This is a genomic window from Stenotrophomonas sp. 3(2025), from assembly GCF_052665395.1.
This window is the reverse complement of the sequence record NZ_JBQOIF010000001.1, coordinates 1-226,235: the sequence shown is the minus strand read 5'-3', so window position 1 is coordinate 226,235 and position 226,235 is coordinate 1. Positions and strand designations below refer to the sequence as shown.

Below are 226,235 nucleotides of genomic sequence, written 5' to 3'. Positions count from 1 at the left end.
GGCAGCGGCGCGATGCCGGTCACGCCTTACCTCGACCGCCTGCCGGATGACCCGTGGGGGCACCCTTACCAGTACCAGAATCCCGGCACGCACGGCGATATCGATGTGTTCTCGCTGGGGGCCGACAGCAAGCCCGGCGGTGAGGCTGGCAACGCGGACATCGGTTCCTGGCAGTTGTGAGGCCGGACAATGGCACGCCGGAACATTCCAGGTACGATTGCCCGCCAGCAGGGCATGGCGGTGATCGTGGCGATGCTGGTGGTGGCACTGGTGGCGGTGATCGCCACTGCGCTGCTGACCCGGCAGGCCGTACAGCTGCGTGCGGTACGCAGCGACCAGCTGCGCATGCAGGTACGCATGGCGGTGGACGCCACGCTGGAGCGCGCGGCGCAGCAGCTGCGTGACGACGCGCGCGAGCAGTTGACTACCGTTGGCAGTGGACGCTGGGCGCGGCCGGTGCAGCTGCAGGCGCCACTGCCGGTGCACCTGCAGCTGGTGGACGCGCAGTCGAGGTTCAACCTGCGCACGCTGCTGGCTGACGGCCAGCCTGCCGCAGAGGCACTGCGTGCGTTCACCTCGCTGTGTGTGGGGCAGGGGCTGCCCCGCGCGGCCTGTGCCAGCGCCGCAACGCAGGTCCAGTCGCGCCTGCGCGATGGCGATCGGCAGGCGCGTGCACCGTTGCCACGTGAGTCGCTGATCGAGCAGGTGCTGGCAGGCGCCGATCCGGTGGCGATACAGGCACTGGCGCGGCGTACGGTGGTGCTGCCAGCGCAGACCCTGGTCAACGCCAATACAGGTGATATCGCCGTACTGCAGGCGGTTGCACCGGGGGTGGATGCCGGGCGCCTGCAGGCGCTGCTGGGCGAGCGCGATCGTGGCCACTGGCTGCTCAACCGCGGTGACATCGCCAACCGGCTGCAGCTGAGCAACGAACAGATGGCGCTGATGCCGCTGGGTATCCACAGCGAGTGGTTCCTGGCGGTAGGGCAGGTACAGGCAGACGGCGCATCGGTGGATTTCCGCGCATTGATCTGGCGCGAGTACCGTGACGACAGCGTGCGTGTGCAACGGGTATGGACAAGGATCGGTGCATGAGCCTGCAGCTGAGAGTGCGCCTGCCGGCGCTGGAACGATTGGATGGGGACAGCGCGGTTGAGTGGGCGCAGCTGCACAAGGACCGCGTGCTGGCCACGGGCAGCGACCCTCTGTCGACGCTGGGCCAGCGCTTTCCGCAGGCGAGGGTGCATGCGAGCCTTGACCCGCAGGACCTGATCCTGCTTGAGCTGCAGCTGCCGCCGCTGCCCGGGCGACGCCTGCAGGCGGCCCTGCAGGGTGAAGTGGAAGCGATGCTGCTGGATGATCTGCAGGAGGTGGCGCTGGGCCATGGCACCCAGGCGGCCGATGGCACGGTGGCGGTGGCGTGGCTTGGCCTGCAGGCGATTGCGCGCGTACAGCAGCAGCTGCAGGAGTGCGGGCTGCAGTTGCAGGCGCTGCACCCAACGCCCTTGCTGCTGCCGTGGGCGGTCGGGCAGGCCACCCTGCAGCTGTGTGGTGAGCAGGTACTGGTCCGCTGTGGCCGTGATCGTGGCTTCGTGCAGTGGTGCGGTGGGCGTGACCTGGCCTCTGTGATGCAGGTGCTGGCCGTGCGCTTGCAGCAGGCCGGGGTGCAGGCAGTGCAGTGGATCGATGCCGTGCCGCCCGCTTGGGCCGAGCGTCTGCCGGCCAGCGTGCTGACGCAGGCGGTGCAGTGCAGCGGTCCGCTGCCTGGCTGGTCACTGCCGTTGCCGGCCTCGGGTGCAGGTGCGCCACGCCTGGCCATCGGTCTTGCGCTGGCGGCGGCAGTGCTGGCTGCGCTGGGCCTGCAACTGCAGGTGTCGCGCTGGCACAGCGAGGGTGAAGCCCTGCAGCATGACATGGCGCGGCAGTTCAGCACGCACTTCCCCGAGATCGACGATGTGGTCGATCCGGTGGTGCAGGCGCGGCGGGCACTGGCGGTGCCGGCAGTGCCACGGGCACTTCCCGCCGTGCAGCAGCAGGTTGCCAGCGTGCTGCAGGCCATCCCCGAGTTGGCTGGCCAGGTTCGCAGCCTGCGCTATCAACCGGGCCAGATGGAATTGGAACTGGACGCTGACGCGCAGGTGTTGGCCGAGGACGCGCAACGGCTGGAGCGCTGGCAGCAGGCGATGCAGGCACAAGGGTTGCAGCTTGCGCACGAAGCCGGTGGCCGCTTGCGGATCAGCAGCGGGACTGCGCCGTGACCACACCGGAACTACGGCCGGCGGGCGTCATGCGCGGGCTGACGCAGCGTTGGCAGCGGCTGGCGGCGCGCGAGCGCGCGATGCTGCTGTTGATGGCTGCGGCGATAGCGGCGGCCGCACTGTGGCTGGGCTGGCTGCAGCCGCTGCTTAAGCAGCGCAGCCATTGGCAGGCTGAGCTTCCACGGCTGCAGGCGCAGGCGGCAGCACTTGCACCGCTGCTGCGCGCCCGTGAACAACAGCGGCAGGCGCAAGGCGGGCGGCCGACACTTGCCGGGCTGCGCCAACAGATCACCGCTGCCGGCCTGGCCGGCAGCCTGCATATCGAAACGCGCGACGGGCGCTGGCACCTGCAGGTACGCAGTGTGCCCGCCGATGCGCTCTGGAACTGGCTGCTGCCTCTGCTGGCCGATCCGGCCATCGAACTGCAGCAACTGCAACTGCAACGCACAGGGGACGCGAACATGCCGGCGGCACGGATTTCCGGAAACATCGTGATGGCCGCCCAGGGCGGTGGCCATCCATGAAGGCGATGCGCAGCCTGGGCTGCAGCGCGGCATTGGCACTGGTGGTGGGCCTGGCCCATCTTCCGGCGCCGGTGCAGGCGCAGGACGCCAATGGCGAACCGGTGCAGCTGAACCTGGTGGACACCGACATCGGTGGGGTGCTGCGCATGGCGGCACGCTTCACCGGCCGTCAGTTCCTGGTCGACCCCCGGGTGAGCGGCAAGATGACCGTGGTCTCCGATGGGCCGGTCAGCCGCGTGCAGGCTTACCAGCTGCTGCTGGGTGCATTGCGCATGCGCGGTTTTGCCGTGGTCGAAAGCGGGGGCGTCAGCCGGGTGGTGCCGCAGGCCGATGCCAAGCTGCTGGGCGGCCGCGTTGGCGCCGGTGGCGCGGGCGGCGAGATAGCCACGCGCACGTTTGCCCTGCGCTACGAGAGTGCCGCGGCACTGGTGGCGGTGCTGCGGCCGATGATCACCGCGGACAATCCGATCACCGCCAACCCCGGCAACAACACGCTGGTCATCACCGACTACGCCGACAATCTCGAGCGCATCGCGCGGGTCATCGCCAGCGTGGATACACCGGCCGGCATGGACACCGACGTGGTGAAGCTGCAGCAGGGCATTGCCGTGGACGTGGCGGCGATGGTCGCACCGCTGCTGGACGCGCAGGGCGCGGAGCCGGCGCAGAAGGTGGTGGTGATGGCCGACCCGCGCAGCAACAGCGTGCTGCTGCGTTCCAGCAGCCCGGGCCGCACACGCCTGGCGCGGCAGCTGGTGGAGAAGCTGGACAAGGCCCAGGACGAGTCCGGCAACCTGCACGTGGTGTACCTGCGCAACGCCCAGGCCACCCAGCTGGCCGGCGTGCTGCGGGGCGTGGTGGCAGGGCAGAGCGATGCGCCGGCAATGGGCAGCAGCGACGGCATCACTGCATTGCCGGGCGAAACCAGCCGCAATGCCAGCACACCGGCGCAGCCTGCGCAGGGCAAGAGCAAAGGCAATGCGCTGGAATCGCCGCGGCTTGATCCCGGCCGTCGCGAACCGATCGATGCCGGCAGCACCGGCTTCAGCCAGAACGGCATTTCGGTGCAGGCCGACATCGCCACCAACACCTTGCTGATCTCTGCCCCGGAGCCGGTGTACCGCAACCTGCGGCGGGTGATCGACCAGCTGGACCAGCGTCGGGCGCAGGTGCTGGTGGAGAGCCTGATCGTGGAGGTCAACCAGACCGATGCCGCCGAACTGGGCGTGCAATGGATGCTGGGCAACGGTCGCACCTTCGGTGGCACCCACTTCGGCGGCACCACCGGCGGCAGTGGGCTGAACACCACCGCGCGCACCACGCTCGACGTGCTGCCGAAAGACGGGCTGAACATCGGCGTGATCGACGGCACGATCAACCTGCCCGGCGTCGGCCAGATCCTCAACATGAAGGCGCTGGCCAACGCACTGCAGAGCAAAGGCGGCGCCAACATCCTCTCCACGCCAAACCTGATGACGCTGGACAACGAGGCGGCCAGCATCATGGTCGGGCAGACCGTGCCCTTCGTCAGTGGCCGCTATGTGACCGATGGCGGCGGTGGCAGCAACAACCCGTTCCAGACCATCGAACGCGAGGACGTGGGCCTGAAGCTGCGGGTGCGCCCGCAGATTTCCGAGGGCGGCACGGTGAAGCTGGACATCTACCAGGAAGTCAGCAGCATCGATGCGCAGAGCTCGGGCAGCGCCGGCATCATCACCAACAAGCGGGCGCTGGATACCAGCGTGCTGCTTGATGACGGCCAGATCATGGTGCTGGGCGGTCTGCTGGAAGACAGCGTCAGCCATGGCCGCGATGCTGTTCCGGGGCTGGGAAAGATCCCGGTGCTGGGCGCGCTGTTCCGCAGCGATACGCGCAAGCGGGCCAAGACCAACCTGATGGTGTTCCTGCGCCCGCACGTGGTGCGCGACCCGGCCGCCGGGCAGCGCCTGACGCGCGACCGCTACGACTACATGCGCAATGCACAGGCCGCCGCGCAGCCGGTACAGAGCTGGGCGTTGCCGGCGGTGTCGGCACCGCAGCTTCCGCCGCAGGACCTGTCGGTGCTGGGCCAGGGCAATGCACGCGATGGCCAGGGCCAGCCGCCGCAGAACGGCAGCCTTGCGGCGTTGTATCCAGCCAGCGAGAGCACTGTGCAGGTGGTGCAGTTCGCGCAGGGGCTGGATGCAGCACGTGCCACGCAGGCCGTGGCACAGGTGCGCGCGCTTGGCCTGCAGGCCTATGCCGAAACCACGCCGGGCGAAACCGGACAGCGACTGCGGGTGCGGGTGGCACGCGACCCGGCCACGCTCGACCCGGCGCTGCAGCAGCTGCGCGGGCTGGGCTACACCCCGGAACTGGTCATCGGCCCATGAGCATGGCCACGCCGCCGCCAGCGCTGCCGTATGCCTGGGTGCGCAGCCACGGGGTGATGCTGGCCGAAGCAGGCGGCGCGCCGGTCCTGCTGGGAACTGCCGAGACCGCCGCCTGGGCGGTGGCCGAACTGCGGCGCCGGCACGGGCCGCTGCCGTTCCAGGTGCTGGATGCGGCGGCCTGGCAGCAGCGGTTGGGCGAGCAGTATCGTGACGGTGGCGATGCCGCTGCGGTGGTGGGCGCGGCCGAAAGTGAAGTCGATCTCGACCGGCTGATGCAGGACATGCCCGAGGTGACCGATCTGCTTGATGCACAGGACGACGCGCCGGTGATCCGCATGATCAACGCCCTGCTTGCACAGGCCGCGCGTGACGGTGCAAGCGATCTGCACATCGAACCTTTCGAAACCCATTCGGTGGTGCGCTACCGCGTCGATGGCACCCTGCGTGACATGGTGCAGCCACGACGTGCGTTGCACGCGGCGCTGGTCTCGCGCATCAAGATCATGGCCCACCTGGATATCGCCGAGAAGCGCCTGCCGCAGGATGGGCGCATTGCGATCCGAGTGGGGGGCCGGCCGCTGGATATCCGCGTCTCCACCGTGCCCACCGGGCACGGCGAACGAGCGGTGCTGCGCCTGCTGGAAAAGGATGCCGGGCGGCTGCAGCTGCAACGCCTCGGCATGGCCGACGATACGCTGGCCACCTTCACCGGGTTGATCCGGCAGCCGCATGGCATCGTGCTGGTGACTGGGCCCACCGGCAGTGGCAAGACCACATCGCTGTATGCGGCACTGGGGCAGCTCGACAGCAGCACCAGCAACATCCTCACGGTGGAAGACCCGGTGGAGTACGACTTTGCCGGTATCGGCCAGATCCAGGTCAACGCGCGCATCGGCATGAGTTTCGGCACCGCATTGCGCGCGATCCTGCGCCAGGATCCGGACACCATCATGATCGGCGAGATCCGTGACCTGGAAACGGCGCAGATCGCGGTGCAGTCGTCGCTGACCGGTCACGGCGTGCTGGCATCGCTGCATACCAACGATGCGATTTCGGCGGTGACCCGACTGGCGGACATGGGCGTGGAACCTTTCCTGCTGGCCTCATCGTTGCGTGGCGTGCTGGCGCAGCGGCTGGTGCGCAGGCTGTGCCTGCAGTGCCGGCGTGCCGAAGTGGATGCCGAGGGCCGCACCGTGTGGCGGGCCGTAGGCTGCCCCGCCTGTGCGAACAGCGGCTACCGCGGGCGCACCGGTATCCACGAACTGTTCGTGGTGGATGAGCGCGTGCGGGCACTGATCCATGAAGGGCAGGGCGAACCTGCGCTGCGCGAGGCCGCGCGGCGCGCCGGCATGCGCACCCTGCGCCAGGACGGGCAGCGCTGGGTCGACAGCGGGGTGACTACGCTGGAGGAGATCCTGCGCGTGACCGGCGACGACTGAGGCGCGCATGGCACTGTTCGACTACCAGGCCGCCAACGCGCAGGGGCGCATCGAGAAGGGACAGCTGGACGCCGACAACGCGCGCGGCGTGCGCCAGCAACTGCGCGGGCGTGGGCTGACACCGGTACAGGTATCAGCCGCACGCAGTGCTGGCAGTGGCTGGGGCACGCGCAGGCTGTCGGCCAGCGAACTGGCCTGGGCCACGCGGCAACTTGCCAGCCTGCTGGCCGCCAGCCTGCCGCTGGAAAGCGCATTGAGCGCCGTGATCGAGCAGGCCGAACGCCCGCACGTTGCGCAGGCACTCACTGCGGTGCGTGCCGATGTACGCGCCGGCCAACGGTTGACCGTGGCGCTGGCGGCGCGGCCGCGCGACTTTCCCGCGATCTATCGTGCCCTGGTGGGTGCGGGCGAAGATTCCGGCGATCTGGCGCGGGTGATGGAGCGCCTGGCCGACTACATCGAAGAACGCAATGCACTGCAGGCCAAGGTGCTGACGGCCTTCATCTACCCGGCGGCGATCAGCCTGGTGTCGGTGGCGATCGTGATCTTCCTGCTCAGCTACGTGGTACCCCAGGTGGTGACAGCGTTCGTGCAGGCGCGGCAGACGTTGCCGATGCTGACCCAGGTGATGCTGGCGGCCAGTGCTTTCGTGCGCGCGTGGGGCGTATGGACGGGGATCGGTATCGGCGCGCTGGTGGTCGGCTGGCGGCTGGCCCTGCGGCGGCCGGAGCTGCGCCTGCGCTGGGACAGCCTGCTGCTGCGCGTACCGATGGTGGGCCGTTTCGTGCTGGGCGTGAACAGTGCACGCTTCGCATCGACGTTGGCGATCCTGCTTGATGCCGGCGTGCCCTTGCTGCGCGCCCTGGACGCCGCACGACAGACACTGGGCAATGCGCTGCTGGCGCGCTGTGCCGATGATGTGGCCGCACGCGTGCGCGAAGGTACTTCGCTTGGCGCTGCACTGAAGGTGCAGAAAGTGTATCCGCCGATCCTGGTGCATCTGGTGGCCAGCGGCGAGAAGACCGGTTCATTGGCGCCGTTGCTCGACCGCGCTGCACAGACCATCTCGCGCGAAATCGAACGCCGCGCGATGGCACTCACTGCATTGCTGGAGCCCACGATGATCCTGGTGATGGGGGGCGTGGTGCTGACCATCGTGCTGGCCGTGCTGATGCCGATCATGGAAATGAACCAGCTGGTGCAGTGATGCGCGAAGCGCATCACGGGTAGCGACGGTCCATGCCCGGCGAGCGCGCAGCGCGGCAGGCTTTCGATTCTCCACACAATCCTCCACACCTTTTCTCGATCTTCCACAGGTTTCTTAAGCGGCCTGTCATCGGCGACGGCCAGCATGTCCCTGTCGCCGCAGAGTGGGCTGGGAGGCCCTCGGCGGCAGCAGGCGTGTAGTGACCGTTCCTCCCTTGGTGTTTCACCTTCGCAGTAAACCCTTCAGGAGAAGATCATGACCAAGTACAAGACCCTGGCCGCGCTGGTTGCTGCCGCGCTGCTCGCCACTGCCGGTGCCGCTTCGGCGCAGACCGTTACCGGTGGTGGCGCTTCGCTGCCGGCCGACCTCTACAAGGGCCAGGCCGACAGCATCCTGCCGAGCAACTTCAGCTACGCCGTGACCGGTTCGGGCACCGGCAAGAAGGCCTTCCTGGAAAACAACTCGGCGCTGTTCGCGACCACCGGCACCGTGCACTTTGCCGGCAGTGACTCGGTGTTGAGCTCGACCGAACTGAGCACCTACACCACCAACTACAACCAGACCAGCAATGCCAACCGCTATGGCAACCTGATCCAGGTGCCGTCGGTGGCTACCTCGGTGACCATTCCGTTCAACAAGGCCGGCGCGGCGGTTGACCTGAGCGTGGCACAGATCTGCGGTGTGTTCTCCGGTGCGATCACTGACTGGTCGACCATCGATGCCAACCGTAGTGGCCCGATCCAGGTGGTCTACCGTCCGGAAAGCAGCGGCACCAGCGAGATGTTCACCCGCTTCCTGACCGCCGCCTGTGCACCGGAAGTGGCGGCCACCTCGAACCTGGTCGATGGCAAGTTCGCCATCAAGTCGACCTTTGCCGATCTGTACAAGCGTGATGCCAACAACAACCTGCCGGCTTTCCTTGTGGCCGCCCCGGCCACCGGTGGCAGCTCGCTGTACAACGCCGTGTACGCGCAGGCCGGCCGCATCGGCTATGTGGGTCCGGACGTGATCCCGAGCCTGACCGATGCCACCAAGGTTGCAAAGGTCAAGGGCTTCTCGCCGGACCAGGTGAGCGTGCAGGCCACCCTGGAAACCGTCGCGCCGCCGACCGGCACCGCGGCCGAGAACCCGGCCAACTGGGTGCCGGTGTTCGGCAATCCCTCGGCTGGCTATCCGATCGCCGGCTACACCAACCTGGTCATCGGCCAGTGCTACAAGGATTCGACCGTCGCCAACAGCCTGCGTGGCTTCCTGATGCGCCACTACGCCACTGACTACACCGCCACCCCGGCGCTGGTGGCCCATGCCACGGCGATCACTGACCACGGCTTCATCCCGCTGACCAAGGCTTGGCGCGATGCGATCCGCAACCGCTTCGTGCTCGCCGGCAACGCCGCCGGCCTGAACAACCCGAGCACCTGCGCTGGCATCGGCCGTCCGCTGTAATCGCGCCCGTTGCTTGCAATCTGTGTTGACCGACGCCGGCCCCTTGGGCCGGCGTCACTTTTTCGGCGAAGGTGCGGGTCGGTGCAGCGCATTGCTGTCGGCTTCATGTCACGGGAACCGTCTATCAGTGGCAGGGCACGCGTTGCGCGTGCCTCCCGCTCGCTGCCGCAGCTGCGGCCCACCAGGTTGAAGAGGTTCCGATGTCGCTCCCGCACACGTCCGCTGTTCATTCGGCTGCGCCGATGCGCCGCAAGCACCCGATGGCCTGGGCCATCGCGGTGGCATTGGGAACCCTGGCTGCCCCCGCCAGCCACGCGCAGCAGGCATTCAGCCCGGGCTGGTTCGCCGACCGCGGCGCGGCGCAGGGTGCGGCCGCACAGAGCGGGCGCATGCCCAATGGCGTGCCCATCCAGTTCCAGTTGCCCGCGCAGCAGCAGGACGCGGCGCGGCAGAAGCTGCAGCAGTCGATCGACAACCTGGGTACTGCGGCGCAGGCGATCGCCCTGCAGCAACGCATGCAGGAACAGGCCCGGCAGTCGCGTCGCGAGGCCGGCTTCGTGGTGGCCGATGGATTGGGCAAGGATGGACTAAAGGTCGACGAGAACCCCCTGACGCGCGGCTGGGTGAATGCGCGCGAGGCGATCCAGTTGCAGGGCAGCGATGGCCGCGTACAGGTCAGCATCGAGCAGACGGCTGACCAGGCGATCCTGAACTGGGAAACCTTCAACATCGGTGGCAACACCACCCTGAACTTCCTGCAGAACCCCGACTGGGCGGTGTTGAACCGGGTCAACGATCCCAGCGCGCGGCCCAGCCAGATCCTGGGCCAGCTGAAGGCCAACGGCACGGTGTTCGTTGCCAACCGCAACGGCGTGGTGTTCGGCAACAACAGCCAGGTCAACGTCCGCAACCTGGTTGCTGCTGCCGCACGCATCAGCGACGCGCAGTTCCGTGACAACGGCCTGTACAGCGCCGACACGAACACCTCGGCCCTCACCGATGCAGTGGGCAAGGTCATGGTTGAGCGCGGCGCGCGCATCACCACGCATGAACCAACCAGCGCAACGCGTGGCGGCGGCTATGTGTTGCTGGCCGGCCACAGTGTGGAGAATGCTGGCCAGATCGAGACGCGCAAGGGCCAGGTCCAGCTGGCGGCCGGCGACAGCTTCGTGATCCGCCGTGGCGTGGGTACTGCGGCCAATACCGCTTCGACCACACGCGGCAACGAAATCGCGCCGCGCCTGGTCAACGACAGCAGTGCCGGCAGCGTCCGCAATACTGGCCTGCTGCTGGCCCGCGAGGGCGACATCACCCTGGCCGGACGCAGCGTCGAGCAGGCCGGTGTGGCCGTGGCCAGCACCACGCTGGGCCAACGCGGTACCGTGCACCTGCTGGCCTCGGCCAGTGACACCCGGGCCAAGGTCACCTTGGCCGAAGGCTCGACCACAGCGGTGCTGATCGAAGACGATGGCAAGGCCCGCGCACTGGATACCCAGCGCGATGCACTGCTGAAGGAGTCGGCCGAACAGGATGCGCTTCGTGCAGCGTCGCGGACGACGACCTTCGACAATCTGTCCCTGCACGGCGATCGGCGCGACCAGTCGCGGGTGGAGATCGTTTCCGGGGGCGACATCCATTTCCAGGGCAGCTCGCTGACGGTAGCTACCGGCGGCCAGGTGATCGCCGATGCCGGTCGCCGCAGCCAGCTGGACAACGGCGCGCGTGTGGATGTCTCCGGCGCGGTAGGTGTGCATGTGGCGATGGAAAGCAACAACGTACAGGTGAAGGTGCAGGGCAATGAACTGCGCGATTCGCCCGACAACCGCGACAGCGGCAAGCTGACCAGCAGCGAAGTATGGATCGACCGTCGGCAGCTGATCCACGTGCCGGCGGGCACCGGCGGCCACGAAGGCGATCGCTGGTATGCCGCCGGGGGCCTGCTGGAGGTGGGCGGCTATCTGGACAACCAGGGCCACTCCATCAGCGAATGGGCTGCGCAGGGCGGCACCGTGTTGCTGGGCGGCAGCGAGGTGGTCGCGGCCGCAGGCTCGCGGGTCAATCTGGCAGGCGGTAGCCTGGATGTGCAGAGTGGGGCGATACAGCAGAGCTGGTTGCGCGGCATCGATGGGCAGGTATATCGGCTGGACGACGCGCCGGCGGAGATGCTGTTCGATGGTCTGTACAAGGGCTACGAGGTGAAGCAGGAGCGCTGGGGTGTCACCGAGGCGTTCCGCAATCCCATCGTTTTCGCCGCGCAGCGGACTGACAACGGTTATACCGTCGGCCGCGACGCCGGGCGCCTTGTAGTGTCCGCACCGACCGCGGTGCTGGACGGCCAGGTGGAGACCACCACCTTCCAGGGCGCGCAGCAGGGGCGACGGCCGGATGCTGCGTTGGAAGGCTATGCGCAGGCGCAGACGGCAGTGGCGCGCAACGCCGGGCTGTATCTGGGGCGCTATGACGCCCAGGGTCGCAACGGCGTGTTCGACTCGGACGTGCGTGTTCGCGGCGCAACGACAGCGACAGCGGGTTTGTCGCTGCAGTCGCCGATCGCCAGTGAGCGGCGCAACACGGTCTGGCTGGATGCCGGACTGGTCAACGCGCAGCAGTGGGGCTCCATGGACCTCGCCAGCGCAGGCAGCGTCGCGGTCGACGCACCGCTGGCGCTGCAGGCGGGCGGCGCGCTCAACCTGATCGGCAGCACGGTGAACGTGGCCGGTGACATCCGCATCGTCGGTGGCCAGCTGCAGGCGGGCAACCTGCTGGACGTGCTCGGGCGGCCGACAGCGCTGCTGCGCGATGGCCGCGCCAGCGTCGCCATCGCCGACGATACCCGCATCGATCTTGCCGGTGGCTGGAGCAATGCGGCGTTCGGTGCCGGGCAGGACAGTGGCCGTGCGTGGACCGACGGTGGCAGCCTGCGCCTGCAGAGCAGCCATGACGTCACTGTGGGCAGCCGGGTGGCCATCGATGTCGACGCCGGTGCTGCGCTGGACATGCAGGGCAAGGGCCGCATCGGCAAGGGCGGAGGCGTGAGCCTGCAGGCCAACACTGCCGAGGTGGCTACCGACGGCAGTGGTCGCGTGCAATTGGGTGAAGGCAGCCATATCAGCGGACGTGGCGAGGGCGGCGGCACGTTCGCGCTGGGTACCGGAGGCAAGGCGGTCGTCGGCGCAGCGGAGCAGGACGTGACGGTGCTGCAGCTTGACACCGCCTTGTTCGGCAGTGGTTTCGCGCAGTACGACATCAACGCGCACCAGGGCCTGGAGGTCGCCGACGGTACCCAGCTGGTCGCGCGCATGCCGGGCCTGCGCCTGGCTGAAGACGCACGCACGGCGCGGGATCGTGCCTCCGCGCTGCAGCCGTGGTTGGCACCGTTGTATGCCGCCGATCCGCAGAGTGGGCGCATCCGGCAGCGCAGCGGGGCCAGTATCACCCTGCGCTCGGACCGCAACAGCGTGGGCGGCGACCTTCGGGTGGGCCGCGATGCACGGGTCGCCGTCGATCCGGGCCAGGCGATCACCCTGCTCGGTGCGGGCAACATCGACGTGGAGGGGACGCTGCAGGCCCGAGGCGGCCGCATCAGCATCGACGATGTGCGCCCGGATACGGCGCTGTACGCCGGCCAGCGCAGCGAGCGCACCTGGCGGATCGATGACGGTGCGGTACTGGACGCCAGCGCCGATTCGGTGTCGATGGTCGACGGCGCTGGCCGCCTGCGCGGCCAGGTGCGGACGGGTGGGCGCATCGAGATCGGTGGCGCCCTCGACTGGGAGACGTCGGCTTTCGTCGACAACCGGCCGCCGGAAGCCTTCATCGTGGTCGAGCGGGGCGCGCGCCTGGACGCACGCGGCGCTTCGGCCGAGCTGGACATCGACGGCCAGGGCCGTACCCGGGTCGACAGCGACGGGGGGCAGATAGTGCTGCGTTCGGCCAATGCGCTGTACCTGCAAGGGGCGATGGATGCGGCGGCCGGTGGCAGTGGGGCGCGTGGTGGAACGCTGGGCCTCGCCTTCGGCGGCAGCGTGCATGCACGCGGAGCAACCGAGGAGGTGCTGCGCGAACGGGCGATCACGCTCAGCCAGCAGACTGCGGCCGAGACGTCGCTGCCAGCGCGGCTGGACTATGGGCACGCCGCACTGTCGGTGCAGCAGATCCAGGCCGGCGAATTCGACAATCTGTCGGTCTTCGGCGACATCCGCACGCTTGGCAATGTCGACCTGCGCATGGCCGGGTCCCTGCGCATCCATGGGCAGGGGCAGTCCAGCCTGGGCGTGGCCGCAGGCGCGAGCACCTCCAGCGCGATATCGCTGTCGGCCCCGTATGTGCGCCTTGCGCAGGCGCGCTGGCAGCAGCTGTCGGGCGAGAGCCTGCAGTTCCCCCAGGGTGCGGTGTCAGATACCGCGGGCGATCATGCGCTGGCGGTCAACGGCGATCTCATCGATCTTCGCGATGTCACCTGGCTGCCCAGTTTCGACCATCTCTCGTTGAACAGCCGCAGCGATGTGCGCCTTCTTTCCAGCATCGCCAGCAACGCGGCGGTCAGTTCGCTGCTGGCACCGGGCTCGATCGACCTGACCGCCGCGCGCCTGTATCCGACGTTCGGGGCGGTGGGCCGGGTGGTGGCGGGTGCATCGGCGCAGACCGTGGACACCGTCGACTACTGGGCGAACCCGGATGCGGTGCTGCGCATCCAGGGCAACGGCACAGCATCGGGTGTCCCTGCATCGGCGTTCGGTTCGCTGCGGCTGGTGGCCGCTACCGTGCAGCAGGGCGGTGCGGTGTGGGCGCCGATGGGAACACTGCAGCTGGGTGGTCTGGCCGTGGGCGGTACTGCCGGCGGGCGGGTGGAACTGCTGCCCGGCAGCATCACCTCCACCAGCGGTGCCGGCCTGGCGCTGCCCTATGGCGGTACCGCCGATGGCGTCAACTGGCGCATCGGCAGCCGCAGCGTGGATTCCTTGACCGCTGGTGGCATCAGCTCGATGGGCGTCACCCTGAAAGCCAACCAGGTGAACGTGAGCCCGGACGCGCTGCTGGACATGTCCGGTGGCGGCGACCTGACCGGTGCAGCCTTCATCTCCGGGCGGGGCGGTTCGGTGGACGTACTGCGCACCGCGTTGGCCGATGCCAATCCCCGCTATGCGTTCAGTGCCTCGGGCAACCCGGTGTATGCCATCGTGCCCGGCTATACGGGCGCGTTTGCGCCCACCAGCACCGACGGCTTCGCCGCGCCCGGCATCGGTCAGCAGATCACCGTGCCCGCGGGTGTTCCCGGGTTGCCGGCGGGCACCTACACCCTGCTGCCGGCCAACTTCGCTCTGCAGCCCGGTGCGTTCCGTGTCGAGCTTGGCGCGACCGGTGCGTCCGGCGTCTCCCGGCCGCTTCAGACCGGCACCGGCACCTGGCGCGTGTCCGGCCACCAGCGTGGCGATCTGGGCGGTGTGGAATCGCCGCTTCTGACCGACCTGCTGTTGACACCGGCGGCGGCGGTGCGGCGGCATTCGGGTTACAACGAAACCAGCTACAACGCCTTCGTGCAGGCAACGGCCGACCGCCGCGGCGAATCGCGCGGCTGGCAGACCATCGATGCGCTGGGCCTGACCCTGGCGCTGGGCGAGGGCGCCGGACGCCAGGGCGCGGCGGCAATCGACTTCGCCGGTACCGCGCGCTTTGCCGCCGCCAACGACAAGGGACGTGGCGGCACCCTGGTTGCTTCGATGGCCAACCCGGCCATCGGCACGCTGGAGATCATCGGTGCGGAGGGCGTGGCGCAGGCGCGCGATCGTGGCGTGACCTTCACCGACCAGGCACTCAATGCGTTCCAGCCCGCGCGCATGGTGATCGGTGGTCAGATCAACCAGGCGGCGTCGCAGGTGGCGGTGACCGGCCAGGCCCGCAGCGTGGCGATCCGTTCCGGGGCCACGCTGCAGGCGCCGGAAGTCCTGGTGGCAGCAGCCTCCGGTGGCAGTGGCATTCTGGTCGAAGCCGGGGCGACCGTGGACACATTGCCCTACGCACGCGCCGGCGGCGACGCCGTCGACACGCTGCCCTACCAGGTCACGGGCGGCCTGCTGGCGGTGTCCAACCAGCGCCTGAACCTGATCACCGGTTCCACAGGCGTTGCCGCCGGCCCGGTGGCGATCGATATCGGCGGCTGCCAGGACGCGTGCGAGGGACAAGCGCGCCTGGTGTCCGACGGCAGCATCGCCGTCGCCACCGACGGCACCCTGCAACTGCGCGATTCGGCCAGCTACGGCACGCGCCAGCTGGGCGTCAGCATGGCTGCATTGAACCTGGGCAGCGCCGAAGCCATCGCACAGGCGGCAGCAGCGGGTGCACTGCCTGCCGGCATGACCATGAACCAGAGGGTGCTGCAGCAACTGCTGCGTGGCAACGTGGCTACCGGCGCACCTGCGCTGGACACGCTGAGCCTGGTGGCGCGCGATTCGGTGAATGTATTCGGCAGCGTCGACCTGGATGCGCGCGACAGCGCCACCGGCGTTGGCAGCCTGCGCACGCTGGTGCTGGGTGCGCAGGCGATCCACGGCTATGGGAACGCCAGCGACCGTGCGCGCATCCTGGTGGATACGCTGGTGTGGGATGGTGCGCTGGCGGCCACGCAGGCCCCGGGCAGCAACGCGGCCGTGCCGCCGGCAGAGCCGATGGTGGATCGCTTGGGCGAGGGCCAGCTGGATATCCTCACGCGCACCCTGACGCTGGGGCGTGCGCCGTACAGCAGGCCCAGCTCCGAGGTCGCGGCCAACCGTCGGGTACTTGGCTTCAGCGCGTTGAACCTCGGGGCTTCGGAACAGATGGTGTTCTCGGCGAAGGGAACACTGGATGTGTACCAGCAGCGCGGCGAGTACCTGGCAGACAAGGGCTGGCAGTACAGCGGCGGCAGCGTGGCCATCAGCACGCCCCTGCTGACCGCCGACGCCGGCGCACAGCTGGCCCTGCGCACCGGCGGCAGCTTCGCCCTGCATGGAGGCAACGGCAAGGCCGGTGGTGATGCGCTGGGCAGCGAACTCAGCATCGACGCCGATCGCATCCTGCTGGATAGCACGGTTGCGCTGGCCTCTGGCCGCCTGTCGGCCAGTGCACGCCAGGGCATCGGCGTGGGTGCGCATGCGGCGCTGGATCTGGCGGGTCGCAAGGTCAGCCTGTTCGACGTGGACAAATACAGCTGGGGCGGCGACGTGCTCCTGTCCAGTGACAGTGGCGAGGTGACCACCGATGCCGCCTCGCGCATCGATGTGTCGGCGCGCAACAACCGCGGTGGACGATTGACGGTCAATGCCCTGGCCGGTCGCGCGGATCTGGCCGGACATGTGGACGGCGCGGCCAGCGGCCGCTACGACGCCGGTGGCACCGTGGTGCCCTACGACGCGGGCGAACTGGTGGTGCGTGCACGCCAGCTGCTGGATTTCGCAGGTTTGAACCAGCGGCTGAACAGCGGCGGCGTGACCGGCGCGCGCACCTTCCAGATCGGCGAGGGTGACCTGCAGATCGGCGACGAGGTGAAGGCGCGACGGGTCGACATCAGCGTGGACAAGGGTCGCCTGACCGTGGCCGGGCGCATCGACGCCAGCGGCGAGCAGGTCGGCAGCATCCGCCTGTACGCCCGTGATGCGCTGCAGGTGAACGGCACGCTCGACGCGCATGGCAGCGGCCTGCGTGTGGACAGCTACGGCAAGATCATCGACAGCGCCAACCGAGCGACGGTCGAACTGGGCAGCGCGGCGGGCCAGGTCAGCATCGGCGCTGGCGCCGCGATCGACCTGCGTGCCGGCAGCGGCGTCGCCGTGGGCAGCCAGCGCGGGCAGAACGATGGCGTTGCGCGCGGCACGCTGAAAATCGATGTGCCGCGGATCGGCGCCGATGACGCGGCCATTGCCGTTGCCAACGGTGTGCGCATCACCGGTGCGGCCGACATCCAGGTCAACGGCGTGCGCCGCTATGACGATGCACCGCTGGCCTCCAGCGTGGATGTGCACGGCAACCGGGCGCAGGTCGTGACCCAGCAGTGGCTGGACCAGATCGTCGATCCGGACAACCGTACGTGGATGGACGGGGCGCTGGCCAATGCCGATCTGCAGCAGCGCACCACAGCGCTTGGCAGCCACCGGCTACGTCCGGGCGTGCAGGTGGTGGCGCGCCGTAGTGCGGACAACCCCGGTGGCGACCTGACCGTTTCCGGTGACATCGACCTGTCCGGCTACCGCTACGGTCCCGATGCCGACCGTCTCGACCCTGCACGACGCGGGTTTGGCGAATCGGCCTCGCTGGTGCTTCGGGCCGAAGGCAACCTCAACATCCATGGCAGCATCAACGATGGCTTCGCGCCACCGCCCGCCAACCCGGATGAAGCCGGCTGGGAACTGATCGAGGGTCGTAGCAGTGGTGCCGCCAACACGTCGTTCGGTGGTGGCCTGGTGGTACCGGTGGACGGCGTACAGCTGCAGCCGGGTACCGAATTCCCGGCGGGCGCCACGCTGAACTATGCGGTACCGGTGGAATCGGCTGTGCTGCCGGCCGGTACCGTGCTGCCCGCAGCGATGACACTCGCCGACAGCTTGCGACTGCCTGCCGGCACCGTGCTCGGTGCGGCGGTGACCACCGGTGATGGGCAGACCTTCGCCGCCGGCACCCTGCTTGACCAGCCGTTGCAGCTGGAGGCGGGCGCGCGCCTGGGTGGCGGCTTCCGTCTGCGCAGCAGCGTGCAGATGGCTGCACAGGATTGGCCCGCCGGTGCTGTGCTGCCGATCGCGTTGCGTCTGGCGCGGGCGGTGGACCTGAAAGTGGGCGCATACATTCCCTCCATGACCAAGGTGGAGCTGGCCACCGATGCGCCGGTGAAGCTGCGACCTGCCGATGCCAATGGCAACCAGGGCCGCAACTGGGCGCTGGCGCCGATGCTGGCGGAAGGCACGACGTCGTGGGACCTGACCGCTGTGGCCGGCGCCGACAGCGACGCTGCCGATCCGCGCACGCGTCGCTGGGGCAGTGACGGCAGCGTGGTGCTGGCCGATACCCATCAGGGATCGGTGGGCACGGTGAAGACCGAGATCATTTTCGTGGGCGACCGCGTGCTGACCGAGCAGGCCTCGCTGGACTGGATGGGGGATACCTCCTATGCCGGCCGCCCGATCGCCGAACTGGCCGACATCTTCGGTTACACCGAAGACGAGTTCTGTGCACTGGCAGACGGTTACTGCGGCCCCGCGCCGCGGCAGGTGGCCGCACAGGGCTCGCTGGATTTCTGGGGCGATGAATCCTACGTCGGCACGTCGGCCAAGGATTTCGCGGCGATCTTCGGCATGACCGAAGACGAGTTCTGCGGATCGGCACCCACCTATTGCTTCGGCGGAGGCACGCAGACCGAGGTGACCACCTACGGCAAGCGCCCCGGCACACCCGCGTGGAGCGTGCTGCGCACCGGCAGGGGAGATCTGGAACTGCTGGCGGCCGGCGACGTGGTGATGAAATCAGGATTCGGCGTCTACACCGCAGGGACACCCACCTCGCTCGGCAACGGTCGTGATGCGGACTTCAATTCGCCGCGTGCGCCGGCGCCCTGGAACAGCGCTCTGCTCGGCAAGGGCGTGGTGCCAGGCAGCTACGATGCTGCACTGGCGGGCTACCAGGCGTGGTATCCGGACCATGGTGGCAACCTGCGCGTGGAGGCCGGGCGAGACATCGTCGGCGATGTGTGGACCGCGCGCGCCGAGTCGGGCAGCCCCGACCGGGACATGGCCCTGCATGGCAGTGCCGCAGTGGGCAGCTGGCTCTGGCGGCAAGGCACGGGCAGCACCACCGGGGTGGCGCCGGTACCGACCAGCTGGTGGGTGAACTTCGGCACCTACACCAACGTCTCGGCCACCGTAGACAGCACGCCGCGGATGGTGGGGTTCACCGGCTTCGGTACGCTCGGTGGCGGCAATCTGACGCTTGACGCCGGCCGCAATGCCGGTGTGCGCGAGGCGATGGGCGATGCGCTGGGGTTCATGACCGCACCGCACTCGGGCGCGATCGTTGCCGCGGTCGGTTCCACCGGACGGGTCAGTGATGGCCAGCTGTACCTGACCGGCGGTGGCGATCTGCGCTTGCGCACCGGGGGTGTGCTGAATCCCGAGCTGACGGCCACGTTCTCCAGCCTCAACACCGCCAGGGCAGCGCAGGACCTCGATCTCAACGGCACTTTCACCAACCTGCGGGGCAGCCTGCTGCTGGAGGCCGGTCGCATCGGTGGCATGGGTGTGACGCTGGAGAACTACGGCACACTCGGCCGCCAGCGTGCGGCCGACCTGTTCGCCGCCGACAGCGCACGTGCGATGGGCGGTCCGGTGCTGGTGCTGGGCGATGCCACGGCATCGCTGCAGGCGCGCGGTGACGTAGTGCTGGGTGGTGTTGGCGATGCTGGCCGGGTAGCGGTGGCGAACTACAGCGGTGTGACCCAGGACAACGGCAGCCGCGCCGCCGGCACCACGTGGTTCTCGCTGTGGACCGCATCCACCGCCGTGGACCTTTTCAGCGCCGGAGGCGATCTTTCGCCAGGCGTGGCCGGTCCCCTGAATCTGAGCGGCAGCAACCTCGGCGCCGAGCAGGCGCAGCTGCAAGCCGGCGGGCGCGATCTGCTGCAGTACTGGCTCTATCCTTCGCGGTTCAGCGCGGTTGCCGCACAGGGCAACATCACCTTCGACCGCCTGAGCATGCAGGACAACACCCAGGACGTACTGCTGCTGGCACCCTCGGCCAGTGGCCGCCTGGATGTACTGGCCGGCGGCGGCATCTTCGCCCAGCCGGGTGCCACCCAGATCGCGCGTTCGGCCGCGGATACACGTATGCCGGGACCGTTCGATCCGGCCTTCATGGCCCAGGTGGGCGATGGCAACGGCAACCTCACGCGGCCGCACCACAATCTGTCGGTGGATGGCCATTCGGCGACGCCGGAGGCGGCATTGCCGCTGTTCGCGTTCGGTCCCAATACACCGTTGTCGAATCTGCCGGGTGCACTATCGCCCAGCCGCTTCTATGCCGTGGGCGGCGACATCATCGGCCTGCAATCGGGTGCGCAGCGTACCTTGGATCGCTCCGGCAGCCAGCGCACGCAGTTTGCTCTGTTCGAGGCGGCTGGTGCGGTGCAGATGCGCGCCGGGCGCGACATCCTGGGTGTTTCGCTGACCGCCCTGAACAGTACAGCCACCGATGTTTCGGTGGTGGACGCAGGGCGCGACATCGTACACCTGGATGCCGTGGTGGCCGGTCCCGGCAATCTGGAGGTCAGTGCGGGTCGTCAGCTGCGGCAGGAGGACGTGGGCGGCATCGTCAGCCTGGGCGGCATCGTGCAGGGTGATGCCCGCCCAGGTGCAAGCATTGCGATGACGGCGGGCAGCCAGCACATCGATTTTGATGCATTGCGCACGCGCTACCTCGACCCGGCCAACCTCGCCGATCCAGCGCAGTCGCTGGCGGCGCAGCCGGGCAAGGCGATCAAGATCCATGACAAGGAACTGAAGCAGTGGTTGCAGCAGCGCTTCGGTATCTCCAGCGAAGGCTCGGATGCACTGGCCGTGTTCGACGCATTGCCGAAGGAGCAGCAGCGCATCTTCCTGCGCCAGGTCTACTACGCTGAACTGCGCGAAGGTGGTCGTGAGTACACCAATGCAGAAGGGCCGCGTTTCGGTTCCTATCTGCGCGGGCGCGAAGCGATCGCCACGCTGATGCCGGACAAGGATGCCAATGGCGCAACGATCAACCGTACTGGCGATATCGTGATGTATGGCGGCTCCGGTGTGCGCACCGAAGCGGGTGGCAACATCGAGCTGATGGCGCCAGGCGGGCAGATCGTGGTGGGCGTGCAGGGCGTGGTGCCTCCGGCCAGCGCGGGCCTGGTCACCCAGGGCCAGGGCGACATCCGTCTGTTCAGTCAGGACAGCGTGCTGCTGGGCCTGTCGCGGGTGATGACCACCTTTGGTGGTGACATCCTGGCGTGGTCCGAGCAGGGCGACATCAACGCCGGCCGTGGCTCGCAGACCACGCTGCTGTACACCCCGCCGCGTCGGGTCTACGACACGTGGGGCAACGTCATCCTGTCGCCGCAGGCACCGGCCAGCGGCGCCGGCATCGCAACGTTGAACCCGATCGCCGAAGTGGCGCCAGGCGATGTCGACCTGATCGCGCCGCTGGGCACCATTGATGCAGGCGAGGCAGGTATCCGCGTGTCGGGCAACATCAACCTGGCGGCACTGCAGGTGCTCAACGCCGCCAACATCCAGGTGCAGGGCGACAGCAAGGGCCTGCCGGTGCTGGCCTCGGTGAACGTCAACGCGCTTGCTTCGGCAAGCGCTGCGGCCAACAGCGCCAGCCAGGCCGCACAGGACGTGATGCGCAAGAGCCAGGACGATGCGCGGCGCAACCAGCCGTCGGTGATCAGCGTGCAGATTCTCGGCTTCGGCAGTGCCAGCAGCAGCATCGACCCGCCAGCACGCGGAAACACAGCCGCCGCCAGCGGCTACGACGTCAACAGCGCCTTCCAGTTCCCGCAGGCGCGCGTAGACGCGGGCAAGCAGCCGACCCAGTAGACCCACGCCACGCGTGGATGGAGGAGCGGTGCGGACCAAGGTCCGCACCCACCACGCGCAGAACACAGGATCGGGCCAGCTGCCAGGGAGCGGTGGCGGCACCCGCCAGGACGGCACCGAGGGCAGGGAACAGCCATCAGCGGTGAGGAACACCGACACGGCGCCGCCGGGCGCGGGACAGCGCCCGGCGGCAGGAGGGCGGTAAAGCCACGCCATGCGTGGATGCCTCTCAGTAGATCCACGCCACGCGTGGATGGCTGGGTCAGCTTTCAGTGCCGACCAACGGTCGGCACCCACCAGAGCAGCCTTGGCAGCAGAAGCAGGCCCGGCAGCAGATCCACGCCATGCGTGGATGCAGTCCAGTAGATCCACGCCATGCGTGGATGGCAGGGTCAGCTTCAGTGCCGACCAACGGTCGGCACCCACCAGAACAGGCTTGGCAGCAAAGCAGGCCTGGCAGTAGATCCACGCCATGCGTGGATGCGCGTCAGAGCGCCAACACCCGCCGATAACTCAACGGCCCGCGTACATCACGCAACCCCAACCGCAACTCCAGACCGGTAGCCGGCAGTACCTCGCCCTGGCTGGGCAGCATCGCCCAACCCACCCCGGGCTGCCACGCCCGCACCTCGAAGCGCTGCACATCACGTGCCACCAGCAACCCGCGCGTCGGCTCGGGCGCAGGCAGTGGATAGTGATCGGACGGCGCACCGCTGGCACGCCACAACATGCTGCCCTGCCGCCACCAGCGAACGCGCTGCCACTGCAGCCCATCACTGCCGACGCTGCGGGTGATCTCCAGCGTGAAGCCACCATCGGGGTGGCGCTCACTGGTCAACGACGGCGGCAGCAGCCGCGCGGGTTGATCGGCCGGACGCACCGCGCCGTTCATCAGCGCATCGTCAGCGCGCATCTCGATATCGCGCTGGAACTGCTGCAACACCCGCATCGCCGTGCTGGTCTCGGCATCGGCCTGGCGCAGGCGCTGGTCCGTATTGGCCACGCTGTCCAGGGCGCGCCAGCAGATCACCGCCAGCACGCCCATGATGGTGATGGCGATCATCACCTCGATCAGGGTGAAACCGCCCGCCGCGCGTTTCATGGCGCCGCCGTCCACGGCAACTGCAGGCGCGTCAGCGATTGCTTCGGCGCATCTTCGGCCACCACGCTCAACTCCAGCTGCGGTTGCCCGTCGGTGCCACTGCCCAGGTGCTGCTGCACCAGGAAGCGGGTGCGCCCCTGCAGGCACAGCAGGCGCGCATCGCCGGGTGGCTGTGCGGACAGACGCAGCTCCTGCCAGCGGTCCTGCGCGCACAACAGGGCCAGCCGACGGTCACGCAGACGCGACTGGTCATCGGTCGCCACCGCCACCGAGCGCATCACCGCCGCCAATGCGATGGCCACGATGGCCAACGCGATCAGCACCTCGATCAACGTGAATCCGTGTTGCGTCCGCTTCACTGCATGACCTGCAATTGTCCGCTGCCATCATCACGAAGACGCAGTCGACGCCCGTCCAGCGACAACGCCAGCTCCCACGGCTCACCAATCCATTCTGGGCTCAGCTCGATGGCAGCCGTTGGTTGCACGGTGATGCCACGGGTCTGCCACTGCTGGGGGCGCAGCAGGTCATCGCGCCGCAGCTCGACCCAGCCTTCGCCGTCGCGGCGGCTGAAGCGGTAGCCCTCTGCAGTGGCCTGCCAGCGGATCGGCCGACCATCAATGCGCGCTTCATCGCGCGCGACCTGCAGGCGCTGCGCCAGCCGCTCCGATTCCTGGCGCAGCTGCCGCGCAGGGTCGAGCAGGCTGCCCAGGCCGAGGCCGATACCCGCCGTGCAGATGCCGACGATGACCAGCACCACCATCAGTTCGATCAGCGTGAAACCGCGTGGCCTGCGTTGCATTGCACATCGCTTCCCGTCCTTGCCGATACCTGCCAGCGTAGGCGCGGATGATGAAACAAAAGCGTCAGCGTCAGCTGCTAGCGTGGCCGCACGGGAACCTGGCGAAGGTGCGGAACATGGACGGCAGGCGTTGGGATCGCAATCGCACGTTGACCCTGCTGGCGGCCATGCTGCTGCTGACCGTGGCGGGATACTGGGGCATGGCCCTGTTCATGGCGCCGGCTCGCGTCGCCGCCGCCTCGGTGCCGGTCGCCGTACCCGCTGCCCCGGCCTTCGACGACGCTGCAAGCACACCGCTGGTGCGGCTGCTCTCGCCCGGCGCGGTGCAGACCGACGTGACCGTGCTGGGGGTAATGGCCGGGCAGCAGGCGCCGCTGGTGCTGCTGTCGGTGGATGGGGCGCCTGCACAGGCCTATGCACCGGGCCAGCGTCTCGGCCCATCCACGGTACTGGCAGCAATCAGCGCGAACGCGGTTGAACTGCAACAGGCAGGCCAGCCGCGCTCGCTGCCCGTGCCCGAACTGCCGCCGCTGCCCACCGATGGCATCGTTCCCGCCGTCGTGGGGCGGCACTGAACACGGCTCAGCGCGCTGGACGCTGCGGCACCACCGAACGCCCGAACGCATCGCCCATGCGCTGCCGCGTGCCCTCCAGGTTGTACTGCAGCAACTGGTTGCCGGGCTTGCGCATCAGGCGTTCGGCTTCGGGAAGGTCGGGGCGGGCGGCCGTGCCTGCTGCCGGCGCCAGCTTGCGTTGCAGGCAGTCCCAGGCGGGGATGCGCTCGCCATTGACCTGTACTTCGATGCATGGCGCTGCATCTGCCTGTTTGGCAGCCTGGTCGGCCCGCGCCCAAGGCGAAGCCAGAGCCAGAACCAGAACCAACGTCAGGCAGAGGGCAGGGCGGTTTGGCGTAAGCAGAGTGGCGTGCATCCTGAATCTCCCGACGCAGCAAGCGCTTTGCAATGAAGACGTGTGCCAGGCGAAGTGTCCGCCTGCGCCTGTTTCAGCATCGTCAACAGATGACAGTGCTGTCACAAAACTGTTGGCGGTTTTGACGCGGCCTGCACGTCCTGTTGGTAGACCCACGCGCCGCTCCCTGGCCATTCCCTTCGATACGACGCGATGCCTTCGATGACTCCCGTTCCGTGCCGTGCCGTTCGCCTTCCGCTGCGCCTGCATCCCTTGCTGCTGGCCTTGGCCTCGCTGCCGTCTCCAGCGTTCGCGCAGGACGCCGCGTCAGCGTCCACGGTGAACATCAACGAGTACATCGTGCGCGGCAACACCGTGCTCGATGCGCGCCAGATCGAATGCGCGGTCGAACCGTTCCTCGGCCCCGGCAAAACGCTCGCCGATGTCGAGAAGGCGCGCGATGCAGTCAACGCGCTGTACCAGCAGGCCGGCTACCAATCGGTCTATGTGGAGCTGCCAGAGCAGCAGGTCAACGCGGGCGTGGTGCTGTTGAAGGTGCAGCAGACGCCCATTGGCCAGCTGCGCGTGGTCGGTGCCCGCCATGACTCACCCGAGCGCATCCGCGAGCGGGTGCCGTCGTTGGCTGAAGGGCGCGTGCCCGATTTCGACCAGGCACAGAGGGAACTGACGGCGCTGAACGAAGGGGGCCGCCGTCAGGTGATGCCATTGGTGCGCGAAGGCCAGGTGCCGGGCACCATGGATGTGGACCTGCAGGTGGAAGAGAAGTCACCCTGGCGTGCCAGTGCCGCGCTCAACAACGACCATAGCGCCGATACCGAGAAGCTGCGCCTGAGTGCATCGCTGGCCCACGACAACCTGTGGCGGCGCGGCCACAGTGCGAGCATCGGCGTGTTCATCGCGCCGGAAGACACCCACCAGGCAAAGGTGTTCTCCGCCTCCTACACCGTTCCCTTCGAGGGCACGCCGTGGAGTCTTGAGGCATCGGGCTACACGTCCGACAGCCGCGTACTCAATGCCGGCGGGCAAGGCGGCGCAGGCACGGGCACCGGCACCAACGTGATCGGCAACGGTCATTCCATTGGTCTCAAGCTCAACTACCGCCTGCCGGGCAGCAGTGCCTGGTGGCGCCAGCTCAGCCTCGGTGTGGACTTCAAGGACACCGAAGAAGACACGCAGATGGGCATGGACAGCCTGAAGACGCCCTTGAAGTACGCACCGGTCACGCTGGCCTTCGTCGGCGTGCGCCAGGGCGAGCACGATCAGCTGAGCATCAACACGCAGCTGGTGGCGGGAACCCGGCGTCTGTTCGGTTACGGCAGCAACGCCACCGATTTCGGTCAGAAGCGCTACTGGGCCGATCCGAGTTTCGTGGCGTTCAAGGCCGATGTCTCCAACACGCACACCTTCGGCAACGACTGGCAGTGGTCTGCGCGTGGCTCGCTGCAGGCGACCGATGCGCCGCTGGTCTCGGCCGAACAGTTCGCCGCCGGCGGCATGTACACCGTACGCGGCTACCTGTCGGCCGAAGCGATCGGCGACTACGGTGGCCTGGCCAACCTGGAATGGCGCACCCCGGCGTGGTCGCTGTGGAGCGGTACCGACCTGCGGCTGTACAGCTTCGCCGACGCGGCCTACCTGCGCCTGCGTCAGCCGCTGCCGGAGCAGCGCGACAAGTACAACCTGGCGTCGGTCGGGCTGGGCGCGCAGCTGCGCCTGGGCGAACACCTGCAGCTGCGCCTGGACTACGCCTGGCCCTACGCCGATGGCCCGGTCACGCGCAAGGACGACCCGCGCCTGCATTTCAACATCAGCACCAGCTACTGACCCTTCCCTTGAGATGCGTTCTCCGGAGACCTTTTGCATGGACCGTCTGCTTTCCCGAATGTTGCTGCTGCTGGCTGCGCTGATTGCGCTGCCCGCGGCCGCGGCCGATGCCAACTGGTGGCAGGCCGAATGGAAGTACCGCAAGCCGATCACCGTCGACGCCGGCCCACAGGGCGCGGGGGTGGCCGGCAACCCCGGGCGTACGCCGCTGCTGCTGCGCCTGCATACCGGCAACTTCGGTTTTGATGGCACCCAGGAGGGTGGCAACGACCTGCGTTTCGTTTCTGCCGACGGGCGTACGGTGCTGGCCCATCAGATCGAGCAGTTCGACCCGAACCTGGGCCTGGCCCTGGTCTGGGTGGACGTTCCGGCACTGACCGCCAGCGCGCCGCAGACGATCTGGATGTACTACGGCAACGCGAAGGCACCGGCCAGCGGCAATGGCCAGCAGGTGTTCGATCCGGACTACACGCTGGTCTACCACTTTGCCGAAGCCAATGCGCCGGCGCGTGATACCACGGCCTACGGCAACACGGCCGGTGCGGTAGTGCCTGCGGCGGAAAGCACGGTGATCGGGCGTGGCGTGCAGCTGGGCGCTGGTTCACTGCCGCTGCCGGCCAGTGCTTCGCTGGCACAGGAAGCGGGTGCGCCACTTACCGTTTCTGCCTGGATCAAACCGGGCGCGCTGACCACCGCGCAGGCGATCTACGCCCGGCGCGATGGCACCGCAGAGTTGGTGGTGGGCATCGACAACCGGGTGCCGTTCGTGCAGCTCAACGGTCAACGCAGCACGCCGGCGCAGCCGATTCCGGAAGGGCAGTGGGCGCATCTCGCGCTTACCGCCGAGAAGGGGTCGCTGCAGCTGTATCTGAACGGTCGCGTGGTGGCCCAGCTCAGTGGTGAGCTGCCGGCACTGACCACCGCAGCGGTGGTGGGTGCCGATGCGCCGGGCGCGGCGCAACCGCTGGCCAACTTCGATGGCGCGCTGGATGAACTGCGCATCTCACGCGTAGCACGCCCGGCGGCGCTGCTGCTGGTCGATGCCACCGCGCAGGGCGCCGATTCGCGCCTGGTCAGCTACGGTGCCGACGAGCAGTCGGCCGGGCAGAGCCACTTCGCCTTCATCCTCAAGGCGATGCCGTTCGACGCCTGGGTGGTGGTCGCCATCCTCGGCCTGATGATGCTGTTGTCCTGGGCGATCATGATCGCCAAGAGCCGTCATTTCGGCCGCACCAGCAAGGCCAATGCGGTGTTCACCGAGAGCTTCAGCAAGCTCTCCGGCGTGCCGCTGCGCACGTTGTCCGAGATGGACCGGCAGGGCAAGGTACCGACGGCGATGCACGACGGCTCGCTGTGGCGCATCTACCAGGTGGCCATCGATGAGATGCAGCAGCGTCATCAGCGCGATGGCAACTCCGGCTACCTGAGTGCGGCCACCATCGCCGCCATCCGCGCGTCGATGGATGCGGTGATGGTGCGCGAACAGGAAGCGATGGCGAGGCGCATGAACTGGCTGTCGACCACCATCGAGGGCGCACCGTATGTCGGTCTGTTCGGCACCGTGATCGGCATCATGCTGGTGTTCGTGGTGGCGGCGATGGCCGGTGCGGTGGACATCAACTCGGTGGCCCCGGGCATGGCGGCAGCGCTGCTGTGTACCGCCGCCGGCCTGGGCGTCGCGATTCCTGCGCTGTTCGGCTACAACTGGCTGGGGGCACGCGCCGAAGCGATCGGCGCCGACATGGCGGTGTTCATCGACGAGTTCGCCGCCCGCCTGGCCGAAGAGCAGGACGGGCGCGGCCCGGCCGTGGTCCAGGGCTGAGGGGCCGGCCATGGGCTACAAGGCGAAGTTCGGCATCAAGAAGCGCGAGAAGGGCATCAACGTGACGCCCTTCGTCGACGTGCTGCTGGTGGTGCTGGTGATCTTCATCCTGACCAGCAACGCCTCCATTCCCGGCATCGAGGTCAACCTGCCGAAGGCCAGCAACAGCACCGCACTGGAGAAGCCCAAGACCAAGGCGATCACCATCGACCCCAGTGGCCAGGTGTTCCTGGATGCCTACCCGGTGACGATGACCGAGCTGGAGGACCGCCTGCGTACCGAACGGGCAACCTCGCCGGATTTCCCGGTGATCGTGCGCGGTGATGCGCAGGTGCAGTACGCGCGCGTGGTCGAGGTGCTGGATCTGCTGCGCCGGCTGGAGCTGGCCCAGGTCGGGCTGGTCACCGGCAAGGCGCAGGGCTGAGGCATGGCCGGTCATCGACCACCCCTGCAGGAGCCCGGTACGCGCGGACGCCAGTTGCTGGTGACGATCGCGCTGGTGCTGGCGGCGCTGCTGGTACTGGGTGTTGCCGTGTGGTGGCTGCTGTTCAAGGACACCGCCAGCACCCGCCGGCCGGTGGTGCAACCGCCCATGCTGGCGTTGCCACCGCCGCCACCACCACCACCACCACCGCCGGAAAAACCGCCCGAGCCGGAGACGCCACCGGAAGAGACCGTGACCGAGCCGGAACCGCTGGAGCAGCCAACGCCGGCCGAAGAACCGACGCCGACGCCGGACAACACCGACCCGGTGACCATGGACGCCGATGCACAGGCCGGTGGTGACAACTTCGGCATCCAGTCGGGCAGCGGCGGTGGCTCGTCCGGCGTTGGCCGCGGCGGTGCCGGCAACGCCAGCTATGGCCGCTACCTGGGCTATCTGATGCAGCAGGCGATTTCGCGCGATGCGCGGGTCAAGCGCCTGGCGTTCCAGCTGCAGGTGAATGTCTGGCTGGCGCCCGATGGCCGGCTGGAGAAGGTCGAGCTGGTGCGCGGCAGCGGCAACGAAGAGGCCGACGTGGCCGTGCTTGAAGCACTGCGACAGATCGGCAAGGTCGACCAGATGCCACCGGCGTCGCTGGATTTTCCCGCGCGCGTGCTGATCCAGGGGCGCCGTCCCGGCGCGTGACCGATGACTTCCGTGATTTCCCTTCTTCCGATGAGAACCGTGATGAACGACCACGACCGCGCTCGAACCGCATCCCGCCGCCCACGGCCGGCCCGACGGGCGTTGCTGTGCTGCGCTGTACTGCTCGGCCTGGCCGCGCCGGCCGGTGCGATGGCTGCCGAAACCACCATGGTCAAGTTGATCAAGGGGCTGATCGCCAGCGGCGCGCTCAAGCCCGAAGACGGCCAGGCCCTGTTGGTGCAGGCCGAAGCAGAAGCGGCGGCCGTGCAAGGCGGTACCGCCGGCAGCACAGCCAGTAGTGGCGGCGTGGCGCTGGAAGCCGCTGATGTGCGCGTGCCGTACGTGCCGCACAGCGTGCGCGATGGCATCCGCGACGAGGTACGCCAGGACGTGATGGAGCAGGCCAAAGCCGAGGGCTGGGCCGCGCCGAACGAGGTGGCCGAGTGGACCAAGCGCATCAAGGTCAGCGGTGACATGCGTGTGCGCAGCGAATCGCGCTTCTACTCCGAGCGCAACAGCGACATCGAGACCAACTGGGCCTCGGTGAACGCAGGCAACGGCTTCGATACCAACAACAACACCAACCTGCAGCTGCCGCCGCTGCTCAACACCCGCCAGGACCGCCGCAACCTGTGGCGGATCCGCGCACGGCTGGGCATCGAAGCGACGATCGGCCAGCACACCACCGCAGGCGTGCGCCTGGCCAGCGGCAGCAGCAACGGGCCGGTGTCCACCACCGAACAGCTTGGCGGTGGCCTGGGCAAGAAGGACGTGTGGCTGGACCAGGCATGGCTGGCCTACAGCCCGGCCGACTGGGTGACGGTGCGCGGCGGACGCTTCGGCAATCCGTTCTGGACCAGCGACACGCTGTTCTCCAACGATCTGAACTTCGACGGCCTGGCGGCCAATCTCAGCTACGACCTCGCCGAGGACGTCGGCCTGTTCGGCAACCTGGCGGTGGTGCCGTTGGAGTACACCTCCGACAGCGCGCCCAGCCAGAGCCGGGTAAAGACGCCCAACGAGAACAAGTGGCTGTCCGGTGCGCAGGTGGGGGTGAACTGGCGCTTCAACGATGACAACAGCCTGCGCGCGGCACTGGGCTACTACGATTTCAAGAACATCAGCGGTCGTCTGTCGTCCCCGTGCGCGCTGTACGCCGGCGCGGTCGGTTGCGATACCGACTGGTCGCGGCCGGCGTTCATGCAGAAGGGCAACACCCTGATGCTGATCCGCGACATCGCCCGCAACCCGTTGGATCCGGCCAACACGCCCACGCCGCAGTATGTGGGCCTTGCTTCCGCCTTCCGCCTGGCGACCTTCAACCTGCGCTGGGATACACAGCTTGCGCAGGACATCGGCATGCGTCTGGATGCGGACTACATCCGCAACCTGGCCTATGACAAGCAGGCCATGTTCGCGCGGGCCAACAACGGCATCGTCAACAACTACGGTGCCGGTGGCAGTGCCAGCATCGACACCTTCCGCAGCGGCGACACCGCCTGGATGCTGCAGGCCACCTTCGGCGCCACCGAGCTGAAGGAGAAGGGCCAGTGGCAGGCCCTGCTGGGCTACAAGCGGATCGAGGCCGATGCACTGCCCGATGCCTACAACGATCCGAACTTCCACCTGGGCGGCACCAATGCGCGCGGCTACTACGTGGGCGGCGCCTATGCGATGGACGCGCGCAGCTGGATCAGCGGCAAGTGGATGGCGGCCAAGGAAGTGTCGGGCCCGCCGTTGTCGATCGACGTGTTCCAGCTGGAGTTCAATACCGGTTTCTGATCGGACAGCGTGACCACAGTCACGACACGTGTGGCGGGGGCGCGGCAATGCGCCCGTCTAGGAAAGGAGACCACGCGTTGCACAAAGGAGGAGTGGATGAGCCGTCGCAAACTGTTCGAGAGTTCCGAGCCCGCCGCGCAGGCACTGGGCATCGGGCCGGCCTATGTCTCGGTGGAGGGGTTGCGCCAGCACCTGGCCGAATTCCTGCTGTATGCGGGGCGGCCGGTCGTCATCATGCGCGGGCGCAGCGAGGTCGGCTATTTCCTGCCGGCACGCTGCTGGCGCCAGCGCGAGGATGATCCGCTGGCTGCCGCCGCAGCCGATCAGCTGCTCGGTGCCGCCGGCTTCCAGGTCGAAGACATCCAGCAGGTCGAACAGGAGTTCAACGCCATGCGCCAGCGCACCGTGCTGCATTCGCGGCGTTGAAACCAGGGCCGCCGGGCATGGCCCGGCGTTACCTGATGGCGCCAGGCTCCTCCGGTAGCGCCGGGCCATACGCGGCGATCAGGCAGCAGCCCCGCGCTCGCTGGTGATCCGTGCACCTTCGCGCATCACCAGTGTCACCGGGGTCTTTTCCACCACGTCCAGCAACCGCTGCCACTGCGCATCACTCAGCTCGGCGGTGGCATGCAGCACGCGGTGTACATGGAAGCGTCCATCCGCATCACGTTCGGAACGCAGCTCGGCGTGGAACTCGCCCAGCTCCCAGCCCTTGCGCTGGGCGTACATGCGCAGGGTGATGGCGGTACACGCGGCCAGCGAGGCCAGGTACAGGTCGAACGGGGCGAAACCCTTGCCCTGGCCACCGAGCGAAGCGGGTTCATCGGCCGCGACATCGAAATGGCCGTTGCTGATGTGGTGCAGGTAGTTGTCGGCGGTCGAAACAATGCGTGCGTAGGCCATGGAAATCCCCGGTGGTAGGGCCGAGCCATGCTCGGTTGCAGGAAAAGGCGGCGCCAGCCGGAGCCGGAGCCGCCAAGGAATCACTCGGTACGATCGTACGAGAACTGGATGCCGGCCGTGCCACCGGTTTCGATGAAGAGATTCATGAAGGCCGGCACGGTCTCCGCCCGTACCCAGTCGCGCTGCAGTTCGCAGAACAGCTGCGTCACGCTGATCAACTGGCCGCCGGCCTGTTCGATGCGGCGCAGCGCGGCATCATGCGCGGCCAGCGACGTGCCGCCTACTGCATCGACCACCACGTAGACCTCATAGCCTTCCTTCAGTGCATCCAGCGCGGGGAAGGTCAGGCAGGCTTCGGTCCACAGCGCGGTCATGATCAGTTTCCTGCGGCCGGTGGCCTCCACCGCCTTGCGGAACTCGACATCTTCCCAGGAGTTGATGGTGGTGCGGTCGTAGGTCGGGCAGTCGCCCAGCACCTTGCGCAGCTGCGCGATCGGCGGCTTGTTCAGGCCGGTCTGCACGTTCACGGTCGAATGCACGATCGGCAGGCCATAGGCGACCGCCGCCTTGGCAGTGCCGACGATGTTGTTGACCAGCAGCTGGCGGTCCATCGAGGCGATGGAGTTCACCTGTACCGGCTGGTAGTCGATGATGATGAAGGCGGAATTCTGCGGGGTCAGCAGGTGGTCGCTGACGGGGTCACGGATCGGTTCACTGGCCATGGGGGGTGTCCTAGTCGGGGTTGGCTTGCGGTGGTGCCGGCGGCGTGCCGGCAGTCGGAAATCGCCGTGGATGCAGTGGCTCAGCTACGCTGCGAATCCAGCGGCTCGTGGTTCTTCTGCACGTCCTGCGCTTTCTGGTAGCTCTCGATCAGCAGCTGGTAGTTGGGGAAGATCTGCGTGTAGATCGCGGCCCAGTGCTGGGCGTCCTCGCGGTTCCAGGTGCGCTGGATTTCCGAGGCGACCGCAGCGGTATCCATCGGCACCACACCGGCCTGCACCACGCGCGCCAGGGTGATTTCCTCGGCCATCTTCGAATAGGTGCCGGAGGCATCGACCACCGCGAACACCTGGTAGCCGTCGGCGACGGCGGCAATGGAAGGGAAGGCCATGCAGACGCTGGTGATGGTGCCGGCAATGATCAGCTGGCTGCGGCCGGTGGCCTTCACCGCGGCGACGAATTCGGGGTTGTCCCAGGCGTTGATCTCGCCCCGTCGCGCTACGTATTGCGCATGCGGTGCGGCGTCATGGATCTCCGGAATCAGCGGGCCGTTCGGCCCCTGCGGTACCGACGCGGTGGTGATCACCGGCATCTTCGCCAGCGTGGCCGTCTTCGCCAGGGCGGTGGCGTGCGCGCGTACCGAAGTGAACGGCATGTCACCGATGGTCTGGAACAGACCACTCTGGTGGTCGATCAGCAGCATCGCGGCGTTGTCCGGGTCGATCACCGGGCGGGCGCCGTTGAAGTTGGCGGGGGTACTCATGGTCAGTCTCCTGGGCAGGGGGCGAAGGCCCGGAATGCGGCGGGCGGTTGCCCGCCGCAATGCAGTGGATCAGTGCGCGATCTGGCCGAAGCGGCCGCCGTTGAAATCGTTGACGGCCTGGCTGATCTCGGCCTGGGTGTTCATCACGAACGGGCCATAACCCACCACCGGCTCGTCGATGGGTTCGCCGCTGAGCAGCAGCACGGTGGCGTCGCTGTCGGCGTCGATGAACACGTCTTCGCCGCTGCGGTCGAAGGTCACCAGCTGTGCTTCGCCGACTGCCTGGCCACCGTTGATCCGCACCGTGCCCTTCAACACGACCAGCGCCAGGGTTCGGCCGTCGGCCACCGGCAGCTCGGCGTGCTGGCCCTGCAGCAGGCGGATGTCCCACACGTCCATCGGGGTATGCGTGCGGGCCGGGCCGGCATGGCCATCGAATGTCCCGGCGATGACGCGTACGCGGCCGGCACCGTCGGGCAAGGCCACTGAAGGAATCTGCGCATCGAGCAGGGTCTGGTAGCCCGGTGCGCCCATCTTGTCCTTGGCGGGCAGGTTCACCCACAGCTGCACCATGTCCAGGGTGCCGCCGCGCTTGCTGAATTCCGGCGTGTGGAATTCCTCGTGGAGGATGCCGGAGGCAGCGGTCATCCACTGCACGTCACCCGGGCCGATGGTGCCACCGGCACCCGTCGAGTCGCGATGGGCCACCTCGCCTTCGTACACGATGGTGACCGTCTCGAAGCCGCGATGCGGATGCTGGCCGACCCCGCGCGGGGTCTCGCTGGGCGGGAAACTGTACGGCCCGGCGTAGTCCAGCAGCAGGAACGGGCTCAGGTGTTGGCCGTGGGTGTTGTAGGAGAACATCGAGCGGGCGGGGAAGCCGTCGCCCACCCAGTGCGGGCGGGGGGCGCTGTAGGTACCGGTGACACGCTTCATGGCGATCTCCTGACCGGGGCAACCGGTCGCTGTTGTTCGTTGCGGAGACGATATCGGCGTGACAATGGCCTCGGTAGTCGGCAGAATTTGCCGTCATAGTCCTGTTTTGTGAACGATGCAGGCCCAGCAAGGGCCGCAGGAGATCGTCCCGTGTTCATCGCCGACATCCGCCGCTGCGATCTGAACGACCTGTTCTACTTCGCCATGGTGGTCGAGCATGGCGGCTTCTCGCAGGCCGGGCGCGCACTGGCCATGCCCAAGTCCAAGCTCAGCCGCCGCATCGCCCTGCTGGAGGAACGGCTGGGTGTCCGCCTGATCCAACGTTCGACCCGCCGCTTCTCGGTCACCGAGATCGGCCAGGACTACTACCGGCACTGCAAGGCGATGCTGGTGGAGGCCGAAGCGGCCGAGGAGGCCATCGCGCTGTCGCGTGCCGAGCCACGGGGCACCCTGCGGCTGGCCTGTCCGATCGCACTGCTGCACGCGCGCATTGGCGCCATGCTGGCTGACTTCCTGGCCCTGCATCCGCAGGTGACCCTGCAGCTGGATGCCACCAACCGGCGCGTGGACGTGGTGGGCGAGGGCGTGGATGTGGCCATCCGCGTGCGCCCGCCACCGCTGGAGGACAGCGATCTGGTGGTGCGCGTGCTGGCCCGCCGCATCTGGTGTACCGCTGCCAGCCCGGCCTTGCTCAAGCGCTTGGGTACGCCGAAAGTGCCGGCTGATCTGGCGATGATGCCGACCGTGGACCTGGCATCGCCTGCCCAGGTGCATGCCTGGGAATACGCCGGGCCTGAGCAGGTGCAGGCCAGCGTGCACCACCGCCCGCGGCTGGTCAGCGATGACATGATCGCCCTGCGCAGTGCGGCGGTGGCGGGTGTCGGCGTGCTGATGCTGCCGCGGATGATGATCACCGACGAACTGGCCAGCGGCACGCTGGTGCCGATCCTGCCGCAGTGGCAGCCCAGGCATGGCATCGTGCATGCGGTGTTCCCGTCGCGGCGCGGCCTGCTGCCGGCGGTACGCGCGTTGATCGATTACCTGGCCGAGCGCTTCGAGGCGCTGGAGGAGCCGTAGATCCAGGCCGGCGGAGGGCAGGCGCCCCCAGGGTGGTCCATTAATCCCCAATTTGGCCAAATTGGGTATAGTGGCCGCATATGCTTCCGCTGGAGCCGTGCCATGACCCTCCCGCTCGACCTGCCCGGCCTCGACAAGGCCCCGGCCTCCTCTGTCAAGACCCGTGGCTGGCCCAGCTTGATGCGTACCGTGCGCGAGAAGCAGGCGCTGGTCATCACCAACCACAATCACCCCGAGGCGGTGATCGTGGACATCAAGACCTACCAGGAGCTGTTGGCCAGGGCCAGCGGCAGCGACACCGAAGAGCGCAGCGACGTACTCTCGCGCCTGCGCAGCGAGTTCGACCAGGCGCTGGCTGGGCTGCAGCAGGGTGAGGGGCTGGGCAAGGTGATGGGCAAGCCGATCCGCCGCGGCCACAAGGTCGTGCTCGGCCGTCCGCTCTGAATCATGGGGCGGATCCTGGCGTTGGCCGGCGTCAATGGCGCCGGCAAGAGTTCGCTGCTCGGCACCTGGCTGGAGGCCGACGGCCTGGGCTGGTACAACCCGGACAGCTTCACCCGGCGCCTGGTGGAGGCGGGCTGGCCGTTGGCCGACGCCAACGCTGAAGCGTGGCAGGAGGGTGCACGACGGCTGCGCCAGGCGATCGCCGACGGCAGTGACTTCGCCTTTGAAACCACCCTGGGCGGCAACACCATTCCGCGCCTGTTGCGCGAGGCCTGCAGCCAGCATGACGTGGCGATCTGGTTCTGCGGGTTGGCCACCGTCGAACTGCATGTTGCCCGCGTGGCGGCCCGCGTTGCTGGCGGTGGCCACGACATCCCGCAGGACAAGATCCGCGCACGCTTCGATTCCGCGCGCGAGAACCTGTTGGCATTGATGCCGCACCTGGCCGAACTGCATGTGTATGACAACAGCGCGCCGGCCGATCGCTACGGACGTGTTGCCCCCTTGCCGGTGCTGGCGCTGGATCGCCAGGGCCTGCAGTATCCGGTGTCGGTGGTGGAGCTGCTGCACACCCCGGACTGGGCCAAGCCCATCGTCATGCGCGCGATGGAACTGCATGCCGACAGTACGCCGCTTGCCGGCCCGCCTGTGCGATGATCCGAGCCCGCAGATTCATTGATCGAGGAACACGGATGTACGAGCGGAAGCACTGGCAGGCCACTGGCCTGCGCGCGCTGGTGGCGGCCATGGCATTGACGGTGGCGGCACCGCTGCTGGCCCAGGATGCAACGCCGGCCGATGCCAAGGTCGAGGCGCCGAACGAGCCGATGAGCTACGACAAGGCACGCCGCACCGCCGAGGCATCGCTGCGCCTGCACCCGGGCACCGACAGCCAGTACGACTACCGCCCGCTGTGGGCCGGCAATGCCGACCTCGATGGCGACGGCCGCCCGGAGATCATCTATCTCTACACCGCGACCCAGACCGGCAGCGCGATGCAGCTCAACGAGCTGGTGGTGATGACCCCGCTGGCCGAAGGTGATGCACGGGGCCAGGCCACGTCACCGGGCAAATCCGCCTATGACGACGAAACCTACGCGTTGATCCGCGCCTCGGGCTACGCCGATGACGCCAGCGTGCATATCCCCGGCGAAATGGAAACGATCACCATGGACGGTGACCGCATCCGCGTGACCTTCAACAGCACCCGCAGTTCGAAGCTGTGCGTGCGAGGCAAGGTGGCCTGCCCGCCGGAAGGTCAGCATGCCTGGGTGTATCGCTGGAGCCCGGGCAAGTTGACCCGCGCCGACTAGTCCGCATCAACGGCAGCGCCAGGCCATGCCATGCCAGGTGTATGCACGCAACGAATCGCTAAGGAGAACACCATGCACGGACCTGCATTTTTTCATCCCGCCCTGCTGCCTTCCGCATTGGCGCTTTGCGCGATGGTGGGCGGTGGCCCGGCATCTGCGGCATCTGCGGCATCGCAGACATCGCCGCCGAGCCTGGTACAGGCGTTCCACGCAGCCGAAGCTTCGCTGCGGCGTATCCCAGGCGATGACATCGAGAGTGATTTCCGTCCCGTGTGGACCGCCGTTGCCGATCTGGACGGTGATGGCCGCGCAGAGGTCATCTATCTCTACACATCGACCTATACCGGTGGCTCGTTCGCGCAGAGCAATGTGGTGGCGGTGATGACCGCGTTGAGCAGGAACGACCCGCGTGGCCAGGAGAACCCGAAGAGTCTGTCGCCGGTGGAGGCAGAGGATTTCGCCGCCATCCGCGCTTCAGGCTACGGCGATGACGCGGGTGAGCAGATTCCTGGTGCGGTGCACTCCATCAGGATCGAAGGTGACCGCATCATCGTCGCGTTCAAGGTCGCTGCCGGTGCACGCACGTGCGATGTCGTGGATTACAAGCATGTCTGCCCGCCGGATGGCGACTATGTCTGGACCCTGCGCTGGACCCCGGGCAAGTTGACCCGCGCCGAGTAGTCCTGCGCTGACGGGAGCGCCAGGCAATGCCTGGCGCCACCGCAGCCACTCAGGCCGGGGTCACCTGTTCCGGTTCGGCCACGTCCGGCAGCGGCGGCAGGGCGCGGTCCACCGTGACCGGTGCATCGCTCTTCAACAGCGCGGCCGCCTCCTTGTCGCAGCCCACGGCCGGCGGCGAACCGCGCAGCGGCAGGCCGGCGGTCTCCTTCACGAAGATCATCGTGATCAGGCCGATCACCGCCGCGCCCATCAGGTAGTAGGCCGGTACCAGCGGATCCCCCGTGCGTTCCACCAGCCAGGCGGTCACCAGCGGCGTGGTGCCACCGAACAGCGATACCGAGACGTTGAAGGCGATCGACAGCGCGCTGTAGCGCACTGGCGTATAGAACAGCGCCGGCAGCGTGGATGGCATCGAACTGGTGAAGCACACCAGTGCCAGGCCCAGCAGCATCAGGCCAAGGAAGATCAGCCCGTCGTTGCCGCTGCCCACCAGCAGCAGGCTCGGTACCGCCAGCACCAGCAGCGCGATGCAGGCGCCGATGATCATCGGCCGCCGGCCCAGCTTGTCGCTGAAAAGGCCACCGACGATGTTCAACGGCATCATCACCAGCATCACGATGATGATCAGCAGCAGGCCCTTGCTCTCCGCATATCCCATGGTCACGCTCAGGTAGCTGGGCATGTAGGTCAGCAGCATGTAGTCGGTCACGTTGAACACCAGCACCAGGCCCATGCAGACGATCAGCTGGCGGCCGTGCACGCGGAACAGGTCGACCAGGCCGGGGCGCTCATGGTCGCGCTTCTCGGCCTCTTCGGCGAACGCGCGGAACGCTGGCGTTTCCTCCAGCCGCATGCGCATGTACAGGCCCAGCAGGCCGAGTGGGCCGGCCACCAGGAACGGAATGCGCCAGCCCCAGTCCAGCATCTGCCCGCTGCTCAACAGCATGTGCAGTGCAGTCACCGTACCGGCACCGGCGATATAGCCGCCCAGCGTGCCGAACTCCAGCCAGCTGCCCATCAGGCCGCGGTTGCGGTCGGTGGAGTACTCGGCGATGAAGGTCGCCGCGCCGCCGTACTCGCCGCCGGTGGAAAAGCCCTGCACCACGCGGGCGAGCAGCAACAGCACCGGCGCCCAGATGCCGATGCGTTCATAGGAGGGAATCAGGCCGATGGCGAACGTACCCAATGCCATCATGATCATGGTGAAGGCCAGTACCTTCTGGCGCCCGTAGCGGTCGCCCAGGGGCCCGAAGACCATGCCGCCCAGCGGGCGTACCAGGAAGGCCACCGTGAACGTGGCGAACGCGGCGATCACCTGCGCGGTGGGGTTGCTGGACGGGAAGAACACCTGGCCGATGGTGACGGCAAGATAGCCATAGACACCGAAGTCGAACCATTCCATCGCATTGCCCAGTGCAGCGGCGCCGACGGCGCGCTTGAGCATGGGTTTGTCGACAACGGTGATCTCGTCGACCTTCAGATGGCGGCGGCGTTTGAACCAGCCGAAATGGGCATGGGCATCGGAGTTGTCCTGCATGGGGACTCCCTTGGAAGAATGGAAATGGCGTTGGAATGGGCGGTACGGATGTCCCGGAATTCGGAAACGGCGATGCTGGCGCAGCAGGCGCAGGGGCATCGGATGGAAGACCCGGAAGGGGGCGAAAGGTGTGTGCGATGAAACGCCGCGCACGCAACACGCATTGCCCGCTGCCAGAACGCAGAGCGACATGCGGGACGAACGGATGGGTCCGATTACGTGTCAGTGCACGCGCGGGTGGGGCAGGCGCAGGGAACAGGCGGGGCAGGGCCCGCAGGCGTCATCCGCCGGGATCCAGCGCGAGGCGATGGAAAGGCGAGGGAGAGGCAATGATGGAAAGCGAAGCGCCGGTCGGCAGTGCTTCCCGCAGGCCAGCAACAGGTGCTGACGTGCAGTGGGTCGTGTCGATCATGCGTTCATGATAACGGTTACAGTGTGAGCATGCCGAGAATCGCGTCAGTACGAACGCAGCGTTCCATGATGCCTGTTCATGCACATGACCCACGCACATCGAATGAACATGTTGTGCTCGCCTCGCTCACGCCCCGGCTTCTACGGTGGTCACGAACCAACGCAAGGAGTAACGCATGACCCGTCGCATTCCCGAAGGCACCCTGGTTATCGTCGCTGATGGTGGCTCGGCCCGCGTGTTCACCAACGTCGGCAACGAGCACAAGCTCACCCTGAAACAGGAAGGCGAGCTGCGCCTGCAGGACATCAGCGAACAGGGTGTGTCCGGTCAGGGCCCATCAGGTGCGGTGCCCAAGGACATGTCGATCTCGCAGCTCAACGAGGCGACCTTCGCCAAGCAGGTGGCCGAGCAGCTCAATGAAGACGCGCTCAACAACCGTTATGCGCATCTGGTGCTGATTGCCGATCCCACCACGCTGGGCCGCATCCGTCCGTTGCTGCACAAGGAGACGCAGTCTCGCTTGCTGGCCGACATCGCCAAGGATCTCACCAACGCGCCGCTGGAAGACATCCAGCGCACGCTGCAGGCGTAACCGGCATGCCCTTCATGCGTGACCATGTGGCAGCCGAGCCGGCCCGCGCGGAGGTGGATGCGCAGGCCGGTTGGCTGTTGCTGGAATTCGGTGCACCGTGGTGTGGTCACTGCCAGGCTGCACAATCGGCACTGCAGGCTTTCGTGGAGGCACATGATCTGCCGCACTGGAAGATCGAAGACGGCAAAGGCAAGCCGCTGGGCCGCTCGTTCCAGGTGAAGCTGTGGCCGACCGTGATCCTGTTGCGTGATGGCACGGAAGTGGCGCGCGTGGTGCGGCCGGTGGATGCGGCGGATCTCGCCACACTGCAGAGCGCGCTGCCCGATTGAGTGGCCTCCACGGAGCCGAGTCACGCTCGGCTCATTTTTCTGGCGGTGTCCGCTTCAATGCAGCGTCACCCGCACATGCTGCTCGCGCAGTTCATGCAGCAATCGCCGGCCATGCTGGCTCAACGCCATCATCGCCACAGTGATCTTCTGCAGGCTGTAGCCCGGGCGCAGATGCGCCTGCGGGTCGGCTGGTTCGTTCTCGCCGATCATCATCGCCATGCCCTCGGCGGTGTTCAGGGCGTGCTCGATGCGGAAGAACAGGGATTCCATTTCCGGGGTCAGGATGGGCGGTTCATGCGACATGCGATGGCTCCTTGAGGGGACGTGGCCACCGCAAGGGTGGCGGGCGGTGCGGGGTTGGAACTTCGGCTGAGCTACGAGAAAAGCCGGAGGGCCATGCGGCCGCCGCGCACCGCCCGCCGCAGTCACGGCAAGCAGCTCTCGTAGCTCATTCCGGGGTTCCACACCCGGCAGCGGTGTACGCGCTGCGCGGATATCCTGCACACGCATTGGCGGTCTGTTCCACCAAGCATTGCATCTGAAAGTCTCCAATTACGGGCTGATTTTTCTCGGTAGTGCCCATTCCGACAACCGCTTGCGCGTTCGCATCGAAATGGGCCTGCCAGCCTTGACAGCATCCCTTCAATTCCTGTGTCGAACCATCCAATCGGTTGCAGATGCATGCGTTGAAGGCGGCATCCGCACTGCAGCATGCGACACCGTCACCCCGGTGCTAGGATCTGACCACCACCTGAATCGATCCAAATGCCGATGCCCACGCTGGACCGTCGTCTCCTGATCGCTGTCGCCGCCACTGCAATGTTCGCCTCCGGCCTGGCTGCGGCCGCCCCGGCCAAGACCGCCGCCGACAAGGCCTATGCCTCGGTCGATCCCTTCATTGGCACCGGCGGTGAGGGGCATACGTACCCCGGCGCGACGGTGCCGTTCGGCATGGTCCAGCTCAGCCCGGACACGCGCATCCAGCCGCGCGAGAAGGCCTACGGCTGGGCGGCGGGCTACCGTTACGACGACAGCAGTATCGTCGGTTTCTCGCACACGCACTTTTCCGGCACCGGTCATTCCGACCTGGGCGATATCCTGCTGATGCCGTTCACCGGCAACCCTGGCCTGGAGCGCGGCGACCCCGAAAAGCCACGCAGCGGTTACGCCTCCCGTTTCCGCCACGATGATGAGAAGGCCGAACCGGGCTATTACGCGGTCACCCTGGACGACTACAAGGTGCGTGCCGAGCTGACCACCAGCGCCCGCGTGGGCGTGCATCGCTATGCGTTCCCGAAGGGCAGCGAAGCCAAGGTGCTGCTGGACATGCGTACCAGCATGTACGACTACCCGGGCAAGATCCTGTGGTCGCGGGTACGCGTGCGTGGCGATGGCACCATCACCGGCTTCCGCCAGACGCGTGGCTGGGCCGCCGGCCGCCAACTGTATTTCGCGATGCGCTTCTCGCGGCCGCTGGCCAGCCACGCGCTGCACAACACCGAACAGGACATCGTCTACAAGGGCTTTGCGCCCCCGGGCGAGAAGGACCCGGCGCAGCGCGCGCAGATCGAGGGGCGGCAGCTGGTGGGCACCTTCGACTTCGGCAAGCTGGATGCACCGCTGGTGGTGAAGGTGGCCATTTCGCCGGTCAGCGAGGCGGGCGCCATCGCCAACCTCGATGCCGAAGTGGCCGACTTCGATTTCGACCGTGTGCGCGCGCAGGCGAAGCAGGAGTGGACGCAGGCGTTGTCGGTGCTGGATATCGATGCACCCGAACACGCGCGTCGCAGCGCGTACACCGCGCTGTACCACACGCTGCTGGGGCCGACGCTGTTCATGGATGCCGACGGCCAATACCGCGGCGCGGACAACGCCGTGCACCAGGCCAAGGGCTACACGAACTATTCGACGTTCTCGCTGTGGGATACCTACCGGGCGCTGCACCCGCTGCTGACCCTGGTGCAGCCGGAGAAGCGCAACAGCGATTTCGTCAATTCCATGCTGGCCCATCACGAGCACAGTCCCTACGGCATGCTGCCGGTGTGGTCGTTCCATGGCCTGGAAGACTGGTGCATGATCGGCTACCACGCGGTGCCGGTGATCGCCGATGCCTACGTGAAGGGCATTCGCGGCTTCGATGCGGACAAGGCCCTGAAGGCGATGGTGCAGACTGCCAACTACGGCCCTTACGATGGCATCGCCCAGTACCGTGAGCTGGGCTACGTGCCGATCGACGAGGAAGGCGAAGCAGCCAGCAAGACGCTGGAATACGCGTTCGATGACTGGACCATCGCGCGCATGGCGCAGGCGATGGGCAAGACCGATGTCGCCGCGACCTTCGACAAGCGTGCGGGCAACTGGCGCAATGCCTTCGACAAGGACACCGGCTTCATGCGTGCGCGCAAGCGCGATGGCGGCTTCCGTACGCCGTTCGACCCCAGCGCCAGTGGCTACGGCACCGACTACACCGAAGGCAACGCCTGGCAGTACTCATGGTACGTGCCGCAGGACGTGGCCGGCCTTGCCGCAGCGCATGGTGGCAGTGACAGACTGCTGGCGCGCCTGGATGAAGTGTTCAACGCGAAGGTCGATCCGGCCATCTTCGAGCACATGGAAGACATTACCGGCCTGATCGGCTGGTATGCGCATGGCAATGAGCCCAGCCACCACGTGGCCTACCTGTACTCGCATGCCGGCCAGCCGTGGCGCACGCAGGCACGCTTGAAGCAGATCATGGACACGCAGTATGCCGATCGGCCCGATGGCCTGGCCGGCAACGATGACGTGGGCCAGATGTCGGCGTGGTACGTGTTCACCGCGCTGGGTTTCTACCCGGTAGCGCCGGGCTCGGGCGAGTACATCCTCGGCCGCCCGTTCCTGCCGAAGACCGCAATGCGGCTGCCCAACGGCAAGACCTTCACCATCGTGGCCGAAGGGCTGGACGACAAGCACACCTATGTCGGCAGCGTGACCCTCAACGGCAAGCCGTTGCAGCGCACGTTCCTGCGCCATGATGAGATCCTGGCCGGCGGCGAGCTGCACTTCACCATGCAGGCCGAACCGAACAAGGACTGGCCGGGGCAGGGAGCGCAGGCACCGTATTCGATGACTCGGTAACACCCACGGTAGCGCCGGGCCATGCCCGGCGGTTGAGGGGCGGCGCCAACCAAGGTTGGCGTCTACCGGAACCGCGCACACCGCATTGAGGCGCCCTTGGTAGATGCCAACCTTGGTTGGCACGCCGCTACACCATCCCACCATTGGCCCGCAGCACCTGGCCATTGATCCAGCCGCCATCGGCACCGGCCAGGAACGCCACCGCGCCGGCGATGTCTTCCGGCGTACCCAGCCGCTCCAACGGATTCATCTTCGCCAGCCGATCGATCAGTTCCGGCGACTTCCCGTCCAGGAACAGATCGGTGGCGGTCGGCCCGGGCGCCACCGCGTTCACGGTGATGCCGCGCCCACGCAGTTCCTTGCTGAGAATCGCGCCCATGGTCTCCACCGCGGCCTTGCTGGCGGCATACACGCCGTAGTTTTCCAGCTTGATGCCAACCACGCTGGTGGACAGGGTGACGATGCGACCACCGTCGCGCACGCGCCGCGCGGCCTCGCGCAGCACATTGAATGCACCCTTGAGGTTGATGCCGATCACACGGTCGAACAGGGCATCATCGCTGTCGGCCAGTGCGGCCAACTGCAGCACGCCGGCACTGTTGACCACCACATCGATGCCACCGAAGCGTGCCTCGATGGCGTCCAACAGCGCGTGCACGGCCTGCGGGTCGGCGACATCGGCCTGCAGGGCGATGGCGTGCCCTCCGCTGGCGGTCAATTCGGCAGCCAGTGTTTCGGCCTCATCACGGCGCCCGGCATAGTTGATCACCACGGCATGGCCGTCGGCGGCCAGACGGCGCGAGATGGCCGCGCCGATGCCACGGGAGCCCCCGGTGACGAGGGCGACAGCGCGGGAAGCAGAGGAGGTCATGGCAGATTCCAGAAGGGCGCGCCGGCATGGCGCACGGCCATCTTCGTCTCTCCGCCGTCGCGGATAATCATGGATAATCCGGAAACATCATCCGGCCATCCGAACAATGGACAGATTCACCGCCCTGCGTGCGTTCGTGCGGATCGTCGAGCGCCGCAGCTTCAGCCGTGCCGCCGAAGACCTGGGGCTGCCGCGGGCCACGGTGACCGACGCGATCAAAGCACTCGAGCAGCGTCTGGGCGTGCGCCTGCTGCACCGGACCACGCGCGTGGTGGTGCCGACGCTGGAAGGCGAGGCCTTCTATGGCCGCTGTCTGCGCCTGATCGCGGACATGGACGATGCCGAAGCCGCGTTCCGTGACGTGCCGCCACGCGGGCCGCTGCGCATCGAGGTGCACGGTACGCTGGGGCGCCACCTGTTGTTTCCGCATCTGCCGGATTTCCTGCAGCGGTACCCGGACATTGAACTGGAGGTCAGCGAGGGCGACCGCTATGTCGACCTGCTGCGCGAGGGGGTGGACGGGGCCATCCGCGTGGGCACCCTGGCCGACAGCGATCTGGCCGCGCGGCGCCTGGCGTTGCTGCGCGAGGTCACGGTGGCGTCGCCCGCCTACGTGCAGTCACACGGGCGGCCGGAAAGCATCGCGTCGCTGGCGGCGGGACACCAGATGGTCGGCTATCGTTCCAGCGCCACCGGCCAGCTCATTCCGCTGGAGTTCCAGCAGGGCGGGCAGGTTCGCCACGTGCCGCTGCCGGCACGCGTGCGGGTGTCCGGTGCCGACGCCTTCCTCGGTGCCGCGCTGGCCGGGTTGGGCATCATCCAGGCACCGCGCTACCGGATGGACCCTTACATCGCGCGCGGGCAGTTGCTGGAGCTGTTGCCCGACATGCCACCCACACCGAGCCCGGTCAGCCTGGTCTATCCGCGCAACCGCACGCCATCACCGCGGCTGCGGGTGTTCATCGACTGGGTGGCGGCTGTGTTCGAGCAGAGCGGCTAGTCCCCAGCGCCCGCCGGTTGCGCAGATGAGCGGTGGCCAGCATCACCCCACCACAGGCGGTGGCAGCGCCGTGCCAGAGCAGCGATTCCTTCAACGGCAGGTACAGCGAGGCGGACAGCAACAGGATCGCGCCTGCCAGGGCCACGCACAGCGGCAGGGCGCGTCGATGGCGGCGCTGGCCGGCGGCGGTGCTGAGCAGGGCGATCGACGAGGCCAGCAGCGCGAACAGCCATTCCCAGCGCGACATCACCAGCAGTGCGGTCATCGCGCCATGGCCAGGGTGCTGGAACGAGCGCAGCGCCATCATCGCCGCCGGCGTGAAGGCCAGCAGCAGGGGCAGGGCCACGCAATGCGCGGCACAGACCAGCGACAGCCACGCGCCTGCCAGATCGAAACGGGGATGCCAGCGTGCCGAAGCTGGCGGTTGGGTGCGCGCCCTTGCGGGCGAGATCGGGATGTGGTCCATAATGTTACATAGTAACAATACGGAGCCGCCCGATGAAACGTTCTGCCGCCCTTCTGCTGCTGCTTGCTGCCCATTCTGCGAACGCCCACGACGTGCGCCATCACGGTGCTCATGTCCATGGCCAGGCCGATGTCGATCTGGCCGTGGACCAGGGAACGCTGGAACTGGCACTGCGTGCGCCCGGCATCGGCATCCTCGATTTCGAGCGACCCCCGGCCGACAGCCGCGAACAGGCCGCATTGGCGCGGGCGCGATCGATCCTGCAGCGCGGCAGCTGGGTCACGTTGCCGACCGCTGCGCAGTGCCGGTTGGACCATGCCGAGACGACGGCGGAGGGCTTTGCGCCAGTGGCTGTGGCAGCACAGCCAGGCCAGCACACGCACGCTGGATTCACCGCCGCACTGCGCTACCACTGCGCCAACCCGGCAGCACTGCGCGGGCTGGCATTGCCGATGCCTACGCTGTTTCCGGGGCTGCACGAGGTGATCGTCAACACCGCAACGTCGACCGGGCAAGGCCGCAGCGTGGTTACTGCTGACAGCCTGCGGGTGCCGCTGGCGCCATGAACGACGATGCCATCATCGACCTGCAGGGCGTGCAGTTCGGCTACGCAGGCCGTGCAGTGCTGGACATCGCACAGCTGCAGGTGCGCGCAGGCAACAGCGTGCTGCTGCGCGGGACCAGCGGCTCGGGCAAGAGCACGCTGCTGGGCCTGCTGGCGGGCATTCTGCTTCCGGCCAGCGGCAGCATCCGGGTTGCCGGCCATGGGGTGAACACGCTCGGTGCCGCCGCGCGTGATCGTTTCCGAGCCGACCAGATGGGCGTGATCTTCCAGCAGTTCAACCTGCTGCCGTTCCTGAGCGTGCGCAACAACATCGCCCTGGGCGTGCGCTTTTCGCCATTGCGCAACGCGCGCATCGAAGGTGGGCTGGACGCGGAAATCGCGCGCCTGCTGGGTGCGCTGCAGCTGGATCCGGCACTGATGCCGCGCGCGGCGGGCACGCTCAGCGTCGGCCAGCAGCAGCGCGTTGCCGCTGCCCGTGCCCTGATCGGTCGCCCGGCGGTACTGCTGGCCGACGAACCGACCTCGGCGCTGGATCCCGAAGCGGCCACGGCGTTCGTACAGCTGATGTCCGCGCAGTGCCGTGCCGCTGGCACCACCGCGCTGGTGGTCAGCCACGATGACCGCCTGCAGCCGTTGTTCGACCAGGTGGTGTCGCTGGGTGATCTGAACCGGGCAGGGGGTGCACATGTTTGAGTTGGCCTGGGCCAGCCTGCGCAGCCGCGCCTTGAGCGTGAGCCTGGCCGTGCTGGTCATCACCCTGAGCGTGGTCCTGCTGCTGGGCGTGGAGCGCATCCGTACGCAGGCCCACGAGGGCTTTGCCAGCACCGTCTCGGGCACGGACCTGATCGTCGGTGCGCGCTCGGGGCCGGTGAACCTGCTGCTGTACTCGGTGTTCCATATCGGCGACCCGACCAACAACGTGTCCTGGCAGTCCTACCAGGAACTGTCCGCGCTGCCGCAGGTGAAATGGGCAGTGCCGCTGTCATTGGGTGACTCCTGGCGTGGCTATCGGGTGATCGGCACCACCGCCGGCTACTTCGAACATTACCGGCATGGCGCAGAGCATCCGCTGGCGTTCGCACAGGGCCAGCCGTTCGACGACCTGTATGACGCGGTGGTTGGTGCTGAAGTGGCACAGGCGGCGCACATCGGCGTGGGCGCTGACATCGTTCTGGCCCATGGCACCGGTGCGGTAACGCTGGCCACGCATGCCGACAAGCCGTTCCGCGTGGTCGGCATCCTGCAGCGTACCGGCACGCCGGTGGATTCGTCCGTGCTGGTGTCATTGCCGGCGATCGAAGCGATCCATGTCGATTGGCGCTCCGGCGTGCAGTTGCGCAGCCAGCATGTCAGCGCCGAACAGGCACGGCAGCTTGACCTGACCCCGACCAGCATCACCGCCTTCATGCTCGGGCTGAACTCGCGCATCGCCACCTTCGGCGTGCAGCGCAGCATCAACGAGTATCCAGACGAAGCGCTGCAGGCGATCCTGCCCGGCGTGACGTTGCAGCAGCTGTGGCAGTCGCTGGGCACTGCCGAGCGCGCGCTGCAGCTGATCAGTGCGATGGTGGTGCTGCTGGGCATGGTGTCACTGATGGCGCTGCTGGTATCGACGCTGCAGGAACGCCGCCGTGAGATGGCGGTGCTGCGCGCCACCGGTGCGCGTCCGGCCTATGTGGCCTGCCTGCTGGTCGTTGAGGCCGTGGCCACTGCAGCAATGGCCTGCGCGTTGGCGCTGGCGGTGCTGACCTGTGCCAGCGCGGCCGGGCGCAGCTGGGCGCTGGCCAATTTCGGTCTGTCGATCACCCACGTCTGGCCGGACGCGCGCGAACTGGCCTGGGTGGGCGGCGTGCTGCTGATCAGCGCGGCTGCCGGCCTGCTGCCTGCGCTGCTGGCCTACCGGCGCACCTTGGCCGATGGCCTGGCGCCTGCGTCGTGAGCGCGGTCGTGCGCTGGTTGCTGCTGGCTGCCGCAATGCTGCTGGCCGCCTGCACGCGGCCGACCGATACCGGTGTGCAGGCACTGCTGCCGGCGCCGGTGCAGGGCAATGCTGGCACGCAAAGCGAGCAGGAACTGGACTGGTTGCAGATGCTGCCCAGCGATGAACTGGCAGCACTCGAGCGCGGTGAGGGGCCTGAGGTGCAGCACAACGGCAACCGGCGCATGGCCCAGTTCGGTACGTTCCGTACGGTGGACGCGGTACTGGATCGCGCAGTGCGGTTGCCGGGCTACGTGGTGCCTTTGGCCAACGCGGCAGATGGCCGGCTGGTCGAATTCCTGTTCGTGCCGTACTACGGCGCGTGCATCCACGTGCCACCGCCGCCACCGAACCAGATCGTGCATGTGGTGCTGCGGCGGCCGATCGCCATGCCCGACATGTACTCGCCGTTCTTCCTGGCCGGTGTGCTGCGCGCCGAGCGGGTGGACGATGATCTTGCCGGCTCGGCCTACAGCATGGCCGACGCCGAACTGAGGCCTTATGAACCGTAACGCGAAGCTGCTTGCCGGTGCGCTTGCCGCTGTACTGCTGGCCAGTTGTGGCCGGCCCGCCGTGGACGCCCCACCGCCACAGGCCAACAATGCTGCTGCGTCGCCGGCGGCAGCGTCTGCAGTGATCGACCGCTGGGACGCGCTGATGCCCGAAGAGGACAGCTTCCAGCGTCCACCGCCGCAGATCGGGCTGTCGCGTGGCAATGGCATGGACGGGGTGGGGGGCTTGATCGACGATACGGGTTCGGGCTCGCTGCCTGGGCAGGCCATCGATCACTCCAGCCCGCTACGTGCGCAGCAGTTCGGCTCGTCGGCGGTGGTCGATGGCGTGGATGGACGGGCGCTGGACCTGGATGGCTATGTGGTGCCGCTGGCGATGAACGACGCCGGGCAGGTGGACGAACTGCTGTTCGTGCCGTTCTATGGCGCGTGCATCCACGTACCGCCGCCACCACCGAACCAGATCATCCATGTCACCCTGGCCAGCCCCATCACGTTGGGCGCGCTGTGGGATCCCTACCGGCTGTCCGGGCGACTGCAGGTGAAGCACTTCGAGGCGGATATCGCCAGCGCGTCCTATGACGCTGCCGCAGCGACGCTTTCCGCGATCAACCGATGACGAGCACCCGATGACGAGGCTCCGCGCACGCACCGTCGCGCTGCTGATGGCGGTGTTGCTGCTGGCAGGCACCGCGGTGGCGCTGCTGTGGAACGCAACGCACGCGCCCTCGCCACCGGCCGTTGCATTTCCCGCACCAGTGGCGGAAGCGCAGGCACGCATCGAACATCACCTGGCGGCCGACACGGCCTTTCGTGATGACCTGCTGTTCCTGCTGGTGGCGACGCTGCGCGACCGCTGCGAACCCGCGCAGGCGGGAGCGCTGGCGCGCATGGCCAACCGTGCGTCGCTGCCGGTGCTGGCGGCGGTCAGCGCCGTGACCGCGCAGGATGCGAGCCTGGACCGACCGATCTACCAGTACATCCAACACCGCGCCGACGCCACCGGCTGCGGTCAGCCACTGCGCGTGCCGGCAGGCGAAGGCGGCACTGTCGAGGTGGACATCGAACAGTACGCGCGCACCTTCCCGGACAGCTACTTCGATCCGCAGCGCAGCAGCGTGCCGCGTGACTTCGGTGGGCGTTCGCTGGCAGAACGCGCCGGCAACGCCTGCAACAGCGTGGTCTATTCGGTGCTGCCGCTGGGAGGGGTCGATTGGCGCTGCAGCACGCTGCGCAGCAACGCCCGCGCGCGGGTGCGTGCGCTGTGCGAAGACCAGATGCAAAGGCAGCACGGCCATCTGCGGGGAGAGCTGGATGCCGCAGTGGGACGCGCCATGCAGGCCCCGATCGTGCAGGCGGTCGCTGCCTTGCCTGCGGAGTGCAGGTAGGCCCCGGGTCATGAGACAGGAAGCATTGCACCTCGCGGCAGCTGAATGGATCTCACTGGGAGCTCCATAACTATACAGGATGTCCGGTATAGTTATGGCCATACTCCTTCCCCATCCAGGTTCCCATGGCTCTCTCCCAGCCCTTGGACGGTGCTCCGTCCCTGTCGCGCGCCCGACGCTGGTCGCTGCTGTTAACCGTTGCCGCCGGCCTGCTGCTGGTCACGCTGGACAACTCGGTGCTGTATACCGCGCTGCCGACCCTGACCGAGGAGCTGTCGGCCAGTGCCGGGCAGGCGCTGTGGATCATCAACGCCTACCCGCTGGTGATGGCCGGCCTGCTGCTGGGGGCGGGCACCCTGGGCGACCGCATCGGCCACCGCCGGATGTTCCTGGTCGGGCTGGTGGTGTTCGGCATCGCCTCGTTGGCAGCGGCGTTCTCTGCAACCGCAGGGCAGCTGATCGCCGCGCGTGCCTTCCTCGCCGTGGGTGCGGCGGCGATGATGCCGGCCACGCTGGCCTTGATCGGGCTCAGCTTCCATGAAGAACGCGAGCGCAACATCGCCATCGCGATCTGGGGTTCGGTGGCCATCGTCGGTGCGGCGCTGGGGCCGATCATCGGTGGCTTGCTGCTGCAGCACTTCTGGTGGGGCTCGGTGTTCCTCATCAATGTGCCGGTGGTGGTGGTCGCCTTCATCGCGACCCTGCTGCTGGCGCCGGAAGGGCAGCGCGACAGCACCCGCCCATGGGACCTGCTGTCCTCGCTGCTGGCACTGGCAGCGCTGTCGGGCCTGGTACTGGCGATCAAATCGCTGATCGCCACGCCGCCCTCGTACAGCGTGGGAGCGGTCTCGCTGCTGCTGGCGGTCATCTCCGGCATCGCCTTCAGCCGCCGCCAGCAGCAGTTGCCGTATCCGCTGCTGGATTTCGCCATCTTCCGCAATCCGGCCTTCCTTGCCGGCACCCTGTCGGCGGTGTTCACCCTGTTTGCGATGGCCGGGCTGCAGCTGCTCACCACCCAGCGTTTCCAGCTGGTGGCCGGCCTCAGCCCGTTGCAGGCGGGCCTGCTGGTATCGGTGGCGGCGCTGGGCAGCCTGCCCAGCGCGTTGCTGGGCGGCAGCGTGCTGCATCGCGTCGGCCTGCGGCCGCTGATCTGCGGCGGCCTTGCGGCCGGTGCGGCAGGTGTGGGCGTGGTGGCGCTGGGCTTCCCGCATGGGCTGGGCTGGGTGGTGGCCGGCATGGCGATCACCGGCTTCGGCATGGGTGCTGCCATCTCGGTGGCGTCCACCGCCATCCTCAACAACGTGCCGCCGCATCGTGCGGGCATGGCCTCGTCGGTGGAGGAAGTGTCCTACGAGTTCGGCGGCCTGCTGGCCGTCGCGCTGCTGGGCAGTCTGAGCGCTGCGATGTACGGCGCGTTCCTGCCGGAGTCTGCGGGTATTCCCGCCGCCGCACGCGAGGGCTTCACCCAGGCATTGCACGTGACGCGTGAGGCGGGGCAGGGCGAGTGGTTCGCGCTGGCCACCGCGGCCTACGATCGCGGTTACCAGATCGTGCTGCTGGTGATCAGTGCGGTGCTGGCGGCCGGCGCGGTGATCATCGCGCGCCTGCTGCGTGGACGCGCCGGTGGCCGCGACGGCGCCGCCGATCGCGTAAAATAACGGCATGAGAACCAGCAAGCGCGAGCGCATCCTCGACGCCGCCGTCAGCGTGATCAACCGCGACGGCGTGCGTGCGGTCACCTTTGAATCGGTGGCGGCCGAGGCGCAGTTGACCCGTGGCGGCCTGCTGTACCACTTTCCTTCGCGCGAAGCGTTGCTGCGCGGCATCGACGAGCACCTGGTGCAGAGCTGGGAAGCATCGATGGAGGCGCTGCTGGGCAAGTCGGCCGGCGAGGCCACTGCGTTGGAGCGCTACCAGACCTTCGTGCGCGTTTCGGCGCAGAGTGCCACCCGTGCCGAGCTGATGTTCATGCTGGACTCGGTGGACCCCGAATTCCCCGGCGAGCGGCCGTGGGCACCGGTGGTGCGGCGCTGGGCGCCTTCGCCACCGGCCGCCGGCAGCGAAGATCCGGCGGCGCTGGATAATTTCGTTGCGCGGTTGGCCGCCGATGGCCTGTGGATCTACGAGGCCATGTACGAAGGCCAGCTGGACGAGAACGTGCGCGCACAGGTGACCGAACGGATCGGTGGGCTGCTTGCTCCCGAGCGGTCCCGCAAGGCGTAGCTGCCAGTCCATCCGCTGTAGGCACCCGTCAGGCAGGCGGATGCCCGTGCAGGCCATCCCCCTGCAGCCGCTCCGGGTGGGTATACACGTTGAAGCCCTCTTCGCGGGCGAAGCCCACCAGGCACAGGCCGGCACTGCGGGCCAGGTCGATGGCCAGCGCAGTGGGGGCCGAGACGGCGGCCAGTACGCTGGCACCGGCGCGCGCTGCCTTGCTGACCATTTCGTAGCTGGCACGGCTGGACACCACCAGCAGGCCGCCATCGATGCTGTGTTCGTTGTGATGCAGTGCACCGATCAGCTTGTCCAGCGCATTGTGGCGGCCGACGTCTTCGCGCACCCAGCCGATGCGGCCACTGGCATCGGCCCAGGCCGCTGCGTGGGTCGAACCACTGGCTGCATTCATCGGCTGGCGTAGGGCCAGCCCAGCCAATGCCCGCTGCAGTGCAGCCGTCTGATACGTGCGGCGGTCCTTTACCGGAGGCAGTGGACGCAGCACGTCCTCCAGCTGGCGTGCACCGCACAACCCACAGCCTCCGCGACCCGGCAGCAGGCGCCCGTTGTCCGGATCCAGTGCGGCACCGGGGGCATCGGCAGACACGCTCATGTTCAGTTCGATGCCCTCCAGTTGTGGCTGCACCTGGAGGGACAGCAACTGGTCAGGACGCTCGATCAACCCTTCGCTGAGCGAGAAGCCCAGCGCGAAATCCTCCAGGTCGCACGGCGTGGCCATCATCACCGAGAAGGCCCCGCCGTTGTAGCGCATCGCCACCGGTACTTCTTGGGCGATCGTATCGAGCCGTTGCTCCTGCCCCGTGCTGCGCCAGCGCTGCAGCGTGCGCAGGGCCGTGCCGGCGGGCGGGGGCGAAGGCATCGTCGATCCGGGCATGTGGCACATCCTGGGCAAAGCAGAAGGGCAGGCTACGCGCGGAGGATAGCGCAGCGCCATCCAGTGAAGACGCGGTGGTAACCGTTGCCATGGCAGCCTGCTGTACCCGGGCTGGGCCATGGCGTTGGGGTTGCCGGTGTGCTTGACTGGCCACGGCAGCCGGGCGCGGGCCCGGCACTGCTGGCAGGCACTCCACCAACGCAGGTTCCCGACCATGTCCGAACAGAAGCCGCCGCGTTACAAGCCCTACAACCAACCGGCAGGTGGCTGGGGGGCCGCCGGTGCGACCGCCAAGGTGCTGCTGCAGCAGAGCGTGATCGGTAAAGGATCCAAGGCGCTGCTGGCGATGAACCAGCCGGGCGGATTCAAGTGCCCCAGCTGCGCGTTCCCCGATGCCGACCACCGAAAGAAGCTGGAATTCTGCGAGAACGGTGCCAAGGCCTTGGCCTGGGAAGCGACCCAGCACCGGGTGACCCGTGAGCTGTTCGCCCAGCACACCGTCACCGAGCTGATGGCGCAGACCGATTACTGGTTGGAGCAGCAGGGCCGGCTGACCGAGCCGATGCGCTACGACGCCGCCACCGATCAGTACGTGCCCTGCGAATGGGACGAGGCGTTCGCACTCATCGGTCGTCATCTGCAGGCGCTGGACAACCCCGACCAGGCCGAGTTCTACACCTCCGGCCGCACGCCCAACGAGGCGGCGTTCCTGTATTCGATCTTCGTGCGCGAGTTCGGTACCAACAACTTCCCGGACTGCTCGAACATGTGCCACGAGCCGACCAGCCGTGGCCTGCCACCAGCGATAGGCGTGGGCAAGGGCACCATCGTGCTGGACGATTTCGAGCACGCCGAGGCGATCTTCGTGATGGGCCAGAACACCGGCACCAACTCGCCGCGGATGATGAGCAACCTGGTGGAAGCGCGCAAGCGCGGCGTGCCGATCGTGGCGGTCAACCCGATGCCGGAGCGTGCCCTGATCCGCTTCACCGAACCGCAAGACGTGGTGCAGATGGCCACGTTCGGTTCCACCGAGATCACCAGCGAGTTCGTGCACGTCCGCATCGGCGGCGACCTGGCGCTGATCAAGGGCATGATGAAGGTGATGTTCGAGCGCGAGGCCCAGGGTGAGCAGGTGCTGGATCATGCCTTCCTGGCCGAACACACCGTTGGCCTGGAGGCGCTGCGCGAGGACGTGCTGGCGCAGGACTGGGATGAGATCGTGCGGGTGTCGGGCATCGCGCAGGAACAGATCCGGCGCTGCGCGGAGATCTACATCCGTTCGCAGGCGACGGTCATCTGCTATGGCATGGGCCTGACCCAGCACCAGCAGGGGTCGCGGCTGCTGCAGCAGGTGGCCAACCTGTTGTTGCTGCGCGGTAATTTCGGCAAGCCGGGCGCGGGTATCGGTCCGATCCGTGGCCATTCCAACGTGCAGGGCGACCGCACCGTCGGCATCGACGAGAAGCCCACGGCGCGCTACCTGGATCGCGTGCAGCAGGTGTTTGGTTTCGATCCGCCGCGCGAGCACGGCCACCATGTGGTCGAGTCGATCGCGGCGATGCTCGATGGCAGCGCCAAGGTGTTCATCGGCATGGGCGGCAACTTCATCCATGCCGTGCCCGATACCGAGCGCGCCTACCAGGCCATGCGCAGACTGGAACTGACCGTGGGCATCGCCACCAAGCTCAACCGGGGGCATCTTGTGCACGGTCGCGACGCGCTGATCCTGCCGGTGGTGGCGCGCTCGGAGTGGATCCGCACGCCGAAGGGCGAGCAGTTCGTCACCATCGAAGATGCGATGTCCAACGTGACGGCGTCGCGCGGCGTGCTGGAGCCGGCCAGCGACCACGTGCTGCCGGAGGTGGAGATCGTCTGCCGGATGGCGATGGCAACGTTGCCGGACAGCAAGGTGGACTGGGCCGCGTACATGCACGATTACGGCCCGATCCGCGACCTGATCGCCGCCGTCTACCCGGACATCTATGCCGGCTTCAACGAGCGCATCCAGGCACTGCACGGTTTCCACCTGGATATTCCGCCGCGCAGGCGCGTGTGGCCGACCCCGAACGGCAAGGCCAACATCCTCGTCATGCCAGGCCTGGAAGTGAACACGGTAGTCGATGACCCGGAGATGCTGCGGCTGGCCACGGTGCGTTCGCACGACCAGTACAACACCACCATCTACAGCTACAACGACCGCTACCGGGGCGTGTACAACGACCGCATGGTGGTGTTCATGAACATCGAGGACCGTCTGGCGCGCGGGCTCGGCAAGGAAGCGCTGGTAAGCCTGGAAACGATCAGCGACGACGGCGTGACGCGGCGAATCGGAGGCCTGACCGTGCTTGACTACCCGATGCCGCGCGGGGCGCTGGCGGGCTACTACCCGGAGCTCAACCCCCTGCTGCCGCTGGACTACTACGATCGGATCAGCGGTACGCCAGCAGCGAAATCCATTCCGGTACGGATGCGCGCGCAGGTCGACGTGCCCGCGTAGGCGCCGATCCTACAATTGCTCGTTGTCGCTCAGCACGATGCTGCCATCCAGCAGCACCGGCACCATCTGGGTCCAGACCTTGGCGTTGTAGTCGAGGCTGACCAGGTACACCCAGCCGCGCGCTGCGTCTTCGCTCTGCGGCGCAGCGCCGGCGGTGAACCGCTGCAGGCTTACCTCGGAGACCACGAAGTCATCGCCGGGATAACGTAGGCGCGCGTGGGCCAGTGCTGCCGCCGCAGCTTGATGCACCGACAGCGGCGGCTCGGCGCGTGCCGGGTCGAACGCGGGAAGCGTTCGCAATCGCGTCCCGCTTACCTGCCAGCGCTCATGGGTGTGGTCACCATCGCCGCTGGACAGCACGGTCCATTGGCGTTCGCCTGCCATGACCGGAAGGCTCAGCAACGCGGACAGCAGGAGGGCAGCAGAGGTGAAGCGGGTAGGCATGGAAAGGCTCCAATGAACGTCATGCATGATGACAGCAGGCAGCGGCGACGGGCGTATCGTGCGTCGGCTATCATCAGCCCGTGGATATATCCGGCCTGCTGCTGCGACTGATGCTGCTCCTGACCCTGGTGCTCAATGCACCGGCGCTGGCACTTGCCTCGGGCGGCATCAACGGTCAGTCCGGCGGTGGTCATTGCGATGGCCCCCACGAGATCGCCGACGCTGCGATCTCTGTCACGCCCGCCTGCTGCGATGAACGGGACGAAGCCGCGTGCAGCAGCGAGGGTTGCGAGTGCGTGCCGGCGAGTGTGGCCATGCTGCCGTCGGCGGCAAGCCTTGCTGCATGGCCGCTGCGTGCAGTGCCCGGCGACGCGCTGCCGCCGGCTCATCCCGCGCCTGCGCTGCCTCACCTGATTCGTCCGCCGATCGCCTGATGCGCGCAGGTTGCGTACCTGCCGTCCTGCAGTACCCCTCATCTACTTGACCCACGCGCATCCGTCGCGTGGATGGCAGGCGCTCGCGCCTGCGATTGCAAAGGAAAACCTGATCCATGAACCGCATTCTTTCCCTGAGCCTGTTGCTCACCCCCGTTCTGCTGGCCACCGCCTGCGCGCGTGCCTCCGAAGAGGCCGTGTCCTCGCCCGCAACCGCAACCGCCTCGGCGGTCGAGGCGACGGCCGGAGCGACGATCGACCGGGAGCTTCCGTTGGCCATCGTGCACAAGACGGCCAGTTGCGGTTGCTGTGGCGTGTGGGCCGACCACCTGAAGGCTGCCGGCTTCGCGGTTGAGATACGCGATACCGATGACATGCATCCGGTCAAGCAACGGCTCGGCGTACCGGCCGGCAAGGCGTCCTGCCATACCGCCGAGATCGGTGGCTATGTGGTGGAAGGCCATATTCCGGCCAGCGACATCAAGCGCCTGCTGAAGGAACGGCCGACGGCACGTGGCCTGGTGCTGCCGGGGATGCCGGCTGGATCACCGGGCATGGAAATGCCTGATGGCCATGTGCAGCCGTATACCGTGGAGCTGGTGCTGGCCGATGGCCGCACCCAGCCCTTCGCACAGCACGGGCAGGGTGGCTGACAAGGTGTAGCGGGCGCGGCGGCGGATCGCCGCCGCGCCTGCTCAACGCTGCTTTCCGCGTTGCTTCTTCAACTGCGCGTCGAAATTGCGTTCGGCCGTGTCGGCGTAGTCCTGGCAGGTCATTGCCTTGGCACCCGCTGATGCTCCGGCTGCGTAGTTCCAGCCGCTGGCGCCGGGATGCGGGGTCAGCAGGACATCGCAGGGCAGGGCGCGCACCGTGGCGAAGCTGCGGCGATAGTCCTCGATCAGGTGCGGGTAGCGCGGGTTGGCCTGCAGCTGATAGCCCGGCGCACTCAGACTGTCGGCGTAGACCATGCGCACCGGCTTGCCGCCGCGGGTGTCGGTCCAGGTCCAGGCGGTGCTGCCCGGGGTATGGCCGGGCACGAAGTGCGCGGTGAAGTCGACCCCGCCGAGCGAGACCACCTCGCCATCCATGATGATCCTGTCCGCCGTTGCGGGCGGATAGGTGATGTCGTCGCCGAAGTGCAGGTCGTTGCTGCCGCCACGTGCCAGCAGCACCGCAGATTCGGCATTTGCGACGATCTGCGCAGCGGTATTGCGCTTGAGCGCAGCAACCGGGCCGGCGTGGTCGGCGTGGGCATGGCTGAGCAGGATCAGGCGCAGATCCTGCGGCGCAACGCCGCGCGCTTTCATGTTGCGCAGCAGGTGGTCGGCCATCTGCGGCATGCCGCCATCGAGCAGCACCGCGCCCTGCGACGTCTGCACCAGCAGTGCGGTCAGGTCTTCGGTGCCGATCTGCCAGGTGTGATCGGCAATCTGCAGCGGCGCCATTGGCTGCAACCAGGAGGCATCAACGGTGTAGGCACGCAGTTGCGGCAGCGTCGGTTCGGCGGCGGCAACGTTGGCAACTGCGAGGACGGTGACGAGGGGGAAGATGATGCTCTGCAGGCGCATGGCGATGGAGTTGATGGCGAAGGTGAAACGAGGCTAGCACGCAGTGCTGGAAGCCCGTTTCGCGCATTTCTAATGGCAGGCATGAGCTGCATTGCATGCCCGGGGAGCTCGTTCAGGAAGGCGGGGTGAAAGAGCGAAGCCGTTCGCAGCACGCCAACCTCTGGCGGGGTAACCTGCCCGGACCACAAGGAAGGAGAAGACGCATGTGCATCGCGTGCAATCCGGGCGCCGCAGCGTATCTGCAGGCACGACGTGAGTTCCTCGGCGCCATGGTGGGGCTGGGCGTGCTGGCCGTCGGTGGCGCTTCGCTGTCACCTGCTGCCCATGCAGGCACCACTGCGGTGGGATCTACAGGCCCCGCGGACCTGATCTTCCACAACGGGCCGATCATCACCATGGCCCCGCACCCGCACCCGCACCCGGAGGCGTTGGCCGTGCGCAATGGCCGCATCCTTGCGGTGGGCGCGAAGGAGCAGGTGTGGCAGCACCACGGGCCGAACACTGAACTGGTCGACCTCAAGGGCCGCGCGTTGCTGCCGGGTTTCATCGATCCGCATATGCATTCGGCAATGGCCATTCTCTCCGAGTGGCTGGACGTCACTCCGTTCAGCACGCGTACGCTGGCCGACGCAATGGCGAAGATCAGCACGGCAGCCAGCGCACTCAGGCCCGGTGAATGGCTGCGTGCACAGGGCATCGACCCGTCGCTGATGCACGGTGACCCGATCACCATGGCGGCACTGGACAAGGCCGCACCGGACAATCCGGTGTTCGTACTGGAGTCCAACGGCCATATCGCGTACAGCAACAGCAAGGGCTTTGCCGCGGCTGGAGTGAACGACGCCACGCCGGACCCGGACCAGGGACGGTACATCCGCAGGGATGGCAGGCTGACCGGGCGCATGGAGGAGTCCCCGGCGATGAAACCGTTCATGGCGGTTGTGCCGATGCCCAGCCAAGCGCGCTACGCCGAACTGGTCCAGCAGCTGTTCGCCGACGCGGCCAAGGCGGGCTGTACCAGCCTGCATGATGCGGGCATTGGCACCGGTGGCGTCTCCGACCTCGATCTGCTCAACACCGTGATGGCGGCCAATCCACCGGTGCGGTATTCCGGCTTTCTGACCTCGGATCTGATGGATGACTGGATCAGGCTCGGGTTGAAGCCGGGGCACGGCAACGACACGTTCCGCCTGACCGGCATCAAGTTCTGGTCCGACGGGTCCAACCAGGCGCAGACCGGTTACCAGCGCGAGCACTATCTGCATTCGGACAAGCGTGGCGCGCTCAACTACACCCAGGACGAGCTGGTTGCCGGCGTCCAGCGGGCGCACGACCTCGGCTGGCAGATCGGCATCCACGCCAATGGAGATGCGGCCATCGATACCACGCTCAATGTGTACCAGACAGTGTTGAAGAAGACACCGCGCAAGGATCACCGGCATCGCATCGAACATTGCAGCGTGCTCCATCGGGAGCAGATCACCCGGCTGTCGCAGCTGCAGGTCTCGCCGTCGTTCCTGATCGGCCATGTCCACTACTGGGGAAAGGCGTTCCGTGACGATATCCTGGGGCCGGAGCGGGCGGCACTGTACGATCCGTGCCGGTCTGCATTGAAGGGTGGGCTGCGGATTTCGCTGCACTCGGATTTCAACGTCACCACCATTGCGCCGCTGCGCTACATCGACAATGCGGTGAACCGGGTGATGCTCGATGGCGGCGAAGTGCTCAATCCGGGGGAGTGCATCACTGTCGAAGAGGCGCTGCGTGCGGTTACTCTCGATGCCGCCTGGCAGTGCCGCACCGATCACATCGTCGGCAGCCTGGAGCCTGGCAAGTATGCGGACCTGGTCATCCTCGACCAGGATCCGCTGAGTGTTCATCCCGGCAAGGTCGGCAGTCTTACGGTGCAGGAAACCTGGCTGCAGGGCGTACGACGTTACAAGGCCTGATCCGGCCATGTCGCCCCGGCATGCAGGGCTGCCGGGGCGACGTGGTCCTGGCTGTCTCAGTAGCGGTACTGCCACCCCAGCGTAAGCACTCGCCCACGCCCGGCGAAATAGCTCGGGTTGGATGGCGTGGTCTGCGAGTAGTAGGTGATGGACTGCTTGTTGGCGAGGTTCTGCACGCCCAGGGTGAAACTGCGCTTGCCCAGCGCATAGCGGGCGACCAGGTCGACCGTGGTGTAGCCCTTGAAGCTGGCCACCGGCACGCCGCGCAGGTCTTCGGCACGGCAACGATCAACCGCAGCGTCATGCGCCATCCGTCGCAGCAGCGCGATCGGCTGCAGCACGCCGGCCGGTTCGGGGCGCTCCAGCAGGCGTACGCAGACGTCGTGCACCGCCTCGCGAGCCAGCCCGGGTGAGGCCAAGCGACGGCGCAGGTAATCCACCCGATCCTCGTAGTGGCGCACCAGCGAGGACACCAACGGCAGCACAGGTGGCGGGGAGTGCGGTGGCGTGGGCATCCGGGAGAACGGCGCAGGCAGGAAGGGGTGCCACGCAGGGCCAGCCCTGTGCGGTGCCACGATAATAATGGGAACTGTTCGCATTTGCCATCGGATGAGCGACGACGGGATTGTTCGCGGTGCCCGGAAGGTGAATCCACGATCACCCTCTGCAGCGCACACTCGGCGGCAGATAGGCTGCATGGCAGCCATCGGGGAGAGTGACCATGCACGTGCTTCTGGTGATCGTCGCTGGGTTCCTGCTGCTGGCCGTCTTCGCGCTGTTCGGCAGGCTCTGGAGCACAAGCAGCCCTCAGCTGCCAACGGCGCTGCTGGCCTTCATCGGCACCTGGCTGCTGGTATCGGTGGCCAACATGTGGGTGGGGGTCAGCCGGGCAGGCTATACGGTGCGCGAGGAGTTGCCGGTCCTGCTGCTGGTGTTTGCCGTGCCGGCGCTGGTGGCCGGTGTCATCTTCTGGCGGCTGGGCCGCTGAACCGAGGATCCGTGATGCCGGCAACGCCCCGTCTTCCTGCCCTGCGTCGTCGCGACGGCCATCATGCACGGGTGACCTACGAAGAACTGTTCTTCGACCTGGTCTATGTGTTCGCGGTCACCCAGCTCAGCCACCACCTGCTGCACCACCTGGGCCTGCTGGGCGTGCTGCAGACGCTGGTGCTGTGGTTTGCGGTCTGGCTTGGCTGGCAGTACGCGTGCTGGGTCAGTAACTGGTTCGACCCGGAGGCGCCGCGTATCCGTGGCCTGTTGTTCGTCACGATGCTGCTGGCGTTGCTGATGTCTTCGTCCATCCCGGAAGCCTTTGCCGGTCGCGCCTGGATATTCGCCGGTGCCTACGCCACGATGCAGGTAGGGCGGACGCTGTTCGTGCTGCTGGAAGTAGGGCGCGCGCACCCGCTGGCCGCCAACTTCAGGCGCATGCTGGCCTGGGTCAGCGTTTCGGCCTGCTTCTGGCTGGCCGGTGCATCGGTCGAGGGCAATGCGCGGCTGGCATTGTGGGCGGTGGCGGTCGCCTGCGAGTACATCTCGCCGATGTTCGGCTTCGCGTTTCCGGGCCTTGGCCGTTCGCGTACCCGCGAGTGGACCATCGAAGGTGGGCACCTGGCCGAGCGCTGCCAGTTGTTCGTGATCGTCGCATTGGGTGAGACGTTGCTGGCAACCGGCGGTGTGCTGAGCGAGGTGGAGCACTGGAGTGGCGCGGTGGTGTCGGCAGTGCTGGCGACCTTTGCCGGTACGATCGCGATGTGGTGGCTGTACTTCGGCATCTCCAGCCGCGACGCCACCGACACCATCACCCGTTCCGACGATCCGGGCCGCATCGGCGCCTACTTCCACTACGTGCACGCGCTGCTGATCGCCGGCATCATTGCCACTGCCGTCGGCAACGACCTGGTGATGGACGAACCGGAGGCGAGGGTGACCCTGCCGCATGCCGCGATGCTGGCAGCGGGGCCGTTGATCTACCTGCTGGGCAGCGCACTGTACAAGCGGGCGGTCTACGGCCGCGTGCCGCGCTCGCACCTGGTGGGGGCAGGGGCTCTGGTCGTGCTCGGCTTCGTGCTGCCATGGATGCACCTGCTGGCCGCTGGGTGGCTGACCAGCATCGTGCTGCTGGCGGTGGGGCTGGCCGATACACGGTTGAAACGCCGGCATCTGGGGTGATCAGGCACAGAACTCAGCCCGGTCCTATGGGGAGGATCCCAGGGCGCCGATAGCCTCGTGATCCCATCACAGGCCGTTACCCAGGAGGCCGCCGGCGTCGTTCTGAGCCGGTGTCGCTGCCTGCCCCCCACATGCACTGGTTCCCCTTCCTTCCACTTACGTTGCGCGGATGCAAGCCCCCTGCCGACGAGGACTGCGACGTCAGCGCGCTGCGGCTCTATCAGCACCGCGTGCTGCTGTGGGGTGGGTGCCTGCTCAGTCTTGCCATTGTTGCCGGGATGGTCGCGCTGGTCCTGCTGCAGGCCAGCGGCTTCCAGACCCGTCGACTGGAAGCCCTGCAGCGTACCCATGCCGCAGTGGAGGCGCATCTGGTCGCGGCCGATGCTGCACACCAGCGCATGCTGAACATGGCCGAGTACGCCTGGCGGCATCGTCCGGACAGCGATGCCGCGACCCGCCTGGCAGAACGGCAGCGCTACCTTGCCGGCGGCCAGCGGATGGTCGTCAACGCCGGGCCGGAGAGCGCGCCGCAGATGGTGCTGGGTGTAGGCACCGACCACTGGCCTTTGGCGCGCCTGGATCGCTATCTCACCTTGGCCCACTCGTTGTCGGTGATACGCCGGCTGAGTGCCTCGGATACCGAAGCGGAAACGGCCGCCAGTGGCTTCTTCTTCGACCCCAGCCATCAGTTCCTTGTGCTGGGCGACGGGCTGACCGAACAGCGCCTGCTGGCTGCGACCAACGCGGGGCATCGTGCGCAGTTGTTCCAGCATCTGCAGCAGCTGTCGGAGCCGGCGGCGCGTAGCGGGCACACCCCGCACGCGCTGCCGGCGCTTGAAAGCCCGATGCAGATCGCACTTGTACGCCATCCGGTGAGTGGGGCAGCCTCCATTGCGGTGCGACTCCTGGCCCATGACAGAAAGGGGGCGATCGGGACGTTCGTGACCTTGGAGCCGACCCACCGCTTGGCACGGGTGATGGCCGTGGCGGATAGAGGTGCCTCGTTCGTGGTGACGGCCGATGGTGGTGTGGTTGCCGGTACCGCCGACGCCGGGGACATGCCTCTGACATCCGTTGCGCGCGCACTGCGCAGCAGCCAGCAGCGCGGCGATTCGGTGATGGCGGTGCGGCAGGGCCTGCGCTTCTACCAGGCGCTGCCCATTGCCGGTACCGATTGGTTGCTCGTCAATACGTACTGCCTGATGGACATCGCCCGCGACGGCTGGCGCCTGTACCTGGCGGCTGCGCTGTCAGGTGGCGGGTTGATGTTGGGCCTGTGGGTGCTGCTCGCGTGGCTGCATTGGCGCATATTCGGCCCGGCGCTGGCACGTGCAGCGCGCGTCTACCAGGGTGAACAGCTCAGCCGTTCGCTGATCCAGTTGTCGCCCGTCGGGCTGTGCCTGATCGACCGCCGGGAGGCCAATGCCGTCCTGCAGAACGAGCTGATGCGCCACTATGCAGCGGCGGCAGAGCGCAGCGGCATACCCCTCTATCTGCAGCTGGTACAGATGGCCACCGAGTGCGAATCCGGCGCCGCAGCGTCACCCGAGCCGGTGGAGTTCGAGCTGCCGATTCCAGCGAACAACAAGACACCGGCCCGGCAGCTGCTGGTCGGCGCCGTAGGCGCTACCTACCAGGGGCGCGATGTACTGCTGTGCGCGCTGCGTGACCTGAGCGCGCGGGTGGAACTGGAGCAGCAGCAGGCCCAGGCGCGCGAAGCCGCCGAAGCGGCAAGCCGCGCCAAGGGGACATTCCTGGCGACGATGAGCCACGAGATCCGCACGCCCCTGCATGGCATCCTCGGGCACCTCGAGCTGCTTGGCCGATCCTCGCTTGACGAGGACCAGCGCGCCCGCCTTCGCCGCATCAACCAGTCGGCAGACTCGCTGCTGCAGATCATCAACGACGTGCTCGATTTCTCCCGCGCCGAGTCGGGGCAGCTTGAACTGCAGGCAGAGGTGTTCGAGCCGATCGTGCTGCTGGAGCGCGTCGCGGTGCTGTTCTCGCCGCTGGCAGAGGCCAAGGGCCTGGTGCTCGATCTGTCGGTGGACGGAGCCGTTCCGGGGCAGGTAAAGGGTCCACAGACCCGCATCGAGCAGGTACTGCGCAACCTGGTCAGCAACGCGGTGAAGTTCACGCTGTCCGGCCGTATCGACCTGCGGGTACGGGTGAATGGCGAGGGAGAAGCGCTTTCGCTGCAGGTGGAGGTGGCCGATTCGGGCATCGGCTTGAGTCCGACGCAGCTGGAGCGGCTGTTCCAGCCCTACGTCCAGGCCGATGCCAGCATCATCACCCGTTTCGGAGGCTCCGGCCTTGGCCTGTCCCTGTGCCGGGAGCTGTGCCAGCGGATGGGGGGGGAGATCCACGCGCGCAGCACGCCGGCGGTGGGCAGTGTGTTCGCGTTCTCCGTACCGGTGGAGCGCGTTGCCGGGGTTTCGCCGTCGCCCTTGGCCGGGCGCAACGTGATCCTCGTTTCGGCCGCAGCGGGGTGGCGCGATGAGTTGAACCGACGCCTGCAGGCCTGGGGTGCGCACGTACAGGTGATCGCCGACGTTGCCCAGCTTGCCCACGACGACTGCGACGTGGAAGCGGCGCTGGTGGTGTTCGAACGTGGGCCCACGCCCGGGCTGCAGCGCTGGTGTGAAGGCCGGTGCCTGGTGCGGGTGAGCGCCGATGGACCATTGCGTGCCCAGCGACGTGGTGGCGCCTGGCGCGTATCCTGCTATTCCGGGGAATCCCTGCTGCAGGCGCTGCAGGCGCCGACACGTACGGGGCAGGGCACGCTGTCGGTCCTGCAGGGCCTGCACTAGATTCATCGAAGGCGCCATTGCACGACCATCATCCAAGGGGAATCACCATGCATCCGGCCGCGCCTGCAGTGCCCATCAATCAGATCGACGCCTTGCGCAGGATGCAGCGACGATTGTTGTTCGGTGGTGGCGGCTTGATCAGCGTCCTGATCGTGTTGACCGCCGTAGCGAGCCTGGTCGGTGGCATCGGCGCGTTTCACTCGCAGGAGCGGCAGACCTTCCAGGACGCGCAGTCCGCGCTGGACTACTTCCTGTTCCAGCGCGACCGCGCCTACGCCAGCAGCATCAACGCCAACGACGCACTGTGGGCAGATCAACAGGATGAACTGCGGCGATTGGGTGCTCCGTTGCTTGGGGCTTTCCAGAGCGGGGGGCAGCAGTTGCTGGTGCGCGCCGAAGGGCGTGCTTCGGTGCCGTGGCTGGTGCTGGGCAATCCGGCGCAGCCCTTGCCGCAGGCCGAACTGCAGGCCTACCTCGGCATGCTGCACGAATACTCGGCGTATACCGCCGCAACCGTCACCGCCCTGCAGAGCCAGGGGCCGGTCACGATGTTCGCGTATGAGCCAAAGGGACGGCTGCTGGCGGTGGCCGGCGTGGTTGACGAAGCACAGCTGCTGCAGACGCTGCGGGTACCGACCCGCGCACAGGCGTTCGAACGGCTGATGCGGACCGAGACGGCCGTGCGCGGGCAGGTGCCGGCACCCGGGCCGGTGGTGAGCGCGGCACAGGGGCGCCGCTTGGTATCCTTCCTTGGCGACAATCCGCTCAACGGGCAGACGTCGTTGATCGGTGTGATGACCATGGCCCGCTCGGATGCGCCCTACTTCCGTCGCGTTGTATTCGAGTCGATCGACAATATCAGGAGCCGGCTGGAAGCGACCGACCCTGGCAGCTATGTGGTGAGTACCGGGAATGGGCGCGTGGTGCTGGCCGGCGGCCCACTTGCGCAGTCGCCTGGTTCACTGGCCCCCGTGCTGGTGAACGCGCGTGCCGATGCCGGCCAGCGCCAGTACCACGACGGCCGTTTCCTGGTCAGTGGTCCGCTGCGTGGCGTCGACTGGCGGCTGACCCATCTCTACAGCTGGTCCGATCTCTGGCGCGAGCAGCATGTGGCCATCCTGCTGCGGGTATTCACCGCGCTGCTGATCCTGGCAGCGTTGTGGATGCTGTTGTGGCGCATGGATCGCCGCGTCTTCGCGCCTGCATTGGCCAATGCCTCGCGGGTGTACGAGAGCGAAGCACTGAGCCAGGCGATCATAGGCACCGCGCCGGTGGGCCTGGCCCTGTTGCGCCGGGGCGACGGCGCGCCATTGCTGCAGAATCAGGTGGCACGCGCGTTGGCTGGCGGTGACGCTGACGACGATGGGGAGGTGCCCGGGCTCTATGCCCAGCTCATCGCCCACGCACGCAGCCTCCCGGCCCGAGGCGGCGAGTTCAACTGGGCGCTGGACGCAGGTACCGCAGATGCACGCCAGCTGCAGATTGCCCTGGCCGCTGCGCAGTACCACGATCAGGCGGTCTGGGTATGTGCGCTACGCGATGCGACCGCGCAGGTGGAGCTGCAGCGCACGCTGCAGCAGGCGCGACAGGATTCAGAACGTGCGCGCGAGGCCGCTGAAGCAGCCAGCCGTGCCAAGACCGCGTTCGTGGCGACGATGAGCCATGAAATCCGCACGCCACTCAATGGCGTGCTGGGTCACCTTGAGCTGCTGGCACGCTCGCCGCTGCAGCCCGACCAGCACGAGCGGCTGCAGCGGATCCGGCTGTCGGCCGATTCGCTGATGGCCATCATCAGCGACGTACTGGATTTCTCGAAGATCGAAGCTGGGCAGCTGGACATCGATCCACTGCCATTCGCGCTGCGGCCGCTGATCGAGCAGGCGGCGTTGCTGTATGCCCCGGAAGCCCAGCGCAAGGATGTGAAACTCTACTACGCCATCGATCCGGCGCTGGAAGAAACCTTCATCGGTGATGTTCATCGCATCCGCCAGATCCTCAACAACCTGCTGAGCAACGCGGTGAAGTTCACCGCCTCTGGCCGCATTACCGTGCGCGCCGATGCTGGCGGCGGGACTGCGCAACAGCGCCTTCTGCGCCTGCAGGTCGTTGATTCGGGCATCGGAATGACCGAAGACCATGTGGCCACCCTGTTTCGGCCCTTCCAGCAGGGAGATGCCAGCGTGTCGCGGCGTTACGGTGGCAGTGGACTTGGCCTGGCGCTGTGCCAGCAGCTGGCGCAGCTGTTGGGTGGCCGGATCCAGGTACAGAGCACGCTGGGCGTTGGCAGCGTGTTCACCCTCGAGGTGCCGGTGGCGCCAGGTGAGGCCGCGCCAACGCTGGACAAGCCGTTGTCCGGTCGCCGGATCACGCTGCTTTCTTCGGCGCAGGAGTGGCGGCAGGAGATCGGTCAGCTGCTGCAGCGCTGGGGGGCAGAAGCAACGGTGACCGAACGGCCTGCGGCCGGTCCGGTCTGCGAACCCGGGTCCACACTGGTGATCTTCGGCGAGCGCCGTGCGTGGACTGAAAACGAGGAGCAGGAAATGCTCCAGGGGCACGCGTGCGTGGTGCGTGCCTATCCGAGGGGACCGCTGTCTCCCGAGCAGCGTGAGGATGCGGTGCATGTCTCCTGCTATCTCAGCGCGGCGTTGTTGCAGATCCTGCGTGGAGACCGCCTGCCTGCGCCGCAGCTGCAGGACGTGCCGCCGAAGGTTCATGTCCGCCAGACGCGCGGGCGGGTTCTGCTCGTCGAGGACAACCCGGTCAATCGTGAGCTGATCCAGCAGCAGCTGGAAGAACTCGATTGCCTGGTGGACGCGGTGGAGAACGGCCAGGTCGCGTTGACGGGGTGGCAGCCAGGGAGCTGGGATATCGTGATGACCGACATCAACATGCCGATCATCGATGGCTATCAGCTCGCACGCGCATTGCGCGGTCTTGGCGAGACCCTGCCGATCCTTGCAGTGACTGCCACCGCCCTGGCCAGCGAACGCGAGCGCTGTCGTGCTGCCGGCATTGATGACCTGTTGCTCAAGCCACTGGATCTGGCCCGGCTGCTGGCAATGCTGGACCGCTACCTGCAGCCGCAGCCGCAGCCGCACCCGCAGCCGCAGCCGTCAAGCTCACCGTTGCCAGCAGGGCAGGACAAGCCGTTGAAGCTGCGCGCGCTGTTTGTGGAAAGCAGCTCGCGCGACCTGGAGCGGATGCGGATTGCAGGCGAGAGCCACGACGATGCGGTCCTGCTGGAACAGCTGCATGCAATCAAGGGCGTGTTGTTGATGATGGGGGAAAAACAGCTTGGCGCGCGCTTCGGCGATGCTGAGCGACTGCTGCGTGAGAAACGAAGCCTGCCAGAGGTCGACAGGATCGCGCTGCTGACCGATCTCAGCCTGTTGATCGAGGCCTATCGGGCGGGTCTGGAGAATGGTGGATGAGGCGGGTATGGCTAGCCCGCGTCCGGTCTGGCCGCACGCAGCCCCAGCTCGCTTGCGAACTTGAACAGGTCGGCGTCCTTTTCGATGCCGAGCTTGGCCATCCCGGTCGTTTTCTGTGTGCTGATGGTCTGCTTGCGGCGGTCAAGCCGTGTTGCGATTTCGTTGACGCTCAATCCAGAAACGAACAGCACCAGAACCTCGTGCTCACGGGGGGACAGCACAGCGGCAGTGCGGGCGCTTGCGCGCGCAGGAAACAATCGGGCGATGGACGGCGACAGGTAGCGGCGGTTGGCCCAGGCGGCAGCGATTGCCGCCGGAACGTGGCTGGTGTCGTCCGCCTTGCTCAGGATGTGGTTGATCCCGCTGGCGTGCAACGACTGGATCATGGCCGGTTGATCAAGCCCGGTCATCACGATCAAGCGCAGGTCGGGAAAATGTGCGCGCAGATAAGAGAGCAATTGCAACCCATCGCCGTAGGCGCCGCCAGGCATCGCATAATCGGTCACCACTACATCGCATGCAGCGTGTTCCAGCAGCGCGATCAGCGCAGAAGAGTCGCCCACCGCGCCGATGCAGGACAGGGTCGGGATTTCGTCGATGGCAGCTTCGATGCCCATGCGGATGACCGGATGGTCATCGGCAATGGCAACGCGGATGATCGGATGGGACATGGGATGACCCTGATGGTGTTAGGAACGACAGATATTGCCGCAAATCATGCAGGTCACTATAAGCCAGCCGGCCGCTGTCCGGCCGCTTGTGTGTTGCACCATTACCGGAGGACGCGAGCATGCCTTTGAACGTTGTCGTGGCTGATGACCACCCGGTCCTGTTGGCCGGCATGGAGCACCTGCTGCAGGCTGCGCCTGACCTGGTCGTCGCCGGGCTGGTGCGTGATTCCACCGAGCTGGTCGATCTGCTCAGCCGCACGCCGGTGGACGTGGCCGTCTGCGACTTCTCCATGCCCAACGGTCGCTATGGCGATGGTGTGACGTTGCTGAGGTTCCTGCAGCGCCGCTTTCCCTCCCTGCGGCTGGTGGTGCTGACCGGCATGGAAAGCCCGCTTGTTCTGCGCTCGATCCAGAAGGCGGGGGTGTCCTGCATCGTCAGCAAGAGCGACCCCCTGGAGCAGCTGTTGCCCGCAGTGGAGGCCGCCAGTCAGGGGCAGTCGTTCATATCGGCGGAGATCGCGCGCCTGGTCGTCGAGGACGGCGAGCAGGGAGACGTGCGCGACGCCGAGGCACTGTCCAAGCGGGAGTCTGAAGTGCTGCGCATGTTTGCAGAAGGGCTGAGCGTGCTGCAGATTGCCGAGCGCGTGGGCCGTAGCCGGAAAACGATCAGCACGCAGAAGATCGCAGCCATGCGCAAGCTCGGATTGCAGCGTGACGCGGACATTTTCGAGTATGCGCTGGCGCATGGCCTTGTGCAGGCGTCACAGAATGCGCGTGCAGGCGCGGCTGGAGAGGGATCTTCGGAGTGATTGGGGACCGGTCCGATGGACCGGCCCGCGTGCGCACCTAGGCTCGGGGTTGACCCCCCTTGCCCCGGTGATGATGTGTCCGTTCGTGAAGACCCCCATTTGACCGCTCTGCTGCTGCACTTCACCCGGCTGCCCGCGGCCGCGCAGGCACACTTTCTCGAACTGCTGAATCACTACCTGTTCGCTTCACCGCGACGCCGCAGCCAGCTGCGTCGACATTGGCACCTGCATGCCCCCGCCGACGACGAACGGGATGGTGTGTAAGGCGGTACCGCGCAGGCCGCGAGCGGCCCCGCCTGAAAACTCGGCCCGGTCCGATGGAGGCCAACGCCCCCGATTCCTAGCATTCCTTCCGCAGGCCAGGGAACTGGCCCGCCGGGAAGGGCGCTTCTCCCCAGCTGTCCCCCCGTTCCCGGCCCCGCCGTCCTCCCCGGCGGCGGGGCCTCTCTACCGCCTCGGGCGGACCACACCTGCGAAGAAGAATTCAACATCATGAAGCTCATCCCGATTGCTTCCGCTGCAACCCTGTTGCTGGCCGCTGCGGCCGCCAATGCCCAGTCCTATGGCTCGGGCGTCATCGAGTTCACCGGCGAGGTCACCGATCTGACCTGCACCATTTCCGGCGGCGCCGGCGCCATCGGCACCACCAACATCACGGTGCCGATGGATCCGGTCCAGGCCAATCAGCTGGCAGTCGCCGGCGACACCGCCGGGCTGCACCCGTTCCAGCTGGTCATCGGCGGCCCGGGCCAGGGCACCTGCCAGAACGGCAAGATCGCCGAGCTCTACTTCGATCCGACCGCCGGTCAGGTGGATGCGGGCAACGGCAACCTGCGCAACCAGGAGGCCAACGCGCCGGCCGTCAACACCCAGATCCAGGTGCTGTACAAGAACGCCGTGGTCGACCTGCGTGATCCGGCGTTCAAGACCGATCCGGTGACCATCGCCAACAACACCGCGGTAATCGACATGGCCAGCCAGTACGTCGCCGTCAACGGTGCCGCCGCCCCTGGCTTCGTGCAGTCGTACGTCAACTACAAGGTTGTCTACAACTGATGCCACTCAGGGACGCCGGCCTGTGCCGGCGTCCCTGTGAACCACCCTGCTGGAGGTGACCCATGTTTTCCGTCAACCACATGCTCTGTGTCGGCGTCCTCGCGCTCGGCGCGCTGTTTGCCCCATCCGCCGACGCGTCGGTGGTGATCGGTGGCACCCGCGTGGTCTACCCCGCGCAGGACAAGGAAGTCACCCTAAAGTTCATGAACGAAGGAGAACGCGCGGCACTGGTCCAGGTGTGGCTGGATGATGGCGACGATCAGTCGACGCCGGATACCGCCAAGGCGCCGTTCGCGGTCGCGCCCCCAGTGTTCCGCCTGGACCCGAAGAAGCAGCAGACTGCCCGTATCCTGTTCACCGGCGCCTCGCTTCCCGCCGATCGCGAAACGCTGTACTGGCTGAACATGCTGGAGATTCCGCCAAAGTCCGGTGGCAGCACTGCCAACATCCTGCAGTTCGCCTTCCGGACCCGCATCAAAGTGTTCTACCGCCCCTCGAATCTGGCTGGCGAGCCGGTACTGGCGCACCAGAAGGTGCGCTGGTCGCTGCAGTCCGCGCCGGGCCGGCTGCTGCTGCGCGCAGACAATCCCACGCCCTATCACGTCAACTTCGCCAGTGTCGGATTGTGGGCCAATGGCAAGGAGCAGGGCACGCAGGGCGGCGGCATGGTCGCACCGTTCTCGCAGGCCGAGTTCGCGCTGGAGGGAATCAGCGTGCGCCCACAGGGCGAGCTGAAGGCTGCAGTCACCGTCATCAACGACTTTGGTGCGCTGGTGCCGACCCAGGTTTCCCTGGTGCCCTGATCCGAGCGCGCAGGCACTGCGCGACTTCCCCCGTCCCTGCGGAGAGATTTCGATGAACGCCCCCAACAGGGCGCCGGGCAACGGCGCCTGTCGCCTGCTGCTTGCCCGGTTGCCGATGATGGTGGCAGCGATCCTGCTTGCGCGGACCGCCTCTGCAGCCGGTACCGGCATCGACGACGAGCTCGTGTTCGACGCAGCCTTCCTGCCTGCCGGGGCATCTTCACGACTGGATCTGGAACGATTCGCGCAAGCCGACTATGTTGCGCCCGGCACCTATCGGGGCGACATCCGCCTCAACGGACAGTGGCAGGCACGCACCGACATCCTCTACCGCGAGGTGGAGGGCGTGTCACGCCTGTGCCTGGATCCTGCCAGCCTGCAGGCCTACGGCATTGCGCCCGACCGCCTGCGCCTGGATCCGGCGCGGCCGCCGGAACTGGCGTGGCCGCAGGCGGTGTTCTGTGGAACGATCGGCGACATCGTGCCCGATGCGTCGGCGACGTTCGATGCGGGCAGCCAGACCTTGGAACTGCAGGTGCCCCAGCTGTACCTGCGCAGCGAGGCGCGGGGCCATGTCGATCCCAGCCAGTGGGATGCCGGCGTGCGTGCGTTCGCGCTCAGCTACAACGCGAACGCATACCACTATGACAGTGGCGGCGCATCCCGTCATTCGGGTTTCGTCGGCCTCAATGCTACCGGCCGTCTGGCCGGATGGCAGCTGGTGCACCAGGGCGCGATGACGCTCGGTGGCAGCCAATCACAGCGCTATCGTTCCACCGCAGCCTATCTGCAGCATGACATCGTGCCGTGGAAAGCGCAGCTGGTGCTGGGGGATACCTCAACGCCCGGCGACCTGTTCGAGAGCGTCCGCCTGCAAGGCCTGCGCGTGGGCAGCGACGATCGCATGCTGCCGCAGTCGCAGCGCGGGTTCGCACCGGTCATCCGTGGCGTCGCCGAGACCAACGCACGGGTGATCGTGCGCCAGCGCGGTGCCGTGCTGCATGAGGCCAGCGTCGCCCCGGGCCCGTTCGAACTGGATGACCTCTATCCCACCGGCTATGCCGGCGATCTGGAGGTGGAAGTGCGGGAGGCCGATGGCCGCTCCCGACGTTTCACGGTGCCGTATTCGGCGGTGCCGCAGCTGTTGAGGCCTGGCCAGTCGCGCTGGAGCGTTTCCGCCGGACGGGTCGACGAAAGCACGTTGCGTGCTGCGCCGGACATGCTGCAGTTGCAGTACCAGCGCGGTCTGTCCAATACGCTCAGCACCTACGGTGGCGTGGTGGCAGGCCAGGACTATCATGCAGGGCTGGCGGGGGCTGCAATCAATACCTCCTTCGGCGCGCTGGCGGCTGACGTATCGCTGGCCCGAACAGCCGTGCAGGGGCTGCCGACGATGAGCGGCAGCAGCTTCCGCCTGGCCTACAACCGCAACGTGGTGCGGACCGGCACGTCCTTCGCCGTTGCTGCCTATCGTTACGCCACCCGCGACTATGTGGGCCTGCGCGATTGGGCGTCGCTGCGTGATGCGCGTGCACGTGATCTGGATATCGACACCGTTGCACGCCAGCGCAACCGCATGGACCTGAGCATGAACCAGCGGCTTGGCGAGCGCGGTGGACAGCTGTTCGTGATCGGCACACGCCGCGACTTCTGGAATGCGCCGGGCCGCCAGCTCGACCTGAGCATCGGCTACAGCAACCAGTGGAAGGCCTTGAGTTACAGCCTGAACTTCCAGCGTACCCGCGACTCCATCGACTTCGGTCGAGATCACCTGCAGGACAGCATCCCCGGCGCAATCGTGCCGGAGCTGCGCGCGCAACAGGCACGCGTGGACAATCGGCTGATGCTCATGGTCTCGCTGCCGTTGGGTCGCTCGCCACGTGCGCCACTGGGCAACCTGATGCACAACCGCAGCCGCAATGGTGAGCCGGCGACTCAGTTGTCGACCAACGGCCTGTATGCGCGGGACGACCGATTCAGCTACGGCGCCACTTTGTCACGCATCGCCGGCAGCAACAGTGTCGACCTCAACGGCGGCTATCGCGGTTCGCGCGGGCAGTGGTCGGCAAGCGTCAGCAGGGGCAGCCGTTACAGCCAGCTGGGCATGGGCGCGACCGGCGGCATGGTGCTGCATGGCGATGGCCTGACCTTTGCGCCGCCGCTGGGCGACACCATTGCCCTGGTGCATGCGGCCGGCGCCGCGGGTGCACGCATCGAGAATGGTGGCGGTGCGCGGTTGGACAAGCGTGGTTACGCGGTTGTTCCATTCCTGACGCCCTATCAGCTGAACACCATTTCGATCGACCCCAAGGGCACCGGCTTCGACGTGGAACTGCAGGAAACCGCGCGCAGCGTCGCGCCGCGTGCGGGCTCCCTGGTGCGACTTGGCTTCAGCACGCGTGCCAGCCATGGACTGATGGTCGACGCACGCACCAATGACGATCGACCGCTACCGTTCGGCGCCGAGGCCACGGATGCCGAAGGCACCCCCATCGGCGTGGTGGGGCAGGGAAGCCGCCTGCTGCTGTCGGGCCTGCAGGCGTCCGGACCGGTGCAGGTGCAGTGGGGCCCTGGCAGCGATGAGCATTGCGTGATGCAGGTGGACGTGCCCTCCGCGCGTTCCAGCGGGGAGTACACCGTGCTGGAAGCGCGCTGCGAAATGAGCGCCGCTGCGGCCGATTCCCTCCCTGCCGCGCGGCCTCGCGTGGCCACCTTGGAGCAGGCTCCATGAACCTGATCACTTTCGTGACCCGCTTTTCCCTGCTTGGCCTGCTGCTGGCCTGCGCGCCGGTGTGGGCGCAGAACTGTCGGTTATCCGATGGTTACGCTCCGCTCGTCAATCTCGCCAACCTCAATGGTTCGATCACCGTGGGCCCCGACGTGCCCGTGGGTACCGAGATATTCCGGGCGACCTACTATGCCGGTCCGACCAACCAGATAACGTGCACGGCAGGGCGGATCGACCGCATCCACCAGTACACCTCGCTTCCGCATCGCGCATCGAGCTATGTCCATCCCAGTTATGGCACGGTCTATGAGACCAATGTGCCGGGCGTAGGAGTGGCGGTCTGGTACAACGGCAGTGGATTTCCCCGGCTCACCGAAGGGGAGACCAACGTGCAACCCCCCACGGTATTCCTGCTCTGGCCGGTTCAGTCCTACGACGTGAGCCTGATCAAGATCGGCCCGATCAGCCCGGGTACGGTGACCGGCGCCAACCTGCCACAGTTCGAGTACCGGATGACCGGCGTCAACCGCAACGTTCTGTTGTGGAGTGGGCGCGTGCAGGGCAGCCTCAACATCGTCTCGCGCACCTGCAGCACCAGTGACGTGCCTGTCGACCTGGGCACGCACCAGATGAGTGAGATTCCTGCCGTGGGATCCGCTACGGGTTGGGTGAATGTACCCGTGGTGCTCCGCAACTGCCCCGCGTTCTTCGGGCGCTACCGCGGTCACCTGACCACGGGCACGGTGCAGAGTGCCAACGGGCGGGTAGACAACCGTATCCGCTACCGTGTCGACCCGGTCACCGCCGTTGCCGATCGAGCGCGCTCTGTGATGGCCCTGCAGGATGATGGGGTGAACATGACGGCGACCGGAATCGGCATCCAGATCGGCACGCAGACGCAGGATTCGGTCGGCTTCAATGCGATGCGCGACTCCGGCTTGGTGCTGACCGAGACCAATAACGCGCAGTACACGATCATGCTGCGTGCACGCTATTACCGCCTTGCGGCGGCGGCCTCCTCCGGCCAGGCCAATGGCGCGGCGACCATCACGCTGGAGTACAACTGACATGCGCGCCATGCTGCGGTTGGCCATGCTGGCCCTGCTGATGCCGCCGCCATCGCACGCGGCCGACCTCACCCTCCGGTTCACCGGTCGCTTCCAGCCCGGCACCTGCCAGTTCAGCGTGGCCGACGTCGATGTGGGCACCTTCGAAGCGCCGTACTTCGCGACCAATGCGCAGTCACCGGCGGTCAGCTTCGTGCTTTCGCGCAGCAGCTGCGCCAGCGACCTGCGGGTGCTGCACGTGCGCATGGCGGGAACGGCCGACGGTAGTGATCCACGCTACTTCGCCATTCCCTCCAATGGCGGCGTGCGTGGACTTGCGGTGTGGCTGTACACCCCGTCGCAGCAGACATTGGCCCCCAACCAGGCAGGCTTCGACTGGGTGACCAGTGGAACGCCGGCTGCAGGGCACCTGCTGTATGCCCGCCTGGTACGTACCGGTACCGTGTCGGCCGGCACGCTGCGAACACCCGTGACCGTGCAGGTCACCTACAACTGAGGTCAACGATGGATCGCATCGCACTCTTGCTGGCGCTGGCCGCGGCGTCAGCCGCCGCACATGCCCAGGATAGCCAGCCTTTCACGGTCTCGGGCGAAATCCTGCCCGGCGCTTGTCGGATTTCCTTCCCCGATGTGGATCTGGGCTCGCATGCCGCCACGCTGTTCACCGGAAGCCATGGCACGGCCTACGTCGATTTCAGCGGTACCGTCAGCGACTGTGATCCGCTGGTGCGGCGTGTGGCGATGTCGTTCGATGGCAGTGCTGATCCGGACAACGGCCAGCTGTTCCAGGGCGTGCAGGGCGTTGGACTCGAGCTTGTGCGGGTGGTGTCGTCCCTGAATGTGCCGATCCCACCGGGTGGTCGAACGCAGTACACGACGGCCGAGGGCACCTACCCGTATCGCGCGCGCCTGCTGCAATCGGCGGCGGTGGTCGCGGCTGGACGTATCCAGCGACCCATCACGGTCTCCCTGACCTACAACTGAGAACCCTCATGCGCCGATCGATTCAATACGTGTGCCTTGCTGGTCTGTTCGCGCTCTCCGGCACTGTGTGCGCGCAGACCGCGACCACCACCAACTTCAACGTCACCGGCACCATCCTGCCCGGCGTGTGCCGCATTGCCGTGGCTGATGTCGACCTTGGAACCTATCAGGCCACCCAGTTCACCGGTGCGTTCAATACGCCGTTCCAGGCGGTCAACGTGGTGGTCAGCCAGTGTGATCCGCTGGTGACCCGGGTAGGCCTGCGCTTCACCGGCAGTGCCGATGGCAACGATGCCACGCTCTTCCAGGGTGTTGCTGGCATCGGCATCGAATTGCAGCGCACCAGCACCGGCACCCGGCTGCCGCCCGGCGGTCTGTCCCAGATGAGCACTGCCGCCGGCACCCACGTGTTCCGCGCGCGGTTCATGCAGAGCGCGGCGACGGTAGCAGCGGGAACGGTCAGCCGGCCGATCACGGTATCGATGACCTACAACTGAGACCCGGTACGCGTGACGTGCAGTCAATGTTCGGTTTCCCGGCATGGCATCCAGGCCGGGTCCAACGAGCAGGCGCATCGATGTTCCGAGCAGGCTATTGAAGGGCAGTGGCGATCGTCGCCAGCGTATCCACTGTACTGGGATTGCGCACCGTGCCGTGTGTTATGCAGGCGGTCATTGCGCAGCGGCCTGCAGGCGGTCGTACATGCGCACCAGATCGACCAGCGTGCGTGCTTCCATCTTGCGCATGACCTGCGCGCGACGCACCTTCACGGTGATCTCGCTGACCCCCAGGTCGGCGGCGATCTGCTTGTTCAGGCGACCGCGCACCACGCCGGCAACCACCTCGCGCTCGCCGGCGTTCAAGGTGCCCCAGCGCAGTTGCAATGCCCCCAGCGCATCACCCTCGCGGCGCCGCTGGCGATCGATCTCGATGCCCCTGTGGATCGCGTCCAGCAGTTCCTGGTCGCGGAACGGCTTGGTCAGGAATTCGATCGCACCGTCCTTGATCGCATTGACGCCCATGGCGATGTCGCCGTGGCCGGTGATGAACACCACCGGCAGGTGCAGATCGTGGCTGGCCATGCTGCGATGGAAATCGAGTCCGCTCTGCCCGGGCATGCGCACGTCCAGCACAAGGCAAGCCGGAGCGTCGTCCCTCGGGTGGGCAAGGAATTCCCCGGTGGAGGCGAAGGCCCGCACCTGCAGGCCCATCGAGGCCAGCAGGTCCTCCAGCGCGGCACGCACCGAGGCGTCGTCGTCGATCACATAGACGATCGGTGACGGTTCCACAGGTGTTGTGGTGGGTTCACGCATGCGCAGCCTCCGTGGCCGTGGGCAGCTCGAAGATGAAGCAGGCGCCGCCACCGGGCGGTCGTTCGGCGCGGATACGGCCGCCGTTGGCCTCGATCATCGAGCGGCTCAGGCTGAGACCCAGGCCGAGGCCGTTCGCCTTGGTGGTCCAGAATGCATCGAACACGCGGTCGGGCTGCTCCACGGGCAGGCCGATACCACGATCGCGTACGCTCAGGCTGACGCGGCTGCGGCCATCGTACGCCGTCAGCAGGGACAGCCTGCGCTCGCTTACCGGCGTATCCGACATCGCATCGACGGCGTTGAGGATGAGGTTGCCGATCACCTGCTGCACCTGTACGCGATCGGCGTGGGCAGCGGGAAGCTCATTGCCCAGCAGCAGCGCCACGGTCACACCATGCTGTTCCAGTTCGCTGCGCGAGAGTGCCAGCATTTCCTCGGTGGCCAGGTTGAGGTCGAAGGCCTGGCGCTCTGGCGCAGCGCCCTGGGTCAGGCCGCGGATGCGGGCAATCACGTCACTGGCACGATGGGCGTCGGCGACGATGCGGGCAATGGTCTGGCGCGCCTTGTCCAGGTTCGGCGGATCCTGGGCCAACCAGCGCTGGCTGGCTTCGGCGCTGCTGGCGATGGCCGCCAGTGGCTGGTTCACTTCATGTGCGATGGAGGTGGTCAGCTCGCCGACGGTGGAGGCGCGGGCCACCCGCAGCAGGCGTGCCTGTGCATCCTGCACTGCGGCCTTGGCCGCTTCCATCTTCAATGCCAGGTAGGTGGTGATGCCGATCACCAGCATGCCGATCGCTGAATTGACCAGGCCGATGCGGTAGGTGCCGAAGCGGGTCAGGAAGAAGCTGAGGCCGGTCAATGCGATGCAGACTGCCGCAAGGGCGATGAGGCCGCGGGCGGGCAGCCGCCGCGACGCTGCGAGGATGACCGCCGCGTAGAAGCAGGCAGCGGCAACGGCGTAGTCGGTAATCGTATCGACCAGGAAGATGGCCGCCATCACGATGATCAGGGCCAGCACGACCAGTGGGCGGCGGGGCGACAGCGATGGCATCGGGATAGCTCCCTGGCGTGGGTGGAAAGGATAGCAAAGCCGCCTTCGGTGGATGCCGGCCCTGGTCGGCATGCGCCAGAGAGATGCACGGTAGTGCCGGCCGCTGGCCGGCACCTGCCAAGGCGGTGCACGGTAGCGCCGGGCCATGCCCGGCGGAATGCATCCACCAGCGGCCGGCACTACTCCTCCAGGCTGGCGTTCCAGAATCCCTGGAGCACGCCCGGGGTGGCGGCCAGCGTTGCCAGCACCGCATCCAGTTCAGCGCCATCGACCGTGGTGGCGTACAGCACCGCTTCGATCTCGACATCGCGCTCGCCGAACGGCCGCTGGTCGACTGCGCGTACCGGGTACTGCGCCTGCTCCAGCAACAGCAGCAGCCGGTCCAGCACCTCGGCCTGCTGCTCACGCTGGCTGACCACGTTGATGGCATAGGTGGCCTCGCTGAACGCTTCCGGCAGCGGTTGCCGCTGGATGCGGTTCACCACCGGCCGCAGCAGGGTATTGGCAGCCAGCACGAACACCGCAGCCAGTACCGCTTCAGGCAGCAGCTTGATGCCGGCACAGGCGCCGACCGCCGCCGAGCCCCACAGCGTGGCGGCGGTGTTCAGGCCCGACACCTGGGCACCATCCTTCATGATCGCGCCGGCACCGAGGAAGCCGACACCGGAGATCACCTAAGCCACCACATGGAGTGGCGACGGCGGCCCGCCGTACAGGTCGTGGAAGCGCACGGCCAGGTCGACGAACACCGCTGCGCCCACCGCTACGAGCGTATTGGTGCGCAGGCCGGCGGTGCGCTGGCGGAACTGCCGCTCCAGGCCGATCAGCGCCCCCAGCACGAAGGCGACGGACAGGCTGATCAGCGAGCCGAGGGTGGCGCCCGCGTTGAACGCGGGCAGGTGCGGGTTGAAGTCCATGAGGGTTCTCCCTGCGCCGGTGCGTTTACTGCCAGCCGTAGCGGCGGATGTAGAGCTTCTTCAGCGCGGTGGTCAGCACCGCATAGCCGAACAGGATCGCCACCAGGAACGGCCAGTAACCGGCCGGCAGTGCCTGCAGCTTGAAGTAGCCGGCCAACGGGCTCATCGGCAGGATCACGCCGATGGCCATGATCGCCCCGGTCATCAGCAGCAGCGGCGGCGCGGCGATGCTCTGCAGGAACGGCACTTTCGGCGTGCGGATCATGTGCACGATCAGGGTCTGGGTCAGCAGCCCGACCACGAACCAGCCGGACTGGAACAGGCCCTGGTCGGCCGGCGTGCGCGCATCGAACACGTACCACATCAGGGCGAAACAGCTGATGTCGAAGATCGAGCTGATCGGCCCGAAGAACACCATGAAACGGCCGATGTCGGCCGGGTTCCACTTCAGCGGCCTGCGCACCAGCTCCTCATCCACGTTGTCGAAGGGAATGGCGATCTGCGAGATGTCATACAGCAGGTTCTGCACCAGCAGCTGCAGCGGCAGCATCGGCAGGAAGGGCAGGAACGCCGAGGCCACCAGCACCGAGAACACGTTGCCGAAATTGGAGCTGGCGGTCATGCGGATGTACTTGAGCATGTTGCTGAAGGTGCGCCGCCCCTGGATGACACCTTCCTCCAGCACCATCAGGTTCTTTTCCAGCAGGATGATGTCGGCGGCCTCCTTGGCGATGTCCACCGCGCTGTCCACGCTGATGCCGATATCGGCGGCACGCAGGGCGGGAGCATCGTTGATGCCATCGCCGAGAAAGCCGACCACCTTGCCCTGCGCGCGCAGCGCGCGCACCAGACGTTCCTTGTGCAGGGGCGTGAGGCGGGCGAACACGCGTTGCTCCTGCAGTGCATGCGACACGGCAGCGTCGTCCATGCGCTCGATCTGCGGGCCGGTCACGATCGTGTCGGCATCCAGGCCGACCTGGGCGCAGATCCGTGCGGTGACCAGTTCGTTGTCGCCGGTGAACACCTTCACTTCCACACCATGCGCGGCCAGCGCCTGCAGTGCTTGAGCAGCGGATTCCTTCGGCGGATCGAGGAAGGCCACATAACCCACCAGGGTCAGCTCCCGCTCGTCGGCCTGCGAGTAGACCGTCTGGCTGGCAGCGGTTTCTTTCATCGCCACCGCCACCACGCGCAGGCCCTGTTCGTTCAGTTCCTCGGTGGTCTGCCGCACCCGGGCCAGGCGCTGCGCGTCCAGCGGCATGTCCCGGCCGTTCTCGCGCACGGTGCTGCACACCGCCAGCATCTCCTCCACTGCGCCCTTGCAGATCAATTCGTGATGATCCTCGCGCTCGGAGACCACCACCGACATGCGACGGCGCTCGAAGTCGAACGGGATTTCATCGACCTTGCGGTAGTCCTGCGACAGGCGCAGCGAGCTCTGCAGCTCCACATGCTCCAGCACCGCACGATCCAGCAGGTTGATCAGGCCGGTCTGGAAGTGGCTGTTGAGGTAGGCGAAGGTCAGCACATCCTCCGAATCCTGCCCGAACACATCGGTGTGCCGCTCCAGCGCGATCTTGTCCTGGGTGAGGGTGCCGGTCTTGTCGGTGCACAGCACTTCCATCGCACCGAAGTTCTGGATCGCGTCCAGGCGCTTGACGATCACCTTGCGCCGCGACAGCAGCACCGCGCCCTTGGCCAGGGTGGAGGTGACGATCATCGGCAGCATTTCCGGGGTCAGGCCGACCGCCACCGACAGCGCGAACAGGAACGCTTCTGTCCAGTCGCCCTTGGTCCAGCCATTGACCAGCAGCACGAACGGCACCATCACCAGGGCAAAGCGGATCAGCAGCCAGCTGACACTGTTGACACCGGCCTGGAATGCCGTCGGCGCGCGGTCGCTGGCACTGCTGCGCTGGGCGAGGGTGCCGAAGTAGCTGGTGTTGCCGGTGGCCAGCACCAGTGCTGTTGCCGTGCCGGACACCACATTGGTACCCATGAACAACAGGTTGGCCTGTTCCATCAGGCCGGCGTCGGCGTTGCCCGGCTGCACGAACTTCTCCACCGGCAGCGATTCGCCGGTCATCGCCGCCTGTGCGACAAACAGGTCCTTGGCGGCGAGCACGCGGCAATCGGCCGGGATCATGTCGCCGGCCGACAGCACGATATGGTCACCCGGTACCAGGGCGCGGATCGGCAGATCCAGCAGCCGTGCCGGCCGCCGGCTGTGCAGCTGCGCGCCGAAATACTGGTCGGCCACCTCCGCCGCCTCGGTACCCGCAGCGCGGCGCAACACGCGGGCGGTGTTGCCTACCAGCGCCTTCAGTCGTTCGGCGGCGCGGTTGGAGCGCCCCTCCTGCACGAAGCGGATCAGCGTGGACAGCACCACCATCGCGCCGATCACCACCGTCGCCTTGGCGTCTTCGGTCAGCCAGGACACGGCCGCCAGCACCGTCAGCAGCAGGTTGAACGGGTTGCGATAGCACTGCCACAGATGGCGCCACCACGGCAGCGGCTTCTCGTGATCGACCTCGTTGGGGCCAAAGCGCAGCAGGCGCTCTTCGGCCTCGTGCGGGCTGAGACCATCGACATGTGACTGCAGGGTGGCCAGCACATCGGCTTCGCTGCCCTGTGCAAGCGCGAGCAGCCCAGCAGTGAGCGCGGTGGGCGCGGCCTGCGTGCTGCCACGGCCGTACCCGGCTTCGGGCATCGCGCGACGACCGAACAGGTTGCCCGCGCGACGGCTGCGCAGGAAGGCGTTGAACCAGGCATTGAGCAGGCTCATGGGAAGGTCCTCTTGGAGCGGCGCCGGGCGAAGCCGGCGCGTGGAGCGGAAGGGGTGGTATCAGGCGTGGCGCATGGCCAGCACCGACGGCGACCAGGGCTGCATGCGCAAGCGTTGGCTGCCGCCGATGCACAGCGGCTTCATCGCATCGCGCAGCGGGTAGGGCAGGTGGCGCAGCACGTTGATGCGCTCGCTGATCGGCAGCAGCGACAGTGCGTCGGCCACCACCCGCGGTGAGCCGAGGGCCAGCGAACGGGCGAACAGGACAGGGCCGTGCTGCAGCAGGAGGCTGCGCAGGGCTGAAACATCGCGCTCACCGATCAGGCGGCGCACGGTGATGTAGAGAATCTTGTAGGACATGGGATTCCTCCGGGCAGGCGCTGCCCGGGGCTCCCATCGTTTACACGGGAACGAACCTGGGTTCAGTCGCCAGTAGTGAACAAGTAGGCAGGCAGGGGCGCGCATTGCGCCCGGCAGGGTCGGGATCCATCTGCGTCTCCGCGTGGGGCGGCCAGTCGCTGGCCAGTGGCGCTATTGTCCGCGCTCGTATTCAGCAGGCCTAGAGGCCTGTGGGTTAGCCCGGCTATACCTTGGTATAGAAAAAGGGGCCGTTGGCCCCTTTTGTTCAGCTGCGGTCCGCGAAAGCGTCGGTGGCCCGCACCAGGGCGTCGGTCGTGGCCGCTTCGTTGGCGCTGTGGCCGGCGATGACCATCTCCAGCCGGGCTTCCGGCCACGCCTGCGCCAGGTCCCAGGCACTGCGCGGCGGACAGATGACGTCGTAGCGCCCCTGCACGATGACCCCCGGCAGATGGCGGATGCGATCGATGTCGCGCAGCAGCTGGCCTTGATCGAGGAAGCTGTTGTGACGGAAGTAGTGGGCCTCGATGCGTGCCTTGGCCAGTGTATCGAGCGGATCGGCAGCGGACACCGCGTCGACGTCGTGCAGCAGCGTGGCGGCATTGTCTTCCCACCCCAGCCACGCCTGTGCCGCGGCGATGCGGATGGCTTCGTCGGCGTGGTCCAGGCGCTTCCAGTACGCGTCGAGCATGTTGCCGCGCTCGTCCTGCGGGATGTGGGCCTCGTACCGATCCCAACGCTCCGGGAAGATCCAGCGCGCACCGCCGTTGAGCTCGGCGAACCAGCGGTTCTCTTCCTCGCGCCCCAGGAACACGCCGCGCACGATCAGCCCGGTGGCGCGGTCGGGATGCCCCTGTGCATAGGCCAGCGACAGGGTCGAACCCCAGGAGCCGCCATAGACCAGCCAGCGCTCGATGCCCAGGTGTTGGCGCACCTTCTCGATGTCGGCCACCAGATGCTGCGTGGTGTTGTCGCGAAGCTCGCCGAAGGGCGTGGAGCGGCCGCTGCCGCGCTGATCGATCAGCACGATGCGGTAGCGCTTGGGGTCGAAGAAGCGGCGGTGGGTGGGCGAGATGCCAGCGCCCGGACCGCCGTGCAGATACACCACCGGAATGCCAGCGGGCGTGCCGCACTCTTCGATATGGAGGGTGTGCAGTGCATCCACGGGCAGCGTGTGTTCGCGGTACGGGGCAATCGACGGGTACAGCGTGCGCATGGCGGTGCCTCACAAACCGGGGAGTACAAGGATAGCGGGGCGCATCGACCAGCGTCATCCGCCCCAGGTTCAAGTATTCTTTGCGTTCAAGGGGTAATTCCGTCGAGACCCGGCGATATCGACCCTGCAGGACGCACAGGATGGATGGCATGAGCGCGCAGGACGTCGCTGCACGACACCCCCCGGCGCGCAGCGCCCTCGGCAGCGGCGCCCGCGAGCTGCTGAAGTGGCTCGCGCTGCTGTCGATGACCGGCGATCATGTCGCCAAAGTGGTTTTCGGCGGCTATGTACCGGTGGTCAGCGAGCTGGGGCGCATCGCCTTCCCGCTGTTCGCACTGGTGATGGCCTGCAACCTCGCGCAACCGGATGCGGACCTGCGCAAGTCGATCCGCCGGCTCGGGATGTGGGGGCTGGTCGCGCAACCCTTCCATATGCTGGCCTTCGGCTACTGGCTGCCGTTGAACATCCTGTTGACGTTCTGCCTGGCCGCTGTGGCCGTGCATGCGCTGGCCAACAACCGGCAGCTGTTGCTGTTGGTGGCAGGAGGCCTGCTGCCGTTCTTCGTCGACTATCAATGGGCCGGGGTGGCATTGGTGATGCTGGGCTGGATCGCGTTCCGCCACCGGGCCTACTGGCTGCTGACGTTCGGGTTCGGTGGGCTGTGCTGGGTCAATGGCAATGGATGGGCATTGCTGGCCATCCCGCTGGCGCTGGCGGCCGCGCGCGTGCAGTGGCGGCTGCCACGATGGCGCTGGGCGTTCTACCTCTACTACGTGGTGCACCTGGCGGTGCTGGCCGCCTATGCGCACTGGCTGCGCTGACGCAGGGCACTCATCGCGGCGGCGAACTGCTCCCGGCGACGTCGCTGGAGTACTGCAGGACCTTGTCTTCGCGCTGCAGCGCAATGACAGCCACCGGCTGTCCTCGCAACACCGCGCGCAGGCAGCGGATCGCCTCGGCGGAGTAGCCCAGCTCTGCAGGTGGCAACGACAATGCAACGCGGCCATCGCTGTGCTGATGCACCACGTATCGTGACAACGGCAGCGCAGCCAGCGCATGGGTCAGGTCGATGTTGTTGATCCATTGCTGGTCGGCGGTCAGATAGCGTACCGGACGTCGCCCCTGCAGGCCGACGATCATCGGCGTATCGCCGGCCATGGCCAGCGCGCCGCGGTCGCCGGTGCGGTAGCGCAGCAGCGGCAGGCAGAAGTTGAATCCGCCGCTGAGCGTGATCTCACCGATCTCCCCGGGCGGCAACGGCGCCCCGTCGGCGCCGAGAATTTCCACATACATGCGCGGCTGCAGCAGTACGTGGCCGCCGGCAGCATCGTCATACACGGCCAGCGGGCCCGCTTCGTTCATCGAATACAGATCGAGCACCGCGCAGCCAAAGCGCGCGGCCAGGGCCTGGCGCAGGCCCGGAGACAGCGCCATCGATACCGACAGCAGCGCCTGCGGCCGGTGTCGCACGGGCAGTTCCAGCAGCGCTGCGAAGGAAATCGGATCGCCGGCGATCACTTCCGGCTGCATCTGGTCGATGTAGCGTGCGCGGTCCTCAGGATGGCGCCAGTCATCGGGATGCAGGTTGATCTTGGCCAGGCCGGATTCGTCCATCGTCGGTGTCACCGAAACATAGGTGAAGCACCGCTGCTGCATGCCCAGCAACATCACCCCCATCTGGCCGCGGCCGTGCGCCAGGGTGATGCCGAAGCGCTGCAAGGCGCGCTTGTGATGGGCCAGATAGCGTGCCGCCACCACCGGATGCGATGGCAGTACCAGTGGATGGCCGGTGGTGCCGGTGGTGCGGAAATTGATCATCCGCTCCAGCGGTACCGGGTCTGGCACGAAACGGGCGATGTCCGCTGCGAGGTCGCCACGGTGGACCGGTGCAATGTCGGTGAAGGCGGCTGGCATCGCCTGCGCGCGGTAATACGGCACCTGCGCACATACCTCGGTCACATGCGCCTGCAGCCACGGTGGCGGTTGACCTGGCGTCCACTCGAAGCGCGCGCAGGCGATCTCCCGTTCGTAGCCGCGCAACGCCGTCACCTCATCGGCAAGCAGGCGGTTGCCGCTGGCATTGCGGAAGATCGGCGCCGCCGGGTGCTCGCGCATCTGCTGCAGCATCGCCAGGCCCGCCGCGCTCAGCGTGGGATAGCGATCGGCATCGGTCGGCTCGCGGCTCACTCGCGGGTCCACTTGTCCGCAGACTCTTCGGCCGCCTTGCGCGCCAAGGCCTCGCGGATGGCACGCGCGCGCGCTTCAGCGGCGCGGCTGGCATCGAGCAGGCGCTGCCGTTCCACGCCGCTGACCCGGGCCAGGCGATCGGTCGCCTGGGCCGCTGTTTCACCCTGCGGCAGCAGGCCCAGCCGGGCCACCACGGTACGCACCAGTTCTTCGCGGCGCTCTGGATCGAACACGAACCGGTCTGCGCTGGTACTGGCCGCCAGCGCCGGCACCGCTTCGGCGAACAGGGGCATCCACGCCTCCGGGGCGATATCCAGTGCATTCCAGTACGCATCTGCCATCAGCCATGCGGTCACCGCTGAAAGCGAGAGCTGGTTTGCATCCACGCCGGCCAGATCACCCGACAGCGTTGCCCGCAGTGCAGGGGGCAGGTGCAGCGAGCGTGCGGCAAACACATCGCCCACCACCGCCGCGACGTGCAGCCGACCGCTGCCGGCGCGGCGCGGTGGCTCGAGGAAATCGGGCGGCATGTCCAGCAGGCGCCGCAGCAGAACGTCAAGGGAGGGGCCGGAGAGCATGGTCAGGGTCCAGACTTGGCAAATACCTGGGTGGAAGGGCAATCGTCAGAGGTGCGCGGGCGCAAGGCAGAGCACGATCATCGCTGCACCCGCATGCCGCCAGGGCCGTAGTGCTGCTGGCTGAAGGCGCGCGCGAACTGCAGCAGGTCGGCCATGTCGCGCACCACATGGATGTTCCATCCCGCGTCGCGTGCGCGCAGCAGATCGCCGGTCCATCCCGCGTTGCCGGCATCGGCGATGCGGGACGGCAGCGGACTGAACAGGTTCAGTGCCATGGTGCCGCCACCGCCGGCCACACGCAGTGCTCTGGCGGCCACGTCCCAGCCGCTGTTGCCGCGCTCATCCTTGTCGAACATCGTGGTGATGCCGTCGTCGGAGATGTGCAGGATATGCACCGCCCGTGCATGGGGTGGACGCTCGGCGTAGGTGTCACGCAACCGGTGGATCGGAAACGCGGTGGCGCCACCGAAGTAGCCGGTAAGCACCTTGAGGATGTCGTCTTCCGAACGCACGAAGCCGTCGGTGTGCAGGTGCTGCCCGGTGCCGCTCCACAGCGTGGCCTGCACGCGTGCACCCACGCGCAGCGCCGACAGCGCGATGATGGCGCCGGCCAGGGTCAGGAACGAGGTCCATGCCTGCGGGTTGGGCATCGAACCGGAACTGTCCACGTACAGATCCAGGTCCACCGGTTCGGCAGCGGGTTCACGGCCGGGTGCCAGCCCGTGTACACGCTGTACCGTCGTCAGCCCGGGAATCACATGGGGTGACTGCAGCACCGATTGCAGCCAGTCCACTGCGTCCAGTGCATCGCCGGCTTCCCAGGGCTGCAGCCCCTCCGGCAGCGGCTCCAGGGCCTGCGGCTGCGGCCGCGACGGATAGCGGATCAGGTGTGGCAGCGCGCGCTCGCGGTAGTAACGCACGGCGATCTGATGGTCATCCAGGTCCAGGCCGGCCGCGCGCAGGATCTGCCCGTACTCGAACGGCTCGCGCATCTGTCCTGGCGGCTGCGCGGGGTCCGCAGCGAGCGCATCCGCAGGCAGATCGCTCTTCTGCTGTGCGTCGCCGCCGCGCTCATCGCCGGTGATGCGTGGGTCGGATGCAGGGTGCGGCGCCGGCGCCAGCTCGTCGTCCTCCAGCTGCCCCAGGCCGACCGGTTGGCTTCCCTGGCCAGCGTGCCGGGTATCCATCAGGGCATCCACCCGCGCATCCTGCTGTGATTCCAGCAGCCAGGGCAGCAGCAGCGTGGCGAAGCGGCCAGCGCCGATCATCCAGTCGCTGGCGTAGACGCGCACGACGCGCGCACCGAGCCAGGCATCGCCCTGCAATGCGCTGTCGTCGGTCGAGCCGCCCAGCGTGCCGCGCGGCTGCTGCCACAGTTCCTCGTAGATGCCCATGTACAGCTGCCAGACCGGCGAGCTGGCCTGCGCCGGTTGTGCGGCCAGGCGTCGATAGATCGCATCCATGCGCAGCCCGCTCTGGCGTTGCAGGCGATCGTTGATGAGCAGGTCGGTGTAGAGGTTGGCGACCATCGGTGCATGCGCTTCCAGCGTCGGCAGCGCACGGCGGATGCGCGCCAGCAGCCGTGCATGGTCGCTGGCGGTGGCAGGCGCCAGCACGTGGTGACCGATCTCGTGGGCGAGGATCTCCAGCGCGTAGGGTTGCAGCTGCAGGCGCTGTACTTCTTCCAGGTCGATGACGATGCGCTGGTCGGCGAGGCGGATGGCCGCGAAGCTGCCGGTCAGGCCCTCGGCGGCCGCCTGCATGCGCGAATGGCACAGCTTCGGGTCCTGCAGCCGGGTGAAACGGCTCCATGTGGCCAGTGCCTGTGGCCAGGCCTCGCGCCAGGGCTGCAGCGGATCATTGACTGTGGCACTCATTGGGGTGGCAACACGTGCACATGGTGCGACCACGGCGAGAACAGGGCGATGCCCGACGCACCGGAGACGGCACAAAGGTCGTCCTTGGACAACGCCGGCGCCATCCACTGCACACCCAACCGGGCGGTCACATCCGGCGCCGGTCCACTGCTGCTGCCCGCTGCGTACTCGGCGGCGCTGGCAGGCAGCAGGACAGCACCGAAGGCATCGGCGAGCAGCAGGAAGTACCGGCCTGCACTTTCGACCACGAAGCCCTCGGTTGCTGCACGAACCTGTGGCGGTGCCGGAAACGCGCCGTCCAGGCCGCTGAAGCCGCCGACACGATGCCCGCGCAGGTCAACGCTGCCCTGCCGCGGATTCCACCAGCGGTCCTGCTCAAGCTGGACCCGGACCGAGGCCAGATCACCCGCATCGATGCCCAGCACGGCGGCCACCGTATTCGCGGGCAGGGCATCGATACGGGCAAGGGCAGGGCGGCGCAGCTGCACCATCCCCGCCTGCCAGGCACAGAGCGCTCCGATGTCGCGCAGTTCCGGCACGGATGTGCACCCGCCTGCATGCGCGGCCATCGCATCGATCCATTGCGCGACGCGAATGTCCGCACTGGCGCCCAGCCGCACCACCGCATTGCTGATGGTGCCGAGGGTCTCGCGCGGAGCGTGGGCCAGCAACGGGCCGAGGGCCGGGGCCAGCGAGCGCCAGGCCTGCTCGACCCACGGAAGGCGCGCCTTGGGGCCGGCATGGCTCTGCGCCACCAGCTCCAGACCGATCTCGAAGGCGGCCTCGCAGGCGCTCTGCGTTGCCGACGGGTGGTGGCGCTGGATGGCCTGGCAGAGGGGGTCGATGGTCTGGGTGACGAACGCGCTGAAGGCGGCCATGTCCAGGCCGGGCCAGCGGTGGCGGGCATCGGCCACGGCCTGGTTCAGCACGGAACGGCGCTCGGCCAGCAACTCGGCGAGAACGGCGGAAACCACGATCAGCGTGCCCGCAGCCAATGCAGGTAGTTGGTGTAGCGCTGGTGCAGGTACTTCAGCTTCAGCAGGTCGTCGTACAGATGGCCGTACAGCTTGCGTCCCTTCACCCGTTCCTCCACCAGACGTTCGATGCGGGTCAGGCGCTTGCGTGTTTCCGTCTCGGTCATCCCATCCAGGCCCCGCTGGAACTGTGCCGACAGCTCGCCCACCGGATCGTCGCGATCCAGATCCAGCCGGTCATATTCGGCATTGGAGGCATCGAGCAGCCAGCGCAGCCAGCTGAGCCGATCGCTGCGATAGGGCGCATTCTCCGGCAGGGCGAAGAAGGGAGCATCAAGGTCCGGCTGCAGCTTGTCGTTCAGCACGAAGGGCAATACCTGGCGCACATCCTCCAGGGCAACGGCTGGGCTGCCGCGGAAGTACGCCATGGCCTTGGCGAACATCAGCAGGGTCATCAGGTTGCGCACCGACAGGCCGTTGCGGGTCTGGCAACCCAGGTCCTTCATGCGATCGCGGCCGCTGTCGGCAGCGGTTGCCTGCGCCCATTCGGTGCCGGCCAGGCGCACGGTGTCCTTGGTCAGGTACTCGAACTGGGCACCGGCGGTTTCCATCAGCTCGAACTGGCTGCTGAAGAATTCGATGCGGCGGCGCACGTCCTGCGGTACGTCGACCGCGCGGATCTCCTGCAGCAGCTGGTCGCCCTCGGCCTCGCTGAAGATGATGTCACGCGGCACGACCTCTTCCGGGCGGATGTCCTGCTCGATGCGCAGCAGCATCTCTTCCAGGAACCGCGGGTTGAATGCCAGTGCCTGCACCACCACGTCGATGCGATCGCGCAGGGCTTCGATCACCTGGTAGGTGCCGCCGCCGCGATCATCGTTGGCGGTCAGGTACCACGCCGAGTCCGGGCATTCGTAGACGTGGTTGAGGATCTCGGCGTAGTTGTCGCCCATCACCGTCAGCAGCGCGCTCTGCGTGCGGGTTGGAATGCGGTTGTATTCGTCGATGATCTTCACCCGCATGCCCAGCCACGACCGCCAGGCAATGCGGATGTCCGCCATGTCCTGCGCGGCCACCAGGTCGGCGGGCAGGGGGTTGCCGAGCAGATCGGCGATGGTCATCTGCGGGTGCCCGTGCTGCATCGCCCGGCGCACCTCGCGGACCGGATAGCCGGCCAGCACGCCCATCAGGATCGCGCTGGCGGTCTTGCCGCGCCCCGGCCCACCCACGAACAGGCATTTGCGGCGGGTGGCGAAGGTCAGCAGCGGCAGCAGCACGTAGCTGGAATAGCTCTGCGCCGAAGGCAGGGTCAGCGGCCGCCGTGTGTCACCCACCGCGAACGAGGCGGAGGGGCCGTCGTGGTACTCGATGTCGTAATGCGGGCTGATGATCGCGTTGTTGACGATCCAGAAGTAGGCCTGGCGCAGTTTCTCGTCCAGCCGCAGGGGCGCTGCGGCGGCATCGTCCTGCAGGCGCACCGGCCCTTCGTACAGCTCGGCCACATCGAACGTGCGCGGAGCAGTGTCGGTGCGCGGGTTGGTCGGCGCCTGCGACAGGCGCTGGAACAGATTGAACGGTGGCACGCGATTCCCTTGGCTGTGGCCTGCTGGGGAGATTGTAAGCGGCGGGCCAGCGGATCCGGTGTGGAGCGAGCGCTGGCGGTGCGGCCGGTCGCGGATCCCGAGACGCCGCTTCTAGGAATTTCCCTACGCAGTTTCGTGGACGTTTCCGATGGTTGCCTGGGTGTTCGAGGCCTAGACTGAGGCGATAGCGACACTATTGGATGGCGTGTTCTGCTGGGGAGGGCAGGCGCGCGCGATACATCCCCAGCCGGGAGCTGTTCGAGTGCACATGAAAGGATTCCTGCCGGGCGCTCTCGCCTGCGCCCTGCTGGCTGCGGCCGGTGCTGCAGGCGCGCAGACGCTGGGCGCCGCCGCCAGAGCGAGCGCCGATGGATGGATCGGGCGCGAGGCATCGCAGCTGTTGATGCAGCTGCGCGTGGATGGCGGCCGGGTGCAGATCGAGGAAGACGATGCAACGCTGGAAACACGCTACACCTGGCGCACGGTCGTACCGGCCTACACCGAGCAGGTGAAGGTGGGCGGTGGCGAGTTCCTGTACATGGAACCGACCGGTACCAGCGGCGAGCGTCCGGTGTTCGCACCGATCATCGTCGAGGACGTGCACCATGCCGAGCAACACCGCTGCGACATCACCTACATCGCCGACCGTGATGGCGTGGTACGGCGCTGGCAGCACCGCGGGCCCCATTGCGATACCGATATCGTCGGCCCGGACGCGCGTCGCCCAGGCAGGTCAACCCCGACCGCTTCCCGCAACCAAGGACACTGACATGAGACAGCACACCCCCTTCCGTGTTGCCGGACTGCTGGCCCTGGCGATCGGCGCATCACTGTTGATGCCGACGGCCTGGGCCAAGCCTCGGCATGGGGTGGTCGAAGACATGCAGCCGATCGAGAATCGAGGCGAGGATACCTCCGAACGCACCAAGCGCGGCCGCAGCATCGGCGAGCGGCTGGGCAAGATCGGCGGTGTTCTGGCGGGTGTCGGCCTCAGCAGCGCCGGGCAGACCGAAGCAGGCTATGTGGTCACCAATGTCGCCGCCAACAGTGGCGACAAGATCGGTGGCTCCATCGGCGAGAAGATCGCCGGCGAAGGCCCCACCACCCGCTACATGGTGAAGGTGCGCCTGGACGAGGGCCGTGTGCTGTCAACCACGCAGTTGCGTGAACAGGTCGCAGGCCTGCAGGTCGGCAGCCGGGTCATCGTGGACGGCACCGGTGACGATGCCCGCATCGTGGCCGAGTAAGGCCAGGCGCGCCTTGCGCGGATGACGTCCTGCAGCGGGGCGGCCGGCAGTCCTACAATCGGCCCATGCCGACCTCGCCGACCCTCGATGATCTGCGCCGCTACGCCGTAGCCCGCACGCTGTTCACGCCCACCACGTTGCTGACAGCGATCCGTCGCCTGGGCTTCGTGCAGGCCGACCCCATCCGCGCGCCCGCACGCGCCCAGGACCTGACCCTGCGGCACCGGGTGAAGGGCTACCGGGCCGGAGATCTGGAGCGCCGCTACAGCCGCCTGCCGATCGAGGAAGACTTCCTGGTCAACTACGGCTTCCTGCCGCGCGAACACCTGTCCCTGATGCATCCCCGGGTGTCCCGCAGGCCATGGGACGCGAGCACGCGGCGCAAGGCCGCCGACGTGCTGGCATTCGTTCAGGAGCGGGGTGCGGTGCATCCGCGCGAAGTCGACCAGGCGTTCGCGCATGGCCGGGTGACCAACTACTGGGGCGGCACCAGCAATGCCAGTACCCACCTGCTGGATGGCATGCACTATCGCGGCATGCTGCGCATCCATCGGCGTGACAGCGGTACCCGCATCTATGCTGTTGCGGCACATGCCCCGGCCGATGGCGGCAAGGCTGCACGCCTGCAGCGCGCCACGGCACTGCTCGACCTGGTGGTGCGAAAGTATGCGCCGCTGCCTTCGGCAAGCCTCACCTATCTGGCGCGGCTGCTGGGCTACGGCGCACCCCATCTGGCGGAGGAGATCCAGCAGGCACTGCGGTTGGCGCGCGAGCAGCTGGCGGGCTGCAGCATCGATGGAACCACCTGGTACTGGCCGACCGACGAGAACCCCCGTTCGCGGCGCTACCAGACCGATGGACAGGTGCGGCTGCTCGCGCCGTTCGATCCGGTGGCCTGGGATCGGCGACGGTTCGAACTGCTCTGGGGCTGGGTGTACCGGTTCGAGGCCTACACCCCGGCGGCCAAGCGTCGCTTCGGCTACTACGCGCTGCCGCTGTTGTGGCGCGACCAGGTGATCGGCTGGGCCAATGTCGCGGCGAAAGATGGGCAGCTGCAGCCCAGCTTCGGTTATGTCGACGGCAGCGCACCAAGGGACGTGGCATTCAGCAATGCGCTGGAGGACGAGCTGGAGCGGATGGCGAACTTCCTGCCAGGGACGGGCCCGGCAACGCCGTGAACCTGCGTGTGGCGTCCTCCACGCTGCCTGCATGCCGCCTCGCCAATACTGCGGGCCCGCCGCCCGGGTACTTCCGCAATGGCTCGCCGCAAGACACTGCGCATTGCCACGTTCAACGTCAATGGCATCGGCACGCGCTTGCCGCATCTGCTGTCCTGGTTGCAGCGTGAAGCGCCCGACGTGGTGGCACTGCAGGAGCTGAAGACGGTCGATGCCGCCTTTCCGGTCGACGCGCTGGAGCGGGCAGGGTATGGCGCACTGTGGCTGGGTGAGGCGCGCTGGAACGGGGTGGCGATACTGGCCCGCGATGCCATGCCGATCGAAAGCCGGCGCCGCCTGCCCGGCGAACCGGCCGATACGCAGAGCCGGTACCTGGAAGCTGCCGTGCATGGCGTTGTGGTAGCGGCGCTGTACCTGCCCAACGGCAATCCGCAGCCGGGGCCGAAGTTCGACTACAAGCTGCGATGGATGCAGCGGCTGATCCGCCATGCGCGCACCCTGGCCGATCTTCCGCACCCGGCACTGCTGCTGGGGGATTTCAATGTCATTCCAGACGACGAGGATGTGTACGACCCGGCCTCGTGGCGGCGCGATGCGCTCATGCAGCCGGAGGTCCGCGATGCCTTCCAGCGGCTGCTGGCGCAGGGGTGGACCGACGCCCTGCGCACGGTGCATGGTGAGCAGCGCATCTACACCTTCTGGGACTATTTCCGCCAGCACGCCGAGCGCGATCGCGGCCTGCGCATCGATCATCTGCTGCTGAACCCGGTACTGGCCAAAGGGCTTCAGGATGCGGGTGTCGATCGTTGGGTGCGGCTGCAGGAAAAGGCCAGCGATCATGCGCCTGCGTGGGTCACCCTTACCCGCTAGTCGGCGCTGCCCTGCGGACGCATCTCGCGACGTACCCGGGCCCGGGTGCGATAGAGCCGGCTGTCGGCCTTGTGGATGGTGTCGGCTACGGGTTCGCCGGGGACGTTGACGGCCGCGCCCATCGAGAACGCAGTGGGAGCACGCGCGGCGTTGCCCGCATACCAGGCTTCCAGCGCAGCCAGCCGTCCGGCTGCCGGTTCGATCAGCGCCACCAGGAACTCGTCGCCGCCCAACCGCACTGCCGCCTCGTCGGCCTGCAGCGGCGCGCGCAGGAAGTCAGCGAACTCGACCAGCACCGTGTCGCCGCGACGGTGCCCCAGGGTGTCGTTGACCTGCTTGAAGTGATCCAGGTCGAACACCAGGCAGGCCCACGATCGTGAGGCGACGTCGTCGAGCCGATGCAGGTACCGGCGGTTGTGGCACCGGGTCAGCGGATCCTTCAGCGACAGTTCGCGCAGGCGCTCTTCCTGCAGGCGCAGCGCGGTCACGTCCTGGGCGTGGCCGAGCACGAACGGAGGATGGCTCTCGGTGTCGAGCACGTTGTTGTAGGCCCAGTAGCGGCGGCTGCCATCGGCGGCGAGCAGTTCGATCACGCCTGCGTCGGTATGGTTGGCTTCGATGCGCCGCAGGTAGGCCTTGAACGCCTCGCGCTTTTCCGGTGGCATCAGGTCGCACAGGCTGCGGCCAACCATCTCGCTTTCCGGGTAGCCCAGCGACTGCACGGCTGCCGGATTCACCGATGTCACGTTGCCGTCCAGCGTGTGCGTGCAGATCAGGCCCAGGCTGTAGTGGAAGAGACGGCGATAACGCACCTCGCTGGCTTCCAGCGCGTCCACCACCGCGCGTTCTTCGGTGATGTCCTGGATTGCGCCGACCAGCCGTGGCTGGCCCTCCACCTGCTGCCGGGTACCAAGCACGCGCGTCCAGATGCTGCGACCATCGGCGGTGGTCATCGGCAGCTGCACTTCCCACGGCGTGCCCTGTTCGGTGCAGCGCTGCACCGCCGTCTGGATGATGCTGCGGCTGTCCGGACGATAGAACGACAGGGCCGATTCGAATGTTGGCTGGTAGCTGGAACGCACGCCGTGGATCTGCTTGGTCTCGCGCGTCCAGCGCACTTCGCGGGTGGCCAGCTCCAGCTCCCAGCCGCCAACCTTGGCGGCAGTGTTGGTGCGTTCGAGGAAGTCCTCGCTGCGCTTGAGATCGCGATGCAGCGCCTGTGCCTGCTCGATCTGCCGTAACAGCGCACTGCGCTGCTCCAGCACCTGGGTGGTGACGCGGCCAAGATGGACCATCAGCTCACGTTGCGACGGTGATAGCACGCCAGGCAGGGTGTCGAGCAGACACAGCGTGCCGATGCGCGCGCCATGGGCAGTGGCCAGAGGGATGCCGGCATAGTGGCGCACCCTGGGCCCGGCAGTGACCAACGGGTTGTGGGCGAAGCGCGGATCCTGTCGTGCATCGGGAATCTCCAGCAGCGCGTCCTGTTCGATGGCGTAGGTACAGAACGAGATGGAGCGCGGCGTTTCGCTGACATCGCCCAGGCCGATGCTGGATTTGAACCATTGCCGTTGCTCGGCAACGATGGAGACCAGGCCGATGGGCATGCCGGTGGCGGCGCGCGCGGCGGCGACGATGGCATCGAACACCGGCTCGGGCGGCGTATCGAGCACGCCCAGCCGTTCGATTTCGCGAAGTCGGGTGGCCTCATCCATGGCTGTCCACGCTAGTACCCGGTCTGTTAGCGCGCTGCGTACGGCGGTGATGCCGTCGTGAGGCGCCTGCTCATGGCTGTTGCAGGGACGCCTGCAGGGCGCTGGCCAACGCGGCGTCACCGGAGACGAGGTCTTTCCAGCGCAGTTCCAGGCCCTTCCGCCGTCCCTTCTCGACCAGCTTCAGTCCGCTCGGGTCCAGGATCAGCGTATAGGCCTGGCCGGCGATGGTCAGTTCACGGCGCAGCGGTTTGTCGAGAGGTGTCATCGGGGGCTCCTTCGCGTTGAGGCGCGGGCAGGGCGCACTGAAACGTGACGATGATCGCGAACATGCCAGCGCCAAGGAAAATCCACTGCCCGGGTGATGCCGATGCGTGGGCCTATCACCGGATCGTCGGGGGGCCGGGTGCCGTCATCGACGAGGGTGATGCCGTGGCTGGCGGTGACCAGATCGGCGCCATCAACGCGCCGGTCCAGGCCGAACGCCTGCGACAGTTTGCCCGGACCGCTGGCGAGGTCGTGATCGTGGCGGGCAGCTGGCCGCAGCGGGTACATCCGTTCCTGTCCGGCAACCGGCTCTGCCGCGCGCAGCAGTACCGCAACACCCTCGCCGACCTCGCCGCAGACCACATTGCTGCCCCAGTGCATGCCGTAGGTGAAATACACATACAGGTGCCCGGCCTCGCCAAACATGCTGGCGTTGCGTGCGGTCCTGCCACGATACGAATGGGCAGCCGGATCCTCACTGCCGGCGTAGGCTTCCACTTCGACGATACGCGCTGCACGGCCGTCGCTGCGCACCAGCAGCTTGTTGAGCAGGTCCGGTGCAACCACCGTCGACGGGCGCCGGTAGAAGGTGCGGGGTATCGGTATCCAGGTATCCGGCAGCCAATCCATCATGTTGCGGCAGTGCTCGCTTCCCAGGCCTGCTTCAGTGTGGCGTGCAGCGGGTGAAGCCGCCGCCATCGATTCACTCCGGGTCAGCCAGCGCCGCGCGCCGTCTGGCGAAGACTTCCGGCGTCTGCGGTTTCACGAAAAGCGCCACCAGTTCCGGGAACTCCTGCTTCACCGCACTCTCGATGCGGGTGATGCAGGCTTCGATCTGCGGGGTGGTGCGGTCGTCCTCGAATTCGGCGCTGAGCATGGCCACCACCTGTTCCGGGCCCATCTGCATGGTGGTCACGCCATTGGCACGGCGCAGGTCCGGATCGGTCACGGCCACCGCCATGATGCGTTGGGCAACGGCCGGGTGCGCAGGCTCGCCCACCAGCAGGCCCTTGGTTTCCCGCGCCAGCAGGAACGCGGTCAGCGCCAGCACGCCGGCAATGCACAACGAGGCGACCCCATCCAGTACCGGCATCTCCAGCAGCTGCGCGGCCAGCAGCCCGACCAGGGCAAAGCCGAGGCCGAGCAGGGCGGCACTGTCCTCCAGCAGTACGGTGAAGGTGGAGGGGTCCTTGCTGCGGCGGAACGCCTCGAAATAGCCCAGCGTGCCCTTGCTGCGCCGGAACTCGCGCAGTGCAACCCACCAGGAGGCGCCTTCGAACAGGATGGAAATACCCAGCACGGTGTAGCTGATTGCGTGGTTGGTGGCCGGTTCCGGCTGGCGGATGTGCTGGATGCCCTCATAGGCCGACACCCCGGCGCCGGCGGCAAAGACCAGCAGGGCGACGATGAAGCTCCAGAAGTACAGCTCGCGGCCGTAGCCGAACGGGTGCACGGTGTCGGGAGCCTTTTCGGCACGGCGCAGACCGTACAGCAGCAACACCTCGTTGAGGGTATCGACCAGCGAATGCACGCCTTCGCTGAGCATCGCCGAGCTGCCGGACAGGCCGGCGGCGATGAACTTGGCAACGGCGATGGCGAGATTGCCGGCCAGCGCGGCGTAGATGACAAGGCGGGAGCCTGAGGGTGCGGCCATGTGCGGGGGCTGGCAGGTAGCGGGCGCTCCATCCTGCGCGGCGGAGCGTCCGCGCAGCGTGTATGCCAAGCGTCCGCGCAGCGCGGTCGGGCCAGTTCAACTGTCGCCGGCGCCCTCAGGCGGACGCAGGATCCAGCCAGCCGAGCGCGCGCGCGCGGCGCAGGTCCTCGGGGGTATCGATATCGCATTCCAGCCCGGCGCCGGAGCAGCGCGCAATGCCTTCGGTCTGCCGCATCCGCCGGCCAAATCCCCCGTCTGCAGGTTGCAGTCCTGTGCCGGCAAACCAGCTGCCCGGCACCACCGCCGGCACGCCGATGGTGTCGCCCAGTACCGTGGCCGCGCAGCCGGATGGTGCAGCGGCTGCCGCGCCCAGCAGCGCGCGCAGGTGCTCCACGCGCAGCGTCGGTTGATCGCAGATCATCACCAGCACCTTGGCGGCGCTGTGCACGTGGGTAGCGGCCAGCGACAGGCTGCCGCCGATGCCGAGCCCGGGGTTGGAATTGCGCAGCCGCTGCGCCGGCAGGCCGTGCAGTTCTTCTTCGAAGCGTGGGTGCTGGGGCAGCACCACCACCAGCGTGTCCGGCGATGTTTCCAGTGCCAACCGCACGCTGCGTCGCAACAGCGTCTCTCCGCCCGCGCGCAGCAGTTGCTTGGGCTGTCCCAGGCGCTGGCTGCACCCGGCCGCGAGCACCACGGCCGCATGTCCGCTCATGGCGTGGCCAGGGGCGTTCCGTGCCGCCATGCCTGCAGCTGTGCGGCGATGCTCAAGGCAATCGCTTCGGGACCACGTCCGCCCAGTGGCAGGCCGATCGGTGAGCGCAGGCGCGGTTCCAGCGCGCGGCGCGTGTGGACATCCAGTACGCTGAAAAGGTCGTCCTTGCGACGGCGTGGCCCCAACAGCCCGATGAAGGGTACGCGCGAGCCTGCCAGCCGTTCGAGCGCGTCACGGTCGAGCTCGAAACTGTGATGCATCACGAGTGCGGCATCGGCCACGCCGGCGGCAGCGGAAGAACAATACGAACCAGCGGCAAGGGGCAGGTGCTCGCGCCAACGGGGTCGCGGTTCTTCAACATGCGCGCACCAGCCCAGCTGGTCCAGCAGGGGTAGCAGAAGCGTGGCCTCCGGGCCTGCTCCGTGCACGTGCACGACAGGCGACCGGTGCCACTGCAGCCGCCAGCGGTGGCTGCCGTCCAAGGACTGCGGGGCGGCAGGTGGCACCGTGCGGGTGAAGGTGAAGCCGGCGCAGCGGGCGTCCAGCCGTCCGTCGGCCTGCAGTGTCAGGTGCAGCGTGTGCGGCCCTTGCAGCCACGCATCGAGAAGCTGTTCGATGCCGCCGAGCTGCGGCAACGGAAGCAGTGCCAGCCACTGGCGACCCCGGCATCCGGTGGCGTTGCCGGAGAACAGCGCAGCGTCGTCTCGGCTGTCGATCTCCATCCATGCAATGCGCCCGGTATCCACCGCGTTGGCGGCCTGCCGCGCCAGCTCCGGTTCCAGGCAGCCGCCGCTCAGCCAGCCCACCTGTCGACCCGGTTCGAACAGCGCACAGGTGCCCGCGCGGCTGTAGCTGGACCCTTCCGTCTGCAGCACCACTGCCAATGCAGCCGCACGGCCGGTACGCGCCGCGTCGGCGGCAGCCTGCAGCACCGGGCGCGGGTTGCCGCCATCCAGATCCAACGGGGCAGGGTGGAGCGCACTGGTCATGCGATGTCCGGCAGGCCGGCGAGCAGCTTGTCCAGGGTCAGTGGATAGTCGCGCACGCGGATTCCGGTGGCGTTGTACACCGCGTTGGCCACTGCCGCGCTTACGCCGCACAGGCCCAGCTCGCCAACGCCCTTGGCCTTCATCGGCGACGACACCGCATCGCTTTCATCGAGGAACACCACCTCCTGGTGCGGCACGTCGGCATGTACGGGTACTTCGTAGCCGGCCAGGTCATGATTGACGAAGAACCCCAGCCGCCGATCCACCACCAGTTCCTCCGACAGCGCTGCGCCGATGCCCATCGTCATCGCGCCGATCACCTGGCTGCGCGCGGTCTTCGGGTTGAGGATGCGGCCGGCTGCGCACACGGCCAGCATGCGGCGGATCCGGCTTTCGCCCGAGGCCACATCCACGCCCACCTCGACGAAATGCGCGGCGAAGGTGGACTGCTGGTACTTCTCCTGCAGCGTGTCGAACTCGATGCTGTCTTCGGCCACCAGCTCGCCTGCCTGAGCGGCATCGGCAAGGGCGCGGCTGTGGCCTCCGGCGGTCACCTTGCCGGCGTCGAACTGCGCTGCCGCCGGATCCATTCCCAGCGCCTGTGCCACCTTCGTACGCAGTGCCATGCATGCGGCGTAGACGCCCGCGGTGGAGCTGTTGGCACCCCACTGGCCACCGGAGCCGGCAGCCACGGGATAACGGGAATCGCCCAGCTTGACTGTGACCTGCTGCAACGGAACCCCGAGCATTTCCGCGGCGGTCTGGCCGATGATGGTGTAGCTGCCGGTGCCGATGTCGGTCATATCGGTTTCCACGGTGACCTGGCCATCAGCGGCCAGGCGGACGCGTGCGCCGGATTTCATCACCAGGTTGTTGCGGAAGCCTGCCGCCACGCCCATGCCGACGAGCCAGCGTCCATCGCGCACTGCCCGCGGGGTGGCGCTGCGCCGCTGCCAGCCGAACCGTTCGGCGCCCGTGCGCAGGCACTGCACCAGCTGCCGCTGTGAAAAGGGGCGCTCGGGATTGGACGGGTCGACCTGGGTGTCGTTGCGGATACGGAATTCGATCGGATCCAGGCCGAGCTTGATGGCCATTTCGTCCATGGCGATTTCCAGCGCCATCAGTCCCGGCGTTTCGCCCGGCGCGCGCATGGCATTGCCTTCGGGCAGGTCGAGGGTGGCAAGGCGCAACGCGGCCAAGCGGTTGGGCCCCGCATACAGCAAGCGGGTCTGCTGCACCGCTTCCTCCGGCGAGCCCCCTGGCAGGTTGCCCGACCATGATTGGTGACCGATGGCGGTCAGGCTTCCTTCCGGTGTTGCGCCCAGCCGGATGCGCTGCAGCGTGGCCGGGCGGTGCGTGGTGTTGTTGGCGATCAGCGGCCGCTGCAGGGCCACTTTCACCGGCCGCTTGGCAGCGCGTGCGGCGAGCGCGGCCAGCAGCGCATCGGAGCGCAGGAACAGCTTTCCGCCAAAGCCGCCGCCGATGTAGGGCGACACCAGCCGTACCTTGTCCTTGGCAATGCCCAGGGTGCGGGCCAGATCGGTGCGGCCCCAGTCGATCATCTGGTTGGAGGTCCACACCGTCAGCTGGTCGCCTTCCCAGGCGGCCATCGTCGCGTGCGGCTCCATCATTGCGTGCGACTGGTCCGGGGTGTGGTAGGTCGCGTCGAGCGTAACCGCCGCCTGGCTGAAGGCCTTCTCGAAATCGCCGACGCGCGCATCGGGCTCCGGTGTCTGCAGGGAAGCGCCTGCCTGCTTGGCGTCGGCCAGATCGAAGTGGCCGCGCTGCGGGGCATAGCGGATGCGGATCTGTCCGGCCGCAGCGCGGGCCTGTTCGAACGTTTCGGCCACCACCACCGCCAGCGCCTGGTGATAGTGGTGCACCTTCGGACCACCCAGCAGCGGCGCGGCGTTGCGCTTGACCGGATGCAGCGGCCCGGCGGTGTCGGCGGTGACGATGGCCAGAACGCCGGGCGAGCGCCGCGCCGCCTCCAGCGCCATGCGGGTCACGGTGCCGGTGGCAATCCCCGCGCCGACCACCACGCCATAGGCGGGGGCGGAAGGCGTGGCGTCATGCCATTCGTGTGCGTAGGTGGCCTTGCCGGTGACCTTCAACGGGCCGTCGATGCGATCGTGCGGCTTGCCGACGACGGTCTGCGCATCGATCGGATTGCGGCCTGCGGGGGTGTCGAATTTCATGCCTCGGCCCTCACGTCCTGCAGGATGGAAGCCAATGTGCGTTCGGCCAGCGCCAGTTTGAAGGCGTTCTGCGCGGTGGGCACAGCACCCTGCAGCAGCACCGACATCACGGCGGCGGCGCCCTGTGGCAGGGCCGCATCGGCCGCAGCGCTGTGCCACGGCTTGTGCGCGACACCGCCAAGGGCGATGCGGCCGCTGCCGTCGGGCCGCAGGATCGCCGCCACCGACACCAGGGCGAACGCATACGATGCGCGGTCGCGCACCTTCCGGTACACGTGCACGCCACCCGGGGGCGGCGGCAGGATGACAGCGGCGATCAGCTCGCCCTTGTCCAGCACGGTGTCGATATGCGGCGTACGGCCAGGAGCGCGATACAGGGCGTCCAGCACGATGTTCCGGCGCGATCCGTCGGCGCGGACGGTCTCCACCGATGCATCCAGCGCCATCATCGCCACCGCCATGTCGCTGGGATGGGTGGCGATGCAGTGCTCGCTGGCACCGATCACGGCCAATTGCCGGCTGAAACCTTCGCGCGCGCCGCAGCCACTGCCGGGCAGCCGCTTGTTGCAGGGCTGTGCGGTGTCGTAGAAATAGGGGCAGCGGGTGCGTTGCAGCAGGTTGCCGGCGGTGGTGGCCTTGTTGCGCAGTTGACCCGATGCGCCGGACACCAGTGCGCGGGTCAGCACCGCATAGTCGCGCCGGATGCGCCGGTCGGCCGCCAGATCGGTATTGCGTACCAGCGCCCCGACGCGCAGACCCCCCTCGCGGGTTGGCTCGATGGTGTCCAGGTCCAGCCCGTTGACGTCGATCAGGTGGGCGGGCGTCTCGATCTCCAGTTTCATCAGGTCCAGCAGGTTGGTGCCGCCGGCAATGAACCGAGCGCCCTGGGTACGCGCCGCTGCCGCTGCCGCCTCGGCGGGAGAGTGGGCGCGCTCGTAGCTGAAAGCTCTCATGCGCTGGCCTCCCCGACGTCCTGGATGGCCTCGATGATGTTGGAATAGGCACCGCACCGGCAGATGTTGCCGCTCATGCGTTCGCGCAGTTCTTCGGCAGTGAGGGCGCTGGGCGCGTCCAACCCGGCGCTGACGTGGCTCGGTATGCCGGCTTTGATTTCCTGCAGCACGGCGACGGCCGAGCAGATCTGCCCCGGGGTGCAGTAGCCGCACTGGAAACCGTCATGCTTGACGAAGGCTGCCTGCATCGGGTGCAGTCGGTCTGGCGTGCCGAGGCCTTCGATGGTGGTGATCTTCGCGCCCTGGTGCATCACCGCCAGGGTCAGGCAGGCATTGATGCGCCTGCCGTCCACCAGCACGGTGCAGGCACCGCACTGGCCGTGGTCGCAGCCCTTCTTGCTGCCGGTCAGGTGCAGGTGCTCACGCAGGGCATCGAGCAGGGTGACGCGGGTGTCCAGCCGCAGCGATCGCGCTGTTCCGTTGACCTCGAAGTCCACCTGCATCAGTTCCGGTGCCCGTGCACCGGTCCGGTCCGGCTCCGCCGCAGCGACCACGGCAGGCAGGGCCATGGTGGTGGCCGATCCCGCGCTCAACTTCAGCAGCTCCCGGCGCGAAAGGGGAAGGTGTGACGGTGGGCTCATCGTGGCTCCTCGCTGGCTGCGGCAGGCAGGCTGGCTGGCGGTTTCACTGCCGGGACAGCATGGCGGTGCCGCGGTAGGCACGCGGTGAAGCATGACCCGGTCGCGCATTCATCCGCTGCCGGCTGCGGCGCAACCTGCGTGGTGGCCTTCAGCGATCGCCGGCCAGCGCGATCCTTACCCGCGAGGCCAGTTCGCCGATGGTGAACGGCTTGCCGATCAGGTGAACCTGCGCATCCAGTACGTTGTTGTCCACCAGTGCGTTGCGGCTGTTGCCGGTGGCGAACAGCACCTTCAGCTGCGGATGGCGCGCGCGTGCCTGCTCGGCCAGCTGCCGTCCATTGACCTCGGGCATCACCACGTCGGTAAACAACAGCGCGACCTCTGGATGGGCCTGCAGCAGCGCCAAGGCGCTGGCGGCGCCATCTGCGGCCAGTACCCGATAGCCGAGTTCAGTGAGGGCGTCGACCGAGAACGCGCGGACGGCCGCATCATCGTCCACGACAAGAATGTGCTCGCGCCCACCGTGCAGGGGCAGCGCACCGTCATCCGATGCGGCAGCGGGCATGTCGACGTCGGCCAGCAGCCGCGGCAGGTAGACCTGTACCCGCGTGCCTTTGCCGGGCGCGGAATCGAGTTTCACATGCCCGGCCGATTGCTGGACGAAGCCATACACCTGCGACAGCCCGAGCCCGGTGCCCTGGCCGACCTGCTTGGTGGTGAAGAACGGATCGAACGCGCGCGCCATCACCTCCGGCGTCATCCCGTTGCCGTCGTCGGTGACCGCGATCACGACGTAGTCGCCTGCAGGTACACCCGCATGCGTAGATGCGGTGTCGAGGTCGACGCGCTGGTTGCGGGTCTCGATCGTCAATCGGCCGCCGGAGGGCATCGCATCGCGCGCGTTGACCGCCAGGTTCAGGACCACGTTCTCCAGCTGGTTGGCGTCGGCATGGGTCCACCACAGGCCCGCGCCGAGTGCGGTTTCAAGGATGATGCTGCTGCCAAGGGAATGCACCAGCAGGTCGGTCATGCCGGCCACCAGGCGGTTGGCATCCATCGCCACCGGCTGCAGCGGTTGCTGGCGCGAGAACGCAAGCAGGCGCTGGGTCAGCTGAGCGGCGCGCTGCGCGCCATCAAGGGCCATTTCAATATACCGGCTGGCGCGCGCGTCGCTGTCGCCCAGGCGCAGCGCCAGCAGGTCGAGCGGCCCGATCACCGTCGCCAGCATGTTGTTGAAGTCGTGGGCGATACCACCGGTCAGCTGGCCGACCGCCTCCATCTTGCGGCTCTGGCGAAGCGCCTCTTCCACCCGCAGGCGCTCGGCGACTTCGGCCCGCACACGTGCCTCCAGCTGCCCGTTCAGCTCCTGCAGGCGCGCATCGGCCGCCTTCCGCGCGGTGATGTCGATGGCCACGCCCAGCACGCGCACGCACCTGCCGAACTCGAAGATGCCGCGGCCCTTGGCGGCGACCCAGCGGACGATGCCATCCTCCTTGCCGACGGTGCGGTACTCCACGTCATAGGTCTCGCGCCGCTCCGGATCGCAGGCGGCGGCGAACGCGGCCAGGGTTGCCGCGCGGTCGTCCGGGTGCAGTCCGGCACGGAAGTCGTCCATGGTCACCGGCGCACCGGCGGAGATGCCGAACATCGCCTTGGTGCGCGCCGGCCAGATCAGCACGTCCTGCACCATGTCCACGTCCCAGAACCCTTGCTCGCCTGCTTCGGTGGCCAGCCGCAGGCGCTCTTCGCTCTCGGCCAGCGCCGCTTCGGCGGCCTTCCGCCCGGAGAGATCCAGCATGGCCCCGATCATCCGCAGCGGGGTGCCATCGGCGTCGCGCAGGACCGTTCCGCGATCCAGCACCGACGCATAACTGCCATCCGCGCGCTGGAAACGGTACTCGTCCGTCCAGCCGCTGCCGTTCCCGTCGATCACAGCGTGGATGCCGTGATCGATGCGCGCGCGGTCATCGGGGTGGATGTGCTGCAGCCACCATTGCGCGGTCGTGTTCTTCTCCGTGTGGCCGAACAGGCTGGCCAGCGCTTCGTTCCAGATCACCTGGCCATCGGCGATGCGCCAATCCCAGATGGCATCGTTGGTGGCCTGTGCGGCCAGCCGGTAGCGCTCTTCGATATCGCGACGCTCGGCTTCGGCGGCCTTGCGGTCGGTGATGTCCAGCGACGTACCGACCAGGCCGATCACGGCGCCATCGGCGTCGCGCAGCGGCGATTTGGTCGACAGCCACCAGGCCCGGCGACCATCGGGGAAGCTCACTTCCTCCTCCAGCTGCTCGCTGTTGCCGCTGGACATGATGCGCTCGTCGGTCGCCATCACCGACGCCGCCTGCGCGGGGTCGCCCAACAGCTCGGCATCGGTGCGCCCGATATATTCCCCCGGCGGCAGGCCAATCAGCTCGGTGGTGCCGTGGTTGCCGATCAGCAGCCGGCCTTGCCGGTCCTTGGCATACATCACGCCCGGTGCCGCCTCCACGAACGAGCGCAGCAGCGCCTGTGCCTGGTCGCGCTCGGCCTCGACGCGCAGGCGTTCATCGATGTCGATCAGCACACCCGGGAAACCCAGCGCACGGCCCTGGCCATCCAGATCGACCCTGCCGATGCTCTCCAGCCAGTGGTAGCTGCCATCGGTGGCGCGCGCGCGGTACTGGTGGGCAAAGCGCCCGCCCGTCTGCACGGTCTGCTCAATCGCCGCCGACAGCGCAGGCAGGTCTTCGGGATGCACGGCGCCCAGCACGTCCTGCAGGTGCAGCTTCCGCTGTGCCATGGCCGGGTCCAGGCCGAAGGCGCGGGCCAAGGCCTCATCGACCGTGAGCTGGTCGGCCTGGACGTCCCAGAACCAGGTGCCGACGATGGCCCCGGCGGCCAGCGCCATGTTGACGCTGTCGGTGGCCCGGCTATCGCGGGTGGCAAATGAGGGCAGGGACGTCACGTTGATCTCGAGCGGGAGGATGGGTGCGGCGCCAGCGTGGCGGGATCAGCGCGGGCGAAGGGGCGCAAGTCTAGGCAGCGGCGCGTCACGGCTGCGTGGTGCCGGTTCCCGACGGGAGCAGGCTACACTGCGGCTCCCATCCCGGCAGGGAACATCGATGTCCGCAGCAGAACCCGGCGAGGCCTTTCGCCAGAGCGCGCTGCATGAGTGCGCCGCGATCGCTGCGGCGTTGTCGTCGGCATCCGACCCGCACCCGGCCATCCATTCCGCGCGCAAGGCCATCCGCCGATTGCGGTCCCTGTTGGCGCTGCTGCAGCATGCAGCGCTGGACGTCGAGACTGCCGACCTGGGATTGAAACGCCTGGGTGATGGCCTGTCCCGCCTTCGTGACGCGCATGTGGTGGTCGAGGTCGCCCGGCATCTGCAGGAGCGGGATGCCGATCGACGGTGGAACGGGGTCATTCGGATGCTGGTGCTGCGTCGTGACGGACTGCTGCAGGCGACCCTGCAGCGTGACCCGGGGTTCGCCCGCCGCCTGCGTGTGCTGGCAGCGGTGCAGCAGCAGTTGGCGGTCCAACCCTGGCATCAGCTGCGGCGTGGCTCGCTGCGCCGGAATCTCGAGCGTAGCTGGCGCCGCGTGGACAAGGCCGCCGCACGGGCGAAACGCGACGGCGGTGCCGCGGCGGTCCACCGCTGGCGACGACGCGTGCGCAGGCTGCGCATGCAACTGGATATCGCTTGCGACCTGCAGCTGCACGTGCACAGCAGGTCGCTGCATGCCTCGGGGCATCGTTACAAGGCGCTGCATCGGCTCAGCGACGAGCTTGGCCGGCAGCAGGACCTGCGGCTGCTGCGCAACCTGGTGCGGGCGATGCCTGCCAGTGACGACAAGCGCTCAGTGATGCAGCAGATCAACGGAGAGGTGGCGCCGGACTGAATCCATGGGCATCGGGACGTACGGCCGCCTGACGTTCCGGTTTGCTTCCAGGGCTGGGATGGTCCCAGCCCCCGAAGCGCTGGCGGAGCGTTCAGTCGTCTCCGCTGCTCACCCGCGCCACCCGCTTTCGATACTCATACACGTTGTCGCCGCGGATCCGCTTTTCCTGCGTGCCCGAGATCGAATCGACCCGGCGATCCGAGCCGGTCACCGGCTTGGCATCGATCTCGGTCTCGTGCTCGAACGAATGCGATTTGTCGGTATTGCGGTAGAAGCGGTACAGCGCCCAGTACAGCGCAGTTGCGCCGGCCGGGCCTGCGGCCAACAACCAAAGACCACTGTCATCACTCATGTGCTGGCCACCAGGAAGGCAATTGCGAGGGCTTCGATGATCGTACCTGCGGTCAGCGCCGCCAGCAGCATCTTCCACTGCTGCACCGGCACGCTGCCCATCGTTTCACCGGTCCGGCCGTTCACCGCGATGTAGTGCAGCATGCCGCCGTTCCTGCCGGGCTGGTGGTACGAATACAGCCACACCGGCAGGTACATGGCCACCCAGCGGGTGCCGTGCACTTCCAGTTGCTCCTGTTCCCAGCGCACGCCACGGTCGTAACGGCGCACCGTGCCTTCCACCTGCGCGCGGGCGATCGACAGCAGCTGGTCTTCCAGGCGCGGCCGCAGCTTCTCGACGTCCAGGTTGCGCTTTTCCGAAGTGAACCCGGCCAGGTACGAGGCGTTCCACTTCACAGCGTTCTTGGTGTCGAACGGCAGAATGGTGTTGATGATGTTGTTGGTGTTGGCGCGCGTGTCCAGGTTGCCGCGCTCGGCAGAGGATTCCAGCGGCAGGTCGTCCACGGTGAAATCGACCTGGCGTTCCACCTGGTAGACATCCGCGTCGTAGTAGGTCTGCTTGTTCTTCTCGGTGCCACGGGTGTACTCGCGGGTCTTGATCTCACCCTTGCCAGCCACCGCTGCGCTGACATTGCCGTCGACGATCATGTAGGGCAGGTACACGCCCACCACGTTCTCCGGGGTGAACTGCTCCTTGAACGCCTTGAGCGCGAACATCCGGCGCTTGTCGACGAACTGGCGGATGCGCGCGACCGCATCCTCCTTCTTGATATGGAACGGCAGCACGGCATCGGGTACCGCACCGTTGGCGATCTGTTCGTTCACGCCGAACACATGCCGGCACCAGTGGCAGCGCGCCGTCATCGTGCTTTCGGTGTTGACCGTGACTTCGGCGCCGCACCCGGTGCACTTGAAGGTCATCAGTGCCGAGGTGTCGGCATCGATATCGCGTGCGCCCGATGCGATGACCGTGCCACGCAGCTGGTCGATGGCTTCGCCCAGCCCGAATTCCTCCTCCACCCGCGCGCCATGCCATTGGTGACGGCAGTACAGGCAGACCAGGATGTCGGTGCCCAGCTTGGGCCGTATGTCGGTGGCGCCGCACTTGGGGCAGCGGTTGAGGCCGTCTTTCAGTTCGGCCGCAGCGGTGTCGATGGCGACCGGGTCGGGCGCCTCGACTTCGTTGCGGATGGCCTCAGGCAACCTGGAGGTATCCAGCGGGAAGCTGCCGGGCAGGGGAGGAACATCCTGCGGCGAACCGGGGCCGTCCAGCACCGCCGCCGGCAGGGGCGGGGGTGCTGAAGCGGAACCGGGCAGCGGCGGAGGCGTGTTTCTGGGATCGGACATGGTGGTTGCGCGTCCTGCGTCTTCTTACAGTCCCAGCGCCTTGGCCTTCAGCGCGTCGTAGTCGGTCTGGGTGATCAGGCCCAGGTCGAGCATTTCCTTGGCCTTCTTCAGCTTGGCCACCGGGTCGTCGGCGGCAGGGGCGGCCGGGGTTGCCGGCTGCTGCAGGTTGCCCGCGCCGAACATGCCCGATGCCATGCCCACGCCGACAAGCCCGGCGGCACCGCCGTTCTCACCGGCGGACTGGATGCCCTGGGCGACGCTGGCCTGCAGGTTGGAATTGCCACGCGAGCCGGACAGCGCATCGGCGCGCTGCACGGTCTTCAGCAGCTCGCGGGTGTTGGCGTCGTACTCGATCGAGACGATGGCGGTCTTGACGATGGCCAGGCCACGATCGGACTTCCACTGGTAGCCCTGTTCGACGGCGGCCGACAGGCTCTGCGCAAAGCCCAGCGAATCCTGCTGCAGCCTGGTGATGCGGTTACCCTTGCCCGGATCGTTGGTGTACAGGCTGAACGCCGGCGCCAGCGAACCCACCACTTCATTGAACAGCTGGCTGGCAGCAGCATTGTCCAGGTCGGTGAAGTCGAACACCTGGCCCGGCCGCAGGTAGCTGGCCGGAACGAAGTTCTTCACGAACAGGATCGGGTCGACGATCTTCAGCGTGTACGAACCACGGGTGACCGCGCCGACCTGGGTGTTGAGGAAACCGTCGTCCCAGTAGATTTCCGACTGGGTGCCGAAGCGGTTGTCCGGCAGTTCCTTCAGCGATACGAAGAAGGCGGCCTGCTGCGAGCCCGGCTGGCCGCCGAACTTGAAGCGCTCCCAGCTCTGCTTGATGAAGGTGCTGACCAGGCCGTCGCCGGCGAAGATCGACTGCGAGTTCAAATCATCCGAGCGCCACTCGTAGCCACCCGGCTCGGCAACGAACGCGGTGATCGCGCCATCCTGCAACAGCAGCAGGCCGTAGCCCTCGGGCACGACGATCTTCGAGCCGTTGCTGATGATGTTGGAGGAGCCGCCGGTGTTCGATCCGCGCCCGGCATTGGTGCCCTGCGGCACCGCTGCGAACAGGGCTGCCGTGGACGGCAGGCCGGTCGGCACGGTGTAGAAGTCCTTCCACTGGTCGGCCAGCACACCGCCGACTGCACCCTTCACCGCTTGTACCAGACCCATGACCCACTCCCTGTAGTTGCCGGACAGGCACCACGCCCGTCGTGCTCGGCTGACTATAGAGGAGGCGGCCTACATGCGGCTAGCGACCGGGCCAATCCCCATTCATCTGGTGGTCGCCCGGCCCTTTCCAGTGGTGGGGTGCAGGAACGCGGCGGCGTTCGTGCGGACGCGGTCACGGATGATCACCCTCCAATGCGGAACATCGCTTCGCGCAGGCTCAGCGCACCGACTGCGGCACCTTTCGCAGCTTGCCGGTGTCATAGCCCATTGCCTTGATGCGGGCGACCGCCTGCTGGTAGTCCGCCTCGCTCACCTGCGGCGTACGCGCCATGTACCACACGTAGTCACGCTTGCTGCGGGCCACGATGGTCTGGGTGTAGCCCTCATCCAGCCAGGCAATGAGGTACTCGGCCTGGATGGGCCAGATGAACTGCATGCCCCAGACCGCACCGTTTCCGTGCTTTTCCACACGACCTACCGGGTGCATCGACTTCTGTGGCGACTGGAAGCTGCCCTTGCGGTAGGTGAAGGTGGTCTGGATGCGGCCATCCGGCCGTAGCGCATAGCTTTCCACCGCGTCGAAGGCCTCCCGCTCGGGCCGGGACGGGATATGGGCGATGACGTACCAGTCGCCCATGAAGCGCGGCACGTCCACCTTTGGTGGCAGCGGGATGGGGCGGGTGTCGTGGCTGCTGCAGCCAGCGCCGAACAGGGCAACGGCCAGCAGCGGGAACAGCGATGCGATACGCATGGGGGCGGTCTCCTTCAGCGCGGGCGGAACAGGTAGTGGGCGACCAACCATTGCTGGCCGTCGTCGTAGCCGAACAATTCGGCACAGGCCATCCAGAACATGCGCCAGCGCTGCCACCAGATGCGTGCGGCTGCTTCGTCGCCATAGGTCTGTGCCAGCACCGGCAGCAGCTGTTCACGGGCGGCATCCTGGTTGGCCAGCCAATGGTTGGCCGTGCGCTGGTAGTGCGTGCCGTCCAGCAGCCAGCGCTGGTCCAGCACCAGGTCGCGCTGGAAGTGCAGCAGCGTGTCCGCTGCCGGCATCAGGCCGCCGGTGAAGAAGTGCCGGCCCATCCAGTTGTCGTCGCCCTCGGTCTCGAACGGATACATCAGCGTGCGATGGGCGAAAATGTGCACGAACAGAGCACCGTCCGGCTTCAGCCAACGGGCAATGCGGCCCAGCAGGCGGTCGTAGTTGCGGACATGCTCGAACATCTCCACCGACACGCAGCGATCAAACGCAGCGGCAGGCAGGTCCAGCTGGTTGACGTCCCGGGTGAGTACCTCGACGTTGCCGAACCCGCGCGCCTCGCACTGCGCCAGGATATGGCTGCGCTGGCTGTGCGAGTTGGACACCGCGGTGATGCGCGCATCCGGGTAGCGCTCGGCCATCCACAGCGTCAGCGAGCCCCAGCCGCAGCCCAGCTCAAGAATGTCCTGGCCGTCGGCCAATCCGGCGCGCTGCCCGTACAGCTCCAGCATCGCATCCTCGGCCTGGTCCAGCGTCTCGCGGCCGGTGCGGTAGTAGCAGCTGCTGTACTTCAGGCGATGCCCCAGGCAGCCCTGGAAGAAGGCGGCAGGCACCTCGTAATGCTGGCGGTTGGCCGCATCCACGTGCAGTGCCAGTGGGCTGCCAGCGAGCTCGGCGATACGGCGGCTGAAGCGCTGCGCCTGCTCCTCCATGCTGCCGCTCGACTCCTCGGCCAGGCGTTGCGCACACAGGCGGCGTATGCCCGCGCGCAGCGCCGCATCGGGCAGCCAGCCACGCTCGGCCCAACCGGTAAGGCCGGCTTCCGTATCGGCAACCGGAGCAAGGGACGGGGTGCTGTTCATCGGGATCACTCCTTGGGGCTGCGCGGAAACCAGGGGAAGAACATCGGGGTACTGCGCTGGTAGTCGCGATAGTCATCGCCTCGACTGCGCAGCGCCTGTTTCTCGGTGAAGGGAACGCCACTGAGGTAGCGCAGGAACACGTACATCAGCACCGGCCCGGACCAGGCCAGCCACCACAAGGGTGAGCCGGCTGCCAGCAGTACATAGGTGAACCAGTGCAGCCACTCGAAGAAGTAATTGGGATGGCGCGTGTACCGCCACAGTCCTTGGTGGCAGGTCCGGCCCCTGTTCGCCGGGACGGCACGGAAGCGTGCCAGCTGACCGTCGGCCAGTGCTTCGCCGCCCACGCTGAGCAGCCACACGACGACCGCCGCTGCGATCCAGCCAGGCATGTCACTGTGGGGATTGCCGGCCACGGCCGTGAACGGCAGCGCAAACAGCACCACCAACAGCGCCTGCGCCATGAAGAAGCCGAAGATCCTGCCCTGGTGGCCGTGCCAGTGGTCGCGCAGATAGCGGTAGCGACCGTCTTCTTCCTCGCTGCGGACGCGGCGCCACAGATGCAGGGCGAGACGACTTCCCCACAGGCCACCGAGCACGGCCAGTGCGATGCGTGGTTGCAGCGCGCCATCGCCCAGCCATGCAAGCAGCAGCGCGCCTGCCGCCACGCCCTTTGCCCACAACACATCGACGACGCCGATGTTGCGGTGCCTGCGCTGCCAGGTCCAACCCCAGGCCATGATCAGCACGGCATACAGCAGTACCCACCACAGAATGCTCATCAGGCGGCTCCGATCAATGGGGTGTCACGATTGCTGGGCGTTCCGCGACGGGCGACGGCGCACAGCAGCGACAGCGCCACGCACCAGCCCAGCGCCAGTGTTGCCACGCCCAGCCAGGCCGGGGCGGTGAAATGTACGGCCTGGAAACCCCGCGCCGCGGACAGATACGCCAGCGGCGCCAGCAGGCCCAGGGCCACCGGCAGCATCCAGTGCCGCTGCAGGAACGCCATCGAGGCCGTCAGCGTCATCGCAAAGGCCGCCCACAGCGCGAAAATCCACGGTGGCGGCACCCATCCAAGCGGTGCGGCGGCGTACTGCACAGCACCGCTGGCTGCAGCGCTGCCATCCACCAGCCAGGCACACCCCAGCGCGAGCAACAGCAGGCGCAGCTCCAGGCGTGGTCGCGTCGAGGCAAGCAACTGGCTGCCGACATAGAGTGTGGCCGACAGCAGGGCCGGCCATTGCCAGCCGCGGCCGGCTCCGGCAACGGCGCACAGCCATACCAGCTGGTTGCCGACTACGTTGACCCAGGTGCGGCGCATGTCAGCCGGCCCGTTGGCCGTCGGCGTCCGTCTCGGGACGGTAGCCCGGCCGTGCCAGCAGCAGATGGGACACGCCGATCGAGCGCTCGAGGAAGCCGCCCTCGCAGTAGGCCAGATAGAACTCCCACAGCCTGCAGAAGCGGTCATCGAAACCCTGCGCACGTACCGCCGGCAACTGCGCCAGGAAGCGCTGCCGCCAGGCGCGCAGGGTGAGTGCATAGGAGTGGCCGAAATCCTGCTGGGCGATCAGCTGCAGGTCGCAGGCCCGGGTCTTGGCGGCCAGGATGGCGTTGATCGAGGGAATGAAACTGCCGGGGAACACGAAGCGCTTGATGTAGTCCACGCTGCGACGCGCCTGCTCGTAGCGCTGGTCCTCGATGGTGATGGCCTGCAGCAGGGCCACGCCATCGGGCTTCAGCAGCCGCTGCAGGGTCGCCATGTAGGTGTCCAGATACTCGGCACCGATGGCCTCGATCATCTCGATCGACACCAGCTTGTCGAACTGGCCCTGCAGATCACGGTAGTCCTGCATCAGCAGGGTCACGCGCTCCTGCAGGCCCGCCTCGGCCACACGCTGGGCGGCAAGCGCGTGCTGTTCGGCGGAGATGGTGGTGGTGGTCACATGGCAGCCGTAGTGCTGGGCGGCATGCAGGGCGAACCCGCCCCAGCCGGTACCGATCTCGACGACGCGATCACCGGGTTGCAGCTGCAGCTGCTGGCAGATGCGGTCCAGCTTGCGGCGCGAGGCGGTTTCCAGCGAGTCGCCGGCATCGCTGAACACCGCCGAGGAGTACATCAGGTCCGGCGACAGGAACAGCGCGAAGAAGTCATTGCCCAGATCGTAGTGGGCGGCGATGTTGCGGCGACTGCCTTCGCGGCTGTTGCGCCGCAGGCGGTTCCAGCCGCGCAGCAGCCAGCCACCGATCCGCGCCGGCCCGCGTTCCATGCCGTCCAGCAGGTCGCGGTTGCGTACCAGCAGCCGCACCAGGGCCACCAGGTCATCGCAGCGCCAATCGCCGTGGATGTAGCTCTCACCCGCGCCGACGCTGCCCTGCGCAGCCACCTTGCGGTAGAACGCCATATCGCTGATGGTCACGGTGGCCTGCAACGCGCCGGCACGATCACCGAGGATGACCTCGCCCATGGAGTCGCGCACCCGCAGCCCGCCTTCGCGAAGCGGCGCCAGTACCGCCAGCAGCCTCCGCCGCAGGAATACGTCCACCGCGCCGGGGCGGGGCAGGGCAACGGAAGGATTCAGCTCGTTCATCGCGGTTTCTCGGCAAGAGCGGGGTGGTCATGCACGGGATTGCGCTTCAGCCACAGGCGCAGTGCCTGCCAGTGGATGGCGGCTACCACCTGCACGGTCATCAACGGGTAGAACGCCAGTACCCGGGCCAGGCCGCGGCCATCAAGCGGGCGTCGCTGCATGGCCTGGGTGGCATCGAACTGCCGGACACCGTCGCGCCAGACCTGCATATGTACGCGCAGGTCATCGCCGGGCGCGGTGAAGCGCCAGTCGTAGCGGCAATCCATTGGCATGAAGGGGGAAACGTGGAAGGCTTTGTCGAACTGCCAGCGCAGGGCGCGCCCCTGGGGCTGGGCGCGCTCAACAGGCAGCACATAGGCATGCCGTTCCTTCCACGGTGTGTTGGTGATGTCGGCGACGATGCAGTCCAGGGTGCTGCCGTCGGCCCGGTAGCAGTAATAGAAGCTGACCGGATTGAACACGTGGCCACCGAAGCGCAGGTGGGCCAGCAGCCGCACCGGACCGTCCGGGCGCCGCCCCAGCACGGTCGCGGCGTGGTCACGCACGGCGTCTGCAAGTGATGTCTTGGGATCGCCGAGATAGTCACTGCGGCGGAACTCTGCCAGGTTGCGGCGCCCGACCGACCACAGCCAGCGCCCGGCGAAGACCTGGTCCAACTCGTCCAGATCCAGCAGCAGTTGCGCGATGGGGTAGCGGAAGGCATGCGGATGCGGATGGTGCCGGCGGTGCACCACCTGCCCGAAGTAGAGGGCGCTGGCGCTCATGCCGCCACCTCCACCTGCAGCGGAGGCGGCGCGCCGGCGTCGCGCATCTGCAGTGCATCCACAACGCGGCGGGCACTGCGGATTCCATCTTCATGGAAGCCCCAGCCCCAGTAGGCACCCGCAAACCAGGTGTGGCGCCGGCCCTGCAGTTCGGCCCAGCGCCGCTGCGCGTCCACCGCAGCCGGATCATGCACCGGATGCGCGTAGTGCAGTCGGCGCAGCACCTTGGCCGGGTCGATGGCCTCGCCGCGGTTGAGGGTCACCACCAGCGGCGTATCACCGGGCAGCCCCTGCAACAGGTTCATGCAGTAGCTGACCGTGCAGGGTGCGGTGGGGTCGCGCGGTACATGCGCGTTCCAGGCCGCCCACGCCTTGCGGTTGGCGGGCAGCAGGGAGGCGTCGGTGTGCAGTACGGCCTCGTTGGGCTGGTAGCGGATCGCGCCGAGCACCGCATGCTCGATCGGATCGGCGTCGGCCAGCAGGGCAAGGGCCTGGTCGCTATGGCAGGCCAGGATCACTTCATCGAAGCCTTCAATGCCGGTTGCGGTGTGCACGCGTGCCCCCCAGGGCATGCGTTCGACCGCGTGTACCGGGCATTCCAGCCGCTCGTGCACCCGCCAGCGCGCACGCAGCGCGTCCACGTAGCGCGCCGAGCCACCCTTGACCACGCGCCAGGGTGCGCGCCCGGTCATCTGCAGCATCTGGTGGTTGGCCATGAACTGCACCAGGTAACGGGCCGGGAAGTCCAGCACCTGCGCGGTCGGCGAGGACCACAGCGCCGAGGCCATCGGCAGCAGATGTTCCTGCACGAACGCTTCGCCATAGCGCTGGCTGTGCAGGTACTGGCCCAGCGTGGGGCCCTGTTCCTCGCCCAGCAGCAGGGGCGCGTCGCGATAGAAGCGCCGCAGGTCGGCCAGCATTCCCCAGAACCGCGGTGAAAGCAGGTTGCGGCGCTGGCAGAACAGGCCATCGAGCGATGTGGCGTTGTACTCCACGCCGCTGCGCTCGCTGTGCATCGAGAAACTCATCGTGGTGGGCTGCGAGGCCACGCCAAGTTCGCCGAACAACGCCGACAGCAGCGGGTAATGATGCGGATTGAAGACGATGAACCCGGTATCGACCGCCATCGTGCGGCCGTCCACCGTCACCTCGTGGGTGTGGGTGTGGCCGCCCAGGTAGTCGTTGGCCTCGAACAGGGTGACGTCATGCTCGCCGTCCAGCCACCACGCGCTGGCCAGACCTGCGATGCCGGAACCGATGACCGCGATACGCATGTCAGTGCCTCGCCTTGGCCAGTACCCAGGCCGGGATCGGCTTGAGGCCCTTCACCAGGCCCAGCGCAGCCATTGCGCGCAGGCCATACCAGCTGATGTCGATCTCCCACCAGCGGAAGCCCTGGCGGGCGGTGCCGGGGAAGAAGTGATGGTTGTTGTGCCAGCCTTCGCCGAAGGTCAGCAGCGCCAGCCAGAGGTTGTTGCGGCTGTCATCGCGGGTCTCGAAGCGGCGCCGGCCGAAACGGTGCGCCAGCGAATTGATGGTGACCGTGGCGTGGAACAGCGCCACGGTGGAGATGAAGAAGCCCCAGACCAGCAGCTGCGGGCCGGAGGTATGCAGGCCCGGTGCCACACGCTCGAGCACCGCACCCACACCATACAGCGCAGCAGCCAGCAACACCGGAACCACGGTGTCGAACCGGTCCAGCCAGCGCAGCTCGGGGTAGCGGGCCAGATCGGGAACGCGCTGCAGATCGGTGGCAAAGGCGCTACGGGTGAGGAACCAACCCATATGGCTGCGCCAGAACCCGCCCTGGCGCGGGGAATGCGGGTCCTGCGGTTGATCGGCGTGGCGGTGGTGGTGGCGGTGGTGCGCTGCCCACCAGAGCGGGCCACGCTGCACGCTGGCGGCGCCGATGACCGCGAACACGAACTGCACGGTGCGCGATGCCTCGAACGTCCGGTGCGAGAAGTAGCGGTGATAGAACGCGGTGATGGCGAACATCCTGATCGCGTACAGGAACATCGCGACGGCAACCGCTGTCCATGACACGCCCACCCAGATCACCCCGAGGCAGGCCACGTGCAGCAGCGCGAAGGGCAAGGCGCGCAGCCAGTCGATGCGGTCACCCTGGCTGCCGTCGATCGCCGCTTCGCTTCCGGCATCGGTGTCGAACCAGCGCTGGAAGGTGCGCAACAGGCGCGAACGTCTGCGGAGTGGAGGCGCTGCGGATGCCATGGACGGAAGCCCGAGGGAGTCGATTGCCTACCTCTACGCGTTGCAGTGCGGGTTGGATGCAGTGGATTGCAACAGACGGCATTTTCACCTGTTCGTAACACCGCAGCTGGCTACCAGCGGTCGCTGCAGCTCAGTGCGCCAACGCTGCTCCGGCTGCTCGGTTGCGGGCGCGGCGAAGCGCACGGTCACCTGCGGATAATCGCCACGTCCATCGCGCAGGTTGCTGGTACCACGGAACTCCAGCAGGCGGCGATCGGCATCGGCGTAGACCAGCGACAGACGTGGGGCCACCGCGCCGAACCAGGTATCAAGGCGGACATTCACCGCATGGGCGGAAAGCCCCCGCCAGCGCACCGGGCCCTGGTACTGCACCTGCACGGGGTAGAAGCGTTGCCGGCCGGGCACCAGAAAAGGCAGGCTGACCGGCGCTCCCCCCTGCAGCGTCCGCCAGTGGGCCCGCACGGCGGCATCGAAGCCGGCGTCGATCACGGCATCCGGGGGCAGCGGCAGCTGCCTGGTCCGGGAAGGCGTGGATATGTCCTCCTTCCAGTCGACCCGGACCACGCCGGGGTCGACCCTCACATCGGCCGCTTGGCCGCTGCGGGCATCCTGCAGCACATAGCCCCGCACCTGCGGCCGGGTGGCGGCGGGCATCTGCTTGCGGGCGAAAGGTTGGCCCTCAGGGCAAAGGTATTCCACCCAGCGTTCGCTGCCATCGCCGGCGCCGCGCTGCCAATGCACTTCGCGGTAGGCAATGACTCCGTTGGCCAGGGTGGCCACGCCCTCCGAACGCAGAAGAGGGGCGGCCGAAGCGGCGCAGGGCATGCAGAGCAGCAACCAGGCAAGACGCATCGGGGCGATCCATGGGAGGCTTGCGGGCCTGTACGCGCGACGGCGCCGGCTGGATGCACGTTGGCGCCCATCCCGGGTGCATCCAACAGGCGCCACCGTGCGTAGAGGGAAGGACTCCTCTTCACCCAACGGCAGCCCCCGCCGATGTACCGTCCTCCCGCCAGTCCCTCCCATCCCTTCGACACCGCGCGGATCGTGTCCAGTTCACAGCAGCCCAGCAACGAGCCAACGAACTGGAACGGCGAGATGGATGGCGTCGCCCGGCTGCGCGATCGTGACTGCTTCATGCGCATCTACGACCATTTCATGCCGCGCCTGTGCATTTATCTGCGTGGCCTTGGGGCACCCGCTGCGGTGGCCGAAGAGCTGGCCCAGGAATGCCTGCTGCGCCTGTGGCTGCGCGCGGCCGAGTTCGATCCTGCCCAAGGTGCGCTGAGCACCTGGTTGTATCGCATCGGCCGCAACCTGCACATCGACCGCGTGCGTCGCGAACGCAGCTGGATGGAGGTGCAGGAAGCCGTGGAAGACGCCGCTGCCGCCGACGTCGGCGAGCGCAGCAGCGCAGAGCAGTTTGCCGATCATGCCCGCCTGCGCCAGCGCATCAATGAACTGCCGGCCACGCAGGCGCGTCTGGTTCGCATGTCCTACTTCGAGGCCAAGAGCCACAGCGAGATCGCGCAGGCGCTGGGGATGCCGCTGGGCACGGTCAAATCACACCTGCGACGAGCGTTCCTGCAGTTGCAGTCCAAGGTCGGGGGTGCATCATGAATCCGCACCACCACCTGCATGAGTCGACGCTGATGAGCTACGCCGCCGGTGCTCTGCCGGCACCGTTGAGCATCGTCGCCGGCACCCATCTGGAGCAGTGCCCGCACTGCCGCCAGCGGCTGCGCGAAGCGGAGGCCATCGGTGCCGCATTGCTGGAGCAGACCCAGCCCGTGTCGGACGAGGCGCGGCGGGCGGGCCTGCGCGACGCGATGCTTGCGCAGCTCGTCGAGGTCCAGGCCGACGAGCTGCCAGGCCCGCTGCGGTCGATGCCGCGCGAACGCCCCGAGGCGGATCCGGATCATCTGCCGACGTCGCTGCATCCGTACTTCGGCGATTCGCTGGGCCGGCTGCACTGGCGCTGGATGGCGCCGGGAGTGCATTGCATCCGTGCCGAGCAGATGCCGTCGCTGATCATGCTGAAGATCGCGCCGGGCAAATGCCTGCCGATGCACAGCCATGGCCGCAGCGAACTGACACAGATCCTGCGGGGTTCCTACAATGATGCCTTGGGTCTGTTCGCGCCCGGCGATGTTGCGGACCTGGACGAGGAGGTCGAGCACCAGCCGGTAACGGCGCCGGGCGTACCGTGCATCTGCGTTTCCGCGCTGGATGCGCCGCTGGTATTCAGTGGTTGGCTGGCCCGCCGGATCCAGCGCTTCGTGAAACTCTAGGCTTCCTCAAGGTCAACCCATGTACGGAACACGCCCCCTGCGGATTCTGCTGACCGGCGCGACCGGACTGGTCGGGCAGGGTGTTGCCCGTGCCTGCCTCGCTTCGCCGCAGGTGGCGCGCACCGCTGCCCTGGTCCGCGGCAAGGCCCCCCTTGACGCGCGTATCGAGCAGATCGTGCTGGCCGATTTCCAGCATGCCCGTGGTGTGGGTCCGCAGCTGGCCGGATTCGATGCGTGTTTCTATTGTGCCGGAGCACCGCCGGTCGGCACCGCCGAGGACGAGTATCGGAAGGTGACGCTCGATGCCACCCTTGCCGTGGCTGCAGCATGGGCCGAGGCGAATCCGGACGGCCGGTTCCTGTATGTCTCCGGCGCCCATGCCAATCCCCACAGCCGGATCATGCCCCTGCGCATCAAGGGCAAGACCGAGGCCGCGTTGGCGCAGCTCGCGGTGCGCACCGTCATGCTGCGTCCCGCCGGGGTGCGCCCGGTGGCGGGCACCGGCACCCGTCATGCGGCGTTGAAGCCGCTGTATCGCGTTGGCGGTCCCCTGATGGCGGCGGCGGGCCGCGTCCTGCCCTCACTGGTGACCAGCAACGAAGCCATCGGCCGCGCGATGATCGTGCTGGCGACGATGCCGGAGCCGCCGCCGGTGCTGGAATGTGCGCAGATCAACCGGCTGGGTGGCGCTGCTGCAACCTGATGGGTGCGGTGCACATCTGCTGCACATCGCGCCTACTACAGTCGTCGCTCATCCTTCTGTGACGCATCGACGTGAACCTGCAGCCATCGTCTTCCCTGCTTCGCCCATCGCGCCCATCGCCTGAAAACGGCCGTTTCGACCTGCTGGATGTCAACGCACTGCAGGATCCCGGCAGCGGCCGCATCGTCCATCTGTATTCACTGGTGGCGCGCTGCCTGTGCTGCGAGGTCGTATTCAAGGCGCAGGAGGGCGATGGGCTTGTCAGCACGTCTGCCGCGCGTGTGCTGCGCTGCCCGACCGGCTGCGGTGAGCAGGCCTTCAGGGGCAGCGCGCTGCGCCAGTGGCGGCCCGCAGCGCAAGGCCCTCAGGCATTGCCCGGCTAAAGCACGGCCGGATTGGCCTGCCACACTGCGTAGTTGAGCGCGCAGGCGAACGTCACCCATGCCAGGTAAGGCAGCAGCAGCCATGCCGCCGCCGGACGCACGCGATGGAAGGCGACGATCGTGGCCACGATCAGCGCCAGCAACAGTGCGATGTCAGCGAACGCCAACGCCCCCTGTTTCCAGCCGAAGAACAGCCAGCTCCACAGCACGTTCAGGGCCAGCTGCAGCAGATGGAGCGCCAGCGCAGGCGTGGCCGCGCGCCATCCGCCCTGGCGCCAGACCAGCCAGGCCGCCAGCGCCATCAATGCGTACAGCACCGTCCACACCGGACCGAACACGCTGGCCGGCGGTGCCCATGCCGGCAACGCCAGGCTTGCGTAGAAATCCGCTGCCGAGATCGAGGCACGCGCGCCGAGCGCGGCGGCCAGAAAAGTGACGATGGCCCAGCCCAGAAGGCCAACTGCTTGCCTGCGGACATTCACGGTGTCTTTCCTCCTGCACTATCGCCAACTGCGGTAGTGCGTTGTACGTAAAGGCGTCGCGACTGAATGCAGCCTGCGGGTCAGTCCGCCGTGCCACCGTCGCTGGCCGCTGCAGCACCGGGCAGCAACGCGGGCCGACCGTCGAACCATTCCCGCGCACCGGCCAGATGCCATTGGCGGCGCTGCCCATCCAGCTCGATGCCGGCACCCAGCAGGCCCCAGCGAAGGTAGAGGTCGCCACGTTTGCGCTGGTCCAGCAGATCCAGCCGCGCACGCAGCGAAAGGCGCTCGTTCTCCGCCTGCAGTCCATCCAGTACCAGATGCCCGGCGCGCCAGCGCAGGCGGGTATGCGCATCCACTTGGCCGGAGTCGAGCAGCGACAATGCCCAGCGCGGGTAATCGCTGCGCTCGGCAAACAGCGCCAGCAGCGGGCCCGCGTCGCGCATGGCAAGATCCGCGCGTGCGTCCACTTGGAACGGTGACTGCGCATCAATGTCACCGCGGGCAATGGTGACCCGGCCCCACCACGGCTGTGAACGCTGCTGCTCACCTACCTGCACGTTGCGCAGCTCGATCACGCTACCGCCCAGATCGAAGCGGCGCTGGCTGAAATCACCACGCCGCAGCCTGCCATCAACGCGGGCGTCGCCCTGCAGGCCAAGCCCGGCCACCTGCAGGCGTGCGCGTTGGCTGCGCAGGCGGACACTGCCATTGCCAAGCCGGCCCTCGGTATCCAGTTCAACGTCGCCGCTCACCTGGCCAGCGCCTCCCAGCAGCCGCACCTGGCCGTTGCCCAGGTAGCGGTTGTAGGCGGTGAGGTCTGGAATGCTTGCGTCATCGAAGCGCAGCTGCGCGCGCACGCCCTTGCGCAGCTCGCGCAGGCGACCGTCACCGGTGAGTGTCAGTGCCAGGTCGCGCCCATCGAACAGCGTGGCACCCTTGGCGCCGCCTGCACGCGCATTGAACGTGGGAAGCTTCACTGCCAGTACGGCGTGCGTCGGCGTCCCGGCCTGCAGTTGGCCATGGGCGCTGGCCGTTCCCTGCATGTGCACGCCGGCCACGTCGGCCACCGCCCGCGCCGCAGGAATGTCGACGCTGCTGCCAGCGGCCAGCTCGCCGTTCTGCAGGCGCAGGTCGGCGCGCAGCACGCCACCACCCTGCAGCTGGAACCAGGGTTTCTGCACGAACAGTGCAGGAATCCAGTTGAGCGAGGTGAAGGTCCATTCGCCCTTGACCGTTCCGGAGGTGCGGCCCAGCATCTGGCTGGGTTCGGCGAATGGAATGTGCCGCCCGGTGATGGTCAGATCCGCGTCCAGCGCAGCGCCTGTGCCCTCGCGCTGCGGCAACCGCGCCTGCAGGCGGATATCGCGGGCGGCATCCAGCTGCACTGCCAGCGTTCCGCGGTCGGGGGCGCCAGCTCCCATCTGCAGGGGAACGCGCCAGACCGCATGGCTGCCGGGCTGAAGCGCGCCCTGGTCCAGAGTGATCGCGGCCTGCAGCTGCCCCGGCGCGGCGGCGCTGGCAATGGAAGGACGTTGCGTGTCCGTATCCAGGCGCAGGCCTTGGCTGCGCGCCTGCACCTCCAGCACGGCATGCAGCAGCCCCAGCTTTGCCAGCCCGGGTGCCTGATCGCGGTAATGCCGTGGGTAGGAGAACTGCGTCTTCAGTTGCATGTCGCCGAGCAGCTGGGTGCCGTCCAGGCTGACGTCGGCATCAGCGAAGGCCACCTCCGAGTCGAGCAGTTCCGAGGGACCACCACGCAGCTGCTTCACGAAACCGACCGTGCCGCTGCCCTGGCCAACGATCAGCAGCTTGCCCACGCGGACGCTGCGGATGGTTTCGCTATGAATGGCATCGAACCGCAACGTCCAGCCGCGATCGCCGCGCGGTGGTGAGGGAATGGCCTCCTCCACGCGCGCGATCTCGGCGGCCACCCCGGTCGCGTGCAGCGACGGCACGCGCACCTCGCGCTGGAACAGCGGCAGCAATGCCAAGCGTGCACTGGCGCGGTCCGCGCGCAGCACATACACCGTGTGATTGACGTGGCCGCGCATCTGCACATTCCAGGCGATGACATGCCCCGGCAGCAGCGTGATCGCCGGGCCAGTGGTCATCACGAACTTGTGCGGCTTGCGATTGGTAACCTGATCGAACAGCGGCGTATTGAGGAAAACATTGCCTGCCAACAGGTACAGCAGATACAGGCCCAGCAGGTACGGCAGCAGCTTGCGGCCGTGACGGCGCCATCGCTGCGGGCGGGCGAGGGAGTGGGGCATGGACCCTCGGCGTGGAATGGGATGGTCATCACTATCGTAGATGCGGCTGCGGCGCGATGTGAACGTGCTGCGCACACCGCGTCCTATAATCAGCGCGTCACTGTTCAAGGAGGTCACGGCATGAATGCCCGGACCAGCAAGGAAGGCGCAACCCAGGATGCGCCGCGCGATGCCGCCTCGGCGTCGTTCGATCCGACCTACACCTCGGCCAACAGCGAGGTGCGGGCCGCCGCCGGTGGTTACTCGGTCACGTTGAACGAGGGCGACGGCGCGTTGAAAGTGGGTACCGAGCACAAGCGCGCAGCGTCCAGTCTCGCAGCTCAGTTCCAGGGGACGTCGCTGAACATGGCCGGCAGCCCGACGCCCGATGGCGGCAGGGATTACCTGCTCACGATGGAGTCGGTGGTCGGGGCAAGCGCGAAAGGTGCCGGCTTCCAGGACACCAGCGGCACCGGCGTACGCGGGCGCTACAGGGTCAGCCTGCCCAGCGAGGCGGTGGACGTCGATCCCACCCGCATCAACCCGTTCGATCCGCAGACCATTCCCAAGGGGGGCAGCGTCACCCTGGATGGCCAGCAGTTCACCGGCACCGCACTGGAAGGCAGCTTCCGCAACATCGCCATGCAGAGCCAGACGACCGAGGCGAGCGGTGCCAGCTACCGCGTGGATCGCCTGGATGATGGCCGGGTGCGCGTCTCCACCGGGCCGAACGAGGCGGTGGAAGCCTTCAACGGCATGGGATTCAGTGCCGGCAGGTTCAGCGCGATTGCCGGTCGGCAGGACGCGCTCGGCCATGCTGCCGTCCGCACTGCTACGTTCGACCTGGATCAAGCCGAAGGCCGCCAGGCCTATGAACAGTTCATCGACAACGGCACGCTGAGCGGCCAGACCCCGGGCGTGCAGGATCTGGCGACGGTCGAGCGGCTGGGCGTGAGTTCGCAGACGCGGCTGAAGGTCGGCTATGGCGACACGTTCGGCCTGGACCTGGCGGGTGCACGCAACAGCGGCGACGTGGTGCAGGTCAGTCGCGAGGACGGCAGCCGCACCGAACTGCGCAGCGTGCAGTACAACGGCAACCTTCCGGCAACCCGGGTCAGCGCCTACGGCGCCGACGGCCAGGAAGACAGAGCGCAGCGCCGCTATGAATTCACCTTCGACCTGCGCGGCCATGCGCAGGGTGAGCAGATTGCCGGAATGGTCAACGCGGCACTGTCCGGCGACCCCAGCGGTGATCGCGGACCGGTGAAGGCCGGTGAGCTCACTACCCTGAGCTTCAGCGAGGCCCAGATGCGCACGCTGATGGAGCGTACCCAGTCGATGGTCGGGGACAACCCGATGCTGGGGCCATCGTGGCAGGTGCTTGCAGAGGACGGCAACGGCAGGCCGCAGCAGGATGTGGACGCCTTCGCCCTGGGGCTGGCGCGCAACCAGGGGCAATCCACCTATGGCATGGCCGAACGTCTGTTCCATATCGCTGCGGCGGGCGGCAAGGATCTGCAGAAGATCGATGCTGCCGTGCAGGGCGAGCACCTGCAGTCGCTCGCGCCGCCCTCACCGCTGCTGCCCCGGCAGGACCCACGGCACACCGCCAGCCCGGACCACGGCATGTGGCTGCAGAGCCAAGGCGCGGTGAGCAGCCTCGACCAGGCGATGGGGCGCCAGGGTGATGAGATGAGCGAACGGCTGGGCATGGCCCTGCTGGTCGCGGCCAAGGGCAAGGGCATGCAGCGGATCGACGAGGCCGTGCTCAGTGACGACGGCAGGTACGCGTTCGCGGTGCAGGGCCAGCCGCACGCCGCCGATCGTCAGGTCGCCCGCACCGATACTGCGCAGGCAGTGGCTACGCCGGTCGAGGACCAGGTGCGTCAGCTGCAGGATGCACCCGAGCGCACCGGCGCCGCACGGCAGGATGCCCGGCAACAGGGGCAGGTCGTACAGGAGCAGGCCGCACAGGAGCAGGCCGCACGGACCATGGCGCGCTGACGCGCGCCCGGGCCTGCTGCCCGCCCGGCGCCATCATCGTGCGAAGGAGCCCTCCGGCAGGCATTGGCGCTCGGCCGAATCGACCACCATGCTCAGATAAGGTTCGCCGATGCCCTGTCCGGCCAGCAACCGGCGCTGCCACGCCTTCGCAGCGGGCACGTCACTGCTGAGGCAGGCATGGCGGGCGGCGGTCTCCAGGTTCCATGCAGTCGGGTACTCGGCGAGGATGTCTTCCCATCCCTGCCGCATCAGCGGCCAGTCGACCGCCGAGTTCTGGAACAGCTGCTGTCCCGGCACGCCTTCGCTGACCGATGCGTACAGGCGCGCATACAGGCTGGCGCGGCGGCGCTTGGAGGTTCGTGCCAGAGCATGCCGTGCGAAAGCTTCCATCTGCTGTGCATCGCCCTGCCAGTGCGGGGTGAAGCGCTGCATCGCGATCAGATACAGCGGGTCATGGTCGGGAAAGCGCCTGCTGCCTTCGTCGACCAGCGCCATGAAGGCTGCTTCATCCACCCCCTGCCGCAACGCGATCAGGAGGGACATTTCATACCAGTAGGGGTCGCGCTTGGCGATCGCCTTGTGCTCCTGCATATAGGCGGCCGCTACCGCGTTGTACTCGCTGAACTGCTGCCAGCCCTGCGCCGACACCTCGTGGGCATAGCCATCGCCTCGGAAGCTCCAGGCCAGATTGAGCGGCACGCGCGCGGCGACCAGATGGGCCGACAGGGAGCCCGGTGACTGCCGGATCCAGCGTGCGGCCCAGGCGGTCCAGTCATTCCACTGCCGTACATCCTGAGGCGCGGTGCCGATGCGCCGCGATATGCAGATGTAGAAACGGCTGAGGTTGGAATAGCCGCTGGCATTGCGCTGGCCCTTACGGAAGCGATCGGCCATGGCATCGAGCGCCTTGAAGTCGTCGGCGTCCATCAGTGGCGCCACCTGATCGCACAGGGCGAGTGAATCGGGATCTTCCGAGGCCCAGGCGGACGAAATGGTTAGGCATGCCAGGCTCAACAGCGTGCCGGCGAAGTGCATCCTGCGCATCGGGATCATCCTTGAAGTTTGGGCGGGGCCGGGAGCGGCTTCAGGCCCGCTGCGGCATTGCGCAGTATCCCACCGCCCGCTACCCACCGGAAGTGAGGCCGCCTTCTGCGCTACGCTGGGCGCATGACCCAGAGCCCGGAACTGCTGCGCCGCCTGCTGCGTGCAAAAGACCACATGGACCGGGCCAGCCATGAAGACTGGCCAGTGGCGCGGCTGGCCGGGATCAGTGCGGTTTCCGCGGCCCATTTCGCGCGCTCCTTCAAGGACGCCTTCGGGGTGCCGCCGCACCGCTATCTGCTCAGCCGCCGCATCGAGCGCGCTGTCGCCCTGCTGCGCGATACCGACCTGCCGATCACCGAGATCGCACTGCAGACCGGCTGGACCAGCCTGGGCACCTTTAGCCGCATCTTTCGTGACATCACCGGCGACAGCCCCGGTGCCCTCCGCGACCGCGAGCGGACCGATGCCCCGGCGCAGGGTGCGGTGCCGGAGTGCCATGCGCGTGCCGCACGGCGCCCGGACCTGAAGATCGCAGTTTTGGAGAAGCGCCGCCGCACCGGCCTTGTTAGCGTAGATCCCACCTGAGGGAGGATGCTATGACTGGCATGGTGAATGTGGTCGGCCTGTATGTGCACGACCAGGATGCGGCACTCGATTTCTACGTCAACGCACTCGGCTTCCAGGTGCATACCGATGTCGGCAACGGCGACCATCGCTGGCTCACGGTGCATTCGGGCGGCGAGGGCGGTTTCCAGCTCGGCCTGTTCAAACCGGGGCCGCCGGTACACGATGCGGCCACTGCGCTGACCCTGCAGCAGATGGTGGCCAAGGGTGCGATGCCGCCGCTGGTGCTGGCGGTGGACGATTGCCGCGCCAGCTACGAGCAGCTGCTGGCACGTGGGGTGGAATTCACCCAGGAGCCGGTGGAGCGCTATGGTGCAGTGGATGCCGGATTCCGTGATCCGTCCGGCAATGGCTGGAAGATGATCGAGCGCCCTGCGAAGACTGCCGCGAGGGCGCCGCAGTGAGGGCCGGCAGCTGGGCGCGTCCCGTGCACCGCTGGACGTCTATCGTCTTCACCCTGACAGTGATCGCCAACTTCGTGGCGCGCTGGATGGGGCAGGGCGAACCACCGGCCTGGCTGACCTACTCGCCGCTGCCGCCGTTGTTCCTGCAGCTGTTCACCGGGTTGTATCTGTTTGCGTTGCATTACCGCCGCAGGCCGGATGCCGCTCGCGCCGGCGTCGCACCCTGAGGCGGGGCGCGGAGGCAGGTCAGGCAGGGTCCTCACGCAGCGCAGGCCCGGCGGAGAAGACTCTGCCGGGCCATCCGCCGCTCAGCTCAGATCGCATCCGCTCGGCAGCGGCCAGCTGGCACTGGGCAGCATGTTCTTCAGCGACGCCGGCGCGTTGATCGCCACGTAGCTGGCACCCAGCAGCTCTTCCAGATCCGCGATGGTGACCAGATAACTGTCCAGACTGCCCAGACCCGCTTCATTGGGAATGATCCAGCTGATGGCCTTGGCGGTGCCGGTGTTTGGATCCTTGGTGATGATCGTCTTCCAGAAGAATTCCGGGGTCGGAATGCCATGGCTGGCCAGGAAATGGTCATTGGACGCATCGCCATAGACAACGCCGCCATAGACGTCGACCGGGGCGATGTCCCGGTAGCACTCGGCCACGTTCTCGGCCTTCACCCAGATGCCCTGGTTGAAGCTGGACACCTGCGGCACGATGTTGGTCATGTAGTTGGCGCGGCGGATGTAAGTGGCCTCGTAGTCCATGTGATTGGACGTCACCAGATGTCCCCGGTCATAGCCGGACTGCACGCTGGCATAGGAGGCGGTGCTGGTCTGGCCGAGGCAGCCTGCCGGCAGGTCCGGGTCCTTGTAGAAGCTGGACGGGCGGGCCGCCGAGCCGGTGTCCGCCACCAGCGTGTATTCGTAACGGGTCGCGCTGTGGATACTGCAGTCATAGGTCAATACGAACCCACCCTTGTTGAGGGTCACGACCTGGGCATGTGCGGCCCCGGCAAAAGTGCTGAAAACAAGGGCAAGGAAGAACGTGGCAAGGCGCATTGCGGATCTCCATGGATAGGGGCAGGGCGCAGCCGTCCACCACGGCAGGCGAGGCTTTTCCGTGTGCAGGACGATGCGGTGACAGGTGTCGGGGATGCGATCCGGCCGTAGCCGGTATTGCCTGGGATCTCGACCGCGCACTGGCGTCAGGAAAGCTATCGCGGTGTCGTTAGCGTCTTTTTTTGTCGTCAACAGGTCAACGACCAAAGTGCGAAGGTGTGACTGCGCGCAAGCACTGGGCTCCTGTCAGATCAAGGTGCCCATGCATGAAAGAATGACCTGTTAGCGGCGTGGCCCTTGCCCGGTGGATAGCTGTCCGCAGGGCGCGTGCCGACGATTGACGTGACGCATCACGGCCGGGCAACCCGATGCCCGTAGCGTCCGCGCCGCGCTGGCGCTATGCTCGCCGTAAAAAGGGCATACGCAGATGAAATGGACTTCCATCGCGGCCGCAACACGCTGCGCGCTGCTCACGAACAGCTGCTTGCGCGATATCCCTTCCAACGCCAGTTGGCCGTTCCTGCGCCGGGCGCACCGTCCACCGACGCGCTTGAAGAAGAGCTGAGAACCTGCGGCGAGAACTGCAACGCCTACCTCGCGGCGCCTCTGCAGATGCGGTAGAACCTGCATGTCGCCCGGCATTTCAATGGAACCGGACAGATGAAGCGAACGATTGCAATGGTAGCGCTGTTGATGCTGTCGACAGCAGCGAGCGCGGGCGTGGAAAACATCAAGGAATCGAAGAAACTCAAGCCGGACGAAGGCATCCTGGTCACTTCGCTCACCTGCGCAGATCGGATCAACTTCGTGCAGCTCTACCTGTCCGGAAACGCGTCGACCGGCTTCTGGGGTCCGTACAGGTTCGATTCCGTAGCCACCTGCGCAAAGGGCCTGAAGACCCGCCCCGTCAAGGCTGGCCGCTACTACATCGGTTGGATTGGCATCGGGCAGCAGGGCATCGCCATTGCCGAGCCCCAGGCGGTCAGCTTCACGATCGAGGCAGGCAAGCTCAATTACATCGGTGACATCTACGTCGGCGACGTTTCACCCTTCCGCCTGGACAACGAAACACTGTTGCGGACAACCGGCAATCTGGTCAGCGTCGTCGATCAGGAGGCACGGGCGCGAGCTGCCTTGGCAGCCGATCACGCCTGGTTGCTCTCACGCTATGAGTTTGTCAGTGCTCCCGCGGCGACGCCGCCGAGAGTGGAAGAAGGTAACCAGCATCCGGCCAGGCCTTGAAATCAACGGCTCACGCGGGGAAGCAGGCAGGGATCGACCTGCACGCAACGGCCATCCATTCTTGACGGCGCCTTGGCGCCGGACGTGGATACTTCCGCCGTCATTGGCCGAGGAGGACTGAAAATGGGTAGCACCGAGACCAGCAGGGCGCCGCGCATTCTGCGCGTGGAAGTGATGCCGCTGGACTGCGGGGAAACCGCAGTGGTGGTGGAACTGGCATCGCCCCCCGGCAGGGCCTGGGAGAAGGCACTGAAGCGCGTGATTTCTGAAACCGAGGGGCTTGAATCGGCGCAGTCGCGCTGTGACGGCCGCTTCGTCTACATCATCGGTATCGAGCCCGGTGGCCGTGGCACGCTCCATCGGGTGAACCAGGTCCTGGCCGCCACCCACGAACGCGTTGCACCGCGCAACGGGCATTCCATGCCGATACCACAGCAACCGGCAGGCGCCATGGTCAACGCCAGCCTCTGAGCAGCGATGGCCGATACACGGCAACCTGACGGCTGCAGGCCGGCCACGCCCGGCGGCACAGGCTTCACGCCGCAGCCAACGTGTGTTCACCATGTTGCTACGAGCCTGTCGCCACCGTAGCGCCATGGCACGTGAACTCCGTCATCCGCGACCGGGCCACCCGGTCGCCGTGGGCTGCGCAGGGTGGTCGCTGCCCACGGACATCGCCCACGCGTTTGCTGTGGGAGACAGTGCGCTGCAGCGCTATGCATCGCGCTTTCCGATCGTGGAGATCAATTCGTCGTTCTACAGACCACATCAGCCCGCCACGTATGCGCGCTGGGCGGCCAGCGTGCCGCACGGTTTCCGTTTCTCGGTGAAGATGCCGCAGGCCATTTCCCATGACGCGCGCCTGCGCGGTGCTGCGCCGTTGCTCGACACGTTCCTGCACGCGGCGGCGCATCTGGGTGATCGGCTGGGCGCCCTGTTGCTGCAGCTGCCGCCGAGCCTGGCCTACGATGGCCGCACGGCCTCGGCCTTCTTCCGAGCGCTGCGCCGGCGCAGCGCCGTGCGGGTCGCCTGCGAACCACGCCACCCGAGTTGGTTCGACGACAAGGCCGACGCGCTGCTGGATGACCACGGCATTTCCCGGGTCGCGGCCGATCCCGCCCGGGTTGCAGGGGCTGATCAGCCGGGCGGAGCCAGGCACTGGAGCTACTGGCGGTGGCACGGGCAGCCGCGCATGTACTACAGCGCCTACCAGCAACCGCAGCTCTGCAGTCTGGTGGCCGCCGCAGTAGAGGCCGCCCAGGCGGGGGAGGCGTGGATCATCCTTGACAACACGGCGCACGGCCACGCCGTGCCCAATGCACTGCAACTGCAGTCGATGCTGGAGCACGCCAATGCCTGAAGGTCCTTCCATCGTGCTGCTGCGCGAGGCCGCCGCCAGGTTCAAGGGAAAGACCGTCCGTGGCGTCAGTGGCAACAGCACGCTCGACCTGGCCTGCCTGGAGGGACGCCGGGTGCGGGCCGTGCGCAGCTGGGGCAAGCATTTCCTGCTGGAGTTCAGCCACGTCAGTCTGCGCATCCACCTGATGATGTTCGGCAGCTGGCGCATCGACGAGCGCAAGGAGACGCCAGCGCGGGTATCGCTGCGCTTTGACAACGGCGAACTGAACTTCTACACCTGCTCGGTGAAGCTGATCGATCAGCCGTTGGACGAGGTCTACGACTGGCGCACCGACGTGATGAGCGACCTGTGGGACCCCCGGCTTGCCCGCCGTCGCCTGAAGTCGATGCCCGATGTCCTGGTCTGCGATGCCCTGCTGGACCAGACGCTGTTCTCCGGTGTGGGCAACATCATCAAGAACGAGGTGCTGTTCCGCATCCGCGTCCACCCGGCCAACCCTGTTGGTGATCTTCCGCCGCGCAAGCTTGCCGAACTGGTCAAGCAGGCCCGCGAATACAGTTTCGACTTCCTGCGCTGGAAGCGCGGGTTCGAGCTGAAAGAGCACTGGCAAGTGCACACCCGGCGGACATGCCCCCGTTGTGGTGGTCCGATCAGCAAGGTCTACATGGGCACCACGCATCGGCGCACCTTCTTCTGCCCGGTGTGCCAGGTCGATTATCGCGCTGGGACGCCGCGGCCGCCGGCGAAGAAGCGCGCCCTGGCGAGAGGCCCGGTTCAGCGCGGTGGTGCCAGGCCCGTGCGTTGATATGAGGACGTGGATGACAGCGAAGCGATGATCTGACGGTTGCTGAGTACTTCGACGGCGCCCGATCGCTGCAGGGTCTGCAGGGCCGGCCGGCGGCGGTCCGGCAGGGCGGCGACCGCTTCCCGGGCGACCACCGTCGCGTACTCGTGCGAGTTGGCATCGATGGCAGTGGCCAGCACGCACGCGTCCAGTACCATGCCGGCCAGCACCAATCGCCGGGTGCCGAGCTTGGCCAGCAGCACCGGCAGTGGCGTGGCGAGGAAGGCGGAGTGCTTCGGCTTGAGGATGAAGTAGTGTTCCTCGCTGGGGGCAAGGTACTCGACGATCCGCGCCGAGGCGCCGCCCTTCTGCCGGCAGGCCTCGACCAGCTGCGGGAAGTCGCGCTGCCAGTTGCCGAAATTGTCATTGGCGTAGATCACCGGGCAGCGGTGCGCGTCGAATGCAGCACGCAGGCGGGCGGTGCGCTGGGCTGCACGTACGGCGTACGGAGCCAGTTGCCGCCCCTGTGGAAAGTCGAACAGGCTGAAAAGATCGATGATGAGCAGGGCGGTGGGCTGTTCCATGACAGGCTCCGAGCTGTCAGGCCCCCAGTGCCTGTTCGTCTTCGGCACCACGCACCAGCGCGCCGGAGCCGCCTGACGGGCGCGGGCTGGCCGGCCCCTTCGGCGGGAGCGCAGGCCCGATCACTGGCCAGCTCCGTCGTCCCCCTCACCCTTGTCCTGCCGAGCGGGCGTCACGCGCTTGCCAAGCCGTTGCGCCTGCTCATCCGGCGTGGCGGCGGCGACGAAGGGAGAGATCGGATCGCTGGCCGGGAACGTCTCCGTCAACGCCTGATCATGATTGGCACTGTTGTGGGCCTTGGCCTGTCCAGCGCTGGCAGCAGGCACCGCAGCCGCGTCGTCATCCGGATGGGGCAGGTCTTTCTGATCGCGCTGCATGACGTTTCCTCATTGATTGGACCGCATCGTGCGGGGGGCACGACAACGGTAAACGTGAACGCGTGAGTACCCGCATCAAGCCGGCGTGGACGCAACGTCAACAATCAAGGCGTCCTTCCATATGAGCTCGAAGGCGTTGCACGGTTGCGGCGCCACGCCAGCAGCTGTCCGATCAGCGCGGTTGCCAGCAACAGCAGGTTGGTGACCACGAACACGGTGGCGCCCAGCAGCGCGCTGTAGATCGTGAACAGGGTAGACGCGGTCATCTGCCCGATGAAAAGCCACTTCGAGACGGTTTCCGGGTGCGGCGAGTGCCATTGCTTGACCATCTGCCGGACCAGCGTGGCCATCAGTACGGCTGTGGCGGTCCATCCAAGTAGATCAGGATGCATACGTCATCCTCGCGCAGAAGCGCGCCGCCCCCTGGCGGGCGACGCGTAGGCTGATCTGCGGTGCACCTGCGATCACGCGGCCCGGGCGGCCTTGGCGTTGCCGCCGCTCTTGGCCAGCAGGGTCAGCTTCTCGTCCGTGGCCTTTTCTTCTTCCAGCGTTTCCAGCAGCAACGGCACAGCGTCCTTGTATCCGAGCTGCTTGGCCAGCGCGGCGATGGTGCCGTAGGAAGCGATTTCGTAATGCTCGACTTTCTGTGCGCCGCCAATCAGTGCTGCATCGCGCACTGGGCCCTTTTCAATGCTCTCGATGACTTCCTTGCCTTCTTCCACCAGGCCCTCCATCGCCGCGCACTTGATCCGCTTCAGGCGGATGCCCAGTACCTCCACGACCTGGTCGATGCGCTCGACCTGGCCCTGGGTCTCCTCGAGGTGTGTCTCGAACGCGGCGGCAAGTGCGGGATTTTCTGCGGCCCGGGCGAGCCGCGGCAGGGCCTTGGTCAGCTGCTTCTCGGCACTGTAGATGTCGGACAGTTCGTGGATGAAAAGGTCTTCAGCGGTCTTGATGGCCATGGCGCGCTCCAGCGGGGAAGGAGTGACGAGGCTATCCCGGCCGGTGTTGGGCTGCGGGGTAGATGCAGTGAACGGCGGATGCGCATCGAGCGCGCAGATGCATGCATTCCCCTCACGCCGGGCACTGGGCGCGCGTCGGAACCAGGCTCAGCGTTGGTCGGCCGCTGCTGCAGAGTGGCCGGTTGCCGCCAGATGTTCGCCGTCCACCAGGCGCGCATTGCTGACGGCCTGGTGCGACCCGCACCTTCCGCAGGTCAGCAGCGTGCCCCCCGTCATCCGCTTGAGCTCCGCGTCGGCGCGGGACACGTGGTGGCACTGGTTGCAGCGGAACGCGATAGCGGTGACCTGATCGATGCAGCCTCGCGCATCGGTCGCGTAGTCCACTGAAAAGACGTAGAAGAGTCCGGTGTCAGGCATGAAATCGATCTCGCAGGCGGAGTTGTTTCATGCCATGGGGCAGCAGTGCATGGCGTGAATCCTGCCGGGGTTCCTTTTCACATTTCACTGAATTGTTCTGTTTCAGGCTGCGCCTGCTGCCCTGCCTCAACCGGCCTTCTGCTACGGTTGGGAGCCCATTGCAGGGAGGTCGGCAGGGAGGTCGAACGTGCCCATCAGAGCCGTTGTGTATACCAGCGAGGCGGCAGCGGATATTGCTGCCAGCCGGCTGGGCCAGGCCGGGGGCAGGCTGTGCGACATCGTGGATGACGCAGCACGTTTCAACCGCGATGCCGGCGTCACCGGCGTACTGCTGTTCGACGGGGTGCGCTTCGTGCAATGCATGGAAGGCCCGGACGATGGCCTGCAGGTGGCATATTCCCGGGTACTGGGTGCCAGCAGCCACAGCGGCCTGATCGAACTGCAGCGGGGCAGGGTGGGGCAGAGACGCCTGCCTTTCTGGCCCATGCGTTGGCTGGCGGTGGAGCCGACGGAGCTGAGGCGGGTGGCCGGCGCGGACTGGACCGGTTTCGTCCAGCGCGAAGGCACCGCTGCGCCCACCACTACTGCCACGGGCATGGAGCTGCTGCGCGCCCTGGTTGAACCCTATACCGCCTCACCCAGTACGGAGTCGCCATGACACAAGCAGCTTTCCACAGCGGACACCACCGCCGGCTGGACGTTCTTGCCGGAGCGTGGGAGACCACCCTCATCGCGCTGCAATCCGACGGCAGCACGGGCGGGGTGTCGTTCGCATCGGACGTCTACACGTGGATGCCCAACGGTCACTTCCTGGTGCATGAGGTCGACGCGATGATGGACGGGCAGCGTGTGCGCTCCACGGAAATCATCGGCGTCGATGTTGAAGCCGGTGGTTTCTTCAGCCGCAGCTACGACGCTGATGGTGGCACCAGCGATTTCACTTCACGACTTGATGGCGGCAGGTACACCATCCAGGGTCAGTCCCAGCGGTTCGACGGCGTAATCAGCAGCGACCGGAAGTTGCTGACCGGGGAATGGGAGCATCGGGTCGGCGATGACTGGATCCCGTTCGTCCGCATCGTGCTTGAAAGGGCCGAGTAGATTCGCTTGTTCCGCAGCCCGCCGGACCGGGGACGTTGCGGTCGGTCGCGCCTAGCGCTTGGGCGGCGGCGGCGCGGCTTCTTTCCCGCGTTCGGCCTCTGGCCCCGAGGCCTGGTCTTCGGAGGCGGCGGTGCCGCTGCCGCCGCCGGGCACGTTGCGCGCCGACGCGCTGGCCGCTGGTGGGGTTTGCCGAACCGCATCGGCATGTTGTGCCTTATCGGTCGGTTCGCCTTGGTTGCAGGCCGACAATGCCATCGTCGCCACGGCACACAGCAGCAGTACCCGCATGGCCACTCTCCAGAGTAGGAAACCCCTTGTTTCTAGCGTTGAGCGCGTTGTGCGGGCGTGACGGGGGTGGCAGCGCACCGGCTGAAATCTGCCTCTGCTGGTGCCGGGAGAAGGGCGCTTCGCCGCGCTGCGGCGCTTCCTGCTCACTCCGCGACGACGTTCAGGTGCGTTAAAGTTGCCCGAGTAGGTGCCCCCCGCGTCGCGGTCAGGGGCAGCCGAAGAAGTGACGCATCAGGAGTCCACATCATGAGTGTTCCCGAGGGGTTGGAAGGGAGTGGGCAAGGCCTGACGCGCAGAACCTTCCTGCTGGCCGTTGGCTCCGCTTCGCTGCTTGTTGCCTGCAACGGCAAGGCGCCAGCAACCCATGCCGGTGCCACGCCAGCGAGACGGACGGACGGGCGCTTTCTGCAGCTCTGCCAGGCACTGACCGGCAAGTCCGACCTTGATCCGGCAACCGCCGCGCGCATCGAAGCCGCCTTCGCCAAGCTGCATCCCGACATGCACGCCCAGTTCTCCGCACTCGCGGCCAAAGCGCAACAGGTGCAGGGCCCTGAAGCGCTGCTGGCGGCTGTTGGCGATGCACGGCCGACAGCGCTGGCCATCATCACTGCCTGGTACACCGGCAGCGTAGGCAAGGGGCCGCAGGCCATCACCGTGTCCTATCGCGATGCGCTGATGCAGCGCCCGGTGGACGATGGCCTGTTCCCGCCCACCTATGCACAAGGCGGTCCGGCATGGTGGACGGCCGAGCCGCCGGCGGCGGTACGCGCGCACGGCTGAGCCTGCGCTTCCAGCTCTTTTCCCGTAATTGTTATGGATTCCCCTCATGAAAGCTCCGGTTTTCCGTGATGGCGACGCCGATGCCGATGTTGTGATCGTCGGTTCGGGCGTCGTCGGCGCCTTGATCGCCCACCAGTTGGTTCGTGCCGGAAAATCGGTTCTTGTGCTTGAGGCGGGCCCCCGCCTGCATCGTTCCGACGTGGTCGAGAACTGGCGGAACGTCAGCTTCGAACGACGCATCGGCAGTGATTTCCAGGGGCCGTATCCACAGTCACCGCTTGCCACCGCGCCGCTGTATTTCCCGGCCAACGACTACGTGGGCCTGACCGGCCCCGACGCCAGCAGCTTCCATCAGGGCTTCATCAAGGCCGTGGGTGGCACCACCTGGCACTGGGCCGCCTCCTGCTGGCGCCACCTGCCGGTGGACTTCAGGATGCAGAGCACCTACGGGGTGGGCCGCGACTGGCCGATCAGCTACGACGACATCGAGCCTTATTACTGCCGCGCCGAGGAGGCGATGGGCGTCTCCGGGCCGAATGATCCGGACAAGCAGAGCCCCTCCGAGCGATCCAGGCCTTACCTTGCCGACATGATCCCGTGGGGCAACGGTGACAAGGTGTTCGCCGAGGTGGTCAATCCGCATGGCTACAACCTGGTGCCCATTCCGCAGGGCCGCATGGTCACGCCCTGGAATGACCGGCCCGCCTGCTGTGGCAACAACAACTGCCAACCGATCTGCCCGATCGGCGCGATGTACAACGGCATCCACACCATCGAAGCAGCCGAGAAACTGGGCGCGCAGGTGCTGGCCGAAGCAGTGGCCTACAAGATCGATACCGACGCGCAGAACCGGGTAACGGCCATCCACTGGTATGACAACAACAAGGTCAGCCACAAGGCCACCGGCCGCAGTTTCGTGATTGCGTGCAATGCACTGGAGACGCCGCGTCTGCTGCTGCTTGCCGCCAATGAGCAGAACCCGAACGGTATCGCCAACAGTTCCGACCAGGTCGGGCGCAACATGCTCGACCATTCCGGGTTCCACTGCTCGTTCATTGCCGACAGGCCGATCTGGCTGGGCCGTGGACCGGCGCAGTCCAGCTGCATGGTAGGTCCGCGCGACGGCGCCTTCCGCTCGCAGTACTCGGCCACCAAGATCATCCTCAACAACATCAGCCGGGTGGCGATCGCCACCGACCAGGCGCTGAAGAAGGGCCTGGTCGGCGACGCGCTGGATGCGGAGATCCGCCGCCGTGCGGTCTTCGGCGTGGATCTTTCGATCAGCCTGGAACCCTTGCCAGATCCCAGCAACCGCCTGACGCTGTCGAAAACGCGGGTCGATGGTCATGGCCTGGCCTGCCCGGACATCCACTACTCGCTGGGCGACTACGCCCGCAAGGGCTATGACGAGTCCTGCAAGCAGTTGCGTCACATCGGCTCGCTGTTCAACGCCGAGGAGTTCGTCATCACCACGGCGCTCAACGCCAACAACCACATCATGGGCTCGACCATCATGGGCGCGGATCCGCGCGATTCGGTGGTCGATGGCGATTGCCGCGCACACGATCATCCCAACCTGTGGCTCCCGGGCGGTGGCCCGATGGTGTCGGCCAGCGTGGTCAACAGCACCTTGACCATGGCCGCGCTTGCGCTGAAGGCAGCAGATGCCATCGAGCGTGCAGCATGAAGACCTTCGCCTCGGCTCTGCTGATGCTGCTGGCTGCAGCCAGTCAATCCGCGCACGCAGATGAGGTCGCCGAACGCGGGCGCTACCTGTCTGTCGCTGCGGACTGCGTGGCATGCCACACCAGCCCCAAGCAGGGCAAACCCTACGCAGGCGGCTACGCGATTGCCTCGCCGCTGGGTGAGATATGGGCAAGCAACATCACGCCCTCCAGAAGCCATGGCATCGGCCTGTACAGCGAAGACGATTTCGCCAGGGCGGTACGCGAAGGCGTGCGCAAGGACGGCGCCCATCTGTATCCGGCGATGCCTTATACCTCGTATGCCAAGCTGACCGACGAGGACATCCACGCGCTGTATACCTACTTCATGAAGGAGGTGGCGCCGGTCGATGAGGAAGCTCACGCGACCGAGCTGCCGTTCCCCTTCAGCATCCGCCAGTCCATGGCGGTGTGGAACCTGCTGTTCCTGGACAAGGAAACGTTCACCCCCGATGCGGGCAGGAGCGCGCAGTGGAATCGCGGCGCCTATCTGGTGGAGGGTCTGGCGCACTGCTCCAGCTGCCACAGTCCGCGCGGGCTGATGATGCAGGAAGTGGACGGCAAGGCCTTCGCCGGCGGATCGCTGGGTGACTGGTACGCCCCCAACATCACCTCACACCCCACCAGCGGCATCGGGGGTTGGAGCGATGCCGAGCTGGCCCAGTACCTGAAGACCGGCCGCGTTGCCGGCAAGGCGCAGGCCGGGGGTGGCATGGCCGAAGCGGTGAGCAACAGCCTGTCCAAGCTGCAGGACGATGATATCGCGGCCATCGTCGCCTACCTGCGCACGGTGCCGGCCGTGGCCGATCCTGAGGCCACCCGGGCCGCCTTCGCGTGGGGAGACGCCGCCACGGCGCCGGGTGAGCAGCCGGTACGCGGCACGAGTGCTGCATTGGCCTCCGGCGGGGTGCTGTACTCAGGCTTGTGCGCAAGCTGCCATGGATCCAGGGGCGAGGGCAGCAGGGACGGGTACTACCCCTCCCTGGTGCACAACACCACCGTCGGTATGACCCGCCCGCAGAACCTGATCGCCACCATTCTCGGCGGCGTTGACCGCGACGTGCATGGCGAGCATGCGTTGATGCCGCACTTCTCGAAAGGCTCGTTCGTACAGGACCTGAGTGACGCCGATATCGCAGCGGTGGCGACCTACGTGCGCGCGCAGTTCGGGCCGGGCGACCAGGTCACCGAAGCGCAGGTGGCGTTGACCCGTGCTGGCGGCGAGAAGCCACTTCTGGCGAAGATTGCACGCTTGTGGCTGCCGATGCTCATCCTTGCCGTGCTGGCGTTGGTAGGCATGGTGCTGCTGGTGCGCCGCGCGTGGAAGACCCGGAAGGCGCGGAGGGCGGCTGCATGAATTTCGTATCCTTGACCGGCATCGGGCTGCTCGCCTTCATCGTCAACGGGCCGGTGTCGGCCGCCGAAGCAAGTGGCACCGCCAAGCCCAAGCCGGTAGACAGCGTCGTGCAGACGCCGCTGAGTGCGGACTGGGCTGCGCGCCTCTGGCTGCAGGACCGCGGTGTCACGCCGAGTGCGCGCATCGTGATCGGCAGTGGCGTCAACAGCGACGGATACAAGGGCAGTGGCTGGTCCACCGCCGAGCACATCGACCTGGGCGCGACGATCGACACCGGCAAGGCACTCGGCTTCGACGGCACCCTGCGCGTGGTGTTCTCCGATCGCTTCGGCAACGCCATCAATGAACGATCCACCGGTTCCTACATCCAGAACCAGGCCTTCTATGGCCAGGGCCAGAACCTGCGTTTCAACGAGCTCTCCTACGAGCGTTGGCTGCTGGACAAGCGGTTGAGCCTGAAGGGTGGCTTCTACTCGATGGGCAACGACTTCGGTGGCTTGCCTTACACCTGCAACTTCAACAACAACGGCCAGTGCGGGCATCCGCTGGGCCCGATCTACAGTTCTGGCTGGCTGGACAATCCGACAGGCCAATGGGGCCTGCGGGTAAAGTGGAACAATCCCTCAGGCTGGTACGCGCAGACCGGCATCTACGACGTCAATCCAACGCGCAAGCAGGCCAACAGCGGCTTCCGTGTTTCGACGAAGGGAAAGACCGGCCTGTTCCTGCCGGTCGAGCTGGGCTACAGCCATGGCAAGTCCGGAGAGGACTATGGCGGTACCTACAAGGTCGGCTACTACCTGGATACCTCCAACGCCGATGACATCGGTGACCCGACGGCACCTCGCGCTTCGCATCGCAGTGGTTCGTACGTGCAGGCCGCGCAGCGGGTGTGGAAGCCCGAGGGTGACACGGTGCGCGGCATTTCGGTGTTCGGCGTGGCCACCCGGGCGGATGCAAAGACCGGGCTGATGCGCTACTCGTGGGAAGCGGGCGTGAGCTGGCGTGGTGTGATCGCATCGCGCGAGGATGACGTGCTCAGCCTGGCCTGGAACCGGCTGGACATCTCCGACCGGCTCGCCCGCCATCAGCAGCTCGCCGGAAAGGATGTGCAGAGCAACGAGCAGTTCGTCGAGCTGAACTACGGCGTGCAGGTCGCCCCGTGGCTGGTGCTGCGGCCGGCGGTGCAGTACGTGGCACGGCCCGGCGCCTATGCCAGCCGGCCCGACAGCTGGGTGTTCACCCTGCAGGCGCAGGCAACGCTGTAGCGCTGCGTCAAATAATTGACCATTTTCCCCGGCGATATTCCGGGGTCCAATGGATTATCTGCACTTTCTACTTTTGCGACGCCGCGCACGATATTCATTGATTATAGGATCATACTTCGCCGCAACTGCAGGAGCGGATGCAAGGTTCGCCCTCCGGCCCGGATCAACGAACGGGCCGCATGCAGAAGCGGGAATACACGATTGGCGTAACAAGAATTCCAGGCTTGTACATACGTCCAAATGCGAAGGGGGCAGGGGATGCGCACGCGAACCTTTGGAATGCTGGCCGTCGGCATGGTCGCCTTGTTGGGATTTGAAGGGGCGGCCATGGCGGACTTGCCGAAGAACATGATTTTCTTCATGTCCGGAACAGCTTGCCCGGCAGGCAGCAGCCGGCTCACCAATGCGAATGGCAGGATGCTGCTGGTGGCCAACGATACGGGTGCGATCGGGTCGACCTCGGGAAAGGCGCTGGCAGACCGCGAAGATCGCAGGCACAAGCACAAGGCGAAGGTTTCGGCCAATTTGAACGAGCATTCGATATCGGCCGCCAGCAGTTGCTGCAACAGCCAATCGACCCGCAAGGGAGAGCACTCTGCGGAGCTGGAGACCGACGAGTCGACATCCGCGCTGCCGTTCGTTCAATTGCTTGCCTGCAAGGTCGATTGACTTCTCCTTCAAGCTGCACGTTTTCCAACATCAAGCGCCGTGCTGCGACCTCGGGTCCAGTACATGCCTGACCACGACCGCTTTCGCCTCACGCTCACTCAAAAGGTGCGACATGGCTACCACGCGTCGTCTTTCCCGGCCAACCCAGGCCCCGCTGCTCGCAGCTCTGCTCCTGTACGCATCGGCGCCGCAGATCGTTGCAGCAGCTGATGCCATGCCATTCTTCACGCAGGCCTATTTTGCCGGCACATGCCCAGAGGGCTGGACATCGGTCGATGGTGCCAAGGGACGCTTTGTGGTGCCCGCGCCCCTGGGCGCCGGTGTCGGCGGCTTTGCCGGAGATGCGCTCGATGGAAAAAAGCCTCCGGCGCACAGGCATCAGCGCATCAACGGCAAGATCAATCTCCCATCGAAGAATTTCGTGCTGATCGGCGGTTGCTGCAATGGCAGCCTGGGTGATTCCGGGGACTATGCGGTGAGCGGTGCCTCCGAGGAGGCGAGCGGTGACCTGCCTTACGCCCAGTACGGCCTCTGCATCAAGACCTCCAATGGCGATGGTTCTGCCATCCCGTCAGGTCTGATGACCTTCATGGCACAGACGATGTGTCCTGCATCGTGGGAGGTGGAAAACTCAGTTGCGGGGCGCTATATCGTCGCGCTCCCCGATAATGGCACGCCCTACTACCAGTTCGGCGGGAAGCCGCTGGATCCAAGCGAAGTGCGCAGCCACGTGCATGGCGTTCAGGGAAAGATTCCGTTCAGTGGCCATGACATCGCCGGCGCCAGCGGCTGCTGCGCCAGCGGCTATGCGTCCAAGGGCGATTTCAACATCGTCGATACAAAGACGGCGCCGGTTGCCGGGCAGCCGTCCGACAGCGCGGTGCAGGCGCCGTACTACACCGCGCTGATGTGCCGGAAGCACTGAGTCCGGCTTTCGAAGGGCAGGGAGAGCATCATGAGCTGGGGTCACTTTGGCGGCGAACGGGATCGGGAGCGTGCCGACGCCTCCGATCGTAATGCGCCAGGCACGGCCGCCGTACGGGTGCGCAATCGCACTTGCCCATCGTGGATGCGTGCAGTTGTGGCAATGTGCTTGACTGCGGCAGCGCTTGCCAACGTTGCGGCGGCACAGCAGGCAATGCAGGTGCACGGGGAAAGCGCTGCTGAGGTGCGCCCCGGTGAAGTGGATCCCATCACCAACCCGAAGCGGCTGACGATGTTCCCGGTCAGCACCATCGGAATGCTGGCGAGTCAGAACTCATCGCTCTACAGCGATCTGTTCGACTACGCCGCAGCCAACGCAGAGCTCACCCAGTGGAGCGTGTCGGCGCAGAAGCTGCAGCCGGGAGATTCCTGCCAGCAGTCACAGCGGCGACGCCTTGCCCATGGCCGTGTATCCACGCCCGATTTCGAGCAGGCGGTGTGCATGACCAACTTCGGCATCACGGTTTATACAAGCCCTCTGAAGATCAACGATGGTCAGCGCGCAACGCTGTCCTTTGCCAATCCATCCACCAGCATGGCGGGCCGCAATTTCGATCTGGCGGTCGGGGAGATCCTGCGGCGCCCCAACCAGGATGAACAGCCCCAACAGATGATCGTTGCCGCCTATGCCAACCTGCAGCAGCGACTGCAGGTCGACGTGATCCTCTGGACGCCAGGAGCGGGTTCGCAAGGCGGACTGGAAGTGGCTGCCTCCTATGTCGGCCCGGCCGATGAGGCGCCCACCGGCGACGTCGCGGTGACGCTGGGGGACTACATGAACGACGGCACCCTGCAGATCGTCACTGCCGCCGATGCGTCGGCTGGCGCAGGCGCCGGACGCATCCGCCTGGCGGCGTACCGCTATGCGGGCGACGGCAGCAAGCACACCCTGCAGCGAGTCGGCAGCTCCTATGCGTACGATGTCCCCAGCGGCCGCCCGAGTTCGATCGGGCTCGCCTCGGCGGACTTCGTTGGCCGGGGCCATGAGCAGTTCATCGTGAGCTATCTCGCCCAACGGGACGCCGGCACCGACCAGATGCTGTCACTGGTCTATTTCGACCCGGCCAAGCTGGAGCAGATAGGGCCGCCGACGGCAAACTCCCTGCTCGGACCTGTCGCCGGCAACTCCTACGCCGATCTCGCCACTGGCCTGTTCCAGTTCGATCCCAGGACAGCCACTCCGGCAAGCGATCCGTTCTTCAGGCGGCAGCTGGCGGTCGCCTACGTGTCACCCGAGGGCAGAGTAATGGGGCGCGTACTGCAGGTCCGTGATGGCACGCCGCCATCCTTCCATGCCGGTCCGGAAGCTCAGTTCTCATCGGACCGATCGCCGGTCGCAACCACCGGGTTGGGCCCGATGGTTGCGGCAGGCAATTTCATCGGCCTCAGGAACGATGGCGTCGATCCGCGGCACCAGCTGGCGGTGGCACTGCCCCAACGGGGTGACCAACCCGGGCGCATCCTGCCGGAGATCGTTGTCGCCCGTGTCAACAACGAGTCGTTTGCACTTGATCCGGTGTATCGCCATCGCATGCCCAACTACGAGAGCACCGGCCTGGTCTTCGGCGTGCCGATCATCGCCTATGATCGTGGTGGTGATTCCCTGTATCTGGGAAATCCAGCGCACATCACCATCCAGGACATGATCGATCCGCAGTACGTGGTCGGCATGCCGCCGCGCCACGTTGATGCGCTGCCTGACCCCGGTGGTGATTCCCCCTACCGGATCGTCAACCTGCTTGGCGGCTTCGGGCCATCGGCGTTCAGTGTCACCTTGCGTGACAGCGCAGACAGCACGCTCACCGAGACATCAACCAACTCCAGCTCGTCCCGGTTTGGTGGCGGCCTTACGCAGACCGTGGGCAGCACCGTCGGTGGCGGCTTCATGAACATTGCCAACTTCGAGACGTCACTCTCGGTAAGAACGGCGGCATCGTTCGAGACCAACAGCATGGAGCGCTCGCTCAACAATGCCTACCAGTCGATCACCACCCAGAAGGCCGCCACCACCACCCAGGACGACCACTTGGTATTCAACATGCGCCTGATCGATATCTGGCGCTATCCCGTTTACGGCGTGAACCAGGAGCGCTCGGGCCGGTTCCCCTTCTACGACATCGTCATACCCGGGCAATTGATGGAGTACAGCGGCGGCGGCCTGAACTACGACTGGTACAACCCGTCGCACCAGAACTACAACGCCACTAGCTATCCGGAGATCCCGACGCAGGGTCTGTTCGCCACCGACATCGGCACGTTCAGCTTTCGCGATGAGGCGGGGAAGACCGTCGAGGTGGCGGGAAAACCGCTCAACAGCCCCATCGCGCGTGCCTTCGATGGCAATGCCCAGACGTTCAGCCTCGACTACACCAGGGAGTCCGGCTCCAGCAGCGAGAAGTCCTTCTCCTATTCGCTCAGCAGGAGCATCGACATCACCACCGGATTCCGGGCGTCAGCGGAGGTGCGCATGTTCAGCGGCAGCGCGAACTACGAAGGCACCGTCAGCCTGTCTGACGCATCGAACTGGGAAAGCAGCGTGGTCGCGCAGCGTACGATGCGCAACTCGCGGGGAATCACCCTCGATCAGCCGGATGTGCCCGGAATTGCGTCACGGGCCTATCACTACCAGACACTGATCTATGTCACCGGCAATGGCGGCATCAAGGTCGCGCATGGAACCGACTTCCTCCGCTCTTCCGGTGGATCGCAGTGGTGGAAATCCACCTATGGCGGACGACCGGATCCTGCCCTCAACCTGCCGTGGCGCATGGCCTACGACCCGACGCAAGGCGCGTGGACACTGGCGCCGCAGGACGAGTACTTCCGCTTGCGTGGACTGGCGCTCACCGAGGCCTTGCCGGACGATGTGACCGGTGAGTACGCACCGCTGCTGGGTGGCGTGGATGCAGGAACCAAGGTCAGGATCGTGGTGCCGGTGCACAACTACTCTCTCGATACAGCTGCGCAGAAGGTCGTCGTCGCCTTCGCCTATCGCGCAAGGGCGCCGGACGCCGACAGGCTGGGCGGGCGCGAACCGGTCTCTGCACACGAAGAGGACTATGTCGAGTTCGCTCGTTCAAAGCCGGTCACCATTGCGCCGCGCGGTATCGCCAACGTCGAGGCGCTGTGGAATACCGCCAACCTGGGCGGTAGTGACGCCGGCACTGCCTATGAGTTCAAGATCACCGTGGACCCGGACGATGCGATTCCGGACAAGTTGCATGGATCGGATCCCGCCGCCGGTGCGCAGACCATCGGCCATTGGCCATGGAATGGCGGCTTCTGGGTATTCAATGCCCAGAAGCCTGGCGCGGGCACGCGGCGCCATGACCTCCTTCAATCGCCACAGACGCCTCGATTGACGCTGAGCGTGCCGGCGCCCGCGCGACCGGCAGGTGAGGGCAGGGCGGCTGAAGGCAAGCGCACTGACGTTGCCACCGTGATCATCGATATGCCGGCAGCGGACCGCTCTCTGCGTCGACTGATCATCGGTGGCATCGACGCCGACGGCAGACGCGTCGCGCTGGCGTCGCGCTCCCTCTATGGACTAGGGCCCGGCCAGCATCGGTTTGACATCAGGCTTGGGGCCGCGGATGGCCCGGTCGGCCTGGCATCGCTGCACGCCTGGATGTCCTCGGGTGCGCTGCACGGAGAATCACGCGCCGGCATCAGCACGCAGGACGTGGATGCGGTGCATCCCGGTGCAAAGGAATCGAATCCAATAGAAGGGGAGTGATGCGTGACGAGGCGAGGCAGTCGCCTTCGGTGATCCACCCGTACCGGTTGGCGTGAGGCTATGCCGCCGGAAAATCGACTTCTATGCATGGAGGGGTGTCCCGATGAGAACGACCATTGTTGTTGCGATGCTGCTTGTGGCTGGCTCGATTTCCACAGCGAATGCCGCCCAGTGCTATCAGGGGAGGGCCACGGTGCGACAGAACGCGCCAGCGAACATGTGCACGCAGCCGGAAAAGGGCTATGCCAACACCGGCAAAGGTCCATTGACCCATGACGGTTGCACGGCAGCCAAGAACCAGGCCGCCACCAAGCTGCGAGCGCGCCTGCAGCAGAGTTGTCGCGCCTATGTGCAGACCAATGAATCGTGCACCGTCATCACCGCTCCAACCTGTACCTGACAAGGGTGGTGAGGTCGTTTGCGGATTCATGCCTGCTGGCGGCGGGTTGGCTCGGGCCGGATGCCGGGGCCGATCCGACTGCTGGCGCTCGAACAGACAACAGGGACTACTGCGATGACGGACTGCAGAACCTTCAACGGGGTCACCGAGGCCATCTTCAGCTGCGTCAAGAAGAAGAGCTTCGAGGAGCACGGCACGGTCTACGAACCGGCGAATGCGAACCAGGGCAAGGCAACGACGAAAGTGCCGGTGGTCGGGACGGTGGTCGTCAGCTTCAGCTTCGATCCAACTGCGGGAACGATTGTCTACTGCATCATCTCAAAGCCCTGGATCGTGTCCGCTTCCCAGGTCTTCGATGGCATCGGCGACACCATCAATTCCTGCCGGAAGTCGTAGGGCCTACGCAGGCACGCCGATGGCATGCCTTGCGCCTCCTTGCTCCACCCATGCTGCAACGCAAGGTGTAAGCCACCATTCGCACTGGTACGGTCCTGCCCGTTGCACCACCAACGACGGGGAGAGACGACGATGCGCAAGGTAGTGCTGCTGTTGATCCTGCTGACCGGACTGGCGCCCACCGCCTGGGCTGCCACGGTCAAGACCACCCACCGCACCCTTCCCAGCTGGGACGGCACGCCCCTCGGGGTCTTTGTCATCGAGCCCCAGGACGCAGGTGGCGGCAAGTACCCGCTGCTGGTGATGCCCAGCAGCTGGGCCGTTCCCAGCGTGGAGTACGTAGGGGTGGCACAGTCGCTGGCCAAGCGCGGCTACGTGGTCCTCAGCTACAGCTCGCGCGGCTTCTGGGAGTCCGGCGGGGCCATCGATATTGCCGGCCCGGCCACGGTCGAGGATGTCAGCGCATTGATCGACTGGGCGCTGGACAACACCCAGGCCGACCCGGCGCGGATCGGCGTCTCGGGCATCTCCTACGGCGCCGGCACCAGCCTGCTGGCGGCGGCACGCGATCCCCGCATCAAGGCGGTGGCCGCCCTCAGCGGATGGGCCGACCTGCAGGCGTCGCTGTACGCCAACGACGCCCCCAGTGCTCAGGGAATCGCGCTGCTGGTGGCCGCCGGCCTGGTCACCGGCCGCCCCGGGGCAGAGCTGGCCACGATCAACCGCAACGTGGTGGTCGGCAACTACCAGGGAGCAGTGGAATCGCTGCTGCCCGTGGCCGCGATCCGCAGCCCCGCTGCGAGCATCAGCGAGATCAACGCCAACCAGCCGGCCGTGTTCCTGGCGAACGCCTTCAACGACAGCCTGTTTCCACCGGGTCAGCTGGTGGATTTCTTCAACCAGCTGAAAGGCCCCAAGCAGCTGCAACTGCGCCACGGCGACCATGCCCTCAACGAGGCCTTGGGCGCACTGGGCATTCCCAACGAGGTCTACGACTCGGCGGGCGACTGGTTCGACCATTACCTCAAGGGCGTGGCCAACGGCATCGACCGCGAGCCGGCGGTGCAGCTGAAGTCGCAGAAGGGCAGCTGGAGCAGCTACCCGAACTGGCAGGCGACCAACAGTGGTGCGGTCAGCTACGCGTTGACCGCACCCGGCGGCCTGCTTCTGCCCACTGGCGGCCTGGCTGAGAACGGGCGCAGCAGTGGCTGGAACTACCGCATCGGCAGTGGCCTGGCTACCGCCGCCAATTCCGGCGTGGCGATGGTGTCCGGCTCGCTGCAGATGATCAACCTTCCGCCGGGTGCGTACGTGCCGTTCATCGGGCGCAACGCCGCAGGTGTCTGGCAGGGGCCAGTGTACTGGAACGCACGCCGCCTGGACGGCGCGCCGGAAGTACGGGTGACCGTTACCCCCAGCCGCGCCAACACCACGCTGTATGCCTATCTGTACGCGGAAGATGTGCTGGGCAATGGCCAGCTGATCAGCCACAAGCCGTACACCCTGCGTGGCGTTGCGCCCGGTCAGGCGACCACCCTCGATCTGCGCCTGGAAGCGAGCAGCTGGAACCTTCCGGCGGGCAGCCGGCTGACGCTGGTGGTCGATACGGTGGACCTGCGCTATGCAGGCATCAGCCAGTTGGGCGGGGCGGTGACCTTCAGTTCGCCCGCGTCCGCGCCATCGGTGCTGAAGGTGCCGTTGCATTGAGTTGATCCCGTGCCCGCCGTGGCGGGCACGGGCACTCCCTGTGCGCACCGGGGTCGCCACCACGTGCTGGAGTCAACGCTTGCCGGCCGTCCTGTATCGGGACGCACCTGTCCGCTCAGCGCGCTCCTCAGGCCTGCACGTCCTGTGTCTGCACCATCTGCACCACCACCTTGCCCTTGGCGCGGCCGCCGTCCATGTTGGCCAATGCTCTGCCGGTTTCCTCGAAGGGAAACACCGTGTCCACCACCGGGCGCAGGGCGCCTGATTCGACCAGTGCCGTGACCTGTTCCAGCTGTTGCCCATCAGCACGCATGAACACGAAGCTGTACCGCATGTTCCTGCGCGCGGCCTTGCGGCGGATGCGAAGGCTCAACAGGCGCAGCACCTGCCGAAGCGGCCAGGCCAATCCTCTTGCCGCACCGAATGCCGGCGTGGGTGGCCCGGAAATGGAAATAAGGTGACCGCCGGGCTTGAGGATGCCGAGGGATCGATCGAGTTCGTCGCTGCCGAGGCTGTTGAGGACCACGTCGTAGTCACGCAGCACGGCAGCGAAGTCCTGCTGCCGGTAATCGATGACGACGTCCGCACCCAGAGCCTTCACCCAGGCAACGTTGGCCGTGCTGGTGGTGGTGGCGACGAAGGCGCCCAGGTGTTTGGCAAGCTGGATCGCAATCGTGCCGACGCCACCGGAGCCGGCCTGGATGAAGACCCGCTGTCCCTTCTTCAGTGCTGCGGTTTCGACCAGCACCTGCCAGGCGGTCAGTGCCACCAGTGGCAGGGCGGCCGCCTCGACCATGCCAAGGTTCTTCGGTATTGGTGCTACCGAGGAGGCCTTGACCGCGATGTACTCGGCAAATCCGCCGATGGGATCATCGTCCGGGCGGGCATACACCTGGTCGCCCGGCTTGAACCGGCCTGCGCGATCGCCGACCCGCACCACCGTCCCGGCCACATCGTTGCCCAGGATCAACGGAAAGCGATAGGGCAGGATCTGTTTGAACTCGCCGTGCCTGATCTTGCTGTCCAGTGCATTCACGCCTGCGGCATGAACCCGGATCAGGACATCCTCGTCGCCCACATGCGGCTCGGGCACGTCGGCGATTCGGCCGACGTCCTTGCTGCTGTAGCGGTCAATGATGAAGGCTTTCATGGCGGGCGGTTCCTGCAGTGATGGGGCCGGGTGGATGCAACGGAGGCCGGCCTCAGGCGCCGGTGCGGTAGCGCTCTGCGGCGTGCGCCTGGCGGATGTCGCCGAGCAGAGCCTGACGTGCGCCATCCAGCGTGTCCCAGCGTTCGGCCACGTGCAGCGGCGGAATGGTCACCGTTTCGCGACGATCGAAGCCGACCAGCGCTGCATCGACCAGTTCGCCCACGTCCATCACTTCAGCAAGCGTGGTGATGTCGATACCGGCGCGTTCCCAGATCTCGGTGCGCGTGGCAGCGGGCAGCACCGCCTGCACATGGACGCCCTTCGGGGCCAGTTCCTGGCTCAGGCCCTGCGACAGGAAAAGCACGTACGCCTTGCTCGCGCCGTACACGGACATGCCGAACTCCGGGGCAAGGCCAACCACCGATCCGATGTTGACGATCGCGCCGTTGCCGGCACCGACCAGCCGCGGCGCAATGGCGGCGGCCAGGCGCGTGAGCGCGGTGGTGTTCAGGGTGACCAGGCGGTCGATGGCGTCGGCCGACTGTGCGAGGAAGTCGCCGGACTGGGCGATACCGGCATTGTTGATGAGGATGCCGATGCGCGCATCGTCGCGCAGCCGTGCCTCGACCGTGGCCAGCGCGTCAGCCTGGGTGAGATCGGCCGGCAGTATGTCCACCGCCACGCCGGTCTCTTGGCGCAGTCGCGCGGCGAGTGCTTCCAGTCGGGCGCTGTCACGCGCGACCAGGACAAGGTCATGCCCGCGCCGCGCGAAGCGGTCGGCATAGGTAGCACCGATGCCGCTGGAAGCGCCGGTGATGAGGACGGAAGGGAGGACGGACATGATGGATTCTCTGGACGGGGGACGTGTCGGATGCGGGCGGCCGCGTTACTGCGCGTGCGCTTCAGCCAGGGTGGGGTAGTCGGTGTAGCCTTCGGCGCCACCGCCATACAGCGTGGCCGGGTTCAGTGCCGCCAGCGCTGCGCCGCGCTTGAGGCGCTCGACCAGATCGGGGTTGCTGATGAACGGGCGACCGAAGGCGACCAGATCGGCCTTGCCTTCGGATACTCGGGCGCTGGCCAGCTGCAGGTCGTAGCCGTTGTTGGCCAGGTAGGTGCCGTTGAAGCGACGGCGCAGCCCATCGAAGTCGAACGGTGCCACATCGCGCGGGCCACCCGTGGCGCCCTCGACCACATGCAGGTAGACAATGCCCAGTGCGCTGAGTTGATCGACGATGTAGTCGTACTGGGGCTGCGGATCGCTGACGGTGAAAATGGCATTGGCCGGCGACACCGGCGAAATGCGCACGCCGGTCCGGTCAGCGCCGATTTCGCCCGCCACCGCAGCGGTCACCTCAAGCAGGAGGCGGGCACGGTTCTCGACCGAGCCGCCATACGCGTCGGTGCGCTGGTTGGCCCCGTCCTTGATGAACTGTTCGAGCAGGTAGCCGTTGGCGCCGTGGATCTCCACGCCGTCAAAACCCGCTGCGATGGCGTTGGCAGCCGCTTGGCGGAAATCGTCGACGATGGCGGGCAGCTCATCGATGTCCAGGGCGCGCGGCTCGGACACATCGACGAAACCGTTGTTGACGAAGGTCTTGGTCTGCGCGCGGAGGGCCGAGGCGGAAACCGGCGCGGCGTTGCCGGGTTGCAGGTCGACGTGCGAGATGCGGCCGACGTGCCACAGCTGCACGAAGATGTGCCCGCCGCGTGCGTGCACCGCATCGGTGACGGTGCGCCAGCCGTCGATCTGGTCCTGCGTGTACAGCCCCGGGGTGTCCTGGTAGCCCTGCGCCTGCGCCGAGACCTGGGTGGCTTCGGTGATGATCAGGCCTGCTGACGCGCGCTGGGCGTAGTAGGTGCTGGCCAGCGGACTGGGCACCAGGCCCTCGCCGGCGCGGTTGCGCGTCAGCGGTGCCATCACGATGCGGTTGGCCAGCGTCAGCGGGCCGAGGGGATAGGGCTGGAAAAGCGTGGCGTCGGACATGGGAGGGTGGCTCGTCTACGGAGGAAGGGTCTGGATCAATGATGATGACCATAATCATTGATGTCAATGGTTTGATGATGAATATAATCCATGTGTGTTAAAGTGCCCTCCACACGCGACAGGACTCCCAAGGGCGAAGGCTCATGAAGGTCACCAAGGCACAGGCGCAGGCCAACCGGGCACACATTGTCGAAACCGCCTCCACGCTGTTCCGCGAGCGCGGCTACGACGGCGTTGGCGTGGCCGACCTGATGGCCGCCGCTGGCTTCACCCATGGCGGCTTCTACAAGCATTTCGGCTCGAAGGCCGACCTGATGGCCGAAGCAGCCGCCTGCGGCCTGACCAGCTCGGCCGCAGCGGTGGCTGATCTGGATGTCCAGGCATTCGTCAGCGAGTACCTGTCCCGCGCGCATCGCGACGGGCCCGGCCAGGGTTGCACGCTGGCGGCGTTGTGCACCGATGCGGCGCGGCAGACGGAGGCGGTCAAGGCTGCCTTTGCGGCCGGCATCGAGGCCAGGCTGGCAACACGTGCCACGCAGGACGGGCAGGCGCAGCGCGATCAGGAGGATGCGGCGCGTGCGCGCAGGATTGCGCTGATGGCTCAAGCGGTCGGCGCGCTGGTGCTGTCGAGGTCCTGCCCGGACGAATCGCCGCTGGCGGACGAAATCCTGGATGCATGCCGGGCGGATCTGCTGGCCCGGCTTGTGGACGAGCCTCGTAACTGAGCTGCGGCTTTTTCAGTCAGGAAATTCGCGTTTCATCCTGCGGCTGACATCGTACGGCCAGGGTGCGTTCGGATGCTCGCAGGTCTTCTCGAAGGACCCCTCGAATGGTGCACTGTCGGGAGCGTCCTTGCGGTCGGTACAGGCATTCTGCGGCATGTCCCTCGCTGCATTCCGGCACCGCGGCTGGCGCCGGCAGCGTTTGGTCATATCCCGGGTTTGTGCCAGTGGGCCATCGACAGCATGTGGTCGCGGCTTCGTCGCTGCATAACCCCAAGACGGCGACCGTCAAGAAAGTTGTGCGGCTGCCGCTAATGCGCAGGAGGAGGGCGTATCGCTCTCTCGATGTCGCATTCCTGATCCAGATATAAGGACGTAGTTCTGTGAGAATCACTGTGGTTTTGGCGCTGGCGCTGTCTGTCAGCGGATGCGGCATGCTTCCAAAGAAGGAAACACGCGAGCAGACGGCGGCTGCGTCCCGCCTCTATCCGGGTAAATCAATCGATCAGGTGCGCACCGCGGCTACTGAGGTGTTGAATCTACTGGCGCCGGGGAAGATGAAGTACGACGCTGGCGCGCCCGGTATTGCAGCCAAGCGTGAATATGGCTATGTGGAGCGGCGCATGGGCTACCAGGGAACCATGACGACGTTCTACAACGTGCGCATGACGGCGGTGAGCTGGTATACCGTTGCCTTCTCGGAAGAAGCGGGTGGCACGCGTGCCCGGTTTGCGGTGCAGACCCGTGCCGATGACCAGAGCTCGTACTGGGCAAATCCGGCGATACCGGAGATTCACAACAGCTTCCGCCAGGATCTCCTGATGGACGGCCGTTACGGCGTGGCCGATCTGAAGCTGTTCCACGACCGCGTCGAGTACGTGCTGGGGTTGCGCCCGCAGTGGACATCGTGCGACGAGGTTAAGGAGCCGGGCATGGCCCTCGAATTCTGTGATCGCGCCGGTGCCAGCGACGTGGGTCCAGCGCAGCCCTGACCGAATCGGGTCCGGCCTCTGTTTGATATATGCAGGGGCGGGCCCGAACCTGGAGGCGTCCTGTTGCGAAGGTTGAGCGGTGCCAGCACACTCCTCGCCAGCCACTCCCTTCAGAAACGTCCATGTCCCTTCGGATCACCTGCCTGTGCGGCACAAATACCATGGAGCTGCATGGCCGTCCCGCTGCGCAGGCGAACTGCCACTGCGCCACCTGCAGGGACTTCTACGGCGTTGCGATGCTCTCGGCCACCGCATGGGCGGCCGAATCGGTGAGCGTTTCGGGGACGAAGAATGCTCGTTTCCACCATCCGTCCAAGCAGCTTTCCAAGACCTTCTGCCTGAACTGTGGCGATGTGTTGTTTGGCACCAATCGCTTGGGCATGCGCGTGGTTCCCAATGCTGTGGTTGCCCGAGCTGCTGATGGCGTACTGGATGCAGCGTTTGCGCCAACGATGCATCTGTTCTATCGGGAGCGTGTCATCGACGTAGCAGATGCGCTGCCGAAGTACCTCCATGGGTGGGATGGTCCGCTTCATGTGAGCCAGGAATATCCGCAGCCATGTCCTGGCCCCTGACGATGCGAGGAAGCAATGTCCATGGATAAATCGTTGGGCAAGATCAAAAGGACTGCGCAGTTGAACTTGCCAATCACTCACGACCTGGTACTGGATACGCTCCGGAAGAGCCTTGAAGGCCTGCCCGCGACCGATGGCGTGGGCCTGCCATTACTTGCAGTGTGCGCAGCATTTGATGACTTCAACGCGCTTTCCATTGGAAGGAAGCTCGATGAGGAAGCGCTTACCAGCCTGTTCCTGGGGCACCTGGGGTCGAGCATCCGCCATGCAAGCTGCATCTGGCCAGAAGGCGACGTTGGCGGCAATCGCATGGGCCTGCGCTGGCTCCATTACAGCCGCCCGGCAGAAAACACCTTTGGCAGTGACTTCGCGTTGCTGATCGCCGCACCTGGGCAGGACGAGCGCTACCGGTTGGCGGTCTTCCAGGCCAAACGCTGCGATGGGTCTGCCGTTGACCTGAAGCGGGCACCCGCATGGGATCTGGGTGAGAGTTCCGATGGCAATGGGGCTCCAGCGTCGGTCAGCAAAGCCAGTAGGGATCAGCTGGAGAAGGAACGCAAGGCAAAGCGTGTGGAGGAAGCCGACGCCGAGCTTGAACGCTATCTTGGGTGGTTACAGAAAACAGATGCCGTACTTGCGGCTGACCAGATTTCGGAAATCGAACAGCGACAGCCCGGCAAATGCTGGCAACTTACCAAACTGGTCATCCTTGCCCTCAGGCTGAGGCACCAGTTCAACAGGCCGGCGGCGGCAAGCGTGAATTATGTGCTGTGGCCAGAGCAGACCGGTAGGCCTGTGACCTTTGCGCCCGTGGCCCATGCCAGATTGGAGCGTCTGGTTGACAGCAAGAGACCCACGACAGCGCCGGTGGCGCAGCGGGATACCGCGTCCGGGGAAGCGCTTGGGCGTAGCAGGCAACGTCTGGAACCACCCCAAAGCGAGCTTCGCACGCTTTTGATGGCGTGGCTGACGGAAGACGGGGGTAGCGGCGACTCCTTGAGCGTGGACGAAGCTGCCGACGCCTGCCAATTGATCACTGACTGTGTCGGCTCGGTCGCCATCGTCGACCTTCGCAGTTCAGGGCCCGCACTCACCCTGGATAGCAGGATCGGGCTGGCAGCGCCCGCTGCAGCACTGTCTACCTACGAACACGCGTTCGAAGGGACCGTTTGCACGCCCTGATGCAGATGGGCGAAAGAGGCACGGGCCCTGCGATGCTGCAACCCGCATCGTGCGGATTGCAGCAGAACCGTCTTCGTCCTGCAGGTGCTGGTCTCAGCGGGCGTCGGTGGCACCACCCGAATCATGCAGGCTGCGCAGCTTCTTCTTGTTGATCTTGCCCACGCTGGTGCGTTCCAGCGAATCGACGAAGCTGACGCGGTCGGGGATCGCGTAGCGGGAGATATCACCGGAGCGGCTGCGTGCTGCGACCAGCTCGATGATCTCCGCCTCGGTCACATCGCTGCCGTGCTGTCGGACCACCAACGGCAGCGGTCGCTCGCCCCATTTCGTATCGCTGATGCCGATCACCGCGACCTCGTTGACTGCCGGATGCAGGGCGATGATGTCCTCCAGGGCGAGCGAGGAGATCCACTCGCCACCGGTCTTGATCACATCCTTGATGCGGTCGGTCACGCGCAGGTAGCCGCTGCCATCGATGTTGCCGATGTCCCCGGTGTGCAGGTAACCGCCGGCCCATAACGCCGTCGAAGCGTCCGGATTGTGCAGATAGCCGTGGGTGAGCCAGGGCGTACGCACCACCACTTCCCCGGTGGCGATGCCATCGTGGGCAACATCATTCATGTGTTCGTCGACGATGCGCAGATCCACCAGCGGCACCGGAATGCCGGCCTTGGTGCGCAGTGACAGCTCCTCGTCCGGGCCATCCACGGCGTCGGCATCGATCTGCGCGAGGGTGAGCAGCGGGCAGGTTTCGGACATGCCGTAGCCACCGAAGATGTCGATGCCACGGGCCAGTGCCTGCTGCGCCAGTGCCCGCGGTAGTGCCGCACCACCGATGATCACCTTCCAGTTGCGCAGGTCGGTATCGGCGGCAGTGGGATGGCCCAGCAGCATATGCAGGATGGTCGGCACGCAGTGCGAGAACGTCACCTTCTCGCGGGCGATCAGCGCCAGCAACGTGCCCGGCAGGTAGCGTCCGGGGTAGACCTGCTTGATGCCCAGCAGCGTGGCCACGTACGGCATGCCCCAGGCATGGACGTGGAACATCGGCGTGATCGGCATGTAGACATCGTCGCGGTGCAGGCGCCCCTGGCTGGACGCGCTGCCGAGGGCTGCCATCGCCGCAAGCGAGTGCAGTACCAGTTGCCGATGGCTGAAGTACACGCCTTTGGGCAGGCCCGTGGTGCCGGTCGTATAGAACGTGGTGGCGCGGGTGTTCTCGTCGAAGTCCGGGAAGCGGGTGATGGGCGTGGCCTCGCGCAGCCCGGCCTCATACTCGGTCACGAAACCCGCTGGCAGCGGGCCCTCATCATCATCCAGCAGGATGCGCGTGCGCACGTCCGGCAGCTGTTCTTCGATGGCGTCCAGCACCGGCAGGAACTCGCGGTTGGCCAGGATCACCCGCGCACCGCTGTGATTGAGCGTATAGGCAATCTGCTCGGGCGCCAGGCGGATGTTCACCATCATCAGCACCGCTCCGATCATCGGCACGGCGAAATAGCTCTCCAGGTAGCGGTTGCTGTCCCAGTCCATCACCGCCACGGTATCGCCGCGCTTTACCCCGAGCGAGGTCAGCAGCCCGGCCAACCGGCCGATGCGCGCCTGCAGGGTGCGGTAGTCGAAGCGGACCTTGTCGCCGTAGACGATCTCCTGCCGTGGTCGCACTGCCAGAGGTGTCAGCAGCAGCTGCTTGATCAGCAGGGGGTAGGCATGAGGCTCGGCGGCGGGCGCGTCTGCGGCGGTGGCGAATGACATGTGATCTTCCTGATGGGGCGGCGCGTCAGCGGCCGCGGGGCGCGGGAATGGACAGCTGCTCGCGCAGCAGCGGCGCCTCCGCGCGTGGGCTCGGCTGGATGAGTGCATCCTGCGGCAGCGCTCGCGCTGGATCTTCAAGGTGTTCCCACACCTGGTCCATCGCCGCGAACAGGTAGGGCAGCAGCGGGACGTAGCGCTTCCGGTAGTCCGGGAAGGCCAGCAGCGAGTCGAAGTGCTGCGCGTTGTTCACCCGCCAATAGGCGATCTGCGCCCCGGCCTTGCGGGCAAGTGGCACATAGCGATCACTGGTCATGCTGATCGGTACCAGCCCGTCGTCCAGGCCATGGATGACCACGATCGGCAGGCCGCGACGCGGCGCCTTGGCAGTCGCTGAGGTGATGCCGGCGCGTACCCGTCGGGCATCGGCGCTGTCGCCCTCGCCCAGTGCGCGCAGGCAGTTCAGGCCACGCAGCGGATCAGCTGCCGCCCCGGTGGCATTGCCGTCCACCAGAACCACGCCGCTGCCCGGCGGAATGCCGCTGCCCTCGCTCCACCAGGTCGCACGAACCTCGGCCGTGGCCGCGTGGGGTCTGCCGTCGGTACCGGCGGCCGAGAAGCTGTACGCGCAGGGATGTTTGCCCGTGGCGTAGCGTCCATAGGCTGACGAGTAGGTCACTGCGATGGCGCGCCACAGATCGAAGCCGGTGGAGAATGCGCCGGCGCGAAGTGCATCGGCGCTCAAACCCGCGTCGAGCAGCTGCTGCCGTGCCGACCGTGCCTGTGCTGCAGTGTCATCGCCTTGCACCAACCCAGCGGATTTCAGCGTGGCACATCGCTGGGTCCACCCCGGCACGGCCTGCGCCCGCATCGGCGGTTGTGGTAGATCGCCCTCGGTCAGCAGGGCACAGGGCATCAGCAACGCGGCCTGGGTGACGAAGTCGTACAGCGGCGGAGCGCCGGCCACCGAGACATTGGGTTCGCCGGCCACCATCGCATCGAACCAGTCGCCTTCGATCTCCGCCGCACGCAGCACGGCGCCACCGCCATTGGATACGCCCACGCCCAGCGTGCGCGTGTTGGCCGCAGTGAACGGGGCCGACTGCGGATAGGCGCGGTCCAGCGCCTGCAGGCCGAACTGCAACGCCTGCAGCAGATGGCGTCCCCAGTCTGCTTCCGGGTTGTCACCGGAATGGGCATGTTTGAAGGCGATTCCCTGCGCGGCTGTCGCACCCGCAGGAAGGAAGGCCAACGCGCCTTGGCTGGCTGGCGTGCCGTCTGCCTGGACGCCGGCCTTGGCGTCCAGATCGTAGTAATCACTGCCGGCGCCCTTGTCGGTATAGGCGACCGCGCAGCCATGTGCCAGGCCCCAGCTGCCGGCAACCGCGATCGCGCCATGGATGCCACGCGAGCCGGAAGACGCCGCGACGACCAGGCAACGCCGCGCGGTGTCGAAACTGTCGGGCACCTGCACCAGTACCCGATGGGGATGGCGGGCGCCGGGAACGCGCGCATAGGCGGAGAACTCGCGGCCGGGTACCGCCTGCAGGCTGCCGTAGACATCGCCAAAGCCGCCGCCGGGTGTCAGGTCGGCGATGCCGCGCCAGCTGCTCCAGATCGCACGACGCCGGACTTCCTCCGCTGTAGGCTGGGCCGGGTTGGCAAACGCCGGCGCGGTGGCCGAGCGCAGGGCGTCGATGCCCAGGCCTGCGGTCAGCAGTTCGTCGCTGCCGCGATGCACGGTTTCCCGCCACTGCTCGAACACCGGTACAGCGGTAGTGGGGCGGGGCGGAGCGGCGTGGGTGCTGGAGATGCTGCCCAGAAGCAATGGCAGCGCGGCGCACAGCAGCATGACGGGGCGGTGGATGTTCATTGCTCCACCCTAACCATCCGGGCGGCGCACGCCAGCGTACCTTGGTACCCGTGCCCAGCCCCGGGCGATTTGCTAACCTCGGCTGGACATGCCGACCCTGCTCATCGCCGATGACCACCCCTTGTTCCGCGCGGCGCTGCATCGCGCCGCCGAAGAAGCGGTGGCTGACCTGCAGATCAGCGAGGCCGATTCGCTGCACGGCGTGCTCGAAGCGATAGAGAGCCAGCAGATCGATCTGATGCTGCTGGACCTGCACATGCCGGGTAACCACGGCCTGGCCGGACTGGCGACCATACGTGCGCTGCAACCGGGGCTGGCGATCATCATCGTTTCGGCCAATGAGGAGCCGCACGTGATCCGCCGCGCCATCGACCTGGGCGCAGCCGGGTACCTGCCCAAGAGCTCCGGCCTGACCGACCTGCAGTCCGCACTGCAGACCGTGCTGGAAGGTGAGCGCTGGATACCGGCGCTGCTGCGCGAGCCGGTGGCGCGGGTGGCGCCCTTCAGCAATGACGCCGATCTTGCCGCGCGCTTGTCCAGCCTGTCCGCGCATCAGTACAAGGTGCTGAGCCTGGTGGCCGAAGGGCTGCTCAACAAGCAGATCGCCGACCGGCTGGGCGTGCAGCTGCGCACGGTCAAGGCACACATGACCCGCATCATGGGGCGACTGGGCGTGCGCAATCGCGCGCAGGCCATCCGCGTGCTGCACGAGATGGGGTTGACCGACCCATCCCGGCAGATCGAAGACGCGCAGGACGCTTGATCCTTCGTCAGGTCCTTTCCGCGCTGACCGTTGCCAGCAGATGGTTGATCGCCCAGCGCAGCGCCAGTGGCTTGAACGGTTTGTTCAGCAGTGACAGGCCCACACTGCGCACCGCATCGCGCGTGTCGCTGCCGGTATCGGCGCTGAGGATCACCGTCGGCCGCGCGCCATGCACGGCGACGAGGCGCTTCCACAGTGCGACACCGGTATCGCCCTCATCAAGGTGGTAGTCGAACAACCACAGTGCCGCTTCATGTGCGGATGCACCCAGCGCAGCGACATCGCGCGCCGCGATGACATCGCAGCCCCAGGCAAGCAGCATCAGCCGCATTGCCTCCAGCGCCTCCGCATCGTTGTCGACCACCAGCACGCGGATGCCCTTGATGCTGCTGTTGCCAGCGGCGGGCTCAGTGCGTGGTGCCTCAGGCGGCGCTGCACGCGCCACGGTGATGGAAAAGGCTGAGCCGCGATCCAGTTCGCTTTGCAGTTCCAACGGTGCATGCAGCAGGTCGGCAATGCGGTGCGCGATGGTCAGGCCAAGACCGAGGCCCTGGCCATTGCTGCGGTCGCCACGGTGGAATTCCTCGAACACCACGGCTTGTTGCTCCAGCGCGATGCCGGGGCCGCTGTCATGCACGCCGATCGACAGTGCCTGGCCGTGCCGGCGAACGCCCAGCAGCACGCCGCCACGGCGGGTGTAGCGGATGGCGTTGGCCAGGAAGTTCTGCAGTACGCGGCGCAGCAGCAACGGGTCGCTGTGCACCCACGCGCGGGTGCGCACATGGCGGAACTGCAGGCCGCGTGCCGCGGCCAGCACGGCGAACTCCTGCGCAAGCGGCTCCAGCACGGTCGACAAGGCGAACGGGCGCGGATCGGCCACCAGGCCACCGGCTTCCAGTCGCGAAATATCCAGCAGGCCCGACAGCAGATCGTCGGTGGAATCCAGCGCGCCGCGAATCTGGCGCAGGAAACTGTCCAGGAATTCCGATTCGATGTGCTGCGACATGGCGTCGGTGAACAGCTGCGCCGCATGCAGGGGCTGGATCAGGTCATGGCCGACTGCGGTCAGGAAGCGGGTCTTGGCCACGTTGGCCCGCTCGGCTTCATGCACGGCCTGTTCAAGCCGGGCGGTGCGGTCCTGCACGCGGCGCTCCAGGGTTTCGTTACTGCGCTTGAGCGCGTCCTCTGCCCGCCGGAAGGCGGTGACATCGGTGAAGGTGGCCACATAGCCGCCACCGGGCATCGGGTTGCCTCGGATCTCAACGATGGTGTTGTCCGGGAAAATCCGCTCGGAAAGGTGCGGCGTGCCGCGCCGCATGTGCACCACCCGCCGCTGCAACGCCTTGTCGCGCGAGTCACCAGGGGTGTCGCCGATCTTCAGCTGTCCCAACGCCCACGCCGTCAGGTTCGACACCGGCTGCCCCACCTGCAGCAGCTCCGGCGGGAACTTGAACAGCGCGGCGTAGCGGCTGTTCCAGGCCACCAGCTGCAGCTGCGCATCGACCACGCTGATGCCCTGGCTCATGTTCTCCAGGGCGGCCTCCAGCAGGCGCTGGTTGAAGCGCAGCACCTGGGTGGCTTCACCTACCGCGCGGGTAACAGCGTCCAGTGGCGCAGCGCCACCATCGCGTGCCGCCTCCACCAGCAGCCGCGCCATGCCTGCACCGACCACGGCGGTCAGTTCGCGCTCGATGGCAGTCACCCGGTCGTCGTCCAGCATCTGCCCGGCGTGCCCGTCCATCAGCTGCCGTGCCCGTTCCTGGCCGAGGAAGCGACCAGCCGTCTTGCGCAACGATGCAGCGGCCACCGCGTCGCGCTGCCGAGGCACAGAAGGACGCACCGCGCGCGACACCAGCACCACGGTTACCAGGTTGACGGCCAGGCTGGCGCCCATGCTGATGGCGATATGGCCCGGCTGCATGCGCAGCGAGAACATCGCCAGCCAGTGCAGTCCGTCGGGGCCGGCCGACGCCAGCGGTGCAGGGAGCACCATGGGCAGCAGCACCAGCCACAACCAGACCAGCGAGCCCAGTACGATGCCGGCGATGATGGCCGGGGAGGGCGTGCGCGGACGGTACACCGCCAGCAGCACCGCTGGTGCCAGCTGCGAGAGCGCGGTGAACGACATCAGGCCGAAATCGCTGAGCGCCTCGGTGCCGCTCATCGCACGGCTGTACAGCCACGACATCAGGAACACGGCGAGGATGCCGGCGCGCCGGAAGGCCAGCACCCGCGGTCGTAGATCCGCGCCGGTGTTGAAGCCATTGACGCCGCTCAGCAGGCGCGAGCCCACACCGTGGTTGCCGAGCATGATCGACAGGGTCAGCCCGGACAGGATCATCATGCCGGTGGCGGCACTCAGGCTGCCCAGGTATGCCAGCAGTGCCAGCAGGTGATGGCCGCGCTCCTGCGGCAGGGCCAGTACGTACAGATCCGGCGTCATCGAGGGCGGCAGCTGCGCGGCACCGGCCAGTGCCATCGGCACCGACGGCAGGCCGATCAACAGCAGGTAGACCGGGAACAGCCAGCGCGCCGTCTTCAGGTCCGATGACTGGCGCAGCTCAACCACGCCCACATGGAACTGATGGGGCAGGGTGAACGCGGCCATGGCACCGAGCGCCACCATGGTCAGGTAATCCGGCACCACCGCCGGCGGCGGCAGGTGCGCCATCTTCTCAAGCAGCGGCGTGCCGGCCTTGTGCACCGATAGCGCGGCATACAGGCCAATGGCCAGCAGTGCCGTCAGCTTCAACAGCGATTCCAGGCCCAGCGCGACCACGATGCCGCGGTTGTGTTCGGTCGCCGATGCCTTGCGTGCGCCGAACAGGGTGGTGAACGCTGCCATCGTCAGCGCGAACCAGAACGACACGTCCAGCTGCCAGCCAACGGGTGCGAACTGGTCACCGAGCAGGGCGGCAAGGCCCTGGCTGACCGCTTTCAGCTGCAGCGCGATGTAGGGAATGATGCCGAACAGCGCGACCAGGGTGATGGTGATGCCCAGCCCTTGGTCGGCGCGCAGGCGCGCGACCACCAGGTCGGCGATGGTGGCGCTGTTGTGCTGCTTGGCCAGCCGCCCCAGCCGCACCAGGAACGGCAGGCCGAAGGCAAAAATGAGGGCCATGCCGATCAGTGTCGGCGGAATCGGGAAGCCCCATTGCACGCCCTGCGAGGCAGCCCCGTAGTAGGTCCACGCCGTGCAGTGCACGCCCAGTGACAGCGCGTAGATGGCTGGCCATACCTTCGACAGCCGATGCCCCTGGCGTTCCCCCCACAGGGCGACGCCGAACAGCAGCACGGTCCACGCGATGCAGGCGAACAGAACGATGGAGGGCGTCAACATCGCTCCAGTGTAGAGAGAACCGCGGCCGGCGGGCAGCCGGCCCGCCCCGCGCGGGAGGACGGTGCGGCGCTAGTCGGCGAGCACGATCAGCGACAACTGTTCGGCGACCACGGCCGTCTCGCCGGCGGGAACCACTTCCACGGTCTTGTGCTGGGTCAGCAGCCACTGCCCCGTCCTGCGCGCTTCCAAGGACATCAGCTGCGAGCGTACCCGTACCTCGGAACCGCTCGGCACCGGCGCCAGGAACCGGACCTTGTTCAAGCCGTAGTTCAGTACGTGGGCGATGCCGGGAAAACCGGCCAAGGCCGCCACGTCGTCCTCTACGGTAAGCGAGAGCAGAAGGAACCCATGGGCGATGGTCTGCCCGCCCGGCAGGCCGGTCCGTGCGCGGGCAGGATCGGTGTGGATCCAGTTGTGGTCACCGGTGGCCTCGGCGAAAGCATTGATGCGCGACTGCGCGATGCGCGTGCTGCCGCTCAGCCGCTCGCTTGCCGCCCATTGGTGCAGGGCCTGCAGGGCGGCAGGCAGCGCATCCATCGAAACGCCGGAACTCATCGCACGCGATCCAGCAATGCCAGGATCGCGTCACGCGCCTCGGGCTCGGACAGCATCGGCGCATGGCCCACCTCCGGTACCTCAACGAGGCGGGCGTTGGGCGACGTGGCGGCCATCTGCTGCGCGACATCGGCAGGCAGGATGTCCGACAGCGCCCCACGAACCACCAGCACCGGCACGCGTGCGGTCAGCCCACGCACCGCGCGCCACAACACCGGGCGCAGCAACCACAGCAGCCACGGCCGGGTGGTGCGGATCACCGCCGGGTCGTAGTCCAGTTCCAGCAGGCCATCGCTGCGCTGGCGGAACGTGCGTACGGCCATCGCCCGCCAGTCGTCGGCGGTGAAGCGCGGAAACGCGGCCTTGCCGATGGATTCCACATAGGTCGTGGCCTGTGCCAGGTCCATCGGCGGCACGGGCTTGCCGGCGTACTTGCCGATCCGCGCCAGCGCGTCGCGCGGCACCTTGGGGCCGGCATCGTTCAGGACTGCCGCGGCGATCAGCCCGGGCGCACGCGAGGCCAGGGTGATGGTGACCAGCACCCCCAGCGAGGTGCCGACGAATACCGCCTTGTCGATGTTCTGCGACCGCAGCAGCGCCACCATGTCGTCGGCATAGGTGCGCGGGTTGTAGCTGGACCGGTCCGATGCGCGTTCCGAACCTGCGCGTCCTCGCAGGTCAACCGCGATCACCCGCCAACCCGCAGCAGTCAGCGATGCGGCCAGCGCATCGAAGTCGGCGCCATTGCGGGTCAGGCCGGGGATGCAGACCACGGTGCCGCGCGCCGGCTGCGCGCCTGCAGGAGCATGGTCACGCGCATGCAGGCGCAGGCCATCGTCACTTTTCCAGTACAGATCATCGTAAGACGGTGTCATGCAGAAGCTTCCTAGAAATCGTAACGGACGCTGAGGCTATATTGGCGTGGCGGCCCATAGAAACCAATCAGCGTGCCGACCGCCGGAATGTTGTAACCGGTGGTGCGGTATTCCTTGTCGGCCAGGTTGGTGCCCTGCAGCGAGAAGGTCCAGGCGTCGTCAAGCTTCCAGATCACGCCGGCATTGACCAGCCCGTAGCCGTCCTGGCGGATCACCGGGCTCAGATCGGTGGTCGGCCATACTTCGCTCTGATAGCTGTAGCTCACCCGTGCGGACAGGTTGCTGCCATTGGCCAGGTCGGTGCGGTACTCCACGTTCAACGCGCCCGAGAAGTCCGGTGCGTTGGTGAACTTCATCTGCTTGGCCACGTTGACGCCACGGTCCATGTACTCGTCATACTTGGCATCCAGCCAGGCCAGGTTGCCAGAGATCAGCCAGTGCTGGCTGGGCAGGTACTGGTACTCGATTTCCAGGCCGTTGATGGTGCCGGCGCCAGCATTGGTGAAATCGCCGAAGAAGGCATCGTCGACACCGTCGCCGTTGGTATCGATGCCGGTGAACACCGACAGCTGGATGTCCTTGTACTTGTTGTGGAACGCCGACAGGTTCAGGAACAGGCGCTGGTCGAGGAAGGCCATCTTGCTGCCGATCTCGAAGCTGTCGACCGTCTCGTCATCGAACGGCTCGGCCGAGCGTGGCACGGCAACGGCATTGGCGCGGATGTTGTAGCCGCCGGACTTGAAGCCACGCGTGGCCAGGCCGTAGACCATGATGTCCGGGGTGATCTGGTAGTCCAGCGACACCTTGGGCGAGACGTTCTTGAAATTGGTCTTCTTGTCGAAATCGGCGGCGACCGCGATCGGACGGGTGAACGTCGCATCCGAATAGAAGCGGTTGAGCACGATCGCGCGCTTGTCCTCGTCGGTGTAGCGGGCGCCGACGTCCAGCTTCAGCTTGCTGGTCAGGTCGAACGTCCAGTCGGCGTACAGCGCGATGCTATCGGTGAGCACCTTGCCGCGGGTGTCGCCGAACTGCAGGTTGAAGAAGTTGTTGCGGATCTGGCCGCCGGCCTCGCCACTGAACTGGTACAGGCCCACCACGCCGCGCACGCGGCCGCCGGCATCGTAGTTCAGCTGCAGCTCGTTGCTGACCTGGTCGTCATGGTAAGTGCCACCCACATCGGCCAGCTTCACCGGCGTGCTGTCGAAGTCGATGTTCGCGTCGCTGTCCGATTCGCGCTTGGCCACCACGTACTTCAGTGCAACGTCTTCGCTGGGCCGCCAGTTCACCGTGGCCGAGGCGCCCTTGGTCTCCACGCTGTTGAGGTTGCGCATGCCCGAGCGGATGTCGTAGCGATCATCCATCGGCGGGTAAGCGCGCACGAACGGGTTGGGTGCCAGCATCTTCGAGCCACGCATGCCGGACTGGTCATCGATCCAGTCCAGGGCGAACTGCACGTCGAAGTCGTCGCCCGCATACGCACCCAGGTTGAAGCGTGCAGCATTGATCTGCTTGTCACTGACCGGCTGGTTGGTGAAGGTGTTCTCGCCGAAGCCGTCACGATTCATGCTGGCCACCGCCACGCGCGCGCGCAGGCCGCTGTCGGCCCCGCCGATCGGGCCGCCGATCGCCGCCTTGGCGTCCAGCTGGCTGTAGTTGCCCACGGTGATCTGGGCGAAGCCTTCGGTCTGGGTGGGCAGGCCGCGCGAGATGTACTTGATGGCACCGCCAATGGTGTTCTTGCCGTACAGCGTGCCCTGCGGACCGCGCAGCACCTCGATCCGCGAGACATCGAACACGTCCAGCAACGCGCCCTGCGGACGGGCGATGTAGACGTCGTCCAGGTAGATGCCCACGCCCGGGTCAGCGCCCCAGGTGGGGTCGGACTGGCCGATGCCGCGGATGTAGGCGGTGACCGTGCTGCTGGCGCCGCGCGCCGCGTAGATGGTCAGGTTGGGGACCTGTCCATCAAGGTCGCTGATGTCCTGGACGTTCATCTTGTCCAGGGCTTCGGACGTAAAGGCGGTGACGGCAACCGGCACCTCCTGCAGGGTTTCCTCGCGCTTGCGTGCGGTCACCGTGATGCTGTCCAGATTGGTGGCCGAAGCGGTGCGGGCGGCTGCCGGCGCGCCCTGCGGTGCGTCCTGCGCCAGGACCGGCCCGGTGGCCAGCAGTGTGCCGATCATCAGGCTCAAGCAATTCCGTTTCATTCGGTCCTCCCCCAAGGCATGTACGCGGCGAATGGCCCATTGCCACCCATGGACGCTAGGCTAGCGGCGCGGTTGCGCACCGGCGAGTGGACCTAGGTCCAGTCGGCAGCGGTCGCCAGATCCGGATACTGGGCGCGTCCCCACCCGGAAGCGCCGTATGTCGCTACTGATCGTACTTGCTGCGCTGGCCTTCCTCATCCTGGTGGCCTACCGCGGTTACAGCGTGATCCTGTTCGCGCCCATCGCCGCGCTTGGCGCAGTGCTGCTCACCGATCCCTCGCTGGTGGCGCCGATGTTCACCGGCTTGTTCATGGACAAGATGGTTGGCTTCCTCAAGCTCTATTTTCCGGTGTTCCTGCTGGGCGCGGTGTTCGGCAAGCTGATTGAACTGTCCGGCTTCTCCCGCTCGATCGTGGGTGCGGCGATCGGCTTGTTCGGACCGCAGCGGGCGATGCTGTCGATCGTGCTGGTGTCGGGCCTGCTCACCTACGGCGGCGTGTCATTGTTCGTGGTGGTGTTCGCGGTCTATCCGTTCGCGGCCGAGATGTTCCGCCAGAGCAACATCCCCAAGCGCCTGATTCCGGCCACGCTGGGGGTGGGCGGCTTCAGCTTCACCATGGACGCGTTGCCGGGCACGCCGCAGATCCAGAACATCATCCCGACCACGTTCTTCGGCACCGATACCTGGGCGGCTCCGGTGCTGGGTACGCTGGGCAGTGTGTTCGTGCTTGCGGTGGGCATGGCCTACCTGGAGTGGCGCCGCCGCGCGGCGGTGCGCAGTGGCGAGGGCTACGGAGACCCGGCCACGCTGGTGAACGAGCCGGCGCCGTTCGCAGGCACCCATCTGGCCCACGCGGGCATTGCCGTGCTGCCGTTGCTGCTGGTGTTTGTGTCCAACAAGCTGTTCACCCTGGGCATACCGCAGTGGTACGGCGCCGAACACAGCTTCGTGCCGTCGATCATGGGCAGCGCCGCGCCGGTGGTGCAGGGCGTGGCGAAGATCACCGCAATCTGGGCCGTGCTGGGGGCACTGCTGGTTGGCATCCTGTCGGTGCTTGCGCTGGCCTGGCGCCCGGTGGTCACCCAGTTCGCCGAGGGGACCAAGGCGGCGATCGGTGGTGCCGTGCTGGCAGCCATGAACACCGCCTCGGAATATGGCTTCGGCGCGGTCATCGCCGCGTTGCCCGGCTTCATGGTGGTGGCCAACGCGCTGGGGGCGATCAAGGACCCCCTGCTGCATGAAGCGGTCACCGTAACCGGTCTTGCCGGCGTCACCGGCTCTGCGTCGGGCGGCATGAGCATCGCCCTGGCGGCGATGTCGGAGACCTTCATCGCCAACGCGCAGGCTGCCGGCATCCCGATGGAGGTGCTGCATCGTGTTGCCGCGATGGCATCGGGGGGCATGGACAGCCTGCCGCACAACGGTGCGGTCATCACCCTGCTGATGGTCACCGGGCTGACCCATCGCCAGGCCTACAAGGACATTTTCGCAGTGACCATCATCAAGACCCTCGCGGTGTTCGTGGTGATCGGCATCTACTACGCCACCGGCTGGGTTTGACAGCGGCGTCGCAGCACCCTCTGGAAGGTCGGTCCACGAGGATTTCCGGTACCACTTCATCCACGACTCACGCATGAGGATCTGGTCATGAAATCTGGAATCGATTCAATCAAGGCGCTGATGCTGCTGCTGTGTACCTGGCTGGCCACCACGGGCGCCGCCTCTGCGGCAGACCCGCCCGGGCATTGGGATGTTGGCCTGTACGGCAATCTGTTCGGTGCCCGCGAGTACCAGGTGTGGGTGCCGGCCGGCTACGACGAAACGCGGCCACTGCCCCTGTTGCTGGTGCTGCACGGCTGCGTGACCGGGCCGAACCTGATGGGCGAGGCCTCCGGCTTCAACGAGGTCGCCGACACCGAAGGCTTCATCGTGGTCTATCCGCGGCAGAACGTCACCTCCAACCCCGCACGCTGCTGGAACTGGCAGCTGCCGATCAACCAGGCGCGCGACAGTGGCGAAGCCTCCATCCTGGCCGGCATCGTGGACAAGGTGAAAGCGGGCTACAGCATCGATCCGCATCGCGTGTACGTCACCGGCATTTCCGCCGGCGGGGCGATGACTTCGATCATGCTGGCCTGTTATTCGGATGTGTTCGCGGCGGGCGCGATCCATTCGGGCGGCATGTACAAGGGCGCGACCACGATCTCCGGCAGCGCCTATGCGCTGTTGGCCGGCAGCATCTACTCACCGGACAGCAACGGGCGGCTGGCCTGGCAGTGCTCGGGCTCGCCGTCGCCGCGGCCGATCCCGGTGCTGGTCTTCCATGGCACCGCCGACGCCACGGTGAACCCGGTCAACGGGCAGCAGGCCGTGCGCCAGTTCCTGCAGACCAATGACCTCGCCGACGATGGCCTGGACAACGACTCGGTGAAGTATGTACCGACCAGTACCTTCCACGGACAGGTGCCGGGTGGGCGTGCCTACACGGTTGACTCTTACACCTATGGCGGCAGGACGCTGGTGCAGCATTACGTGGTGCAGGGGATGGGGCATGCCTGGAGCGGCAGCCAGTCCGGTTTGCCGTTCACCGATCCCAAGGGGCCCGATGCCACGTTGATTACCTGGCTGTTCCTGAAGGATCAGCAGCGCTGAGTGTGGAGGCACAGGAGCAGGGAGGCGGCGCCAGTGTGGGAGCGGTGGGCTCCCGCACTGGCGCGCGGCCTTTGCCTCATCCATCCAAACGTGTCCCCCCCGCACGCGCACTCGTGCTCAGCCGCGGGCCAGAATCTCGTCGCGGATGATCCGTGCGCCCGCGCTGAGCGCGCGCAGCTTGCCTCGTGCTACGTCACGCGACAGCGGCGCCATGCCGCAGTTGGTGCTGGGGTAGAGCTTGTCAGCATCCACGAACTGCAGGGCCTTGCGCAGCGTGTTGGCCACTTCTTCCGGCGTCTCGACCGTGCTGGAAGCCACATCGATGGCACCGACCATCACCTTCTTGCCGCGCACCAGCTCGATCAGGTCAATCGGCACGTGCGAGTTGTGGCATTCCAGCGAGATGATGTCGATGCTGGACGTCTGCAGCTTCGGGAACGATTCTTCATACTGGCGCCATTCCGAACCCAGCGTCTGTTTCCAGTCGGTGTTGGCCTTGATGCCGTAGCCGTAGCAGATATGCACCGCGGTTTCGCACTTGAGCCCTTCGACCGCGCGCTCCAGTGCAGCGACACCCCAATCGTTCACTTCGTCGAAGAACACATTGAAGGCCGGTTCGTCGAACTGGATGATGTCGACGCCGGCCGCCTCCAGTTCCCTGGCTTCCTGGTTGAGGATCCCGGCGAACTCCCATGCCAGCTTTTCGCGGCTCCTGTAATGCGCATCGTAGAGCGTGTCGATCATGGTCATCGGGCCCGGCAGCGCCCATTTGAGCGGCTGCGTGGTCTGCCTGCGCAGGAACTTCGCATCTTCCACAAACACCGGCTTCGGGCGGCTGACAGCACCCACCACGGTGGGCACGCTGGCGTCGTAGCGGTCGCGGATGCGGACGGTTTCGCGCTTCTCGAAATCGACACCACTGAGGTTCTCGATGAACGTGGTGACGAAATGCTGCCGTGTCTGTTCGCCGTCACTGACGATGTCGATGCCGGCGTGCTGCTGTTCGTGCAGGGACAGGCGCAGGGCATCCTGTTTGCCTTCAATCAGGCCGTCATCCTGCAGCTTCCAGGGCGACCAGAGCTTTTCGGGCTCGGCCAGCCAGGAGGGCTTGGGCAGGCTGCCTGCGGTGGAGGTGGGGAGCAGCTTCTTCGTCGACATTGCGTCTTGTGTCCTGAGGGGCGAATGGAAAAGCGGTGGATCAGCGGGCGGCCCACTGCTCAAGCACGGCGCGGTACGGCTTGATGAAGTGTTCTTCGGTGAACCGGCCTTGCTTGACGGCCAGCTGGCTGCGCTCTTCGCGGTCGTAGACGATGCGGGTGGACGAATAGTCCTGGTGCTTCAGGCTGGGCTGGTAGACCTTGCCCGCTACGGAATTGGCGTTGTAGATCTCGGGGCGGTAGATCTTCTGGAAGGCCTCCATCGTGCTGATGGTGCCGATCAGTTCCAGGTTCGAGTAGTCGCCCAGCAGGTCACCCTGGAAGTAGAACGCCAGTGGCGCGACGCTGCCTGGCGGCATGAAGTAGCGCACCTGAAGCCCCATCTTGTCGAAGTACTGGTCGGTGGGGGAGAACTCGCCTTGCCGATACTCGACGCCCAGGATGGGATGGTGGTTCTCGGTGCGATGGTAGGTCTTGCTGCTGGACACGCTGATGCAGATCACCGGCGGCTTGCTGAAGTGCGCACGGTAGGCGTCGGACGCCAGGAAGTGCTTGAACAGCTTGCCATGAAGATCGCCGAAGTCTTCGGGAATGCCGAAGGTAGCCTTGCCTTCGTTGCTGGCGGGCAGCACGACGCTGAAATCGTAGTCGCGGACGTAGGAGGAGAAATTGTTGCCGACGATGCCTTCTGTACGCACGCCGGTACGCGTGTCGACGATGGTCGGCCGCAGCACCTCGATCAACGGGAACGTATCGCTGCCGTCGCTGCCATCGATGTGCATCTCCACCGAGATGATGTCCAGCTCGACCGCGTAGCGATCCGCGCTGGGGTTGTCCCAGTGCGCCAGATCGTTGAAGCGGTTGTTGATCATGCCGAGCGTGTTGCGCAGGTTTTCCTGGCGGGATTCGCCGCGGGCCAGGTTGGCGAAGTTGGTGGTGATTCGCGTGCCGTCAGCGGGCTGGTAGTCCTCGTTGAAAGGAATACGGGTGATGCTGAAGGTGAAGTTCTCGGTCGTCATGGGCGGCGTTCCGGGTTGCGGGGGTGACATCCGAATGCAGGTCGCTGGCATTCGGCATTCAGAGGACTGCAGCGGCCTCGGTAACGGCAGGTGCTGCACGATGGGAGAGGGCAAGCAGGGGCATCGCTCGCTGCACCGCCAGCCGCGCCCGCTGCATCAGGGCCTCGTTCTGCACGCAGCCGTCTGCGAAATCCTTGTCGGTTGCGTAGACACCCAAGGGCAGGGTTCGCGCCTGGAAGAAGCTGAAAAGCGGTCGCAGCTGGTGGTCGATCACCAGCGCGTGGCGTTCGCTGCCGCCGGTGGCGGCCAGCAGGATCGGGGTATCGACCAGCGCGTCCTGGTCGATGAAATCGAAGAAGTGCTTGAACAGGCCGGTGTACGAACCGCGGTAGACCGGCGTAACCACCACCAGCACATCGGCACGCTCGACAGCGGCCAACTGCCGCTCCACGGCTTCGGGCAACTGCGAGCGCCGGAGCGCACCGGCCAGTTGCGGCGCCAGTTCACCCAGTTCAATCAGGTGCTGATCGCAGGGGACGCCTTCGCCGATCAGGTCCAGCAGGTGCTCGGCCAGGGTCGCGGCCCTTGAGGGGCGCTGCAGCCCGCCGGAAACGGCGACGATACGGAGGGGGCGGGTCATCTCTTCGCTTCAGCAGGGGAGGGGCTGCTTCGGGGTGACCTGCAGGGGCGCAGTCCTGCGTGCCGGCTGGGTAGCCGCGCTGGCAGGGATCCGAAGGCATGAGCCGATGCTAGCCAGCCCTTCCCATGACGTAAAATGGTATTACTTCACCAATCCATGAGTTAGATTCATCGTCATGTTGGAGCGGATCCATCTCAGCATCGTGCGGCAGGTCGAGCAGCAGGGGTCGCTCACGGCCGCCGCCGGCGTGCTGAACCTGACCCAGTCAGCCCTGAGCCACAGCATGAAGAAGCTGGAGCAGCAGTTGGGCACCAACGTCTGGTTGCGCGAAGGCCGCAGCCTGCGCCTGACCCAGGCGGGCCAGTACCTGCTGGCGGTGGCCAACCGGGTGCTGCCGCAGCTGGACCTGGCCGAGGAACGGCTGGGCCAGTTCGCGCAGGGCGAGCGTGGCGCGCTGCGCATCGGCATGGAATGCCACCCCTGCTACCAGTGGCTGCTGAAGATCGTCTCGCCCTATCTGGCCAGCTGGCCCGACGTCGATGTGGACGTCAAGCAGAAGTTCCAGTTCGGCGGCATCGGCGCCCTGTTCGGCTATGAGATCGACCTGCTGGTCACGCCCGACCCGCTGTTGAAGCCGGGCCTGAAGTTCGTCCCCGTCTTCGATTACGAGCAGGTGCTGGTGGTGGCCAAGGGCCATGCGCTGGCGTCGGTCGAGCACGTCAAGCCCCGCCAGCTCAGCCAGGAAGTACTCATCAGCTATCCGGTGCCGTTCGAGCGGCTGGATATCTACAACCAGTTCCTGCTGCCTGCCGGGGTCACGCCCCGGCGCCACAAGGCCATCGAAACCACCGACATCATGATGCAGATGGTGGCCAGCGGTCGCGGCGTGGCCGCCATGCCACGTTGGCTGGTGGAGGAATATGCCGCCCGCATGGACGTGGTACCGGTGCGTCTGGGTGCGAAAGGCATTCCCAAGCAGATCTACCTGGGCGCGCGTGAGGCCGATACCGGTATCGATTACCTGCAGGCGTTTGTCGAACTGGCACGGAACAGCTCCACACGCGCCGGCAACCTGCCTGGAGCCCGCTGATGTCAGCAGGCGTTGGCCGCATGGAGCCATTGGCGCAGACCTTCGTCAACGCCTTTTCATTGGAAGTCAGTGCCAAGGCCATGCCTGCGTTGCGCGCCGAAGCCGACCGCATTGCACGGGGGACGACGATCTCCATTCCCTACCTGCCGAGCGAGGACGATGCTGCGCGACTGGCCGCGGCACGCAGGGTGCGCGAACTGGGGTTCGAGCCGATGCCGCACCTTTCCGCACGCCGCATCGGCTCGCGGGCGGCGCTGGAGCACTTCATCGAGCGTGCCGTCATCGACGCCGGCATTGAGCGCTGTTTGGTGATCGCAGGCGATCTTGCCACGCCTGCCGGGCCATTCGCCGACAGCACATCGATCATCGAGAGCGGCATTCTCGAGCGCGCCGGCATCAAGGTCGTGGGGGTGGGCGGGCATCCGCAAGGCCATCCGGTGATGACCAGCGCCGAGAGGTGGCGCGTGCTTGAAAACAAGTGCCAGCGTATCGAAGAGCGAGGCATGGCACCGCTGATCATCACCCAGTTCGCATTCGACGCCGATATCGTTCTGGCCTGGTTGAATGAACTGCGCGCCCGTGGCATCACCCATCCGGTGCTGGTGGGCGTCCCCGGGCCGGCCAGCATCGCGCGGCTTGTACGCTATGCGGCCATGTGCGGCGTCGCTGCAAGCACCTCGATGCTGTCCCGCTACGGCATCTCCATCGGCCGCCTGCTGGGAAGGGCCGGGCCGGATGTGTTCGTGGACCGCCTGACAGAGGGCTTGACCGAAGCCCATGGGCAGGTCAGCCCGCATCTGTTTCCCTTCGGCGGTATCGCACCGACCATGGAGTGGGTGGAGCGCTACCGGATGCGCGCAGGCGATGCGCGCACGACCCGCTCACCTGTCTCCGATCCACTGCCCTAGCACGCATGGGCGTGCGCCGGTCAGCGGAGCGTGATCGGGACAAGGTCTGGCATCCAGCAGCAATCGCGCCCCGCCATCGGGTATCTTAAGAGCTCTTTTTTCACCTCCCTTCAAGCGCCTACGCATGCAAGCGACGTCAATGAATGTTCGAAACAGGCGATGGTTCCGCTGCCTCGTAGTGTCGGCCGCGCTGTTGGCTGCAGGCTGCGCCAGCGAGAAGGCCGCAACGAAGGATCTCGGGGCGGAGATCGACGAAGTTGCCGCGACGCTGATCCAGCAGCCGCTGCTTCATTCGACCTCGATCGGCGTCGTGTACCGGGGCGAGGAATTCGTCCGTCATCGCGGCAACATGGAAACCGGCAAGCCTGGCCCTCCAACCGATGCGACCCTCTACGAGATTGGTTCGTTGAGCAAGACCCTGGCCGGAACCCTGATGGCCAATGCCGTCCTGGAACACAAGGTCAGTCTGGACGACGACGTCCGGCAGTACCTGCAGGGAGACTATCCGAACCTGCAGTACAAGGGCGAGCCCATCCGCATCCGCCACCTGCTGTCCCACACCAGCGGCCTGCCGAACATGCTGCCGGAACGCGCGAACACGGTGTTGGAGGACTTCACCGATCATCGTACGCCCGGCGAACTCAACACCGTCTATGCACACTACGGCAAGGCTGATTTCTTCAAGGATCTGCACGCCGTCGAGATTGACCGGGCACCCGGCAAGGACTACGCCTACTCCAGTGCCGGAACGGAACTGACAGCGCATATCTTGGAAACCGTCTACAACAGCGACTACGAGTCGCTGTTACGCGGGTTCCTTGGCGATTCCGCGGCGATGACGGGTCTCAGAATCAGACTCAGCGACAGCGAAGCGTCCCGGCTTGCGGTCGGCTATCACAGCGACAACCCGATACCGACCACGCCGATGCCACAGTTGCCGTGGGGCGCTTCCGGGAACGTGAAGGCAACTGTCCCGGAAATGGTGAAGTACCTCAGGTTCCAGCTGGCCAACGGGCCGGTGGTAAAGGAGTCGCATCGCCCTCTGGTCACGTTCGATTCGGAGTTCAGCATCGGCTACTTCTGGAACATCGTTTCCGGTGACCGGCTGAAGGGCGTCTACCATGCGCATCATGGTGGCGTACCGCGGTCGCAGTGCTATATCTACATCGTGCCCAAGTACGATCTTGGCATCTTCGTCATCACCAACCAGAGCGGCGACCAGACGGCGCGCGCCATGGAGGCTGCGATCGATGCGCTGGTCGAAAGAATCGCCGCGCGGGAAGCTCTCGCTGGTAATGATGTTTCCCGATAGAGAGGGTATTTCCCAGCTGTGCGGTGTGGTGCCGAACAGTGTTGGCACCCCAGGCAGGAGCATTGCGCATTGATCACCCGTACGTTGAACAGGATTCTACTGCTCGCAGGCTTGGGGCTTGTCATTGCGCCGAACGCCCCGGCAGCAGCATCGATCCGCAGCACCGTTCCCAGGCAGGATGAAATCGATCAGGCGCTGGCACTCGTGTCCTGCAAGGCGGATCGCACCGCATTCCGGGTGTTGGCCCATCAATTGCGTGACATCGCAACCCGCGGGAAGCCATCGGGTGGCTGGCAGCCGATCGCCGGCAAGGATGGGGGTTACAGCAACGCACTGGGCGACATGCCCGGCGTTGTCGCGGAAATGAAGCTTCCAGCACCGGCTCTGGTCTTCGGTCATCCGTCCACGCGGCTGATACTGTCGCGCAGTTCCGTGGTGGCTGTCTTCGATGCAGACCTTGCTGCAGACCTCACCAAAGCGCTTTCCCTCGATGGGCCGGGGCCGCAGGGCGAACCCGGAGGAATGCGGGTGGTCCAGTCAGCACCGGAAGCCCAGGGCGATGGCGTCGAAGTGATGGCACTGGTGGCCCAGCGCATCGAGGCCGACCCGATGCCGATCGCCGTGGCCGGGTGTCTGTACTTCACCCGGTGAAGTGCGCGACGTTCTCATGGACGGGGGTCCTTCCTGGTTCCCGATCTTCGCTCCGGGGCTGTGAACAGAGGGATTCGAGGGTGCGAACCAATCTCGAAATCCTGCGCACGTACGGGCTGTTCGATCCGCAGGAATGCCAGGCTCGCCTTGCGCGGTGAACACCAAACGTCTCGGCGCGTCCCGGCTTCAGACGCGGTTTCCATCCCTTCGTCGGCCACCACGGGAACTGGTCGCGCGTCCATCAGCAGTGTAGATGCGTTTGCTAGGCTGGATCGATCGACCACAAGGATGAATGCTTTCGATGAATCGCTGGCTCTTTCTGCTGCTTGCCGCGCTCCCGTTCGCTGCCGGGGCCATCGTCATCCGTGATGATGTCGAAGATGGCAGGTACCGCATCGAACGATCTGACTTCCCGGCGCTGGCGGACATGCCAGGAGAGGGGCACGGCGTTCTCATCGCCCCGCGTTGGGTGCTGACCGCAGCGCATGCAGCGCCGATGGAAGGGATGGGAGCAACGATCGCGATCAATGGCAACGCGTATGGCGTTGAACGCATATTCCTGCATCCCGGCTACCGGAGGATGCCCGAGGCTCTGGGCAAGGAGGCGATGGCAACAGGAAGTCCTTCCCGGATCCATGCCTTCCTGGCGGCCTCGGATGACATCGCGCTGATCAAGCTTGCCGCGCCGGTGACCGATGCCACGCCCGTGGCGCTGTATCGGGGTTCAGCAGAGGTCACGCAGGTCGCCGTCCTGATGGGGAAGGGCGCCACCGGCAACGGTGCGGTTGGCCAGTTGCCGGATGCGCCGCACCGTACATCCCTGCGGCGGGCCCACAACACGATTACCGGCGGCAATCAGCGGTATCTCTGGTACCGGTTCGATCCGCCGCCGCAGGGCCTGCCGCTTGAGGGCGTACTGGGAAGTGGAGACAGCGGTGGTCCACTCGTGGTCAACGACCACGGCACCTGGCAATTGGTGGGACTGGGGTCCTGGATCACGGCCGTACCCGAGCATGCCCTTGAAGCGGGCTTCTATGGCCAGATGGTCCACAACGTTCGCGTGTCACGCTACGTCGACTGGATCGAGGCCGTCATGCGGCAGGGGGACGATAGCTTGCCGCCCAGCAAAGCTGGACGCGCCAATGGCTCACTTGGAAATGGACGCCCGTAACAGGTTCGATCGTGAAATCCCCCACAAACTGGACTGAAGCGGTGCGCGCGCAGGATGTGCCGCGCTCAGCGCTCAGCGCCCCGCGCATGTCGCTGAGGTGACCCGCGGGGCAGGCACCCGCCACACCTGTTCACCTTCCTCGTCATTGCCCACGTAGAACGCGATGCGCCCATCCTCCTCGCGGCGAAGCGTGGGACTGAACGTGATGGTGTCCATTTCGCCGCCCTTGCCGATGAAGCGCATTTCACCGCCGCAGACAAAGTTCGAACCGGCCTGCTCTCCCAGCGCACCACAGTTCAGTGGCGAGGATTCGGCGCGGACCAACGGCGTTACCCGAGGCTGGATGCGCCCCTGGTCGGCCAGCTCGCAGAAGTGGTCGGCGATGGTGCTGCGCATCTCGGCCTGTGAGGGCATCCATGCGGGGCACCGGAACGCGTCGTCCTGGCAGCTGCTGGCCGGGGCGGTGGAGGCGGGCTGGGTGGACGGTGCTGCGATCGTCCCGGAAAGCGGCAGCAGGGAAGCTGCGATGGCAAGCAACAGGCGAGTGGAGACGGACACGCGTATCTCTGGTCAGTTGAGCCCGGCATCGTAACGCAGGGCGCTGGCCTTCACTCTCCTGACTTCCCCGGCGGCAGGCTGTCATCACGCGCGTACCAGGATGGAAGCTCCAGCGCGTGGCTCTTGAGCATGGCCCGGATGCACGCGTGCGCCTGTCCCCTTTCTGCGTGCTCGCATTGGTCAAGAATCTCCGCAGCCAGCGTTTCAAACTGCGGCCAGAACTGCGCCGGATGGCGCGACCGCGCCAACCAGTGCACCAGCATCTCGGCCAGCGTATCAAGTTGCAGCTGTATTTCAGGGCGCACGTTCATCCCGGGGCCGCACCCAGATCAAGCGCGACGCGGTAGTGATGGCCGTCGTCGCGCAGCAGGACGGTGAGGTCCGGCTGCAGGACGCCATCCACGTGCAGCGTGGGCTGGCCCTGCGCAGTGCGGGTCACCACGAACTCGTAGAAGCTGCGGCCGAAGCGGTAGCTCAGTTCGAATGACGGCCAGTGATCGGGCAGGCACGGTGCCAGCGAAAGACGATCGCCCTGCCGACGTATGCCCAGCAGCGATTCGACCAGCAGGCGGTACATCCAACCGGCCGAGCCGGTGTACCACGTCCAGCCGCCTCGTCCGACGTGCGGAGGCACGGCGTAGACGTCGGCTGCCAGCACATAGGGCTCGACGCGGTAGGTCTGGATCGCCTCCGGGTCCAGCGTGTGACTGAGCGGGTTGATCATGCCGGCCAGCTCCCAGGCACGCACCGCATCGCCCTGCTGCGCGAATGCCATGGCCGCCCACACGGCCGCGTGGGTGTACTGGCCGCCATTCTCGCGCACGCCCGGTACGTAGCCGCGAATGTAGCCGGGGTCTTCCGGGGTCTGGTCGAACGGCGGATCGAGCAGCTGGATCAGCTTGGCGTCCTTTCGCACCAAGTGCGTATACAGCGAATCCAGCGCCTGTGAGGCACGTTCAGGCGCGGCGACGCCTGACAGCACCGACCAGCTCTGCGAAATCGAATCGATTCGGCATTCTTCGTTCTGTGACGAGCCCAATGGCGCGCCGTTGTCGAACCAGGCGCGGCGATACCATGCCCCGTCCCAGGCATGCTGTTCCAGGTTCTGGCGCAGGCTTTCGGCCTGCTGTTGGCACCACTCTGCACGCGGTGCATCGCCATGCGCGTTGGCCAGCCCGATGAAGCGGCGGAGCGTGTCATGCAGGAAGAAGCCAAGCCACACGCTTTCACCGCGCTGCTGGTCGCCGACGCGGTTCATGCCGTCGTTCCAATCTCCGCTGCCCATCAATGGCAGGCCACGCTCGCCGAGCAAGCGGCAACCGCGCTCGAGCGCGAGCACGCAGTGCGCATACAGCGTGCCGCGCTGCGTCGAAGGCGTGGGCATGTCGTAGTACCCTTCCTCTTCGGGTGTCACCGCGCGCCCCTCGATGTAGCCGACCACTTCGTCCAGCACGCTGGCGTCGCCGGTAACCTCCAGGTAGCGGCATGCGCCCTGCGGCAGCCAGAGGTAATCGTCCGAACAGCGGGTGCGCACGCCGCGACCTTGCGGAGGGTGCCACCAGTGCATCACATCGCCTTCGGTGAACTGGTGTGCAGCGCATAGCAGCAGGTGCTCGCGGGTCAGGTCCGGGCGAGCGTGCACGAGGGCGAGTGCATCCTGCAGCTGATCGCGGAAACCGAACGCACCGCCGGATTGATAGTAGCCACTGCGCGCCAGGTAGCGGCAGCCCAGCGTCTGGTAGACCAGCCAGCCGTTGGCCAGCGCATCGAGCGCCGGGTCTGGCGTGCGCACCTGCACCGTTGCCAGCACGTTGCGCCAGTGGATGCGCACGGCGTCCAGCGCGTCGATGGCCTCATGGGCGCCTTGGCGGCTTCGTGCCAACGCCAGCGTTTCCTTGCGGTTGCGCCCGGCGCCAAGGCGGAACGTCGTTTCGCTGCGGTCGCCTGCAGCCAGCAGCAACGGCACCTGGATCGCCGCGCACGGATCCAGGCCAGCACCCAGTCGTGAATCCAGGCGCTCGCGGCGCAACGCCGCCGGTGCGTGCAGGCTGCCGTTGCGGCCGATGAACTCCAGGCGGTCACAGGTCCAGCCGCAGCCATCGGCATCGGTGTCGAAGAAGGCCATCCGGCCGCCGAAGTCGGTGCTGTAGGTGTTGCGCGCCAGCAGCGCGCCACTCTGCGGGTCGCGTTCGGTGAGCACGTGCATGCGCGACTTCGCGCGCAGGTCACCCATCACCCATTCAACGTAGCCGATGGCCGACAACCGCCGTGGCCGGCCCGACAGGTTGTGCAGCCGCAGGACCGAGAACTTCAGCGGCGCGGCGACGTCGACGAAGACCCACAGTTCGCTGGCGATGCCGTCTTCAACATGCTCGTAGACCGTGTAGCCGAAGCCATGGCGCGTACGGTACGCGCCGGTGCCACGGCGCGGCAGCGGCATCGGCGACCAGACACGACCGGTGTCCTCGTCGCGCACGTAGAAGGCTTCGCCGCCCGTGTCCGACACCGGATCATTGAGCCAGGGCGTCAGGCGGAATTCGTGTGCATTCTCGAACCATGTGTAGCCCGGTGCACTCTCACTGACGACCGTGCCCAGGCGGGCGTTGGCGATCACGTTGGCCCATGGCGCCGGCGTCGGCGCGCCTTCGCGGACCACCACGACGTACTCGCGGCCGTCCTCGCTGAAACTGCCGGTGCCGTTGTCGAATCGGCCGGTGCCGCGGTAGGGAAGGAAAGGCCACGGGTCGTCCACTTCTTCGTCGTGCTCGGCGCTCGGCGGCAGTCCGGGTTCCGGGCCCAGGTCGGCAACGATGGGCAGTCCGGGCGTCGCCTCCATCGACAGGGCCAGCTCCTGCTGCAGCGCCTGCGGCACCAGAGCCGGGATCCGTCGCGGAGGCAACGGCTGACGCCCCACCTGCGCGACCAACGTACCGTCTTCGTCGCTGATGACCGCCCGTGCCACCGCCTGCAACAGAATGCGGTCCTCGTGGGTCATGTTCTGCACCGGCCGCACGAAAATGCCGCCGGGGCGGTCGAGCAGGCCGGTCTCCGAACTGGCGGCCACCATCCCCAGGATCTGGTCCTGCAGCTCCTGCCGATAGCCGGCCTTGCTGTCGTTCCAGATGACCAGGTCGGTGTTGAGGCCCTTCTGGCGCCAGTAGGCATGCGCCTGCACCAGTTGCCGGACCAGTTCCACGTTGTCCGCGTCGGTGACCTTCAGCAGCACGATGGGCAGGTCACCGGAGATGGCATGGCCCCACAGCCCGGATTGTCCTCGCTGGTTCTGCTGCAGGACGCCTGCACCGGCGCGCAGCAGCGGACCGGCATACAGCACGTGGCTGGCCAGGCGCTCGTACAGCGATGCCTCGGCCTGGCTTGCGTTGATCTGCCGGCGCACCACCTGGCTGTGTGTCCAGGCCAGGTCGAAGACGCGGTCGGCCAGGCGGCGATCACGGTATTTATCCACCAGTGCTTCGCAATCGCCGCGACTGGCGCCGATGCCATACACCATGTCCAGCTGTACGGTCTGCTCGGGCTCAAGCACCACGCGGACGCGGATGGCCACGATCGGGTCCAGCACCGAGCCATCGGTGCCGGACAGGTCGGCATCGGTGGTCAATGCCTGCGGCGTCCGCGGCGTGTTGCCACGGCCCAGGAAGCGCGCACGGTCGGTTTCATAGGAGATCGCCACCACTTCCGCATCGTGCACCGCGACCAGATGGAACATCCACGGCGGCACCTCATCGTTCGAACGTGGCCGGCGCGTGCACAGCACCGCCTGCTTGGCGGCCAGGATCTCGCTCTGCACGAAGAGGTTGCTGAAGGCCGGGTGCGCATCGTCGGCCGCTGCGGGTGCCAGCACCACTTCGGCATAGGTGGTGATCTCCACCGTGCGCGGGCGACGGCTGCGGTTGGTCAGGCGCAGGCGCCTGAGCTCGATGTCGTCCTCGGCGGAGATGGCGACCTGCAGGTGGCTCTCGCAGCCGCGGCGCACACCGCGGAATTCCGCCTTGGCGTCAGAGAAGATCGCCTCGTAATTGTCCACTGCCACGCAGGTGGGCTGGTAGGCGGCAGACCAGAACTCGCCGCTGTCCACGTCGCGCAGATAGCAGAACGTGCCCCATGCATCGGTGGTGCCGTCCTCGCGCCAGCGGGTAAGCGACAGGTCGCCGTGGCGGCTGTAGCCGCCGCCGGCATGGGTCAGCATGCCGTGGTAGCGACCGTTGGACAGCAGCTGCACTTCCGGGCGCGGGCCACCCGGGTCGCGCAGGACGCGCAGGGACGTCTCGTGCTCGGCCAGGGCTGAGTGCTCGCCAAGCGCTTCGACCTCATGGGGATGGAACACGCCCACGCGCGGGATGCGTTCCTGCAGCAGCAGCAAGGTGGCCTGGAACTCGACATCGGCAAGGAAGCGGCGCTGCATTGGCTGGTCGCGCAACAGGTAATCCAGCGACAGCAGGCCCATGCCCTGGTGGTGGGCCATGAACGAACGCAACAGGACGTGATCCTGTCCCGGCGGCACCCGGGTGGGCGTGTAGTCGATGGCCTCGTACATGCCGAAACGCCCGCAGAACCCCAATCCTTCCAGCACCTGGAGGTTCTGGCAGGCCGCTTCCGGCGCCACCATCAGTGCCATCATGCTGGCATAGGGCGCGATGACCCGATCCTGCCCAAGGCCGCGCTTGAGCCCCAGTCCGGGCACGCCGAACGCCCGGTACTGGTAATTCAGGCGGGCATCGACGGCGTTGTAGCCGGACTCGGACACGCCCCATGGCAGGTTCAACGTACGGCCGTAAACGATCTGCGCCTCGACCGCGTGCCGTGCGGTCTGGTCCAGCAGCGTGTCCGGATAGCTGGGCATCACCAGCTGCGGCATGAGGTACTCGAACATCGAGCCACTCCATGACAGCAGCGTCGGCGTGCCGTTGACCTCGGTGAGCATGCGGCCGAGCGCGAACCAGCTTTCCTGTGCCAGCTGGCCCTGTGCAATGGCAACGAACGCGCCCAGCCGCGCTTCGGAAGCCAGCAGGTCGTAGAAGCTGTTGTCGAGGCGGTGGTCGTCTACGTTGTAGCCGATCGAAAGCAGGTTGCGGGTACGGTAGAACAGGAACCCGTATTCCATCAGCGAGAACTGCCCGGCGCGGTGCGCCAGGTCCTGCAGCTGCTCGATGCGCGCGCGCGCGTCCGCGCCGGCCGCACCGGGCAGGGCGGCCAACTGACGCAGGCTTGGCACCGGTGCATCGACGGCCGCGCTGGCATCGGCAGGGATATCGGCAAGCGAAGCCTGGGCGGCATGGCATTCGGCGGCGAACAGGGCCGGCCAATGCAGCTCACCGTCCTCGGGCGAGGGCGGTGCCGGCCATTGCAGCAGCAGGTCGTCGGCCAGACCGGCCAGTTCCTGCAGACGGGCCAGCGACTGCGCCATCCCGACGGGACGGTCGACACGCGTAGACGCCAAGCGCTGACGAAGATGATTGAGCACCTCGACCAGCGGCGCATCGTCGGCGCGATGACGCTGCCGCTCCTCTTCCAGCACGCCCAGCGTATCGGCCAGGCCATCGAACGTGTGCGGCGCCAACACCGGCGCATCCACCAGCGCGAGCAGGCCTTGGCGCAGGGTAAGCAGGTGTCCGGCAAGGTTGCCGCTGTCGACGGTGGAGACGTAGCGCGGCGGCAGCGGCGCCAGGGTTTCGGTGTCGTACCAGTTCAGGAAGTGGCCGCGATGGCGCGGCAGCTGGTCCAGCGTATCGAACGTGCGGGCGGTACGTTCAGCCACCGCGCCCTGCTGCAGATAGCCGAAATCCCACGCAGACAGATTGGCCAGCAGGGACAGGCCGATGTTGGTCGGCGAGGTGCGTCGCGCGACCACCAGCGACGGATGCTCCTGGATGTTGTCCGGCGGCAGCCAATGATCCTGCTCGCGCACCCAGGCCTGGAAGAAGGACCAGGTGCGCCGCGCCAGCCGGCCCAGGAACGCCCGTTGCGTGACCGACAACTCGGCCACGCTTGCCGCTGGCGGGCGGCCCAGCCAGGCCATCAATGCCGGCGCAAAGGTCCATGCCAACAGCAGGGGCAGGGCGATTGGCAGTGCCTGCGGACGCACGCCGGCCACCACAGCCACCAGCGCGAGCGCCAGCAGCGAGGCCGGCGCCATCACCCGCCATTCCGCGCCACGGTCGCTGCCAAGGCGGCGCTCGACTTCGCTGGAGGGATTCCATTGCAGCAGGTGACGGCGTGTAATGGCCATGCGCCAGAGCGTGCGCAGCACGGCGTCACTGGCCAGCAGTGCTTCGTAGGGCAGGCACGCAATCTGGGTGGACGCGCGCAGCAACGACTGCAACGTACCGCGCCCGACCTTGATGTAATGCGCTTCCAGCGGAGTGTCTTCCGGAACGCTCAGGCCATCACGCAGCATGCCTATCAGCGGCGGCGCGAACCACAGCGCCAGCACCCACGCGGTCCACGCAGCAGGGTTCCGCGCGTACAGCCAACCGGCTACCAGCAACGCCAGGGCAGCGATCGGCACCACGCTCCGGCGCAGGTTGTCCAGCAACTTGCCGCGCGAGAGCAGGCTGAGCCGGTTGCGTTCCCACCCCGGGCCCGGGCGCGGTGTCCACGGCAACAACCACGGCAGCAGCTGCCAGTCGCCACGGATCCAGCGCGCACGGCGCTTGGCGTCGGCGGCGTAGCGCTCGGGATAGTCCTCGTACAGGCGCACATCACTGACCAGGCCTGCGCGTGCATAGCAGCCTTCCAGCAGGTCGTGGCTGAGGATGCGGTTCTCGGGCAGGCGGCCCTCCAGCGCATGCTCGAAGGCGTCGACGTCATAGATGCCCTTGCCCACGAACGAGCCTTCGTCGAACAGGTCCTGGTAGACGTCCGAGACCATGCGCGTGTACGGATCGATGCCGGGCTCGCTGCCGAACATCCTGGCAAAACGCGAGGTGCGGCGCCGGCCCAGGCTGGTGCCGACGCTGGGCTGCAGGATGCCGTAGCCCTCCACCACGCGTTGCAGCTGCGGATCAAAGCGCGGGCGGTTGAGCGGGTGCGCCAAGGTGGCGACGAACGCGCGTGCCGCATCCCGCGGAAGCTGGGTGTCCGAGTCCAGCGTGATGACGTAACGGACGCCGATCAGGGCCGCCGCGTCTCCGACGATGCGCATGAACGCAGCGGCATCGCCTTGGCGTAGCAGGGCATTGAGCGCGGCCAGCTTGCCGCGCTTGCGCTCGTGGCCCATCCACACACCTTCGCCCGGGTTCCATTGCCTGGGCCGGTGCAGCAGGTAGAAGCGGTCGCCGCGCTCGGGCGCGTAACGATGGTTCAATTCCTCGATCCGTGCCACGGCGTGCGCAAGCAGGGCGTCGTCCATCGGCGCCTGTGCTGCTGGCGCGTCGAGAAAATCCGTCAACAACACGAAGCGCAGCTGGGGATCGCGGTTGGCCAGGAAGCGCACCTCCAGCGCTTCGACCAGAACGTCGATGCCGTCGACGCTGGACAGCATCGAGGGGACCGCGACCACGGTGGCGCACGCGGCAGGAATGCCTTCGCTGAAATCAAGCTTGGGAAGCGGCCTGGGGGCGACCAGCACCGTCGCGGTCCAGTTCACCAGCACGATGCCCAGCTCACTGAACACCAGCAGCCCGAGCAGCGCGGCTAGCCAGACAGGTACCGAGCCGCTGCCGGTTGCCAGCAGGCCGCTGGTGGCCAGCACCGCCAGCAGGCCGATCGGCAGCAGGTACAGCGCAAGCGGCACGCGATGCGCCAGCCGCCGTGCCTTGCGGTGGCGCGGTGCTGCCTCGGCCACCGCCGCTACAGTGGTCTGCAGGCCTTCGCCGACCAGCCAGTAGCCCACGTGCGTGCGTGGGCCGTCGGCCGGCGTAGCCGCCCGTGCCAGGTCCAGCGCGATGGTCGCAACGCGCTCCTCGGCGATGCGGCTGCCGCGGGCAATCTTCTCCACCACGTGGCGGTAGGCATCGCGGGTACCGAAATCCATCTGCGCATAGACGCCCATGGGGTCTTCCCGCAGCCGCTGCTCGACCACGCTCATGTCTTCGACAAAGGTGCGCCAATCCATGGTGGAGAGGAAGCGCAGGCTGCCGATGCTGTTGCCGATGGAGACCTGGTCGGCCGCCTGCTGCTGCCCCTCGGCGGCAACCAGTTCGTCGATGCGCTGCCCGGCCGCTGCCGCCCACTGTTCCAGCCACGCGATGGGCATGGCCCAGGCGCCGCCGCGCCCCTGCAGCGAGCGCGTCAGCTCGGCGATGAACGCGCCGGTCAGCGGCGGCGCGGATCGCGCCATGTCGGCAACCACCAGGACCACATCGGTAGGGGTGTCGGACGCTGCGCGATTGAGCTGGTCGGCCCACTGCGCAGCCAGGCGGCGGTCGGTCCCATCGCGCATCACCCGCGCGGCCATGCGCCGCAGGTTCTCCAGCAGTGCCAGGCGCAGCATGATCGGAACGGCCCACAGTTCGCCCAGGCTCAGCGGCGCGAGTGACTGGTACGAGGCGATGAAGCGGCCCAGCGTATCGGCGTCAATGCGGCCGTCACCGTGCGCGATCGCCAGCATCGACAGCTCATACACCCGTGGCAACCCGGCCGAAGGGCCGGAGGCAAGTGAAGGCAACTGGCGGCTGTAGCCGCGCGGCAGGTGGCGTCGCGCGGTCTGGATCTGTTCTTCGACCAGGTAGTAGTTATCGAGCAGCCATTCCCCCGCCGGGGTCACCGGCCGCTGTTCGCGCACCACGCTGCTCAGCAGCGTGTTGGCGTCTTCCAGCACGCGCTCGTTGGCCTGCAGCCGTTCGAGCAGGCGCTCAGGACTGGGGCGCAACCGCACGCGATGCTGTCGCGCAAGCGCGCGGCCGTACTCCTCCATCTGTTCAACGTTGTACAGCGCGGCACGCAGTGGGCCCTCGGTGGCCTCGATGGCCGGGGCCGACGCCTGGTGCTCACGCCAGCGCCAACGCACACGACGACGCAGGCGCAGCCAGCGGCCAAAAAGACGACGAAGGTGGGGCATAGGTTACCGATGGGGGCAGGGCGCGTCCTGCATGGTTGCATTGCAGGGGCCGTGGTAACTGTGAAGGCCGGGTTCGGTTGGCGCCGTCGCCGCTCACCCTCACCTGAACGACGATCTGGAGCAGTGCCGTGCAGCGCAGGGGGCGTCTGCTCAGCGCGCAAGCGGCCGCGCCGCCATCCATGGGTGGTTCTGCTGCTCGGAGGGTCCAGATCGGTTGATAGAGCATGACTTCATGCACTGCAGATTGACTACAAATGTAGTCATTGTCTCTGTGTCCATTGAAGGAGCCCGCCATGAGAGCACGTCTGCTTGCCTGCCTGTTCTTCCTGTCGCTACACCCGTTTGTGGCCGCAGCCAACACGCCTGATGCCTTGGCAGCGATCGAGCGCAATGCCCGCAACGCGCATTCCGACGCGGTCTACATTGAACGCGGGCGCGGGGTGCTGCTGCAGATCGCGCCGGCAGCCGGTGAAGACCGCATCCACCTGATGTCGGCGACCAAGTCCGTCGTCGCCCTGGCCATCGGGCTGCTGCTCGATGACGGCAAGCTCGCATCCATCGACGAACCGGTCAGCACGGTGTACCCGGAATGGCGCCAGGGCAGGAAGCGGGACATCACGATCCGGATGTTGATGGACCACACCTCCGGCCTGCAGAACGTGGCCAACGCGGGGGTGGAACTGGAGGGCGCGCCGGATCTGGTGAAGCTGGCGCTGGCGGCCGAAGTGTCCAGCGATCCAGGCACCACCTTCGCCTACAACAACAAGGCGACCAACCTTCTGCCGGACATCGTGCAGCGGCTTGCCGGCAAGCCACTGGATGTCTATCTGGACGAACGGTTGTTCAAGCCGCTTGGCATCACCGGCCATGCATGGATGAAGGATCAGGCCGGGACGCCGATGGGCATGGCCGGGCTGTCGCTGTCGGCGGTTGATCTTGCAGCGATCGGACGATTGATGCTGAACGGCGGTGTCACCCCGGGCGGCAAGCGGTTGCTGAGCGAACGCTCGGTGGCGTTGATGACCGCCGAAAGCGCGCGTTCCCCCGACGTCGGCATGTTGTGGTGGCGCATCCCCGCATGGGAGCACTACCGATTGAAGGCCGGTGCAGCCACGCTTCTGAGCGCTCGCAGCATGGATGCCGTGATGCTGGACGCGCTGCTGGCCGCCGACGGCCAGGTATTTGACAGCAAGTCAGCGCTGATCAGCTTCCTGGCCGAACGGCTGGGACCGAGCTGGCCCCAGCGCTACGCTGCGGAAATCACTGGGCGTGGACTGAAGCTCGGCGACATCTTCGACATCGACCGAGGGCCGGTAGCGGCATACGCCGCCAACGGCTATCTCGGCCAGCACCTGGTCATTGTTCCCGACAAGGGCGTGGTGGCGGTAAGGCAGATTCAACGGCGGGAGAGCCACAGCGCGCCGCTCGACGATTACGCCGCGTTTCCCATGGATGTACTGCGGCTGGCAGAGACGCTGTGACTGGCCAGCACGCTAGGGAATGCGGCAGCCCGCGAACACATCCAGTCCCGGCTGGTAGATACCGCTGCTGATAGCGAACAGTCCCAACAGGGAGTGGAAGAGATTGTCGTGGCTGTAGGATCCGGTGCCCGCGGCATGGCGCAGGCAGGCCAGATCAAGGCGGGCATGGGTTGCAAAGCCCGGGGAGAACCACATCACCATCGGCACCTGGGTCTGCTCGCGTGGCGCAATGAAGTAGGGCGTTCCGTGCAGATACAGGCCGCGCTCGCCAAGCGACTCGCCGTGATCGGAGACATAGATCAGTGCAACGTCACGCTGCTCCGAATAGGTCTGCAGCAGGTCGATGGCCTTGCCCAGCAGCCGGTCGGTATAGACCAGGGTATTGTCATAGGTGTTGGTCAGCGCTTCGTTGCTGCACTTCTGTATCTGGTTGCTGTCGCAGGTAGGGCTGAATGCCCTGGCGTCGGCGGGATAGCGTTCAAAGTAGGTGGGGCCATGGCTGCCCAGCTGGTGCAGCACGATCAGACCATCACCCTGCATGGCCGCGATGCGCGTGTCCAGCTGGTGCAGCAGGATCTCGTCATGGCAGGTGCCGTCCTTGTTCACGCACAACCCAGGCACCTTCAGCGGCGGCATGTCGTCGGTGGGAACGCGGTTGCACACGCCCTTGCAGCCACCGTTGTTGTTGTCGCGCCAGAGCACGCTGGCGCCGGTGCGCTGCAGGATGTCCAGTACGTTCTCTTCCGATGCCGCAGCGACGCCCTCGTACTGCGATCGTGGCATCTTCGAGAACATGCACGGCAGTGACACGGCTGTTGATGTGCCGCAGGATGCAACGTCCCGGAAGCTGATGACGCCGTCCCTGCGTGACAGCTGCGGGTTGGTCGGGCGCGGATAGCCGTTGAGCTGGAAGTTCTTTGCACGTGCCGTCTCGCCGGCCACCAGGATGACCAGGCGCGGGCGCTCGCCGGGCGTGCGCGCGGCGTCTTCGCCGATCGTGCGCAGCGGCTGTGCCTTGGCGCTTTAGCTGCTCCGGAGGTAGCCATAGGTGTGACGGAGAACGTTCAGCGGCAGCACCTGCTCGCGGATGTAGCGGTTGTTGCGGAGCAGCGACGAATACTCCTTGTAGAACGCCAGGCTTACCGCTGCCAGCACCATCAGCGTCGCCAGCACATTCCCCAACCACACCAGCGCCGCCCGCAAAGTACGCCCGCTGTTTCCACTGCGCATGATCAGCAGAACGCATGTGGGCAGCGCGCCCAGCAACAGCACCGTCAACAGCAACGGCAGCGACAGGTAGGAGGTCATCTCAGCCTGGTTGGTCTCCAGCGCGTTCTGCACCATGTCGCGGTCGATCTGTACGTTGTAATGCAGCATGAAGTAGGTGCACGCAGCGCTGACGACAACCAGCAACGCCAGCACCGGTTTGCGCGCATAGGGGAGCATGCCGATGGGCGTGAACAGCAGATTGAACAGGCACAGCAGCAGCACCGGAAGGCTGCAGAAGAACAAAGCGCTGCGCAGATCATGGATATCGATGAGAGACCAGAGCGTCTTCCAGAGAGCGATGTTTCCCAGCGTGGTGAAGAACAATGCCGTGCACCAGACAAGCATGATCGGATGTTGCGGGACAGACCTGAAGCATGAACGCACGTGCAGAATCCGCTGAGCCAGAAGTGCGCGCAGTATCTGGACGCGTTCATCAGGAAGTTGTCAGGTTCCTTGCTCATCCCATCAGGACCACGGCCCACACCGTAGCCACCATCAGCAGGGCCGTGCTCTGTGCGGCACTGCCCATGTCCTTGGCGTTCTTGGAAAGTGGATGGTGTTCCAGAGAAATGCGATCCACCACCGCTTCGATGGCCGAGTTGAGCAGCTCCACCAGCAGGCTGATGAAGCAGACCATCAGCAACAGGGCGCGCTCGCTGCGGCTGACGTCCAGCAGGAGCGCGACGGTTGCCAGCGCGCCATGCAGCAACAGCAGCTGCCGGAACGCGGCCTCACCCTTGAATGTCGCGACGAAGCCGTCGCGGGAATGGATCACGGTATGCAGGATGCGGCGCAGCCCGGTCTTGCCGTGCGCGTATTTGCCGTTGCCCTTGGGTTGCCCTGGCTGCATTTCGCACCTGCCTTCATGAAGAGATCCGGCAAGGGTGGAAGGAGCAATGTCAGGAAGCTGTCAGGTATCGGCTGCGGCTGGGCGCATCTGCAGGGTGAAGCAGCAGCCTCGCACCGAGGTCTCGACCGTCATCTGCCAGCCAAGATGCTCGACCACGCGCTGCACGATGGACAGGCCCAGACCTTCGCCACTCTGCCGGGCGCTGGTCACGAAGCGCTGGAACTGCTGCGCGTCGATGCTGGACGGCAGCCCCGGGCCGGTATCGGCAACCCGCAGCGTGGTGCCATGCAGTTCCACCCGTATCTCGCCTTCCTCCGTGTACTGGCACGCATTGCGCAGCAGGTTCCAGATCACGCTCTGTGCCAGCACGTCATTGGTCAGCAGCTGCTCGTCCTGCGCCGCATCAAGGCTCAGCCGCACCGGCTTTCCTGCCAGCCACGGCACGCATCGCGCCATGCATTCCTCGATCACCGGTCGCAGCAGCAGGTTGCTGCGTGGCACCGTCCTGGGGTCGCGGGAAAGCAGCAGCAGGCAGGTCAGCTGGCGCTGCATTTCCTGCGTGGTCCGCACAATGCGCTGGGCACTGGCCAGCAGCCGGCTGTCGGCCGGGAGCTGGTGCAGCAGCGTTTCGGCGGCGCCACCGATGATCGCCAGTGGTGTGCGCAGTTCATGGCTGGCGTCGCCGGCGAAGCACTGTTCACGCTGCAGGAACTGCTCAAGTTCGTCGCTGTGCTGGGCAAAGGCGCGCGCTAGAACGCCGATCTCGTCGCGCGCGTCCTGGAAGGGGAAGGGCTTGTGCTTGTTCTGCACGGCATCAGCCAGGCGCGTAATGGGCGCGATGACGTGGGCCGACGTCCGGCGACCAATCCAGAACGCACAGAGCACGCAGGTCAGGATCACCAGCGCAGCAAAGGCGTTGATCAGGTGCTCGAGGTAGGCGTAGTGATCACCGTGCTGCAGCAGGTAGTAGCGCTGCCCGCTGCTTTCGAAGACCCGAAGGTGCCATTCGTTCGGTGCGGCGTCACCGTGGTAACCCGGCCCGTACCGGCGCAGTACCTGCGGAACCGTACGCAGATCAAACAGTTGGCTGCCTTCCGGCAGGTCCGGTTGCACGCCTTTCGCCAAGGCCGCCTCCAGCCTGCGGACCTCCCGGTCCTGGCTCATCGAAACCACAGAGGCCCTTACGTCGTCATAGTCCACCAGTTCGACCAGTACGATGAAGCCCATGGCACCGGCCATCAGCAGCACGAAGGCAACGGTGATACGCGTTCTCAGGGTCAAGCTTCGATAGAGGGACTTCAGCGAGCGGGCATTCATGGGTGGCGACTACTCCACATGTGCTGGCGCCAGCGTGCCCAGGCGCCAGCCGACACTGTGCACGGTAGCAATGAGTGCAGGGTCGAACGGCCTGTCCACCTGAAGGCGCAGCTCATGGATATGCGTACGTAGCGCGCCGCTCTCCGGCGGCTCGTCGCCCCATATCAGGTACTCCATCTCCTGCTTGCGCACCACCGCCGGCGCGGCACGCATCAGGCACATCAGCAGCTTGTGCGTGGTCGGTGTCAGGTTGAGGGCCTGGCCCTGGCGCCATGCCTGTGGCGAACGGGTGTCGACCCGCAGGTCCGCCCAGGCCAGCACGCTCTGCACCTGCCGGCCCTGGGCACGGCGGACCAGCGCCTTGATGCGCGCGTCCAGCTCCTTCAGGGAAAAGGGTTTGACCAGGTAATCATCCGCACCCAGCGCGAGCCCCTGCACGCGGTCTTCCACCGGATCACGGGCGGTCAGCATCAGGATCGGCACCGGGTTCTGGAACTCCTCGCGGAGTGTCTGGCACAGCGCCATGCCATCAAGGCGGGGCAGCATCAGGTCCAGCAGGATGGCATCGTAATCATTCTGCGTTGCCCTGCGCAGGCCGCTGGCACCATCCCGTGCATCGTCAAGTACGTAGCCCAGTGGCTCGAAGAACGCGTAAAGGTTGGCAACCAGCTCGGGGTTGTCTTCAATGATGAGCAGTCGTGTCATGGGCTACGTGCATCCGTGCATGAGCAGCGGACTTTGGACGATCACCTGTGGTTTGCCAAGTGCGGGGAGGTGCTGCACGCCCCCGCCAAGCGCAGGCACAGAGTGCTACATGAGCCGCTGTAAGGCCAGCGCAGCAACGACGCACCACAGCACCACCCACGCCGCCGAGATCCGCGCAACCGCCAGCAGCGCAAAACCCACCGCGGCGATCGCAAGGTCGATCGGCGCGCGCACGCCTTCCGTCCACACCGGATCATGGAACGCGGCAGCCAGCAGGCCGACCACGGCTGCACCGGCCCCGGCCACTGCCCTGGCCGCCCAAGGTCGGCATACCAACTGGTTCCATATCGGCAATACCGACAGCAGCAACAGGAATCCCGGCAGGAAAATGGCCAGCAACGCAATCCCTGCGCCCGCCACCGCTGGCAGGCCCGATGACGCCTCTGCACCAAGAAACGCCGCGAGCGAGAACATCGGGCCGGGCATCGCCTGCGCGGCACCGTAGCCGGCCAGGAACGTGTCTGGTCCTACCCAGCCGCTGTCGACCACCGCATGCTGCAGCAGCGGCAGTACGACGTGGCCTCCACCAAAGACCAAGGCCCCTGCCTGATAGAACGCGCTTGCAATGCGTGGTGCCGTCGGCACGGTAGAGAAGGGCAGCACCAGGGAAGCCGCCAACCCGGCGACAAAAAGCGCCAAGCTGATGACGGCACCACGTGCGCCGTACCGTACCGGAAACACCGCAGCAACCGGCGCCCTTGCGTGCGTGCACAGCCACATGCCCAGCAGGCCGCCCAGTCCCACCGCGAACAGCGATACCCATGCATTGCCTGCCAGTACCGCTACGGCCAGGGCGAGACAGGCGATCAACGCATGCCGCACATCGGGAAGCAGTTGCCGCGCCATGCCCACCAGGCCGTGGGCGACCACCGCCACGGCCACCAGTTTCAGACCGTGGATGATGGCCGGGTGGACTGCGTGATGCATTCGAGAAGCTGCTGCGGCAGAACCAAGCATCAGCAACGCAGAGGGCAGGGTGAATGCGGCAGATGCTGCCAACGCGCCCCGCCAGCCGCCCCGGAACAGGCCGATGGCGAGACCCATCTGGCTGCTGGTCGGCCCCGGCAGGAACTGGCAGACCATCAGCAGTTGGGCGAAGCGGGCATCATCGAGCCAGCGACGGCGCTCCACGAATTCACGGTGGAAATAGCCGAGATGGGCGATGGGCCCGCCAAAGGATGTCAGCCCCAGTTTGAGGAAGACCGAAAACACCTCCATGGCATTGCCGCGGCCTTTCATCACGTCAGCAGCATCAGTTTCGGGCGGGGGCGGCGATCCGGTCACGGGCCGAGGATACACAGTCCCGATGTGGCGGATTGCAGGCGCCTTTTCGGACCGGGGAACGAGGCGGGGGCACGCTGAATCGTTACCGGCCGGACGCATGGTTTTGTTCACAGGCGCTGCCCTATATTCCGGGTCACAACGCCGCATACCGCGGCTGGACCGGGAGCATTCCCATGAAAACCGGACGTTTGCTTGGCATTGCCCTGGGCGCGGCAATCACCCTGGTGGCTGCCCCTGCCTGGGCCGATCCGCCGCACCATGCACGTGGCAACGGACCGCCGCCCCATGCAGGCGGCCCCCACAACCGCGACGCACCCCCGCCGGGCTGGCAGAAAAAGGCATGGCGCCGCGGCGACCGCTTGCCCTGGGCCGAGGTTGACCGCCGCTACTGGGTGGACGACTACGCGCATTACCGTCTGCGCGACCCCGGTCGCGGTCAGCGGTGGGTGCGGCAGTCGGATACGGAATACCTGCTGGTGGAGATCGCCACCGGCGTGATCATCGACGCCTTGCGTCGCTAGGGATTCCGGCACGGGCCCCCGGGCGGCACGCAGCCGCCGCGGGGGTAATGGCGGCACGGCCGCCGCTGACATCGCGCTCTCACCCCGGCAACTCGCACCTCATCTTGCCGTCCACGTAATACGGCTTGGGGACGTTCGGGTTGTCGCTGGTCTTCTCAAAGACCACTTCGAACGACGCTGCGTCGGGCGAGCCCTTGCGATCGGTACACGCGTCGTCGAGTTTTTTCTTGACCGCGGCAATGCCGGCCTCGCGGTTGGCACCGTCGGCGCTGTTGGTCAGGTTCACGGTTTCAGCCAGGGCCAAGGGGCTGAAGGCACACAGGCAGCCGGCGATCATCAGGGTATGCAGCTTGGTCAAGGGGTGCACCTCGCGGAAGTCCAATGAGGCGGTCAGCATAATGCGGGAGCGTTAACAGCACGTGCCCGGTAGCGCTACGCCTGGTCGATCAGGAATGCCGTCCGGCGCGGGTATCTCGTCGCCCGGGATGGAGCCCACGTTCGCAATCCCGCGATGCGACTGCGATTGCAGCACTCCCTCTCCCATTGACCTGTCGTTGACGCACAGATGTCAGACTCGCGCACAAAGGGGTGCCCGGGTGAATGGCAGGGGAGTGATCATCAGGAGAGCTGGCAATGCCGTTCTTCACTGACTCAACAGAAGTCGCCGTCGAGGGCGTCGGTGCGGCCCGGCGCATCGGCTGGATGCGCTTTGTGGGAAACGGCCTGGGCGCGCTTCCGATTGCCTCGATCATTCTCGAGCGTCAGGCGGATGCTGCGCCCTGGGTGCTGCTGTTGCTCAACGCCATCGCATGGCCGGCGCTGGCGATGCTCCTGACACGTCGCGCCCGCGAGCCTGCAGCAGCGCAGTTCCGCTGCATGATCGTCGACTCTCTCTTGGGAGGCGCATGGATCGCCTTCATGGCCCTCAGCACCGTGCCAAGTGCGTTGTTTGCCGCACTGCTGGTGGCCGACAAGATCGCCGCCGGCGGCATCCGCCTGGCCACAAGGGCAACGCTGGCCCTGGTGGTCGGGTTCGCCGCCACCTGGCTTGCCCTGGGCCTGCCCTATCAACCCATCACCTCGCAGCGCACCGTTGTCCTCAGCCTGCCATTCCTGTTCGTCTATGGCATTGGGTTGAGCCTGCTGAGCTGGCGACTGGCGCGCCGGGTGAAGTCACAGAACCGCCAGCTGCAGCGCCTGAGCCGGATGGATCCGCTGGTGGAGCTGGCCAACCGCGGCTTCCTGATCCAGCGCGCCCAGCAGGTGCTGCAGACGGGGCAGCACCTGGGCGGGAACGCCTGCCTGCTGATGCTCGATGTGGATGATTTCAAGCGGATCAATGACTCGCATGGCCATCGTGCCGGCGATGAGGTGCTTCGCCGCATCGCGGCGGTGCTGCGCCAGTTGGCCCAGCCGGGCGACACGCCGGCGCGGCTGGGCGGCGATGAATTCGCCATCCTGCTGGTCCAGCGGACACCGGTGGAGGCCATGCGTGTGGCCGAGCAGATCAGGCACTACCTGCAGGAGCCGGGCGCGCCCGGAACAACCGATATCCAGTTCAGCGTCAGTATCGGCATCGCCGCAGCGGCTGGCACCGCGACCGCAGAGGACTGGCTGGCGAAGGCGGACAAAGCGCTGTATCACGCCAAGCGGCATGGCAAGAACACCGCAAGCTGCGCCGAGTGATCTGCGCCGGGGGCGGTGTACGGTTCATGTGAGTGGAGAGCAGCCTGCCATTTCACCGGATGCAGGAGGGCCAACCGCCACACTCGCCACTTCCACGGGGCCACCGGCACTTGCAGAATCGCGCGATGTTCAATCTTCAACATCTCCGCACCCGTATTTCGGCGATGGTGCTGACCGAAGGATGGCGCCGGCGCGCGGCATTGTGGAGTGGCGCGGTGGCCGTGGCGCTGGTCGCCATTGTGTTCGCCAAGGCCAGTGATGCCGCCTTCCATGTCTTCCAGCGTGTCATTGCCCATTCCCCGTGGTGGGCGTTGCTGCTTACCCCGGGCATCTTCGCGCTGCTGGCGTGGCTGACCGTCGGTGCGCTCAGGCCCACCCGTGGCAGCGGCATTCCGCAGGTCATCGCTTCGCTGGAACAGCCGGACCCGCAATTCAGGCAGACCAACCTCTCGCCTGCGGTATCGGCGGGAAAACTGCTGCTGACCTCGCTGTCCCTGCTTGGCGGCGCGTCGGTTGGCCGCGAAGGCCCCACCGTGCATGTGGGGGCCAGCCTGATGTACCTGTTCGGGCGCTGGTTCGGGTTCAAGGATCCTCGCGAGCTGTCGCACTTCCTGCTGGCAGGGGGCGCGGCAGGCATCGCCGCAGCCTTCAATACGCCGCTTGCGGGCATCGTGTTCGCCATCGAGGAGCTGAGCGGCCGGTTCGAACACCGCTTCTCGGGCACCCTGCTCACGGCGGTCATCGTGGGCGGCGTGGTGTCCCTGGGCCTGCTGGGCAACTACACCTACTTCGGGCATGTCACGGCGTTGCTGCCCTTGGGCCAGGCGTGGGGCGCCATCGTGCTGTGTGGCGTGGTCGCCGGCCTGCTCGGCGGTCTGTTCGCTCGGGTGGTACTGCTGACCATGTCAGGTCATCCGCGCTGGCTGGGCAGGCTCAAAGGGGACCATCCCGTGGTACTGGCCGCTGCCTGTGGCGTGATCGTGGTGGTGCTGGCGCTGGTCTTCGGCGACGGCGCGTTCGGTACCGGCTATGAGCAGGCGCGCAGTCTGGTGCAGGGCCAGGCCATCGTTGGTCACGAGTTCGGCCTGATGAAGCTGCTCGCCAACCTGGCGTCCTACGTGGCGGGCATCCCTGGCGGGCTGTTCTCACCCGCCTTGGCGGTGGGGGCAGGGTTGGGGCACAACCTGGCGGTGCTGATGCCGGCGGTGGACCCGAAGGCATTCGTGCTGCTGGGCATGTGCGCCTACCTGACGGGCGTAACCCAGGCGCCATTGACCTCGGCGGTGATCTCGCTGGAGCTGACCGACAGCGGTGACCTGCTGCTGCCGATCCTGGCCACCGTGCTGATTGCCCGGGGTGTGTCAGGCATGGTCTGCCGCGTGCCGATCTACCGCGGGCTGGCCGAACAGCTGCTGGCCAGCAGCGCGCTTCCCGTGGGGCAGCAGGGCGCCCCTGCATCTCGCGCTACGGAGTAGACGCTCAGCTGCAGGCGAACGTCCCGTCCGCGCCTGATCAGAGCAGCAGCAACGCCCCGATCAGCGCGGGCGGCATCACCAGCGCGCCGACACGCAGGAAGTCGAGCGCGCTGACATGCTCGCCTTCGCGGCGCAGCGCCACCAGCCACAGCATGGTGGCCAGCGAGCCGGTCACCGACAGGTTCGGGCCCAGGTCCACGCCGATCAGCAACGCCGCGCGCGTCTGCGCCGGCAGCTCGGCCATCTGCCCCAGCGAGCCCGCAGCCAGGCCCACCGGCAGATTGTTGGCCACGTTGCTGAGCAGTGCGGCAGCGCCTCCGGCCAGCCAGCCGGCCTGGTGCGGCGAGGTCTGCGCCAGCGCCTGCAGGTTGCTGGCCGCTGTCTGGATGACACCGGTCTGCGAAACCGCTTCAACCAGCACGAACAGGCCGGCCACCAGCGGCAGCACGCCCCAGGAGACGTGGCGCAACAGCGGCAGCGGGCTGCGGCGCTGGCGGATCGCCACCACCGCTATGCTCAGGGCGCCCGCACAGAACGTAGTCAGGCCCAGTGGGCCGTTCATCGCGGAGGTCACCAGCAGCACGGTGCCGGTGAACAACACGCCCAGCGCACTGAGGCGGCCACCCTCGGTAAGCGGGCGATGCTCGGGCGACGCTGCCAATGGCTGTGCGATCTCGCGGCGATGCACCCAGCGCAGCACCAGATACGTGGCACCGATCGCGGCCAGCGAAGGCAGCGCGAACTGCGCCAGCCACTGCAGCAGCGGCGGCATGTGGTTGCCGTACACCACCAGGTTGGCCGGGTTGGAAATGGGCAGCACGAAGCTCGCCGCATTGGCGATGAACGCACAGACAAACAGATAGGGCAGGGGGTTGGCGCGGGCCGCCTTGCACGCCGCATAGACCGCGGGCGTCAGCACCACCGCCGTGGCATCGTTGGACAGGAACACCGTCACCACCGTGCCGACCAGGAACACCAGATCGAACAGCCGCCGTCCCGAGCCGCCTGCATGCCGTACCGCATACAGCGCCAGCCAGTCGAACAGGCTCTCGCGCCGCGCCAGTTCGGCCAGCACCATCATGCCGACCAGGAACAGGTAGACATCCCGCCCTTCGGCAACCGCGTGCCAGGTCGTGCCTAGCGACACCGCCCCAAGCAGCGGGAGCAGCGCTGCCGCGCCCAGCGCCCACACGTACTCCGGAATGCGGAACGGCCGGAACAGCAGGCCGGCGGTGGCAACGGCCACGGCCGCCCAGATGATGAAGGGGGAACAGGAAGCGAGCATGGCGTGGGTGGGGTCTCGGCTGCACCGGCGCGTAGCCAACAGCAAACGCGCGCTACAGCGATGGCAAGTGCGAGAAAGTCGGCATCATACCGTGCCGGCTGCAGCGCCGGCCCCGCCAGTAAAGGGTTGTTTCAGATCCCGACATGCGCCCGATCGAAGGCGCATGCCATTCACCGTGATGCGTCACGGTAATATCGATCCCGGATATCCGCATCGCATGGGTAGTGCCGGCCGCTGGCCGGCAAGGAGAATGAGGATCCAACCAGCGACGAACTTCCGGCACAGGCAGCAGGCTCGCAGCTTCATTCTGCTGTAGACAAGGCGCCGTTCTCCATCGTGCATGACCCAGCCGCCGAGGGAAGCGGCGCATGCCACGCTTTCCATTCACCCACTGCCTGTCTCGACACGGCTTCATTGCGATCTGCGTAGTCCATCTCCACCCGATCAACCTCCGATCAAACAGCCTGCAGATGGCGATGGGTGGCGCGTAGCAGCGCAATCAGGGGGCAGCGAGCACGCCAAACCAGGCGCCTATTCCATAAGTGGCCGCCATTGCTATTGCCCCCCAGACCACTACCCGCAGAGTGCCGCGCAATGGCGACGCTCCACCAAGCCGGGCCGCGACCGCGCCGAGGGCGGCCAGAAGGCACAGCGTGGTGGCCACGACCGCTGCTGCCAGGTTGCTGCGTTCCAAGGCTGCAACCAGAAGAACGGGGGGCAGTGCACCCACAATGAACGAAGCTGCAGAAGCGACCGCCGCCTGCAGTGGTCTTGCCTTGAGTACCTCGTGAATCCCAAGCTCGTCGCGCAGGTGGGCTGAAAGCGCGTCATGTGCGGTCAGTTCGCGGGCAACCTGCTCTGCCAGCGCTCGCGTCAGTCCTCTTTTCTCGTAGATGCCCGTCAGCTCAAGCAGCTCCGCTTCCGGCTGGTTCACCAGCTCACCGCGCTCCTTCTTTTCGTCAGCATTCTCGGCATCGGCCTGTGAGCTGACCGAAACATATTCGCCAGCCGCCATCGACAGTGCACCGGCGATAAGGCCGGAGAGGCCAGTGACAAGAATGGTCTGGGTCACCGCGCCAGCACCGACCATGGCAACAACCAGGCTGCTGGTCGATATGAGTCCATCATTTGCACCCAGGACGCCAGCGCGCAACCAGCCGCCGCGCTGACTACGATGAAATTCTCCGTGGCTCATGTCGTGTCCGATGGGAAGAAGGGAGCGCAGGCAAAGCGTACTCCCAATTCTCCACGTGCGATGGCGCCACGTGGCCAGGCCGTAGATGCGGGAGCCGGGCCGCAGGCCCGGCACCTGCAGGCACAGGCTGGAGCGCGCAACGTCGCCCAACAATATCCTGTCGAATCACTAACATTCATCTAACAACGACCTAATCCTGCCTTAATCGCATGGGCTGACGATCCCGTCCCATGGACACGATCCCGCAGCCGATTCCCCTGGCCCCTCATCCGGGTCGATTCGCCGAAGCCTCGCTGATCGGCCGCGACCATCCCGATCGAAGAATGGTCGAGGCGTTCATTGCCAGGATCTACGCAGAGCGCTTTGGTGCCGACGTACGCACGTTCATGCCGCACTTGCTGGCCTATCGGGACACTCACGGCGAGCTGGTGGCGGCGGTAGGCATGCGGCGGGCCAGCGAGGGCGCGCTGTTCGTCGAGCACTACCTGGACGCGCCCGTCGAGACGGTGCTGGCAGGGCGAGTTCCTGCCCCCCCCCCGGGCGTCCGCAGATCGCAGAGGTCGGTCATTTCGCTGCCTCCACCCCCGGCGTTGCCCGTGAGCTCATCGTGCAGCTGGCATGGGTGCTGGGTGCTGCCCAGGTGGACTGGGTCCTGTTCGTTGCAACACAGCAGCTGCGCAACGCCTTCGCCCGCCTGCATCTGTCACCGATCGAGCTGGCCGTGGCGCGCGCAGAAAGGATGGGGCGGGGCGCCGCTGATTGGGGGCGCTATTACCAGTCGCAGCCGCGCGTGATGTGCGGGGACATCCGCGAAGGCAACGCCTTTCTTCGAGGCTTGGCCTGCCCCGTGGCGCTTCCGGCGAGTGCCTGTGGAGCGGGAGATGCACGATGAGCAATAGCTCCGATACGTTCCAGGCGTTGCTCGATTCGCACCGGCAGCCGATCCTGGCAGGCCAGGCCCACATTGATGCGCCGGGGCTGCGCGCCCGGGTGGATGGACTGGCAGGCAGCCTGGAACAGACTGGACAGAAGCGCGTCGCCAGTCGCCTGGACAACGGGTTGGACTGGCTGGTGCTGGACTTGGCCCTGCGCGTGGTCGGCGGCGTCCATGTTCCGCTGCCCACGTTCTTCTCCGAAGAACAGCTGCGCCATGCGTTGCACACCAGCGGCGCCCAGCTGTTGGTCACGTCGGCGGCAGCATCGCCGCCGGGGCCTGCAGGCAGCCCAGCGCCACCGCTTCCCGGTATCGACGCCAAGGGCTGGAAATTGGACCCTGGCACTGGCGGGATGCTGCCAGAGGGAACCGCGTGCGTGACCTACACCTCTGGCAGTACCGGGCGCCCGCGCGGTGTGTGTCTGTCGGCGGAAATCGCGTTGCCGTCATTGCAGGAAATCGGCTACACGGGCGCGTCCGGACTGGATGTCCCCACGCTGCTGCGCTGCCTGCACAGATATCAACCGGAGAGCATCATCCTCGTGCCCCAGCTGCTGCTTGCGCTGGTGATGGCAGCCGAGCACGGCGCCGCTCTTCCTGCATCGCTGCGCTATCTGGTCCATTGTCGGGGAGGTTGCCGACGCGCATGGTGCCTCGGTGAGGCTTGGCACGTCTGCCCGGCTCGGCGGCTTGGAGGTGCGTGTGGAATGGCCAGCGTACATCGCTCATTGACCTGTGGCTGGCGTGAAGACGTCAATCGCACGAACGTGCTGAAGTCCCCGTTCGATCATCTCCAAAGCGTTGCCAGCATGGCCAACACAGTGAGGCCCATGGCCCCGGTGGCGATCCATCCCATCACGCGCAGGCGCCGACCGATCGTGTGGCCGCGCATGGTGGCGGTGCGCGAGGCGAGCAGCATGATGATCACCATGATCGGCACGGCCACCACGCCATTGAGCACCGCGCACCAGAACAGCTCCTTGACCGGGTCCCACGGCGTGAAACAGAGGCCCACCCCTCCAAGCGTTGCGGCGGCGATGATGCCGTAGAAGCCACGCCCTTCGCCACGATCCAGGCGCGCGCTCAGCGTTCCACGCCATCCGGCGGCTTCGGCCACCGCATACCCGGCCGAACCGGCCAGCACCGGGATCGCCAGCATGCCAGTGCCGATGATTCCGATACCGAACAGCAGAAAGGCAAATTCGCCAGCGACCGGACGCAGCGCCTGGGCAGCCTGGGTGGACGTCTGGATATCGGTGATGCCGGACATGTGCAACGTCGCTCCGGTGCTGAGAATGATGAAGAACGCCACCAGATTCGAGAACGTCATCCCGATCAGCGTATCGACCTTGATCCTGCGCAGATGCTGGCGCACCTCCTGCTCCCGCCTGGGGCGCTCGTCGCGGGCCTCCTCCATTTCCTGTGCGGCTTGCCAGAAGAACAGGTAGGGGCTGATGGTGGTCCCAAAGATCGCCACCACCATCAACAGCGTCTCCTTGGTGAGGGCGATGGATGGCAACACCGCATCGTGCAGCACCGATATCCAGTCCAGCTTTACCGAGAAGGCAACGGCAACATAGGCCAGCAGGGCCAGGGTGAACCACTTCAGGGTGCGGACGTACGCGCGGTACGGTACGAAGATCTGCAGCAGGAGGCAGGTCGTACCAAAGGTCACCGCGTAGACATGCGCCGACCCGCCGAGCAGTATGCGCAGCGCCCCGGCCATTGCTGCTATATCGGCTGCGATATTCAGGGTGTTGGCCGTGACCAGCAGCCCAACTACACACAGCAGCACCCAGCGTGGGTAAGCCTCGCGGATGTTGGCTGCGACCCCGCGTCGGCTCACGTAGCCGATGCGGGCGCTCACGGTCTGGATGGCGACCATCAGTGGCAAGGTGATCACAACCGTCCACAACATCCCGAACCCAAACTGGGCACCGGCCTGGGAGTAGGTCGCAATGCCGCTGGGGTCGTCGTCCGCAGCCCCTGTGATCAGGCCAGGGCCCAGCTTTCTCAGTGCGCGGCGAAGGGCAAGCGTCCGACTGGTCACGTTTGCTCGCGTGGAGCCCTTCGGATACAAGGGAGGTTGAGGGGCCGTTGCCACAGTCGACGTTCTTGACGAAGGCGACGCGACACCATGACTGCCGGTTTCGTGTGCATGCTTACGCCGATGCCCCGTGATGGTGATGTGTAGACGGGATGCCAATCCATCGTTCCGCTGGAAATCCGTCGCTGGAACAAAACCCCGCCGGCATCGCTGCCGGGCGTCTTTACAGGATCGTCACTTAATCTAAGAGTGAATGGAAGAGTAATCAGGTGGGCGCGAGCGCTTATTAATGCCGTCTGTAAGCGCCCAAATTGCGGTGGGAGCGAAATTTGCGGTATGGAGAGTCGCGATATGGGCGTGCTCATCGAATCCATCGACCACGGCTCAGCCGGCTCCCACGTCGCGGCGGATCCCAAGGTTCTGATACATGAGAAGTGCCGGTCGCCAGTCCCGGTCGCCCTCATTCCCGTCAGATCATCAGCCTGCCCTGAAGGACGCGTAAGGGCAATTCTGTCCGGCGGAAGTTTTGACGGACAGGATCTGTTGATCTCCAGAATGGAGCTCCACACCGGAATCGTGATCCGATCCGGAGAGGTCTACGTCCGTCGCAAGAACGCCACCAATTCCCTGGCGGGATCAGAGTTGCCGGCATTCACGGCAGCTGCAAACCAGCAGTCCGCCACGTAGGCCACAGGATGGTCAGGACCGGCATGGATGCGCTACTTCCTTGTGGCCAGGACAATGACCCCTGCGAACACCAGGCCGATTCCAGCCCATTCACGGGGCGCTGGTCGTTCTCCCAGCAACAGGAATGCCAGGCCAACCGCCAACACCACACTCAGCTTGTCAACCACCGCAACCTTGGCCAGCTCGCCTACCTGCAACGCGCGAAAATAGAAGAGCCACGAGGCCCCGGTGGCCAAGGCGGAGAGGACAAGGAACAGTTGTGTTCGGCCTGGAAGAAGCAGCGGATTGGACCATTTGCCTGTTGCCACCACCAAGGGCAGGATCACCGCGGCAACCACGAGGGTGCGGAGGGACATTGCCAGGTCCGGGTCGACGCCTTTTACTCCCATTTTGGCAAACAGTGCTGTCAGCGCAGCGAATATCGCGGACAATCCAGCCCAGAACAGCCACTGCGGAATACTCTGCATTTGTCCTGCTCCTCGTTGAGAGTCTCGGCGGCGAAGCCTTGCATATCTGCTGCAGGTAATACTCCTGGATCGCGCTCGTTTCCACTGCTGGCGTTATCCGGGACAGGATGGAGGCGGGCTTCCGCCCGGACGCCATCTCACGTACCGCTCCCATTCTGCAGAAGGCCCACTGATGCTCGGCATCTACCGCAAGGCGCTGGAAACGCCGTCTGCCGGGCTGCTGCGTCTCCGCTCCAGCGATGTATCCGTCCTGGTGATGCTCGTGGTGATATCGGCGCCTGCGCAGGAGCCGGCGCCCGCCATTCCGTCACGGATTGCCCGTGTGGAACAGGGTCTTTCCAGTCGTAATGCAGCTGTTTTCGGAGTCAAGGATCCGGTTCTTCATGACCGCACAGGACATGACGGTCGAGTTCCAGCAGACAGGCGGCGGCAAGCCGGGCAGCTTATTGCTGAAGCGCGGTAGCAGCACTCATGTCGCCACGCCGGCACACGAGCCGTCGCGTCGGTAGCCGCGGTATGCCCGCTGCTGGCTGAGACATGCATATATATATCCTCCATGCATTGGTCATATGCACTCCCGCGCTTCTTCCAGGATGGCCCGGAGGGTAGATTCCCCTGACAATCTGTCACGGAGTGACCCATGCAGACTCGCACGCGCCTTCGCACTCTGGTGCCCAGCCTCCCCTCGACACTGCTCTGGATTGCAGTGTCCCTCTGCACCACGACTGCCATGGCCAATGAGCCACTGCAGATCGATTCGCAAGGCAGCTTCCTCGCTGGGGGCACGACCAAGAAGGAGTCTGGCACGTTCGATCCGTTGAAGCCCTCCAATCCGGATGGCCAGAGCTATCACGGCGATCACGTCTATGCCTTCTACCAGAAGCCGGTGAACGCGCGCCCGTTGCCCATCGTGATGTGGCACGGTGCGGGCCAGTCGTCCAAGAGCTGGGAGACGACCGCCGATGGGCGTGAGGGCTTCCAGAACCTGTTCCTGCGTCGTCGTTTCGCTACCTACCTGATCGATCAGCCACGGCGCGGCAGGGCCGGCCGAAGCATGGTCGAGGCGACGCTGAAGCCCGTGGCAGACGATCAGATGTGGTTCAACCAGTTCCGGATCGGCCTCTGGCCGAACTACTTCGCTGGCAGCCAGTTCCCGCAAGGGGAGGCCGCGCTTGACCAGTTCTTCCGCTCGGTCACGCCCAACACCGGGCCCTTCGACCTCGGCGTAGTGTCGGACGGGGTCGCCGCCGTGCTGCAGAAGACAGGGCCTGCGATTCTGTTCACCCATTCGCAGGCGGGCGGTCCTGGCTGGATGACGGCCATAAAATGCCCCAACGTCCGCGCAATCGTCGCGTTCGAGCCTGGCAGCAGCTTCGTGTTCGCAAAGGACGACGCGCCCGCGCCGATTCCCAGCGCGTTCGATACCGTCGCTCCCGCGCTGGTTTCGCCCGCGGAATTCAAGGCGCTGACCCGGATCCCGATTCTGGTGCTGTATGGCGACAACATCCCTGACAAGCCGGTTGACCTGCCGGCGCAGGACAGTTGGCGGGCCCGGTTGGAAATGGCCCGTGCCTGGCGTGATGCGGTCAATCGGCAGGGCGGGGATGTCACCCTGATCCATCTTCCGGAGATGGGAATCCGTGGCAACAGCCACTTCCTGTTCTCGGACCTCAACAACGTCCAGATCGCCGATCTGGTGAGTGAGTTCCTGCAGAAGAAGCACCTGGATCGTTGATCCGGACCGTCCCGTGCATCATTCATATCATGCATGCATGAGTGATATCCGGCTCATGCCCTGTTTCCATGAGTGCACGGGCGTTAGGTTTACCCATGAACCCCGCCAATGTCGGCCCGCAACACGCGCCGGCAGGGGGAACGTACAAACCCGGAGCACCTGAATGAAGCACATCGTGCGCGCCACGCTGTTGGCGATGTCTCTTGGCTTGGCAGCAGGCAACGCGTCCGCTGCCGACTACGCGCTCAACCCCTTCCAGCTGGCCTACGAAGGTGCAATCACGCGCAACGTGCCCAGTGAGGTCAACATCCACTCGGTGTCCTATCCGCTGAATGGAATCGAGATCGCGGCAAACTTCTACACCCCCGCCAATTTTGATGCCTCGCGGAAGTACCCGACCATCGTGGTTGCCCACCCCAATGGCGGGGTCAAAGAACAGGTGGCCGGCCTGTACGCGCAACGGCTGGCCGAGCAGGGCTACATCGCCATTACCGCCGATGCGGCCTATCAGGGGGCAAGCGGCGGCCAGCCGCGCAGCGTGGACATGCCTGCCCACCGCATCGAGGACATCCACGGCATGGCGGACTTCATCAGTCGATTCCCGTGGGTCGACACCTCGCGCCTGGGCTTGCTGGGCATCTGTGGCGGCGGCGGCTACTCGCTGGCGGCCGCGCAGACCGACAAGCGCTTCAAGGCCGTCGCCACGATCAGCATGTTCAACTCTGGCCGAGTGCGCCGCAACGGTTATGCCGACTCGCAGCTGGACACCGTCCAGCAGCGCCTGCAGCAGGCCTCGCAAGCCCGCGCACAGCAAGCCGCCGGCGGCGAAGTGCTGTACTCCGGCGACGCCAACCTCAGCGACGAGCAGATCGCCAAGCTCCCCTTCGATCTGTATCGGCAGGGCTATGAGTACTACTGGAAGACACATGCCCATCCCAATTCCACCTTCCGCTACACGACCAGCAGCCTGCTGGACCTGATGCGCTGGGACGCCACCAGCCAGATCGAACTGATCGACCAACCGCTGCTGATGATTGCCGGCAGCAAGGCCGACAGCCTGTACATGACCCAGGATGCCTTCGCCAAGGCAACCGGTACCACCGACAAGCAGCTGGTGCTGCTGGAGGGGGCCACGCACATCGAGACCTACTGGGTGCCGAAGTACGTGGATGCTGCCGTCGCCTCGCTCACCACGTTCTACACCCGGACGCTTGCACCATGACCACGCCTCGTAAATCACCCGCGCAGACGGCGCTGCTGGGCGCTGCATTGAGCGTGGCGGCACCGTTCGCCGGCGCCGGCGAAATGCCCACGCAGCAGATCGTACGGTCGGGAACACAGTCGTCCGTCGCCGGTCCAGCAGAGACCTTCGTTGGCAACGTGCGCGTGGATCCGCTGTTCCCAGCGGACAAGGACGTGCAGGTTTCATCCGCATACGTCAGCTTCGAGCCGGGCGCGCGTTCGGCCTGGCACACCCACCCCGCCGGGCAGCGATTGGTGGTTACCTCCGGCGTTGGGCTGACCCAGGAATGGGGCAAGCCGGTGCAGCAGATACACCCCGGGGATGTGGTGGTGTGTCCGGCCGGGGTCAAGCATTGGCACGGCGCCGCGCCGCACAGCGCGATGACTCACCTCGCGGTAACCGGTATGGCCGATGGAAAATCGGTGGCCTGGCTGGAGCAGGTGAGTGAAGACCAGTACCGCGAAGCGTCAGCGGGCTTCGAGGCGCCCGTTGCCGGTCCGCTTTCGCCCAGGCAACAGGCGATCCCGCTGATTGCGGCCGCTGCGGCCAGCGGTGACATGTCCCAGCTCAGCGCTGCGTTGGGCCGGGGGCTGGATGCCGGCCTGACCGTGAGCGAGGCAAAGGAAGTACTCGTGCAACTGTATGCCTACGCGGGGTTCCCAAAGAGTCTCAACGCCCTGGGCGAACTGATGAACGTGCTGCGCAAACGCGAGGAGCAGGGTATCGCCACCGCAGCCGGGAAGCCGCCCAGCGGGAAGGCCCCGGTAGGCGATGCGCTGCGCGCCGTGGGGACCGCAAACCAGACGTGGATCTCCGGTGCCCCGGTGGCTGGCCCGGTCATGGACTTCGCACCCATCATCAACCAGTTCCTGCAGACACACCTGTTCGGCGACATCTTCGAGCGCGACAACCTGGACTGGCAGAGCCGTGAACTTGCAACGGTTGGCGCGCTGGCGGCCATGCCTGGCGTGGAGGCGCAGTTGCGCTCGCACATGGCGGCCAGCCAGCGCGTGGGCCTCAGCCGCGCACAGTTGCAGCACCTGGCCCAGTTGCTCGCACATAGCGGATACGCGGCCGCATCTGGCCGCGCAGTGCAGGCACTGGAACAGACCCCGGCACCTTCGCCATGACCGTGCCGCCGTTCAATCCCGGTAGCGCAACGCATCACGCAGCAGGGTGAACGCAGGCGATGACTGCCTGCGGCTGGGGTAATACAGGTGGTAGCCGGGGAAGGAGGGGCACCAGTCCTGCAGCACGTGGACCAGGGTGCCTGCCTGCACATGGGGGCGCACCAGATCCTCGGGCATGTACGCCAGCCCCAGGCCTTCCAGCGCAGCGCCCAGGCGCAGGGCGATGTTGTTGAACACCAACTGGCCTTCCACGCGCACTTTCAGCTCCTGGCCTTTCTTCTCGAATTCCCAGGCGAAAATGCCACCGTGGGTTGGCAGGCGGATGGTGATGCAGTTGTGCCGGGTCAGGTCGTGCGGTGATTTCGGCTTCGGATGGCGCTGGAAATAGGCGGGCGACCCGACCACGGCCATGCGCAGGTCGGGCCCAACACGCACGGCGATCATGTCCTTGGCCACCTGCTCACCCATGCGGATACCGGCGTCGAAGCCCTCGGCCACGATGTCGGTCAGCCCGTAGTCGACAATCACCTCGATGTTCAGGTCGGGATTGGCCGGCAGCAGCTTGCCCAGTACCGGCTGCATCACGGTGAGCGCAGCGTGCTCACCTGCAGTGATGCGGAGGCGACCGGCGGGTTTGTCGCGGTACGCGTTGAGCTGGGCAAGCTCGCTATCGATCTCCTCGAAGCGCGGTGCAATCACCCGCAGCAACTGGTCTCCGGCCTCGGTCGGCGAAACGCTGCGGGTGGTCCGCGCAAGCAGGCGCACGCCCAGGCGTTCTTCCAGCTGGCGCATCGATCGGCTGAGGGCGGGTTGGGACATGCCCAGCTGGGCAGCAGCCCGGGTAAAACTGCGTTCCCGCGCCACCAGCGCGAACATGGCCAGCTGATCGTAATTCTCGACGCTCATTGATGCGCACCGGATATAAGCGATATCCGATTATGCCTCTGCAAGAATGTGTTTTGGGGGCGTAGATTGGCGCCATGACGATTCCAACCCCCAACCCTGGTCGCCGGGCCGTCGTCGCTGCCCTGGCTTCACTGCCGCTGGGATGTCCGGCCGCCGTGCCGCAGGAAGGCACGGCCGCTGGTCGATCAGGCGCACGGACAGTGGTTGCCTGCTTCTCACGTTCGGGCAACACGCGGGTGGTTGCCGGGCTCATTCATCGCAGCATGCCCAGCGACCTGTTCCAGGTAGAGCCAGCCATCGACTACCCGGCGGACTATCTTGAAACGGTAGCCAAGGCGCGACAGGAGCGCGACGACGGGGTCGAGCCTGCACTGCGCACCCGCATTGTCGACATTGATCGCTATGACACCGTGTACCTGGGCTTTCCAATCTGGGGCGAGACCGCGCCGCCGATCATTCGATCGCTGTTGTCGCAGCACGACATGAGTGGCAAGACCATCGTGCCGTTCATCACCCATGGCGGCTACGGCGTGGGCAGCAGCCTGCGCGTGCTCGCCCGCCATGCGCCCAACGCACGCATCCTGGAGGCATTCGTGATGCAGGCCGACCAGGAGCGCAGAACCATGGAGAGCGTCAACGCCTGGTTGGCCACTCCGCACACTGCCCGATGAGGATTCAACCATGAAGTTCCGTACCCTTGGACAAGGCCTTGAAGTTTCCGCCCTCGGCCTGGGCTGCATGGGCATGAGCTCGGCATATGGCCCGGCCGCGGACAAGCAGGAGATGATCGCGCTGATCCGCACAGCGGTGGAACGCGGCATCACCCATTTCGACACCGCCGAAGCCTACGGCCCCTTTGCCAACGAAGAACTGGTGGGCGAGGCACTGGCACCCGTTCGCGACCAGGTGGTGATCGCCACCAAGTTCGGCTTCGACATCGACCCGGTCACCGGTGCCCGCGGCGCAGGCACCAACAGCCAGCCTGCACACATCCGGGCAGCTGTCGAAGCCAGCCTGACGCGGCTGCGCACCGAGCGCATCGACCTGCTGTACCAGCACCGTGTTGACCCGGCGGTGCCCATCGAAGCGGTTGCAGATACCGTGAAGGCGCTCATTGCAGAGGGCAAGGTCGCGCATTTCGGCCTGTCCGAAGCGGGGGCGCAGACAATCCGCAGGGCGCATGCAGTGCAGCCGCTGACGGCTGTGCAGAGCGAGTACTCACTGTTCTGGCGTGAGCCCGAAGCGGAGCTGCTTCCGCTGCTTGAGGAACTGGGCATTGGCTTCGTACCCTTCAGTCCGCTGGGTGCCGGCTTCCTGACGGGAAAGATCGACGAGCACACGCAGTTCGATGCAACGGATTTCCGCAATGCGGTGCCGCGCTTCTCCGCCGAATCACGCCGGGCCAACATGGCGCTGGTGGACGTGGTGAAGGCGATGGCTGCGGGGAAGGGCGCCACGCCGGCCCAGGTCGCTTTGGCTTGGCTGCTGGCGCAGCGACCGTGGATCTCGCCGATTCCGGGCACGACCAAGCGCCATCGGCTGGATGAGAATCTGGGCGCGGTGGATCTGGTGCTGGACAAGGACGACCTGGCGAAGATCGATAGCGAACTGGCGCAGATCAGCATCAGTGGCGCACGTCTGCCGGAGGCCGCATTGAAGATGACCGGCAAGTAGGCATTCCTGCATCGCCGATGCTGCCGCGCCGAGGCGAGCGTGCAGGCTGTATCGCTGACACCTGTCACTTGTCCGGGCAATGCGTACCGCCAATAGTGAGCGCCACCGCCGCCTGCCTGGCCGGCACTCACCGAAAGGACCTCCCGTGAACCTGCTGCAGCAACTTCTCTGGCAGACCCCCATCTGGGTCTGGGTACTTCTGGCGTTCCTGGTCTCGCGTGGCATCGCGGCCATGCGGCCGGGGCAGACCTCGCTGCGGAAGCTGGCCATCGTGCCGGCGCTGTTCAGCGTCTGGGGCATCTGGTCGATCAGCCACCGCTATGGCGGCTCGCCGGTGGCGTGGGGCGAATGGCTGGCCGGCATCTGCGCCGGCGCAGCGGTGGGCTGGCTGCTGCTGCGCCGGGCAACGCTGACCGTGGACGCCGCCACGGGCACGCTGTGGCGCAGTGCCGACTACAGCCTGCTGCCACTGCTGCTGGTCACGTTCGTCATCAAGTACGGTTTTGAAACGGCGCTGGCCGTGGCGCCCGGCCTGAGCAGCAACGCAGGCTTCAGCGCCGCCTATCTCCTGCTGTCTGGCGGATTCACCGGCATCTTCATCGGCAAATACTGCCGCTATCTGGCGGCGTCGCGGCGGGCAACGCCCGGTGGGATGCAGCCTGCGGGCTGAGTCCAGCCCAGGATGAGGGGCGGTACACGCGCTTCGGCCGCGCCCTCACCACATTCACCTCGCAGCAGCGAAAATGCGTCCTCGGGCGCGCTCCAGGGCGCACCGCTCACTGCCTGCAGGAACGCAACGATGTCCAACAACCCTTTCGGTGAATCCTCATGCGCGGCCGCAGCCAGCGGTTGCGTGGAGGTGCGCGGCGCGCGCGAGCACAACCTCAAGAATGTCGATGTCTCCATTCCGCGCAATGCACTGGTGGTGTTCTCCGGGGTGTCGGGGTCGGGCAAGTCGTCGTTGGCCTTCGGTACCGTCTTCGCCGAGGCGCAGCGGCGCTACTTCGAGTCCGTAGCGCCATACGCGCGGCGCCTGATCGACCAGGCGGGCATACCTGATGTGGATGCCATCGACGGGCTACCGCCGGCGGTGGCGTTGCAGCAGCAGCGCGGCGCCAGCAATGCACGTTCCTCGGTGGGCAGCGTGGCCACGCTGTCCAGCCTGGTGCGCATGATGTACTCGCGCGCCGGGGCCTACCCGGCCAACCAACCCATGCTGTACGCCGAGGACTTCTCGCCCAATACGCCGCAGGGCGCCTGCAGCACCTGCCACGGCCTGGGACATGTGTACGAGGTGACCGAAGCGCTGATGGTGCCGGACCCATCGCTGAGCATCCGTGAACGCGCCATCGCCTCGTGGCCGCCGGCGTGGCATGGCCAGAACCTGCGCGACATCCTGGTCACGCTGGGCTACGACATCGACGTGCCGTGGAAGAAGCTGCCGAAGAAGGACCGCGACTGGATCCTGTTCACCGAGGAAACGCCAACCGTGCCGGTCTATGCCGGCTTCACGCCCGCAGAGACCCGTGCCGCACTGAAGCGCAAGCTGGAACCCAGCTACATGGGCACCTATACCGGTGCGCGCCGCTACGTGCTGCACACCTTTGCCAACACCCAGAGCGCGCTGATGCGCAAGCGCGTTTCACGCTACATGGAAGGCAGGTTGTGCCCCGCCTGCCACGGCAAGCGCCTGAAGCCCGAAGCGCTTTCGGTCACCTTCGCCGGTGTGGATATCGGCGAGTTCATGCGGTTGCCGCTGGACCAGTTGGCGGACCTGCTGGAGCCCGTCGCGCAGGGCGATTTCAGCGCGCACAGCCGCGGCGCACGTACCAGCGGCAGCACCACCAAACGCGATCGCACGCAGCGGGCTGCAAGCGGCCGCCCTGTCCATGCTGGGGCCCCCGACGTTCGGCTGACCTCGGCCCTGTCGGAAGAGAAGCGCTTGGCCGCACAGCGGCTGGCAGGCGGCGTCATGGCGCGCGTACACCAGCTGCGAGGCCTGGGCCTGGGATATCTCTCGCTGGATCGCGCCACGCCAACATTGTCGGCCGGCGAACTGCAGCGCCTGCGGCTGGCCACGCAGCTCAGCTCGCTGCTGTTTGGCGTGCTGTACGTGCTTGATGAACCCTCGGCCGGCCTGCACCCCGCCGACAGCCAGGCGCTGTACGACGCGCTGGACCGGTTGCGCGACGGCGGAAACTCGGTGTTCGTTGTCGAGCACGACCTGGAGCTGATGCGCCGCGCACAGTGGCTGGTGGATGTTGGCCCGGAGGCGGGTGAGCACGGCGGGCGCGTTCTCTACAGTGGCGAGCCCGACGGCCTGCTCAAGGTCCAGGAATCGCGCACCGCCCGGTATCTGTTCGACCAGGTGCCCGCGGCCGCCAGCCGGCAGCGCAGCGCCAGCAGCTGGTTGGAATTGAAGGGCATCCACCGCCATAACCTGCAGGGTGTGGACGCGCAGGTGCCGCTGGGGTTGCTGACCGCAGTGACCGGCATTTCAGGATCGGGCAAATCCAGCCTGATGGCACAGGCACTGCCCGAGCTGGTGCTGCTGCACTTGGGGCATGAGCCCGAGGACAACAGCGCCGAGAGTGCGCCCACCGATGCACCGACCGTGATCGAAGCGACCCGGGGCCGGTTGGCTGGCGATGTGGGTGCCATCCAGCGGGTAGTGCAGGTGGACCAGAAGCCCATCGGCCGCACGCCACGCTCCAACCTGGCCACCTATACCGGGCTGTTCGACCACGTGCGCAAGCTGTTCGCCGCCACGCCCGCCGCGCGCCGTCGGCGTTTCGACGCGGGCCGTTTCTCGTTCAATGTGGCCAAGGGCCGATGCGAGACCTGCGAAGGCGAAGGTTTCGTCAGCGTCGAACTGCTGTTCATGCCCAGCGTCTATGCGCCGTGCCCCACCTGCCATGGCGCCCGCTACAACGAGGCGACGCTGAAGGTGTTGTGGAATGAGCGCAACATCGCCGAAGTCCTGCAGATGACGGTGGACCAGGCGCACGCGTTCTTCATCGGGGAAGAGGCCATTGCCCGCCCGTTGCAGCTGCTGCAGGAAATTGGGCTGGGGTACCTGCGGCTGGGCCAGCCGGCCACGGAGCTTTCAGGCGGCGAAGCACAGCGCATCAAGCTGGCCACCGAGCTGCAGCGCAGCCAGCGCGGGCGCACGCTGTACGTACTGGACGAACCCACCACCGGCCTGCATGCATCGGACGCGGACAGGCTGCTTGTGCAACTGCAGCGGCTGGTGGACGCGGGCAATACGGTGGTGATGATTGAACATGACATGCGCGCGGTCGTGCAGGCGGACTGGGTGATTGACGTCGGGCCTGGCGCAGGCGCTGCGGGCGGCACCATCGTGGCGAAGGGAACGCCGCAGCAGGTGGCGCGCGCCAAGGGCAGCAGGACGGCGCTGTTCCTTGCGCGGGAGCTGCGGCAGGGTAGGTGAGGTGAGGCCGTCGCCGGGGCCGTAGTCCTACTACCGCACGCCACACCGCCCATCCTCAAGCACATCGCCAGCAAGCGTCAGCAGCCGATCCTGCAGCGTAGGCTCCCGGCACGCTGAACAAGCCTGCCTGCCTACACCCTTTCCCAACGTTTTTGGGACGAGTCCGATTCGGCTCCCAAGCAGCCCTCTCTAACCTCTCAAGTGTCAGCTGGGTGCTCCCTTTCCGCTCCTTCGAACGCTTCAGGAAGCCCTCCAGCATCCATCTCACTTCGAGGAGAGCCTCATGAACACTATTCATGCAATCGCCTGGGACAAGGCCGCCGGTCGATGGCTCGTCGCCTCAGAAGTTGCCACCCTTCGCACGCGCGTCAAGGCCGGTCGACACGCTTCACTGCGCCCGCTGCAGCTGGCTACTGCTATCGCGCTGGCGTGGAGCGGCGCAGCCGCTGCGGAGACGCTGCAGTTTCCCGCGGCCCCGGTTGACATCAGCGATGAAACGCGAATTGTGGACAACATCCTTGTTGCCGACGGCGCGACAGGTATTGTCAGGGGCGAGGGCGGCACGCTGATCCAGCAGGCAAACTCGTTCCGTATCGGTGGCACTGTGAACCGCGGCACCCAGAATCTGGACCTCAGTGGCCTTTCAAACTACGTCTTCGACAATGCCCAGGGCGTCTACAGTGTGGGTGGGCGCGCTATTGGCGGCGCCGGGAATCAGACCGGCGCTACTACCGGAGCCGTCACGCTGGCCTCGGGTAGCAACCTTATCCGTGCTTCATACTTCGGCATCGGCGATGTGGGTCGTAGCGTCAGCGCAAATGCCACCAATCAGGGCACTGTACGCCTGGGCCGGAACAATACGATCAACGCGGACAGGATCATCCTTGGAGGCAACCAGAGTTCCGGCACCCTGACGTTCCAGGACTCGGTCACGGAGGGAACCCTCACCCTGCGCGGCTCGGACGGCAGCAGCGCCGTGGGCAGCTGGAACATTGGCACGGGAAACAGCAGCAATTACAACGACGCCACCGGCAATGTCGACCTGCGTCGCGGCACGATTGATGCAAAGGTGGACGCCCTGAACATTGCGGGCGCGTTGTACGGCAATGGCTCTGCAAATGGCACCCTGAGCCTGGGCCGGGGCGTGCTCGAGGCCAATACCATCATGCTTGGCGCACGAAGCGGCACCTCAGGCACGGGCGGCTCGAACGGGCGCCTGAATATTGGCGAGGGCGGCAGCGTGCTGGCCAACAGCATCACCATGGGCAACCGCACCGGCACGACAGGCACCGTGTCCGCGAACATCACCCTCGAGGGTGGTGCGCTGCGCGCCGGCAGCATCCTGGCCGGCGCTGGCGCCGGTACCCGTGCGATCACCTTCAATGATGGCGTGCTGGGCAACCATGCCGCAGGGCAGGACATGTTGGTCAACGTTCCGGTGGTGCTGGCCGCAAGCGGCCAGCATGCGTTCCGCGTCGATGGCGGCGATGCCCTGATGACCGTCAGTGGTCAGGTCCGAGGCAATGCAGGCACCCTGACCAAGACAGGCGAGGGCGTGCTGGCCTTGACCGGCGCCAACACCTACAGCGGGTCCACGCGCGTCAATCAAGGCCTGATTCGATTCCAGTCCGGCAGCAACCTGGGCACTGGCAGCATCGTCCTTGATGGCGGCGGCCTGCAGTGGGCTGCTGGCAGCCACGAGGACATCTCCGCGCGACTGGAGGCGCTGGGTACCGCGGGCGCCGTTCTGGACACCAACGGCAACGCTGTTACTCTGGCCACCGCCCTGCATGGGGAAGGCGGCCAGCTGATCAAGCGCGGCGACGGCAGCCTCACCCTTACCGCGGACAGCACCCATACCGGTACGACCCGGATTGAACAGGGTGAACTGGTGCTTGGCGATGGCGGCACAACCGGCAACGTGGCCGGCGACATCGTCAACAACGCCCGGCTGACCTTCAACCGTGGTGACCGCATGTCCCTGTCCGCCAACATCTCCGGCGGCGGCGAGCTGCTGCAGGCTGGCAGCGGTACCGTTGTGCTGTCCGGCAACGTCGCCCATGGCGGCGGCACCCGGGTGGAGGCTGGCACGCTGCAGGTCGGTGATGGCGGCTCGCGCGGCACGCTGGCTGGCGATGTCAGCCTGGCCAGTGGCACGCATCTGGACGTCGACCGCAACGATACGTTCGTACTCTCCGCGCGCGTCGGCGGCGACGGTGCACTGCGCCAGATCGGCTCGGGCACCACCGTGCTGGACGCCGACCACACCTATACCGGCGGCACGCTCATCGCGGCCGGTGCATTGCGCGTGGGCAACGGCGGCACCACCGGCAGCGTGGTGGGTGCAATCAACAACCAAGGCCGGCTGGAATTCAATCGCAGCGACGACTTCGTGCTGGGCAATGCCGTGAGCGGCGCTGGCGGCCTGGTGCAGATGGGTACGGGCACCCTGCGCATCGCCGATGACCAGGCATACACCGGCGCCACCCGTGTACTTGGCGGCGCACTACAGGTCGATGGCAGCATCCGCTCGGCAACCGAAGTGGCCAGCACTGCCACCCTGAGCGGCAACGGCACGATTCATGGTGACGTGGTCAATGCCGGTGTCATTCGTCCGGGCAGCGGAAATGACTATGGCCACCTGACCATTCACGGCAACTACGTTGGCCAGCAGGGGCAGTTGGAACTGAACACCTGGCTGGGCGAGGACGCATCACCCAGCAGCCAGCTGGTGATCGATGGCGGCGTCGCCAGCGGCAGCACCACCGTGCGCGTTCACAACACCAACGGCGCGGAAGGCCACACTGTCGGCGATGGCATCCTGGTGGTTGCCGCCATCAATGGGGGCACTACGTCGGCCGAGGCATTCAAGCTCGGAAACCATGCACGAAATGGTGCCTTCGGGTACGGGCTCTTCCGCGGCGACCTGGAGGGCAAGTCGACCGAGAACTGGTATCTGCGCAACGCCTTCGTCGTGCAGCCGCCGGTCGATCCTGTCGATCCGACCCATCCTGCCGACCCGGTTCCTCCGGTGGCCATGCCCATTTTCGGCCGCGAGCTGGCGACCTACGGCACCCTCCAGCCGCTTGCGCACGAGCTGGGAACACTGGCAATGGGCAACCGGCGTGACAGGGCAGAAGCCGCCGCCGCTGGCGACGCGCGTCGCGCTGCCTGGGTACGGGTGGCGGGCCGCAGCCTGCACAACGGGTACGACTCCATCGTTGCGCCCGAAGCGAGGGGCAGGCTGGATGCGCTGCAGGTCGGAAGTGACTTCTGGCAGGCCGCCGCGTCGGCAGGCACGAACTGGCGGGCGGGCGGCTACCTGTCGCACGCAAGCAGCAATGTGCAGGTCGAGGGCGTCTACACCAACGACGAGCGAACCCGCTATGTGCGTGGCGCAACCGGCAGCGTTGACCTGCACGCCACCAGTGCCGGCCTCACCCTGACGGGCGCGGGCAGCAGCGGCGGCTATCTGGATGCCGTCGTCCAGCTGACGCGCTACGGCGGTTCCGCCAGCGCGGGGCCGGTCAGCCTCGATACCCACGGCGAAGGCTACCTGGCGTCGCTCGAGGCGGGCCATCCGTTTGTCATGCAGGCCGGCAAAGGGCAGTTCACGCTCCAGCCGGAGATCCAGCTGGTCTGGCAGAAGGTGCGTTTCGATGCAGCGCAGGACGCCGCAGGCCGCGTATCGCTTGGCAGTTCGCAGGGCCTGAGCGAGCGGCTGGGCATCAACGGCAGCTGGCAGTTCCAGGGCGCGGGTGGCGTGCAGTGGGCGCCGTACCTCGCAGCGGACGTGTGGCACGCGTCGGATGCGCGCTCGGCGGTGACATACGCCGACAAGGATCAGATTTCGCTGGAAGCAGGCGGAAACCGCGTGTCGTTGAGCGCTGGCGTTACCGTCCGGTTGAATGACCGCTTCAAGCTGCAGGTATCCGGTGGCCGCGAGCGCTCCTTGGGCAATGGAAGTGGTGTCAGCCGGGACGGGGCGTTCGGCAACGTCGGCCTGCAGGTGCGCTGGTAAAGCCAGCGCACCCTGCCGCCCCGGCTGACGCCAAGCCGGGGCGGCTTCTACTGCCGTACGCCGCACCGCTCATCCTCAGGCACATCGCCAGCAAGCGTCAGCAGCAGCCGATCCTGCAGCGTAGGCTCCTGCACGCCAGACAGGACCTGCTCCAGATAGGTCAACGGCACCAGTGACCATTGCAGCGTGGCCTGCAGGGGGAAGATCGCAGGCGCCCGTTGCTCGGTAACCAGCGCAACCCGGATCAGCAGAAGCGGCGGCTGCCTCTGCACGTGCAGCACCGGCACGCCCTTGCACTGGATCTGGAAGGACGCCGAAGCGGGCGTCCCCTCCAGGAACTCGAAACCGTCCCGCGCCCGTGCCTCTGCGAATCGAAGCGCGTGGCGGCGCAGCGTCCAGAATGTCTCATCGGGTACATCACGGTACGCGAGTACTTCGGGCTCAACGGGCTCTGGCAAGTGCATCTGTACGGCAACGACCAGCACCAGAAAGAGCACCCACAGCACCCCATGGCGCACCTTCATTTCAGGCCCCACCGAAGTGATCCTTCAGTCTGCCGGCTGCAGCCGTTCGCTGGCGTGGGCTGCAAGCCCCAGGCCGGCCATGATCAGCCCTTCCATCACCCGGTCGCCGACGTACTGCTCCGGCTCACCATTCTGGCGGGTGCGTTCTGCGGCCAGCAGCACTTCCAGCACCACGCGCAGGCCTGTCAGCGAGCAGTCGGCATCGGCCAGCGCCATCTGCCGGCCACGCAGCTGATGCCGCTCTGGCCAGGGCTGGCCGTTGGCGGCCACGCCCGAGCCGATGCTGTGCAGCAGCGCGATGAGGGTGTTGGGGTCCACGGCAGGCCCGGCCGAGGGTGCCTCGTGGATGGGCTGTGGGGCAGGGGAGTAGGGAGTGGTCATGGCTGGGCTCCTTGCGTGCAGGCAGAAGCCGCCACCGATAAAGGTGGCGGACGATGCGTGGTTCGAAACCCGGCGTACGCTAAACCGGCGGGCACAAGGCCCCCACGCACCGCCCGCCATAGCCGGCAGACGGATTGCCAGCCGGCACCACGCGCGGTGGTGCCGGCTGGCAAGCGTAAACATCAGCGTACAACCGGGGTTTCGAAGCCCGACCACCGGTTTTCGGTGGCATGGCAAGAAATACGCCCGGTTGTGCGCGCTGCCAATACAGTAAGGGCAATGCCGTCACCGTTTTCGACGTTTTCAGAATCGTTGTATGGCGGGGAAGGCTGCGAGAGGCTTGCTGCGCAAGGATCAAGCGTCGTTTTCCATACGTCGCCGCACCACGCTCTTTCGTCGATGCAACAGCTTGACGATATGTGTCTAATGCGACATATCTGCATCCTCTTGCAGCCAGATATGGGGTTCATGGAGAGTCGCATGCACATGCAGATAGGCCGCGGATTCGATCCGCCAGCACAGAACCACCAGCGCCCACGGCCATGAGTGTGCGCCACCTTCCCAGGCGGATCGCATTCTGTTGCTCATTGGCCCTTCTGGCCTTTTCCTCAATGGCGCCGTCGCGGCAAGCTACGAAAGCTGATCCGCTGTTCCTCGATGTCGCTGCGGCCCCCCATGCATTTGAGGGGCAGACCGTCACGTTGAGGGGATGGGTCTCGTTGCGGCACGAGGACAGGAATCTATGGGCAACTAAGGATGACCACGAGCGTTGGCAAACGTCACGCTGCATTTCGCTCTCCCTGTACGCGTCGCTACTGAGCCGTGTCAGCGATCTGGATGGGCGCATGGTCGAGGTAACCGGCGTCATCAGGAGTGACGCCTCCAAGGAGGGCCGCGTGATTCGCCTTGGTGCCTGCCGCAATGCGGCCGTTGTGGTATCGGAGCTGCATCAGGTATCTGCGGCCCAGCGCTGAGGGGCGCAAAGGGCTTCTCTGCATCCCGGGGAGGTGTGCACGCAATTCCGCGTGATGCGTCACGATAATAGTCCAGCGCAACGATTGTCAGAGCAGGCCCGGCCCCTGGCCCCTGGCCCCTCACACAATGTGCCGCCCCGCACCCACCTCGGCTACGATGCCCAGACCGGCACACGCGCCGGACGGGCAGGGGATGCAATGGACATGCAGACGGGGCGCGATTTCGATCCGCCAGCACAAAGCGATCGACAGGAATTGACGTTCCACTGGCTGTATCAGCGCGTGCAGGGGCTGGTCGATCACAGCATCTACTCGAAGGCGGGAAGGGTGGAGAAGTGGTCGTTTCGAGTGGGCGTGGCGTCCGCCGTCATTGGCGTGCTGGGAAGTCTCTTACCAGAACGATGGATACAGCCTGGCATGGCTCTACTGCTGGTTATGGTCTGTCTGTCCATCGAGATCGGTGGCTTCGCATTGGGCTGGGCGCTCACATTGCGAAGGGAGGCTCGCCAGTACCTGCAGCCGAGGTTGTCGCATGCCCGGGAGATGGATAGCGAGTTTTCGCAGTGGCAAGCCGTTATAGCCGAACTTCGCAACTTCCACCGTAAAGAACGCGAACAACGCCTCAGATATGTCACTACGCTGCGAACCGGAATGATCGACCGGATGGGCCTCATCTATGGCGGCTTGCAGCGCCTGGGTCCCTTTCCACTACTCGTTGCGTTCTACCTGCAGTATCGGGGTTGGAAGCAGGGAAACTGGGGCGGCGTCTTCGATATCGGCTGGGCAGGTGCGGTGCTTGTCGTGATGATGGTGCTTCTCTATCTGCTTGGCTGGATGCTGATCGGTTTGCGCGTGCGCTTGGATACCTACGTCGCTTTGCTGGAGGGTTCAATCCAAGAGCCCGAGCCGGAGCTGACTCCGGCTCCGGACAAGGCTCACGCCAATCCTTGCAAGACGCAGCACGCCGCGGAATCCATACAGGTGAGATTGCCCAGATGAGCATTGGTTATCTCTATGTCGCCTATGCCGGCAACCTTGCGGGCCGCGAAGCCTTCAGAAAACGCTGGCTTGATCGTTGATGCTGGCTGGTGCTCTCAGATGATGGGGCCAAGGGCAGGACAGATGCGACAGCGCCACGTCGGGGCCGAGCGCATCAATTGCCCTTCATTGCCCCCACCCACGCCCAATAAGGTGGAGGAGGGGGCCGGTGCTTTGCCGGCGGCTGGAGCCCTGGCGCCCCTGGGCGCGGGCGGGCCGGCGGCACGGCCCCTCACCCGTGAGGAGTACATTGAACGTCACACGCCGAGGATCGAGTTTCAGCCATGGTCTGCGCCCGCGTTTGATGACAGCTGATCGACGAATCGGTCGGCAAGGTCGCCGAGGGTTCCAGCCTGGTCCACCAGGCCGGCAGCACCATGGGCGAGATCGTCGCGTCGGTGCAGCGCGTGACCGACATCATGGCCGAGATCTCCGCCGCCTCGCAGGAACAGTTTCGAATATGCTTCAGTGCCTTCGCGACGTTTCCGATTACGTGACCGGGCTGCTTCGACACGACCAGATCTTCTCCAAAGACGTGCCTTTTTTCGTATAAACGCTCTCGCCCCACTCGCGTTCGACTCTCTCGATGAGTGAGATCATCTCGCTTTCTTCGACGTATCGATCAAGAACGTTTCTCAGCATCTCAGTTTCGTCGCTCCTTCGCTCGTCGCCCTTTACGATAGACACCACCTTGTCCAGCGATCCTGTTGTCGCCACTCGGGGTGTAGGGGCGACGCCCCTGCGTAAGCGCCTCACACGCGCTGGCGAGGCCTCGGCCCACGGCTCATGTAGACCACATTGGACTGCTCGGCATCGGGACCGAATACGCCCGCGCCCAACCGCCGTTCTCTGCGGATTCTGAGCGCTTCGCCAACGTAGATGACGCTGGGTTTCGTTGTAGCAGAGGCCCTTCGGGGCGGTACCGATCGGGTGGCCACCTCGGCGCGGGCCTCGGCCATTAGTCGCCGGGTTCCAGCTGCCTTCGGGAGTGAACATGTAGCCTGCCTGAAACCTGAAACCTGAAACCGGCCCAAGGGTCGGTTAGATCTATGCGGTCGTGAGGATCAATCTTGATCATGCTGCGAGCTCGTCCTTGTCGGGAAAACGAACGGGCACGCAAGAGCAGAGGCATAGCCATAGCCAAGCAGAACTGTGGGTTTCTTTAGATCGCGCCCAACACTAGGTGCTTGATTTAGTTGCGAAATGGCAGGGAGCGTTCGTCGCACACGCTCAGCCCGACTGTTAGAGACATGATTCAGAGAAAAAGCACAGTGCAGGGACACGATCCTGCAAACATCGTATGCGTCAGTAGCCTAAGCGGACCCCATCAGGTGGTCCAAGCCTAACTGCGGACTGCTGTGCCCTATAGTCCATAGACTATAAAATACCTTTCAGATCAATGCGTTGCGATTGCGCGGCGTTTCTCTGCGTGCTAATTCTGACAGGCCGCGCTATGCGGAGACCTTTGATCGGCGGAGAAAACAGCTATGGCCTGACGCAAATGGATGCCTTCGGCTAGAACGACGAAAGGCCAGGGCGGCAACCCTGACCTCTCTGGACAACCGGATACTCCGCCGATTGGGGCTAGCCTTTCATGCCTCTCTACTTGTGTCAATAGTGGGGCGGGCATCTTTTGCCTCGGGTCCTGAGGGCCCAAGTATGAAATCTCCAATGAGAGCCGCGCGACCTGTTAGAGACCTGGTTGTGAAATCGGGTGAGTTGGTGATGTGCAGCTCGAGACTGTGCCGCATCGTGAGTGGCACAGCGCCTGACAAAATTCACATCCAAATAGAAGGGACTTCAGAGTACCAATGGGTAGGCGTTGGCGATCTTTCCTCGTACAACCAGGAGGTCACTGAAAAGAAGATTCGGCACGTCGCCAGTACGGACGCTGCTCAGGAGGCAGTAGCTTTGCAATGGGCAAAAGCGCTTGGAGCAGCGCTGAGGGCGCACGGCGCTAGGTTGTCTAAGCGCACGTGCGATGAAATCGCCGGGAAATTCGATGTTTCGGCGAAGACTGTCAGACGTCGCTGGCGGCTGTACTGCTGCAACCCGCTACCGGCATCTCAGTTGCCGAGCCTGCCTGGTCCATCACCGAAGGCCAGGCTTCTGCCACCCCTCGTGGAGAGCTTGATCGCCGCCGCGATCGACGAGATCTATCTGGTCCGTGAGGCAAGCTCAGTTGCAGCTGTCGTTCGAAGGTGTGCACAGCTGTCGCGGAATGCGGGTGTAGCAGCCCCCAGCTACGCGGCGGTCAAGGCGCGTGTCCGAGCACGAGATCCAATGCAACTGGCTGTGAAGCGCCTTGGTAGCCATGAAGCTCGTGCAAAGCAGGCTCCATCGATCCGAGGCTTGGACACGTCATCGCCCCTTGAGGTCGTCCAAATTGATCACGCAGTCGTCGACTTGATGGTGGTTAGTCCACTGACACGGCAGGTTATCGGGCGGCCGTGGATTACGCTCGCTATCGACGTCTTCACTCGTTGCGTTGTTGGCTACTACATGAGCTTTGATCCTCCCGACCAGACTTCAGTTGCGCTGACACTTGAGCACAGCTGCCTGCCGAAAGAGCGGTGGCTTGAATCCATTGGGCTAGATGGCAAGCTCAAGTATTCAATCTTCGGAAAGATGGCTCGAATCGCGTGGGACAACGCGAAGACATTCAAAACAAAGGCGCTGCTCGCGCAATGCGAGCGCTACGGAATTGAGGTCCGTCCCAGGCCAGTCCGCAGGCCTCACTACGGCGCCTATATCGAACGCTACATCGGCACGATGATGGGCGTGGTGCATCTCCTGCCTGGGACAACTTTCTCCAACTCAAAGCAACGAGGTGACTATCCATCGGAGAAGAAGGCGGTACTGACCATCGCGGAACTTGAGCAGTGGCTCGCGCTCCAGATCGCGGGCGTATATCACAACTCTCCGCACAGTGGGCTGGGCGGAAGGACTCCCTTGCAGGTGTGGGATCAGTCGTGGTCCGGCGAGCAAGGCTCCACCCGCTTTCCCCCTATGATCGGCAACCCTCGCGACTTCACACTAGGCTTCCTGCCGGCCGCCAATAGAAGAATAGGTCGGGCAGGAATTCAACTGCACTCGCTTCACTACTGGGATCCCGCCCTTTCACCATTCATCAATGATGGTATTGAACATCGAGTGCACTATAGCCAGCGCGACTGGATCGCTCCAGGAACCCATTTTCGCTCTGGGAACTTCGCGACATCCGAGCTCATATGAAGGAGCAAGGCAGGAAAGCTGCTTCGGAGAGCGAACTGTTTGATGCACTTGAGCGTCAAAGGGAAATCCTGCATCAAGCCGCGACCAGCTCAAAGAAAGCTCGCCGTAAGTTGGCCAGGTTGCCGCCGGTAGTACCCAAGGCGGTCAAAGAAGAAGTCGATTATGCAGAGCCCGCTCTACCAATCCCCTCCAGTGAGGGTCTGGTGGAATGAACCTTCCTGAAGATATCGGTCGCACCCATCCTCATCTAGAGGGCGATCTGATCTGGCTCCCTGAAAACGGACGCCATGAAGCCGTTTCAGGCGGCAGCCCTGAGCTGCCGGGCGTAGGCATTGGG

At 66.3% G+C, this 226,235-nt stretch carries 200 protein-coding genes and 5 pseudogenes (1 of these 205 running past the window's edge); 116 read left to right on the top strand and 89 right to left on the bottom strand.

The genetic code is table 11. The features are described from left to right. The 9 genes from gspG to ACUXVE_RS00985 all read left to right on the top strand — a co-directional run. Window positions 1-180, top strand: the 3' portion of a protein-coding gene (gene gspG, locus ACUXVE_RS01025) for a type II secretion system major pseudopilin GspG (protein ID WP_025874367.1). Its footprint begins 258 nt before the window's first position; the window shows 180 of its 438 coding nt (coding positions 259-438); its start codon lies beyond the left edge, outside the window; the stop codon is at window positions 178-180. A gap of 54 nt (window positions 181-234) precedes the next feature. Beyond that, window positions 235-1,095 (top strand): type II secretion system minor pseudopilin GspK, encoded by an 861-nt coding sequence (gene gspK / locus ACUXVE_RS01020; protein WP_222390920.1) that lies wholly within the window; start codon window positions 235-237, stop codon window positions 1,093-1,095. Next, window positions 1,092-2,258 (top strand): type II secretion system protein GspL, encoded by a 1,167-nt coding sequence (gene gspL, locus ACUXVE_RS01015; protein WP_301864536.1) that lies wholly within the window; start codon window positions 1,092-1,094, stop codon window positions 2,256-2,258. Before gspK ends, gspL begins: the two co-directional genes overlap by 4 nt. Continuing rightward, window positions 2,255-2,782, top strand: a complete 528-nt coding sequence (gene gspM, locus ACUXVE_RS01010) for a type II secretion system protein GspM (RefSeq protein ID WP_445513630.1) — start codon at window positions 2,255-2,257, stop codon at window positions 2,780-2,782. Before gspL ends, gspM begins: the two co-directional genes overlap by 4 nt. Next, window positions 2,779-5,154, top strand: a complete 2,376-nt coding sequence (gene gspD, locus ACUXVE_RS01005) for a type II secretion system secretin GspD (protein WP_445513629.1) — start codon at window positions 2,779-2,781, stop codon at window positions 5,152-5,154. Before gspM ends, gspD begins: the two co-directional genes overlap by 4 nt. Beyond that, window positions 5,151-6,593 (top strand): type II secretion system ATPase GspE, encoded by a 1,443-nt coding sequence (gene gspE, locus ACUXVE_RS01000; protein WP_222389312.1) that lies wholly within the window; start codon window positions 5,151-5,153, stop codon window positions 6,591-6,593. The genes gspD and gspE overlap by 4 nt, the downstream gene beginning before the upstream one ends. A 7-nt stretch (window positions 6,594-6,600) precedes the next feature. Then, the gene (gspF, locus tag ACUXVE_RS00995) at window positions 6,601-7,800 is read left to right on the top strand and encodes a type II secretion system inner membrane protein GspF (protein ID WP_222389313.1); all 1,200 of its coding nucleotides are present in this window, start codon (window positions 6,601-6,603) and stop codon (window positions 7,798-7,800) included. A 255-nt stretch (window positions 7,801-8,055) separates the two neighbouring features. Next, window positions 8,056-9,246, top strand: a complete 1,191-nt coding sequence (locus ACUXVE_RS00990) for a substrate-binding domain-containing protein (RefSeq protein WP_445513628.1) — start codon at window positions 8,056-8,058, stop codon at window positions 9,244-9,246. Between the two features lie 200 nt (window positions 9,247-9,446). After that, window positions 9,447-21,830, top strand: coding sequence for a filamentous haemagglutinin family protein (locus ACUXVE_RS00985; protein ID WP_445513627.1), 12,384 nt, complete (start codon window positions 9,447-9,449; stop codon window positions 21,828-21,830). A gap of 487 nt (window positions 21,831-22,317) precedes the next feature. Here the strand turns inward: ACUXVE_RS00985 and ACUXVE_RS00980 are convergent, their stop codons facing one another. Genes ACUXVE_RS00980 through gspH form a run of 3 tightly spaced genes read right to left on the bottom strand, consistent with a single transcriptional unit; the run spans window position 22,318 to window position 23,734 of the window. After that, window positions 22,318-22,932 carry a prepilin-type N-terminal cleavage/methylation domain-containing protein gene (locus tag ACUXVE_RS00980; RefSeq protein ID WP_445513626.1) on the bottom strand — a complete coding sequence of 205 codons (615 nt, stop codon included), beginning with the start codon at window positions 22,930-22,932 and terminating at the stop codon, window positions 22,318-22,320. Next, complete coding sequence (gene gspI / locus ACUXVE_RS00975; protein ID WP_222389323.1) at window positions 22,929-23,291, bottom strand: type II secretion system minor pseudopilin GspI; 363 nt, start codon at window positions 23,289-23,291, stop codon at window positions 22,929-22,931. Before gspI ends, ACUXVE_RS00980 begins: the two co-directional genes overlap by 4 nt. Beyond that, entirely contained in the window at window positions 23,288-23,734 is a 447-nt protein-coding gene (gene gspH / locus ACUXVE_RS00970; RefSeq protein WP_222389326.1) for a type II secretion system minor pseudopilin GspH, read from the bottom strand. The genes gspI and gspH overlap by 4 nt, the downstream gene beginning before the upstream one ends. A gap of 116 nt (window positions 23,735-23,850) precedes the next feature. On the opposite strand from gspH, the gene ACUXVE_RS00965 reads away from it, so the two are divergent. Further along, window positions 23,851-24,309 carry a general secretion pathway protein gene (locus ACUXVE_RS00965; RefSeq protein WP_222389329.1) on the top strand — a complete coding sequence of 153 codons (459 nt, stop codon included), beginning with the start codon at window positions 23,851-23,853 and terminating at the stop codon, window positions 24,307-24,309. Between the two features lie 7 nt (window positions 24,310-24,316). Here the strand turns inward: ACUXVE_RS00965 and ACUXVE_RS00960 are convergent, their stop codons facing one another. Beyond that, window positions 24,317-24,664, bottom strand: coding sequence for a hypothetical protein (locus ACUXVE_RS00960; RefSeq protein ID WP_445513680.1), 348 nt, complete (start codon window positions 24,662-24,664; stop codon window positions 24,317-24,319). A gap of 201 nt (window positions 24,665-24,865) precedes the next feature. Between ACUXVE_RS00960 and ACUXVE_RS00955 the strand changes: the two genes are divergently transcribed. The 6 genes from ACUXVE_RS00955 to ACUXVE_RS00930 all read left to right on the top strand — a co-directional run bounded on the left by ACUXVE_RS00955 (window position 24,866) and on the right by ACUXVE_RS00930 (window position 31,647). Beyond that, the gene (locus tag ACUXVE_RS00955) at window positions 24,866-26,488 is read left to right on the top strand and encodes a ShlB/FhaC/HecB family hemolysin secretion/activation protein (protein WP_445513625.1); all 1,623 of its coding nucleotides are present in this window, start codon (window positions 24,866-24,868) and stop codon (window positions 26,486-26,488) included. Window positions 26,489-26,525: 37 nt separating this feature from the next. After that, complete coding sequence (locus ACUXVE_RS00950; protein WP_445513624.1) at window positions 26,526-28,310, top strand: DUF2341 domain-containing protein; 1,785 nt, start codon at window positions 26,526-26,528, stop codon at window positions 28,308-28,310. A 10-nt stretch (window positions 28,311-28,320) separates the two neighbouring features. Continuing rightward, window positions 28,321-28,734, top strand: a complete 414-nt coding sequence (locus ACUXVE_RS00945) for an ExbD/TolR family protein (RefSeq protein WP_025874382.1) — start codon at window positions 28,321-28,323, stop codon at window positions 28,732-28,734. Window positions 28,735-28,737: 3 nt separating this feature from the next. Beyond that, window positions 28,738-29,439: a TonB family protein gene (locus ACUXVE_RS00940; RefSeq protein WP_445513623.1), complete on the top strand. Its 702-nt coding sequence runs from the start codon at window positions 28,738-28,740 to the stop codon at window positions 29,437-29,439. Between the two features lie 42 nt (window positions 29,440-29,481). Next, window positions 29,482-31,221 (top strand): putative porin, encoded by a 1,740-nt coding sequence (locus ACUXVE_RS00935; RefSeq protein ID WP_445513622.1) that lies wholly within the window; start codon window positions 29,482-29,484, stop codon window positions 31,219-31,221. 96 nt (window positions 31,222-31,317) lie between these two features. Next, on the top strand, window positions 31,318-31,647 hold the full coding sequence (locus ACUXVE_RS00930; RefSeq protein WP_099842624.1) for a hypothetical protein: 330 nt from the start codon (window positions 31,318-31,320) through the stop codon (window positions 31,645-31,647). A gap of 78 nt (window positions 31,648-31,725) precedes the next feature. Here the strand turns inward: ACUXVE_RS00930 and ACUXVE_RS00925 are convergent, their stop codons facing one another. The 4 genes from ACUXVE_RS00925 to ACUXVE_RS00910 form a co-directional block, all read right to left on the bottom strand. Next, window positions 31,726-32,124: an OsmC family protein gene (locus ACUXVE_RS00925; RefSeq protein WP_222389341.1), complete on the bottom strand. Its 399-nt coding sequence runs from the start codon at window positions 32,122-32,124 to the stop codon at window positions 31,726-31,728. Between the two features lie 80 nt (window positions 32,125-32,204). Further along, on the bottom strand, window positions 32,205-32,846 hold the full coding sequence (locus ACUXVE_RS00920; RefSeq protein ID WP_093818475.1) for a hydrolase: 642 nt from the start codon (window positions 32,844-32,846) through the stop codon (window positions 32,205-32,207). 80 nt (window positions 32,847-32,926) lie between these two features. Next, complete coding sequence (locus ACUXVE_RS00915; RefSeq protein WP_222389342.1) at window positions 32,927-33,607, bottom strand: hydrolase; 681 nt, start codon at window positions 33,605-33,607, stop codon at window positions 32,927-32,929. A gap of 69 nt (window positions 33,608-33,676) precedes the next feature. Next, window positions 33,677-34,543, bottom strand: coding sequence for a pirin family protein (locus ACUXVE_RS00910; protein ID WP_134832649.1), 867 nt, complete (start codon window positions 34,541-34,543; stop codon window positions 33,677-33,679). 150 nt (window positions 34,544-34,693) lie between these two features. Here ACUXVE_RS00910 and ACUXVE_RS00905 point away from each other — a divergent pair, with 150 nt between their 5' ends. The 5 genes from ACUXVE_RS00905 (at window position 34,694) to ACUXVE_RS00885 (ending at window position 38,058) form a co-directional block, all read left to right on the top strand. Further along, entirely contained in the window at window positions 34,694-35,620 is a 927-nt protein-coding gene (locus tag ACUXVE_RS00905) for a LysR family transcriptional regulator (protein ID WP_222389345.1), read from the top strand. A 102-nt stretch (window positions 35,621-35,722) separates the two neighbouring features. After that, entirely contained in the window at window positions 35,723-36,064 is a 342-nt protein-coding gene (locus ACUXVE_RS00900; RefSeq protein ID WP_445513621.1) for a type II toxin-antitoxin system prevent-host-death family antitoxin, read from the top strand. Window positions 36,065-36,067: 3 nt separating this feature from the next. After that, window positions 36,068-36,721: a hypothetical protein gene (locus ACUXVE_RS00895; protein ID WP_025874397.1), complete on the top strand. Its 654-nt coding sequence runs from the start codon at window positions 36,068-36,070 to the stop codon at window positions 36,719-36,721. Between the two features lie 35 nt (window positions 36,722-36,756). After that, window positions 36,757-37,377, top strand: coding sequence for a hypothetical protein (locus ACUXVE_RS00890; RefSeq protein ID WP_025874398.1), 621 nt, complete (start codon window positions 36,757-36,759; stop codon window positions 37,375-37,377). A 72-nt stretch (window positions 37,378-37,449) separates the two neighbouring features. After that, window positions 37,450-38,058, top strand: coding sequence for a hypothetical protein (locus ACUXVE_RS00885; RefSeq protein WP_445513620.1), 609 nt, complete (start codon window positions 37,450-37,452; stop codon window positions 38,056-38,058). 49 nt (window positions 38,059-38,107) lie between these two features. On the opposite strand, the gene proP is transcribed toward ACUXVE_RS00885, so the two are convergent. Then, window positions 38,108-39,595, bottom strand: a complete 1,488-nt coding sequence (gene proP, locus ACUXVE_RS00880; RefSeq protein ID WP_445513619.1) for a glycine betaine/L-proline transporter ProP — start codon at window positions 39,593-39,595, stop codon at window positions 38,108-38,110. Window positions 39,596-40,182: 587 nt separating this feature from the next. On the opposite strand from proP, the gene ACUXVE_RS00875 reads away from it, so the two are divergent. Both ACUXVE_RS00875 and ACUXVE_RS00870 read left to right on the top strand, forming a co-directional pair. Beyond that, window positions 40,183-40,599, top strand: a complete 417-nt coding sequence (locus tag ACUXVE_RS00875) for a baeRF12 domain-containing protein (protein ID WP_032974590.1) — start codon at window positions 40,183-40,185, stop codon at window positions 40,597-40,599. Between the two features lie 5 nt (window positions 40,600-40,604). Beyond that, entirely contained in the window at window positions 40,605-40,928 is a 324-nt protein-coding gene (locus tag ACUXVE_RS00870; protein ID WP_222389354.1) for a thioredoxin family protein, read from the top strand. 54 nt (window positions 40,929-40,982) lie between these two features. Here ACUXVE_RS00870 and ACUXVE_RS00865 read toward each other — a convergent pair whose 3' ends face one another. Beyond that, complete coding sequence (locus tag ACUXVE_RS00865; protein WP_025874402.1) at window positions 40,983-41,231, bottom strand: hypothetical protein; 249 nt, start codon at window positions 41,229-41,231, stop codon at window positions 40,983-40,985. 462 nt (window positions 41,232-41,693) lie between these two features. Between ACUXVE_RS00865 and ACUXVE_RS00860 the strand changes: the two genes are divergently transcribed. Continuing rightward, complete coding sequence (locus tag ACUXVE_RS00860; RefSeq protein ID WP_445513618.1) at window positions 41,694-44,045, top strand: GH92 family glycosyl hydrolase; 2,352 nt, start codon at window positions 41,694-41,696, stop codon at window positions 44,043-44,045. 127 nt (window positions 44,046-44,172) lie between these two features. Here ACUXVE_RS00860 and ACUXVE_RS00855 read toward each other — a convergent pair whose 3' ends face one another. Next, a complete protein-coding gene (locus tag ACUXVE_RS00855; RefSeq protein WP_222389357.1) occupies window positions 44,173-44,916 on the bottom strand; it encodes an SDR family oxidoreductase in 744 nt (247 codons plus the stop codon). A gap of 106 nt (window positions 44,917-45,022) precedes the next feature. Here ACUXVE_RS00855 and ACUXVE_RS00850 point away from each other — a divergent pair, with 106 nt between their 5' ends. Next, window positions 45,023-45,916 (top strand): LysR family transcriptional regulator, encoded by an 894-nt coding sequence (locus tag ACUXVE_RS00850; RefSeq protein WP_222389359.1) that lies wholly within the window; start codon window positions 45,023-45,025, stop codon window positions 45,914-45,916. Here ACUXVE_RS00850 and ACUXVE_RS00845 read toward each other — a convergent pair. Further along, window positions 45,876-46,382 carry a MerC domain-containing protein gene (locus ACUXVE_RS00845; RefSeq protein ID WP_445513617.1) on the bottom strand — a complete coding sequence of 169 codons (507 nt, stop codon included), beginning with the start codon at window positions 46,380-46,382 and terminating at the stop codon, window positions 45,876-45,878. The genes ACUXVE_RS00850 and ACUXVE_RS00845 overlap by 41 nt on opposite strands. Before the next feature lie 32 nt (window positions 46,383-46,414). On the opposite strand from ACUXVE_RS00845, the gene ACUXVE_RS00840 reads away from it, so the two are divergent. The 8 genes from ACUXVE_RS00840 to ACUXVE_RS00805 all read left to right on the top strand — a co-directional run bounded on the left by ACUXVE_RS00840 (window position 46,415) and on the right by ACUXVE_RS00805 (window position 53,048). Continuing rightward, window positions 46,415-46,948, top strand: a complete 534-nt coding sequence (locus tag ACUXVE_RS00840; RefSeq protein ID WP_445513616.1) for a ZrgA family zinc uptake protein — start codon at window positions 46,415-46,417, stop codon at window positions 46,946-46,948. After that, entirely contained in the window at window positions 46,945-47,640 is a 696-nt protein-coding gene (locus ACUXVE_RS00835; protein WP_445513615.1) for an ATP-binding cassette domain-containing protein, read from the top strand. Before ACUXVE_RS00840 ends, ACUXVE_RS00835 begins: the two co-directional genes overlap by 4 nt. Further along, the gene (locus ACUXVE_RS00830; RefSeq protein WP_445513614.1) at window positions 47,633-48,886 is read left to right on the top strand and encodes an ABC transporter permease; all 1,254 of its coding nucleotides are present in this window, start codon (window positions 47,633-47,635) and stop codon (window positions 48,884-48,886) included. The genes ACUXVE_RS00835 and ACUXVE_RS00830 overlap by 8 nt, the downstream gene beginning before the upstream one ends. Window positions 48,887-48,894: 8 nt before the next feature. Further along, complete coding sequence (locus tag ACUXVE_RS00825) at window positions 48,895-49,437, top strand: DUF3299 domain-containing protein (RefSeq protein ID WP_222390922.1); 543 nt, start codon at window positions 48,895-48,897, stop codon at window positions 49,435-49,437. Then, the gene (locus ACUXVE_RS00820; RefSeq protein WP_445513613.1) at window positions 49,427-50,056 is read left to right on the top strand and encodes a DUF3299 domain-containing protein; all 630 of its coding nucleotides are present in this window, start codon (window positions 49,427-49,429) and stop codon (window positions 50,054-50,056) included. The genes ACUXVE_RS00825 and ACUXVE_RS00820 overlap by 11 nt, the downstream gene beginning before the upstream one ends. 46 nt (window positions 50,057-50,102) lie before the next feature. Beyond that, complete coding sequence (locus tag ACUXVE_RS00815) at window positions 50,103-50,825, top strand: hypothetical protein (protein WP_445513679.1); 723 nt, start codon at window positions 50,103-50,105, stop codon at window positions 50,823-50,825. Window positions 50,826-50,950: 125 nt separating this feature from the next. Further along, complete coding sequence (locus tag ACUXVE_RS00810; RefSeq protein WP_445513612.1) at window positions 50,951-52,483, top strand: MFS transporter; 1,533 nt, start codon at window positions 50,951-50,953, stop codon at window positions 52,481-52,483. A 4-nt stretch (window positions 52,484-52,487) separates the two neighbouring features. Then, entirely contained in the window at window positions 52,488-53,048 is a 561-nt protein-coding gene (locus tag ACUXVE_RS00805) for a TetR/AcrR family transcriptional regulator (RefSeq protein WP_093818453.1), read from the top strand. Between the two features lie 28 nt (window positions 53,049-53,076). On the opposite strand, the gene fdhD is transcribed toward ACUXVE_RS00805, so the two are convergent. Then, a complete protein-coding gene (gene fdhD, locus ACUXVE_RS00800) occupies window positions 53,077-53,934 on the bottom strand; it encodes a formate dehydrogenase accessory sulfurtransferase FdhD (RefSeq protein WP_445513611.1) in 858 nt (285 codons plus the stop codon). Between the two features lie 214 nt (window positions 53,935-54,148). Between fdhD and ACUXVE_RS00795 the strand changes: the two genes are divergently transcribed. Next, complete coding sequence (locus ACUXVE_RS00795) at window positions 54,149-56,434, top strand: FdhF/YdeP family oxidoreductase (RefSeq protein ID WP_445513610.1); 2,286 nt, start codon at window positions 54,149-54,151, stop codon at window positions 56,432-56,434. Between the two features lie 9 nt (window positions 56,435-56,443). Here ACUXVE_RS00795 and ACUXVE_RS00790 read toward each other — a convergent pair whose 3' ends face one another. Then, a complete protein-coding gene (locus tag ACUXVE_RS00790; protein ID WP_445513609.1) occupies window positions 56,444-56,878 on the bottom strand; it encodes a hypothetical protein in 435 nt (144 codons plus the stop codon). A 110-nt stretch (window positions 56,879-56,988) separates the two neighbouring features. On the opposite strand from ACUXVE_RS00790, the gene ACUXVE_RS00785 reads away from it, so the two are divergent. Continuing rightward, window positions 56,989-57,312 (top strand): hypothetical protein, encoded by a 324-nt coding sequence (locus ACUXVE_RS00785; RefSeq protein WP_445513608.1) that lies wholly within the window; start codon window positions 56,989-56,991, stop codon window positions 57,310-57,312. Window positions 57,313-57,428: 116 nt separating this feature from the next. Then, window positions 57,429-57,965: a DUF411 domain-containing protein gene (locus ACUXVE_RS00780; RefSeq protein ID WP_222389388.1), complete on the top strand. Its 537-nt coding sequence runs from the start codon at window positions 57,429-57,431 to the stop codon at window positions 57,963-57,965. Window positions 57,966-58,007: 42 nt separating this feature from the next. Here the strand turns inward: ACUXVE_RS00780 and blaL1 are convergent, their stop codons facing one another. Beyond that, window positions 58,008-58,880, bottom strand: coding sequence for a L1 family subclass B3 metallo-beta-lactamase (gene blaL1, locus ACUXVE_RS00775; RefSeq protein ID WP_445513607.1), 873 nt, complete (start codon window positions 58,878-58,880; stop codon window positions 58,008-58,010). A 203-nt stretch (window positions 58,881-59,083) separates the two neighbouring features. On the opposite strand from blaL1, the gene ACUXVE_RS00770 reads away from it, so the two are divergent. Continuing rightward, window positions 59,084-60,829: an amidohydrolase gene (locus ACUXVE_RS00770; protein WP_445513606.1), complete on the top strand. Its 1,746-nt coding sequence runs from the start codon at window positions 59,084-59,086 to the stop codon at window positions 60,827-60,829. A gap of 56 nt (window positions 60,830-60,885) precedes the next feature. Here the strand turns inward: ACUXVE_RS00770 and ACUXVE_RS00765 are convergent, their stop codons facing one another. Continuing rightward, window positions 60,886-61,344 (bottom strand): hypothetical protein, encoded by a 459-nt coding sequence (locus tag ACUXVE_RS00765; protein ID WP_445513605.1) that lies wholly within the window; start codon window positions 61,342-61,344, stop codon window positions 60,886-60,888. Between the two features lie 206 nt (window positions 61,345-61,550). On the opposite strand from ACUXVE_RS00765, the gene ACUXVE_RS00760 reads away from it, so the two are divergent. From ACUXVE_RS00760 to ACUXVE_RS00745, 4 genes are all read left to right on the top strand, one after another. Then, on the top strand, window positions 61,551-61,817 hold the full coding sequence (locus tag ACUXVE_RS00760; protein WP_222389395.1) for a hypothetical protein: 267 nt from the start codon (window positions 61,551-61,553) through the stop codon (window positions 61,815-61,817). Between the two features lie 14 nt (window positions 61,818-61,831). Next, complete coding sequence (locus tag ACUXVE_RS00755) at window positions 61,832-63,001, top strand: low temperature requirement protein A (protein ID WP_445513604.1); 1,170 nt, start codon at window positions 61,832-61,834, stop codon at window positions 62,999-63,001. Between the two features lie 131 nt (window positions 63,002-63,132). After that, a complete protein-coding gene (locus ACUXVE_RS00750) occupies window positions 63,133-65,811 on the top strand; it encodes an ATP-binding protein (RefSeq protein ID WP_445513603.1) in 2,679 nt (892 codons plus the stop codon). Between the two features lie 101 nt (window positions 65,812-65,912). Beyond that, entirely contained in the window at window positions 65,913-69,242 is a 3,330-nt protein-coding gene (locus ACUXVE_RS00745) for an ATP-binding protein (RefSeq protein WP_445513602.1), read from the top strand. An 11-nt stretch (window positions 69,243-69,253) separates the two neighbouring features. On the opposite strand, the gene ACUXVE_RS00740 is transcribed toward ACUXVE_RS00745, so the two are convergent. Next, window positions 69,254-69,913, bottom strand: a complete 660-nt coding sequence (locus tag ACUXVE_RS00740; protein ID WP_222389400.1) for a response regulator — start codon at window positions 69,911-69,913, stop codon at window positions 69,254-69,256. A gap of 119 nt (window positions 69,914-70,032) precedes the next feature. Between ACUXVE_RS00740 and ACUXVE_RS00735 the strand changes: the two genes are divergently transcribed. The 9 genes from ACUXVE_RS00735 to ACUXVE_RS00695 all read left to right on the top strand — a co-directional run bounded on the left by ACUXVE_RS00735 (window position 70,033) and on the right by ACUXVE_RS00695 (window position 77,857). Continuing rightward, window positions 70,033-70,722, top strand: coding sequence for a response regulator transcription factor (locus tag ACUXVE_RS00735; protein ID WP_222389402.1), 690 nt, complete (start codon window positions 70,033-70,035; stop codon window positions 70,720-70,722). 99 nt (window positions 70,723-70,821) lie between these two features. Beyond that, window positions 70,822-70,986 (top strand): hypothetical protein, encoded by a 165-nt coding sequence (locus tag ACUXVE_RS00730; RefSeq protein WP_165933907.1) that lies wholly within the window; start codon window positions 70,822-70,824, stop codon window positions 70,984-70,986. Window positions 70,987-71,214: 228 nt separating this feature from the next. Then, a complete protein-coding gene (locus ACUXVE_RS00725; RefSeq protein ID WP_093818438.1) occupies window positions 71,215-71,778 on the top strand; it encodes a fimbrial protein in 564 nt (187 codons plus the stop codon). 62 nt (window positions 71,779-71,840) lie between these two features. Then, the gene (locus ACUXVE_RS00720; protein WP_445513601.1) at window positions 71,841-72,581 is read left to right on the top strand and encodes a fimbrial biogenesis chaperone; all 741 of its coding nucleotides are present in this window, start codon (window positions 71,841-71,843) and stop codon (window positions 72,579-72,581) included. A 52-nt stretch (window positions 72,582-72,633) separates the two neighbouring features. Next, window positions 72,634-75,312 carry a fimbria/pilus outer membrane usher protein gene (locus ACUXVE_RS00715; RefSeq protein WP_222389403.1) on the top strand — a complete coding sequence of 893 codons (2,679 nt, stop codon included), beginning with the start codon at window positions 72,634-72,636 and terminating at the stop codon, window positions 75,310-75,312. Next, window positions 75,309-76,376: a fimbrial protein gene (locus ACUXVE_RS00710; protein WP_445513600.1), complete on the top strand. Its 1,068-nt coding sequence runs from the start codon at window positions 75,309-75,311 to the stop codon at window positions 76,374-76,376. The genes ACUXVE_RS00715 and ACUXVE_RS00710 overlap by 4 nt, the downstream gene beginning before the upstream one ends. Window position 76,377: 1 nt before the next feature. Continuing rightward, window positions 76,378-76,872, top strand: a complete 495-nt coding sequence (locus ACUXVE_RS00705; protein WP_445513599.1) for a fimbrial protein — start codon at window positions 76,378-76,380, stop codon at window positions 76,870-76,872. 8 nt (window positions 76,873-76,880) lie between these two features. Continuing rightward, the gene (locus ACUXVE_RS00700; RefSeq protein WP_093818433.1) at window positions 76,881-77,360 is read left to right on the top strand and encodes a fimbrial protein; all 480 of its coding nucleotides are present in this window, start codon (window positions 76,881-76,883) and stop codon (window positions 77,358-77,360) included. A gap of 8 nt (window positions 77,361-77,368) precedes the next feature. Then, window positions 77,369-77,857 (top strand): fimbrial protein, encoded by a 489-nt coding sequence (locus tag ACUXVE_RS00695; protein WP_093818432.1) that lies wholly within the window; start codon window positions 77,369-77,371, stop codon window positions 77,855-77,857. A gap of 174 nt (window positions 77,858-78,031) precedes the next feature. Here the strand turns inward: ACUXVE_RS00695 and ACUXVE_RS00690 are convergent, their stop codons facing one another. The 6 genes and pseudogenes from ACUXVE_RS00690 to pip all read right to left on the bottom strand — a co-directional run bounded on the left by ACUXVE_RS00690 (window position 78,032) and on the right by pip (window position 84,999). Beyond that, on the bottom strand, window positions 78,032-78,673 hold the full coding sequence (locus tag ACUXVE_RS00690; RefSeq protein WP_445513598.1) for a response regulator transcription factor: 642 nt from the start codon (window positions 78,671-78,673) through the stop codon (window positions 78,032-78,034). Continuing rightward, window positions 78,666-79,724, bottom strand: a complete 1,059-nt coding sequence (locus ACUXVE_RS00685; protein WP_093818430.1) for a sensor histidine kinase — start codon at window positions 79,722-79,724, stop codon at window positions 78,666-78,668. The genes ACUXVE_RS00690 and ACUXVE_RS00685 overlap by 8 nt, the downstream gene beginning before the upstream one ends. A 179-nt stretch (window positions 79,725-79,903) precedes the next feature. Continuing rightward, window positions 79,904-80,641, bottom strand: a pseudogene (locus ACUXVE_RS00680) (MgtC/SapB family protein). A gap of 25 nt (window positions 80,642-80,666) precedes the next feature. Further along, window positions 80,667-83,426 carry a magnesium-translocating P-type ATPase gene (gene mgtA / locus ACUXVE_RS00675; protein WP_445513597.1) on the bottom strand — a complete coding sequence of 920 codons (2,760 nt, stop codon included), beginning with the start codon at window positions 83,424-83,426 and terminating at the stop codon, window positions 80,667-80,669. Window positions 83,427-83,486: 60 nt separating this feature from the next. After that, window positions 83,487-83,786 carry a hypothetical protein gene (locus tag ACUXVE_RS00670; RefSeq protein WP_025874438.1) on the bottom strand — a complete coding sequence of 100 codons (300 nt, stop codon included), beginning with the start codon at window positions 83,784-83,786 and terminating at the stop codon, window positions 83,487-83,489. A 265-nt stretch (window positions 83,787-84,051) separates the two neighbouring features. Then, window positions 84,052-84,999, bottom strand: coding sequence for a prolyl aminopeptidase (gene pip / locus ACUXVE_RS00665; RefSeq protein ID WP_445513596.1), 948 nt, complete (start codon window positions 84,997-84,999; stop codon window positions 84,052-84,054). 149 nt (window positions 85,000-85,148) lie between these two features. Between pip and ACUXVE_RS00660 the strand changes: the two genes are divergently transcribed. Next, complete coding sequence (locus tag ACUXVE_RS00660) at window positions 85,149-85,820, top strand: TraX family protein (RefSeq protein WP_445513595.1); 672 nt, start codon at window positions 85,149-85,151, stop codon at window positions 85,818-85,820. Window positions 85,821-85,830: 10 nt separating this feature from the next. Here ACUXVE_RS00660 and ACUXVE_RS00655 read toward each other — a convergent pair whose 3' ends face one another. The 5 genes from ACUXVE_RS00655 to ACUXVE_RS00635 form a co-directional block, all read right to left on the bottom strand. Next, window positions 85,831-87,186 carry an AMP-binding protein gene (locus tag ACUXVE_RS00655; RefSeq protein WP_445513594.1) on the bottom strand — a complete coding sequence of 452 codons (1,356 nt, stop codon included), beginning with the start codon at window positions 87,184-87,186 and terminating at the stop codon, window positions 85,831-85,833. Beyond that, window positions 87,183-87,764, bottom strand: a complete 582-nt coding sequence (locus ACUXVE_RS00650; protein ID WP_032974634.1) for a hypothetical protein — start codon at window positions 87,762-87,764, stop codon at window positions 87,183-87,185. Before ACUXVE_RS00650 ends, ACUXVE_RS00655 begins: the two co-directional genes overlap by 4 nt. A 77-nt stretch (window positions 87,765-87,841) precedes the next feature. Then, on the bottom strand, window positions 87,842-89,641 hold the full coding sequence (locus tag ACUXVE_RS00645; protein WP_445513593.1) for a hypothetical protein: 1,800 nt from the start codon (window positions 89,639-89,641) through the stop codon (window positions 87,842-87,844). Continuing rightward, window positions 89,638-90,615 (bottom strand): hypothetical protein, encoded by a 978-nt coding sequence (locus ACUXVE_RS00640; RefSeq protein ID WP_445513592.1) that lies wholly within the window; start codon window positions 90,613-90,615, stop codon window positions 89,638-89,640. The genes ACUXVE_RS00645 and ACUXVE_RS00640 overlap by 4 nt, the downstream gene beginning before the upstream one ends. Window positions 90,616-90,617: 2 nt before the next feature. Beyond that, entirely contained in the window at window positions 90,618-92,198 is a 1,581-nt protein-coding gene (locus ACUXVE_RS00635) for a hypothetical protein (protein ID WP_445513591.1), read from the bottom strand. 268 nt (window positions 92,199-92,466) lie between these two features. On the opposite strand from ACUXVE_RS00635, the gene ACUXVE_RS00630 reads away from it, so the two are divergent. The 4 genes from ACUXVE_RS00630 (at window position 92,467) to xth (ending at window position 95,493) form a co-directional block, all read left to right on the top strand. Continuing rightward, window positions 92,467-92,967, top strand: a complete 501-nt coding sequence (locus ACUXVE_RS00630; RefSeq protein WP_025874446.1) for a hypothetical protein — start codon at window positions 92,467-92,469, stop codon at window positions 92,965-92,967. Window position 92,968: 1 nt separating this feature from the next. Next, entirely contained in the window at window positions 92,969-93,445 is a 477-nt protein-coding gene (locus ACUXVE_RS00625; protein ID WP_051501603.1) for a hypothetical protein, read from the top strand. Window positions 93,446-93,510: 65 nt separating this feature from the next. Next, window positions 93,511-94,623, top strand: a complete 1,113-nt coding sequence (locus tag ACUXVE_RS00620) for a DNA glycosylase AlkZ-like family protein (protein WP_222389430.1) — start codon at window positions 93,511-93,513, stop codon at window positions 94,621-94,623. 78 nt (window positions 94,624-94,701) lie between these two features. Beyond that, window positions 94,702-95,493 (top strand): exodeoxyribonuclease III, encoded by a 792-nt coding sequence (xth, locus tag ACUXVE_RS00615; RefSeq protein ID WP_445513590.1) that lies wholly within the window; start codon window positions 94,702-94,704, stop codon window positions 95,491-95,493. On the opposite strand, the gene ACUXVE_RS00610 is transcribed toward xth, so the two are convergent. The 10 genes from ACUXVE_RS00610 to ACUXVE_RS00565 all read right to left on the bottom strand — a co-directional run bounded on the left by ACUXVE_RS00610 (window position 95,490) and on the right by ACUXVE_RS00565 (window position 107,563). Next, a complete protein-coding gene (locus tag ACUXVE_RS00610) occupies window positions 95,490-97,208 on the bottom strand; it encodes a sensor domain-containing diguanylate cyclase (protein WP_445513589.1) in 1,719 nt (572 codons plus the stop codon). The genes xth and ACUXVE_RS00610 overlap by 4 nt on opposite strands. Before the next feature lie 70 nt (window positions 97,209-97,278). Beyond that, window positions 97,279-97,473 carry a hypothetical protein gene (locus tag ACUXVE_RS00605; protein ID WP_222389435.1) on the bottom strand — a complete coding sequence of 65 codons (195 nt, stop codon included), beginning with the start codon at window positions 97,471-97,473 and terminating at the stop codon, window positions 97,279-97,281. Beyond that, a complete protein-coding gene (locus ACUXVE_RS00600; protein WP_445513678.1) occupies window positions 97,470-98,105 on the bottom strand; it encodes a DNA-3-methyladenine glycosylase in 636 nt (211 codons plus the stop codon). Before ACUXVE_RS00600 ends, ACUXVE_RS00605 begins: the two co-directional genes overlap by 4 nt. A 70-nt stretch (window positions 98,106-98,175) precedes the next feature. Next, a complete protein-coding gene (locus tag ACUXVE_RS00595; protein WP_445513588.1) occupies window positions 98,176-99,126 on the bottom strand; it encodes a cation diffusion facilitator family transporter in 951 nt (316 codons plus the stop codon). 115 nt (window positions 99,127-99,241) lie between these two features. Continuing rightward, window positions 99,242-99,838, bottom strand: a complete 597-nt coding sequence (locus ACUXVE_RS00590; RefSeq protein ID WP_445513587.1) for a nucleotidyltransferase family protein — start codon at window positions 99,836-99,838, stop codon at window positions 99,242-99,244. Continuing rightward, window positions 99,835-100,827, bottom strand: coding sequence for an XdhC family protein (locus tag ACUXVE_RS00585; protein WP_445513586.1), 993 nt, complete (start codon window positions 100,825-100,827; stop codon window positions 99,835-99,837). Before ACUXVE_RS00585 ends, ACUXVE_RS00590 begins: the two co-directional genes overlap by 4 nt. Further along, window positions 100,824-103,025: an aldehyde oxidoreductase molybdenum-binding subunit PaoC gene (paoC, locus tag ACUXVE_RS00580; RefSeq protein WP_445513585.1), complete on the bottom strand. Its 2,202-nt coding sequence runs from the start codon at window positions 103,023-103,025 to the stop codon at window positions 100,824-100,826. Before paoC ends, ACUXVE_RS00585 begins: the two co-directional genes overlap by 4 nt. Further along, entirely contained in the window at window positions 103,022-103,978 is a 957-nt protein-coding gene (locus ACUXVE_RS00575) for an FAD binding domain-containing protein (RefSeq protein WP_222389446.1), read from the bottom strand. The genes paoC and ACUXVE_RS00575 overlap by 4 nt, the downstream gene beginning before the upstream one ends. Further along, on the bottom strand, window positions 103,975-104,619 hold the full coding sequence (gene paoA / locus ACUXVE_RS00570; protein ID WP_222389447.1) for an aldehyde dehydrogenase iron-sulfur subunit PaoA: 645 nt from the start codon (window positions 104,617-104,619) through the stop codon (window positions 103,975-103,977). The genes ACUXVE_RS00575 and paoA overlap by 4 nt, the downstream gene beginning before the upstream one ends. A gap of 148 nt (window positions 104,620-104,767) precedes the next feature. Continuing rightward, window positions 104,768-107,563: a PAS domain-containing protein gene (locus ACUXVE_RS00565; protein WP_261311901.1), complete on the bottom strand. Its 2,796-nt coding sequence runs from the start codon at window positions 107,561-107,563 to the stop codon at window positions 104,768-104,770. A gap of 157 nt (window positions 107,564-107,720) precedes the next feature. Between ACUXVE_RS00565 and ACUXVE_RS00560 the strand changes: the two genes are divergently transcribed. Next, window positions 107,721-108,500, top strand: a complete 780-nt coding sequence (locus tag ACUXVE_RS00560; RefSeq protein WP_445513584.1) for a CHAD domain-containing protein — start codon at window positions 107,721-107,723, stop codon at window positions 108,498-108,500. 91 nt (window positions 108,501-108,591) lie between these two features. On the opposite strand, the gene ACUXVE_RS00555 is transcribed toward ACUXVE_RS00560, so the two are convergent. From ACUXVE_RS00555 to ACUXVE_RS00500, 12 genes are all read right to left on the bottom strand, one after another. Continuing rightward, a complete protein-coding gene (locus ACUXVE_RS00555; protein ID WP_025874461.1) occupies window positions 108,592-108,852 on the bottom strand; it encodes a hypothetical protein in 261 nt (86 codons plus the stop codon). Then, a complete protein-coding gene (locus ACUXVE_RS00550; protein WP_093818407.1) occupies window positions 108,849-110,198 on the bottom strand; it encodes a hypothetical protein in 1,350 nt (449 codons plus the stop codon). Before ACUXVE_RS00550 ends, ACUXVE_RS00555 begins: the two co-directional genes overlap by 4 nt. Before the next feature lie 24 nt (window positions 110,199-110,222). Continuing rightward, window positions 110,223-111,371 (bottom strand): SPFH domain-containing protein, encoded by a 1,149-nt coding sequence (locus ACUXVE_RS00545; RefSeq protein WP_445513583.1) that lies wholly within the window; start codon window positions 111,369-111,371, stop codon window positions 110,223-110,225. Between the two features lie 217 nt (window positions 111,372-111,588). Further along, a complete protein-coding gene (locus ACUXVE_RS00540; RefSeq protein WP_093818405.1) occupies window positions 111,589-112,122 on the bottom strand; it encodes a lipocalin family protein in 534 nt (177 codons plus the stop codon). A 14-nt stretch (window positions 112,123-112,136) separates the two neighbouring features. Next, on the bottom strand, window positions 112,137-113,213 hold the full coding sequence (locus ACUXVE_RS00535) for an SAM-dependent methyltransferase (protein WP_445513582.1): 1,077 nt from the start codon (window positions 113,211-113,213) through the stop codon (window positions 112,137-112,139). A gap of 5 nt (window positions 113,214-113,218) precedes the next feature. Further along, entirely contained in the window at window positions 113,219-113,995 is a 777-nt protein-coding gene (locus tag ACUXVE_RS00530) for a DUF1295 domain-containing protein (RefSeq protein ID WP_445513581.1), read from the bottom strand. Beyond that, on the bottom strand, window positions 113,995-114,537 hold the full coding sequence (locus ACUXVE_RS00525) for a DUF2878 domain-containing protein (RefSeq protein ID WP_445513580.1): 543 nt from the start codon (window positions 114,535-114,537) through the stop codon (window positions 113,995-113,997). Before ACUXVE_RS00525 ends, ACUXVE_RS00530 begins: the two co-directional genes overlap by 1 nt. A 1-nt stretch (window position 114,538) precedes the next feature. Beyond that, on the bottom strand, window positions 114,539-115,804 hold the full coding sequence (locus tag ACUXVE_RS00520; RefSeq protein WP_445513579.1) for a class I SAM-dependent methyltransferase: 1,266 nt from the start codon (window positions 115,802-115,804) through the stop codon (window positions 114,539-114,541). Continuing rightward, window positions 115,801-116,568, bottom strand: a complete 768-nt coding sequence (locus ACUXVE_RS00515) for a DUF1365 domain-containing protein (protein WP_445513578.1) — start codon at window positions 116,566-116,568, stop codon at window positions 115,801-115,803. Before ACUXVE_RS00515 ends, ACUXVE_RS00520 begins: the two co-directional genes overlap by 4 nt. Further along, window positions 116,565-117,842 carry an NAD(P)/FAD-dependent oxidoreductase gene (locus tag ACUXVE_RS00510; protein ID WP_445513577.1) on the bottom strand — a complete coding sequence of 426 codons (1,278 nt, stop codon included), beginning with the start codon at window positions 117,840-117,842 and terminating at the stop codon, window positions 116,565-116,567. Before ACUXVE_RS00510 ends, ACUXVE_RS00515 begins: the two co-directional genes overlap by 4 nt. 1 nt (window position 117,843) lies before the next feature. Next, entirely contained in the window at window positions 117,844-118,800 is a 957-nt protein-coding gene (locus ACUXVE_RS00505; RefSeq protein WP_445513576.1) for an acyl-CoA desaturase, read from the bottom strand. Window positions 118,801-118,884: 84 nt separating this feature from the next. Further along, window positions 118,885-119,652 (bottom strand): hypothetical protein, encoded by a 768-nt coding sequence (locus tag ACUXVE_RS00500; RefSeq protein ID WP_445513575.1) that lies wholly within the window; start codon window positions 119,650-119,652, stop codon window positions 118,885-118,887. Window positions 119,653-119,796: 144 nt separating this feature from the next. Here ACUXVE_RS00500 and ACUXVE_RS00495 point away from each other — a divergent pair, with 144 nt between their 5' ends. From ACUXVE_RS00495 to ACUXVE_RS00480, 4 genes are all read left to right on the top strand, one after another. Continuing rightward, window positions 119,797-120,420 (top strand): sigma-70 family RNA polymerase sigma factor, encoded by a 624-nt coding sequence (locus ACUXVE_RS00495; RefSeq protein WP_445513574.1) that lies wholly within the window; start codon window positions 119,797-119,799, stop codon window positions 120,418-120,420. Next, window positions 120,417-121,091, top strand: a complete 675-nt coding sequence (locus ACUXVE_RS00490; protein WP_445513573.1) for a ChrR family anti-sigma-E factor — start codon at window positions 120,417-120,419, stop codon at window positions 121,089-121,091. The genes ACUXVE_RS00495 and ACUXVE_RS00490 overlap by 4 nt, the downstream gene beginning before the upstream one ends. Window positions 121,092-121,110: 19 nt before the next feature. Then, window positions 121,111-121,794: an NAD-dependent epimerase/dehydratase family protein gene (locus ACUXVE_RS00485; protein WP_445513572.1), complete on the top strand. Its 684-nt coding sequence runs from the start codon at window positions 121,111-121,113 to the stop codon at window positions 121,792-121,794. Window positions 121,795-121,865: 71 nt separating this feature from the next. Beyond that, entirely contained in the window at window positions 121,866-122,177 is a 312-nt protein-coding gene (locus ACUXVE_RS00480; protein WP_093818395.1) for a hypothetical protein, read from the top strand. On the opposite strand, the gene ACUXVE_RS00475 is transcribed toward ACUXVE_RS00480, so the two are convergent. Continuing rightward, on the bottom strand, window positions 122,174-122,659 hold the full coding sequence (locus ACUXVE_RS00475; RefSeq protein WP_445513571.1) for a TspO/MBR family protein: 486 nt from the start codon (window positions 122,657-122,659) through the stop codon (window positions 122,174-122,176). The genes ACUXVE_RS00480 and ACUXVE_RS00475 overlap by 4 nt on opposite strands. 80 nt (window positions 122,660-122,739) lie before the next feature. Next, entirely contained in the window at window positions 122,740-124,935 is a 2,196-nt protein-coding gene (locus ACUXVE_RS00470) for a hypothetical protein (protein WP_445513570.1), read from the bottom strand. A gap of 120 nt (window positions 124,936-125,055) precedes the next feature. On the opposite strand from ACUXVE_RS00470, the gene ACUXVE_RS00465 reads away from it, so the two are divergent. Further along, a complete protein-coding gene (locus ACUXVE_RS00465) occupies window positions 125,056-126,918 on the top strand; it encodes an XVIPCD domain-containing protein (protein WP_445513569.1) in 1,863 nt (620 codons plus the stop codon). Between the two features lie 33 nt (window positions 126,919-126,951). Here ACUXVE_RS00465 and ACUXVE_RS00460 read toward each other — a convergent pair whose 3' ends face one another. Continuing rightward, window positions 126,952-127,962: a hypothetical protein gene (locus tag ACUXVE_RS00460; protein ID WP_222389481.1), complete on the bottom strand. Its 1,011-nt coding sequence runs from the start codon at window positions 127,960-127,962 to the stop codon at window positions 126,952-126,954. A gap of 123 nt (window positions 127,963-128,085) precedes the next feature. Here ACUXVE_RS00460 and ACUXVE_RS00455 point away from each other — a divergent pair, with 123 nt between their 5' ends. The 3 genes from ACUXVE_RS00455 to ACUXVE_RS00445 are packed head-to-tail and all read left to right on the top strand — an operon-like array spanning window position 128,086 to window position 129,217. After that, window positions 128,086-128,547, top strand: coding sequence for a helix-turn-helix domain-containing protein (locus ACUXVE_RS00455; RefSeq protein WP_445513568.1), 462 nt, complete (start codon window positions 128,086-128,088; stop codon window positions 128,545-128,547). Window positions 128,548-128,558: 11 nt separating this feature from the next. Continuing rightward, window positions 128,559-128,990: a VOC family protein gene (locus tag ACUXVE_RS00450; RefSeq protein ID WP_445513567.1), complete on the top strand. Its 432-nt coding sequence runs from the start codon at window positions 128,559-128,561 to the stop codon at window positions 128,988-128,990. Continuing rightward, on the top strand, window positions 128,987-129,217 hold the full coding sequence (locus tag ACUXVE_RS00445; protein ID WP_025874484.1) for a hypothetical protein: 231 nt from the start codon (window positions 128,987-128,989) through the stop codon (window positions 129,215-129,217). The genes ACUXVE_RS00450 and ACUXVE_RS00445 overlap by 4 nt, the downstream gene beginning before the upstream one ends. Before the next feature lie 81 nt (window positions 129,218-129,298). On the opposite strand, the gene ACUXVE_RS00440 is transcribed toward ACUXVE_RS00445, so the two are convergent. Continuing rightward, entirely contained in the window at window positions 129,299-130,039 is a 741-nt protein-coding gene (locus ACUXVE_RS00440; RefSeq protein WP_317219658.1) for a DNA/RNA non-specific endonuclease, read from the bottom strand. A 432-nt stretch (window positions 130,040-130,471) separates the two neighbouring features. On the opposite strand from ACUXVE_RS00440, the gene ACUXVE_RS00435 reads away from it, so the two are divergent. The 5 genes from ACUXVE_RS00435 (at window position 130,472) to ACUXVE_RS00415 (ending at window position 133,446) form a co-directional block, all read left to right on the top strand. Further along, window positions 130,472-130,660, top strand: a complete 189-nt coding sequence (locus ACUXVE_RS00435) for a hypothetical protein (RefSeq protein ID WP_445513566.1) — start codon at window positions 130,472-130,474, stop codon at window positions 130,658-130,660. 39 nt (window positions 130,661-130,699) lie between these two features. Then, window positions 130,700-131,281, top strand: a complete 582-nt coding sequence (locus tag ACUXVE_RS00430) for a hypothetical protein (RefSeq protein ID WP_445513565.1) — start codon at window positions 130,700-130,702, stop codon at window positions 131,279-131,281. A gap of 123 nt (window positions 131,282-131,404) precedes the next feature. After that, window positions 131,405-131,752 (top strand): hypothetical protein, encoded by a 348-nt coding sequence (locus ACUXVE_RS00425; protein WP_445513564.1) that lies wholly within the window; start codon window positions 131,405-131,407, stop codon window positions 131,750-131,752. 124 nt (window positions 131,753-131,876) lie between these two features. Continuing rightward, window positions 131,877-132,641 carry a DUF72 domain-containing protein gene (locus tag ACUXVE_RS00420; RefSeq protein WP_445513563.1) on the top strand — a complete coding sequence of 255 codons (765 nt, stop codon included), beginning with the start codon at window positions 131,877-131,879 and terminating at the stop codon, window positions 132,639-132,641. Next, window positions 132,634-133,446 (top strand): DNA-formamidopyrimidine glycosylase family protein, encoded by an 813-nt coding sequence (locus ACUXVE_RS00415; protein ID WP_445513562.1) that lies wholly within the window; start codon window positions 132,634-132,636, stop codon window positions 133,444-133,446. The genes ACUXVE_RS00420 and ACUXVE_RS00415 overlap by 8 nt, the downstream gene beginning before the upstream one ends. Here the strand turns inward: ACUXVE_RS00415 and ACUXVE_RS00410 are convergent. The 5 genes from ACUXVE_RS00410 to ACUXVE_RS00390 all read right to left on the bottom strand — a co-directional run bounded on the left by ACUXVE_RS00410 (window position 133,416) and on the right by ACUXVE_RS00390 (window position 135,763). Continuing rightward, a complete protein-coding gene (locus ACUXVE_RS00410; RefSeq protein WP_445513561.1) occupies window positions 133,416-134,009 on the bottom strand; it encodes a cysteine hydrolase family protein in 594 nt (197 codons plus the stop codon). The two genes, ACUXVE_RS00415 and ACUXVE_RS00410, sit on opposite strands and share 31 nt — an antisense overlap. A 120-nt stretch (window positions 134,010-134,129) precedes the next feature. Then, a complete protein-coding gene (locus ACUXVE_RS00405) occupies window positions 134,130-134,384 on the bottom strand; it encodes a hypothetical protein (RefSeq protein WP_445513560.1) in 255 nt (84 codons plus the stop codon). Window positions 134,385-134,488: 104 nt separating this feature from the next. Further along, the gene (locus ACUXVE_RS00400) at window positions 134,489-134,776 is read right to left on the bottom strand and encodes a hypothetical protein (protein ID WP_445513559.1); all 288 of its coding nucleotides are present in this window, start codon (window positions 134,774-134,776) and stop codon (window positions 134,489-134,491) included. Between the two features lie 72 nt (window positions 134,777-134,848). Next, window positions 134,849-135,346 (bottom strand): YciE/YciF ferroxidase family protein, encoded by a 498-nt coding sequence (locus ACUXVE_RS00395; protein WP_445513558.1) that lies wholly within the window; start codon window positions 135,344-135,346, stop codon window positions 134,849-134,851. A gap of 147 nt (window positions 135,347-135,493) precedes the next feature. Continuing rightward, window positions 135,494-135,763: a hypothetical protein gene (locus ACUXVE_RS00390; protein WP_445513557.1), complete on the bottom strand. Its 270-nt coding sequence runs from the start codon at window positions 135,761-135,763 to the stop codon at window positions 135,494-135,496. 187 nt (window positions 135,764-135,950) lie between these two features. On the opposite strand from ACUXVE_RS00390, the gene ACUXVE_RS00385 reads away from it, so the two are divergent. Both ACUXVE_RS00385 and ACUXVE_RS00380 read left to right on the top strand, forming a co-directional pair. Next, complete coding sequence (locus ACUXVE_RS00385; protein ID WP_445513556.1) at window positions 135,951-136,421, top strand: BLUF domain-containing protein; 471 nt, start codon at window positions 135,951-135,953, stop codon at window positions 136,419-136,421. Further along, the gene (locus ACUXVE_RS00380; protein WP_445513555.1) at window positions 136,418-136,864 is read left to right on the top strand and encodes a DUF1579 family protein; all 447 of its coding nucleotides are present in this window, start codon (window positions 136,418-136,420) and stop codon (window positions 136,862-136,864) included. The genes ACUXVE_RS00385 and ACUXVE_RS00380 overlap by 4 nt, the downstream gene beginning before the upstream one ends. A 51-nt stretch (window positions 136,865-136,915) precedes the next feature. Here ACUXVE_RS00380 and ACUXVE_RS00375 read toward each other — a convergent pair whose 3' ends face one another. Next, window positions 136,916-137,152 (bottom strand): hypothetical protein, encoded by a 237-nt coding sequence (locus ACUXVE_RS00375; RefSeq protein ID WP_445513554.1) that lies wholly within the window; start codon window positions 137,150-137,152, stop codon window positions 136,916-136,918. Between the two features lie 246 nt (window positions 137,153-137,398). Between ACUXVE_RS00375 and ACUXVE_RS00370 the strand changes: the two genes are divergently transcribed. The 10 genes from ACUXVE_RS00370 to ACUXVE_RS00325 all read left to right on the top strand — a co-directional run bounded on the left by ACUXVE_RS00370 (window position 137,399) and on the right by ACUXVE_RS00325 (window position 150,173). Further along, entirely contained in the window at window positions 137,399-137,932 is a 534-nt protein-coding gene (locus ACUXVE_RS00370; protein ID WP_445513553.1) for a sugar dehydrogenase complex small subunit, read from the top strand. Between the two features lie 46 nt (window positions 137,933-137,978). After that, window positions 137,979-139,619, top strand: a complete 1,641-nt coding sequence (locus ACUXVE_RS00365; protein ID WP_032974706.1) for a GMC family oxidoreductase — start codon at window positions 137,979-137,981, stop codon at window positions 139,617-139,619. Then, window positions 139,616-141,013: a c-type cytochrome gene (locus ACUXVE_RS00360; RefSeq protein WP_445513552.1), complete on the top strand. Its 1,398-nt coding sequence runs from the start codon at window positions 139,616-139,618 to the stop codon at window positions 141,011-141,013. Before ACUXVE_RS00365 ends, ACUXVE_RS00360 begins: the two co-directional genes overlap by 4 nt. Continuing rightward, window positions 141,010-142,281, top strand: a complete 1,272-nt coding sequence (locus tag ACUXVE_RS00355) for a carbohydrate porin (RefSeq protein ID WP_445513551.1) — start codon at window positions 141,010-141,012, stop codon at window positions 142,279-142,281. The genes ACUXVE_RS00360 and ACUXVE_RS00355 overlap by 4 nt, the downstream gene beginning before the upstream one ends. 258 nt (window positions 142,282-142,539) lie before the next feature. Next, window positions 142,540-142,950, top strand: a complete 411-nt coding sequence (locus ACUXVE_RS00350) for a hypothetical protein (RefSeq protein ID WP_445513550.1) — start codon at window positions 142,540-142,542, stop codon at window positions 142,948-142,950. Window positions 142,951-143,062: 112 nt separating this feature from the next. Beyond that, on the top strand, window positions 143,063-143,875 hold the full coding sequence (locus ACUXVE_RS00345; protein WP_222389508.1) for a hypothetical protein: 813 nt from the start codon (window positions 143,063-143,065) through the stop codon (window positions 143,873-143,875). A 30-nt stretch (window positions 143,876-143,905) separates the two neighbouring features. Continuing rightward, window positions 143,906-147,670 carry a hypothetical protein gene (locus ACUXVE_RS00340; RefSeq protein WP_445513549.1) on the top strand — a complete coding sequence of 1,255 codons (3,765 nt, stop codon included), beginning with the start codon at window positions 143,906-143,908 and terminating at the stop codon, window positions 147,668-147,670. Window positions 147,671-147,773: 103 nt separating this feature from the next. Continuing rightward, a complete protein-coding gene (locus ACUXVE_RS00335; protein ID WP_127563146.1) occupies window positions 147,774-148,070 on the top strand; it encodes a hypothetical protein in 297 nt (98 codons plus the stop codon). A gap of 60 nt (window positions 148,071-148,130) precedes the next feature. After that, a complete protein-coding gene (locus ACUXVE_RS00330) occupies window positions 148,131-148,466 on the top strand; it encodes a hypothetical protein (RefSeq protein WP_222389513.1) in 336 nt (111 codons plus the stop codon). A gap of 132 nt (window positions 148,467-148,598) precedes the next feature. Further along, on the top strand, window positions 148,599-150,173 hold the full coding sequence (locus ACUXVE_RS00325; RefSeq protein WP_093818374.1) for a CocE/NonD family hydrolase: 1,575 nt from the start codon (window positions 148,599-148,601) through the stop codon (window positions 150,171-150,173). A 127-nt stretch (window positions 150,174-150,300) separates the two neighbouring features. Here ACUXVE_RS00325 and ACUXVE_RS00320 read toward each other — a convergent pair whose 3' ends face one another. From ACUXVE_RS00320 to ACUXVE_RS00310, 3 genes are read right to left on the bottom strand one after another with little or no spacing between them, the layout of a single operon-like run. Continuing rightward, window positions 150,301-151,323 carry an NADP-dependent oxidoreductase gene (locus tag ACUXVE_RS00320; protein WP_445513548.1) on the bottom strand — a complete coding sequence of 341 codons (1,023 nt, stop codon included), beginning with the start codon at window positions 151,321-151,323 and terminating at the stop codon, window positions 150,301-150,303. Window positions 151,324-151,375: 52 nt separating this feature from the next. Further along, window positions 151,376-152,164 (bottom strand): SDR family NAD(P)-dependent oxidoreductase, encoded by a 789-nt coding sequence (locus ACUXVE_RS00315; RefSeq protein ID WP_164279923.1) that lies wholly within the window; start codon window positions 152,162-152,164, stop codon window positions 151,376-151,378. 45 nt (window positions 152,165-152,209) lie between these two features. Next, window positions 152,210-153,307: an alkene reductase gene (locus ACUXVE_RS00310; protein WP_445513547.1), complete on the bottom strand. Its 1,098-nt coding sequence runs from the start codon at window positions 153,305-153,307 to the stop codon at window positions 152,210-152,212. A 143-nt stretch (window positions 153,308-153,450) separates the two neighbouring features. Here ACUXVE_RS00310 and ACUXVE_RS00305 point away from each other — a divergent pair, with 143 nt between their 5' ends. The 4 genes from ACUXVE_RS00305 (at window position 153,451) to ACUXVE_RS00290 (ending at window position 156,778) form a co-directional block, all read left to right on the top strand. Then, window positions 153,451-154,032 carry a TetR/AcrR family transcriptional regulator gene (locus ACUXVE_RS00305; protein ID WP_222389521.1) on the top strand — a complete coding sequence of 194 codons (582 nt, stop codon included), beginning with the start codon at window positions 153,451-153,453 and terminating at the stop codon, window positions 154,030-154,032. Window positions 154,033-154,412: 380 nt separating this feature from the next. After that, window positions 154,413-155,021, top strand: a complete 609-nt coding sequence (locus ACUXVE_RS00300; protein WP_222389523.1) for a hypothetical protein — start codon at window positions 154,413-154,415, stop codon at window positions 155,019-155,021. Window positions 155,022-155,143: 122 nt separating this feature from the next. Further along, entirely contained in the window at window positions 155,144-155,596 is a 453-nt protein-coding gene (locus tag ACUXVE_RS00295) for a GFA family protein (RefSeq protein WP_445513546.1), read from the top strand. A gap of 21 nt (window positions 155,597-155,617) precedes the next feature. After that, window positions 155,618-156,778, top strand: a complete 1,161-nt coding sequence (locus tag ACUXVE_RS00290; RefSeq protein WP_445513545.1) for a hypothetical protein — start codon at window positions 155,618-155,620, stop codon at window positions 156,776-156,778. A 93-nt stretch (window positions 156,779-156,871) separates the two neighbouring features. Here ACUXVE_RS00290 and ACUXVE_RS00285 read toward each other — a convergent pair whose 3' ends face one another. Further along, window positions 156,872-158,533, bottom strand: a complete 1,662-nt coding sequence (locus ACUXVE_RS00285) for a fatty acid--CoA ligase (RefSeq protein ID WP_445513544.1) — start codon at window positions 158,531-158,533, stop codon at window positions 156,872-156,874. 25 nt (window positions 158,534-158,558) lie between these two features. Then, window positions 158,559-160,403, bottom strand: coding sequence for a 3-hydroxybutyrate oligomer hydrolase family protein (locus ACUXVE_RS00280; RefSeq protein WP_445513543.1), 1,845 nt, complete (start codon window positions 160,401-160,403; stop codon window positions 158,559-158,561). Window positions 160,404-160,491: 88 nt separating this feature from the next. On the opposite strand from ACUXVE_RS00280, the gene ACUXVE_RS00275 reads away from it, so the two are divergent. Beyond that, window positions 160,492-161,166, top strand: a complete 675-nt coding sequence (locus ACUXVE_RS00275) for a response regulator transcription factor (RefSeq protein WP_445513542.1) — start codon at window positions 160,492-160,494, stop codon at window positions 161,164-161,166. A 7-nt stretch (window positions 161,167-161,173) separates the two neighbouring features. Here ACUXVE_RS00275 and ACUXVE_RS00270 read toward each other — a convergent pair whose 3' ends face one another. The 4 genes from ACUXVE_RS00270 to ACUXVE_RS00255 all read right to left on the bottom strand — a co-directional run bounded on the left by ACUXVE_RS00270 (window position 161,174) and on the right by ACUXVE_RS00255 (window position 168,122). Then, the gene (locus ACUXVE_RS00270; RefSeq protein WP_445513541.1) at window positions 161,174-164,506 is read right to left on the bottom strand and encodes a hybrid sensor histidine kinase/response regulator; all 3,333 of its coding nucleotides are present in this window, start codon (window positions 164,504-164,506) and stop codon (window positions 161,174-161,176) included. A 69-nt stretch (window positions 164,507-164,575) separates the two neighbouring features. Beyond that, on the bottom strand, window positions 164,576-165,061 hold the full coding sequence (locus tag ACUXVE_RS00265) for a MaoC family dehydratase (protein ID WP_445513540.1): 486 nt from the start codon (window positions 165,059-165,061) through the stop codon (window positions 164,576-164,578). After that, entirely contained in the window at window positions 165,058-165,936 is an 879-nt protein-coding gene (locus ACUXVE_RS00260; RefSeq protein ID WP_222389532.1) for an alpha/beta fold hydrolase, read from the bottom strand. The genes ACUXVE_RS00265 and ACUXVE_RS00260 overlap by 4 nt, the downstream gene beginning before the upstream one ends. Window positions 165,937-165,947: 11 nt before the next feature. Beyond that, window positions 165,948-168,122 carry a TonB-dependent receptor gene (locus tag ACUXVE_RS00255; RefSeq protein ID WP_445513677.1) on the bottom strand — a complete coding sequence of 725 codons (2,175 nt, stop codon included), beginning with the start codon at window positions 168,120-168,122 and terminating at the stop codon, window positions 165,948-165,950. 181 nt (window positions 168,123-168,303) lie between these two features. On the opposite strand from ACUXVE_RS00255, the gene ACUXVE_RS00250 reads away from it, so the two are divergent. Continuing rightward, the gene (locus ACUXVE_RS00250) at window positions 168,304-169,707 is read left to right on the top strand and encodes a GntP family permease (RefSeq protein WP_445513539.1); all 1,404 of its coding nucleotides are present in this window, start codon (window positions 168,304-168,306) and stop codon (window positions 169,705-169,707) included. 87 nt (window positions 169,708-169,794) lie between these two features. Then, window positions 169,795-170,799 carry an extracellular catalytic domain type 1 short-chain-length polyhydroxyalkanoate depolymerase gene (locus tag ACUXVE_RS00245; RefSeq protein WP_445513538.1) on the top strand — a complete coding sequence of 335 codons (1,005 nt, stop codon included), beginning with the start codon at window positions 169,795-169,797 and terminating at the stop codon, window positions 170,797-170,799. A gap of 117 nt (window positions 170,800-170,916) precedes the next feature. Here the strand turns inward: ACUXVE_RS00245 and ACUXVE_RS00240 are convergent, their stop codons facing one another. Genes ACUXVE_RS00240 through msuE form a run of 3 tightly spaced genes read right to left on the bottom strand, consistent with a single transcriptional unit; the run spans window position 170,917 to window position 173,615 of the window. Then, window positions 170,917-171,957, bottom strand: coding sequence for a methionine synthase (locus ACUXVE_RS00240; RefSeq protein ID WP_445513537.1), 1,041 nt, complete (start codon window positions 171,955-171,957; stop codon window positions 170,917-170,919). Window positions 171,958-171,997: 40 nt separating this feature from the next. Next, window positions 171,998-172,975, bottom strand: a complete 978-nt coding sequence (locus tag ACUXVE_RS00235; RefSeq protein WP_080148744.1) for a DUF1852 domain-containing protein — start codon at window positions 172,973-172,975, stop codon at window positions 171,998-172,000. A gap of 58 nt (window positions 172,976-173,033) precedes the next feature. Then, a complete protein-coding gene (msuE, locus tag ACUXVE_RS00230; RefSeq protein ID WP_445513536.1) occupies window positions 173,034-173,615 on the bottom strand; it encodes an FMN reductase in 582 nt (193 codons plus the stop codon). 175 nt (window positions 173,616-173,790) lie between these two features. Between msuE and ACUXVE_RS00225 the strand changes: the two genes are divergently transcribed. The 5 genes from ACUXVE_RS00225 (at window position 173,791) to ACUXVE_RS00205 (ending at window position 178,747) form a co-directional block, all read left to right on the top strand. Beyond that, window positions 173,791-174,705: a LysR family transcriptional regulator gene (locus tag ACUXVE_RS00225; protein WP_445513535.1), complete on the top strand. Its 915-nt coding sequence runs from the start codon at window positions 173,791-173,793 to the stop codon at window positions 174,703-174,705. A 20-nt stretch (window positions 174,706-174,725) separates the two neighbouring features. Then, a complete protein-coding gene (locus ACUXVE_RS00220; protein WP_445513534.1) occupies window positions 174,726-175,613 on the top strand; it encodes a methylenetetrahydrofolate reductase in 888 nt (295 codons plus the stop codon). A 178-nt stretch (window positions 175,614-175,791) separates the two neighbouring features. Further along, window positions 175,792-176,925 (top strand): serine hydrolase domain-containing protein, encoded by a 1,134-nt coding sequence (locus tag ACUXVE_RS00215; RefSeq protein WP_445513533.1) that lies wholly within the window; start codon window positions 175,792-175,794, stop codon window positions 176,923-176,925. Between the two features lie 69 nt (window positions 176,926-176,994). Continuing rightward, window positions 176,995-177,576 (top strand): hypothetical protein, encoded by a 582-nt coding sequence (locus tag ACUXVE_RS00210; RefSeq protein WP_445513532.1) that lies wholly within the window; start codon window positions 176,995-176,997, stop codon window positions 177,574-177,576. Window positions 177,577-177,877: 301 nt separating this feature from the next. Then, the gene (locus tag ACUXVE_RS00205) at window positions 177,878-178,747 is read left to right on the top strand and encodes a S1 family peptidase (protein ID WP_445513531.1); all 870 of its coding nucleotides are present in this window, start codon (window positions 177,878-177,880) and stop codon (window positions 178,745-178,747) included. A gap of 72 nt (window positions 178,748-178,819) precedes the next feature. Here the strand turns inward: ACUXVE_RS00205 and ACUXVE_RS00200 are convergent, their stop codons facing one another. From ACUXVE_RS00200 to ACUXVE_RS00190, 3 genes are read right to left on the bottom strand one after another with little or no spacing between them, the layout of a single operon-like run. After that, entirely contained in the window at window positions 178,820-179,305 is a 486-nt protein-coding gene (locus ACUXVE_RS00200) for a hypothetical protein (protein ID WP_445513530.1), read from the bottom strand. Between the two features lie 50 nt (window positions 179,306-179,355). Continuing rightward, on the bottom strand, window positions 179,356-179,616 hold the full coding sequence (locus ACUXVE_RS00195; RefSeq protein WP_445513529.1) for a hypothetical protein: 261 nt from the start codon (window positions 179,614-179,616) through the stop codon (window positions 179,356-179,358). Beyond that, window positions 179,613-188,324: a GH36-type glycosyl hydrolase domain-containing protein gene (locus tag ACUXVE_RS00190; RefSeq protein ID WP_445513528.1), complete on the bottom strand. Its 8,712-nt coding sequence runs from the start codon at window positions 188,322-188,324 to the stop codon at window positions 179,613-179,615. Before ACUXVE_RS00190 ends, ACUXVE_RS00195 begins: the two co-directional genes overlap by 4 nt. A 293-nt stretch (window positions 188,325-188,617) precedes the next feature. Here ACUXVE_RS00190 and ACUXVE_RS00185 point away from each other — a divergent pair, with 293 nt between their 5' ends. Further along, on the top strand, window positions 188,618-189,805 hold the full coding sequence (locus ACUXVE_RS00185; RefSeq protein ID WP_445513527.1) for a serine hydrolase domain-containing protein: 1,188 nt from the start codon (window positions 188,618-188,620) through the stop codon (window positions 189,803-189,805). Window positions 189,806-189,817: 12 nt separating this feature from the next. Here ACUXVE_RS00185 and ACUXVE_RS00180 read toward each other — a convergent pair whose 3' ends face one another. The 6 genes from ACUXVE_RS00180 to chrA all read right to left on the bottom strand — a co-directional run bounded on the left by ACUXVE_RS00180 (window position 189,818) and on the right by chrA (window position 195,245). Next, window positions 189,818-190,747 carry a phosphoethanolamine transferase gene (locus tag ACUXVE_RS00180; protein WP_445513526.1) on the bottom strand — a complete coding sequence of 310 codons (930 nt, stop codon included), beginning with the start codon at window positions 190,745-190,747 and terminating at the stop codon, window positions 189,818-189,820. A gap of 81 nt (window positions 190,748-190,828) precedes the next feature. Beyond that, the gene (locus ACUXVE_RS00175) at window positions 190,829-191,398 is read right to left on the bottom strand and encodes a phosphoethanolamine transferase domain-containing protein (protein WP_445513525.1); all 570 of its coding nucleotides are present in this window, start codon (window positions 191,396-191,398) and stop codon (window positions 190,829-190,831) included. Between the two features lie 133 nt (window positions 191,399-191,531). Next, window positions 191,532-191,924, bottom strand: a complete 393-nt coding sequence (locus ACUXVE_RS00170; RefSeq protein WP_445513524.1) for a diacylglycerol kinase — start codon at window positions 191,922-191,924, stop codon at window positions 191,532-191,534. A 60-nt stretch (window positions 191,925-191,984) separates the two neighbouring features. After that, on the bottom strand, window positions 191,985-193,241 hold the full coding sequence (locus tag ACUXVE_RS00165) for a sensor histidine kinase (protein ID WP_445513523.1): 1,257 nt from the start codon (window positions 193,239-193,241) through the stop codon (window positions 191,985-191,987). A gap of 9 nt (window positions 193,242-193,250) precedes the next feature. Then, window positions 193,251-193,946 (bottom strand): response regulator transcription factor, encoded by a 696-nt coding sequence (locus tag ACUXVE_RS00160; RefSeq protein ID WP_445513522.1) that lies wholly within the window; start codon window positions 193,944-193,946, stop codon window positions 193,251-193,253. Window positions 193,947-194,051: 105 nt separating this feature from the next. Continuing rightward, on the bottom strand, window positions 194,052-195,245 hold the full coding sequence (gene chrA, locus ACUXVE_RS00155) for a chromate efflux transporter (RefSeq protein WP_445513521.1): 1,194 nt from the start codon (window positions 195,243-195,245) through the stop codon (window positions 194,052-194,054). Between the two features lie 218 nt (window positions 195,246-195,463). Here chrA and ACUXVE_RS00150 point away from each other — a divergent pair, with 218 nt between their 5' ends. After that, window positions 195,464-195,811: an RcnB family protein gene (locus ACUXVE_RS00150; protein ID WP_093818345.1), complete on the top strand. Its 348-nt coding sequence runs from the start codon at window positions 195,464-195,466 to the stop codon at window positions 195,809-195,811. Between the two features lie 79 nt (window positions 195,812-195,890). Here ACUXVE_RS00150 and ACUXVE_RS00145 read toward each other — a convergent pair whose 3' ends face one another. Then, window positions 195,891-196,169, bottom strand: a complete 279-nt coding sequence (locus ACUXVE_RS00145; RefSeq protein WP_445513520.1) for a hypothetical protein — start codon at window positions 196,167-196,169, stop codon at window positions 195,891-195,893. A gap of 275 nt (window positions 196,170-196,444) precedes the next feature. Here ACUXVE_RS00145 and ACUXVE_RS00140 point away from each other — a divergent pair, with 275 nt between their 5' ends. Both ACUXVE_RS00140 and ACUXVE_RS00135 read left to right on the top strand, forming a co-directional pair. Continuing rightward, entirely contained in the window at window positions 196,445-197,497 is a 1,053-nt protein-coding gene (locus ACUXVE_RS00140) for a sensor domain-containing diguanylate cyclase (protein WP_222389616.1), read from the top strand. 125 nt (window positions 197,498-197,622) lie between these two features. After that, a complete protein-coding gene (locus ACUXVE_RS00135; protein ID WP_222389619.1) occupies window positions 197,623-198,972 on the top strand; it encodes a chloride channel protein in 1,350 nt (449 codons plus the stop codon). Between the two features lie 37 nt (window positions 198,973-199,009). On the opposite strand, the gene ACUXVE_RS00130 is transcribed toward ACUXVE_RS00135, so the two are convergent. After that, window positions 199,010-200,257 (bottom strand): arsenic transporter, encoded by a 1,248-nt coding sequence (locus ACUXVE_RS00130; protein ID WP_445513519.1) that lies wholly within the window; start codon window positions 200,255-200,257, stop codon window positions 199,010-199,012. Between the two features lie 499 nt (window positions 200,258-200,756). Then, window positions 200,757-201,452: a VIT1/CCC1 transporter family protein gene (locus ACUXVE_RS00125; protein ID WP_445513518.1), complete on the bottom strand. Its 696-nt coding sequence runs from the start codon at window positions 201,450-201,452 to the stop codon at window positions 200,757-200,759. A 230-nt stretch (window positions 201,453-201,682) separates the two neighbouring features. Here ACUXVE_RS00125 and ACUXVE_RS00120 point away from each other — a divergent pair. The 3 genes and pseudogenes from ACUXVE_RS00120 to ACUXVE_RS00110 form a co-directional block, all read left to right on the top strand. Next, a pseudogene (locus ACUXVE_RS00120) lies at window positions 201,683-201,925 on the top strand (thermostable hemolysin); the annotation flags it as partial. A 77-nt stretch (window positions 201,926-202,002) separates the two neighbouring features. Next, entirely contained in the window at window positions 202,003-202,344 is a 342-nt protein-coding gene (locus ACUXVE_RS00115; protein ID WP_445513676.1) for a thermostable hemolysin, read from the top strand. Next, window positions 202,341-203,003, top strand: a pseudogene (locus ACUXVE_RS00110) (AMP-binding protein); the annotation flags it as partial. The gene ACUXVE_RS00115 and the pseudogene ACUXVE_RS00110, both read left to right, overlap by 4 nt. Window positions 203,004-203,173: 170 nt before the next feature. Here the strand turns inward: ACUXVE_RS00110 and ACUXVE_RS00105 are convergent. Continuing rightward, window positions 203,174-204,436 carry an NRAMP family divalent metal transporter gene (locus ACUXVE_RS00105; RefSeq protein WP_445513517.1) on the bottom strand — a complete coding sequence of 421 codons (1,263 nt, stop codon included), beginning with the start codon at window positions 204,434-204,436 and terminating at the stop codon, window positions 203,174-203,176. Between the two features lie 348 nt (window positions 204,437-204,784). Here ACUXVE_RS00105 and ACUXVE_RS00100 point away from each other — a divergent pair, with 348 nt between their 5' ends. After that, entirely contained in the window at window positions 204,785-205,120 is a 336-nt protein-coding gene (locus tag ACUXVE_RS00100) for a hypothetical protein (protein ID WP_445513516.1), read from the top strand. A gap of 32 nt (window positions 205,121-205,152) precedes the next feature. Here ACUXVE_RS00100 and ACUXVE_RS00095 read toward each other — a convergent pair whose 3' ends face one another. Beyond that, complete coding sequence (locus tag ACUXVE_RS00095) at window positions 205,153-205,587, bottom strand: EamA family transporter (protein ID WP_445513515.1); 435 nt, start codon at window positions 205,585-205,587, stop codon at window positions 205,153-205,155. Window positions 205,588-205,759: 172 nt separating this feature from the next. On the opposite strand from ACUXVE_RS00095, the gene ACUXVE_RS00090 reads away from it, so the two are divergent. From ACUXVE_RS00090 to ACUXVE_RS00070, 5 genes and pseudogenes are all read left to right on the top strand, one after another. Then, a complete protein-coding gene (locus ACUXVE_RS00090; RefSeq protein WP_445513514.1) occupies window positions 205,760-206,050 on the top strand; it encodes a hypothetical protein in 291 nt (96 codons plus the stop codon). A gap of 177 nt (window positions 206,051-206,227) precedes the next feature. Then, a complete protein-coding gene (locus ACUXVE_RS00085) occupies window positions 206,228-207,322 on the top strand; it encodes an alpha/beta hydrolase (RefSeq protein WP_445513513.1) in 1,095 nt (364 codons plus the stop codon). A gap of 163 nt (window positions 207,323-207,485) precedes the next feature. Further along, window positions 207,486-208,544 carry an alpha/beta hydrolase gene (locus ACUXVE_RS00080; protein WP_445513512.1) on the top strand — a complete coding sequence of 353 codons (1,059 nt, stop codon included), beginning with the start codon at window positions 207,486-207,488 and terminating at the stop codon, window positions 208,542-208,544. After that, a pseudogene (locus ACUXVE_RS00075) lies at window positions 208,541-209,029 on the top strand ((R)-mandelonitrile lyase); the annotation flags it as partial. The gene ACUXVE_RS00080 and the pseudogene ACUXVE_RS00075, both read left to right, overlap by 4 nt. Next, window positions 209,006-209,695 carry a carboxymuconolactone decarboxylase family protein gene (locus tag ACUXVE_RS00070; RefSeq protein ID WP_445513675.1) on the top strand — a complete coding sequence of 230 codons (690 nt, stop codon included), beginning with the start codon at window positions 209,006-209,008 and terminating at the stop codon, window positions 209,693-209,695. The pseudogene ACUXVE_RS00075 and the gene ACUXVE_RS00070, both read left to right, overlap by 24 nt. Before the next feature lie 12 nt (window positions 209,696-209,707). Here ACUXVE_RS00070 and ACUXVE_RS00065 read toward each other — a convergent pair whose 3' ends face one another. Continuing rightward, window positions 209,708-210,601: a LysR family transcriptional regulator gene (locus ACUXVE_RS00065; RefSeq protein WP_445513511.1), complete on the bottom strand. Its 894-nt coding sequence runs from the start codon at window positions 210,599-210,601 to the stop codon at window positions 209,708-209,710. A 74-nt stretch (window positions 210,602-210,675) separates the two neighbouring features. On the opposite strand from ACUXVE_RS00065, the gene ACUXVE_RS00060 reads away from it, so the two are divergent. From ACUXVE_RS00060 to ACUXVE_RS00040, 5 genes are all read left to right on the top strand, one after another. Further along, window positions 210,676-211,272, top strand: a complete 597-nt coding sequence (locus ACUXVE_RS00060; protein ID WP_445513510.1) for a flavodoxin — start codon at window positions 210,676-210,678, stop codon at window positions 211,270-211,272. Window positions 211,273-211,282: 10 nt separating this feature from the next. Then, window positions 211,283-212,275 carry an aldo/keto reductase gene (locus ACUXVE_RS00055; RefSeq protein WP_445513509.1) on the top strand — a complete coding sequence of 331 codons (993 nt, stop codon included), beginning with the start codon at window positions 211,283-211,285 and terminating at the stop codon, window positions 212,273-212,275. A 145-nt stretch (window positions 212,276-212,420) separates the two neighbouring features. Beyond that, a complete protein-coding gene (locus tag ACUXVE_RS00050) occupies window positions 212,421-212,945 on the top strand; it encodes a DUF6622 family protein (RefSeq protein WP_445513508.1) in 525 nt (174 codons plus the stop codon). A gap of 129 nt (window positions 212,946-213,074) precedes the next feature. Continuing rightward, a complete protein-coding gene (locus ACUXVE_RS00045) occupies window positions 213,075-215,726 on the top strand; it encodes an excinuclease ABC subunit A (protein ID WP_445513507.1) in 2,652 nt (883 codons plus the stop codon). Window positions 215,727-216,009: 283 nt separating this feature from the next. Beyond that, window positions 216,010-219,747 carry an autotransporter outer membrane beta-barrel domain-containing protein gene (locus ACUXVE_RS00040; protein WP_445513506.1) on the top strand — a complete coding sequence of 1,246 codons (3,738 nt, stop codon included), beginning with the start codon at window positions 216,010-216,012 and terminating at the stop codon, window positions 219,745-219,747. 47 nt (window positions 219,748-219,794) lie between these two features. On the opposite strand, the gene ACUXVE_RS00035 is transcribed toward ACUXVE_RS00040, so the two are convergent. Both ACUXVE_RS00035 and ACUXVE_RS00030 read right to left on the bottom strand, forming a co-directional pair. Continuing rightward, complete coding sequence (locus ACUXVE_RS00035) at window positions 219,795-220,271, bottom strand: hypothetical protein (protein ID WP_445513505.1); 477 nt, start codon at window positions 220,269-220,271, stop codon at window positions 219,795-219,797. 24 nt (window positions 220,272-220,295) lie between these two features. Next, complete coding sequence (locus tag ACUXVE_RS00030; protein WP_080148792.1) at window positions 220,296-220,652, bottom strand: hypothetical protein; 357 nt, start codon at window positions 220,650-220,652, stop codon at window positions 220,296-220,298. Between the two features lie 542 nt (window positions 220,653-221,194). Here ACUXVE_RS00030 and ACUXVE_RS00025 point away from each other — a divergent pair. The 5 genes and pseudogenes from ACUXVE_RS00025 (at window position 221,195) to ACUXVE_RS00005 (ending at window position 226,110) form a co-directional block, all read left to right on the top strand. Next, entirely contained in the window at window positions 221,195-221,626 is a 432-nt protein-coding gene (locus tag ACUXVE_RS00025; protein WP_445513504.1) for a hypothetical protein, read from the top strand. 198 nt (window positions 221,627-221,824) lie between these two features. Next, window positions 221,825-222,625 (top strand): hypothetical protein, encoded by an 801-nt coding sequence (locus tag ACUXVE_RS00020; protein ID WP_445513503.1) that lies wholly within the window; start codon window positions 221,825-221,827, stop codon window positions 222,623-222,625. Between the two features lie 350 nt (window positions 222,626-222,975). After that, window positions 222,976-223,116, top strand: a pseudogene (locus tag ACUXVE_RS00015) (methyl-accepting chemotaxis protein); the annotation flags it as partial. 1,300 nt (window positions 223,117-224,416) lie between these two features. Further along, window positions 224,417-225,898, top strand: coding sequence for a Mu transposase C-terminal domain-containing protein (locus tag ACUXVE_RS00010; protein WP_445513502.1), 1,482 nt, complete (start codon window positions 224,417-224,419; stop codon window positions 225,896-225,898). Next, window positions 225,895-226,110 carry a hypothetical protein gene (locus ACUXVE_RS00005; protein WP_445513501.1) on the top strand — a complete coding sequence of 72 codons (216 nt, stop codon included), beginning with the start codon at window positions 225,895-225,897 and terminating at the stop codon, window positions 226,108-226,110. The genes ACUXVE_RS00010 and ACUXVE_RS00005 overlap by 4 nt, the downstream gene beginning before the upstream one ends. Window positions 226,111-226,235: the final 125 nt, after the last annotated feature.

Excerpts from the sequence above, each read along its gene's own strand:
- ACUXVE_RS00390 (WP_445513557.1), bottom strand. The coding sequence starts at position 135,763 with ATGCCTGACACCGGACTCTTCTACGTCTTTTCAGTGGACTACGCGACC.
- ACUXVE_RS00805 (WP_093818453.1), top strand. The coding sequence starts at position 52,488 with ATGAGAACCAGCAAGCGCGAGCGCATCCTCGACGCCGCCGTCAGCGTG.
- ACUXVE_RS00980 (WP_445513626.1), bottom strand. The coding sequence starts at position 22,932 with ATGAAACGCGCGGCGGGCGGTTTCACCCTGATCGAGGTGATGATCGCC.
- ACUXVE_RS00865 (WP_025874402.1), bottom strand. The coding sequence starts at position 41,231 with ATGTCGCATGAACCGCCCATCCTGACCCCGGAAATGGAATCCCTGTTC.
- ACUXVE_RS00590 (WP_445513587.1), bottom strand. The coding sequence starts at position 99,838 with ATGAGCGGACATGCGGCCGTGGTGCTCGCGGCCGGGTGCAGCCAGCGC.
- ACUXVE_RS00395 (WP_445513558.1), bottom strand. The coding sequence starts at position 135,346 with ATGGCCATCAAGACCGCTGAAGACCTTTTCATCCACGAACTGTCCGAC.
- ACUXVE_RS00370 (WP_445513553.1), top strand. The coding sequence starts at position 137,399 with ATGAGTGTTCCCGAGGGGTTGGAAGGGAGTGGGCAAGGCCTGACGCGC.
- gspH (WP_222389326.1), bottom strand. The coding sequence starts at position 23,734 with ATGCAACGCAGGCCACGCGGTTTCACGCTGATCGAACTGATGGTGGTG.
- ACUXVE_RS00845 (WP_445513617.1), bottom strand. The coding sequence starts at position 46,382 with ATGGACCACATCCCGATCTCGCCCGCAAGGGCGCGCACCCAACCGCCA.
- ACUXVE_RS00600 (WP_445513678.1), bottom strand. The coding sequence starts at position 98,105 with ATGATGGATTGGCTGCCGGATACCTGGATACCGATACCCCGCACCTTC.
- ACUXVE_RS00620 (WP_222389430.1), top strand. The coding sequence starts at position 93,511 with ATGCCGACCTCGCCGACCCTCGATGATCTGCGCCGCTACGCCGTAGCC.
- ACUXVE_RS00420 (WP_445513563.1), top strand. The coding sequence starts at position 131,877 with ATGGCACGTGAACTCCGTCATCCGCGACCGGGCCACCCGGTCGCCGTG.
- ACUXVE_RS00555 (WP_025874461.1), bottom strand. The coding sequence starts at position 108,852 with ATGAGTGATGACAGTGGTCTTTGGTTGTTGGCCGCAGGCCCGGCCGGC.
- pip (WP_445513596.1), bottom strand. The coding sequence starts at position 84,999 with ATGCGCACGCTGTACCCGTCGATTGCCCCGTACCGCGAACACACGCTG.
- blaL1 (WP_445513607.1), bottom strand. The coding sequence starts at position 58,880 with ATGCGCCTGCAGAGCATCATCTTCCCCCTCGTCACCGTCCTCGCAGTT.
- ACUXVE_RS00765 (WP_445513605.1), bottom strand. The coding sequence starts at position 61,344 with ATGCCCACGCCACCGCACTCCCCGCCACCTGTGCTGCCGTTGGTGTCC.
- ACUXVE_RS00770 (WP_445513606.1), top strand. The coding sequence starts at position 59,084 with ATGTGCATCGCGTGCAATCCGGGCGCCGCAGCGTATCTGCAGGCACGA.
- ACUXVE_RS00295 (WP_445513546.1), top strand. The coding sequence starts at position 155,144 with ATGTCCCTTCGGATCACCTGCCTGTGCGGCACAAATACCATGGAGCTG.
- ACUXVE_RS00415 (WP_445513562.1), top strand. The coding sequence starts at position 132,634 with ATGCCTGAAGGTCCTTCCATCGTGCTGCTGCGCGAGGCCGCCGCCAGG.
- ACUXVE_RS00140 (WP_222389616.1), top strand. The coding sequence starts at position 196,445 with ATGCCGTTCTTCACTGACTCAACAGAAGTCGCCGTCGAGGGCGTCGGT.
- ACUXVE_RS00320 (WP_445513548.1), bottom strand. The coding sequence starts at position 151,323 with ATGAAAGCCTTCATCATTGACCGCTACAGCAGCAAGGACGTCGGCCGA.
- ACUXVE_RS00785 (WP_445513608.1), top strand. The coding sequence starts at position 56,989 with ATGCTGCTCCTGACCCTGGTGCTCAATGCACCGGCGCTGGCACTTGCC.
- ACUXVE_RS00605 (WP_222389435.1), bottom strand. The coding sequence starts at position 97,473 with ATGACACCTCTCGACAAACCGCTGCGCCGTGAACTGACCATCGCCGGC.
- ACUXVE_RS00670 (WP_025874438.1), bottom strand. The coding sequence starts at position 83,786 with ATGTCCTACAAGATTCTCTACATCACCGTGCGCCGCCTGATCGGTGAG.
- ACUXVE_RS00910 (WP_134832649.1), bottom strand. The coding sequence starts at position 34,543 with ATGAAGCGTGTCACCGGTACCTACAGCGCCCCCCGCCCGCACTGGGTG.
- ACUXVE_RS00890 (WP_025874398.1), top strand. The coding sequence starts at position 36,757 with ATGTACGAGCGGAAGCACTGGCAGGCCACTGGCCTGCGCGCGCTGGTG.
- ACUXVE_RS00535 (WP_445513582.1), bottom strand. The coding sequence starts at position 113,213 with ATGAACAGCACCCCGTCCCTTGCTCCGGTTGCCGATACGGAAGCCGGC.
- ACUXVE_RS00035 (WP_445513505.1), bottom strand. The coding sequence starts at position 220,271 with ATGAAGGTGCGCCATGGGGTGCTGTGGGTGCTCTTTCTGGTGCTGGTC.
- ACUXVE_RS00495 (WP_445513574.1), top strand. The coding sequence starts at position 119,797 with ATGTACCGTCCTCCCGCCAGTCCCTCCCATCCCTTCGACACCGCGCGG.
- ACUXVE_RS00360 (WP_445513552.1), top strand. The coding sequence starts at position 139,616 with ATGAAGACCTTCGCCTCGGCTCTGCTGATGCTGCTGGCTGCAGCCAGT.
- ACUXVE_RS00950 (WP_445513624.1), top strand. The coding sequence starts at position 26,526 with ATGGACCGTCTGCTTTCCCGAATGTTGCTGCTGCTGGCTGCGCTGATT.
- ACUXVE_RS00530 (WP_445513581.1), bottom strand. The coding sequence starts at position 113,995 with ATGAGCATTCTGTGGTGGGTACTGCTGTATGCCGTGCTGATCATGGCC.
- ACUXVE_RS00840 (WP_445513616.1), top strand. The coding sequence starts at position 46,415 with ATGAAACGTTCTGCCGCCCTTCTGCTGCTGCTTGCTGCCCATTCTGCG.
- ACUXVE_RS00810 (WP_445513612.1), top strand. The coding sequence starts at position 50,951 with ATGGCTCTCTCCCAGCCCTTGGACGGTGCTCCGTCCCTGTCGCGCGCC.
- ACUXVE_RS00660 (WP_445513595.1), top strand. The coding sequence starts at position 85,149 with ATGAGCGCGCAGGACGTCGCTGCACGACACCCCCCGGCGCGCAGCGCC.
- ACUXVE_RS00325 (WP_093818374.1), top strand. The coding sequence starts at position 148,599 with ATGCGCAAGGTAGTGCTGCTGTTGATCCTGCTGACCGGACTGGCGCCC.
- ACUXVE_RS00790 (WP_445513609.1), bottom strand. The coding sequence starts at position 56,878 with ATGCCTACCCGCTTCACCTCTGCTGCCCTCCTGCTGTCCGCGTTGCTG.
- ACUXVE_RS00280 (WP_445513543.1), bottom strand. The coding sequence starts at position 160,403 with ATGAACATCCACCGCCCCGTCATGCTGCTGTGCGCCGCGCTGCCATTG.
- ACUXVE_RS00610 (WP_445513589.1), bottom strand. The coding sequence starts at position 97,208 with ATGGATGAGGCCACCCGACTTCGCGAAATCGAACGGCTGGGCGTGCTC.
- ACUXVE_RS00345 (WP_222389508.1), top strand. The coding sequence starts at position 143,063 with ATGGCTACCACGCGTCGTCTTTCCCGGCCAACCCAGGCCCCGCTGCTC.
- ACUXVE_RS00425 (WP_445513564.1), top strand. The coding sequence starts at position 131,405 with ATGGGTAGCACCGAGACCAGCAGGGCGCCGCGCATTCTGCGCGTGGAA.
- ACUXVE_RS00375 (WP_445513554.1), bottom strand. The coding sequence starts at position 137,152 with ATGCGGGTACTGCTGCTGTGTGCCGTGGCGACGATGGCATTGTCGGCC.
- ACUXVE_RS00515 (WP_445513578.1), bottom strand. The coding sequence starts at position 116,568 with ATGAGCGCCAGCGCCCTCTACTTCGGGCAGGTGGTGCACCGCCGGCAC.
- ACUXVE_RS00405 (WP_445513560.1), bottom strand. The coding sequence starts at position 134,384 with ATGCAGCGCGATCAGAAAGACCTGCCCCATCCGGATGACGACGCGGCT.
- ACUXVE_RS00595 (WP_445513588.1), bottom strand. The coding sequence starts at position 99,126 with ATGGCCGCACCCTCAGGCTCCCGCCTTGTCATCTACGCCGCGCTGGCC.
- ACUXVE_RS00410 (WP_445513561.1), bottom strand. The coding sequence starts at position 134,009 with ATGGAACAGCCCACCGCCCTGCTCATCATCGATCTTTTCAGCCTGTTC.
- ACUXVE_RS00505 (WP_445513576.1), bottom strand. The coding sequence starts at position 118,800 with ATGGCATCCGCAGCGCCTCCACTCCGCAGACGTTCGCGCCTGTTGCGC.
- ACUXVE_RS00855 (WP_222389357.1), bottom strand. The coding sequence starts at position 44,916 with ATGACCTCCTCTGCTTCCCGCGCTGTCGCCCTCGTCACCGGGGGCTCC.
- ACUXVE_RS00920 (WP_093818475.1), bottom strand. The coding sequence starts at position 32,846 with ATGGCCAGTGAACCGATCCGTGACCCCGTCAGCGACCACCTGCTGACC.
- ACUXVE_RS00820 (WP_445513613.1), top strand. The coding sequence starts at position 49,427 with ATGAACCGTAACGCGAAGCTGCTTGCCGGTGCGCTTGCCGCTGTACTG.
- ACUXVE_RS00020 (WP_445513503.1), top strand. The coding sequence starts at position 221,825 with ATGGACATGCAGACGGGGCGCGATTTCGATCCGCCAGCACAAAGCGAT.
- ACUXVE_RS00460 (WP_222389481.1), bottom strand. The coding sequence starts at position 127,962 with ATGCGCAGGATGCACTTCGCCGGCACGCTGTTGAGCCTGGCATGCCTA.
- ACUXVE_RS00455 (WP_445513568.1), top strand. The coding sequence starts at position 128,086 with ATGACCCAGAGCCCGGAACTGCTGCGCCGCCTGCTGCGTGCAAAAGAC.
- ACUXVE_RS00205 (WP_445513531.1), top strand. The coding sequence starts at position 177,878 with ATGAATCGCTGGCTCTTTCTGCTGCTTGCCGCGCTCCCGTTCGCTGCC.
- ACUXVE_RS00850 (WP_222389359.1), top strand. The coding sequence starts at position 45,023 with ATGGACAGATTCACCGCCCTGCGTGCGTTCGTGCGGATCGTCGAGCGC.
- gspE (WP_222389312.1), top strand. The coding sequence starts at position 5,151 with ATGAGCATGGCCACGCCGCCGCCAGCGCTGCCGTATGCCTGGGTGCGC.
- ACUXVE_RS00450 (WP_445513567.1), top strand. The coding sequence starts at position 128,559 with ATGACTGGCATGGTGAATGTGGTCGGCCTGTATGTGCACGACCAGGAT.
- ACUXVE_RS00235 (WP_080148744.1), bottom strand. The coding sequence starts at position 172,975 with ATGACGACCGAGAACTTCACCTTCAGCATCACCCGTATTCCTTTCAAC.
- ACUXVE_RS00860 (WP_445513618.1), top strand. The coding sequence starts at position 41,694 with ATGCCGATGCCCACGCTGGACCGTCGTCTCCTGATCGCTGTCGCCGCC.
- ACUXVE_RS00965 (WP_222389329.1), top strand. The coding sequence starts at position 23,851 with ATGGACGGCAGGCGTTGGGATCGCAATCGCACGTTGACCCTGCTGGCG.
- ACUXVE_RS00065 (WP_445513511.1), bottom strand. The coding sequence starts at position 210,601 with ATGAGCGTCGAGAATTACGATCAGCTGGCCATGTTCGCGCTGGTGGCG.
- ACUXVE_RS00170 (WP_445513524.1), bottom strand. The coding sequence starts at position 191,924 with ATGCAGCCAGGGCAACCCAAGGGCAACGGCAAATACGCGCACGGCAAG.
- ACUXVE_RS00520 (WP_445513579.1), bottom strand. The coding sequence starts at position 115,804 with ATGAACGAGCTGAATCCTTCCGTTGCCCTGCCCCGCCCCGGCGCGGTG.
- ACUXVE_RS00835 (WP_445513615.1), top strand. The coding sequence starts at position 46,945 with ATGAACGACGATGCCATCATCGACCTGCAGGGCGTGCAGTTCGGCTAC.
- ACUXVE_RS00915 (WP_222389342.1), bottom strand. The coding sequence starts at position 33,607 with ATGAGTACCCCCGCCAACTTCAACGGCGCCCGCCCGGTGATCGACCCG.
- paoC (WP_445513585.1), bottom strand. The coding sequence starts at position 103,025 with ATGAAATTCGACACCCCCGCAGGCCGCAATCCGATCGATGCGCAGACC.
- ACUXVE_RS00735 (WP_222389402.1), top strand. The coding sequence starts at position 70,033 with ATGCCTTTGAACGTTGTCGTGGCTGATGACCACCCGGTCCTGTTGGCC.
- ACUXVE_RS00935 (WP_445513622.1), top strand. The coding sequence starts at position 29,482 with ATGAACGACCACGACCGCGCTCGAACCGCATCCCGCCGCCCACGGCCG.
- ACUXVE_RS00185 (WP_445513527.1), top strand. The coding sequence starts at position 188,618 with ATGAGAGCACGTCTGCTTGCCTGCCTGTTCTTCCTGTCGCTACACCCG.
- ACUXVE_RS00685 (WP_093818430.1), bottom strand. The coding sequence starts at position 79,724 with ATGCCATCGCTGTCGCCCCGCCGCCCACTGGTCGTGCTGGCCCTGATC.
- mgtA (WP_445513597.1), bottom strand. The coding sequence starts at position 83,426 with ATGAGCCTGCTCAATGCCTGGTTCAACGCCTTCCTGCGCAGCCGTCGC.
- ACUXVE_RS00540 (WP_093818405.1), bottom strand. The coding sequence starts at position 112,122 with ATGCGTATCGCATCGCTGTTCCCGCTGCTGGCCGTTGCCCTGTTCGGC.
- ACUXVE_RS00085 (WP_445513513.1), top strand. The coding sequence starts at position 206,228 with ATGCAGACTCGCACGCGCCTTCGCACTCTGGTGCCCAGCCTCCCCTCG.
- ACUXVE_RS00100 (WP_445513516.1), top strand. The coding sequence starts at position 204,785 with ATGGGCGTGCTCATCGAATCCATCGACCACGGCTCAGCCGGCTCCCAC.
- ACUXVE_RS00465 (WP_445513569.1), top strand. The coding sequence starts at position 125,056 with ATGAATGCCCGGACCAGCAAGGAAGGCGCAACCCAGGATGCGCCGCGC.
- ACUXVE_RS00705 (WP_445513599.1), top strand. The coding sequence starts at position 76,378 with ATGCGCGCCATGCTGCGGTTGGCCATGCTGGCCCTGCTGATGCCGCCG.
- ACUXVE_RS00740 (WP_222389400.1), bottom strand. The coding sequence starts at position 69,913 with ATGTCCCATCCGATCATCCGCGTTGCCATTGCCGATGACCATCCGGTC.
- ACUXVE_RS00560 (WP_445513584.1), top strand. The coding sequence starts at position 107,721 with ATGTCCGCAGCAGAACCCGGCGAGGCCTTTCGCCAGAGCGCGCTGCAT.
- ACUXVE_RS00875 (WP_032974590.1), top strand. The coding sequence starts at position 40,183 with ATGACCCGTCGCATTCCCGAAGGCACCCTGGTTATCGTCGCTGATGGT.
- ACUXVE_RS00575 (WP_222389446.1), bottom strand. The coding sequence starts at position 103,978 with ATGAGAGCTTTCAGCTACGAGCGCGCCCACTCTCCCGCCGAGGCGGCA.
- ACUXVE_RS00795 (WP_445513610.1), top strand. The coding sequence starts at position 54,149 with ATGTCCGAACAGAAGCCGCCGCGTTACAAGCCCTACAACCAACCGGCA.
- ACUXVE_RS00870 (WP_222389354.1), top strand. The coding sequence starts at position 40,605 with ATGCCCTTCATGCGTGACCATGTGGCAGCCGAGCCGGCCCGCGCGGAG.
- fdhD (WP_445513611.1), bottom strand. The coding sequence starts at position 53,934 with ATGCCCGGATCGACGATGCCTTCGCCCCCGCCCGCCGGCACGGCCCTG.
- ACUXVE_RS00055 (WP_445513509.1), top strand. The coding sequence starts at position 211,283 with ATGAAGTTCCGTACCCTTGGACAAGGCCTTGAAGTTTCCGCCCTCGGC.
- ACUXVE_RS00945 (WP_025874382.1), top strand. The coding sequence starts at position 28,321 with ATGGGCTACAAGGCGAAGTTCGGCATCAAGAAGCGCGAGAAGGGCATC.
- ACUXVE_RS00090 (WP_445513514.1), top strand. The coding sequence starts at position 205,760 with ATGCTCGGCATCTACCGCAAGGCGCTGGAAACGCCGTCTGCCGGGCTG.
- ACUXVE_RS00165 (WP_445513523.1), bottom strand. The coding sequence starts at position 193,241 with ATGAATGCCCGCTCGCTGAAGTCCCTCTATCGAAGCTTGACCCTGAGA.
- ACUXVE_RS00225 (WP_445513535.1), top strand. The coding sequence starts at position 173,791 with ATGTTGGAGCGGATCCATCTCAGCATCGTGCGGCAGGTCGAGCAGCAG.
- msuE (WP_445513536.1), bottom strand. The coding sequence starts at position 173,615 with ATGACCCGCCCCCTCCGTATCGTCGCCGTTTCCGGCGGGCTGCAGCGC.
- gspK (WP_222390920.1), top strand. The coding sequence starts at position 235 with ATGGCGGTGATCGTGGCGATGCTGGTGGTGGCACTGGTGGCGGTGATC.
- ACUXVE_RS00690 (WP_445513598.1), bottom strand. The coding sequence starts at position 78,673 with ATGCGTGAACCCACCACAACACCTGTGGAACCGTCACCGATCGTCTAT.
- proP (WP_445513619.1), bottom strand. The coding sequence starts at position 39,595 with ATGCAGGACAACTCCGATGCCCATGCCCATTTCGGCTGGTTCAAACGC.
- ACUXVE_RS00190 (WP_445513528.1), bottom strand. The coding sequence starts at position 188,324 with ATGCCCCACCTTCGTCGTCTTTTTGGCCGCTGGCTGCGCCTGCGTCGT.
- ACUXVE_RS00440 (WP_317219658.1), bottom strand. The coding sequence starts at position 130,039 with ATGCGCCTTGCCACGTTCTTCCTTGCCCTTGTTTTCAGCACTTTTGCC.
- gspL (WP_301864536.1), top strand. The coding sequence starts at position 1,092 with ATGAGCCTGCAGCTGAGAGTGCGCCTGCCGGCGCTGGAACGATTGGAT.
- ACUXVE_RS00725 (WP_093818438.1), top strand. The coding sequence starts at position 71,215 with ATGAAGCTCATCCCGATTGCTTCCGCTGCAACCCTGTTGCTGGCCGCT.
- ACUXVE_RS00990 (WP_445513628.1), top strand. The coding sequence starts at position 8,056 with ATGACCAAGTACAAGACCCTGGCCGCGCTGGTTGCTGCCGCGCTGCTC.
- ACUXVE_RS00350 (WP_445513550.1), top strand. The coding sequence starts at position 142,540 with ATGCGCACGCGAACCTTTGGAATGCTGGCCGTCGGCATGGTCGCCTTG.
- ACUXVE_RS00330 (WP_222389513.1), top strand. The coding sequence starts at position 148,131 with ATGCCGGGGCCGATCCGACTGCTGGCGCTCGAACAGACAACAGGGACT.
- ACUXVE_RS00275 (WP_445513542.1), top strand. The coding sequence starts at position 160,492 with ATGCCGACCCTGCTCATCGCCGATGACCACCCCTTGTTCCGCGCGGCG.
- ACUXVE_RS00525 (WP_445513580.1), bottom strand. The coding sequence starts at position 114,537 with ATGCGCCGCACCTGGGTCAACGTAGTCGGCAACCAGCTGGTATGGCTG.
- ACUXVE_RS00500 (WP_445513575.1), bottom strand. The coding sequence starts at position 119,652 with ATGCGTCTTGCCTGGTTGCTGCTCTGCATGCCCTGCGCCGCTTCGGCC.
- ACUXVE_RS00760 (WP_222389395.1), top strand. The coding sequence starts at position 61,551 with ATGCACGTGCTTCTGGTGATCGTCGCTGGGTTCCTGCTGCTGGCCGTC.
- ACUXVE_RS00250 (WP_445513539.1), top strand. The coding sequence starts at position 168,304 with ATGTCGCTACTGATCGTACTTGCTGCGCTGGCCTTCCTCATCCTGGTG.
- ACUXVE_RS00080 (WP_445513512.1), top strand. The coding sequence starts at position 207,486 with ATGAAGCACATCGTGCGCGCCACGCTGTTGGCGATGTCTCTTGGCTTG.
- ACUXVE_RS00005 (WP_445513501.1), top strand. The coding sequence starts at position 225,895 with ATGAAGGAGCAAGGCAGGAAAGCTGCTTCGGAGAGCGAACTGTTTGAT.
- ACUXVE_RS00485 (WP_445513572.1), top strand. The coding sequence starts at position 121,111 with ATGTACGGAACACGCCCCCTGCGGATTCTGCTGACCGGCGCGACCGGA.
- ACUXVE_RS00815 (WP_445513679.1), top strand. The coding sequence starts at position 50,103 with ATGGCGGTGTTGCTGCTGGCAGGCACCGCGGTGGCGCTGCTGTGGAAC.
- ACUXVE_RS00490 (WP_445513573.1), top strand. The coding sequence starts at position 120,417 with ATGAATCCGCACCACCACCTGCATGAGTCGACGCTGATGAGCTACGCC.
- xth (WP_445513590.1), top strand. The coding sequence starts at position 94,702 with ATGGCTCGCCGCAAGACACTGCGCATTGCCACGTTCAACGTCAATGGC.
- ACUXVE_RS00985 (WP_445513627.1), top strand. The coding sequence starts at position 9,447 with ATGTCGCTCCCGCACACGTCCGCTGTTCATTCGGCTGCGCCGATGCGC.
- ACUXVE_RS00125 (WP_445513518.1), bottom strand. The coding sequence starts at position 201,452 with ATGAGCCACGGAGAATTTCATCGTAGTCAGCGCGGCGGCTGGTTGCGC.
- ACUXVE_RS00585 (WP_445513586.1), bottom strand. The coding sequence starts at position 100,827 with ATGACCAGTGCGCTCCACCCTGCCCCGTTGGATCTGGATGGCGGCAAC.
- ACUXVE_RS00435 (WP_445513566.1), top strand. The coding sequence starts at position 130,472 with ATGGACTTCCATCGCGGCCGCAACACGCTGCGCGCTGCTCACGAACAG.
- ACUXVE_RS00745 (WP_445513602.1), top strand. The coding sequence starts at position 65,913 with ATGCAGCGACGATTGTTGTTCGGTGGTGGCGGCTTGATCAGCGTCCTG.
- ACUXVE_RS00650 (WP_032974634.1), bottom strand. The coding sequence starts at position 87,764 with ATGCTCTCCGGCCCCTCCCTTGACGTTCTGCTGCGGCGCCTGCTGGAC.
- ACUXVE_RS00315 (WP_164279923.1), bottom strand. The coding sequence starts at position 152,164 with ATGTCCGTCCTCCCTTCCGTCCTCATCACCGGCGCTTCCAGCGGCATC.
- ACUXVE_RS00900 (WP_445513621.1), top strand. The coding sequence starts at position 35,723 with ATGACCCTCCCGCTCGACCTGCCCGGCCTCGACAAGGCCCCGGCCTCC.
- ACUXVE_RS00430 (WP_445513565.1), top strand. The coding sequence starts at position 130,700 with ATGAAGCGAACGATTGCAATGGTAGCGCTGTTGATGCTGTCGACAGCA.
- ACUXVE_RS00710 (WP_445513600.1), top strand. The coding sequence starts at position 75,309 with ATGAACCTGATCACTTTCGTGACCCGCTTTTCCCTGCTTGGCCTGCTG.
- ACUXVE_RS00355 (WP_445513551.1), top strand. The coding sequence starts at position 141,010 with ATGAATTTCGTATCCTTGACCGGCATCGGGCTGCTCGCCTTCATCGTC.
- ACUXVE_RS00150 (WP_093818345.1), top strand. The coding sequence starts at position 195,464 with ATGAAAACCGGACGTTTGCTTGGCATTGCCCTGGGCGCGGCAATCACC.
- gspF (WP_222389313.1), top strand. The coding sequence starts at position 6,601 with ATGGCACTGTTCGACTACCAGGCCGCCAACGCGCAGGGGCGCATCGAG.
- ACUXVE_RS00930 (WP_099842624.1), top strand. The coding sequence starts at position 31,318 with ATGAGCCGTCGCAAACTGTTCGAGAGTTCCGAGCCCGCCGCGCAGGCA.
- ACUXVE_RS00310 (WP_445513547.1), bottom strand. The coding sequence starts at position 153,307 with ATGTCCGACGCCACGCTTTTCCAGCCCTATCCCCTCGGCCCGCTGACG.
- ACUXVE_RS00220 (WP_445513534.1), top strand. The coding sequence starts at position 174,726 with ATGGAGCCATTGGCGCAGACCTTCGTCAACGCCTTTTCATTGGAAGTC.
- ACUXVE_RS00925 (WP_222389341.1), bottom strand. The coding sequence starts at position 32,124 with ATGGCCTACGCACGCATTGTTTCGACCGCCGACAACTACCTGCACCAC.
- ACUXVE_RS00630 (WP_025874446.1), top strand. The coding sequence starts at position 92,467 with ATGAAAGGATTCCTGCCGGGCGCTCTCGCCTGCGCCCTGCTGGCTGCG.
- ACUXVE_RS00135 (WP_222389619.1), top strand. The coding sequence starts at position 197,623 with ATGTTCAATCTTCAACATCTCCGCACCCGTATTTCGGCGATGGTGCTG.
- ACUXVE_RS00285 (WP_445513544.1), bottom strand. The coding sequence starts at position 158,533 with ATGTCATTCGCCACCGCCGCAGACGCGCCCGCCGCCGAGCCTCATGCC.
- ACUXVE_RS00695 (WP_093818432.1), top strand. The coding sequence starts at position 77,369 with ATGCGCCGATCGATTCAATACGTGTGCCTTGCTGGTCTGTTCGCGCTC.
- ACUXVE_RS00045 (WP_445513507.1), top strand. The coding sequence starts at position 213,075 with ATGTCCAACAACCCTTTCGGTGAATCCTCATGCGCGGCCGCAGCCAGC.
- ACUXVE_RS00940 (WP_445513623.1), top strand. The coding sequence starts at position 28,738 with ATGGCCGGTCATCGACCACCCCTGCAGGAGCCCGGTACGCGCGGACGC.
- ACUXVE_RS00715 (WP_222389403.1), top strand. The coding sequence starts at position 72,634 with ATGAACGCCCCCAACAGGGCGCCGGGCAACGGCGCCTGTCGCCTGCTG.
- ACUXVE_RS00265 (WP_445513540.1), bottom strand. The coding sequence starts at position 165,061 with ATGAGTTCCGGCGTTTCGATGGATGCGCTGCCTGCCGCCCTGCAGGCC.
- chrA (WP_445513521.1), bottom strand. The coding sequence starts at position 195,245 with ATGAAAGGCCGCGGCAATGCCATGGAGGTGTTTTCGGTCTTCCTCAAA.
- ACUXVE_RS00270 (WP_445513541.1), bottom strand. The coding sequence starts at position 164,506 with ATGTTGACGCCCTCCATCGTTCTGTTCGCCTGCATCGCGTGGACCGTG.
- ACUXVE_RS00755 (WP_445513604.1), top strand. The coding sequence starts at position 61,832 with ATGCCGGCAACGCCCCGTCTTCCTGCCCTGCGTCGTCGCGACGGCCAT.
- ACUXVE_RS00025 (WP_445513504.1), top strand. The coding sequence starts at position 221,195 with ATGAGTGTGCGCCACCTTCCCAGGCGGATCGCATTCTGTTGCTCATTG.
- ACUXVE_RS00290 (WP_445513545.1), top strand. The coding sequence starts at position 155,618 with ATGGATAAATCGTTGGGCAAGATCAAAAGGACTGCGCAGTTGAACTTG.
- ACUXVE_RS00380 (WP_445513555.1), top strand. The coding sequence starts at position 136,418 with ATGACACAAGCAGCTTTCCACAGCGGACACCACCGCCGGCTGGACGTT.
- ACUXVE_RS00245 (WP_445513538.1), top strand. The coding sequence starts at position 169,795 with ATGAAATCTGGAATCGATTCAATCAAGGCGCTGATGCTGCTGCTGTGT.
- ACUXVE_RS00240 (WP_445513537.1), bottom strand. The coding sequence starts at position 171,957 with ATGTCGACGAAGAAGCTGCTCCCCACCTCCACCGCAGGCAGCCTGCCC.
- ACUXVE_RS00510 (WP_445513577.1), bottom strand. The coding sequence starts at position 117,842 with ATGCGTATCGCGGTCATCGGTTCCGGCATCGCAGGTCTGGCCAGCGCG.
- paoA (WP_222389447.1), bottom strand. The coding sequence starts at position 104,619 with ATGAGCCCACCGTCACACCTTCCCCTTTCGCGCCGGGAGCTGCTGAAG.
- ACUXVE_RS00400 (WP_445513559.1), bottom strand. The coding sequence starts at position 134,776 with ATGCATCCTGATCTACTTGGATGGACCGCCACAGCCGTACTGATGGCC.
- ACUXVE_RS00340 (WP_445513549.1), top strand. The coding sequence starts at position 143,906 with ATGAGCTGGGGTCACTTTGGCGGCGAACGGGATCGGGAGCGTGCCGAC.
- ACUXVE_RS00060 (WP_445513510.1), top strand. The coding sequence starts at position 210,676 with ATGACGATTCCAACCCCCAACCCTGGTCGCCGGGCCGTCGTCGCTGCC.
- ACUXVE_RS00830 (WP_445513614.1), top strand. The coding sequence starts at position 47,633 with ATGTTTGAGTTGGCCTGGGCCAGCCTGCGCAGCCGCGCCTTGAGCGTG.
- ACUXVE_RS00365 (WP_032974706.1), top strand. The coding sequence starts at position 137,979 with ATGAAAGCTCCGGTTTTCCGTGATGGCGACGCCGATGCCGATGTTGTG.
- ACUXVE_RS00700 (WP_093818433.1), top strand. The coding sequence starts at position 76,881 with ATGGATCGCATCGCACTCTTGCTGGCGCTGGCCGCGGCGTCAGCCGCC.
- ACUXVE_RS00095 (WP_445513515.1), bottom strand. The coding sequence starts at position 205,587 with ATGCAGAGTATTCCGCAGTGGCTGTTCTGGGCTGGATTGTCCGCGATA.
- ACUXVE_RS00255 (WP_445513677.1), bottom strand. The coding sequence starts at position 168,122 with ATGATCGGCACACTGCTGGCCACCGGGCCGGTCCTGGCGCAGGACGCA.
- ACUXVE_RS00780 (WP_222389388.1), top strand. The coding sequence starts at position 57,429 with ATGAACCGCATTCTTTCCCTGAGCCTGTTGCTCACCCCCGTTCTGCTG.
- gspD (WP_445513629.1), top strand. The coding sequence starts at position 2,779 with ATGAAGGCGATGCGCAGCCTGGGCTGCAGCGCGGCATTGGCACTGGTG.
- ACUXVE_RS00955 (WP_445513625.1), top strand. The coding sequence starts at position 24,866 with ATGACTCCCGTTCCGTGCCGTGCCGTTCGCCTTCCGCTGCGCCTGCAT.
- ACUXVE_RS00545 (WP_445513583.1), bottom strand. The coding sequence starts at position 111,371 with ATGGGTCTGGTACAAGCGGTGAAGGGTGCAGTCGGCGGTGTGCTGGCC.
- ACUXVE_RS00040 (WP_445513506.1), top strand. The coding sequence starts at position 216,010 with ATGAACACTATTCATGCAATCGCCTGGGACAAGGCCGCCGGTCGATGG.
- ACUXVE_RS00895 (WP_025874397.1), top strand. The coding sequence starts at position 36,068 with ATGGGGCGGATCCTGGCGTTGGCCGGCGTCAATGGCGCCGGCAAGAGT.
- ACUXVE_RS00720 (WP_445513601.1), top strand. The coding sequence starts at position 71,841 with ATGTTTTCCGTCAACCACATGCTCTGTGTCGGCGTCCTCGCGCTCGGC.
- ACUXVE_RS00130 (WP_445513519.1), bottom strand. The coding sequence starts at position 200,257 with ATGCTCGCTTCCTGTTCCCCCTTCATCATCTGGGCGGCCGTGGCCGTT.
- ACUXVE_RS00195 (WP_445513529.1), bottom strand. The coding sequence starts at position 179,616 with ATGAACGTGCGCCCTGAAATACAGCTGCAACTTGATACGCTGGCCGAG.
- ACUXVE_RS00260 (WP_222389532.1), bottom strand. The coding sequence starts at position 165,936 with ATGACACCGTCTTACGATGATCTGTACTGGAAAAGTGACGATGGCCTG.
- ACUXVE_RS00305 (WP_222389521.1), top strand. The coding sequence starts at position 153,451 with ATGAAGGTCACCAAGGCACAGGCGCAGGCCAACCGGGCACACATTGTC.
- ACUXVE_RS00550 (WP_093818407.1), bottom strand. The coding sequence starts at position 110,198 with ATGTCCGATCCCAGAAACACGCCTCCGCCGCTGCCCGGTTCCGCTTCA.
- ACUXVE_RS00750 (WP_445513603.1), top strand. The coding sequence starts at position 63,133 with ATGCACTGGTTCCCCTTCCTTCCACTTACGTTGCGCGGATGCAAGCCC.
- ACUXVE_RS00335 (WP_127563146.1), top strand. The coding sequence starts at position 147,774 with ATGAGAACGACCATTGTTGTTGCGATGCTGCTTGTGGCTGGCTCGATT.
- ACUXVE_RS00885 (WP_445513620.1), top strand. The coding sequence starts at position 37,450 with ATGCACGGACCTGCATTTTTTCATCCCGCCCTGCTGCCTTCCGCATTG.
- ACUXVE_RS00645 (WP_445513593.1), bottom strand. The coding sequence starts at position 89,641 with ATGAGTGCCACAGTCAATGATCCGCTGCAGCCCTGGCGCGAGGCCTGG.
- ACUXVE_RS00470 (WP_445513570.1), bottom strand. The coding sequence starts at position 124,935 with ATGCCCCACTCCCTCGCCCGCCCGCAGCGATGGCGCCGTCACGGCCGC.
- ACUXVE_RS00625 (WP_051501603.1), top strand. The coding sequence starts at position 92,969 with ATGAGACAGCACACCCCCTTCCGTGTTGCCGGACTGCTGGCCCTGGCG.
- ACUXVE_RS00160 (WP_445513522.1), bottom strand. The coding sequence starts at position 193,946 with ATGACACGACTGCTCATCATTGAAGACAACCCCGAGCTGGTTGCCAAC.
- ACUXVE_RS00030 (WP_080148792.1), bottom strand. The coding sequence starts at position 220,652 with ATGACCACTCCCTACTCCCCTGCCCCACAGCCCATCCACGAGGCACCC.
- ACUXVE_RS00960 (WP_445513680.1), bottom strand. The coding sequence starts at position 24,664 with ATGCACGCCACTCTGCTTACGCCAAACCGCCCTGCCCTCTGCCTGACG.